A 223,467-nucleotide genomic window follows, 5' to 3' on the forward strand; every position below is an offset into this window, starting at 1 on the left:
ACGGTCATGGAATGGATTTCGACACAGTTGTTAACAAATGGTTAGTTCCTGCAACAAATGACAAACTCAAACGTAAAATAAGTCCGGAGAAGAAAAGATTATTTCAAGGAAGAAAAGGAATTGGAAGATTTGCTGCTTCAATTTTAGGGCAGGAAATGGCGATGACAACAGTAGATAAGTTTGGAGAAAAAACAATAACCGTGATTGATTGGAGAGTTTTTAATGCTGATGATTTTCTTGAAAATGTAGAATTACTTGTTGAAAAAGTCATAACCGATGAAAATTCATATACAGATATTGAAATTATTGCAAAAAATGAAACAGATGACGAAAAGGTATCTGTCTGGGACAAAAAAACAATTGACGAATTAATTAATGAATTAAGAAAACTTATTTCTCCTTTTAAAGATTTTGACGCAGATAAATTCAAAATCAATTTATCATTCATTAATTCCCCTGTAGAATCATACAATGATATAGCATTTGACATAGAAACTTATCCAATAATTGATCTATATGATTATAGAATAAGTGGAGAGATTGACAAAGGAGGAAATTTCAACTTAGTGTATGAAAATAACGTAACTGACATCAAACAATCTGAAACTATTAAAGGAAATTATAAACTTGAGAATCATGGCAAATATTGCGGTAAACTAATTATTGATTTTAGGGTTTTTGATAGAGAACCTGAGGCAATTGACAATTTAATTAACAAAGGCTTAATCGACCCTGTCTCAAAAAAATTTGCCGGTAAAAATGAAGCAAAAAGGATGCTTAACGATACTTATGGTGTAAACATTTATAAAAATCTATTTAGAATTCGTCCTTATGGGAATGGAGGTATAGATTGGCTTGATTTAGATAAGGAAAGAATACAAAATTTTACGCTTAAAATAAGTAACAATCAAATCATTGGTTTCATAACAATTGAACCAGAGGAATTATCAGGTTTAGAAGAAAAAAGCGCTAGAGATGGTCTAAAAGAGAATGATCATTATTTTGGTCTAAAAGAATTGGCCCAAAAAGCATTAAAAGAATTAGAGCTACGTAGACTGATTTTTAGAGAACGGAGTTTGAAAAGCAGAAAAGTTAGAAATACAATTAACGATAGTGTTCAAAATCTTTTTAGTTTTTCAAGCTTATCAAAAAACATTGAAACTAAACTTGAGCAATTTAATGTTGATAAAGAAAATATTTCTCAAATCAAATCAATTTTAAAACAAGAAGAAGAAAATAAAGCAGAACTTTTAGAAGATATTCAAAAAACAATTGCAATTTATCAAGGGCAAGCAACTTTAGGAAAAATAGTGAGTTTCATTCTTCACGAAGGAAGAAAACCTGTTCATTTTTTTAATACAGAAGCTAATGTTATAGAGAGATACGTCAAACATTATAAGATTACAAAGGATTCTGATTTATTAGACTATTTAGATGAAAGCGCAAAAGGAATTAGACGAAATAGTAAATTAATTTCTGATTTATTCAAACGAATCACCCCTCTTGCAGGTCAAAAAAGAGGACATAAAACTGACTTTTTAGTTTTAGAAACAATTGAAAATTCTTATCGAATATTCTCTAGTACGATGAAAGACTACAATATAGATTTTAGTTTAAATTGTAGCAAATCTATTTTAATTAACGGATGGGAAGAGGATCTTTTTACCTCAATTACAAATCTTATTGAAAATAGTATATACTGGCTAAATTTATATGACATCGAAAACAAGAAGATTGAAATAACTGTTCTAGAAACAGTTGATGCTGTCTTAATTAATTTTACTGATAATGGCCCCGGATTAACCGATAATGAAATTGAAACGGAAATAATTTTTGAACCCGGTTACTCTAAAAAACATAATGGAACAGGTTTAGGTTTAGCAATTGCGGGCGAAGCAACTGATAGATTAAATGGCAAATTAAAAGCACTGAAAGTTGAGAAAGGTGTTTATTTTCAAATAGAAATTGATAAAAATGAATGAACTAAAATTACTTATCGTTGAAGATGATCCTGAATTAATAACTTCATACAAAAGAGACATTGCCTCTTTTAACTTAGATAGCGAAGTTAAAATAAACCATGAACAAGTATCAGACAAAGAAGCAGCTCTTAACATCCTAAAAGACAAAAAAAAATATTTTGATGCAGCTATAGTTGATTTAAAATTAGATTCCAATGAAAAGTCCGATGATGACTATTCAGGTAATGATGTTATTAGAGAAATAAAATCTAATTTACGATTTCCCGTTTTTGTAGTAACAGGTACACCTCAACATATTTCTGAAGATTTAAAAAATGAAAATAGTTTTTTTAAAATAAAAACTAGAGGAGAAGAAGACAATCATCTTGAACAATTAGTTGACATTTATAAAACAGGAATAACAAAAATTATAAATAGTAAAGGTCATATTGAAGATTTTCTTAATAATATATTTTGGAATCATTTATCAAATTCAATGGAGAACTGGATTAAAGATGATTCAAGGAGTCCTGAGGAAAAGCAAAAATCTCTCTTAAGATATACATTAATGCATATGCAAGAATATATCGATGAAGATATTGAAAAATACCACCCAAGTGAATTTTACATTACAGAACCTATAAAAAAAAACATTTTCACTGGTGACATAGTTACTTATGATGGAAATAGATACATTGTTCTAACCCCTTCCTGTGATATAGTTATCAGAGAAGATGGCTCTAGAAATACTACTATGATATTATTAGTTCAGATTAGGAGTTTAAATGATGTGGTAAAAAACTTTGATAGCTTAAATTCAGGAACAAGTGAAAAGAATGATAACCGCGTGAGATTAAACAGTTTTATTGAAAATAAAAAACAGAATTATCATTTTATACCAAAAACAAATATAGTCGAAGCAGGATTGGTAGATTTTCAAAATAAATTAACTCTTCCTGAATCAAACATTAACAAACTTATAGAAGAGCGACAAATAATAAGAATTGCCACTGTATCAACTCCATTTCTAAAAGATATAATTTCAAGATATTCTAACTATTATTCTAGACAAGGTTCTCCTGATTTCGATACAAATGAAATATACACATCCCTTTTCGAATAGTCCAAAATGAACGTTCCCTCACCTCAACGCTCCCGCAATATGGCTGCCATCAAAAGCACCGGCACGAAGAGCGAAGTAAAGCTGGCAAAAGCATTATGGCATCTGGGATACCGTTACCGGAAGAATGATAAAACTGTTTTTGGGAAACCGGATTTAACCTTTAAAAAATATAAACTCGCTGTTTTTGTCGACAGCGAGTTTTTTCATGGTAAAAACTGGGAAACAGAAAAACACCGCATCAAGACTAACATCGATTTCTGGCATAAAAAGATTGAACGCAATATAGAGCGTGACAAAGAAGTCAATACCTTTCTACAAGAAAACGGATGGACTATTTTAAGGTTCTGGGATAAGGAAATCATGAAAAATATTGATGATTGCATTGCTGAAATTCAGAAGCATCTTTCTTTACCACCACAGTAATGCATCTGTCATTAAATAAATAATATCCGAAATTCAGGAATTCCTTGCACAGATAATTTCTTTTTATTTATTTTCGCTGAAATTTCGTACAAAATGAATTGGATTAAGATATACACCACACTATTTTTGATTTTAAAATTTGGTTCTACTTATGCACAGGTAAATGAAAAGGAACTAAGTAAAATACCTTTCAAAAAATTGTATATGCTTTACTTTGAGAATTCGGAGAAAAAGGATTTACAAAAAAGAATACTGAAAACCTATTATAATAAAGCCATACAATCAGACAGTAGCATAAATAAAGCCCGATACTACTATATGCGTTTACAATCTGAAACGCCAAAACAAGCTATCAGTTCATTTGACAGTGTGATTAAGTATTCTTTGAATACGGGGGATAAATCGTTCCCTTTTGCTGCTTACAGAGAGAAAGCCTATAAACATATTCAATTATACCAGTATGATAAAGCAATTCAAAGTTTTACAAAAGCGGAAAATCATGTACGGAATAAAGACTGGAATTTATACTATAAAATAAGGTTAGATGTCGCCATATTCAAATCGGAAGAACTAGGTAATGTAAAAGAAGCACTAGAGATTTATAAAGAATGTTATAAATATAGTAAAAAGCAAAAATGGGATGGAAACACGCATTTGTATCTGAATAACACAATTCTTTTTTGCCTGGCAGATGCTTACAAAACACTTAAAGTTCCTGATTCTTCATCATTTTACAACCGCTTAGGATATAAAAGCTCTGTTTTGATTAAAAATGATATAATGAAAAACCTATTTACCCTTAATGAAGGAGCAAATCTTATATCGAAAAAAAATTATAAAACCGCCTTGGATAGTATTAAAATAGCTTTACCTAAAGTTATTGCTCTTAAGGATACTGATAATACTATGGCAGGATATTTCTATCGAGGAAAAGCATATGAAGGACTAGGCAACAAGTCTCTAGCGGTTAAAAACTTTACTCTTGTAGATTCAATGTATCAAAAAAGCAAATATATTTTCCCAGAAGTTGTTGACGGTTATCCTTTCTTGGTAAATTATTATAAAGAATCTGGAAATAAAGAGATGCATATTAAATACCTGACAGCTCTAATATCTGTTGACAGTCTAATGAATAAAAAATTCCGGAACTTTGATAAAATAATCCATAAAAATTATGAAATCCCTCACTTATTAAAAGAGAAGGAAGATGCAATACAAGATTTAGAAAGTAGATACTCAATTGCTTTATATTGTGTTGCTCTTTTTATAATAGCGGTTTTAGCATTATTTTGGTACAATGGCCGTCAAAAAGAGATTTACAAAAAACGCTTTGATGCTTTGATTTTAAAGCTTAACGAACCAACTCCGGTTATTGATAATAATGAAGAAAAAAGCAATCATTCAACAAAAGAGATTATAATTGCTGATGAGGTAATCAATTCTATCTTAAAAAAACTGCAGGAGTTTGAAAAGAAAAAGGGATATCTGGACAGTACCCTAAATATGCAGTTTTTGGCTGATCAATTTGACACTAATACGAAGTATCTGTCTAAAATTATCAATGAACAAAAGCAAGTTAATTTTGTACAATACATCAATGATCTACGAATCGATTATGCATTAAAAAAACTACAGAACAATTCTAAATTACGAAAATACACCTTGATTGCCCTGGCAAATGAGTTTGGTTTTAATACAGCGGAGTCATTTTCGAACGCGTTTTTCAGGAAAACCGGGATCAAACCAAGTTATTATCTCAAGGAACTAAACAATACAAACAACTGATTTTCAAAAACAAAACAAACATTAAAACCCAAAATTCATGAATTCCGATAAGCATATGATTTTAAAGTTTATAATTTAAAAATTGCAATTTTATATTTGTCCGGAATCATAAAAACAAAACTAAAATGAAAAAACAAACTAAAACAAAATGGGATTTTATCAAAAGAAGTGTTGTTGAATTAAATGATAATGCTTTAAAAAAAATTAAAGGTGGAGATAATGACAATAATGGTACGGGAGATGCAAATGAAACAACTAAGGTTGGTACACAAGATGGTAACGCAATTTCAACCAGCGTTTGCTAAACTTACAAAAGGAGACTCTTTCAAAAAAAGAGTCTCCTTCAACAATAACAAAAAACCAAACAAATGAAACTAAATTCTCTTTACACAATACTCATTACCCTATTAATTTATAGTTGCTCTTCGAATAAAATTTCTAAGACTTCTTTAAAAGATGATTTATCTAAAAATTGGCATCATGAAGATTATACAGTCTCAAATGTTCCAGGCATCAGTCTTGAGAAAGCAGTAGTGAATTTAAAAGGTTTAAAACCACAAAAACAGATCATTGTAGCCACAATAGACAACCTCATCGATTCTAATCATGAAGATTTAAAGGATAATATCTGGATTAATGAAAAAGAAATTCCCGGAAATAAAATTGACGATGATCATAATGGATATGTCGATGATGTTAAAGGGTGGAATTTCTTGGGAACAAAATCAGGAAATTATATTGTATGGGGCAATTTTGAATACACAAGGGTCATAAGGGAATATGAACCTTTATTTAAAGATAAAAAAGAAGAAGAAATTTTCGGTGAGGATTTAAAAAAATATAAAGAATATAAAAGGGCATTAATTTTTCAGGAGGAAAAATACAAGTACTATGCTAATTATTTAAAATCCATGATTTTTTGTGTTAAAATTGAACCTAAAGCAAAAGACACTCTTAAGTCTATCTTTCCTAGAGAAGATTATACTGTAAAACAATTAGACAGTCTGTTCAATAAATATAAAACAAGCGACAAAACTTTCAGACAGCGAAGGGATTCTGGCGATGAAGATTTTTCAACTTTAGTATTATTCATGAAAATAAGTATGGAGATGAAAAAAGAAGGTGGTGAAAAATTAAAAGATGAACTTGCACAAACTGATTCTATTACCAATAAAAATTTAAATGTAAATTACAATGAACGTTTATGGGTCGATAATGGAAGAGCTGTCCTAGAGAAAGGTTATGGTAATGGAAATATCACTCCAAAAATTAAAGGCATCCGTACAAATTATGCTCACAACACCAAAGTTTCAAGTATAATTGCTGCTAACCGAAATAACAATATTGGAATCAAAGGGTTCTCAGATAACATCAAGATCATGCCTTTATCCGTTTCGCCATCTGGTGATGAACATGATAAGGACATTGCCAATGCTATCTATTACTCCGTGGATAACGGTGCCAAGGTTATCAATATGTCATTTGCCAAGGAGTTTTCCCTGCATCCGGAATGGGTCACAGCTGCATTACAATATGCCGAAAAACACAATGTACTGGTGGTTCATGCGGCCAGTAACGAAAGTAAGAATAATGACACCAATCCATTGTATCCAAATGACTATTTATATGATGACAAACCAGAAGTAAGCAACAACTTCATCAGCGTAGGTTCCATCAATAAAAACTATGGTGAGAAGATGGTATCTTCATTTTCCAATTACGGTAAAGTCAATGTAGACTTGTTTGCTCCCGGTGAGGATATTTATACAGCAATTCCCGAGAACAAATACAGTTTTGACTCCGGGACTTCACTGGCAGCTCCAATGGTTTCGGGAGCGGCGGCACTGATTTGGTTGTATTACCCTAAACTAAGTGTTCAGCAAGTAAAAAAAATCATTCTGGAGTCCGGAACACCTTATGATCTTGAGGTTATCGTACCGGGAACCAAAGACAAAAAAGTCAAGTTCTCTGAACTGTCAAAAACGGGTAAAGTATTGAATGTGTACAACGCCATGCAAATGGCAAAGGAGATGAGTAAACAAAAATCATAAAAGCCAAAATGAATCAAATGAAAGCCAAAATCTATATAATAATAACATCCCTCATTTTTATAAGCAACTGTTTTTCACAAAAAAATGATATTACTTCTGAAAAGCCAAAATTCTGGCACCATGAAGATTATGGTTCAACGAATATTCCGGGAATCAGTCTTGACAAAGCAATAAACAGTGTTAAACACTTGTCTCCAAAAAAACAAATAATTGTGGCAGTTATCGACACACAAATCGATGCACTTCATGAAGACTTAAACACAAATATTTGGACCAACAAGAAAGAGATTCCCAATAACGGGATTGACGACGATAAAAACGGATTCACGGACGATATCCACGGCTGGAACTTTTTAGGAAATAAAGCAGGCGGATACACAGTATGGGCTAATTTTGAATACATCAGAATACTCCGTGACTATGAACCTATTTTTAAAAATAAATCAAAAGAGGAAATTTCAGTCGAAGATAAGTTCAAATACGAACAATATTTAAAGGCAATTGAAAACGACAAAAAATTCTCAAAATATTTCAACAGTTACATAAAGTCCTTAAAGTATGACATTTCACTGTATCAAAAGACAAAAGACACGCTGCGCCATTTTTTTCCCAAAGAGAATTATACCTATAAGCAATTGGACAGCTTATACAGAAAATATAAAATAAACGACAAAACTTATAAAGAGCGCAGAGATAGTAATGATCAGGATTTAGGTGCATTACTGGATTCCTATATGACCAGTATAGACGTAGGATTGAATAGTTATGCAGAATTAACCGATGCATTGAAACAAAAGGATTCAACCCTAAATAAGAGTTGTAGCCTTTCTTTCAATGAGAGAAAGAATATTGACAGTGAAACTTCAAATAGAGGTTATGGCAATAATAAAACACAGGTTGAAATAAAAGGAATACCCACTTTTAGCAATCATTCTACAGAAGTATCGAGTATAATTGCAGCTAAAAGAGAAAACAATTTAGGAATAAAAGGTTTTTCAGATAACATCAAAATTATGCCTTTAACCGTCTGCGCTTCCGGTGACGAACATGATCATGATATCGCATTGGCAGTCAAATATGCGGTAGATAACGGAGCAAAAGTCATCAATATGTCTTTTGGAAAAGATCTTTCCATGTATCCTGAATTGATTAAAGAAGCATTACAATATGCCGAAAAGCATAATGTTCTGGTAATTCATGCCGCGGGAAATAACGGGATGAATATTGATGAATCCACTTTCTTTCCCAATGATTTTTACAAAAAAGAGGTATGCAACAACTTCATCAACGTAGGTTCCATCAATAAAAACCATGGAGAAAAAATGGTGTCTTCATTTTCCAATTACGGTAAAGTCAATGTTGATTTGTTTGCACCGGGAGAAGATATTTATACAGCAATCCCCGATAACCAATACAGTTTTGACTCGGGGACTTCACTGGCTGCTCCCATGGTATCGGGTGCAGCAGCGTTGATCTGGTTGTATTACCCAAAACTGACCGTTCAACAGATGAAATATATCATTCTGGAGTCCGGGACGTCTTATGATTTGGATGTTATTGTACCGGGAACTAAAGACAAGAAAGTCAAGTTTTCGGAACTGTCTAAAACCGGAAAAGTGCTGAATGTGTACAATGCCATGGAGATGGCGAAGGAGATGAATAAAGGAAAGTGCAAATAAAACTAAGTCATAAATCTACATACAAAAAGCCTTCATCACGAAGGCTTTTTCACTTTAAAAACACAAAAAGAAAACACATTTGAAATCAGCCCCGCGATGAACCACGAGCGTATCCAGAAAAAGACAAACGCTGAGGTATCAGTGCAATTGATCGTGGTCAGGGTAAGTGTGATAAAAAATGTCGTGACCAGATTCTTTAGAACCAATTTCAAATGGTTTCTTTTGCTTCCTACAGTAACCCACATTTAATTCAAATGAATGGACTGTGGACCGAATTCCTCATAGAAAATATGATCCTTGCTTACATTGAGGTTAACCAATGCTTCGTACTGTGCTTTGATAAACAGTTCGGGGCCGCAGATGTAAAACTTGGCTTCGTCCAACAATATGGCTTCCTTGCATTTTTGAAGATCAACACGGCCTTCAATTATTTGATTGGAATTGTCTGTTTCGGGAAGGGAATCATAAAACGTAAAAGTTTCCAAACCGGCTGCTTCTTCCTGCAAAACCGCAAGCCTGTCTTTAAAAGCATGTACCGATTCGTTACGGCAGCCGTGTATCCAGACGGTTTTCTTGTTTTGGATCGAACTTAAATTAGTTTCCAGCATGCTCAGCATTGGCGTCAATCCTACTCCACCGCTGATGAGTACCAATGGATTTTTGGAGTCTTTCTCTAAATGGAACAATCCTGCCGGTGCCGAAACCGAAATGACTTCGCCTTCATTCTTGGAATGCAGTGTTTGTGAAACCATTCCGCCGGGATTGGGTGCCATTCCCGATTCTTTTTTTACCGAAATCCTGTAATATTCCGGATGGAAAGCGCTTGATAAACTGTATTGTCTCGGCTGCAGCAATCCTAATTCAGGGACGAAAACCTGCACACTGATGTATTGTCCCGCCTCGAAAGCAGCAATTGGTTTCCCGTCTTCGGGATGGAGGTAAAAGGATTTGATTTCTGCCGATTCGTCTACAATTCTTTTGATGACGAAGTTACGCCAACCGTTCCAGCTTCCGGGTTTGGCTACATTTTCATCATACAGCTCTTTTTCAAGATTGATCATTATTTCGGCCAATTCATAATAAGCCGCTGTCCAAGCTTCCAGTATTTCGGGGGTGGCAGCTTCTCCGGCTACTTCGGCAATGGAAGCAATCAGATGGGTGCCTACGATTTTATACTGTTCGGGCTGGATGTTCAGACTTCGGTGCTTGGTGCCAATTCCTTTCAATACGGGAATCAATACGCCGGGATTGTCGATATTTTCGGCGTAAGCCAAAACTGCATTGGCTAAAGCCGCTTTCTGCCTTCCATTGGCCTGGTTGCCCATATTGAACATATTTTTCAACTCTGCGTGAGCATTAAACATACGGGCGTAAAAATGATTGGTCAGGGTTTCTCCGCTTTCTCTTAAAAGAGGAATGGTAGCTTTAATCAGCTCTTTTTGATGGGTATTCATATTTGTATAATTAAACATTGAGATGAAGCAAAGCTAATTCCATACTTATATATCATTTTATGACTCAAATCATAAGATGGATTTTTAGATTGTTCGATTATTGGATCGTTAGACTTCTTAAATGGAAATAAACTTTAAATTTCAAACCCTAAAACCAACTGTGATTTTACTTTATGAGATTTCTCCTTCGTCGAAATGACAACAAAGCGGAAATATTAAACTTAGATTCTTAGGGCCTCAGTAACTTTACAATGAATTTCAGTAAATAAAGTTACTTCTCTCCTGTATCACGAAATTATTATCAATCAAAAGTTGTAAAGAGCGAAAAACACTGCCTCATCCCCCATTCTGTCAGAATATTAATCGGTGGGGTTTTAAGAGACTAAAAATCAGTTGTTTTACCTTTGTGCCGTTTTTAAACGTTTCCGTCCTAAAAGGATGGCACAAATCTATATATATGTTAAAAAAATCAATTGAAGCCTTACAACAAGAGGCCGCTAACACAGGAACCAACAGCTTGAAGAGAAGCTTGGGCGGTTTCAATCTGATCATGATTGGAATTGGAGTTATTATTGGCGCCGGACTGTTCTCGTTAACAGGGATTGCAGCAGCAAACAACACCGGACCCGCCGTTATTTTGTCATTTGTAGTGGCAGCCGTGGGCTGTGCCTTCAGTGCGCTGTGTTACGCCGAGTTTGCTTCAATGGTACCGGTTTCGGGGAGTGCGTACACGTATGCGTATGCTACCATCGGGGAATTATTTGCCTGGATCATCGGGTGGGATTTGATATTGGAATACTCGGTGGGTGCCGCGACGGTAGGTATCAGTTGGTCCCAATATTTAGTTAAGTTTTTAGAGAAATTCGGGTTGTACATACCACCACAGTTAGTCATGTCACCCTTTGAAACCGCTACCGGTGCAAACGGTGAAACCATCCGTGGGATTATTAACCTTCCGGCCGTATTGATCATTGCATTGGTTACAGCCGTAATTATAAGAGGAACGAAAGGATCGGCGTTGTTTAATGCAATTGTCGTGACATTGAAAGTTGGCGTCGTATTATTGTTCATCGCATTAGGTTGGCAATACATTAACCCTGAGAATTATCATCCGTTTATACCGGCTAACACAGGGACATTCGGGGAGTATGGTGTTTCTGGGATATTGAGAGGTGCCGGAGTGGTATTTTTTGTATTCATTGGGTTTGATATTGTGGCAACGATGGCACAGGAGACTAAAAATCCGCAGAAAAACATGCCGATAGGAATCCTTGGATCGCTGATTGTATGTACTGTTTTATTTATTGCTTTCGGGTATGTGATGACAGGATTGGCACACTATACCGAATTTAAAAACAGTGCGGCACCGGTTGCCATTGCGATTGCCAAGACACCTTACATTTGGTTGGGCACGGCCGTAATCATGGCGATATTGATTGGTTACACTTCGGTGATATTAGTCGATTTGCTGGGACAATCGCGTGTATTTTACGCCATGAGTAATGATGGTTTGTTACCAAAGGTATTTTCGCAGTTACACCCGAAATTCAACACTCCGTATAAATCAAACATACTATTATGTGTGTTCATCAGCTTGTTTGCGGGCTTGGTTCCGATTCATGTGGTGGGTGAAATGACAAGCATAGGGACATTATTGGCTTTCGTGATGGTGTGTATCGGTATCTTAATTTTAAGAAAGAAGGAACCGAATTTACCGCGTCCTTTCAAAACACCTTGGGTTCCGGTTGTACCTATATTAGGAATTGTAACGTGTGTACTGATGATGGTTTCGCTTCCGTTGAGTACATGGATCAGACTATTTGCATGGCTGGCCATCGGGATACTGATTTATTTCTTTTATGGGAAGAAGAATAGTAAGCTGAGGAATCAAGTAAAGAGTGATTAGTAATTAGATACTTTAAAGGGATATTAAGTCGGTTGTACTTAGTGTCCCTTTTATAATTATGAATTATGAGCGACCAGTAACTGGTAATTAGTGAAGAGTGATTAGTGACTAGTAATTAGTGACTAGTACCACCTAAAAAGTCTTCGGTACCACTTAAAAAGTGATTAGTGACTAGTAATTAGTGACTAGTACCACCTAAAAAGTCTTCAGTACCACTTAAAAAGTGATTAGTGACTAGTAATTAGTGACTAGTACCACCTAAAAAGTCTTCAGTACCACTTAAAAAGTGATTAGTGACTAGTAATTAGTGACTAGTACCACCTAAAAACTATCGGTACCACTTAAAAAGTGATTAGTGACTAATAATTAGTGACTAGTACCACCTAAAAAGTCTTCAGTACCACTTAAAAAATATTAGTACCACCTAAAATCTATCAGTACCACTTAAAAACTACCAGTACCACTTAAAAACTATTAGTACCACTTAAAAACTATTAGTACCACCTAAAAACTATCAGTACCACTTAAAAAGTCTTTGGTACCACCTAAACAATCATCTGTACCACTTAAAAAGTTATCCGTACCACCTAAAAAGTCTTCGGTACCAGTTAAAAAGTCTTTGGTACCAGCTAAACAACGACCGGTACCAGCTAAAGGGTTATCTGTACCATATAAGTAACGATTTGTACCAATAAAAATACGATCTGCAAAGTCTAAAAATCTAAGAAGTCTAACGATCTAAGAAGTCTATCTTTATAACTTTACAACATTCAAACTAAAATATCTAAACTAACATGTCTAAACTACCCAACGTAACGGCCAGTATATTTTCGGTGATGTCCCAATTAGCGAATGAGCACAAGGCCATCAATCTTTCGCAGGGATTCCCGAATTTTCCGGAAGACAAGCGCTTACTGGAGATTTCGGAACGCATTCTGAAAGACAACATCCATCAGTATACACCCATGGCGGGCCTGCCTTCTTTATTGGAGAAGATTGCGCTTCAAACCCAAAAACAGTACAACCGAAACGTTAATCCTGCTACCGAAATGCTGATTACAACCGGTGCCACACAGGGGATTTATACTGCCATCAATGCATTAGTGGGTCATGGTGATGAGGTGATTATCCTGGACCCGAGTTATGACAGTTACGAACCTTCGGTACTGGTAGCTGGCGGAAGACCGGTTAGGATTTCATTGAACGAGGATTACACTCCGGATTTTAACCGTATTGAAGCGGCGATTTTGGCCAAAACCAAGATGATTGTCATTAACAATCCGCATAACCCCACCGGGAGGATATGGACACTGGCTGATTTTGAAGCTTTGGAACTGATACTCGAAAAACATCCGGATATTCTTATACTAAGCGATGAGGTGTATGAATACATTACGTTTTCGCAGCCACATATTTCGTTCAATACCCGTGAGAAGTTAAAACACAGAACCATTATTGCTTCTTCTTTTGGGAAGTCATTGCACGTTACGGGTTGGAAAGTGGGTTACCTGATTGCTCCTGAAAACCTGATGATTGAGATCAAGAAAGTCCATCAGTTTTTAGTCTTCAGTGTGAACAGTTTTGGTCAACATGCTATTGCGCAATACCTCGACATAGTTGATTTTGACCTTATTTCGAAGATGTACCGGGAGAAGCGGGATTTGTTCCAATCATTGATCAAAGACAGTCGTTTCGAACTCATGCCCTGCGACGGGACCTACTTTCAGGTGGTGAATTACAAAGCCATCAGTGCGGCCAATGATGTGGATTTTGCCAAAGAACTGATTACGAAGCACGGTGTGGCCGCCATACCAATATCTGTATTTTACAACGACGCCACCGACAGGCAGATGTTACGTTTTTGTTTTGCCAAAACCGATGAGACATTGATTGCCGCAGCAGAAAAACTCAACCGTATATAACATTCAGCCATAAAAAAACACCAACTAAATGTTGGTGTTTTTCCGCTGAATTACCGAGGTTAGTATATAGAGAAGGTTAGTTTAAAAGTAATTCAGCTAAATTTTGATTTTCTTTTACTGTTCCCAATTGGATGGTTTGCAGTTTTCGTTCGGTTACGCCGTTTTTGGTTATATAAATTTCCACCATCACGGTAGCCGGACCGTCTTCACTAATTGAACTCTCTCCATAATAATTTGTTTTGATCAGGTATTTCCCTTTCAGGGGATTACGCAGCAAATACTGTTCCGGTCCGTACCCTTGCGTAAAATCTTTTGAGAACCTTGCTCCTATTTCAGTATCCGTGTGCCCGTAGTAACACTCCTCGCCTGTTGGTTCAATCACATGCAGGTCGATATCCTTATCTATTTGGTTCCAGTTGAGGATAATCCTAACGGCAACCGGCATGGGTTTCAGGTATTTTTTATCGAAATCACCAATGTTAATGCCAGGATGTTCAGCCAGCAAACGGTTAATATCCATCAGGATAATGTCTTCAACCCCTGCATATTGACCGCTCATATTAGCAAAATAATTTGTTTCCAAAGCCTTAACCAATTCGTCGAAAGCCGCCTGATACTTTTTGTTATCTTCCAGTACCAAAGCCAGATCCCTGTGGCTTTGCGGTTCATGTTCTCTCCATTTAGCTACTTGACCTGCGGTATACAATGCCTCTTCGTATGCCTCCCACTGACGCAACTGATAGGTTAACGATTTATACAATTGATGGTTTTCCAAGCCTAAGTCGGCTATATTACTCAAAATCAACAGCCCTTTTTGCTTATCTCCTTTATTATAGAAGAAATTAGCCACATCAAAATAGAAAGCCGGATTGTTAAACTGTTCTTCGCGCAACTGCAAATACAAAGCATATTGTTTATCAGCCGGAGCTGCTTCAAGCGCTTTTAAATAGATACGGTCAGGATTCCAGCCTTCCGTTTTTACACCATCGGTTGTGGTAAAATCATGTGTGGCCCAATTACTAATTGTATCAGTGTGAGACAGCCTATTAGGTATTTCCCTTTGTCTTGTCTCTCGTGTTTCAGGACGACCATCAGGTGTATAGTTTCTTCCTTGATTAATAGCTACACCAGACACTTTACCTTCTAATTGACGAACTGCTTCAGACTTATTACTGTTTTTGTCTCCGTCTCTGAACTCAACGGATTCTGTAACAACACGCGGATTTACGAATTTGACTTCGTCGACTTCGGCAGCGCTGATTTGTTTATCTTTAATTTCTTCGGTAGTTTTTATTTCTTCAGTTGCGACTGCTGTAGTGGAAGAAACCACACTTCTCCTTCTTGCTACTCCTTCTGATTGACTCATCTGTTCTCTTCCGTAATCCGGCTCAGTAACTTCTCTATCGACACCATTCGTTGGCCTGTCAATCATAACACCATCTTTCCTATTGGGTTTCCCCTTTTTAACGATTGGCTTGACATATTTTATGTCTTTATTCCACCAAACGTTCAATTCCCCATGATATCGCTCTACATTTTCCCAATTACTTTTCTTTTCAGCCAGTCTGTTCTCCTGGCTTTGCTTCTGGATCTTATCAAATTCGGCCCTTAACGCGGCAGGCGGTACTATATCATATTGTATGTAATCGTTGATATCCTCCAAAACAATCAGTGAAGTGTTCTTGGTTACGATACCGTACTTTTTACCCATGGTTTCGATTTCTTCCGCATTCTTTTTATACTGGATTTCCAGGTTGGCAATCTTTTTTTGAGCCCAAAGTCTCTCGATATTTACTTCTGCTGCCTGTTGTGTTTTGGCATCCAAAACGATTTTCTTTTCAGAAACCGGTTTATCATTATACCCGAAAAGCAATACTACTTCATTTTGTTCTTTCAGTGAAATCCCCGAAAAACTGAAGTTCCCCGAAACAGTTGTTCCGGCCATCGGATATAGATCAGTTACCATATAATTTTCCTTGATTCCTAAAAACTTAAGACTTTGGTACGCTAATTTATCCAAAGCTTTTGTCGCATCAAGCTCATTCAGGTTAATAAAATCCCCTCCTGATTTCATGGCGGTATAATTTAAAAAAGCATAATCGGCTGAAGGCAATGAAGTAACTGTATAAACAGGCTTTTTGGTTTTGTCCAAAAGATTATCACTCAGCGAAGAAAGTCCGTCACTGAAAAACAGGTACTCATCCTGACCTGTCAAATCAATTTTTGAATAACGGGTCCCACCATCATATTGGGTATTTTCCAATTGCGACTTCAATTCGGTCCAATCACCGTTAAACACGTTATAAACCTTCCCTTTTTCAAAATTGTAATTCAGCAGGTACAACGCAACCTGAACATTCTTCAGTTGTTTGAAGTAAGCATCCAATACCTGCAATTCTTTCTTAATATCCCTGTTTTTACAGCTTAACGAATTATCCCACACCAAACCGATTGATACCGGTGCTTTCTTTTGTATTTTACTACTCTCAACCGTAGTACTTCCATAAAAATAATGTTGCCCTTTCACAGATTGAACCAAAGTACTTGGAATTTCTTCCCGGATTGGAATTTTAATCCACATCTTTTCTGTTGGCTTATAATTCTTCTTTTTAACAGAAGCGGTAAACGATTTGACCCATTGTGGATCTTCTGACTTTTCAAAAGAAGAAAGAGAACCTGACTCTTCCTCTATTGAAGGTTTTGACGTTGATCCTGTCACATTGATGACCAATTCAAATTCATCCAGTTTTTTTGGATAACGGCTTACCAACTGATAACCCAGATTCTTTTTGTCAAAACCGGTCAATTCCTGTTCGTAACCGATTATTATAATCCGCTCCTTTCCCTGAACGATTGGATAAATACGGGTTTTAAAATTATTCCCTTCAACCTTTTCAAGCAAACCGGGATCTACATTTCTGTGTTCAATAGCTTCAAAAACCTGTTTTCCTTTGCTTTTATTCACCGGAACTGCTTCGCGCATTTCCCCGTTTATATCCAAGGCATACCTTGAAACCGAAACCCCTTCGGGAAGTGGAAAAAGCAACTCAGCCTCCATTTGACGGGAACCTGAATTAGTGAAATGCATTTCTGCGGTGGTGTAAGCGATATTTCCCGCTACATTCACTTTCACATACATTTTGTTCATCCGCACTTGGGCAGAATCCGCTCCTTTTATATTCAATTGCGGACTCTGGGCCTGTACATGGACCATAACAAGCAAACAGAAAGAAAACAATAATTTTTTCATAGATTTAATAGCGGGGTTATAATTAAGTAAGAGTACAATTACCGACAAAAGGTTGGAATTGCATAATAAATTTCCAACTTTTATTATTTCCTAAAATCACAGAGGTTACAATCATAACTCCTTTTAGCTCACAAACACTGATAATTTTAGTAACTTTACGTTACATCTAAAAAACAAAGGACTATGAATTTATCAGCAAAAATGCTGCGTGACAATGCACTGGCAGACAAAGTAATTGTGGTAACCGGTGGTGGAAGCGGTTTAGGAAAAGCCATGACCAAATATTTTATGGAATTGGGTGCCAAAGTAGCCATTACTTCCCGTGATCTGGACAAACTGCAAACGACTGCACAGGAACTCGAAACCGAAACCAACGGAAAATGCCTTGCCTTACAATGCGACGTTCGTCATTATGATCAGGTAGAATCCATGCTTGAAAATGTTTTGGCAGCATACGGCAAAGTAGATGTTTTACTGAACAATGCTGCAGGGAATTTCATCTCCCCGACTGAACGATTGTCGGCTAATGCATGGGATACCATTATTGACATCGTATTGAAAGGTTCCAAAAACTGCACACTTGCTTTTGGAAAGCACTGGATCGATAAAAAACAAACCAATACTAACATCCTGAATATTGTTACCACTTATGCCTGGACCGGATCTGCTTATGTTGTTCCGAGTGCTACGGCCAAAGCCGGTGTACTGGCCATGACCCGAAGCTTAGCCGTGGAATGGGCAAAATACGGCATCAGAACCAATGCCATCGCTCCAGGACCATTTCCTACCAAAGGCGCCTGGGACCGTTTACTTCCCGGTGATTTAAAAGACAAATTTGACTTGGCCAAGAAAGTGCCTTTGAAGCGTGTGGGCGATCATCAGGAACTAGCTAATTTAGCTGCTTATTTAGTATCTGATTTTTCAGCTTATGTAAACGGAGAGGTGATTACTATCGACGGGGGCGAATGGCTACAGGGAGCAGGCCAATTCAATTTACTGGAGGCAATTCCAACCGAACTTTGGGACATGCTTGAAGCCATGATCAAATCTAAAGGCAATAAATAATAAGCATAAAAATTTAACGTTTTTACAACTTAAAAGACTGTAAACTGCGACTATAAAAGAGCCTGTCAAACGACAGGCTCAAAGTTTGTTAAATTGTTAACAAAATACATTTTCATATACCATAAATAGTTGTATTTTTACGGCTCAAAATTTCAAAAATCAAATGGGCAAAATCATCGCAATTGCTAATCAGAAAGGTGGCGTTGGAAAAACAACCACTTCTATCAATTTAGCGGCCGCTTTAGGTGTTTTAGAAAAAAAAGTATTACTAATTGATGCTGATCCTCAGGCCAATGCCACTTCAGGATTGGGTATCGATGTGGAATCAGTCGAAACAGGTACCTACCAAATCTTAGAACATAGTAATACTCCGGAAGAAACAATCATCACCAGTTCAGCACCTAATGTAGATGTTATTCCTGCACATATTGACCTTGTTGCTATCGAAATCGAATTGGTCGACAAAGAAAACCGCGAATACATGCTTAAAAAGTCATTGGAAAGCGTGGTGGACAAATACGACTATATCATCATCGATTGTGCTCCGTCATTAGGATTATTGACACTTAATGCATTAACTGCAGCTAACAGTGTGGTAATTCCAATCCAGTGTGAATACTTTGCATTGGAAGGTTTAGGAAAATTATTGAATACTATCAAAAGTGTCCAAAAAATCCATAACCCTGAATTAGACATCGAAGGTTTATTGCTAACCATGTACGATTCACGTTTACGTTTATCAAATCAGGTAGTGGAAGAAGTACAGAAACACTTCAACAACATGGTTTTTGAAACCGTAATACAAAGAAATATTAAACTAAGTGAAGCACCTAGTTACGGAGAAAGCATCATCAATTATGACGCAACCAGCAAAGGAGCAACTAATTATTTACACTTAGCAGAAGAAATCATAAAGAAAAACAGTTAATAGAGAATATGGCATTGGCAAAAAAACAAGCAATGGGACGTGGATTATCGGCGTTATTAAAAGATCCTGAAAACGACATCAAATCAGTATCGGATAAAAACGCAGATAAGGTAGTAGGAAATATCATTGAATTAGAGATTGAGGCAATTGAAATCAATCCTTTTCAGCCAAGAACCAACTTTAACGAAGAATCTTTACAGGAATTAGCCACTTCAATCCGTGAACTTGGAGTTATCCAGCCCATCACGGTGCGTAAGATGGACTTCAATAAATACCAGTTAATTTCAGGGGAACGCCGTTTACGCGCCTCTAAAATTGTTGGTTTAAAAACCGTTCCTGCTTACATCCGTTTAGCAGACGACAACGAATCACTGACAATGGCGTTAGTGGAAAATATCCAACGCCATGACTTAGACCCAATTGAAATTGCATTATCATACCAACGTTTAATGGATGAAATCCAATTAACACAAGAGCAGGTAAGCGACCGCGTAGGAAAAAAACGTTCTACCGTTGCCAACTATATGCGCTTACTAAAATTAGATCCAATCATTCAAACGGGAATCCGTGACGGATTCATTTCAATGGGACACGGGCGTGCCATCATCAATGTTGACAATCACGATGTACAGACAGATATTTACCAAAAAATCGTAAGCCAGAATTTATCGGTTCGCGAAACAGAAGCATTGGTAAAAGCCTATCACGAAGGCACTCCTGATAAACCGACTGCAAAAACAACCGCTGTTGCGTTTGAAGTCGCCAATGATGATCAGGAAGTATTCAATAGCTACTTCGGAACAAAAATCGACGTAAAAATTGCTGCTAACGGCAAGGGTAAAATTACAATTCCATTCAAATCGGAAGAGGATTTCAACAGAATCATCAAATTGATCAAAAGTTAGTGAAATATTGGTTTTACATACTGATTTTCTGCACACTATCTGGTAATTTTTCCGGTTTTGGTCAGGAAGAACTCAATCTGAAAGCTACTGATACTGTTGAAACAAAAATCAACCCTTTAGCACCTTCAAAGGCCGCTTTTTTCTCTGCAGTATTTCCCGGAATGGGACAGGTTTACAATAAAAAATACTGGAAAGCCCCAATCGTATGGGGCGCCATGGGAGCCGGTATTTATGCTTATTCCTGGAATAAAAAGAAATACGACGGTTACCGTACCGAATACAAAAAAAGACTGGCCAATGATCCTGATCTAAATCCTGATTACGAACGTTTGAGCAATTCCCAGTTAATTGACGCACAGAAATACCATCAGCGAAATAAAGATTTATCACTTTTGGTGACAGTGGCAATATATGCACTGAATATCATTGATGCCAATGTTGATTCCCATCTGAAACAATTCAACGTAAACGGAAAACTGACCGTTAAACCTGAAATCCAACAGAATGAGTTTACCTACAAACAAAACGTAGGCTTAAGTTTAAACTACCGGTTTTAAAATGAAAAAAAACAAGATTATCATTCTTTCAATTCTATTGCTTGCTGCAACCGGAAGATACTTCATTCAGGACCATACAAGCATAAGAACGGTTGATTTCATACAGATATTCACAATGGGATTACTGTTCGGATTATTGAGCTTATCACTTCTAAAAAAAATCAAAAACAAAGAATAATGAAAATAGCACTCTTAGGATACGGCAAAATGGGAAAAGTAATCGAAAGGATTGCTTTGGAACGTGGTCACGAAATAGTGTTACGAAAATCGAGTTCCTCAACATTTGAAGGACTGCAAAATGCTGATGTGGCAATTGATTTCAGTGTTCCAGACAGTGCCGTTTGTAACATAACGGAATGTTTTGCTACTAATGTACCAGTAGTTAGCGGTACTACGGGATGGCTTGAAAAATATGACGAGATAGTTTCTCTTTGCAGTGAGAAAGAAGGAGCTTTTATATACGGTTCAAATTTCAGTTTAGGTGTAAATATCTTTTTTGAATTAAATGCTTATCTGGCAAAAATGATGTCTAATCTGAAAGAGTACAAAGTGTCGATGGAGGAAATCCACCACACCCAAAAACTGGACGCTCCCAGCGGAACAGCCATTTCATTGGCAGAAGGCATTATTGCAAATTCAGAATATACGAATTGGACAATGGAAAATCCGACAGAAAAGCAGATTCCCATTGAAGCTAAACGAATTGAAAACATACCCGGCACACACAGTATTTTCTATGACAGTGTAGTCGACCAGATTGAAATCAAGCATACAGCCCATAACCGTGAAGGATTTGCTCTTGGAGCAGTTATCGCCGCAGAATGGCTGGCTGGCAAAAAAGGAATTTTCACCATGAAAGATGTACTTTCATTGAATTCTTAGCCATAACATTTAAAAATAATTCAGACACATAAATCTAACAGAATATGACAGCATTACAATGGCTTATCTTTTTCCTGACTCTCCAAATCATTCATGGTTTAGGTACATGGAAACTATACGAAAAAGCAGGTAGAAAATCATGGGAAGCCTTCATTCCGGTTTACAACTCCATCATTTTGATGAAAATTATCAACCGCCCTACCTGGTGGACTGCCTTACTATTTGTTCCCGTAGTCAATTTGATAATGTTCATTGTAATCTGGGTTGAAACGATCAGAAGCTTTGGTAAAAATTCAACAACTGATACACTTTTAGCTGTATTCACACTTGGATTCTACACCTATTACATCAATTATGCTGTTGATGTTACATACATCAAAGACCGTAGCTTAGTTGCCAAAACTCAAGTAGGTGACACAATCAGCTCTATTTTATATGCTGTAGTAGTAGCAACATTGGTTCATACCTATATAATGCAGCCATTCAACATTCCGACTTCCTCATTGGAAAAATCATTATTGGTAGGTGACTTCTTATTTGTGAGTAAATTTCATTACGGAGCCAGAACACCAAAAACGGCAATTGCCTTACCAATGGTTCATGATAGTTTGATGGTCGTAAAAGGCAAATCTTATTCAAGTTGGCCACAACTTCCATCATTCAGATTTCCCGGATTCCAAAACATTCAACGCAACGACATAGTAGTATTTAATTGGCCGGTTGATACCGTTTACTTTTTCAGAGATCCTTCTGGCAGACATATCGACAAACCTTTGGATAAACGTTCCAATTATGTAAAAAGATGTGTTGGTCTTCCTGGCGATAATCTTTCTATTAAAGACGGTGATGTTTATATAAATAACAAAGAACTTGTGTTACCTGAAAGAGCTAAGCCACAATACTCATACTTAGTTACAACAGACGGCAGCCCACTTGATAATTACGCTGAATATCTGATTAATGATTTGAAGATTACAGACGGTATTTTCCCAACAGGCAAACCTAACGAATATATTTTTGCAGCTGTTACAGATGAGAACTTAGGTAAAATTAAAGCTATACCAGTAATAAAATCAATAATAAAAAGAATAGCTCCGGCTCCATCTAAAATTGACAAAGGTATTTTCCCTCACAACCAGAAATGGAGTCAGGATAACATGGGACCAATTTACATACCGGAAGCTAACAAAACAGTTGCTATCAACAAAGAAACCCTACCTCTTTACCGTAGAATCATCACTGTATATGAAAACAATAAACTAGAAGAAAAAGGAGGAAAAATTTACATCAACGACAGAGAAGCTGTAAATTATACTTTCAAACAGGATTACTACTGGATGATGGGAGACAACCGTCACAATTCGGAAGACAGCCGTTACTGGGGTTTTGTTCCTTTTGACCATGTAGTAGGAAAACCGGTATTCATCTGGTGGAGTGTTGATCCGAATATCCCGTGGAGCAAAGCATTCGACAAAATCCGTTGGGACAGATTATTTTGTACCGTTGGTGGCGATGGACAGCCTACATCATATTTCAACTATTTCTTAATCCTTCTTGTAGGATGGTTTGGTTACGACTGGTACAAGAGAAGAAAAGCAAAAAGAGCGTAAGCAAATAAAAATTCAATGCTAAATCATAAAAGGTTTAGCATTTTTTTAAATTAAATATCATGGACATTTTAATTCATCCGACATATTTCCCTTCAGTAAGTCATTTTGTGGCTATAACACAAGCTAAATCGGTTACATTCGAAATGGAAGACAACTTCCAAAAGCAAACAAACCGTAACCGCATGTATATTTACAGCCCGAATGGTATCCAGCTATTGAATATTCCGATCAAACACAGTAAAGACACACGCCAGAAAACCAAAGACGTGAAATTAGAAACTGCTTTTGACTGGCAGAAACAGCATTTTAAATCATTAGAAGCAGCTTACAGGACTTCACCTTTCTTTGAATATTATGAAGACGCAATTATGCCAATTTTTACTAAAAAGCATACATTTTTAATGGATTTAAACCTAGAAACTATTGAAATTGTCAAAAAATGTCTTGGGTTAAATTTCGAAGCCCAAAAAACAATTGAATATTTTCACGAAATCCAGGATTTCAGCGATTTACGTTTGTTGGCCAACGGAAAGAAAGATACAGCAATTTTTGAACCTTACACACAGGTTTTTGAAGAGAAACATGGTTATCTTAATAATTTAAGCGTTCTGGATTTATTATTCAATGAAGGAAAATATGCTAAAGATTATCTATTAAAACAGGAATTATAATCTAATAAACCTATTCTATAGCTACCCTGGTCATAATTGGCATATGATCTGAATTTATAAAATCTGGAAAGTGCTGAAAACTTTTAACTGACAATTTTGGATCAGCAAAAATGTAATCTATACGGGCCGGATAATGTTTAAAATTATAGGTTTTTCCGAAACCTGATCCGGCCTCTTCGAAACAATCCTGCATATTTCCTTTAATCACACGGTATACATAAGAAAAAGCACTGTTATTCATATCTCCACATACGATTTGTGGATAACTGCTTGTCTTTTTATGTTCCATGATGATTTCGGCCTGCTGTTGCTGCTTAGTAAAACCGTCGCTAATACGCTTAACAATCAGTTTCGAATCCTTTTGCTTGATTCCTTCAACATTCTCCGAAATATCATTTACATCCGGGGAAATTTTCAGTGATTCCAAATGAATGTTGTAAAAACGGACAATATCCTTCCCAATCTTAACATCAGCAAAAATGGCATTGTTGTTTGAGTTTGGAAAATCAATTTTTCCTTCGTTTACAATCGGGAATTTAGAAAAGATCGCATTTCCAGTTTTAATTTGTTCTCCATCCATGAAAATAGCACGGTAAGGGTAAATTTTCAAGTCGATTTTAGCTGATGCCGATGTAGAATATTCCTGAATACACAAAACATCAGGATTCTTTTCATTTACAAACTTCAAAATATCTTGCGCCACGTTTTCCCTTGGAATCCAATTGAATAAATTCAATAAACGGACATTATAACTCATGACAACAAAGTCCTTATCTGTAGCCTCTTTTTCTTTACTGGAAAATTTATAATACTTATTGATAAAAGTAATTCCCAAAACCAGAACCAAACCGGATAAGACCAATTGTCGCTTCAATTGTATAAACCAATACAAAAAAAACAGTGCATTGATAATCAAAAACAAGGGAAGGATCAATGTAAGCACCGATAAAAAAGGAAACCAGTTAGGCGCTAAAAAAGGTAATACATAAGCAAGAAAAGTCAATATAGTCAACACTATATTGAGAAAAAATATCACTTTATTAAACCATGAAAGGTTCTTCATCCCACTTATCTAACTGAATTCAATACAAATAAACAACTTTTTGTCAGAAAATAAATCCTATTTCCCTGCCTTAAATAAAAACTCCTTTTCTTCTTTCGTCAGGCTATCATAACCGGACTGGCTTATTTTATCGAGAATTTCATCTATTTGTTGTTGGGTTTTATCTTTTGTTACAACCCGGCTTGTTGTTTTGGCTGTATCCACTTTTACATTCTTATGAACTCTTTTGAACGGAGTCGATTTTCTGCTTGAGAAAAGAGTTACAATTCGGTCTAAAGCAACATTTAAACCCGAAGTAAGATCTATTCCGGATTTCAATGCCTTAATATAAATATAACCAAACAAGGCACCGCCAAAATGCGCCATATGCCCTCCTGAATTATCGACTGGCAATTGAATTAAGTCTAAAAGCAAAAACACTAAAGCGATATGCCAAAGCTTAACATTACCAATAAATCCAATACGTATGCTGTAATCCGGCTGATAGACTGTAGTGGCCACCAATATAGCCATAACAGAAGCAGAAGCTCCAATTAAGGACTCTCCGTACCTAAGTGAAGGCAGAAACTGATATCCCAGTAAAAAAACAATACCACCTAAAATACCACCCAGTATATACAATCCGATAAATTGCTTTTGAGTAAAGAATGTTGCAAACAACCTGCCGGCAAACATTAGCATTAACATATTAAACAGCAAGTGAAAAAACCTGATGTGAAAAAAAGAATATGTAATAAGTGTCCATGGCTTTACAATCATTTCCTGCCATGATCCCGGCAAAGCAATATAACCTACAAATCTCTCAAATATACTTGGTGAAAAAACCGATATTACAGTTAATATTAAAAATAGAAATACCTCCCAAAAAATCAATTTGGTTGTCAAATCCCCTACTCTATATTGAAGTTTTAAATCCTCTAAAATACTGCTCATGATACTAAAATAATGAAATTAACCATTTATATCAATTCCAGCGACGGTTATTGAACGAATTTTTCTTCCAATACCACATCATCATAAGACCTATTAAAGCCCCACCAATATGTGCAAAATGCGCAACACCTGTATTGATTCCCATAAAAGAATTCCCTAAGATCCCAAAGAATCCATCATACAATAGCATATATATTGGCACAAAATATTTAGCTTTAATTGGAATCGGTATAAACATCAGACTTAACTGTGCATTTGGCAATATGAAAGCAAAAGCCACCAATAAACCATAAATAGCACCGGAAGCTCCTACCATAGGGGTCTGAAAAAGAAGGATCGCTTTTGCAATGACATCAAACTGCTCCTGAGTACAATTTGCATTACTCAATATATCATTGATTTTCCCTGCAACCATTTGACCGTCTTCATTAAAAACAGTCCTAAAATCCATACTTAATATTGTATTGATATCATTCTGGCTCAAATTCAAACCTGACACCTCATTCAGAGCAGAATGTATCATATAATAATTCACCCCCAATTGAAAAAGTGCTGCACCCAATCCGGCTGATAAATAGAAAAACAAAAATTTTTTGCTTCCCCAAATACTTTCAAGCAAACTACCGAATGAAAACAAAGCAAACATATTGAAAAACAAATGTGATAAGTTCCCAGTTGTACCCGGTTGATAAATACCTGCATGCATAAACATATGCGTAATCAGTTGCCAGGGTCTAAATAAAGGGTTTTCAAAATAGTATAGCGATAAATTTACATACGCCAAATCTTTTAGAATCTGAGAACCCACAAAGAACAAAATGTTTATAATCAATAACTGCTTAACGGTGGGCGTAATTTGCATCATACACTAAATTTTTTATCCAAATCTTCAACACTTAAAGTAATAAAAGTTGGTTTATTAAACGGTGATACTGAATTTTCTTTACAAGCAAATAAATTGTTTACCAGATTTTCCTGTTCTTTTTCGGTCAAATAGGTCCCGGTTTTTACAGCTAAGCTTCTTGCCATCGATTTAGCCATACTATCCATCTGACTAAAACTGCTTTCCGGAATTTCGTCCTGTAAATCTGAAATTAACTGCTCAAGTACAATCGATGCCTCGCTTTCAGAAACGGTTACAGGTAATCCGGATATTACTACCGAATCCGGGTTAATTGCATCAAATACAAAACCGGTATTTTCCAATGAAGGAATCAATTCATTTATCAAAGCCATTTCATTTCCTGAAAAATAAAATGTGAGTGGAAACAACAATTGCTGACTGCTTGCCTGATGGATTGTTATATTCGTTAAGAACTGCTCATACAATACTCTTTGATGCGCTCTTTGCTGGTCAATGATCAACATACCGGATTTAATCGGACTTACGATATATTTTTTATGAATTTGGTATGTTGCAGTTTTCGATTGTTCCACTTCGGTATCATTGAACAAAGAACTGGTTACCACATCTGATTCAAACTGCATTTCATGAGGTTCATCCGGTTCAGGTTCAAAACTTTCTTTTAATCCAACATACAAACTTTCCCAATGCGGCTGCACCTCCTTTTTCGGTTTAAATGAAAAACTGCTGCTACTTCCTCCACCACTACTAAAACTTGGTTTCTTTTCTTCAGCAAAAGGATTAAAAGTACTATCCACCTGAATAGTTGGAAATTCGGCTTCCTTACCCTGAAAATCATAAGGTGTATCCAAAGTAGCATCCCGTTCAAAATCTAAAACAGGCGCCACATTAAACTGTCCTAAACTATGTTTTACTGCTGAACGCAAAATAGCATACAAAGCATGCTCATCATCAAACTTAATCTCAGTCTTTGTTGGGTGAATATTGATATCAATTGTATGTGGAGGTACCTGCAAATAGAGGAAATAACTGGGTTGAGCACCATCTTTCAACAAACCTTCGTATGCCGCCATGATAGCATGATGCAGATAACCGCTTTTAATGAAACGGTCATTAACAAAGAAAAACTGTTCTCCTCTGTTCTTTTTTGCAAATTCGGGCTTTCCGATAAAACCGTTTATCTCAACTATTTCCGTAGTTTCCTGGACAGGTACTAATTTCTCATTGGTTTTCCCTGAAAAAATATTTACTACACGCTGGCGTAAATTAGATTGTGGTAAATTAAAAGTTTCACTACCGTTGTGGTACAAACTAAAATGAATATTCGGATGTGCCATCGCTACACGCTGAAATTCATCTATAACATGCTTTAACTCAACGGTATCCGATTTGAGAAAATTCCGTCTGGCCGGTATATTAAAAAATAAATTTTTAACCGAAAAAGAAGTTCCTTTGGCCAAAACCGCCGGCTCTTGTGAAGTAAATTTACTACCCTCAATAATAAGATGTGTCCCCAATTCCTCCTGTTCCTGTTTAGTTTTTAGTTCAACATGGGCAATAGCCGCAATTGAAGCCAAAGCCTCTCCACGAAAACCTTTGGTATGCAAATCAAATAAATCTTCTGCTTTTCTTATTTTTGAAGTGGCATGACGTTCAAAACACAATCGTGCATCGGTTACACTCATCCCTTTACCGTTGTCAATTACCTGAATCAATGTTTTTCCGGCATCTTTACAAATCAGCTTTATATCAGTAGCACCTGCATCAATAGCATTTTCCATTAATTCTTTAACTACAGATGCAGGTCTTTGTACGACTTCACCGGCAGCAATTTGATTGGCAACATGATCAGGGAGTAATTGTATTATGCTTGACATTGAAAATTATAATTTTGTTTACGAACAAAAGGATTAAGCTCGTATAAGACAAATTTAAGGAAAAGGAATGGGTTTTTATAGCCAATAAATTCTTAATTATTGACAATCTGCGATTCAATTTTCGAATAAAAACTGATAAATGTATTGATATAAATTATCATCATGCATGCTGTGTCCTAACCCTTTAGTCTCTATAAAACGGGAATTCGACCATGCTTCGGCTATTTTCTTACCTTCATTGATTGAGACCACATCGTCATCTATATCGTGAGCAACTAATCCCTGAACCTTAATTGTTGAAGCAAATTTACGTCCCGAAAAATCCTCCAACTTCTGTTTATATCTCCTAATGTACTTCTCTTCTAAATCCTTTGCAATTTTTGAATTAAGGCTCAAAATCCTGATATAATTTGACAAAAGAATTTTAAAATCACTCGGCGCTCCTAATATAACCATCTTCTTAATAGCATCATTTGGGTATAAATACTGATAATACAAGCAGGTTTTTCCACCAATGGAATGTCCGATCAGATATTGCGGCTGATACATTTGAACCGTTTTATGAATAAATTCGGCGTATTGCGGAATACTGAATTCCTTTCCTCCCGAAAGTCCGTGTGCAGGTGCGTCGATCGCGATAACCGTTGATCCGGATTTTTTCAGATAAGGTAATATATTCGCCCAACGAGAAGCATTACTTTCCCAACCGTGAACCAACAAGATGATATTCTCGTTTCCTTCCCAAATGTAAACCTGAAAATTATTACCATCATAATCAAAGGTTTCAGTAGTAACATTTTGCAGAACAACAGGCATTTTTTCCTTCGAAATTTTACCTTCCCGTGGCTCACTGAAAAACTGATACGCCAGTTTAGTTGCTCGTTTTAGAGACAGGTATCCCATGAGGTTTATATATAAACCTATCGATTTAGTAACGATAAAATAGGTAATCTTACTCATAAAAAAATCCCGATAAAAATCGGGATTTAAGATACTTATATTTTAGCAAATAATTGCTCCATTTTTTCTTTTTCTTCTTCCGCTAAAGCAGTGTCAACTAAAATTCTTCCACTGTGCTCATCTGTAATAATTTTTTTACGTGAAGCAATTTCCATTTGTGTTTGAGGAGGAATTGTGAAGAAAGAACCAGCCGAAGCTCCACGCTCAATTGACACAACCGCCAAGCCGTTACGAACACTTGTACGGATACGTTTGTAAGCATTTAACAAACGCTCTTCGATTTGCGCTTGGTATTCCTCTGATTTTTCAGTTAAGAACTTCTCTTCTTTCTCAGTTTCAGACATAATAGCATCCAATTCTGATTTTTTATGCTTTAAGTGAGATGATTTTGCCTCTAACTTTTCTTTAGATTGCGAAATAACTTCTTTTTTGTGCTCAATAGAAGCTTTCATTTCACGGATGTGTTTTTCAGCCAATTGGATTTCCAATTCCTGAAACTCAACTTCTTTAGTCAAAGAGTTGAATTCACGGTTGTTGCGAACTTCTTTTTGCTGTGCAGTATACTTTTTGATTGCTTCTTTGTGCTCTTCGATAGAACTTTTCTTCACTTTGATCTGATCTTCGATGCTATCCAAGTCAGTTTTAAGTTTCTCTAAACGAGTACTTAAACCTGCAACCTCATCTTCTAAATCTTCCACTTCCAAAGGCAATTCACCTCTTACGTTTCTAATTTCGTCGATTCTAGAATCTATTAATTGTAAATCATACAACGCTCTTAACTTTTCTTCAACGTTCAATTCTTTTGTTGCCATATTTTATAAGTACTTAACTGGATTTGTATTTATTTGAGATAAAACGATTGCAAAATTAGGAATTTTTTTCGTAAGATAATCAACTATATAATTTTTTGTGTACCGTTCACTTTCAAAATGTCCAATATCAGCTAATAAAATCCTACTTTCAGCCTCATAAAAATTATGATATTTTAAATCAGCCGTTAAATAAGCATCAGCTCCGGCGGAAATTGCATTTCTAATCGCATAGCTTCCGGACCCGCCTAAAACAGCTACTTTTTTAATCGGTTTTCCTAGTAATTGCGTATGACGGATTCCGCCACAATCCATCTTTTCTTTGACCATTTTAAGAAAATCATTTTCATCCATCCCTTCTTTTAATTCCCCAATCATTCCCAATCCAATATTCTGGTGTGAGTTTTGCAAATCATAAATTTCATAAGCCACTTCCTCATATACATGATTCGAAAACAACCCTTTCAGAATTTTTGATTGAAGGTATTTCTCGAAAGTAACTTCAATTTTAATTTCTTCCGTTTTTGTCAATTCTCCTTTATTACCTACCGACGGGTTACTGTTTTCATTACCCTCATATGTACTGAATCCTTCCGAATTAAAACTGCAATTATCATAATTCCCAATTGTTCCCGCTCCGGCCGAGAGCATTGCATTCCGGACTTTGTCCGCGTTTTCGGGAATGGTATACGTCACCAGTTTTTGAATAAAGTTTTGTTTCGGAATCAAAACCTTAGTATTAATCAGTCCCAAAGCATCACAGAAAATTTTATTGACTCCGTTTTGATGATTATCCAAAGCCGTATGCACAGCATAAATAGCAATATCGTTCTTTATTGCCTTCAGAATGGATCTTTCTACATAATTCTTTCCGGTTATTTTTTTAATTCCCGAAAACAAAATCGGATGAAAACAAACCACCAGATTGCATTGTTTTTCAATAGCTTCATCAATTACCGTCTCCAAAGCATCATGACACACTAAAACACCTGTTGCTTCAGCATTTGCATCACCCACCAGCAAACCGACATTATCAAAGTCTTCAGCATAAGCCAAAGGAGCCATTTCTTCTAAAACCGAGAGTATTTCTTTAATTTTCATACAACAAATTAACGAATAAACGAATCAACATAAAAATAAAAAATCCTACTTTCGTACTATGAATTTACTCCGAAAATTACTCTTTCCGTTTGCGGTTCTGTATGGTTTCATAACAGGAATCCGTAATTTTTTATACAATGTAGGCATTTTAAAATCCCACTCATACGACATCCCTGTAATTGCTGTTGGTAATTTGAGCGTGGGCGGAACCGGAAAAACGCCACAAATCGAATACTTAATCCGTTTATTATCAGAATCACATAAAATAGCAACATTAAGTAGAGGATACAAACGCAAATCGGAAGGTTTTGTACTTGCAGATAAAAATGCAACAGCCGAAATCCTAGGAGATGAACCCTATCAGTTTTTTCAGAAATTCCCGGAAATTCAAGTAGCTGTTGACGCTAATAGAAAAAACGGAATCGAAAGATTGTTTCTTCAAGACAAAAAACCGGAAATTATTTTATTGGATGATGCTTTTCAACACCGGAAAGTAAAAGCCGGCTTCTACATCATGTTAACATCTTACGACGATTTATTTTACAATGACTTTATGCTTCCGACTGGGAATTTACGTGAAAACAGATTTGGTGCTAACCGCGCAGACGTAATTATTGTAACAAAATGTCCAACCGATATCTCTAAAAATGAACAAGAAAAAATCAAGAAAAAAATTGACCATTACCTGAATAACAACCAACCCGTTTTCTTCAGTTATATTGAATACGACGACTTTGTGTATTCTGAAAAAAAACAAATCAAATTAGACAATTTTCAGGTTGTTGATAAAATAGTGGTAGCTGGCATTGCAAAACCCGAACCTTTTTTCGCATATTTGCAGGCTGCAAAAAAATCAACGATGGTATTTCCGGATCATCATAATTTTACGGAAAAAGACATTCAAACGATTCTGGAAACAGCAAATGGAAGAAAAATTGTTACAACCGAAAAGGATTTTGTGCGTCTAAAAGGAAAATTACCCATTGACCAATTATACTACCTCCCCATAAAATCATCGTTTGTAACCAGTAGTAATGAATTTGATAAAAAGATTTTAGAGTATGTGGGAACAAGTACAGGAAACCGTTGATTACATCCAGAACAAAACCAATTTCTCACCTGAATACGGTGTTATTTTGGGTTCAGGTTTAGGGGGATTTACAGATGATATCGAAATAGATTACATTTTATCCTATAATGAAATACCGAATTTCCCGGTTTCAACAGTAGAAGGACACAAAGGAGCTTTGGTTTTCGGACACATTCACGGAAAAAAAGTAGTAGCCATGCAGGGTCGTTTTCATTTTTATGAAGGCTACAGCATGAAAGAAGTTACTTTCCCGGTAAGGGTAATGAAATATTTAGGGGTTGAAAAATTAATTGTTTCTAATGCATCAGGTGGTGTAAATCCAAACTACAAAGTAGGTTCTATCGTAATTATCAAAGATCATGTTAATATGATGCCTGAACATCCTTTACGCGGAAAAAACGATTCCCGCTTTGGACCTCGTTTTGTCAACATGAGCGAACCATACAGCCGCAAAATGATGGCAAAAGCCAAAGAAATAGCTTCTGAATTAGACATCACTGTTTTGGATGGAGTATATTTAGGCTTACAGGGACCAACTTTTGAAACCCTTTCCGAATACAGAATGGTTAAAACTTTAGGCTGCGATTGTGTTGGAATGTCTACCGTACCGGAAGTAATTGTAGCACGTCACATGGATTTGGAAACTTTCGGAATTTCAGTAATTACCGATATCGGAGATGCTGACAATATCGATTCAATCACACATGAAGAAGTTTTGGAAGCTGCACGCGAAGCAGAGCCACAGGTTCGTCGCTTAATTAAAGAATTAATTACACAATATTAGGCTCAGCCATCAGGTTAATCTCGATAATTTTATAAAAGTTATCGGGATTAAACGGCTTGGTAATCACATCAGTCATTCCGAATGACATCAGCATTTCCCTGTTTTCATTCAGTGAAATTGCCGTTAAGGCAATGATAGGGGTTACACTATCAAATTTTCTGATTTCTTCCGTAGCAATTGTCCCGTTGATCCCAGGAAGATGAACGTCCATCAATACTAAATCGTATTTATTTTTACGCATCATATCGATAGCATCTTCACCCGTTTCACAAAGCTCGGCAATCATACGTTTTTTCTCCAAAATTTTCTTCGTGATCATCTGGTTGATTTTATTATCTTCAACCAAAAGAATTTTCTTATTGATGAATACTTTTTCGTCCATGATTTCATTCACGTTTTTGGTCACAATTGCTTCACCTATTTTAAAAGTCAAATCGAAATAAAAAGTTGATCCCACGCCAACCTCACTCTTGACTCCAATTTTTCCGTTCATCAAAGAAACCAAGCGTTTTACAATAGTCAGTCCCAAACCAGTACCGCCATATTTTCTGTTGATCTCAACTGATCCCTGTGAAAAACTGTCAAAAATAGATTGTTGTTTCTCTAACGGAATACCAATTCCGGTATCTTCCACTTCAAAACCTAGCGAACAATTTTCTTCATCTTTATTGAACAGATTAGCCGAAACCACTATGGTACCGCTTTGGGTAAACTTCAAAGCATTATTAATTAAGTTAATAAAGATTTGTGAAAGTTTTGTTGGATCTCCAACTAAAACCTGCGGCACAGCATCATCAATCTTAAGTACAAATTCATTATCATTTTGACTGGCCTGCTCTTTCAATGAGTTTTGAATATTCTGAAGTAGCTCACGGATATCAAAATTAATTTTTTCGATTTCAATATTATTGGACTCGATACGGTTAATTTCAAGAATATCGTTAATATATGTCAACAGATAATTACCTGAAAACTTAAGTGATTTCAAGTATTCAACCTGATTTGCCTTGGGTTTCTCTTCTAATAAAATATGGGTAATTCCGTTTATCGCATTTAGTGGTGTCCTCAATTCATGGCTCACCGTTGAAAGGAATTCGGCTCTGGCCTGTGAAGCTTTCTCGATTCTTTCTTTAGCTTCTTCCAACTCCATATTTTTTTCGCGAAGCAATTCATTGGATTTATTACGGATGATATTGTTTTTATATAATGATAAACTCAACAACGACAAAATTGTAATTAAGGCAATACTTAAAATATTGATCAACTTGGAGAATTTACCTGCTTTTTCCTGTTCTTTCTTCTCTTTATCCAATTTTTCCATATCACGCATGATATCACCAACTTTAACTTGCTCCGAAATAAGATTTTGCTTCTTACTCAAAGCTATGGCATCAAGAGAATCTTTAAGTTTAAGATGAATCTTCAGAAAAGCCAGCGAGTTGTTAACCTGGGTCATCTGATCATACAATTCACTTAATTTTTTAGCAACTTTCAACTGCTGTTCAACATTTTTATTTTCAACACTAAGTTCATATGCTTTGTTCAAATAGCTTAGTGCAAGGCTATTTTCCTTTTTTCCGGCTTTGATGATTCCCAATTGATAAAACGCTTCTGCTTTAAGACTGAAAGTATCTTTCCCGTTTCCCAACTGAGCCAACTCATTAAGTGTAGTTTCAGCAGTTCCGATTTCTTTTTTCTCGATATACAGCAAAGCCTTTTGAAGGTTTACCATATTTTTTCCGTTTTTCAGATCAATACTTTCGTAAACTGAATTTGCCTTGTTAAAATATGATTCTGCCCTGCCATAATTGTTTTTCTGCATATAGCAGATACCTAGGTTATAATAGGCCAAAGCTAATTTAGCATTCGGTTCGATAGTATTAAAAACAGATACCGCCCTTATAAAACGCTCAATTGCCTCATCGTATTTTCTGAGATCGACATAAACGATTCCTAAAGTATAATAAGCCGAAGCAAGATTGGAATTATTAAGTGTTTTTTTGGAAAAAACAATCGCTTTATTGGCATTTTCCAATGCCTTATCGAACACCCTGTTGTTTTTGTAGTAGATAGCCGTTTCCGTATAGTAAAAAGAACTGTCAATAGTCGTCTCATCCTCAAATCCATTGGATGCAAATCCCAACAAACAGAAGAGGTTAAAAAGAAGTAGCAAGGACTTTTTATACATAATTACTATACAAAAAACTCCCTAAATATACTTATTTTTTACTAATACGGCCAATTAAATCAATAATTCGTGAGGAATAGCCTATTTCATTATCATACCATCCCACGACTTTAACCATCTTGTCGATAACTGAAGTCAGTTGGGCATCAAACAAACAGGAATTACGGTTTCCAATGATATCGACTGACACAATCGGATCTTCAGTGTAAGCCAAAATACCTTTTAACTCATTTTCAGATGCTATTTTAAATGCCAGATTAATTTCTTCGATTGTAACTTCTTTTTGGACATTGAAAGTAATATCAGTTAATGATCCATCTGGAACCGGAACCCTGATACCACATCCTCCCATTTTCTTATCCAGATTTGGAAAAATTTTAGTCAATGCCTTTGCAGCACCAGTAGTCGTTGGTACTATTGACTGCGCAGCTCCACGTGCACGTCGTAAATCCTTGTGTGGCTGGTCATGTAAACTCTGGTCTGTAGTATAAGAATGGACAGTTGTAATATAAGCCTGTTCAATACCACATAAATCCTGAATTACTTTAATCATTGGGGCCGCGTTATTTGTCGTACAACTGGCGTTTGAAATAATTTCTTCAGATCCGTCCAAAATATGTTCATTAACCCCCAACACCACTGTTTTGACAGAATCATCCTCAGGCGGCGCTGAAAGAATAACTTTTTTTGCCCCCGACCCAATATGTTGATGGGCTGAAGTATATTTTAAGAATTTTCCTGTAGATTCAATTACTAAATCTATATTTAAGGATTTCCAATCCAGATTGGCAATTTCCTTTTCGTGGAGAAAAACAAATTTTACATCATCAACTATTACATGATCTTCATCAAACGAAACAACATTTGGCAAAACTCCGTGTATACTGTCATACTTCAGCAAATGCGCCATTGTTCTATTATCTGCAATATCGTTAATTGCAACTACTTCAATTGAAGGATGACCAAGCAGTAAACGGAATAAATTTCTTCCAATACGGCCAAAACCGTTAATGGCAATGCGTGTTTTATGACTCATTTAAAGTAAAATCGATAGTAAAATTACAGAATGTGCTTTTGGGCATGATAAGAAGATCGAACCAATGCGCCGCTTTCCACGTGACGGAATCCTAATTCTTTCCCGATTTGCTCGTATTTGGCAAATTGTTCAGGAGTGATGAATTCTTTCACCGGCAAATGTTTTTTACTTGGCTGCAAATATTGCCCAATAGTAACAATATCAACATTCGCCTCACGTAAGTCTTTCATGGTTTGAATTACTTCATCTTCTGTTTCTCCCAAACCTAACATTATACCCGATTTAGTTCTTCGGATACCTTTGTCTTTCAGGTATTTCAACACTTCCAGACTACGGTCGTATTTCGCCTGGATCCTAACTTCACGTGTTAACCTCCGAACCGTTTCCATGTTATGCGATACCACTTCCGGATTTGCTTCAATGATCCGGTCAATATTACGTTCCACTCCCTGAAAGTCCGGAATTAAAGTTTCTAAAGTAGTTTCCGGATTCATTCTTCTGATAGCCTTGATGGTTTCATACCAAATGATAGATCCCATATCTTTTAAATCATCACGGTCAACACTGGTGATTACCGCATGTTTGATTTTCATGATTTTGATTGATCGTGCCACTTTTTCGGGCTCATCCCATTCTACATCTTCAGGACGGCCTGTTTTCACTCCGCAAAAACCACAAGAACGCGTACACACATTACCCAAAATCATGAACGTTGCGGTACCTTCTCCCCAACATTCTCCCATATTAGGACAACTTCCCGAAGTACAGATCGTATTTAATTTATACTTATCAACTAATCCACGGAGTTCGGTATACTTCTCTCCTATTGGTAATTTAACCTTTAACCATTTTGGTTTTCCGGTTGGCAATATATTTGATTGTGTAGCTGTTTCCATAAAAACATTTTTGCATTGCAAAGATATGGAAAGATTGATGATTAATAGGTAGCCACCTGATATTTATGATTTTTTTGACTTTTACTACAATCTTGCCGAAATATCTTCGGTCAAAGCTAACTATATGAGATTCAATTACTAAAAAATGATAAAAGACAATACTTTCAAAATTAATGATTTGGTAAACCAAAAAATCATCAGATTATTAAAACAATATTTTAAATTTGTAGGAATTTTAATATAAACTTAATCATGAAAAAAATTATTTTTTATGTACTGTCGCTGACAGCCATGGCTTTCGGACAGACTTATGCCCAAACTGCCCAACAGCATTTGAATTCTGCAATCCAATCAGAAGGAAACATCAGAACAGGTGTTGTTAACTCAAAAGAAGCGGTTAATCAATTAGCAAAAGAAATCGCTGTAATTGGTAATCCGAATGCGGTTTTATTCAACAACAAAATGTTTGAACAGATAAACTCTGTACAAAACAATGTAGATGACACCGATCATTTTTTAAACGAAGCCAAAAACGTTTCGGTTATTCCTTTTACGACACAAGCCATCAATACGTTAACGGCTGATTTAATCAATTTGAATGACGAATTGATCGGACTTACGTACCAAATCGACGAATTACTGAACAACAACAATAACAATGCAGCGCTAAACCTTTTACCACAAGTAAAAAATGTTTTGGACGCACAGGATAACAAAGCTGTTGAAGTTATCAATGCCATCCAGACTTTAAAACAAACGATCAAATTATACAATGTTTGTCTTCAGACAGTAGATCATTTGGGAAATCCGGTTTATGATGCAGAATTACGAGGATTTTGGGCACAAAACCAAACAACCGGGGAATACATTGAGCCAACAAATCAGGACGGCAATTGCTTCGAAAACCTTCCTGCCGGCTATTACCGTTTTGATGCCCGCCATGGTTATTGGAGTGGAGTTGCACCTGAATGGGTAACACTTTCGGAAAGTCTGGAGAACGAAGACGGAATCATCATTATCAATCTGGTTTACTGGGTTGAATAAAAAAAAGAAAAAAGCCATTCAATTCAATTTGAAAAGAATGGCTTTTACATTTTGGTGTTTAGACTTTTATTGCATTTGTACAACAATAGGCAATGAATATTGTGTTCTAACCGGTCTCCCTTTATAGATACCCGGCTCCCATTTTGTTTTAATGGATTTCAACACACGAATGGCTTCTTTATCCAATCCAAGACCAGGATTTCTCGGCACTGTGATATTTGAAAGACTTCCGTCTTTTTCCACCACGAAGAAAACAATTACTCTCTTTGTTGTTCCTTCTTCATCTACTTCCGGTGTTTTGAAACGATTTCCTACAATTCTTAAAAACTCATCAATTCCACCTGGGAAACTTGGATTTTTTTCAACAGCAGCCGAAGTTAGCACCTCATTCCCATTATCAACAGGTTCTGGCTGAACCGGTGTTGTAACCGCACCTGTATTTGAACTTCCGTTTCCTGTTCCTCCAGTATTTGTATCTGTTGGCGTATTTTGTCCTAAATTAACATTTGTAGTAATGTTTGTATCAGGAGCCTCTTCTGCATCTACAACAGTTGGATTTACTAAATCAATTGTTTTAGGAGCTTTAGCAGGCGGCATTACTTTTGATGTTGGCGGAAGTACCTTCTTTGGCAGAAGCTTCACTTCAGTTACATGTATTGAAATATCAGGTCCAATTGGGCAAGTAATAATTTCAGGTTTATCAGTGAACGAACTTAAAATGAACGGCAGGGCGGCTATTCCACCAAGCAAAGCCATTGCACTGACGAACGCTTTTGTTGTAGTTTTTCCTTCTTCCTGACGTAATTGGTAGGCTCCATACGCTTTGTTTTTTCCTTCAAAAACGAGTTCTAACCACTCGGTTTTATTTATATTTAGTTTAGACATAATTTAAGATTTTTAATAGATTAATTAATAAATCCGCGCAGATTTAATTAATCACATGAAAATATCATGCCAAAATTATCCTAAATATTAAATTATTCATAAAAAATCACAATGAAGCATTTAAAACAATCATTTACAAATACTTACGATAGGCAATAGCCAATTTTTCATCATACTTATTTGCTTTATAATTTGATCCATTATAATAATATGCAAATTTATCCCAATTTTTATCCTTTAATAAGGCAATCAAATTTGCCGAATGTGATTCCAAAAATCTCCCCAATGCAATTAAATGTTCTCTTTCAGACAAATACATTTTATCTACAAACTCCGTAACCGAATTGTAACCAATATGTGTTGCATTATTCCCCATAATCTGGAAACATCCCCATGAAGCAGCTGCCAATGCAGGTTCCGGACCGATACTTCCCGGAATTATACTGATTGCTTTTTGAAGCCGGTCATGTTCCCCTTCACCTCCCTGATAAAATGACTTTGTCCAGCTTTTATACAGAACATCTTCATTTCCGCTGACTAATGATACCGGATTAACTCCTCTTTTTTCCAATTCCTTCCAAAAAACATGCCCTTCAAAAAGAATTTTCGGTTTTCCGCTGACCAGAAAACCTTTTCCGGAACTCTCAACCTGATTAACTGCTTTGATTGCTGCTAAATCAACATTGTACAGATTTGAAAAATCAATTAAATCCTGTTCACATAAAAATTTATCGTTATGAACAGTCAGATTAGGTTGCAACTCATATAGTTTTGACCAGGTTTTAACACCCACGATTCCGTCAACCACTAAATTATTTTTCAGCTGGAATTCTTTGACGGCAGCATCAACGACCATTGTAAAAGAATCAGTAACAGTAAGCTGAAAGCCTATCCTGTTTAATAATTCACAGAGGATTATGACCTCGGGGCATTTTACATTATACTGTATTGTTTTCATTTTTCTCTTTTTTAGATTGTTTGTAAAACCGCCCACAAAAAATTAATTTAAACAGTAGTTTCCGGACAGTTATAAGGTAATTATTTTGATAAACTGATTAGCTTTTCAGGATAAGACAACGAATCATCTTTATCCAGTCCTGAAATTTTTAGGTCGTTAAACAAATAATTAGTAGCTGAGTGAAAATTTTCATGCTCCTTACTACTAACCGAAAACGCTTCGATGCCCAGACTGTAATAGACATTCCCGTTAATTTTCAATTTGGTCAGTTCAATTCCGGCTCCTTCATCAATCATTGAATCAGAAGAAACCAGTTTCTCATTTTGTGCATTAAATTTCACCAGTAATCTGTCTTTATCGACCTTCAGCCAATTATTTGTATTACTTGCTTCCGGTAGAAACAAACTGATTATTTCATTGGTTTCTTTTTCATTTGGTACCAAACTGAAACTGTGCTTTTTCCATGAATTCACATAAGCAGTATTCCCGTTGTTGAATTTAAAAGCACCGTCATCACTTGACAAAACTTTAATTTCAAGTTGGGTTTTGAGCGCTCCGTTTTCATCTTTTTTGGGCTCCCTAATTTTAATTCCCAAATTTTTATGAAGTAAGTTCAGGTAATAATCCTGTCTCGGAAATAAATCCTTATCCTTGAAAAACAATTCATTCCCATTGAACCATTTTTCAATAGTTTCCAACGACTGATCGTTTAAAAACCATCTTGTTTCGGTACTTTTTAGCATGACTCTATTTTTTAGGAATTGTCAAAACCGTTGAATTTGAGAAATCAAAAACACCACTTTGCGTACTTGCAATGTTATTATCCTTATCAAAATAAGTTGCGTTGAAGTTTATCCTGCTTTCTGCTCCAGCCATACCGGTCAAAAGGAAATTAATCAGTAATGGATTTTTAAAATCGGCTTTCAATCTTTCCAGGTTGAATATTGCACCAGTCGCCAAAACGGTTAATTCCACATGAATTTTACTGGTTGTTGTCTTCTGGGAAGCAATCTGAACCTGGATATACTTATTGAAATTATTTGAAGTTGCCACGATATTTGAAAATTCTTTACTGATATTTTCAATCGACTCAAAATCAAAAAACACCTTTTTAAGCGTCTTACTACCAAAAGCAGTATTGATGAGATTAAAACTCACATCTCTTGTTTGTTCACTTTCCACCACATAATTAGTAAAAGGCGAGCTGCAGAAATATGCATTGTCAGCCTCATCGACAGTTTGTACGGATTTCACCTTACAAGTAGATAGCGATTCATTTTTATGGGTAACCCTTTTCAACACATTATCAATTTCAACCGTTAAAATTTCACCAATGGTTTTTTGGATATTCAACTCAATTACACTGGTATCCCTGATTTCCTTGTGCTTGAAATTTATGTTAGCATATTGAGACAAACTGTTATTGATGGTGTTGATTAAAATACTGGCATCGTTTAAATTTTCGGTACTGAAATCAATTAAAAAATATTTTCCGTCGACACTGATATTCGCATTTTGCAAGAAAGAATTACCGTTGATTTCATAAGTTGTTTCCGGCAGATCATTCGGATAAATAAAGTTTACTTTATCAAAATAATTTGTGGTATCACCATCCAGAAAGTTATGGGTTCTCAAATCGATTTTCAATTTATTCAGATCATATTCCGAGAGATCAGGACTGATAGCAAACTGGAAACTGATTTTGGAAATATCATTTGAAAGACCGGAATCTTCTTCAGTTGCATGGAACACAGTAGTAACACAAGGCTTTTGCGTATCTGATGTTCTTGCAATATGGTATCTTTTCGATATTAACAAAAATTCGTTAACCGTGATTTTAGATTTGTAAATTGACAATTTATCCAAATTGATTCCCGGAACGAAAATTTGCTCGTATAACGAAAAATCCTGATTGAAATTGAACGGATTGTGTACAAATCCGCCATCGGCTTTTCTATACAAACTTTTAGCCGGATCGCTTCCCAAAGGATAATTCAAAACCTTATTTATTTTGAGGATAAAAGAACACTTAATGTATTCAGCCTGAACCGTATTATTTTCAATTCTCATACTTGAAACCGATTCTTTTAATCTTACGTTTTCACGTACTACCAAAGGCTGTTCGATAGTCATTTTACTTCTGATCGCAGTAGTTCTTACTGGCATTATTCCTGTTGAAGACAGTCTGGTAAAATTAAAAGCATTAGCCAGCATATAGTTCTTGCGGGCTTTTGTGTAACCTTTAAAACTAAAAAACAAATCGATGTTACTTTTCAGTTCTTCAATATTGGTTATCAAGTTTGTAAATGCGATTTTTACCGCTTCGTCTTTAATATTGAACGTTATTTCTTTTCTGCTCTCATCAACAACACCATTGATTTTTACTGTATTATCCTTTACTTTCAGGTTTAATATTGCTTCACGCAGATTAATCGTAATATTTTGAAGTGTAGATGACACCTCCTTGTTTTTAATCGCATAGTTCAAGGTAACTTTTCCCAATAATCCGGAGCTTTCACTTTTTTCGTTCAGCACATCTTCATAATAAAATATCTGATTGTTGTTTAACGGAAAAATTTCAACGCTTGGAAACTGCAACTTAATGGTTTGTTCATTATAATCTGTAAAAACAGAATCCTGCGTAATAGTACTACTGTCTTCGATAAGCGGCAGGTATTCTTTATTCAAAATACCGATTATCACCGGATTCAATGCTATGGAATTCAGAACAGGATGTGTAACAACCGAAAAACTGGCAGGATTTTCTTTTACTGCTGCCGTGTTATAGCTGGTGCTTACTTTTCCTTCCTCTAAATTAAATCGGTTAAGCGGAACAATTTTTGTCCCCACTAATTTATATGTATTTAATTCTGGCATTTTTCAAAGGAATTAGATGTTAGTTTTTAGAATATCAATAACCAGATTGTCAAATTCAACTTTCGGTTTATCAATATTCACGTCATGCTCATTGATTTGTATCGCGCCTTTTTTATCAAAAAAAGTGATTCTGACTTTTGCTGAATCCGAATCAGATTTTGAAAAATCAAAAACATAAGCTTTAGGTTCTTCATCAAATCGTTTCCAGGTTGCCTGTTCCATTCTTTCGGTTTCCACCCCGTTAATTAACGTTTTGGAAAAAACCGCATTCTGGATTATTCTGGCATTTGATTTCCAATTCAATTCCCCGTATGAATCAGGATATCCGATTTCAATATTCAGCAATGAAACAGATGAGAGATCAGAGTCCGGTTTGACCGAAACCCTGAATTGTACTTTTTCAAAATCCATAATACTTTGGTTTAATAGAGTAAAAGAGGGCTTTTACACCCTCTTTATACACTAGTTATTCACTAAAAGCTGCTCTGATTTTTTCAATATCCTTATTTTGTGCATCTGTTCCAGATGGGATATCAAAAAGTACATCTCCTGCCAAATAATCAATAGGCGTGAAATCAGTTGAGATGGAAACTTTTTTAGATTTAGTTCCGATTTTACCTTTACAAGTATATTTGACTTTGTACTGTGCCGGTTTGATGCTGTAATCTGATTCATACCAAACTTTATACGGGATCATGTCTTCAAAATTATCAGCTGTAAATTTGAATTTCTGAGTTGGCATTTTATCCACTTTCAGTGTAACTTCAACTGTGTCACACTCATAAAGTTCCTCCGTTGATAATGTATAATCAATCATTTGGTTGATTGGAAGCGGAATGAAAACATTTCTGCCGTCAAACTCATACTCAGCCACTTTATCAGCAATTTTCACCCTTTTATCCTTTTCATACATTACGTTTGTACGAACCTTGATTTTGCTTGGTGTTTGATTTTTTACAAAATCAAATACGAATTTATCATCATTCATAGCGGTATCATTCCAGTTTGCGGGGAATACAGCGTCAATGGTTTTTCCGCCACTTGTAGTTGTTTTGATAAAAGGCACTCCACCAACAGCCATTTTTCTGCCTGAACTTTTCCAAACCATCTTACCTTTTGAATCCGGGTAACCTACTTCAATAGCTACTTGACTTACTGCACTGTCAGAAGTAATCATACCATCTTTATCGACTCTGGCAATACCTCCGTTTAATGAAGTTGTCACCTGAACTTTTGAAAAATCTTCATCAAGTCTTACTTCAGTGATGTATTTTTTCAAGTCTTCTTTTGCTGCATCACCGGATTTTGTAGTAAGCGGAGTTAAACTTGCGCTCAAAGTGCTATCCATTACGGTAACAGCTGAGAATTTAATCTCATCAGTGAATTTAACCTCTCTGATTTGAGTCCCTGATTTCAAGCTAACTCCAACACTGATTCCGCCAGTGAATATGCTGAATAAACCTAAAGTTGCACTTGGATTTTCAGCCGGTGTAAATTGTTTTTCAGGTTTGTCAAAAATTTCTTTTTGAAGTAATTGGAAAGCGAATTCTCTTTGTTTAGTTAACAATTCCATTTCGAATTTCTTTTTTTCCTCGTTAGAAAATTGTTCATCTGTAAAGATTTCACTTACGATACCACCTTCAGTTTTTATTTTTTCATATTCATGTTCCCAGTTAAGATTAACAAATCCACCCCAACTTGCATTTACTTTAGCAGAAAAATAAGTATGCACTTTTTTTACATCGATTGTTGTTTTGATAACTGTTGTAGGTAAGTAACCTTTAAATTTAATTGCATTTTCAACAACTAAGTTATTGTTACCGTTTTCCAAAGAACTTTTAACCAAAGAAGCACTGTTTCTTCCCATCAATACTGAGAAAGCATTTTCACCAAGACCGAAAGTTGTTCCGGCACCATCACCCTGTACGATGAAAGACCAAGGATTTTGTCCGTCAAAAGGCATATTCTCATCTTCTTTCCCAATAATATGCATTGAGATATTGTTTTGGGTCAACTGGATTGGTCTAACGTTAGTCGAATTAAAATCCTTGTCAACTCCTTTCAGGTAAGAGAATAGTCCAAACAATTTAGACTGTCTATGATTTTGGTAATCTGTATGTAACTTTTGTTTTAACTTGTCGATTGCTTTTTTCAGTACCAATTCCGGCACATCGATTGTTGAAGTCAGCGTGGTGAATGCACCGGCTTCTTCTTCAAAACCTTGTGCGCCAAGTACACTTCCTGAATCGACAACACCTTTGAAAACCTGCATTGAGAATTTATATTTCCCGTCTTTAACCGGTTCTTTTGCTAATCTTGGAGCTTTTGGATAATAGTAAAACTGCATTGGAAGATTAGCTGCTTTTAATTCATTGTTGTTAGGGTCTGGTGAGAACAACAGCGTGTAATCTACACCATCTTCATTTTCTAATAAAATTTCTACTGTTCCGGCACCCGCATGAGGGTAACCAAGAGGAGACGCATTTGCCATAATAATTAGTTTTTAAATTAATGTTTGTTTATTGTTTAAATTGATTTTTAATTAAGGATATTCTGCTCTGGCTTTGTTTACCAAGTCTACTAAATCAGAACCTCCGCTCGCACCGTTATTGGATGCATTTTGCCAACTCTGAACGGCAACCACATAAGGCGTTGAACCCCAATAGCCCCAAAATGGCCCACCACTTTGTCCTGGCCAGATGTCACCTTGGTGATACATTGCTTCATGGGCATCAGTTGTAAAAGCATCACCGTCTAATGCAATACTGTTTTGGTAAGTTGGTCTTTGTGCACCGGTTTTATCCATTGGATATCCGGCATGAGTCCAAGAAGCTAAACCATCCCAAGAATCTGTGTAAGCTTTTGCTCCAAACCAACCAGTTTGATTTCCAACATTTCTGTCAAGTACTACAACTACATAATCATACTGTTGTTCAGTTGAGTTTATACCATCTGATCCTTTAACTTTGTATTTGTAATACGTTTTAATACCGTTTGCTGTTCCGAAAGTTGCGTTTGGTCCATTGTAGTACATTGGAGAAAATTTCACCCAACCGGTTGTACCATCGGCTTTAAAATCAATTACGTGAGCACATGTTAATAAATGTCTTGGTCCAATCATGGCACCACTACCAACTCCCAGCGCAGTTTCTACCCTACCTACACATCCCCACGGGTAAGCAGTTGAATTATAAACTGTTCTGTTGTCTGCACCAAAAATTGTTCTACTCCCTTCCTGTTGCATGAATGTGTTTCTGTCGATGAAAATTGGAGTTTTTGATCCTGCTTTATCAGCTTTCGGATTAAAATCCTGATCTAAATGATCCGGACAAAACGGAGCTTGATCAGATAAAGATTTAGTCCCCTTTTCTAAAACTTTTACACCGATAGCTTCAATTTGTTCGACACCATTTTCATCAACCTCTACTTTTCTTTTTGCTTTAACAGGCTTCAAGCCTTTCACCTCATCCTGTAGCATAGGTTTGTCGTTTTTCTTAGTTGTCATATTATTTGATTTTAATTTTTCCTACTCTGTTTAGGTTTTTCGGATTCCACCTTTATTCAAATATTTTCAGTTTTAATTTTGTTGATTTCCCTTCAGTTTGGTTAATTTGGGCCGCTCCCATTGCCGATAAAGAATTTGCAATTTGGGAATCCAGAAGTTCACGGGTTATATTACCTGTTGTTGCCCTAAGTATTTTACATAAGTTATAAGTGAAGTAGCCTCTTGTAATCCCAGACACATCACCTTCCATCGAAACCTGATTATCTTTACAACCGGCCCAAAGCACATGATTCATATCCGGAACTTTATTTAGACTTTTGATTGTTACTTTGGTTTCCTCTGTTGACTCAGCAGATTTACTTTCAATACTTTTGGCGAAATTGAAATAAAATTCATCTTCTAACATAGGTGGAATGAATCTCGGCGTTTCATTCATGAACATTCCGTCTATACCTCCCATATTCATTTTTCTTGTTCCGGTACCGGAATGACAACAGTCAAAAATCACATCAAAGCTTACACCTTTTTTTACTTTTCCTTTAAAGAGGCTTTTGAAATCGTCATCTCTTAAAAAACCGGCTGTAGCATAATCATGCGGACAAATTGCCTCATCTAAACCATCCAACTCCAAATCTGTTCCTATGTTAGCTACTCTTGTGCCATGACCTGAATAGTACAACACTAATGAATCACCTGATTTACATCCTGTCAACAACCATTTTATATAAGTGATAATGTTGTTTTTTGTGGCGTTTTGATTCGTCAGAATTCTGATATCAGAAGGAGAAAAACCACATATAACCAAAGTATTAGCCATATCACGTGCATCTGGGATACAACCGTTTAAATCCGGACCACCGGCACCTATCGGTGCGTAGTCATTTATTCCTATAATTACTGCTTTTTTTGCCATCTTTTTTACTGTTAGTTCGTTACCTGTATTTTCACCGATTTTGTATGGTGTAAAATTGCAAACAATCAAACTATTAGCTATCAGACAATTAGCCCTATTTCATAAAGGATTTTAACCAACTAAAAAAAAGGAAAAACAATGGAAAAGAGAAGGGTGTATTTCCCCTGAAATAATCACCAAATCTGATGAAGAAAAAAATAGTATAAAAAATCCCCCTATGAAATCAATCATAGAGGGATTTAACAATTCATATGAAATGAATATTAGATTATTCTATAAAGTCAAGATCCTTGTTGTGTGTTTCTTTTATTGTAAGTGTTGAATATATTCCTAATATAAAAGCAATTAATCCGATTATAGTTGCTGCTACGATAACTCCGCTACCTTTCTTAAAAAAATCAAATCCCATCAACATCAAAGGAACCAACCCCCTAACCATATTAGGTATGGTAGTCGTGGCAGTACTTCTGATATTTGTACCGAATTGTTCAGCTGCCACAGTCACAAACATCGCCCAATATCCGGTTCCCAATCCTAACCAGGCACAATAGAAATAATACATATTCTCCGAATTTGTTCCTCCATACAACAACAGAATCACACCTACAACCGTAAATAACATCATGTATAAGATAGCTTTCTTGCGGGAACTCAACGCATGTGAAATGAATCCGCTGGCAAAATCACCAATAGAAATCCCAACATAACCCCACATAATAGCTTTTCCGGGAACTATATCCTGAATTCCCAATGCGGGTGCAAACTGATTAGCCATTACTGCCAGAATCCCAATACAGAACCAAGTTGGCAAACCAATAGCAATACATTTTAAATAACGCAAAAGACGTTCTCCATTAGTAAAAAAAGAAATAAAATTCCCTTTAGACACATTGCTTTCTTTTTCTATATCCTTATAAATCCCCGATTCTACAACTCCAACACGTAAAAACAGCAACAGCAGTCCTAAAGTACCACCGATAAAATAAGCAGTGGTCCAACTGCCTGCTAATTCAACTGAAAGTTGTGCAACCACAGCTCCCATCAATCCAAAACCCGCAACTATTGAAGTTCCAATCGCCCTTAGCTCTTTTGGCAATGATTCGGATACTAAAGTAATACCCGCTCCCAATTCACCAGCCAAACCAATACCGGCAATAAAACGCAGCAAAGCATATACTGTTGTTTTGTCATCCATAGGAAATTGCGGAAGAAATCCACACGCAATGTTAGCAAGAGAATATACAATAATGGAACCAAAAAGAACGGAAAGTCGTCCTTTTTTATCTCCCAAAACACCCCAAAGTATGCCACCTAATAGCAATCCAAACATTTGACAGTTCATAATCAAAGTTCCTGAGATATCAGGGTTCAACCCTAGATCTTTAAGACTTGGCACTCTTACAATACCGAAGAGTAGTAAATCGTAAATATCAACAAAGTAACCTAAGGCAGCTACAATTACAGGTAAAGAAAATAGATGTTTGAGTTTTTCCTGGTTAGAGAAAGTTTGCATTGTTTTTGGTTTTTGGCCAAAGATAAAAATTCAGGTTAGAGATTCGCAAACCTTTAAGACAAATATTGATAAATTAACCGTTTTTGATAATTTCAGCCAATAGCTTTTTAGCCCTGAGCAATTTAATTTTCACATTATTCAATGGTTCATTAAGTTCATCAGCAATTTCCTGATAACTCATCTCCTGAAAATATCGCATTTGAATGACTTCCTGATAAGCAGGCTTCAGTTCTTTAATATACTGAAGAAGGCGGTTTAAGTTTTGCTCTGTAATTATCTGATCCTCGGCTGAAGGCGAATCATCAGCAATACCATAAGCGATATCATCTTCTTCATCGGTGATATCTATAAAAAGTGACGATTTTTTCTTTCGGAGTAAATCGATGTGCACATTTTTAGCAATAGCAATTAACCAAGTATTAAATTGGTACTCAGGATTGTAAGTAGCAATTTTATCAAAAGCTTTCGAAAAAGTTTCAATGGTTATATCCTCCGCATCTGTTTCATTTTCGGTCCGCAATAACATAAATCCATAGACTTCACTCCAATATTTGTCAAGCAAATACGTAAATGCCACTTGGTCCCCGCGAATGGCCTTATCGATGTATTTTTTTATTTCCAAGTAACTGGTTTTGAAAAAATGTTTCTAAAAAACACGTTTATTTGTGTGAAGATAAGAATAATTTCCAAAATAGGATACCAATACATCACGTCTTTTTCTTCCAATTTCCCTGCAGAGAATCCCAAAGAAATCCAAGAAGCGATATACCTGAACCCTATAGCTCCCAAAACGATTATCCATTGGAATTGAAGTAACAATAACGGAATTGGTAAGATAAAAAAGAAAAGTTGGGTACAATAAAACAACGCCAACTGTGATTTATCAAATCCTTTATAATACTTTGCAGTAGAAACATGGCGTCTTTTTTGCATAAACCATGCACCGAAAGATTCTTTTGCTCTTGAATATGTAAATCCTTCCGGATTGAAAGATATGGCAGTTTTTGCTTTAGTAGACGCTTCATTTATAAACAAATCATCGTCACCTGAACGTAATTTCATGTGGTTGATAAACCCGTTTACTTTAAAAAACTCTTCTCTTTTATAAGCCAAATTACGTCCAACGCCCATATAAGGCTTTCCAATTTTAGCCCATCCGAAGTATTGTGTAGCTGTCAATAAAGTTTCAAAACGGATTAATTTATTTAAGAACCCCGGTTCTTTTTCATAAGCTCCGTATCCTAAAACAAATGTTTTGTGCATGGTAAAATGTGAAGTCATTTCGGCAATCCATTCTGTTGAAGCCGGATAGCAATCAGCATCTGTAAACAATAAATACTCTTTGGTAGCCGCTTTGATCCCTAAAGTCAAGGCAAATTTCTTATTCCCCCAGAAAGCTTCGTTATTTTCAACTTTAACCAATTTTAAATTAGCATGTCTTGTCTGAAAATCTTCAATCAAAGCGATTGTTTCATCACTTGAAGCATCATCAATCACAACAACTTCATAGCTTGGGTAATCCTGATTTAATAAAAGCGGGAGGTAATTTTTAATATTTTCCTCCTCATTTTTAGCACAGACAATTACAGAAACCGATATGTGTTTCGGAGCTATTTTTTCATTTTTAGCAAATGAGAACTTACCAAAAATCAATAGGTAATACACCGCCTGAATGGCGACCACAGCTAAGAAAACGATAAGTAAAACAAGTAAAAATTGCTCCATAAACTTCATTCAAATTTTGGCGCAAAGGTAGTAAAAAAGTTATCAGTTTACAGAATTAGCCTTACAGATTTGTTCTGTTTTTTCGCATTTCGTCAGCAACTTCCTGATCATCCGTCCGACCCGATTTTTCTAAATGACCAATAATATTTTTATAGTTTTTATCATCGCGGTTTTGCGACATTTTTTTCACGGCCTGGATTTCGGTTACATTGATTTCAAAAGCAAGAATACCACGTGCCTGCATCATGGTTTTTCGGGAAAGCTCTTCAACCCTCATCGGATTTTCCTGATTTTTCTCATACTTATTCACCAATTTTATCAAAGAAGCTACTGATTCATCATAATCCAGCAACCGAAGTTTTCCATACACATGTACGGCAATATAATTCCATGTGGGCACATTTTCATGATCATACCAGGAAGGCGAAATATAAGTATGCGGTCCATTAAAAATAGCCAAAACCTCTTGTCCGTCTTTAAAATGAACTGCCTGCGGATTTTCTCTTGCGATATGTCCGCCCAAAACAACCGAATTGTCAGAAGCAACTTCAAGGAATAAAGGCGTATGCGTTCCCCAAAGTTTACCGTTTGTTTGATTAATCAAAATAGCAAAACCGTTCTCATTCAAAAATTGACGGATTTCTTCTTGGTTTTCGTTTTTAAAAAGATCAGGAATATACATAATTAACGGGGTGTCATTGTTCTTACAAAAGAGTCTTTCATATGCAATCGGGCAATCCAGATTTTGGATTTATTCGGATTAACTTCTATTTTTTCCAAAATCCCACCTGATCTTACATTTTTACCTATATAGTCTTCCGGATTTTGTTTTTCGGAAAAAGAAAAATACTCAAAGAAAAGGATGTTCACTTTTTGCTTATTGTTAGTAATCACCATAGCTCTTTGCTTTCCATCGTCTTCAACAAACTTAATTGAATTAGAGGCCATATCTTCAGAAGATACACAAGGATGTGCTGCCATAACCAATCTTTTACCCACAAATCTATCAGAATGCTTAACAAAATCTTCATAACTCATCTGATCAACAGTAACCATACCTGCCGAAGCATACAGATTCATATAAGACACAATCCCTCTTAAATCTGAAGAATCATCAACAGTCTTACTCAGAATTTCATTAGATTTCTCAAATACTTCCTTATAATTTTCATTCTGAACAAAAGGAATAAGCAATTTGAAATCTTCATAAGTCACAGTCTGTGAATAAACATTAACCGATACAAATAGGGAAACAAAAAGAAAAAAAAACTTTTCCATCTACAGTAACTCTTAGAAATTAAATAATGTTAACCTCTGCTTGAATTGCAATGGTATATTTTTCAAAAATTGTTTTCTGGATTTCTTTGGACAGATTTACAATTTCTGCACCAGTAGCATTCCCGTAATTGACCAAAACAAGCGCTTGGTTTTTGTGAACTCCCGCATCACCGATTCGCATTCCTTTAAAACCGGCCTGTTCAATAAGCCAACCGGCAGGAACCTTCACTTCTGTTGGTGAAACCACATAATACTTCATTTCGGGAAATTGTAGATGTATTTTTTCAAAATGCTCCTTTGTTATCACCGGATTTTTGAAAAAACTACCACTGTTACCCAATTCCTTCGGATCAGGCAATTTACTTTGACGGATTGCAATCACCGCATTACTAACATCTTTTATAGTTGGTTCTGTAATATTATTTTTTTCCAGTTCTTTGGTAATATCACCATAAGAAATATTGACTTTATGATTCTTTTTGGTCAATTTAAAAACAACTGAAGTAATGATGTATTGATCTTTTACCTCCTGTTTAAAAATACTCTCACGGTAACCGAAATTACATTCTTCACGATTAAAAGTCCTCATTTCACGCGTCGCGATATGCATGGCATCACACGAAACAAAAGTATCTTTGATTTCAGCGCCGTATGCACCTATATTCTGAACCGGTGTTGTTCCCACATTTCCCGGAATCAGCGACATATTTTCCAATCCACCGAAATTATTTTCAATGTTCCAAAGCACAAATTCATGCCAGTTTTCACCAGCCTGCCCTTCAACCCAGACAAAATTTTCGTCTTCTTTGACAACCTTCTTCCCTTTCAAGTCAATATGAACAACCAAAGCATCAACATCCTGGGTCAAAAGCATATTACTGCCACCACCGAGAACAAATTTTTTCTTTGTATCGTTTTCTTCAAGCACTTCTTTCAAATCGGCCACCGAATGCACTGCAACAAATTCTTTTGCCTTAGCATCGATACCAAATGTGTTGTATTTTTTAAGAGAGAAATTAGGTTTAATTTCCATGAAATTATATGAATTGTGAATTATAAAATATGATAGCAGACTATTCTTCTGTTTCTAATCCGCGGTTTAAAAAGTCATTCAATGGTTTGATCAAAATCAGCTTTTCGGCAATTTTTTGGGCAAAATCCTTGTCCAAAAACAATTTATCATCAATTTTTTGGGAAACGGTAAAACTTTTCAGTTTTAAAAATTCGATTGCAGGATGATTTGCTTCATAGCCTTTAGGCGCCGATTTCAATACATTACCTTCTTCAACATCGATCGCACCAAATTCCTTTTTAAAAACCTTATCTTCGACTACTTTTTCAAGATCATCATGAAAGAAAGCGATTTCCTTTCTGATTTTCTTCAGATCTTCTGCTTCAGGACACCAAATACCTCCGGCCACAAACGAATTCCCTTTTTCATAATGCACATAATAACCTGCGCTGTTTTTACGGTTCCGGTTAGTCGTCATCCAAATCCCCATATTGGTTTTATAAGGCGATTTATCCTTCGAAAAACGAATATCCCTGTTAATCCTAAACGTACAATTTTTAACTTCAAGTTGATCTAAAGTTGGATCCAATGGCTTCATTTTTCCCAAAACTTCAGCAATCAACTGATGATAATCCTTTTTATATGATTCGTAGCGTTTCTTATTTTCATGCATCCATTCGGTTGCATTATTATTTTTGAGATCTTCTAAAAACTGAATAGCTTCTTTGGTAAACATTATAGCTTTGCTTTTAAGTCGGCTTCATTGATAAATCCTAAATTCTTCCAGATTTCTTCACCTTTTTTATACAAAATAAGCGTTGGCAATCCTTGTATTTGTAATTGTTGCGCCAGTTCCTGATTTTTATCGGCATCAATTTTAATGATAACCAATTCATCTTTCAACTCAGCTTTCATTTTCTCCATGTAAGGAGCCATTTTTTTACATGGACCACACCATTCGGCATAAAAATCGATCAATACCTTTTTATCAGATTTTACTAATTTTTGGTACTGTTCCAAAGTAATACCTTCATTATTCTTAACCGGCTTTCCTAATCCCGAAGCATTCCATTTCGTGATGCCGCCTTCCATATTATATACTTCTTTGAAACCTAATTCAGCCAAATGATTAGCTGCTTTGGAGCTTCTTCCTCCTGCCAGACAATAAACATAAACCGGTTTGTTTTTATCCAACTGCGCTACTTCTTTATCAAACCCCGTATGGTTGATATTTATATTCATGGCATTATCCAAATGCTGGACACTGAATTCTTCAGGAGTTCTTACATCTAAAAGTTGGGCGCTGCCAGAAGCTGCTATTTTTTCAGCAAAAACTTTAGGTTCTAAATTAGTCACAGCTTTATCATTTTGTCCTTTACAAGCTGTAAATACAGCCGAAACCATAATTAAAGTACTTAAAATTACATTCTTCATTTTTAAAAAATTTATGCTAAGATATAAATTAAATATTGAAAATCTTATAGCTCTGATGTGTCTGTTTCACAATACTTTCAGTACGTTCAGGATGTGTATCTGAAATAAACAATTGACCAAAACTATCATTATCAACCATGGAAACAATCTTTGAAACCCTTACTTCATCCAATTTATCAAAAATATCATCAAATAAAAGAATAGGTTTTTCCCCACTTTGGTTTTTCACAAACTCAAACTGAGCCAATTTCAAAGCAATCAAAAATGATTTTTGCTGGCCTTGAGAGCCAAATTTTTTGATTGGATAATTTTCTATTTCGAAAGACAGGTCATCCTTATGACTTCCCACACTGGTGTATTGCAGCGCCCTGTCTTTATTAATTGCTTCTTTCAAAAGAGTATTCAAATCCAGCTCCTGTAACTGACTTTCATAAACCAACTGTACTTTTTCGGACGAATTGGAAATATCCTGATAATAAGTATTGAAAATTGGAATAAACTGAGAGAGAAATTCTTTTCTTTTATTAAAAATACGCGTCCCGGATTCAGCAAGTTGCTCATTATAGATTTCGAGCGTTTCAATTTCAAAAACCCGGTTTAGCGCAAAATATTTCAACAGTGCATTCCGTTGCATGAGTACTTTCTGGTAATAAATCAGATCCTGTAAATACAAAGGATCCAATTGCGAAATTACACTATCCATAAACTTTCTGCGTGTTTCACTCCCTTCCCTGATCAAATCGGCATCAGTGGGAGAAATAATCACCAAAGGAATAAAGCCCATATGATCCGAGAATTTCTCATACAATTTACCGTTTCTCTTGAGAATTTTTTTCTGTCCTTTTTTCAGACTGCACAAAATTTGCTCCGTACGGTTTTGCTTTTCAAACTCACCATCAATTACAAAAAAATCCTCTCCGTGCTTTATATTCTGGACAGCAAGCGAATTAAAATAACTTTTTCCGAATGCCAAATGATAAATTGCATCCAGAATATTAGTTTTTCCAACACCGTTTTTTCCCACAAAACAATTAATTTTATGCTCAAATTCGAAATGAACTTCATCGAAATTTTTAAAATTTAATGCTGAAATTTTTTTTAAGTACATAAAATACTGTCAATTGTGAGTTCGCAAACAAAGTCGCTAAAGTGCACGCAAATTATTAAAAATATAGTAAAAACTTGTTTTGTTTCTCAATAAAAATTTTATTTTTGCACCTCACTAATTAAAATACAAATGGCAACATATAATAAAAGAGGATACAAAGCTCCGAAACCAGAAGCTGAAAAGGTAGAAAATGTAGCTGATTTAGAAAATGAAATCACTATCGAGGAAAAAGACAGCACAACTGCTAATGTATTCAACACTTTAGACGAAACAGCTTCAAAAACTGAAGAGTTCGTTGCTAAAAACCAGAATATCATTTTAGGGGTAGTTGGTGGAATCGCTTTATTGGTTGCCGGTTACTTATTATACCAAAAATTTATCGCAGGTCCTGCAGAAAATAATGCTGCAAGCGATATGTATCAGGCCCAAAAATATTTCCAACAGGCAGTTGATGCTCCTGAAGCAAGCGATTCCTTATACAATTTAGCTTTAAACGGTGGAGACGGGAAACAAGGTTTTCTTGACATCGTTAAAAACCACGGCGGTTCTGATGCAGGCAATTTAGCGAACTATTATGCAGGTATTGCTTTTTTAAACACTAAGAAATTTGACAAAGCAATCGAACATTTGTCAGATTTCTCTACAAAAGACGAATTTGTAAATGCTTTGGCTATTGGAGCTATCGGTGATGCTAAATCTGAATTAAACAAACCGGAAGAAGCATTAGAATATTATGCTAAAGCTGCCGAAAGTACTAAAAACGAAGTAACAACTCCACGTTTCTTATTAAAAGCCGGCCAAGTTGCTTTAACATTAGGCAAAAAAGAAGATGCTTTAAAATATTTTACCCAAATTAAAGAAAACTATGAAGACACCCAAGAAGGTCAAAACATAGATGCTTTAATTGGATTAGCACAATAATTAGTCAGCAATAAGGTAAGCATTATTTGCATACCGAAAACCAGATAAAATGGCTACAGAAAATAAAAATTTATCAAATTACGATAAAAACACAATCCCAAACGCGAAAGATTTTCGGTTTGGGATTGTTGTTTCAGAATGGAACGAAGAAATTACTGAAGGATTATTCAAAGGTGCGGAAGCAGCTCTTTTAGATTGCGGTACACTTTCACAAAACATCGTCAGATGGAATGTTCCGGGAAGCTTTGAATTAGTTTACGGAGCTAAAAAAATGATTGAAACACAACAAGTAGACTGTGTAATAACCATCGGCTGTGTAATTAAAGGAGAAACCATGCATTTCGAATTTGTTTGTGAAGGCGTCACACAAGGCATAAAAGATTTAAATATCCAAACCGATATTCCAGTAATTTTCTGCCTTTTAACAGACAATACCATGCAACAATCCATCGACCGCAGTGGAGGCAAACACGGAAACAAAGGCACCGAAGCAGCTATTGCAGCAATCAAAATGGCTGACTTAAGAAGAAAAGCATAATTTCAATTAACATTCAATATAAATCACTAAAACCTGCAAACAAAGCAGGTTTTATTTTTTTCAATACCTTTGCAAAATGGAAGACAATAAAACCCGAATCAATAAATTCCTTTCCGAAACCGGCTATTGCTCACGCCGTGAAGCCGACAAACTTCTGGAACAGGGACGCATTACCATTAATGGAAAAACACCTGAATTAGGAACAAAAGTTTCCCTTGAGGACGAAATACGCGTTGACGGGAAATTAATACGGGAAAAAACATCAAAACCGGTTTATCTGGCCTTCAACAAACCTGCTGGTATCGAATGCACCACCAATCAAAACGTTAAAAACAATATTGTTGATTATATCAACTACCCCAAACGTATTTTCCCTATCGGCCGCTTGGACAAAGCCAGTGAAGGCTTAATTTTTATGACTGATGACGGCGACATTGTCAACAAGATTTTACGTGCACGCAACAACCACGAAAAAGAATACATTGTAACGGTTAACAAACCAATAACAGACCGCTTTATTCAGAGAATGGGCAATGGTGTACCAATTTTAGATACAGTAACACGAAAGTGCAAAGTAGAACAGGTAAGCAAACTTGTCTTCAAAATCATTTTGACACAGGGATTAAACAGACAAATCAGACGTATGTGTGAATATCTGGGTTATGAAGTTACCGCATTGAAACGCACACGTATTATCAACATTTCACTCGACGTAGCTTTAGGACGTTACCGTGATCTGACAGATACTGAAATCAAAGAGCTAAACACTTTAATTGCTCCTTCAAGTAAAACAGAAGAAGCAAGCCTCCCAAAAACATCAGACAGTACGATTTCGCAACACAAAAAAAATAATTCGGCCCCATCAAACCGTAAAAGAAGTTTTAATAGGGATTAATTCTTAAATTGGACTTACAAACCCTAATTAACAAACAATTAAAAACACATGAAATCCCACCTAACACTTTTTTTATTATTAGCCAATATTGCAGTCAATGCGAGATTTAGTAAAGCAACAATCCTTTTTAATGATGGGCACACTGAAACAGGATTGGTAAGATCATTTCTTGAACAAAGAATTTTAACCGCCGGCTATAGCACTAATTTAGAACATGAACTTAACCTGGATGACAAAATTGTCAAATTTAAAGTTTCGGAAAATGCAGAAGTAAAGGATTTATCAATAGACGACATTAAACAAATAACATTGTTGTATGAGAACAATTATACCGCTGTGTACAGAGTTTTGGCATTAAAAGAAATTGACAACAAAGGAAACCTAAGAGATAAATCCCTAAAAGTTTTTCTACCCTTGCTAAAAGAAGGAAAAATCAACATTTATGGATTGCGTTACTCTGGCAGAGACAGCTCAGGTTCATTTCAGGAAGAAGCTTTTTATTATCAAAACGCTAAAGACGATTACGCCATCAATTATTATAATGTAGGTCTGTTTTCCCTTTTCAGCATGAAAGAAAGGATCTTGAACCCTTTCAGACAACTTTTCAGTGATTGTCCTTCCGCTGTAACTGAAATTGAAAACATGGAAAAAAAATTCCTGTCATCAACAAAAGAGGACCTCAAAGCTTCGAGAGAAGAACAAAAACAACTAACAAAAGAATTCAATAACCTAAGTAAAGAAGAAAAAAAAGATCTTTTAAAAATTCATCATTACAAATTCAACATGTTTGAAAAAATGATAAGTCATTACGAAAAATGTCAGTAAATGAAACAATAAAAAAGCCTGAAAAATTTCAGGCTTTTTTATTATATACTTTCTGCGCATTTAATCGCACATTTTTCACCATCAATTGCAGCAGAGATAATTCCACCAGCATATCCGGCTCCTTCCCCACACGGATACAAACCCTTTACTTCCAAATGTTCCAAAGTATATGGATCACGCGGGATTCTCACCGGTGATGAAGTTCTGCTTTCAGGCGCATGTAAAATAGCGTCATTCGTATAATATCCTTTCATTGATTTCCCAAACTGTACAAATCCTTCCCGCATAATCTGGGTCAGAAATCCTGGAAAAACCTCTCCTAACTCAACCGATGTCGTTCCCGGAACATACGATGTTTTCGGAATATCACTTGAAACTTTGTTTTGTGTAAAATCAACCAATCGCTGTGCAGGAACTTTTTGACTTTCCCCCGCAAGATGCCATGCCCTTTGTTCGATTGCTTTTTGAAATTCCATACCTGCCAAAGCACCGTGCTTAGCGAAAGGTTTAAAATCTTCCAATTTCAATTCGACCACTATTCCTGAATTTGCAGTTACCTGATCACGCTTTGACGGAGACCAGCCATTGGTTACCACTTCGCCCGGACTTGTAGCACAGGGTGCAATAACACCTCCAGGACACATACAGAAAGAATACATTCCCCGGCCATTAACTTGCTTCACAATAGAATAGGGTGCCGGAGGAAGAAATTCTCCTCTAAAATCACAGGAATACTGAATACTGTCAATAAGGCTTTGCGGATGTTCAGCACGTACACCCAATGCAAATGGTTTTGCTTCAATTAATATTTTCTTCCTGTCCAGTAATTCAAAAACATCACGTGCCGAATGACCGGTTGCCAAAATAATTTTTTTTGCTTCAATTACATCACCGTTCTGGATTGTTACCCCTTGCACTTCATTATTTTTAACAACAATATCAGTTACACGGGTTTCAAACAGGACTTTTCCGCCAAATTCAATAATCTTCTCACGGATATCCTGGATAATTTGTGGCAATTTATTAGTACCGATGTGTGGATGTGCCTCTACCAAAATATCTGATGTTGCCCCGAAAGCCACCAATAACTTCAAAATACGATCTACATCACCTCTTTTTTTTGACCGGGTATATAGTTTTCCATCCGAATAAGTTCCGGCTCCACCTTCTCCAAAACAATAATTGGAATCTTCATTCACAATTCCGTCACGGTTAATCGCTTTCAAATCTCTGCGTCGTCCACGAACGTCTTTTCCACGCTCGATAACTATTGGTTTTAATCCCAACTCGATCAATTGCAAAGCTGCAAACAAACCTGCAGGTCCGGCACCAACAACAATAACTTCCTGTGCATTTTCCACATTTTTATAATCCGGTAATTCAGCCGTCTCTTCAACAACTTTTTCATCCTGAAAGAAAACAACGATTTTTAAATTGATTTTGATTGCTTTCTGACGCGCATCTATTGATCTTTTTAAAATTGTTATATGTTTAATTTCTGCACTTTTGGTTTGCATTAACTTAGCAACATGTTCTTTCAGCAAGATATCATTTAAAGCTGTTTCGGGAGTCACCTGTATTTGTAATTCGTTTGGCATTTACACAGATTCTTTTAATTGGATTTTTATTTCTAAAGGAATTAGCCGCAAAATTAGTAATTTAAAGCGATTTTTTATCCAAATGAAGCTGTCAACTTGTAACTTTACGGGATCACAATAAGTCATTCTAATTTATGCAACGCCAAATTAAACTCATTTGGGATTTCCGGGGACCTGCCGCAGCCAAAACTGCAGAACATCATGAAATCCATTTAAAAGAATATATAGTCATCGAAAAATTCCCAATAAACATAACAGGATTTGAAATCATCAATGATATGCATGCCATAGCTTTTATGGTCGTGGATGACACTAATATGATTCAGGTGCGTGATGCTTTAAAACCACATCGGGGAGAAATATTTGAATAAAAAAACCGTAAATCAATTACGGTTTTTCATATTTTTTTAAAAGATTAATTAGCAACTTCACTAATAAACTGGATACGCATTAAACGCAATTCTTCCGTATCATAGTCCCCATCGAACTCATCCAAGGCATCCTGGATTTTATCTGAATGCGATTCCATGAAATAGTCGTGAATTTCTTCCTGTTGGTCATCATCAAGAATATCGTCCAGCCAGTACTTGATATTAAGCTTGGTTCCGGAATATACAATCTGTTCCATTTCCTTTAGCAAGGCATCCATATCCAAACCTTTGGCCTTAGCGATATCATCCAACGGAAGTTTCCGGTCGATATTCTGGATAATATACAATTTCAATGCCGAATTTGCACCGGTAGATTTAACCACCATGTCGTCCGGACGGATTATATCGTTATCTTCAACATAACGGGCAATCAGTTCCACAAATTCTTTACCATATTTTTTAGCTTTCCCTTCTCCAACACCATGAACATTACTTAATTCATCAATGGTAATTGGATATTTAAGCGCCATATCTTCAAGCGAAGGCTCCTGAAATACTACAAATGGGGGAACTCCTAATTTTTTTGCGACTTTTTTACGCAAATCCATCAACATGGCCATCAAGGCTTCATCAGCTGTTCCGGAAGATTTAGAAGCCGTTACAATTGCTTCATCTTCCGTTTCATTGTACTCATGATCTTCCGTCATCATGAATGACTGAGGACTTTTGATAAATTCGTGACCTTTTTCAGTAACTTTTAAAACACCATAGCTCTCAATATCTTTGGACAACAACCCGTCAACCAAAATCTGACGGATTAATGCCATCCAGTATTTCTCTTCAAAATCTTTTCCTTTACCGAAAAACTTCTGAGCGTCAGTACGGTGTGCTTTTATTGTTGCATTAACCTTTCCGATTAACGTCAATACAACTTCTTTTGGTTTGTATAATTCTTTAGTATCCCGGATTACTTCCAATAAAATCACAACCTGATCCTTAGCTTCCACTTTTTTCTTCGGATTACGGACATTATCATCCATATCCCCGCCTTCTCCTGTGACATTATCAAATTCTTCTCCAAAATAATGGAGCAAAAATTTACGTCTTGACAAAGAAGTTTCAGCATATGAAACCACTTCCTGAAGCAGTGCGAAGCCAACTTCCTGTTCAGCAACAGGCTTCCCGGCCATAAACTTCTCTAACTTTTCCACATCTTTATAAGAGTAGTAGGCTAAACAATGACCTTCTCCTCCATCGCGTCCTGCACGTCCGGTTTCCTGGTAGTAACTTTCAAGCGACTTGGGAATATCGTGATGGATTACAAAACGCACATCCGGCTTATCAATTCCCATACCGAATGCAATTGTTGCCACTACGACATCCACATCTTCCATCAAAAACATATCCTGATGTTTTGCTCTTGTCTTGGCATCCAAACCCGCATGATAAGGAACCGCGGAAATTCCGTTTACCTGTAAAACCTGTGCAATTTCTTCAACCTTTTTACGGGATAAACAATAAATAACACCTGATTTTCCTTTATGCTGTTTGATAAAACGGATTATATCGCCTTCAACGTTTTTGGTTTTGGTGCGTACTTCATAAAATAAATTTGGACGGTTGAATGAAGCCTTGAACGTATTAGCATCACTCATATCAAGATTTTTAAGAATGTCTTCCTGAACTTTTGGAGTTGCCGTAGCCGTTAAACCAATGATCGGAACATCTCCTAAAGCTTTGATTATATTGCGTAAATTTCTGTATTCGGGTCTAAAATCATGTCCCCATTCAGAGATACAATGTGCTTCATCGATTGCCACAAAAGATAATTTTTCATTACGCAGAAACTCAACATATTCTTCTTTTGTCAAAGATTCCGGTGCAACATAGAGCAATTTAGTTAACCCTGACGAAATATCTTTTTTTACCTGATTAATTTCAGTTTTGGTCAAAGAAGAGTTCAAAACATGGGCAATTCCAAATTCAGAACCCAAACTGCGCAAAGCATCCACCTGGTTTTTCATCAAAGCAATCAGCGGTGAAACCACAATAGCAGTTCCGTCCTGAATTAATGCCGGTAATTGATAGCACAATGACTTTCCACCACCTGTAGGCATGATGACAAATGTATTTTTTCCTGAAACGATGCTCCGAACCACTTGTTCCTGAAGTCCTTTGAACTGGTCGAAACCAAAATATTTTTTTAATTCCTTATGAATATCAATTTCGTGTGAATTCATTCTATAATCGAGGTATTTTTATAAATTTGCACTTATAAAGATACAAATTTCTTTTTCACACACAAATTTAAAACTATTCTGTTTTGATATCAAAAGAAAATATTTTGGCAAGCGCCAAAAAAACCATCTTATCGCAAAGTGAATCGATAGCACAATTAGTAAATTACTTATCTGGGGACTTTGCAAAATCTGTTGAACTGATATATAATTGCAAAGGAAGACTAGTGGTTACCGGAATTGGAAAAAGCGCCATCATTGCACAAAAAATGGTTGCCACGTTCAATTCAACCGGAACTCCCAGTATGTTTTTACACGCAGCAGAAGCCATCCACGGCGACCTTGGAATGGTACAATCTGACGATGTAATCATCTGCATTTCAAAAAGCGGCAACAGTCCAGAAATCAAGGTATTGGTTCCGCTATTAAAGCGTTATGGCAATCCATTAATTGGAATGACTGCTAATTTAACTTCCTTTTTGGGCAAAGAATCCGATTTGGTTTTAAATGCTTTTGTGGAAAAAGAATCCTGTCCAAACAATTTAGCCCCTACCAACAGTACAACTGCACAATTAGTCCTTGGTGATGCATTAGCTGTCAGTTTGATGGAAATGAGAAACTTCAGAAGTGAGGATTTTGCCAAATACCATCCCGGTGGCGCTTTAGGAAAAAAATTATTACTCCGCGTTACCGATATGCTGGACAGAACACACAAACCAATGGTTTCACCTACAACATCGATAAAAGATGTTATTGTTGAAATTTCAGAAAAACGTTTAGGTGTTACTGCCGTAATTGAAGAAGGAAAATTAATCGGAATCATCACTGACGGAGACATCCGAAGAATGCTCAACAAGAATGAAACTATTTCGGGATTGATTGCCAAAGATATTATGACCGTAAATCCTAAAACAGTCCAACTCAACTCAATGGTAGTAGACGCATTCAACACCATGGAGAATTTTTCAATTACACAAATGGTTGTAGAAGATGAAAACGAATACGTAGGCATCTTGCACATTCACGATATTTTAAAAGAAGGAATTATATAAAATGGCTAAGAAAAGTTTAAGCGAAATGTCATTTCTGGATCATCTTGAAGAATTAAGATGGTTATTGGTAAGAAGTTCAATTGCAATTGTAATATTGGCAGTTGCGGTGTATTTTGTTTCAGATTATATTTTTGAAGAAATCATTTTCGGCCCTACAAAAGTCGATTTTATCACCTACCGTTTCTTCTGTGACGCCTCACATTACTTAGGTTTTGCAGAAACAATCTGTATTGAGGAATTACCATTCACCATTCAAAACACAACCATGGAAGGCCAGGTTAATGTTTTTGTATGGACCTGTATCACAGCCGGCTTCATCTTAGGATTCCCTTATCTTTTATGGGAAGTGTGGAAATTCATCAGTCCGGCATTATATGAGAGCGAACGTAAATATGCAAAAGTATTCGTACTTACCGCATCATTACTCTTTTTCATCGGAGTATTGTTTGGTTATTATGTGATAGTACCAATGTCTGTTAATTTCGTGGCAACCTTTTCAGTGGCTGATGTGGTAAAAAACGAATTCAATCTGGAATCGTACATCAGTATGATCAAAACCTCAGTAATTGCAGGTGGTTTATTCTTTGAATTACCCATCATCATCTATTTACTGACCAAATTAGGATTGGTAACTCCAACCTTCTTACAAAACACCCGAAAATACGCAGTAGTTATAGTATTAATCATAGCTGCCATCGTAACACCTCCGGATGTTGTAAGTCAGGTTACCGTAGCAGTACCAATGCTTTTGATATACGAAATAAGTATTCTGATTTCTAAATTTGTAGTAAAAAAACAAGAAAAAAATGAGCAACTTAGTACAAGAGTTTAACGACTATCGTTCAAAAATGAACGAAAAATTATTGGCTGACGACAACAAAGTCATCAAGCGCATTTTCAATTTAGACACCAACACGTATGCAGAAGGTGCTTTGGATGTAAAAACAAAAGAATTACTGGGTTTAGTAGCCTCGGCAGTATTACGTTGTGATGATTGTATCAAATATCACTTGGAAACCTGTTATAAATTAGGGATCAACAGAAAAGAAATGATGGAAGCCATGAGTGTTGCGACTTTAGTTGGCGGAACAATCGTAATTCCGCATTTGAGAAGAGCTTATGAATTTTGGGAAGCACTCGAAGAATCAGGACAGTAAGCCAACAAAAACAAAACTAAATAATTGTTAATTCAGCTAACTGATTATCCAGTTATTCGTTAATTTGCAAAAATCCAGTAACTTAAGAAAATGATATTAAGAGCAGATAATTTAATCAAAACCTACAAAAAAAGAACGGTTGTTAAAGGTATTTCGGTTGAAGTAAACCAAGGTGAAATCGTAGGATTATTAGGTCCGAACGGTGCCGGGAAAACAACTTCCTTTTACATGATTGTAGGATTGGTAAAACCAAATTCAGGAAATATTTACCTCGATGACATGAACATCACCGATTTCCCGATGTACAAACGCGCCCAAAACGGTATTGGTTATCTTGCTCAGGAAGCTTCTGTTTTCAGAAAAATGACAATTGAAGACAATATCATGAGTGTACTGCAATTGACAAATTTGACCAAACAGGAACAGGAAGCCAAAATGGAAGATTTAATCAATGAATTTTCCTTAGGACATATCCGCACAAACCGTGGTGACTTACTTTCAGGTGGTGAGCGTCGCCGTACTGAAATTGCACGTTGTTTGGCAACCGATCCGAAATTTATCCTTTTGGACGAACCATTCGCAGGAGTTGACCCTGTTGCAGTGGAGGATATTCAGCGTATTGTCGCCAAATTAAAAAATAAAAACATCGGAATTTTGATTACCGACCATAACGTACAGGAAACCCTTGCCATCACCGATAAAACCTACTTAATGTTTGAAGGTGGAATTCTGAAAGCCGGTGTTCCGGAAGAATTGGTTGAAGACGAAATGGTACGCCGCGTTTATCTTGGACAAAACTTTGAATTAAGAAGAACAAAAATTGAATTTTAACAATTCTTTTCATGAAACCTTCAAAAGAACAGATTGAACAATGGCATAATGATCCCAAAAACTGGAAATGGGGATCAATTTATTACAATCCGGAAGATCCGAGAGGATGGGTAAATAAAAGAATTGAATGGATGGGATGGACTGTGAATTTTGCCAACAGAAAAGGTGTCAGCATATTCCTTACTATTACAGTGATTATTATCTTAATAATGGTGTTTTTACCTAAGAAGAGCTAAAATCATTTAATCAACAATTCTTTCATCTCAACTGAAGTTCCGTTATAGATATTAATATCAACCGGGCCTTTTATACCGTGTATCTTACCGGTTTCGGTAAATTGCCACAAAGACCATTCATCATCAATATCTTTATAAAAAGCAGTATAATTGGCAATCCAAAAAGGATATGTCTCAAAATCATCGCGGAGAAAATCTTCATAATAACTTTCACTACTGTAAATAATAGGTTTCACCCCATAATGCGCTTCAACCTTTTCAAGCCATCGCTTTAATCCGACTTTCAAACGTTCAATTGATTGCTCCTTCGGTAATTTTTCAATATCCAGAACCGGTGGAAAATCACCTTCTACCAACGTAACCTGTTTGATAAAGTTATCGGCCTGTTCTATGGAATTTTCATTGGGACGGTAATAATGGTAAGCACCACAAATCAATCCTTTTTCTTTGGCTTTCTTCCAGTACTTTTTAAACTTATAATCAGCCCTGTCGTTACCCACACTTGCACGTATAAAAACGAATTCTATGGGATAACCGCCTTCAATTTCTTTCAATTCATCCCAATCCACTTTATCCTGATACTCCGAAATATCAATCCCAAACGATTTTTCAATATGTGTATCCAAAACCTTATCTATTGGCATGGACCGGGCTTCGGCAAAAAGAATCTTATCGGTGGTAAACCCAAGATACTTAACTAATATATTTTTTTGACTGTATACAAAAGCAATAAATCCGAACGTCAGCAATAACTTAAAAAAAAGTGAACTTGAGAAAAAAGAAGGTTTGGAATCAGCTTTTTTCTTCGGTATTGGTTTTCTGGATACAGGCTTTCGTTTTTGTGCTGGCATTAACCTTGTTTTTTGGCAAAAAAGTTATTAAAAACAGAAGTCAAGACATACAATAAAATCACCAAAGTAACTCCCAGATAACGGAATAAAACCAATAATATAACCGACGCTAAAAGAAAGAATATCTGCAATGAATTTTTCTGAAAACTGAAATTTTTCACTTTCAAAGAAAACAAAGGAACTTCAGCATTCATGATAAAAGCACTCAAAAGGCAAATCACGACAAGTACCCATGGATTGCCTAAAATTTCATTTACAAGATTTATATTTCCATATAAAACCACTAGTGGAATACTGATAATAAACAAAGCATTCGCCGGTGTTGGCAAACCGATGAAAGAATCGGTCTGACGTGTATCAATATTAAAATTCGCCAAACGGAAACAAGCACCCAAAGTCACTACAAACCCAACATAAGGCAGGAAAGAAAATACTTCGGCATCATAGCGCATACTTTTAAGGAACTGAAACATGACCAATCCAGGAGCAACTCCGCTTGTTACCATATCAGCCAAAGAATCCAACTGCAAACCCAACTCACTTTGAACTTTGAACAAACGGGCAAAAAATCCGTCAAAAAAATCAAGAAAAATACCTAAACACACAAACAGAAAAGCCCATTCGAATTGATCCTGTGATGCATAAACAACAGCCACACAGCCGCAAAAAAGATTCAAAAGCGTAATTACATTGGGGATTTGAGATTTAACAGACATAAAATAAGTTTTAAATGGTATTTTTACCCGACAAATTTAACACAATAACTTTATAAGTTGTTGAGTTTATTATATCAGATTTTTATTTCATCTTTGCCAAAACGTTTTCCTTTGAAAAAAAGTATCCTTATAACGCTATTAATGATAGGTTTTGCCTTAAATGCGCAAACAATCCGAAAGTATTCCAATGAATTTATGAATATTGGTGTGGATGCGCGTGCCTTCGGTATGTCTAACGCAATGGTATCCCATACCGGCGATGTCAATTCCGGCTATTGGAATCCGACAGGCTTATTGAAAATAGAAGATCACGAAGGAGCTTTAATGCATGCCAATTATTTTGCGAACATTGCCCAATATGATTACATTGCTTATGCTAAAAAAATAGACGACCGGAGTGCCTGGGGATTATCTGTCATCCGATTTGGCGTTGATGACATCTTGAATACAACCCAATTAATCGATGCAGACGGCAATATCGATTACAATCGTATCAGCTTGTTTTCAACTGCCGACTATGGTGTAACCTTCTCATATGCAAGGAAATTACCGGTTCAAAACTTCCAGTACGGCGTAAATGCAAAAGTTATCCGAAGAGTTATCGGTGAATTTGCCAGCTCATGGGGATTTGGGTTCGACTTCGGAATGCAATATGAAAAAAACAACTGGCAATTCGGTTTGATGGTACGCGATATCACTACAACCTACAACATCTGGAACATCAACGAAGAAGAATTCAAAAAAATCCAGGATGCACAAACCGAAGATCCGATACAAAATCAGGATTTACCCGAAAGCAGCGAAATCACTTTACCAAAAGCCCAATTGGGAGCTTCAAAAAAATTCGAATTTCACAATGACATGAGCCTTTTGGCTGCTGCCAATCTGAATATGCAATTCCAGCAAACCAATGATATTATTTCAACGAATCTTGTCAGTATATCACCGGCAGTTGGATTTGAATGGGGATACAACAATTTAGCATTTGTGAGGCTTGGCGCGGGTAATTTCCAAAAAACATTACAGCTTGAAGGAGGCGAAAAAACAAGCTTCCAGCCAAACATCGGACTTGGTTTCCAATACAAAGGGATTTCTGTAGATTATGCATTGACCGATTTAGGAAATCAAAGTTCAGCTTTATATTCGAACGTATTTTCACTGAAGGTGGACTTATCCATTTTCAGATAATTGAGTAAAAACAGTGACCGAAAAGACTTTTAAAATGGAAAAAACAATTATCCGTATTCTTTTTTTATTACTTCCTTTTTTTGCTTTCCCCCAATTCAACCCCATCACACAACAAACAAAAATCAGCATCCTAACTGTAGATGTTGCCAATGAATCACATACTTTATATGGCCATACAGCCATCAGGGTAAAAGATGAAACAAATAATTTCGATTATGTATGGAATTACGGAATGTTTGATTTCAGAACCGAAAATTTCATTTTAAAATTCATAAAAGGTGACTTGCAATACTATGCGGCTGCTTATCCATATGCTGATTTCGAATATAGCTACCAGGAAGAAAACAGAAGTATATATGAGCAGGTTTTAAATATTTCTTTTGAAGAGAAACAAAAGTTATTCGGCTTATTAAGCAAATCTGTATTTTCCGAAGACAAATTTTACACTTATAAATTTATCGATAGGAATTGTACAACCAAAGCAATCGATATTATAAACGAAGCCCTCGAAAAAAAACCAATTCAAAACACTTTACATAAAGACGAGAGCTACCGTTCTGTTTTATTTCCTTATCAGAAAGATCAGTTCTGGATGAATTTCGGAATTAACATCATTTTTGGCCATAGACCGGATGAGGAAGCTAAGGTTTTATTTCTGCCTACAGATTTGATGAAAGTATTGGAAAATACACAGTACAAAGGAAAGTCTTTGGCACCAAAACCGGAAACGCTGTACAAAGCCTCTGAAATTGAAATAGAATTTGATTTCCTCAACAGCATTTATCCCTTACTATTAATTTTAGCAGTTTTTGTGATTGCGAACCAGAAATTCACCAATACAATCTATTTCGGGATTTTAGGATTAATCGGATTACTGTTTACCCTTATTGGATTCTATTCTTTACACCGGGAAGTATTATGGAATTATAATGTTTTACTATTCAATCCACTAAATTTGTTTCTGATGTATTTCACCATCAAAAACAACGTTAATTGGATCAAAAAAACAAGTCTGACATGTTTACCCCTTTTAGGGATTTATTTGGTTTACATGCTAAATAAAGTGCATTTTTGGATGGTTTTACCAATTATTATCACTTCAGCAATTCAACTAGTAAGACTATATAGACAGAAGTAATATTTTTTTGGTTACTGCCCCCTGTAAAACAACACCGTACTTATTGTTTTAACCATAATATTGAGATCCAGAAATAAACTGCGGTGTTTAATGTAATACAAATCATATTGCAGTTTAATCAAACTATCCTGTAATGTTTCCCCGTAGGAATAATTAACCTGTGCCCATCCAGTTAAACCTGGTTTCACAACATGCCGGGTTTCATAAAAAGGCATCATTGCAGCAATTTCCTTAACAAAAACAGGACGCTCAGGTCTTGGCCCTATTATTGCCATATCTCCTTTGAGCACATTAATAAATTGAGGCACTTCATCAAGTCTTGATTTTCTTAAAATCTTTCCGAATGCTGTTACCCTGACATCATTTGATGTAGCAAATACGGCGCCGTTTTTTTCGGCATCTTTTACCATCGAACGGAGTTTATAAATCTTGAATGCTTTTCCGTTTTTACCAACACGCTCTTGTGTATACAACAAAGAGCCTCGGTTACCCAATAAATTTCCAAGTAAAATAACAGGCGAAATTAGTAAACCGATGGTTAGCCCAAGCAGCGACAATGCAATTTCAACTGAACGTACAAAAATTAAATACAATTTATTCTGATTACTTCTTGAAAAAGGGAAATATTTATAAAAATCCTGCGCCACATATTGCACCGGAATACGATGAGTAATACTTTCATATACTTGTGTATACTCACGGATTGATATACCGTTTTCCAATAATTTTATTAGAACATTATACAAATCAACTGTAATATTTTCAGTTTTTTGCGAAGCTATCACAATCTCGGAAACATAGTTATTTTGAAGATAATCCTCTAAATCTTTCAACTCGATGGTATCAACATCTTTAAATTTCATCGTATGTGCCGCACTGAGGTTTATAAAACCAACCACTTTAAAATGCGGGTCGGTTTTCTGGAGGCTCATAGCCAATTCAGGGAGTTCATTTTGATGACAGATGAAAATTGCACGCTTCCAAAATCGGTTAGATGCAATAAATTTCACATAAATCATACGCCAAAAAAGCAATGAACTGAATATCGAGAGATAAAAAAGGAAGATTTGTAAACGGTTTTCAGGTAAAGCCGGTGTGATTTTTGGAGTAAGAAGGTAAACTAAAACAGTCAATGAGGTAGTTAACACCGTACTCTTTATAATTTGATACTGATTACTCGCTACCTGAAGGTTATACATTTCGAATACTGTTCCAAAAAACAACAAGTAAAGAGACAAAACCAAAGTCCAGTAATAATTTACAGGAGAAATCGTAAAATAATGAAAATCAAACAATGACCCTACTATATGCAAAAACATGAGAACAAAAAGAATGTCCACTACACGGAGTAATATCTTCCGTTCCGAAACTTCAAAATGTATTTGATGATTTGCTGTCATGGCATTACTTGTCCGCTGGTCTAAATTAAGGATTTTTTTAACAGAAACAGGACTTTTAAACGCAAATAATAGGCACTATAGTATTTAAAATTTAAGACAAAATCTCAATCCACTGGTTCTTAACCACTTTCCAATCCCATAATTCAGCTTTCTTTCTGGCATTACTTGCAATTATTCTTACAGAAGAATCTTGCATCAGTAATTCAATAGCCTGTTCCATCGCATACGCATCATTATCCTGAACTAATAATGCAGTCTCCTTGCTTTCCAGCAAAAAAGGAATACCTCCGACATTCGTAGATATTACAGGTAATCCCAGAGCCATAGCTTCCATAATACTTACCGGAGTGTTATCAAAATGGGTTGTATTGATGAAAATATTAAAATCTTCTGAAAGAGAAACCCATTCCTGTTTGGATAAACGTCCTGTAAAAGTAACTATTAAATCCAAGGACTCTGCATATGAGCGTGTGCTAATCAAAGAACCGTCTTTATCCGGCCCAACCATACACAATTCTGCGTCAGGGTATTTTTTTTTAATACTCTGAAACACATCAACAGCCATCTTTGGATTATAAATTTCAGAGAAAGCCCTTACCCATAACAATTTAGGAGAATTAAAATCCCTTTCAAGAAATTTGTAATTGCTTATTTCTATTGAATTAGGAATATGACAAACATTGGTAAATCCAAATTTTACAAATACCGATTGAAGATATTCAGAAGGTGCTACATTTCTATAAGCATTCTTAAAAATCAATTTTGACAAATATGGGTTTTTATCGAGTCTTCCAGGCAAGTTCCCTCCATGAAGTATCGGAATGTATGTCAATCTAAGCAAACGGCATAATTGACTGACAAAAAAAGCATACCAAAAGGCCGAAGTACTATAGGTATCAATCAAAACCATTGACACTTGCTTCCTGTGACGAACCACACTCCAGCACATATCAAACAATCTGAACAACAGATTTCTTTTAGCAGAAGCATAAAAAACACCAAAACCTTCTCCTTCAAGAGCTAATCCCAGCGTTTCGACTGTCGTTGCATTAAGCCCCTTCCCCGACAGCTTGTTCCCTATGTAGAGCAGGTTTTTCAATAGTATAAACTTTTAATAAAGATAAGGCATAAATAAAAGCCGGTGCTGCAATACGCATGGCGGCATGATTAATAGTAAGCAACCAGAAAATCACAAATGGAATCACAAAAACATTCATCCTGTTGTTAAACGCAAGAAAAAGCGGAGTAAAAAACAGAATTAGTAAATCAAAAATCCCAAACATCCCGTGTTCTGCCAGCATTCGTGAGATTTCATTATGAGAAGCTGCTTCAATACCGGTGGTTTCCTGCCGGTACTCTCTGTTTTTACCTACACCAATCCCTAAAATGGGATTATCCATAAACATTTTAAACTCTGATTCGATAAGTTTCTCCCTTCCTGTCAATTTACTTGCTTTAACTCTCCCTCTCGCATCCTGATTAGCATAACGCTTATCTATTAACCCTCCGGTTTGTATAGAGCTGTATGTCCAAATTCCAACTAATATGAAACTCATTAAAAAGACAAATTTTAAAATAGTCATTTTAGCCTTTGTCTTGGTGTTCAAAAAAAGAATAGTCATCAAAACCAAAATCATCACACCTCCTGCAATCACTCCTCCCCTTGAAAAAGTAACAATTCCCCTGAAAACAATAACAATCAGCAGAATAACATCTATAATTTTATTTTTTTTCGAATCTGAAAAGAGTACCAATTTGGTAAAAAAAAGAAAAATTCCTAATCCTAATATGGTTGACATTTGGTTAGGTCCATATCCTCCAGAAGTTGCAAAATTTGACTCTGTATTAGTCACAACTTCTTTGATATTAGGTGTATACAAAAACAAATAAACAACAATGCAAATAATAGGAAAAGAAGCACTGTGAATGATATTGACCATTTCTTTTAAAGAAATTCTCCTGCCATAACAATAAATAGCCGAGAATGCCAAAGTCAATGGGCCGATAATATTGAACGTGATAGCCTTTCTGATATCGGTATCAAAATTAAGCGTAAAAACGCCGAGAATGATTCCCGGAATCAGAAAAATCAAAAAAACGATATAAGGTGTAGCAGGCTTCGTAACTCCCGTAAATAATATCCCAAGGAGCAAAACCCCAATGATTCCAAACTTAGCATATTGTTCAATAAAGTTTCCTTCTGTCATCCTTAAAAAAACCTCAACGCCCGTAAGATAAGCTGCCACATAAAGTGCTTCGTTGTTTTTATTTTTGGTTTTCACGACAATAAAAAAACCAATTGCTAAAATCAGTAATGCAAAAATTTTTGCCAAAACCGGCAGTAAAAAAACAACAACTCCTATCGCCACATGCAATAAAACAAGTGTGAGATAAGAAATTTGTCTTCCTCTAGATTTTGACTCCATACTTAAACTGATTTATAAAAATGTATTGCTTTCTGAATAATTGCTTCTCCTGAAAAATTTTGATAAACATAAGACTTTAAATTTGAAGAATAAAATACTCGCAGAGCTTCGTCTTCAGTTAATTTCTGCAATTCTACGGCTAATTGAGAAGCATCATGGGGTTGAAACAGCAAACCGTTTTTCCCATCAAGAATAATCTCCGGACATTGTCCTACATTGGAACTGATTACTGCTAAACCTGACTGTCCGTACTCAAGCAACACAACAGGAAAGCCTTCAAAGGTTGAAGCCAAAACCCCTATTGTTGTCTGCGATAAAACTGAATAAACATCATTTTGCGCTCCATAAAGAAAAACCTCATTTTCTAAATTATTGTTTCTTATGAACTCTTTTATGTTTTCTGAATATGGATCATTATTGTCTTTACCTATAAGATGCAATGTCCATCCTTTTTCTGAAACACCTGATTTATAAAATCCTTCCAACAGTACCATGTGGTTTTTAGGATTTCTTAAATTAGAAAGGCAAACAATTCTTTTCCCTTCAATTCCTTTTAAAACAACCTTTCTTTCATGTGACAAATTATTAACGGTAAAATTGGGAAGGTAAACATGATTTGAACCAAAAAGATTTTTTTTTGCCCATTGCAGCAGTTCATTATTACAGGCAATCACACCATTAAAAAATATAGAAGCTGTTTTAATATACAAATTGTTAGACAAACTATCCTTAACCCGGTCACCATAATGATCATGCCAGATCAACTTTATCCTGAAATAAATCAATTTCACTAATACACCAATAAAAAAAGAGCTTCCATGGGTGTGAATCACTTCAATTTTATTTTCCGAAAGAAATTTACGCAGCTTTAAAATCGCTTTAAAATCAAAAGTCCCTTTTCGTTTCAAATTCAGAAAATGAACATCCGGTTCAATTTGGTTTTTTAGTACTCCTTCATCACGGGTAACAACCAAACCTGAAAATTCAATTTCATCCTTTAGGCAGTTTGCATAATTTAACGCCATTCTTTCTGCTCCACCGGCATCTAAACTATCTATGATTTGTACTACTTTCACGATTTACATTACTAATTTTGCGATTTCACTTTCGAAATAATCAATCGTATATTTTCTGGACCATTGCAAAGCATTTTGGCTCATCAAATCACATTTTCCTTCATTATTCAATAAGGCAACAACCGATTGAACATCTTCATGAATATCCAATGTTAAAATAATACCCCTATTTCCGTTATCCAACATATAAGACACACAAGAAACTGCAGTTGACAATGGTATGCTTCCCCAGAACATAGCTTCAGCTATCACTTTCGGCCATCCTTCACTTTTGGAAGGTAGTATCAGAAAATGACTGTTTTTGTATAATTCTTTAACTACTGTCTGCTCTTGGTTACCATGTAAGGTAATATATTTGCTCAGGTTATTTTCCAAACAATATTGAACAATTGCATCCTTTTCATTTCCTTCACCCAACACATCTAAATGAGCATCATAACCTCTCTTATGTAATTCTTCAACTATTTTCACAGCATACAAAGGTCTTTTCCCTGCTGTCAACATACCTACGAACAAAAAATTGATTCGTCCGTCAAATTTTCGCTCAAAAACAGGAGTTTTTTTATCACTTTCTGAATAGGTTGCCGTGAAAAAAGGTTTTATGTTATCGGACTGATTTACCCACTCGCCATACACCAATACCTGCATGTTATGTGTCAAAAATGTGTTGGATAATATTTTCCGTTGCAGTTTGTAAGTCCATGGTTGTTGTGCTTTCGGATCCCAGTTCCCAGCATATTTGGCTGTCTTTTTCTTCCAAGGAAAGAAGATCTGGACGATACTGGCTAATAAGCCTACATTTCCGGGACATCTCAGATGAATATGATCCGCCCAAATCATGGCCCTGAAAAGAATCAGTAAATTAAAAGGAATTTGAATCAATGCTTTCAATATGGCTTTGAAAGATGTAATATCGAAATCGGACAAGCAGAAATTTTTATGGAAAGAGAAAGGGATTTCCGACACCAACAGTCCTCTTTCATTATGCCATTGCGGGCAACAAAAAGCAATCTCACCGGCATGATTTGCCCACATCTTCATTTCTTTCACATAAGGACTATAAGCAAAATACCCCTTTTGCTTTTGAATAATGGGCGCGTTCGAAACAATCAGAAACTTCATTAAATATAACCTTTAGACCCTTTTTCAGAAATTTTTACTGCCGGATTACCCAACATCACACTATGAGCTTCAACATCTGTATTTATAAAAGAACAAGCACCTATGAGTACACCATCTCCTACTCTTATTTTGCCGGCTATAACAGCATTTACCGCTATATAAACATTATCTCCAATAACAGGCACACCTCTTTTTTCTCCTATACCGGAAACTCCAATGGTTACACCTTGCGAAATATTGCAGTTATTCCCTATTTTAGAATTTGCATTTAAAATTATTCCCCCAAAATGCCCAATATAAAAAGAGTGTCCAATCATTGCCGAAGCTGGAATCGAAATACCTGCAAAAACTTCAATTGCCTTCTGCCAACATAAAGTCAACAGCAAAATAACCTGACGGACAACCGGAATTTTCACGTTCGAAAAGAAAAAATGTGCTATCCTGTATTGAAAAACTGCCCAAAACCCTTGGGTTAAAAATAATATTGAAAAGAAATTCCCACCGTATTTTTTATACTTCCTGTAATCAGATGCTATTAATTGAAATACACTCACTATACAATACTTTTATAAAACTGAAGATTTTCCAGTACCAATTTAGACAATTCGAAACGATTTAAAACGCTTTTTCTTGCCTCTTCACCAATTTGTACTATTTTTTCTTCATTTTTTAAAGCCCAAATAAGCTTTTCAGCAATATCATTTGGATCCAGAGGATTGCAAAGCAAACCGTTTTCTCCATGACGGATTACTTCCGGCCCGGGTCCTTTTTCAGTAAATATTACCATTTTCCCAACTGCCATAGCTTCCGGCGCCACTAATCCAAGTGTTTCTATATGAGATGGAAAAACACACAATTTAGCTTTGGCATATACAAAAGGAATCTCACCATACTCCTTTGCGCCGTGAAAAACCACATCAGTATCAAAAGGAACAATTGTTGGCAATACTTCTTTCTTTAACATTTCCATATAAGAACTTCCATCCGGAAAAAACCAGTCACGTCCATAAATATTAAGACGCATATCCGGGAATTCTTTTTTAACAATTCCGAAGGCCTGAATTAATTGACGTACTCCTTTCTTTTCACATACAGATCCCGCAAAAGTTATGTTAGTGGCTTCTATGCCAACATCTTTAGGTGAAAAAACCGATAAATTAACCGGATTGAAAATAACCTGTAGAGGTTTTCCGTAGTAATCCAAATACTTAGCTGTGTGGTTTTTTACATAATCGGAAACAGCAATAAAAGCATCAGCGTGAGCGAAAGAACGCTTTTCCTGAAAGCCTTTCCACCAGTTAATCCCTCTATTTTCTCCTTCTGCAAAAAAATGATGTCCTCCATGTAAACGGATCAGGTACTTTATACCCTTTATTTTAGGGATAAATGCCAGATCCAGTTCAGGTGATTCCAGGATATGGATTGAATTTTCAGCATGAATCTCTTTTATTTTTTTTGTGAGAGCCTGTGAATTCAACAACCATGAGATCCCTTTTGAGCGGTTACGCCTGATTCTGTGAATTGCGACTCCGTTTTCGACCGAAAACTCATCCATCAAAGTATAATTGAGTCCCACAACACTAACTTTTACATTAGCATTAACCAAAGCTTCGGCCATGGTCTTCACAAAACTTCCCAAGCCTCCATGCGGAAAACCTGATTTTGGATATTCATGTGTTAAGAAGCAGATGTGCATAAATTTGCTATTAGGTTGGCTATTTCTTTTGAATTACCTTCAAGCGGGTGCTTAATTATTTTTTCCAGCCACAAATTTCTCTCGACTGCTATTTCATCAGGATTATTAATACATTTAAAAACTTTATCGATAAACTCTTCTTTACTGTTAACCCACCCAACAGCATTTAATCCATCCATACTTTTGAAATGCTGAAACTCATAAATATCCTCTACTTTCCAATCACTATTTCTGACCGGATTATAGTTTAAATAAAGACAAGGCTTGTTAAAAACAGCAAAGTCATGAGCCATTGTACTTCCCAGGTTTATCACCAGATCACTGTGTAAACAAGTATTCACCAACAAATAAACGTCGTTAAGAGATGGATAAATCAAACTAAAGGATTGCTTGTCTGTCTCTTTTTCAACTCTCCAGTCAGGTTTAATTTCAACAATTAGTTCTTTATGATCATCCAAAACCTGATCGAATCTGTCTGAAAAATCGACAGGACATCTTCTGAAAAGTATTTGAGGACGTTCTTCTTCCTTCAAAGTTAAGATTTGTTCACATAAATCCCTTAGATATACCTGATCAAATGGTGAAGATGAAATATCATCACCTGAAAAGCATATTGTTTTTTTACTTGTATTTAAGCCATACTTGTTGAAAAAATCATCTTTAGACAATTTATATTCAGACTTAAAATAAAATTCAAATTGTGGAGAACCGACAACAAATACGCTGGCTTCATTTATTTCCGGGTACAAAAAACAAAGGTCCTTTTTCATTAAATCTGACCAAACCAAATAACTATCAGGTCTTGAAATTAATCTCCCTTTTGGAATATTATCCCATGAAAAAATGAAAGTTGCTGTTTTCATGTTCAATTCTTTGGCAGCACTCATTATGGGCGCTGTAATTGAAGCCCTTTGATGCAAATTAATCACGATATCAGGATTAATTTGTTGAAGCTCATTTTTAGCTTTTTGATAAGATCCGGATTTTTTTATTTCGGCCTCATACTTATTTTCAAGAAATCTCAATACGGAATACCATTTTGAAAAAAACCTTCCGAAAAAAACAGCACTACCATATAAAGCTTTTTGCTTAAATGTTTTTGGCTTGATTATCCAAAATTTTAATATAGAAGGATTCTTTAATTTTCTGCTAAAATATTTCAATCTTCCATAAGCTGAAGATTCCCTTAAAAATCTCGGAATGGCTTTTTCTGTAAAATCAGGAATTTCATAAAATTCAATTTCATCATTGATTTTCCTTATTTCATTTATGGCATTTTTGGAGATTTTGTGATATAAGCATATCTCTGCATTTCTGTTAATTAGTTCCTTTGTTAATTCTGAATACAAATAATTCCTCACCCCAACTCCATCAGGCACTAACATCAAAATCTTCATCAAACTATTTCTTTATTTTTATGTGAACAATCTTCCAAGGCAACATCAAACAACCTTTAAACTGCATTCCTTCGACTATTCTTGTTGCTATGTTAGCTCCTGCGATTTCTTTATGTTCGTTGTAATGTTTCATAATTTTTTCTGCATCATAAACATCATCATAAACAAACATTTCGCCTACATCTCCGATACATTCCTTTACAAAATCCTTTGTATAAATATTCACATACATAAAATCTTCCGGCTCTCCTAATTCATTAAACTTGTCTGATAATGCTTTTTTTGTAATCAATACTTCATCACCTATCAGCATACGAATAAAAACATCACCTTTTGATACTCTTATCAGCTCATTAATGGCTTTTTTAATATTTGGAATATGCGGTATTGTGTTTGAACAAATTGAAACTTCAAAAGTTTTATCATCAAGTTTTAAATCTCTGATATCCCCTACTTCAAACTTATAGTTTTGGTTTGCCGAGAAAATTTCATTTGCATCGTCAATATGCTGCTGTGTTATATCAATACCTAAATATTTAAACTGTGAATTTAGCTTTTTTTCCAAACTAAGGATAAAATGACCTGTTCCACAACCTACATCCAGAATACTATCATAACTTTCCGATTTACTTTCAACCACTGATGCAATCTGTTTAGCAGCTTCCATTTCATCTTTAAGCCCTTTTGCCCTATCTCTTAACTCTTTATGATAATAATCCCTTTTAGTCCAATAATTCCATCCTGACATAACTTATTCCTTTTTTATACTTTTTAATACCATTTCTTTTGTAAATATTCTTGCTCCTTCATAATTCAAATGTCCGCCGTCAAAAAAATACTTATCGGCGATGAATTCTGAAAAATCAATGAGTTCAGGATATTTACTTTTTAATTTATGAATATAATTCAAATTTATTGTGTTTGATTTAAACGGGGCACAAAACAATTTCAATTCGATACCTGTTTTCTTACATAAGTTTTGTATTCTGCTTATCGATTTATTAGATTTCGATACATACTCCGGGAGCACTTCTATTTTATCATTATTACCATATTTAGGAATAAATCCATTGGCATAATCTATTTTCGATTTTTTATTCAAAATTCTAAGAAACAACTCCCTGGTACCAATAACATGACTAAATTCAGTATACCTGTAAAAAGGGATATAATAGTATGCGCTATAATTTAATCCAGCTTCTCTGAAATGATCAACAATATGATCTTCTCTTACATAAGGCAAAATATTTGATTTGGTTATCATATCCTTACCGCTATTTTCATAAAAGTGATCGACTTGGAGATATAACCTTCCAATCTTATTTTTATTGTGAAGCAATATTTTTAATTCCAATAAATTATCATCGTAGTTAGCTCCTTCAATTCCTAAATTGATAGATTTTTGATTAGTAATATCATTGACCAAATCAGCATCAATATTATTAGCCACCCTGGAAGATCCTAAAAAAACGTAATCAAATTTTTTATTTTTTAATTTATAAAGATAATCAAATTTTGACCTTGGTTCAGATTTAGCATGTATAGCAGTAAACAAAACATCCAAAAAAAGCATAATAGCAATTATTGCAAGAAAAAACTTTATTAAAAATTTAAAAAACCTACGCATTACAAAATCTTCAAATCTTTTAAAACCGAGCTGGTAAACAAACGTGCCCCTTTATCATTTAAATGTCCGCAGGATGAAAAATATTCATCACCCTGAACTATGTGTTGATACATTTTAGTTTCAGGATACAATGCTTTAACTTTTTTAAAATAATCAACACCTTTCACATTAGAACAAATTGGGGTCGCAACAGAAATAAGGTTAATTTTGTTTTTCTCGCAAAGTTGTTTAATTTCTTCTAAATAACGGTTACGTAAAGGCTTTAATTTTTCAATATTATATTCCATACTACCTTTTGAAGAATTACTTAATGGATAATACCCTTTATTGTTAAGAGTATTTGTAGGTTCTTGAATCAAGGTTTTATAAAAAGCCCGAAAACCAATATTGGAATCAAATTGTATATAACGATAAAAAGGAACTGCATATAATTCATAGAAATCAGGTTCTTCTTTAAAATGCTCAGATATAATTTCAGACTGATGTAAAAAAGGCATGAATAAACTGAAGGTTTTTTCATCTCTTTTTTCATTGCTCAAATTCAAATCAGTTTCAATAATAATATTTTTTATTTTCCAGTTTCTTTCTAACATCAACTTTAAAATCAATGAAGTTTCAAACAAGTGTGAACCGCTAATTCCATAATTATACACATTAAAACCTTTATCCTCAAATACGCTTGAAGCGAAATGATTATTAGCTCTCGAGGTTCCCAATATTACCACATCATAACTTTTTGATTCCGAATTAAAAACATGCTCAATTTTGTTACGTTTATCTGATTGTGCAAAAACAGAAGTGTAAACAATATCCAATACCAAAGCAATTAAAAACAAAAGCAATGCTATCTTTCCGATAAAGATCAAAAATTTGCTCATTAAAATTGGAAATAAATAAATTCTTTATAATCTGAATAAACACCCAAAGCCATTAATGCCATAATAGCTAAAGATACTTTTATCCAACTTATTTTCCCTGATAATGGTTCAACTTTCTCTTTGTTATACCACTCAACAACAATAAAAAGCAGCACCATAACCGCTAATTCAAAATTATACCGTTCATTGCTTAAATATTGTCCTTGTATCTGAAGGCTGGTGAACATTCTTTTTATGTAATCAATTGCTTTTGTTATATTTTCAGCCCTGAAGAAAATCCAGGCAAAGCAAGTAAGCATAAAAGTAAAAATGATATTAAAAAAGACTTTAACAGTTTTAAAATCCCAATTCAATTGAATTTCATCCATATTAGATCGATTTTTATCGAGCAATAATAATGGTAAAAAATATACTGCATTCAGAAAACCCCATACAATAAATGTCCAATTTGCCCCATGCCAAAAGCCACTAACCAGAAAAATAATAAAAGTGTTCCTTACTTTCATCCACATTCCTCCTTTGCTCCCACCAAGTGGTATATACAGATAATCCCTGAACCATGAAGATAATGAAATATGCCAACGGCGCCAGAATTCAGCAATATCTCTTGAAAAATAAGGGTAATTGAAATTTTTCAGTAAATCAATCCCGAATAGTTTAGAAGTCCCCAAAGCAATATCAGAATATCCTGAAAAATCACCATAGATCTGAAATGCAAAGTATACTGCTCCCAATACTAATGACAGCGTATTCATACTTTCATAATGATCAAAAACAGCATTGGCGTAAGTAGCACAGCTATCAGCAATTACGACTTTCTTAACAAGTCCCCAAAGAATCTGATATATTCCTTCTTTTGCTTTTTCAAGATCAAATTGACGCTTGATTTTTACTTGTGGAAGTAGGTGCGTAGCTCTTTCGATGGGTCCAGCAACCAATAATGGGAAATAACTTACAAACAAAGAATAATCGATAAAATTACGTTCAGCCTGAATTCTTTTATAATAAACATCGATTACATAAGACAAACCATGAAAGGTATAAAACGAAATTCCGACAGGAAGGATCAGTTTAAGCAGAACCGGATTTGTTTCAAATCCAAAAACATGCAGAAATTCAGAAAAAGAAACGGCAAAGAAATCATAATATTTGAAAATCCCTAAGAAACCGAGATTAATTCCAATGGTTAAGATAAGCCAAAACTTGCGCTTTTGGACAGTATCGACTTTTTCCATACGCAAGGCACAAAAATAATCTAAAAGTGTCGAAAAAATCAACAAAAAAAGAAACCGCCAGTCCCAACAGGAATAAAAATAATAACTGGCTAAAATTAATACTGCATTTTGAGTAGCCTTGTTTTTATTGAAAACAAACCAATACAGTACAAACACAACAGGTAGGAAAACAGCAAAAGCTAAAGAATTGAAAAACACTTTATTGAGAATTAATTTAGTCTCTAAACATTTTTTGAGACGCCAAATATCCTCATTTAAAATGACATTAAAAAATGCTTCCTACAAAACAAAAAAATTATTTTTCAGAAGAAACCAAATTAATAAATTTTGAAACAATAAACTCTTCGGTTAAATTCATTGACTCAAAAGTAGCTCCCGCTATATGGGGTGTAATGATAATATTATCATTCCCTGACGCTAATTTTACCAAAGGATTTGAAATACGCTTTTCTCCATTTAACTCATCTTTCAAAACATCTGTGGCTAATCCTCCTATTCTATTTTGATGGATCAATTTGGCTACATAATCCTCATCCCAGATTCCTCCCCTTGATGTATTGATAAGAATTATTCCTTTCTTACAGCGACTAAGAAGTTTTTCATCCACATAATTATGATTTTCAGAATCATAGGGTATATGAATTGTAACCACATCTGAATTGAGAAACAACTCTTCAGGAGAATTTACTTTTTTATATTCTGATTCGACATTTTTAATATCAAAATATTGAATTTCCATTCCAAAAACATCTGCAAATTTAGCTACTTGTTTTCCAACTCTTCCCAAGCCTAAAATGCCAATTTTTTTATTTCTGAGATTATTCCCTTTGAAAAGATCTCTATTCCAGTATCCTTTTTTGACATGTTCAAAAGAAGAAGGAATTTTTTTAAAAAGTGTTAATAATAAAGCCCACGTATGTTCTGCAGTAGAAGGAATATTGTTCAAAAACTCAGTTTCACCCTTCAAGGAAACAACCTGTCCTCCACATTTGTTAAAGTACTCAATATCGATATGATCCAATCCGGTTGTTGGAGATAAAATATATTTCAATTTTTTTGCATGCTGCAAAACAGCCTGATCAAAATTAAATCTGAGTCTTATAAAAATCACCTCAACATCCTTAATACTTTCAATCAGGTTTTCCTTATCCTTTATATCCGAAATAACGACTTCATTATTAACAGTCAACATCTCCAATGCCTTCTGACTAAAATCTTTGGATTCAGTTATTAAAATTTTCATTTTTCCAATCTTCAAATAATACTTCCGCAATTTTTAAATCCCTGTTGTTGTCAATATTCACCAACCAATTCGGATCCATGATATAGCCTTTTTTATTTTTGACCATTAAAGTTTTTTCTCTCAGCAAAGCAGCTACTCTGACAACATAAAAACAGCCATTACGGTAATAAACAGGCTTTAAATCCTGTCTCCTTAAAGTTTCTCCATCGGCTATATAACTTTCCATATTTAATTCTTCTGACAAATTATACATCCTTGCAGGATGAATGTCATCCATTGGGATTACACTTATAACACCCTCCACATCATCATCATCATTAAACATTTGAATAATTTTATCCAAATCTGTACCTGTTCTGAGTGGTGCAGTAGGTTGCAACAATGCCACCAAATCATATTGATCATCCAAGTTATCCAAAGTATGTAATACGGCATCAACTACATTACTCTTATCATCAGCAAGTTCATTCGGTCTTTTTATTACTTTACAATTTGCAGCTAATGCAATTTCTTCAATTTCTTCATTATCTGTTGAAACTATTACATCTGTTGATAAAGCAGAATGCTTTGCGCATTCGATTGCATGTACAATAAGCGGTTTCCCTCCTAATAATTTTATGTTCTTTTTCGGAACTCCTTTTGAACCACCTCTGGCTGGTATGATAATCAAAACTTTCATCAATACTCGATTGTTTTATGAAACTTCAAGGGCAATTTCTCTAAAAGCCCGGCAATAATTTCACCGGTATTACCTCCGCCATAAACTGGTGATGATTTTCTTTCCTTATCCTGAATTTTATCCAGAATAGCATTTTTAATAGCTTCAACATCATAAGTTACATCAACAACATTAGTTCCTCTATCTCTTCTGTTTTGTCTGGAACCAATATTTACCACAGGTACTCCCAAATAAGCACATTCTCTGATTCCAACACTTGAGTTTCCTATCAAACAATCACTATTATGCAATAGATAAAGGAAATCCTTTCCTTCCATGTTCTTAAAAAAATGCACATTCGGAAGCGTATATTTTTCCCTAAATGCTCTTATTCCTGTTGATGTCCCGTCGGCTCCGGCATCAACATTTGGCCAAAACCACAATGTAGGCTTATTCAATTCATGAATTGCCTGCAAAGTAGACTCTATATGCTTCCTAGAATCCTGATATTCGTTGGTTACCGGATGCTGCATAACAACCAAATAACCTTTATCCAAATCTGGTTTAGCTCCAACACCTCCATACTTTTCGTAAGCATCAAAAGGTAGTATATTATTTTCTTCGATTACCTGTTTTGCTAAATCTATTGATGGGCAGCCTGTATTAAACACAAAATCAGGATTTTCCCCTAATTTAATTACCCGTTCCTTTGCATTTTCTGAGGCTACGAAATGATAATCCGCCAGTTTAGTAATTGAATGGCGGACTTTTTCATCTATATTTCCCGTTACTTCACCACCTTGGATGTGTGCTAAAGGAATATTCATATAAGAGGCTGCAATTGCTGTTGCCATTGTTTCGAATCTATCGGCTATGGTAACAACTATATCAGGTTTCAAATTATCAAAAACAGTTGACAATTCTAAAATTCCTATTCCTGTTGTTTTGGCTGCAGCTGTCAGATTCTCCCCTTCAAGTACATTAAAAACTTTTGCGGCTATATCAAAACCATCCTGGATAATATAATTAACTGCAGAGCCATACCTATCCAATAATGCTGAAGCTGCAACAACAAGCTGCAATTCTAATTCCGGGTGTTCTTTAATTGCAATTAATGCTGTTTTTATCCTGCTATAAGAAGGCCTTGCTGTAATTACTACTGCTATTTTTCGCTTTGCCATACTAAATCATTATCTGTAATAAAATCCCATTGCTTGAGATTTCGTGTAATTTTCTTTCCTATTATATTTTGAAATTTTGACGCTTCAATCCCATAACCTTTTGGTTTTTTAGCTTCGAGATCTTCAAATGTCAAAATATGTCCTTCTATTAAATCTTTATTGACTGCCAATGATTTTTCAAATATGTTTTTCAATCCAAGAAACCGGTCATTATCTGTCTTATTAACAGGATGCTGAATTGCACACTCTATATTCCTTATACCTTTTATCATTGATGTCACCTCATCAATAGTCAATGAAGAGGCTGAATCAGGGCCAAATTGTCTTCTGTCAAAAACCACATGAAACTCTACAATTTCTGCTCCTAAAGCTACAGCTGCAATACACGTTTCAATTTTAGCTGAGTGATCTGAAAATCCGACTTTTACATTATATCTTGCCTTTAATTCCTGAATCACATTTAACCCAAACTCCTTAGGATCAGTCGGATAAGAAGTTGTACACTGTAAAACAGAATAAGACACCCCTCTACTTTTTAAAAAAGCCGTTGTTTCATCTAATTCAGAAAAATTACTCATTCCTGACGACAATATAACCGGTTTGCCGGTTTTGGCAATTTTTTCTAAAAGCAACAGATTGTTTACTTCTCCAGAACCTATTTTGTATTTCGAAACTCCTAATTCCTCTAACCATTCAACTGCCAGATTACTGAAAGGAGAACAAAGAAATTCAAGCCCTGCTTCTTCACATTTGCTTTTTATTCCTTTCCATTGTTCTTTCGTAAATCCCATTCTGACCCAATAATCAAAACGTGTATCATCTTCTAATGAAAACTTCACCCGAAAGGGTTCGTGTTCACTACTTTCCGCCTCTGCAATATGCATTTGAAACTTAACAGCATCTACACCAATTCCTGCTAAAGCATCTATGTAGGAATACAACAAACCTAAACTCCCTTCATGTGCCTGACCTATTTCTGCAATAACATAAACTTTCCCCATAAAACATTAATATTGTGATGCTTCTTCCTTACTCAATCCTTTAATTTTCAAATATAATTTCCAAACTGGTTTTCTAAAGATAATCTTCGAAAAAACAATTAAAAACAGTAAGCTCCAGATTTTAGGTTTATTTGCCTTTCCTGTTTTCACTCCTGTTAAAAAAGTTTTTCCATTATTCAGGTTTTTCAGCTTTTCATTCATCCATTCTTCACTTACATTCCCCATATGAAAAGCATAATTTTTTGATGTGGACAATCTCCACAAACCTAAATCAGTCGCTGGTTTATCCAATATAAGTTCTTCACTGTCTCCTCCAAGACTAAACTTAGAATATCGCTGTTTCAGGTTTTCAAAACATACTCCGTTGTAAGTGGCCACAAAATGACCTGCACCAATTAAAGCCCTAATTCCGTTTTTAAAAATAGTCAAATTCTTATTTAAGTGAATTCCCTTATACAACTTATCGTTTCCAATACTTTGAGCAAATGATTTCAATGCTTCTTTATCTTCCACTTTACTAAAAGACACTTTTCCGGAAAATAATGTTTTGGCTATTACGTTTGCTGTGTAATAACGTAACATTTTAGGATTAGGTGACGGAGAAACAACTCCTGCTTCCGGGAAGGCTTCAAAAACTTCGTAAGTAGCATTTTGCCAATCATTTTGAAACAAAACATCAGCATCGGTAATCGTAATCAATTCAAATTGGTGTCCGGTCAATCCTTTCAGAATTGCATTTAATTTACCAATTCCTGTGGTATGAATCAATTCCTGCAATCTCCCCTGACGGTATAAACCATCCAGGTATTCACTCACAACAGTACAACTTCCATTATTGACAACCGTAAAATAAGTTTTGGAATGACTGGTCTTAAAGAGTGATTCAAGACAGTACTTCAACACTTGTAAACTGTCTTTAAAATATCCTTCCTGATTGGGTATATACACAGGAATTATCACCTGATGAAAATACTCAGATGATGGTAATTCTTTGTCTTTATTTGGATTAAAGCCTATTCGCATAGTTAATTTTCCATTCGGTGGTATAAAGCTACTATTTTTTGCTGATTAACCGTATAATCAAGTCTTCCCTTTGCAATAACTCCGTTATATACAAAAGCATTTTGCAACATATCCTTATTATTTAATGCCTGTAAAATCAATGTTTTAATTTCTTCCACATCTTCGGCATTATTAATCAATAATCCATTGTGATTATGTTCAATTATTTCTGCCGTAACACCTCCAGGGTTGGATTGTATTGGAAAAGCTCCCATAATTATTGCTTCCAGAAGTGTATTGGGCATACCATCGGAAATACTGTTTCCGATATACACTTGCGTCTTACCCATCAGTTGCAGCAGTTCATTATGTTTTAACCCATTCCTGTCATACACTTGGAAAGGTAATTTATTTCCCTGAATGTAATCAATAACAGATTGATGTGCTCCGAAAACCACCACCTTCAAATCATCAAACCCGGTATAAATCTCTTTTAATGCTTTGACGACATTCAATCCTCTTCCCATCTCGTGTTCATATCCTTTTACCAGTATGATCCGGCGTTTATCGAAACTTTCACTGTATGGTTTAAACTCCTCCATATGAAAACCTCCTCCTCCGGGAATATCACCGCTATGCATGCCTTTAAAACCTAAACATAAAGCCAGATAATGATCCCTTCCACAATCGGTGTGCAAATAATTTATCCTATGCAAGACTTCTTTAATCTTAGGAAGATGTATTTTGGAATTCTGGTAAAAAAACAAATCACTTCCCCAACAGGAATAAATCCATTTTAGGTTAGGAAAACGTCGCATGGTTTTCAGTATCGGATAACTGCAATGTTGCATTTCGAAACTGTGCACCACATCCGGCCGGATTTCATTTATGATTTTTGTGAGGCATTCATCAACTGTAATTTCGAGTTTAGATTGGATGATATTGTATAGAAAAGGTATTTTTTTTCGCAGAAAATGCTCTCCATTAAAATAAGGTAATTTCCTTTTCTTCCAATTTGTGATTTGATGTAATTGTACCGAAGTTTCCATCGTACCTCTGTCCAAAACATCAAACCAAAACAATTCATGACCGCTTTCGGATAAATTTTCAATCCAGCGGATTACATGGATGGAAGGCATCGAAACGAAAAGTATTTTCATGACCTTGATTTGTTCAGTATCTGAGTTAATTTAGCAAAGTAATTTTCAGGGGAAAAATACTCAATTCTTTTGAGGTTCCTATTTCCTTCTTCCATTCGTTTTTCTTTGCTGTTAACCAATTCGATCAATTTAGCGCTTAATATTTTTTCATCATTCGGAATTAAAAAAGTAGAATCTCCAAGCAATCCTTTACACCCATCATGGTGAGTTGCGACAACAGGTAATCCGTAAGTCATGTATTCCATAACCACATTAGGCGTACCTTCTATTTGTGAAACTAAAACTCCTATATCAAGTATATTCAATATTTTATGAATACTAACTTCAGACAATAGGGAGACTTTGTTTTGCAAACCTGATTCGCAAACTATCTTTTCTAGATTTTTATATTTTTCTGCAGATTCTGTACTGTTGCTCTTATTTCCCAACAAAATTAAATGAACATTTGTCTTTCTATTGAGCGAAAGAAAAGCATTTAATAACAATTCCTGATATTTTTCAAGACGGTAATGAGCAATCATTCCTATAACAACAGCGTTTTCATCTATTGAAAACTCCTCTTTGATTTTTAAGGCGGCGAGATTCTCTCTTTGAATGGCTACATATTGTGGGAGGACATGTAGTTTATTTTCCGGAACTTGATAATACTCTCTAAAAACTTCCAATCCGTTTTCTGCATTAGCAATAAATAAAGGAGAGAATTCAACGGCTCTTTTTTCAAACCAGTCCCTGAAATAATTTTCAAGTCCCAATTGATGCCAGAAAGTATATTTTGCTCCTGTTTTCCTGTATATCAAAGCCGCAATTTTTGACGGACCGTTCATATACGGAATAATAATATCAGGGCGCATTTTTTTGATTTCAGAGGAAATTTTCTGTAGATATAACGAAGCACGGATCGCTTTTTTTAAATTTCGGATTGAAAGAGTATTTGTTACTGCCAAAGAAGGCGGACCAAAAAAATGAACTTTCTGAAGTCCGGCTTCATTCAAAAAATCATAAAAATCCTGATTATAATCATTCGAATAAATTGACACTACTTCAATTTGGGCATTATAATTTTCTTTGAGGTATTTAGCCACACCAAGCGCCTGTCTTTCGGCACCGCCAAGCAATGTATCCTTTATCAGGATGACAACATTTTTATTCTTAAAATCAAAATTTCCCACTTACTTATATAGATATTTTATGATTCTGAACACCCCTAATCCCTTAATAAAGCATAGTTTAAACAAAACATGCTGAACAAAATAACATTTAAACCATTGCCATGGATTAAGATAGTCATTTTGTGATAAAAAATCCAAGATTAGCTTATTTTGCATACGAAACGTATGAACATCTTCCAGAATAATTGACCTGAAAACTTTTTTATAAGATCCGAGCAATAATCCTTTAATCAATTCACTTTTAGATTCTTCAATGTTTTCAGTAATTAAAAAAGCGTCTATACTTTTTAAAAAATTACCGAATGATACAATCATTTTAGTTTTAGTTTCAATACCGGAATATTTAGACGTATAATCATCATCGTTCCTGTAATAACAGTCAACTGTTTCAAAAATTGCATAATTCTCTGATTTCAGCAATATTTTTACAGCCAATTCAAAATCTTCGTAATTCATCAGATTTTCCTGAAAGCCGCCAACTGATTTCAATACTGTTGTTTTATATACCGGTCCGGTTATGGGCCAAACTCCGTGCAATTGAATAAATGACTGTAAAGCGAGTTCTTCCGGAATACTCACCACTTTCTTCTTGATTGAATAATCCGGTTGATTTTGAAAACGTTGCATTTGAAAAACCAGAAAATCATTCTCTTTATTTCCTTCAAAAAGTTTTATTCTGTTTTCCAGACAATCGGTAGCAAGTAAATCATCAGCATCCAAAAAAACTATATATTCTCCTTTTGCTGCCCTAAGCCCTAAATTCCTGCTGGAAGACGGTCCTTTTTTCAATTTTCCATCTTTGGCCAGAAAAACAAAACGGTTATCTTTAGCAGTAAATTCATTTATTATTGATACCGAACCATCTGCAGAACCATCATCAATGATAAGGCATTCCCAGTTTGGGTAAGTTTGCGCCAAAACACTTTGAAGTGTATCCTTTATGAATTGGGCTTTATTATAGCTGGGAATTATAATCGAAACAGTTGGATTCAATTCAGTAATTTTTATCTAAACAAAATTGGGAAAAGTTTTTTTCTCTGCCTAATTAAAGGACAGTATTTAATCCATAGCATTGAGGCAAACAATTTTGGATTCCTCATAATCAAATGCATCCAATACGCTGATTCGGTCATGAAGCTATAATTTTCTTTTGACCGGTAATGAAAAAGATATTTTAACAACAAATCAACCTTGGAAATTGGCTGATTGTTTTGCAAAGACCAATGAACAACTGATTCATACATTGCATCCCGGTTTTTTTTGTAAACCTCTCCCTGATTGAAAACGTTGCCTTCATGCACACCTCTCATGGCAACCGGCTGACGGATTTCCCCTGCAACCAGTTTACAGCACAAAGCCATTTTCAAGATCCAATCAGTATCTTCCGCCACAATCAGATGTTGTTTAAAAAAACCAATTTTGTCTAAAACCGTTTTTTTAATTGTTAGACCGTCAATCGAAAAATAACCAATCCGGCCGTGCAATAAACATTCGAACAAATCATCGGAATTCACCGGTTCACTAACTGTTGTCAGTTCCAGTTCGGTTTGTTCATTTATCTCAAAATCCCTGTAAAAATGAACTCCGATCGCATTATAAACACCTTCGGTCTCAAAATCTGATGTAAACAAATCATAATCCGAAGCGAATCGGTTTTTCAAATAAAAATCATCTGCATCCAAAAAAGCGATAAAAGGTTGAGTCGATTTCTGCAAAGCTAAATTCCGGCTTGCAGAACGTCCTTTATTACTGTTATTTTCATGATGGTAAATTTTTATCCTGTCATCTTCTGTTTGTAATGACAAAAGGATTTGCAACGACTTATCAGTACTTCCGTCATTTACAACCACAACTTCTTTAACAGTATCATGCATCAAAGCCGACCTGACTGCTTTTTCTACAAAAGCAGCCGCATTATATACCGGTATGATTACGGAAACTGAAAAATCCATTTTCATTTTTTTAAGAATCTAAACCGGAAGTACCTTCTAAAGAGCTTCAATGCCGATACAAAAGATCCGTTTTTTATTAATTTGAAAATCAATTTGATGACAACACCAGACTTCAGTTTATTTTCTAACTTCAGTTTGTGTGCATATTCCAGAATAAGAACCGATTGCTGCTTACTCTTAAAATTTGAATACGCTTCAGATATCAAAAATTCAAAAAACCGGAGGGTCGCCTCATTTTTTAAAATCACATTATCCTTTTTGCCTGTAATACTGTTTTTTGAAACCCTCACAGAAACCATGGCTTCATTAATGGTAAATATAGTTTGATATTCTGTGAATTCCAGCCAAGCTCTGTCGTCAGAATGCCAGGCAAGAGGAAAATCATAGAACAAAATACTTTCATATGCTTTTTTGGAAAAAATATGCTCTGATAATGAACTTCTGGATTCACCCAGAAAATTTTTGAAATAAGAATCAGTTGATTTTTCAGTTTTGGGATGAAAATAAGGTTCATATCCCTTCAGTAGTGCGTCATTTTCATCAATATATTGAGACGCATACCTAACCACTTTACTTCCTGATCCTTTTATTTCGTCGAGATTTTCATAAAATTTTGCAACACAATTGCCCTGCAGAATATCATCATCTCCCAGCACCATAATCCATTCTTCATTTTGCGTCAAACCGATGGATCTTTCCCATTGTTTCACCAAGGATTTAGAACCTAAATTTGAAGCGAATCTTGTATAATGGATTGAGATTTCATTCTGGTATTTGACAACAACTTCATTTGGATCATCCGGACTGGCATCATCCCCAATATAAACATGAAAACGTTTATCTGTCTGCGAAGCAAGTGAATGAATTGTTTTCTCAAAAAACCTGCTGTTATAATATGGAATTACAATCGCCAGCATTTATGAAATTTTCTTTTTAACGATTTCAACCTTTGGAAATGTCTCCGTACATACAACTCCTAAATCATTCAATAGTTTTTTATACTTTGATTCGTCTCCCCAAATACCGAATTTTTCTTTTTCCCTCACATAAGCAGTCATCCTGCAGTTTGACAACGCATTAACCTGCTTGATCAATTCCTCACAATACAATTGGTTTTCGGAGACAGATTCATCATAACGCAGGTAAATCAGCAGTTCATCATCCGGTTTTAAAATCGTTTGAAATTCTTCAACAGATGCAATAAATTCATCAACTTTTGAAGAATCATCGAAATTCAGGCTCGTTGTATTATGTATAAAATAACAATTTCCTTTATTGTAAATATCTAATAAAATTTTGCATCGCTGCCCGATTTTTTCCTGCAATGGTTTATTTATAACCAAATCGTCAAAATGATAGAACAAAGCATCAGGATATGCCGAGGCAAACACTTTTTGCTGCTCGTTAATAGCTAAATCAAGCATAAAACGCGAAAAGGAATCCCTGATATTTTCAAAAGCATATTGCAAAGCTCCGGATGGTTTTGTATCCAACCAATCGAAAGGCAAACTCTGTTTCCTCAATTCCATTTTGGTCAGCATATAAGCCGGATGACAATCACAACCAATGGGCACAATGCTCTTTTTAGAGCGAAATTGCTTACTGATTCTGATTTTATAGACAAAATGCTTTGATGTCCAGAATTTCACATCCATAGTATTTGATTTATTCTATTTAGACCAATGCTTTCGTTTATAACTGGCCCATTTTATTTTTAACCGGTGTACATAACTCCAATATTGTTGCGCAACTGGTTTTTTGTTATTTTCGATTACTTGTGAAAGATGCTCCAATACTTTCTCATGTTCTTCTTCATGTTGCAATCTGTCAGGGCTGAAAGTTGATTCCATGATCATTTGAATCCCTAATTCATCATTTTGATCAATTTCGATTATTGCATTGATCAAATCTTCCTGAGAAGCATAATCATTAAAGTTAACGAACCTTTTGCCATTAAAATCTTTAGAAACCTTTTTATTTCCCCAATAAATCGGAATAGATTTTGCCAAAATGGGTTCCATTATTTTTTCAGTAGTATATCCGTCATGGACACCATTTTCAAAAGACAGAACAAATTTATAATCCTTGATAAATTCGTGTTTACTTTCCACTGGACCACCAACATTATTCAAATACTTTCCGCCTGAATCAACCTGTTTTACTTTGGACAACGCATGAAAAAAATCGATACGTTCCTTACAGTCAGGATTTGAAACCACCATACAGCAGAATTTTGTCTTCTGTTTCCAGATTGCTTCCGCTTCATCACGGTTTAATTTTATTTCTAATTCATCCAACATTTTATGATGGTCAATGTAAAGGGAATACAAAGGCAATCTGAAATGCCTTTTGGATGAATTATAATCATACGAAAAGGCAAAATCACAAGCAGATAAGTCAGGCCTTCTGTTTTCACCCATATACAAGATACGTTTACATTTGTATTTTAAATACTTCTGGCCAAAGCATGAAAAGAAGATTAAATCGGGATTTTCTTCCTCAATAATAACATTGTATTTCCGGATCAACAGATTGTAGAAATAATTATTGGTTTTATCAAAATCAGACCAAAAATCAACAAAGTTAACTTTTACAGTTTTCATCATTTCAGTTTAAAAGCTAAGTGTTTGATATAAATGATTGATTTCTTTTGTCAGGTCAACTTGGTGATTACCAACAAACAAACCGCTTTTATCCAGATAAGCTGCATTTTTCATTTCGCCGAAAATTTCATAATCAAAATACTTCAGTACTTCATTTTTTGTAAAATCCCCGGTAACGATAGGTCGGCAATCGATATGATTTTCTTCCAGTTTTCTCACTACATCTGTTCTTTTCAGTGAAGATTCAGGCTTAATAATCAAGCTAAATCCAAACCAACTGCTATTATCAAGATCTTTCTGGATATAAAAATCTTTATGATCAGCGAAAAGCGAAATAAACAATTGGGCATTTTTCCTTCTGTAATCTAAAAAAGAAGGTAGCTTTTTCAATTGTTCAACACCAATTACCCCACTCATTTCCACCGGTCTCACATTATAGCCGGGCAATAAGAAACGAAACGATTCTTCGAAAGCATTGTCACTTTTATCTGAAACTTTATTTTCTTTAGGCAGATGACGGGTCCAACCATGAGCTCTGAGACAAACCATAACATGAAACATTTCTTCATCATCGGTACAAATTAATCCGCCTTCCATGGTTGCCATATGGTGTGAATAAAAAGTTGAAAATGTACCTACTAATCCGAAAGTACCTGTTTGTTTTCCTTTATATTCGGCACCCATCGACTCACAATTATCTTCCATTAGGATAATATCCCGATCGCCTATAATTTCATTGATTGCGTCAAAATCGTTAGGATTTCCCAGAAGATTAACAGCTAAAATCATTTTGGTATTATCGTTCACGGCCAATTTCAATTGTTCAAGATCGAAATTGAGAGTATGCAAATCGACATCCACAAATTTCAATTTCAATCCGTATTGATGCAATGGATAATAAGTCGTCGACCAGGAAACGGCAGGCACTATTACCTCATCTCCTCTTTTCAATTTAGGTTGCTTGGTATAAAACATAGCAGCAACTGCAATCAAGTTTGCAGAAGATCCCGAATTCACCATCAAACAATATTTCGAACCTGTGTAACGTGCAAAATCTTCTTCAAATTGTTTTACGCCCGCTCCCATGGTGTACATATCTCTCGCAACTACACCGTTAATTGCTTCAATTTCTTTCTCATCCCAAGTAGAGGATGCTAACGGATACTTAATCATTTAATACAGCTGATTTAAAATATTCAACAGTTTTTTTTATTCCATCTTCCAATGAAGTTTGATGTTTCCAGCCAAAAGATTTTAGTTTACTATCATCGATCAGTTTTTGCTTCATTCCCACAGGTTTTGTCAGATCATGGATGAATTTCCCTTTAAAATCCAAAATCCCGGCAATTGCTTCATAATACTCATTAATAGTATAATCATATCCTAAACCAACATTGATGTTTTGTGGCATCGATTTAAAATTATCCAAAGCATAAAACACAAAATCAGCTAAGTCACCGGCATACATAAATTCCCTGCGGGCAAGACCATCACCCCAAATATCAATTTCAGGTGAATTATTTTGTTTGGCTTCGTATATTTTTTTTATCACTGCCGGAACCATATGGGAATGTTCAGGCTTGAATTTGTCGTACTTCCCGTAAAGATTACACGGAATTACGGTTTTATATTGAAATTCAGGATTTTCTTTGTTGATGTATTCACATAAACGGGTTGAGAAGATTTTAGCCAAGGCATATCCTTCATTTGTAGGTTCCAGTTCTCCTTGCAAAATCATTTCTTCCTTTAGCGGATTCTGGGCATGACGCGGATACATACAGGAACTTGCCATATTCATAAAGTTCTTGACATTATTATCTTTTGCAGCCATGAGGATATTTCGCCCCATGTCGACATTAGTCACCAGAAAATCAACAGGCCGTGCAATATTTGCCTGAATTCCTCCTACCAAACCTGCAGCATGGATAATACAGTCCGGTTGATTTTTCTTTATATAATTATCTACCTGTAAAAAATCTGTAAGGTTTAATTCGGAACTGGACGGTGTCAAAAAATCGTGGAAAATTGCTTTTGGATGTTCCAATATATTTTTTCCAACCATGCCATTACTTCCCGTTATTAAAATTTTCATTTTATTCATAACGTTGCAGGGAATCCCTGTCTTTAAAACGGACAACGTACTGTAAGTCGTGTTCCATCATGATTTTTACCAATTGTTCTATCGAAGTCCGATTCGGATTCCATCCCAATTGCTTTTTAGCTTTTGAAGGATCTCCCAATAAGGTTTCCACTTCAGCCGGACGGTAATAATTCGGATCTACTTCGATTAAAATCTTACCTGTGGATTTGCAGATTCCCTTTTCATCTTTCCCTTCACCCTGCCATTCCAATTCAATTCCTGCTTCTTTAAAGGCCAATTCACAGAAATAGCGTACAGAATACTGTAAACCGGTAGCGATGACATAATCTTCAGGTTGCTCCTGCTGCAACATTAACCACATGCATTCCACATAATCCTTGGCGTAACCCCAATCGCGCATGGCATCAAGATTTCCCAAATACAGTTTTTCCTGAATTCCGTGCTTGATCCGCGATGCAGACAAAGTAATTTTTCTGGTTACAAACGTTTCACCACGTCTTTCAGATTCGTGATTGAACAAAATTCCGTTTACGGCATACATACCATAAGATTCACGGTAATTTTTAGAAATCCAGAAAGCATATAATTTAGCGACACCGTATGGTGAACGCGGATAGAAAGGAGTTGTCTCCGTTTGAGGTACTTCCTGTACTTTACCATACAATTCGGAAGTAGAAGCCTGGTATATTTTTGTTCTATCAGTCAGATTACAGATACGGATGGCTTCCAATAGCCGCAAAGTTCCCACTGCATCAGTTTCTGCCGTATATTCAGGCATATCAAAAGACACTTTAACATGCGATTGTGCCGCCAGATTGTAAATCTCATCCGGTTGTATTTGTTGCACCAACCGAATAAGACTTGTTGCATCGGTCATGTCACCGTAATGCAATTTAATTTTTTTATCTTTATGCAAATCCCTGAGAAGAGATTCAATATATAAATGTTCGATTCTTTCGGTATTGAAGGTTGAACTTCTGCGGATAATTCCGTGAACTTCATATCCTTTTTCCAACAACAGTTCTGCCAGATAAGAACCATCCTGACCATTAATACCGGTTATTAATGCCTTTTTCATTGATCTTCAAATTAATTATCAGCTAAAACTTTCTTTTTAAAATCTTCAAACGACAGCAAGTTCAAGCTATCTTTTCTGTTGTCTTCAAAAACTTTAAATTCATAATAATCGTTATCTACCTGAGACGGTTCTCCCAGATTTGTTTTTTTACTGATAACGCCTATTCCCCAGTCAGTATCTACACAACAACTGTAAATTTCTTTTTGTTTTCTGTATTTGAAAAAGGCTTTCCAAGTGGTTCCGTTCCAGAAGCCTTTTGAAGGCGAAAGCATGTAAGAATAAGTTTCCGAAGCGTGAAATTCGGTTGGCGGATTACAGTCATGCAGTACAATAAAACCAGAATCAGAAATAAAATCCAAGGCGTTTTTGATGTCACGGTCAACTTGTTCAGCCAAGTGTAGACCATCAATAAAAATCACATCAAAACGAATATCCTTATTTAATATTTCCCCATTATTCAATTTTTGGAAAAACTCATCGCTGGTAAATTTAAAATCTACCGGATTTTCTTCAAATTCGATTCCCGGATCAACACTGTACTTTTCATTAACGTTTATTTTATTGAAGTTATCATTAGGGTTTCTAACTCCAATTTCAAGATATTTTGAATTAGCTCCGGTTGTACCTACCAAAAAGTTCAGAATATCTGTCCGTGTTGGTGTTTTAGCAATTTCCAGCATCGTTTTTTTATGCCCGTCCTGATGATAAAAATCTTCTTCAGTCCTGTCAACATATCTTATGACTACTTTTTCCCTGGTAAATAATTTGGAAATTTTTTTTATAATTCTCTTCATATTATCCTTGATGATTCTTTACAATATTTTTTATTTCATCAGAGCACAGATACCCAACATTTTTTCTGATTTCGTCAATTGGCCAATCCCACCATTTACTTTTTAACAATTGTCTGATTTCTTCATCAGAAAATCTTTTTTTTATCAATTTTGCTGGATTGCCACCCCAGATTTCATAAGGCCCGATATTTTTTGAAACTACAGATCCTGCAGCGATTACAGCTCCATCATCAATTTTGACACCTGAAAGAATCATGGCTCCGTAGCCAATCCAGACATCGTTCCCAATTTCTACATCCCCTTTTGTGGCAGGATGTCCTGTAATGTGATTAGCTTCTTCAAAATGTCCGGGTATGTCATTAAAAGGATAAGTCGTGACCCAGTCAGTTCTATGGTTACCTCCCAGAAAAATTTTCACTTCACCTGCAATGGAACAAAACTTTCCGATTTTCAGTTTAGCTGCGTCATTTTCAAAAAGCAAAAGGGGATTGCCATATGTATAATCGCCAATTGAATGGTTTTTATAGGCATCAAACTCATTGGTAAAAAAAACAGCAGCCTGTTTTTCCTGTTTTAAGCCCTCCTGTTTACCAAAAAATAGTTTTTTGACTGTCTTTTTAACTTTTTTCAGCATAGTTATAACTCTTGATACTCCATTCCAGTTTTGGTCGGATTAAGCCCGGCCAATACCCTACGAATTCCCTTTTCACTCCTGTTTTATAGTCAATTTCATCCAGAACCCTAAAAGTCAACACTTCATCAAGTTTCAAATGAATCATGTTTGGATTATAATTACCTATTGCAATGTTTATAGAATACTTCCCTTCATTTAAAAAATCAGCCGGAATAATGCAACTTGTCGCGTTTATGAATTTTCCTTGTTTTTTAAAATCCCATTCAGGTGAATTAAATTCATTTGTGGAGAATAACAGATTTTCATACTCATTTATTACCTGAACAATGGCAGTATTTTTATATTTTTCATTGAAATCGTAATATTCAATGTCTATTTTAATCTTCTCCGAAGATGCAAAGGTATATTTTAAATTCCCTTCACAATCAGTTATCGAAACACTTTTTATTCTCGCAAATTCATTTCCTGGAGCTTCTTGGAAGTTATTCCATTCATTAGATGAAATAACTTTTGTATTTTTTGAAATATAATCTTGGATAGCTAATTGTGTAGAACCTTGATACGAGATTAATCCGTTTTCAAGAACAATGCTTTTTTGGGTCAGTTTTTCAATCGCATTCATATCATGGCTCACAAAGAGAATGGTTCTTCCTTCGCCTTTGCTCACTTCATTCATTTTACCAAGACATTTTTTTTGGAATTCCGCATCACCAACAGCCAAAACCTCATCGACTATTAAAATTTCTGATTCCAAATGAGCTGCCACTGCAAATGCCAAACGCACATACATTCCTGAGGAATAACGCTTCACCGGAGTATCTATATAGCGTTCGACTCCTGAAAAAGCAACTATTTCATCAAATTTACGGGTAATTTCATGCTTCCGCATTCCTAAAATAGCTCCATTGAGATAGATATTTTCACGACCGGTCATTTCAGGATGAAAACCGGTACCGACTTCCAATAAAGAAGCAATTCTCCCACTGGTATAAATTTTGCCTGTCGAAGGCTGGGTAACTTTACTTAATATTTTTAAAAGCGTGCTTTTCCCTGCTCCGTTCCGGCCAATGATACCTACCGATTCTCCTTGTCTGATTTCAAAATCAATATCACGCAAAGACCATACATAATCACTTTCTCCTTTTGATGAACGATCATTAGCTTCCCCAATTTTTAAAAAAGGATCTTCTTTGCCTTTGAAATTATACCACCAACGCTTCAAATCGTCTTTAACAGTCCCACTCCCGACCATTCCCAGACGGTATTGTTTGGATATTCCTTCAGCTTTTATAACTATTTTACTCATTGATTTTCATAATTTTTTTACTCGTCGTCATCCCTTTGCCCATAATATCAAACTGTATCCATAAATGACTTTTGCACTTTATTGAATACAATAACACCGAAAACCAAAATTACTATCGCAAAACCTGATGGGTACAACAGTGTAGAGAAAGAAAAATTCCCAACACCGAGGTAAGCGTATCGCATATAATCAAACAAGGCCACCAATGGATTGAGACGGATTAGCCACTGATAATTTTCAGGAATTGATGAACTTGGATAAATTACCGGAGTTGCATACATAAAAAGCTGTACAGCAAATCCGATTAACATATTCAAATCCTTATACTTTGTAGTCATGGATGACAGTATAAGACCAATTCCCATTGAAATAATTGCCATTATAAAAACAATTAATGGTGTTAAAAATATCCAATTGTTAGGTTGGATATTTCCTAGACAATAATAATAAATAGCAAATATCAGAAACATCAGAAACTGTACGCCAAATTTCATCAGATTCGAAATAACAATGGTTAACGGCATTATTAAACGTGGAAAATACACTTTACCAAAAATACCGGCATTTGCATTAAAAACTCCAGCTACAGAAGTCAGACAAGTTGAAAAGTAATTCCACAAGGTGATTCCTGCCATATAAAAAACAAGTTTTGGAGCACCGTCTGTAGATAATTGTGCAACATTTCCAAAAATAACCGTGAAAGTAATTGTCGTTAATATAGGTTGGATAAAAAACCAGAGAGGCCCAAGAATCGTTTGTTTATATACTGTAACAAAATCTCTTCTTACAAACAAAAAAAGTAAATCCCTGTAGTGCCAGATTTCCCTTAAACGCAAATCAAACAACGAATTACGAGACTCTATCACATGATCCCAATGATCTTCCTGCAAAGCTTCCTGCTCCATTTTTAGGCCTATTATTTATCCTGCAACTTAGCAATAAAAAGCATGGAAAACAAGAACAAAAGCAGCGAAAATAACAATAGCAAAACGTACAGATTTTCCTTCAGCAACCAACCTGTATGTTAAAAACAAAATCTTTATTTTTTATAACAACTTTCTATTTCGCAATTCCATACATTTGCAAAAAAAACATGCTATTCTTTAAAAAAAATAAAGTCCGCCTTAAAGATATTATTCCAAGCGGTTACACCGACATTCACTCCCATTTATTACCCGCAATTGATGATGGGGCTAAGAATATAGAAGACACCTTACAACTGGTAAACAGTTTGAAAAGCTTCGGATTTGAATCTTTTATAACCACACCACATACATTCAGTGGTTTTTACGACAATACCAAAGCCGGAATCCAACAAACCGAATCTGAAACAAAGATAGCACTCGAAAAAAACAACATTCACAACAATTTCAAAGCCGCTTCAGAATATTTACTGGATGACCATTTTATCAGTTTGTGCAAAAAAGGAGAAATCCTGACACTTAAAGACAATCTGGTTTTAGTTGAAATGTCTTATCTGAACGCTCCCATACATTTGTACGATTTACTTTTCGAAATGCAGGTTGCAGGATACAAACCTGTATTAGCACATCCTGAACGCTATATGTTTTATCATAAAAAAATTGATGAATACAAAAAGTTAAAGAATGCAGGATGCCAGCTTCAACTGAACTTATTATCTACAGTTGGCTATTACGGAAATGAAGTAATGGAAGTTGCCAACCAGTTACTAAAAAATAATCTGATTGATTTTGTTGGATCAGATGTTCATCATCAAAAACACATCGAATCTTTTAGTAAAAAAATTGAGATTAAGGAAGTTGAAAATTTGAAAAGCATTATCATAAACAACCAGTTTTTCAAACCATAAAAAAAAGGGACTTTTAAAAAGGTCCCTTTTTTATTCTATGATTATCCCAGGAAGCTAAAAATCCTGTTAAACCAGCTCTTTTTCTTTTCTTCTCTCACACCATAACCATATCCGTACCCATAACCTTTGGTAACATCGGTATCATTAAGCAACATACACATACTTGGAAGTTTTTTATCCTTGTATAGAGATTCAGAAATTCTCAACATTTCTTTTTCTAAATAGTTTGCCCTAACAACATAGATAAAAGCATCAGCGAATTTAGAAATCAACAAAGTATCTGTAACTAAACTAACCGGAGCCGTATCGATAATTATGTAGTCATACTGTTTTTTCAAATCTTCGAACATGGTTTCCAGCTTAACACTCATCAGTAATTCAGCCGGATTTGGAGGAATAACTCCAGCCGGGAGAATATCAAAACGCTCGTATCCGTTTTGGGCTACAATATAATCTTCAATAACCGCATCGGTAGTTGAAAGAAAATTAGTTAGGCCTCTCGAAGGTAAAGTTACATAATCATCAATTCTTGGATTTCGGACATCCATACCGATCAGTAAAACTTTTTTACCTGAGATTGCAATTGTTGCAGCCAGATTAACAGCAATAAAAGTTTTACCTTCAGCCGGTAATGTAGAAGTCAACATAATAGTTTTTGCTTTATCCCGCTCTGTATTATTAAGGATAAATTCCAGATTAGTTCTTACAATACGTATAGCTTCTGCCGAACTAGTCCTACTATCGGATTTAATAATTTCATTATGAGATTCCGAGTGCGGAACATCACCGATAAAAGGCACGCCCAAATGATCAAGATCATGTCTGTCTTTCACTTTTGTATCCAACAAACCTCTCACATAAATAATCGAAAAAGGAACAAGCAATCCTAAAACTAATGAAATCAGGTAAATTATCTGTCTTTTAGGGGAAACAGGCATTTTTGGAGAATAAGCTTCGTCAACAACTTTGGAGTTAGGTGCTGTACCCGCAAGAGCTATAGCCGTTTCTTCCCTTTTCTTAAACAAATACAGATACAACTCTTCTTTAATTTGCTGTTGTCTGAAAATATTACGAAATTCTCTTTCCTGTTGAGGCAAACGTGATATTCTTCCCCCAAGAACATTTCCCTGATTTTGAACATCCCTATCCTTTACAGCTAATGAAGATTTTAAACGTAATAAGCTTTCATTAATTGAATGCTTTAGAGCACTGATTTTATCATTTGTTCTAACTACCAAAGGATTTTCAGCAGTTGAACTTTTAAGTATTCTGTTTCTTTCTACAACAAGGTTATTATAGTTACCGATAAGTTCAGCAGCATTTACATCAGAAGGAACAATATTAGCAGGAATCACATCCGAATCAGAATTTGATCTCATGTATTGAATCATTAGGTCCACTACTTTAATCTGGGTTCCAATGGAAATTTCCTCAGCTTTAAACTCACTTGCACTTTGAAGGTTCAATTCCGCTTCAGTAGGTAAATCGGTTATTTTGTTTTTCTTTTTATAACTCTCTACATCTTTTTCAACACTACCCAACTCATCAGTTATAATAATCAATCGTTCATTAATGAATTTAGCTGTCTTTTCAGAAATTAGATTTTTATCGTTAATTGCTTCCCTATTGTAAATCTGAACTAACTTATTAAGAAAATCTTCAGCTCTTTTGCTCACCTGATCCGTTATTGAAATCTCTACAACGTTTGCAAACTTCGAAAGAGTCATCACATTCATTCTTGCCTTAAAGTTATCAGTAGTAGCCTTAAGATTCGAAATTTCTATAATTACCTTTGATTTTTTAAGCGGCTCCGGCTCATCATATTCATTTAGAACAACACGTCTGTCGATTTTATAATCTCCTAAAGGTTTTGATTTTATAATTTGACCAAAAGTAAATGTCCCTATTTTATTATTATCCTGATTAAACAAATCAAATTGGTTAGCCGAAATAATTTCAACATTTAATATTGTATCTTTCTTATACAATCTCCCTTCTTTATTAAAAAAATCAATTTTAACAGGGTTGCCTCCATATGCATCAGAAGATTTGATACGTCCTTCTGCAATATAACGAACATTGAATTCTCCTTCCTTAACCGTTTTATCAATTAACTTACGGGATCTTAAGACTTCTATTTCGTCATCAATTTTATTTTTGGTCCCTGAAAAAAGTTCCAAATCCTGAAAAGCAGATAATTCTGAAGCAAGATTACCTCCTTTATCATCTTTAATTAAAATAGTGGTTGTTGATTTATAAAGAGGCACCGAATAACGCAAATACAATTTTGCCAATGCAAAAAAGGCCAGAACACTCATTAAAAACCATTTCCAGTGGATTAAGTATTTAAATAATAAATCTCTCAATTTCAAAGAGTTTTCCTCTTTATTATTATTGATAGGCAACATACTTAAGCTTAGTTTTTATTGATTAGGAGTATTGAAAAAACAGCCGAGGATATCAAAGAAGCAATTGAAATCCAAACGGTTGTATTCTGGTTAAATGTTGAAGAGCTGCTTTTGGCTCCGTTTGGCTCAACATAAACCATATCATTCTGTGACAAATAATAATAAGGTGAATTTATGAAATCTGCTTTTGTAATATCAATCCGTCCAACTGTCTTTTTTCCCTGAACTTCTCTTACAACCACAACATTATTTCTTTTTCCGTAAATTGTTAAATCGCCGGCCATACTCAACGCTTCTATCAAGGTAACTCTTTCACTGTTCACTGGATAAGTTCCGGGCCTGTTCACTTCACCCTGCACCGTAACTTTATAATTCATGATACGGATATTCACAATAGGATTTTTGATATACTGAAGCAGTTTATCTTTCAATTGTTTTACAACTTCGTCTTTTGTGAGTCCGCCCATTTGCATTTGTCCTAAAATAGGAAAATCAATCATCCCTTTTTTATCCACCAAATACAACTGTTGCTGACGCTGGGCCATTCCTGCCTGCCCATTTACAGTTGGAATATTTTCTGTAGTAAGGTTAAAAGGAGCTGCAGCTTCTGGATCTGGAGCAGAAACAATAATTAACAATAAATCATCAGGTTGAATAGTAGGTTCAAAACTTGAGCCATCTAAAGCTGATAAATGGTCTATATTTTGAAAATAAGCAATATTTTTTTGCTGACTGCAGCTGTTTAATCCGATCATAGCTGACATAAGGAGAAAAACAGCAACAATCTTGGGTAATCTGATCATAATTTTAATTATTTTTTTTATCTAGGATTTCAAAAATCGAATTCAAACTTTTAAACTCAGGCACTAAAATCTTCATTTTGGTAACTACCAAATGATTGTTATATTGTGAAGCTGCTTCTAAAATTTCGGTAATTGACAAAGAAACATTTTCAAAATAATCAATTTCTTCCTGCGTTACCATTATTTTATCATGATGTGTAGGCAACGTCTTCGAGGTGTCATTTAACAATTCTTCATACAGTTTTTCACCGGGACGCAAACCTACGACTTTTATTTTAATATCACTATCCGGAACATAACCTGCCAGTCGAATCATTTTTTTGGCCAAATCATAAATTTTGACCGGTTTCCCCATATCAAAAATATAAATCTCACCGCCATTGCCCATAGCTCCGGCCTCCAAAACAAGTTGGCACGCCTCTGGGATTGTCATGAAATAACGTATAATTTCTTTATGCGTTATTGTAACCGGCCCTCCTTCGGCAATTTGCTTTGAAAACAGAGGAACAACTGAACCATTAGAACCCAACACATTACCAAATCTGGTGGTAATAAATTTTGTGGTTCCTTTATTTCTCTTCAGTTCATAAAAATACAATGACTGTACATATTTTTCTGCAATACGTTTACTGGCTCCCATCACATTACTTGGATTTACTGCCTTATCAGTGGAAACCATCACAAATTTTTCAACACCAAACTGCAATGCAAGGTCTGCAAGGTTTTTAGTCCCGAGTACATTTACAAAAATTGCCTGTGACGGATTATCCTCCATCAAAGGGACATGTTTATAAGCAGCTGCATGGTATATCAGATTCGGCCTGTATAATTCGAATATTTTTTCAAGACCGGTTTTATCCCTGATATCAGCAATAATAGAGACAATATTTGTTGCAATATGTAATTTCTGAAGTTCTAAGCTCAGATTATGTAAAGGCGTTTCAGCCTGATCCAATACGATTATCGTATTCGGATTAAACTCCATCACCTGACGTACAATTTCACTCCCTATTGAACCGGCTGCTCCGGTTATCAAAATCGTTTTATTTTTCACTTGTGACGATATCACCTTATTATCCAGCACAATAGGATTACGGTCAAGCAAATCTTCAATTTGAAAACTCTTGATTTTTTTGGAAATTTCCTTTTGGTCTTCCCAGTTTGAAATCAAAGGAACTGTATAAACTTTCAGATTGTACTCAAGACATTCGTCAACGATAGCTAATTGTTCTTCTTTCGAAAGCCCTTTATCAGCAATAATCAAAGCCTTTGCATCGAGTGACCTCATTACAACCGAAATCTTTTTCTTTTGATTAATGATAGGTAGTCCCAGAATCTGTTTCGATTCATTATGACTGTATTTATCGATAAATCCCAACAATTTAAATCTTCTTGGAATTTCAGACTGCAAAGCATTCGATACTGAAATTGCATTTGCATCAGCACCATAAACCAAAGCATTGACTAGATTTTCACCCTGAATCCCTTTAAAATAAACTTCAAACACTTGTTTCACAAGAACCCTGTAAAGAAACAGCAGGCAAAATGAAAAAATGATATTAATCAGTAATGCAGTAGACAAAAATAAATTCTCCTTATACAGGATTGAAAAACCTAAATTAATCAATACAAGAAAAAAGAAAGTTATAACCTGTGAAAACAATATTTTTATGGCATCGATAAAAGAAGAATGCCTTATAATTCCCGAATAAGTTTTAAACCACCAGAAGAAGAAAATATTAAACCCAAAATACAGTATGACTTTTAAACCGTTGTGTTTACTACTAAAATACTCAAGACCAATACCTTTAAACAAATAAAAAGTAACTGCTCCCGAAAAAGCAATAGCAAAAACATCCAACAACAGAATAACCCATCTTGGCAAATAACCAAGATTCTTAAGGTTAAATCCATTTCTGTTAAGCATTAACAACTGCTTTACAACCGATTTTAAGGTAGCTTTCTCTTCAATATTCAAAACAACAACATTTAAAAACCATCACATTAAACTCCAATCCTTTTTAAATCAACCAATTACAAAATTGAAAAATTACAAAAAAAGGCATAGCAAAATACTAAAAAAATTGTTGCAAGACGGTTTTTATGCGGTTTTTTTCTTCATTTGTTAAATTTGAACCTGAAGGCAGACACAATCCTCTTTCGAATATTTTTTCGGAAACATCACCGCCATAATAAGGTGAATTTTCGAAGACCGGCTGTAAATGCATTGGCTTCCAAAGTGGTCTCGTTTCAATATTTTCTTTATCAAAAGCCAATCGCAAAGCCTCTCTTTGCTCATACGACTCAAACAAAACAGCACTAAGCCAATGATTTGAATAATAATCAGAAGTTGGTTCTTTTAAAATCGTTACATTTTGAACATTCTCAAAACATTCCTGATAAAATCTGTTCATTTCACGGCGTAATCCAACATGCTTATCTAAAACTTCCATTTGACCTCGCCCAATACCGGCACAAACATTACTCATCCGGTAATTATATCCAATACTGCTATGTTGATAATGAGGCGCGTTGTCTCTTGACTGTGTTGACAGAAAAACCGCCTTATCTTTCAATTCTTTATTTCTCACAACCAAAGCACCACCTCCGGAAGTTGTAATGATTTTATTTCCGTTAAAAGACAGAATACTGATATCTCCCAGAGTTCCGCACTTTTGATTTTTATAAACACTTCCCAATGCCTCAGCACTATCTTCAACCAAAGGAATATCGAACTTATTGGCTACTGCTCTAATTTCATCATATTTAAAAGGCATTCCATATAAATGCACTCCAATAATTGCTTTCGGTTTTTTCCCTTTTGTGATTCTGTCTTCAATAGCCTTTTCCAAAGAATCCGGGCATATATTCCAAGTATCCGGCTCACTATCAACAAACACAGGTGTGGCACCCAAATACACAATCGGATTTGCTGATGCTGAAAAAGTCATGCTCTGGCAAATCACTTCATCACCAGCTTCCACTCCTAACAAAATCAAAGCAAGGTGCAACGCTGCAGTTCCCGAACTTAATGCAGCAACATGTACGTCATCTCCCAAGTAATTTTCAAGATCAATCTCAAACCCGTTAACATTTGGTCCTAAAGGAGCAATCCAATTAGTATCAAATGCCTCCTGTACATATTTTTGTTCGTTTCCTCCCATATGAGGGGAAGAAAGCCATATTTTTGAATTATTACTCATTTGCTTTAATTTTAATAACCTTTCCGGGATTACCTACCACCACTGCGTAATCAGGAACGTCCCGAATAATGACTGCTCCGGCACCAATTACGGTCCACTTGCCAATTTTTACATTTTGAATTACACTTGCTCCAATACCAATCTGACTTCCTTCACCAACAAAAACTCCTCCGGCCAACGAAGCGTTTGGTGAAACATGCACATAATCACTTATGACACAATCATGCTCTACAACTGCATTTGTATTAACTATCACATGTTTACCTATTGATGCTTCCGCATTAATCACCGCACCCCCCATTACAACTGTCCCTTCATCAAGAGAAGCATGTCTTGAAATTATTGCATTAGGATGAACAGCAGTAGCGAATTTTACGTGCATTAAATCAGTTGCTAATTTCTTTCTGACTTCATTATTCCCAATAGACAAAATCATTTGAGAATCACTTGAAAAATTCAGTACATCCCTCCGGACAACTTCCATCCCCATAACAGCACAACAATTCGGATTATCATCTATCACATAGTCAACTACCTGATTATTTCTCTCCAGAATATCAATAATAACCTTACTATGGCCGCTTGCCCCGTATAAAATAATTTTATTCCCCATTAAATGGCTCTATTGTTGCTGCATCAGCTGCATTGATTCCTTCTTTTTTAATTACTTTAAGAAAAGTCCTGAAAATGATTTTGACATCAACTAAAAATGAACAATTTTCAACATACCAAACATCATAAGCAAACTTCTGGTCCCAGGATATAGCATTTCTTCCATTAACCTGTGCCCATCCAGTAATCCCGGGCTTCACTTCATGTCTTCTGTTTTGAAACTCATTATAGAGATGTACATAACTTGTTAACAGAGGCCTTGGCCCTATCAGACTCATATCTCCCTTCAAAACATTAATCAGTTGGGGAATTTCATCCAATGAAGTCTTTCTGACAAACTTTCCTACCGAAGTAAGCCTTTCTGAGTCATGAAGCAATTTACCGTCAGCCCCCCTCTTATCATTCATTGTTTTGAATTTATAAATCTTAAATATTTTGGTATTTTTACCCGGACGCTCCTGAATAAAAAAAACTTTACCCTGATTTGCCACAAACAAAAAACAACAAACCACCACAAAAAGAGGAAACAATAGCACTAATCCTATAAAGGAAAACACAAAATCCAGCAAGGGTTTAATGATTTTTATATACATTCTATTCTAAATTCCGATATTCATTTAACAATGCTTCCCAAATCACTTTCCGCTCATACTTTGACTGGATTTCATTTCTTGATTTTTCAAGAATCCCTTTGTAAACATCCTGGTTTTTACAAATGAACTCCATACTTTCCAACAAAGCTTTTCCATCTTTAACCGGCACAATCAACCCATTCACTCCATGCTTTATAATTTCATTACATCCATTTATATTTGAAACTATAGACGGGACTTTCATCGCTCCGGCCTGCATAACAACATTAGGAAAACCTTCCCGGTAACTAGGAAAAGTTAAAACATTGGAAATACTGAAAAATGGCCTTACATCATTTTGATAGCCAACCCAGATAACAGATTCATCATTCTTAATCAATTCCAATGTTTCAGGCAGCAAAGGATCTAAGTTTTCTTCCAAATCACCAACCAGTAATAATTTCATATTTTCTGTTGATTTAGACAATTCCCCAAAAGACCTTATCAGCTCATTTATTCCCTTATCAGAAACCAATCTGCCAACAAAAATAAAAACAAAATCCTCAGGTTTAATTCCCCATTTTTGTCTTAATACCTCTTTTTCTTCATTATTATATAATTCCGGATCAAAATAAGAAGTATCAATTCCATTAGAGCTCCCATGACCAATCACCTTGATTTTTTCCGGTTTACAATAATTACTTTCCAGGATAATTTCCTTTAATCCAAAAGAGTTTGGTAAAACTTTTGTTGCACAGGCATATGTTATTTTTTCAACAAGATCCAAAATCTTTCTTTTAAATCCTGACACTTCAAGCAGAGGCAATCCGGCAACAGTATGCCATCTGTTAGGAACCCCGGCCAATTTAGCCGCTATCATCCCAACCATACCAGCTTTTGGTGTGTGTGAATGTACCAGAAAAGGCTTTTCACGTCTTAGAAAAAAAAACAGCTTCCAAATTGCCACTAAGTCACTGAAAGGAGTTATTTTTCGTGTCATTTTAACATAAAAACCGGACACTCCTTCATTATTTACATATTTTTCAAGTCTTTCTTTTTCAGACGAAACAGCAATAACTTCATAAAATCCATTCATAAAATCCAACTGTCCGGTCAGGAGTTTTTCCAGCGAGACAGGAACAGTTGTGATACGCACAAGTTTCTTTTTTTTCATAGCTTACAAAGGTATGCTATAACGAAATTCCTCTAAAATAATTGTTTGTTATTTTTTCTTTTGAATCAAAAACAACATCTACATATGTTTTGTAATAAGCCTCCATCACAAAAAGTTTCTTCTTATACTCTTTGTAAGGAATTGACTTATAGCGGTCAGGCAAAGATGGATTTAACTGATAGGAAGGACTTACCTCAAGTATTAAAGGCAAAGTATTCAAATCATCTTTTTCCCAAGTTATATCAAAAGCTCCGGTCGTCATTTCCATCCTGTTCATGTAATCAACAAAAAGAGTCCTCCATTGCTCCGGAAATTCCCCGAAAACAGTTGAATTTCCGAAAGAAGTAGCTGTTGGCTTCCATTCATCAGTTGAGTTTACCCTCCAATAAAAAGAAATCACTTCTTCATTCAATATCACCACTCTTAAGTCCCGGCGCATATCGACTAATTTCTGAACAATTGTTCTAGAATGTCCTTTTTCCCAGACTCTTTCAAGATTAACAAGCAATTCTTCTCTTGAATTCACTTTTGTTATCCCTCTTGAACCCGCAGAATGAATTTCCTTTATCAATACAGGATACTCAATTTTATCCAATTCTGACTGTACATAATTTCGGTTAAGCACTACCGTTTTAGGATGGCTAATTCCGAGTTTGGCAAATTGCTCCTGCATAAAAGCCTTATTTTCCCAATATTCAATCTCGCCGGTTTTTGGAAAAACGATATTCCCTTGACCTTCAAGCAACTTTACGGTTTGATGCAGTGTTTCCGAATAATTGGCTAACTTATAAGGATTGCAATTTTCAGAAACATTGTAAAACACTTTCTTATTAACATATTTTCCAATATTACTGCCAACCACAATTTTGAAAGGAATATTTCTTTGAGCAATAGCCTCGATTAATGCAAAATCACTTAATAGATCATTATGTTTCAGATATCGTAATAATGTTGTTAAAGGATTCGTCTTGATCCAAACAATAGTATCCGCTTTTTTATCATGGTTTTTAATCCATTTAAGCAACGATATTCTTATGAACAAATACAGGAAAGCAAGAATTTTTGAAATTAATCGGTTAATAAATTTCATAGAGATCAATTTAGTGATTATTTAATTTTAAGATTGAGTCGTAATCATAATATTTCACGTTCATTTTTTTCACTTCTTTAATTACATCATCATAAAAAAGCACACTTTCTTTTTCATGATTATAACTTAGATCGTCAAAATAAACAACACCAAAACGTTCACATAGGTATTTAAGATAAACAAGTTTATCATGGGGATTATTGGTAAGTATTAATATTTGGGGAGCATTAAAACTTCTTTTTTTTAGCCAATTTTTAGTTACACCATAATCAACAATATTCCTATTGCTTAAAAACACAATAGGTAAATCACCATAGTGATTTTTAACATACTGTATGGTACCTTCCAAAGGCTCTAAATTACTGAAATAAGCAAATCTTCCTTTTTTAAAATCATTAAGATTTGTCCAGGTATCAGCAATAGTATTGTCAATATCTAAAACCAGAAACTGTTTTGCATTACATTTCCGGGAAAATATTCTCAATTTATTAATAAAAAAAAACTTTATAAAAGGATTATATAAGGCTTTTATGATTGCACGCATAATAACTCTTTTATTGCTTTGATTATTTGCAGGTTTTCTTCAAATGTACGTGATGCTATACGTACAAACTGACCATCTAAACCTATTTTATCAGAACAATCCCTGACATAAATTCCATAATTAACCAATAAATTAACAGTAAATTCAAAAGAAGTCATACCGTTTTCTATTTCAATTAGCGCAAAATTTGCTTTTGAAGGATACACATTAATTCCTTTTATATTTTTTAGTTCATCGAGAAACATAAAAGTATTCATAATGTATTTCTTTCGTTCAACATTATACTTTTCGATAAATGCTTTATCAGAATAAACTTTAAAGAAATAATTTGTCAGACCTGAAACATTCCAAAGATATCCGTTTCGTAATAAAACATCTACCTTTTCACTGTTCATTACAGCATATCCCGCACGCAATCCGGCAATACCGAAATCTTTGGACATACTTTTAACAATTATCAGGTTTGAATATTTATCAGTTAGCTCTTCGGAAGTAATTTGCGATAATTCAATATCTTCATAAGCAAAATGAATAAAACTTTCATCAATGATAATATTGGTAACTTCCGTCAGGTTTGATATCATATAAAGAAAGTCTTCCTGCTTTAAATAACCTCCGTTAGGATTGTTCGGATTAATGATTACAATCGTATCAGGCTTTTCATTTTTTACAAATTCTACATATTTTTTTGGATCAAGAAGAAATTTATCCTCTTTCAAAAGCGGAAAATAAACAATATCAATACCATCTTTGACAAACTCATAATAAGATGAAAAAGTTGGTGATATTATACAAATTTTATTTTGAACAAAATTATGTAGAATCCCCTGGATTATTTCGATAGCTCCATTCCCTACAAATATTTTCTTATGATCTACATTGATTGCTTCTGATATATATTTAGCAATTTCCCTGTTTTGTGGCGGATAAAATTCCAAAACATCGCGTAATCTGTTATTGTCGATTAAATCTTCATGAAGAAACTTCATAAACAGATCAGTAGCATATGGATTTGATAAAAAACAGGCATCAATATTTATCTCAAGTTCCGGACATTCTTTCATTATAGTATCAACACTTGGTGAATGTGTGCCGGAATTATTTTTGAGCTCCTTTATTTTATCAATAACATTATTATTTAAGTAATTTTTTGTCATAAAATTAGTCTTTTAGCGAGCGTAAATGTATAATAAAAATCTTTTTGAAAAAACATTGAATCACCTAATTGTATTATAAAAAAGAGTAAACATCAATACATTCAGAAAAACCAGTGAGATAGCCCCAAACCTGTATTTATTATTATTAAGTAAAGGCTCTAATACAAAAGGAAGGAAAATCCATGATAAGGCACCAATTCTATCAGAAAAAGCAACATTAAAACTCAAAAAGAAAAAGGAGCTTGATATCAAAAAGACCTTTAAAAAATAACCATACTTATTTTGATCTTCGGTATTGGTAAACTTCTTATAAAAGAAATAACCCAATACAGCGAAAAGGGTGTTAAACAGCACAAAAGAAGCTTTAAATCCTAATTCATATTCAACCCAATCTTCTTTATTGATATAAGAATCAAATCGGTTTTTAAACAAAACGTTCACATAGGGTAAAAAATCAAGCAATGAATTTATACCTATATCTAAATATGCTAAAGCAATCGTAAAAAAGAAAATACCATACAACAGTTTATAGGAAATATTTCTTTTTGCAATCAAAAAAAACAAAAAAGGAATAAGAACAGTACCATGAAAAGAAACTCCCATTGCAGTCGTCAGATAAGCCTTAATTCTTTTATTCCTTATAATAAGAATAATGGCAAATAACAAAAAGGCAATAGCAAGGCCACTTCGTATAACGTTCACCCCAAAAGTCTCAAAAAAGAAAAAACTTGTGAACGTAAAATACATCAAATATGATTTTGATTTATCCCAAACATAAAACAAAAGGATTATTGCTAGATTATAAAGTAAGGAAACTCCAAAGAAAAATCCCCTTTCATTTGTAAAAAATCTTAAAATTTCCAAAAGTATGGAGAATCCGAAATCCTTTGCGTCCCTGAGCGTATTATAACGGAACTGTTCAACATACATCTTTGTATCAGAACCGATGCTATAATCCCTGAAACCGAAAACAAAAGAATAACAAAGCGCTATGATAATTCCAAAAACTAAATTAAATCCAGCGCTTCTTTCTTTTTTTATATCATACTCAATAGAAAAGAATACAGCAAAAATTGCAGATAATATGTATACAAACAAATAGGAATCCTGATAATACATAATTCAAATTTTATTTATCTGCTTTAATAGCATTCAAAATATTCAGATAAATGGCTTTTTTCTCCGATTCAACTCCTTTGAATCTATGCCTAACAGACAAATAATCTAATTTCAAAATTTCTAAAACACGGCAATATATGAATTTAAAATAATTCAAGTACACAATTTTAAAACGGTCAGAAAATGAAAGTTTATAAGCATCTGCAAACTTTTTTTTCCCTGGAAGTGATGTTAAAAACTTACTACTGTTATTTGTACTCAACTCTCTGTAAAAAAGTAAAGGTTCTGTGATATTTAAAAAAACTGAATCATTGATTGATCTGTTCCAAAGTTCAAAATCCTCAATTCTAACATAATCATCCAAATACATATGCTTTTTAAACCATTTTGTTTTAGCAAAAACTGTTGGATGAATTGGCACTTTTTCATCGAGTGTATCTCTTGTTGTTTTAATTACTGATGAGTGTTTATAACCTAATATATTATTTTCATCATCTATACTTACCGCATCAGAATGGGTGACGTCTGCATGTGGGTTTTTTTCCAATAGTGCCAATTGCTTTTCAATTCTGTCCGGAAACATAATATCGTCTGCATCCATACGGGCAAAGTATTTCCCTTCAGCGACATCTATTAACTGATTAAGCCTGAAAATCAAACCTTTATTTTCCCCATCAGCAATAATTTTAATTCGCGGGTCATTAAACTGTTTGACAATTTCCATTGATCTGTCTTTTGAACCATCATCTACAAGGATAATCTCCAGGTTTTGATAGGTTTGGTTCAAAATTGACTTCACACAATCACTAATATGATTCTCAACATTAAAAAAGGGCACACCAATTGTTACTAACTTCATTATTCTACTTCAAAAAATTTATAATCTTTTAAAGAAACTTTCCCCATAAGTTCCTTTAATCTTTGACATTATCAAATGCATACTCAGCGAAATCACAAAAAACAGACTTTCTGTCCATCTAATAGTGAATTTAAAATTCCGGCTATTTTTTATCATTTCACAAAAAACTTCCTCTGATTTCTGAATACTGAAATCAAAAGCTCTTTTCCTTGCTTTGTTACATTCCTCCTCATATTCATCTTTGCTTTGATTCAGCAATTTATCAATATATGTTTCTATGAAATTAACCGGATAATCTAATCCTTTTTCCTGATAGGAATATGTATGGGTGTTATGCAAAAAACCATATGTAACTGGATCCTGCTCATTTTCAATACCGATCATTGCAGGTATAGCACAGGCTGAAGCCTCAATAAGCGCTGTTCCGGCGCCAATAAACATCAACGAATCATTAATCGTCTCTTTAAACAAATGGTAAGGCACACCTGAATGAAAAATGATTTGCTTTTCCAGCCTTTCTTCTTTCACGATTTGCTCCAGTTTTTCCCTTTCAATTCCGTCTCCATATGAATCATAGTGCAGAAAAACACCTTTCTTATTCATGCTTTTAATGATCTCAATCATCTGGAAATTGTATTTTTTCCAAGCTGTTAATCTCCCTATGGAAACTACTCTCTTATTCTGGACACCGCTTTGACAACCTTCATATTTTTCGAGGTTAATTCCAATTGGCACCAAATTACTTTCTCCAAATTTCCCATCATATCCAGATTCATAAAAAGAACGTGACATCTCACTGTAAAAAGTGATATTTTGTGAAGGTAGTTTCTGAAGGAATTCATTTATTTTCTTTCCGAAAAAACTACCCGTAAACGTCTTAACATTAAACTCATTTATATGATAAACTCCGGTAGTAAGATTTATTCCGGGATTCAATTTCAATAATCTGGCACTAAAAAGCATTGAATTTGTATCCGGAGCATGAATATGTGTAACATTTGAAAGTATTTCCCTTTTTAATTTGTCAATCCTTAAAGGAAAAAGCAATTTCAAAATTGGAAATCCCTTTTTAAAAAAACGAGGCGCATAAACATAATCATCCCAATGACAAACTGTTGCGTATTGCTTCAGTTCATTAAGCAGCCCCTCATCAAATTTATGGGTAAAAAACAAAACCGTTACGGGAATATTCCTCCCATGCAACTGTTTTATCATCCTAACCAAAAAAGTTTCAATTCCGCCTAACGGCAAACAAGAGTATAAAAACAATATTCTCATAGCTTATCCTCGTTGTAAAAATAATACCCCATAAACCCAAGGCTTACCAAAAAACATAAAAAATAGGTCAACACGTGTGCATAATTAGCTCCTATCACTCCATATTTCGGTACAAAAATGTATGAAAAAGTAATCATAAACGTAAAGATTAACAGTTCAAACATCAAGTATACCTTTAGCTTTTCTTTCAGGATAATCAAAAATCCGAAAACCAGACAAAGCACTTTAAACACATCGCCGACAGCCTGCCACGTAACCAATTCCTCAGCAGGTTGAAATGATTCTGTAAAGAGCAATGAAATAAGAATGCTTTTCATAAAATATACGATAATAACGTATACTGAAACTAAGGGTATAAGAATGAGATAAGCATTCTTTATTATTTTTTTTAATTCGGAAACGGATTCACTTTTTCCTAGCTCGGGAAGGTAATAATTAGCCATCACGACATTAAGGAAAATCAATCCAGATTCAGACAACTTAACAGCCGATTGCCAATATCCAACATTATCCCAGCCCCCATTATCCAAAATCAATTTACGCACAAAAACTTGGGCAAAAGGCAAAAGACAAGCCGAAAATATAAGCATTAATGAATACTTCAAAAGGCTTTTTACATTTTCTTTATCAACTGAAGAAAAATGAAACAACTGGATTTCTTTTCTAAGCTTAAAAAAATAAGAAATCAAAAAAACAATACCCGGAGAAATGGCCATCCATATAAGTCCGAGCATGGCACCTGGTATTTTAAAAAAATAAACCAATAAAATCAATCCCAAGGCTCCGACTATTGCTGCGACAATTGTCAGCATTGAAAAAAACTTACTTCGCTGCATTCCGTTCAAATATCCTCCGTATATAACCGAAAACACATTAAAAAACTGCAAAAAAGCAAGCATTCTGATTACAAAAGCATAATCAGTAACTTCAAAAAGTTCTTTCGAAATATAACCGGCAAAAAAAAGGAGAAAAAGTCCTAACAAAGATGAAAATACCAATCCAATCCAAAATCCTGCAGAAATGACATTATTGACTTTTCCGGGATCATTTTTAAACTGGGAAATTTTACTGATGACTCCATTAGTAATACCTCCTCCGGCAGTTGTCGCTATTATCGCCATCAAACTCATAAGCTGACCTAACATCCCAAACCCCTTAACACCAATGTAGTACGAAATCACCTTTATACCTACTACTCCAAGTACAACTTTCAAACCGGTAGAACCGGCTAAATACAAGCCCGATTTTATAACACGCATTATTTAACCGATTTACTAAATTTTAAAAAATTCCTTTATCGAATTACTGATATAATCAACTTCAGCATCGGACAAATCAAAATACAATGGTAAACGCACCAACGTATCCGAATAATGATCAGTATAAGGTAATTCACCCAAGCCAAGTTCCTTATGCTTTTCAACATAAAACGGACTTTTATGCAAACTCAGGTAATGAAAAACAGCTAAAATCCCTTTTTCTTTCAAGTGTGCCAATAAAGCCGTTCTTTCTTCTAAATCATTTGTAACCAAATAATACATATGCCCGTTATTTGTAGCATATGCAGGAACATCCGGTAAGCCAACATTATTTTTTGTATTAACTTCCGAAAGGTTTTCATTGTAAGAATTCCAGATATGTAATCTTCTCTTTTGAATTACATCTAAATTTTCTAGTTGGGCCCAAAGAAAAGCAGCAATTGTTTCTGATGGTAAAAATGAACTTCCCATATCTACCCAACCGTACTTATCAACCTCGCCCCTAAAAAAAGAGGATCTATTTGTTCCTTTTTCCCAAATAATTTCAGCCCTGTCTGAAAACTGCTCGTCATTAATGGCCAGCATACCGCCTTCTCCCGAAATAATATTCTTAGTTTCATGAAATGAAAAAGCGGCAAGATGTCCAATGGACCCCAAAGCCTTTTTTATTCCGTCTTTTCCTGTATAATAACTATCGATTGCCTGTGCAGCATCTTCAATTACAAATAATTTGTATTTATCGGCCAGTTCCATGATACCATCCATATCACAGGCAACTCCTGCATAATGAACCGGAACGATAGCCTTGGTTCTGGGTGTTATTAATGCTTCTATTGTAGAGACATCCATATTGGGATTATCCTTCATGGAATCAGCGAAAACTATATTTGCTCCTCTCAAAATAAAAGCGTTTGCAGTACTTACAAAAGTATACGAAGGCATAATCACTTCATCACCCGGTTTTATATCAATCAATAAAGCGGCCATTTCGAGTGCATCGGTACAGGATGTAGTCAAAAGACATTTTTTGAACCCAAAGTTGTTTTCAAAATATTCATGACATAACTTAGTATACTTTCCGTTTCCAGATAGTTTCCCGGTATTCACGGCATCGTATATATAATGCGTTTCTTTACCCGTCAAATGGGGTTTATTAAATAAAATCATGCTTCACAAATTATTTTAGACGAATCCTGAAAGTATTAAATTCTACTTCATTTCCGTTTTCATACTTAGCAGAATCGATCCTCAAAAGTCCTTTACCACAAACAATAATTGGTTTAAGATTTTCTTTAAAGATTAATTTACCTGCCTGTCTGTTTTCAATTTTCACATCATTGATTAATGTAACTTCTTCTATCCTGATTTTTTCATTTTCATGGAAACAGTAAGCTCCCTTATAAGGGTATCCAACCGAATCAACGAGTCTCTTAATATAGGTCGCATCATTTTGCCAGTCTATGGCATAATCTTCTTCATCCCTCCAAAGACTGTAAGAAGCCAATTCCTCAATTTGTGAAGTAGCTCCCAAATCCTGATCATCTGAAATTTTAACCAATATCTTAGCCAACAACTCAGAATACAAATTACTTACTAATGTAATGGCTTCATTAATTTTTATCGGGTAATTCACAGTAATGGATGATTGGTAAATAATATCTCCCGTATCATAACTTTCCGTTCCAAACAAAGCCGTAACCCCAATTTCTTTATCCCCGTTGAGCAAGGCCGTAACCAATGGATTAAAACCTCTGTATTTAGGCAATAAAGAATCGTGGATTACAATCAGTTTTTCATTTTCACCAACATTAATCAACCATCTCCAGCCGATGGCAATATGATAAGAAGCACTTGATTTTGAATCATCAGTGCTTCTAAATTTATATCTTATATTTTTCTCGATTGCTACTTTTTCAATAGCATCGGAATAATCGTTTACAATACTTTTGTCTTTAGCTATAATCAGGGAATCGATTGTTCGGATCAATTGATCGTCTAATTCAGAAATCGCCTTCAGTGCTTTATATCCAAGACAGTATATTATGGCACCCATTATCTGGCAATTTTTCTTAAATATTCAGCGTAACCACTTTTACCAAGCCCTTCGGCGCAAGCTTTAAACTCTTCTTTTGAAATAAATCCTTTCCGGTAAGCCACTTCTTCAATACAGGCTATCTTTAATCCAGTTCTTTTTTCAACAGCTTTAACAAACTCGGTCGCCTCTGTTAACGACTCATGGGTTCCTGTGTCTAACCAGGCAAAACCTCTTCCCATTAGCTGAAGATTAAGCTTATTCTGGTCCAGATATTCTTGGTTAACTGTGGTGATTTCAAGTTCGCCCCTGTGGGAAGGTTTAACATTTTTTGCGATTTCAACAACCGAATTCGGATAAAAATACAATCCGACAACTGCAAAATTAGATTTTGGTTCTGTTGGTTTTTCTTCAATGGAAAGTACTTTACCGTCAGTATCAAATTCGGCAACTCCGTAACGTTCGGGATCATCAACATAATATCCGAAAATTGTGGCTTCTTTTTTTTCTGTAACAATATTCACGGCATTGGATAATAAATTCTGAAGTCCGGCTCCGTAAAAGATATTATCACCCAATACCAGACACACATCATCAGAACCTATAAATTCTTCACCTAAAATAAAAGCCTGTGCCAAACCATCAGGAGAAGGTTGCTCTACATAAGATAATTTTAGTCCGATCTGACTTCCGTCACCAAACAATCTTTTGAAATTAGGCAAATCCTGAGGAGTTGATATAATCAGGATTTCTTTAATTCCTGCCAACATTAAAACCGACAGCGGATAATAAATCATCGGCTTATCATATATAGGAAGTAATTGTTTTGAAACTACCTGGGTAAGCGGGTGTAAACGTGTTCCTGATCCTCCGGCTAAAATTATTCCTTTCATTGTAAAAAGCTTTAAGTTTCAGACTATGTCAGCTAAACAGCACCATTAAAAACACTGTTTAAACATTCATAAACTATTGATATTGTTTCTCGTAATACTTCTGGTATTCACCGGAAGTCACATTATTCAACCATTCGGTATTTTGCAAATACCAATCAATGGTTTGCTCCAGCCCTTCTTCGAAAGTTACCGAAGGTTTCCAACCCAATTCACTGTTGATTTTAGACGCGTCGATAGCATAACGTAAATCATGGCCCGGTCTGTCTTTTACAAAAGTGATCAGTTTAGCAGATTCTCCTTCCGTTCTTCCCAATTTCTCATCCATTCTTTGGCATAACAAACGGACTAAATCGATATTCTTCCATTCGTTAAAACCTCCAATATTATATGTTTCATGATTTTTACCTTCATGAAAAACCAAATCAATCGCAACAGCGTGATCTTTTACAAACAACCAATCTCTGGTATAATTCCCGTCACCGTAAACCGGTAAGGGTTTATTGTTGATTATATTATTGATAAATAACGGTATCAATTTTTCCGGAAAATGAAACGGACCGTAATTGTTCGAACAATTTGTAAGAACGTATGGCAAACCGTAAGTTTCTCCATATGCGCGTACAAAATGATCTGAACTCGCTTTAGAAGCAGAATATGGTGAGTTAGGATCATAAGCTGTTGTTTCAGTAAACAATCCTGTTTCTCCTAGTGTTCCATATACTTCATCTGTAGAAATGTGGTAAAAACGTTTCCCTTCATAGTTATCCTTCCAACTGTTTTTTGCAGCATTCAAAAGATTCATGGTACCAATTACATTAGTTTTGACAAAAGCCAAAGGATCTGTAATTGAACGATCCACATGTGATTCTGCAGCTAAATGCAATACACCGTCAAATTGATATTGTCCGAAAATTGTATTGATGAAATTTTCATCAACAATATCTCCTTTCAGGAAAGTATAATTGGGGGCTTTTTCGATATCCTTTATATTTTCAAGGTTACCGGCATATGTCAAAGCATCCAGGTTATAAATATGATATTCGGGATATTGATTCACAAAACGTCTTACAACATGTGAACCTATAAATCCTGCTCCTCCGGTGATTAGTATTTTTTTCATTTTAATTTGAGCTACCTACCGCATTGTATATAAATCCGATAGCTTTCATTTTTTGTTTGTCCAGGATATTTCTTCCATCAAATACAAAGGCTGGTTTTAACATACCGTCATAGATCTTTTGCCAGTCATATGTGACAAATTCATCCCACTCTGTTAAAATGGCAACTGCATGTGCATTTTTACACGTCTCGTAAGGATTATTTTCAATTGTAACCCCTTCAAATTGTTCCCCTAAATCAAATTGGATTTGTGCAGGTTCAACTTTAGGATCATATACAGCAACTTTAGCTTCTTCGTTTAATAAATCCTGCGCTACGTTAATAGCAGCAGATTCACGGGTATCATTTGTGTCTTTTTTGAAAGCCCAACCCAACATTGCTATTTTTTTTCCTGAAACCGTGTTGTATAAAGTCCGTACTATGTTTTTTGCAAAACGGTGTTTCTGATGATCGTTCATAATAACCACCTGCTCCCAATAATCAGCTACTTCATGCAATCCGTAAGATTTTGCGATGTAAACCAAATTCAGTATATCCTTTTGGAAACAAGAACCTCCAAAACCAACAGAAGCTTTAAGGAATTTTGATCCTATTCTGGAATCCATACCTATTGCTTTTGCAACTTCTGAAACATCTGCTTCGGTTTTTTCACATAATTCGGAAATTGCATTGATTGAAGATACACGTTGAGCCAAAAATGCATTAGCCGTTAATTTTGACAATTCGGAAGACCATACATTTGTGGTTAAAATTCTTTCTTTCGGCACCCAGTTTCCATAAACATCAACAAGAGATTGAATTGCTTCGGCGTCGTTTCCGCCAATTAAAACACGGTCCGGGTTATGTAAATCCTGAACAGCAGTTCCTTCTGCCAAAAACTCAGGGTTTGATAAAATCTGGAAATTTACACCGTTTCCGGTATTATCCAATATACTTTTTATTGCTTCTGCGGTCCTAACCGGTAACGTTGATTTTTCAACTACGATTTTATCAGATTTCGCGATTCTTGCGATTTGTCTGGCACATAATTCAATATATTTCAAATCAGCTGCCATTCCTTTTCCGGCTCCATACGTTTTTGTAGGTGTATTTACCGAAATAAAAATCATTTGTGCCTCATCGATTGCTTTATCAACATCTGTTGAGAAAAACAGATTTCTGCCACGGGCTTCCTTAACCACATCAGCCAATCCCGGTTCATAAACCGGCAATTTATCAAAATCAGCATCATTCCATGCGGCAATCCTCGCCTCATTCAAATCGACAACAGTTACTTTTATATTTGGACATTTTTGTGCAATGACAGCCATTGTAGGACCACCTACATAACCAGCTCCAATACAACAAATAGAATCAATCTTCATACATTTACTTTTAATTGTGCAAAACTACAGTTTTCCGTCGACTTGGACAGCCAAAACTCCTTTAACATCATATAAAACAGAATTTTCTTTTCGGATTGCTTCAAAATCCAGGCTTAAAAATTCGTTATGGGCTACACCAAGTACCACAGCATCAAACTTATTATCAGGCAATGATGTTGTGATTTCCAAACCATATTCATGTTTTACTTCGGATGCATCGGCCCACGGGTCAAATACGGTAACTTTAACCCCGTATTCTTTCAATGAACTGATAACATCAACAATTTTTGTATTGCGTACATCAGGACAGTTTTCTTTAAAAGCGATACCAAGCATTAATACTTCGGCACCTTTTAAATTAATATCTTTTTTAATCATCAGCTTAATAACCTGTGAGGCAACATACTCTCCCATACTGTCATTAAGCCTTCTACCCGCTAAAATAATTTCAGGATGGTAGCCCATTTCCAATGACTTTTGCGCCAGATAATACGGATCAACCCCGATACAATGTCCTCCAACAAGTCCTGGTTTAAACGGAAGGAAATTCCATTTTGTACCGGCAGCCTCCAAAACATCATAAGTATCGATTTCAAGGATATTGAAAATTTTCGAAAGTTCGTTAACAAAGGCGATATTGATATCACGTTGTGAATTTTCAATGACTTTTGCCGCTTCAGCAACTTTGATTGTTGGCGCCAAATGAGTTCCTGCCGTAATAACCGATTTATACAAGTCATCAACCCTCTTACCAATTTCAGGTGTAGAACCCGAAGTAACTTTCAGAATTTTTTCAACGGTATGTTCCTTATCTCCCGGATTTATTCTTTCAGGTGAATATCCGGCAAAGAAATCAGTATTAAATTTAAGTCCGCTGATTTTCTCCAATACCGGGATACACTCTTCTTCGGTTACACCAGGATAAACTGTTGATTCATAAACAACAATATCTCCTTTTTTTAATACTTTACCAACGGTTTCACTTGACTTATACAAGGGAGTCAAATCAGGTTTATTATTTTTATCAACCGGTGTCGGAACCGTAACAATATAGTAATTACAATCAGCAATATCATCCAGTGAAGTTGAACAGAACAATCCAGTTTCTCCTGAATTTTCATTTTTCAATACTGCTTTCAGTGTTTCTTCATCTACTTCAAGGGTTAAATCTTTACCTTGGTTCAATTGATCAACACGTGACTGGTTTATATCAAAACCAACCACATTATATTTTGTAGCAAACAATCTTGCTAAGGGCAAACCTACATAACCCAATCCAATTACTCCAATCTTCATTCTATTTCAAATTTTCCCAGTACCATTTTACAGCTTCTTCCAAACCTGCCTGTAATGAATACTTGGGGTTATATCCTAAAATTTCTTTTGCTTTATCTATACTTGCCAGTGAGTGCGGAATATCACCGGCTCTGTTTGGTCCGTACTTAATCTCAACGTTTGCAATTTCACCGTCAAAACGTGACAATTCATCCCTCAATACCGTCACCAGTTGATTCAGGGTAGTCCTGTCACCAAAAGCAGTATTAAAAACAGTATTGATGGCCTGTGGATTATCAGACAACATTGCCAGTTCATTCATTTGGATTACATTGTCGATATAGGTAAAATCCCTTGAATAATTACCGTCTCCGTTAATTACCGGGCTTTCATGATTCATGAATTGCATCACAAATTTAGGAATCACGGCAGCATACGCTCCGTTTGGATCCTGCTTCCTTCCGAAAACATTAAAATAACGTAATCCAACGGTTTCCATACCATATGTTTTACCAAAAATTTCAGCATAGAGTTCATTCACGTATTTAGTAATTGCGTACGGTGAAAGAGGTTTCCCGATTTTGTCTTCAACTTTGGGTAAACTTTCCGAATCACCATAAGTCGATGAACTGGCAGCATATACAAATCTTTTTACATCAGCTTCTTTGGCAGCTTGAAGCATATTGAGAAATCCTGACACATTAACTTCGTTTGAAGTCAGCGGATCCTTAATTGATCTGGGCACCGAGCCCAAAGCAGCTTGATGCAAGACATACTTCACTCCATCAACAGCCTTCTTACAATCATCATAATTACGGATATCACCTTCAATAAAGGTAAAGTTTTCATTACCGTTCAAATGTTCAATATTCCTAAGATGTCCGGTTGCTAAATTATCCAAACAGACAACCTTATATCCTTTTCCCAGAAAATATTCACATAAATTCGACCCGATAAAACCTGCACCACCCGTAATTAATATTTTCACTTCAGAAATATACATTCATTTATTTTTTAAAAAAGTTATCGAAAAACTCTTTAATTCTGTTTCTTTTTTCCGGAACATCAAGATATCCTTCACCGTATGCACCATAGCCGTACCCATAACCATAGCCATAGCCGTAACCATAACCATATTTTGCTTTATTTTCAAAACCGTTAAACAGGATGCTTATGTTATCCAATTCCCCTCTTTTGTGCTTATTATTTACCAAAGTCAGCATATCCTTTTTAGTAACATTTTGCCTAACCACATAAATTGTTGCATCACAATATTCGGTTAACTCAAGAGCATCAGACACTAAACCAACCGGAGGTGTATCCAAAATCACATAATCATATTTTTGCTTCAGATCTTCAATCATTTGCTTCATACTTTCTCCCATGATCAATTCGGAAGGATTTGGAGGTACAGGCCCGGATGTTATCAGGTCCAAATATTCGATTTCCGTTTTTAAGGTAATCTCTTCAAGACTTTTCTGTCCGATCAAATGATTTACCACACCTACATTGTTATCGTATCCGAAGTCCTGGAAAATTTTCGGTTTTCTTAAATCGAGACCTACAATCACTGTTTTCTTTTCACTCAAGGCAAAAACAGTCGCTATATTCATGGAACAGAACGTTTTCCCTTCACCACTGATTGATGATGTCAGCATTAACACCTTAGAACCTGCCTGTTGTTTTTTGTACATAAACTGCAAGGATGAGCGTACAGCCCTGAAGCTTTCAGCCAATGCCGATTTTGGCTTTTCAAATACCGCCAGATTGGAATTCGTGTGTTTTTTACCAATAACACCAATAACAGGGATTTTTGTTTGTTTTGCTATATCTTCGGTATTCTTAATGGTATTATCCAACAGTGTCATCACGAAAATTATCAGAAGCGGAGCCAGTAATCCCAACAATAAGGCGAGTACGTAATTCACACTTGTTTTGGGCCCAATTAACCCACCACCAGTGTCTTTTGCGGGATCTATAAACTGGATATCCGATAAATTGGCAGCACGCACAATATCAGCTTCGCTTCTTTTTTCAAGGAATGTATTGTAAATACTTTTATTTAGATCGTATTTACGGTTAATTTTTACCAATTCCTGTTGTTGTTCGGGAAGTCGTTTAATGTTATATTCTGCAACACTGATTTTCCGGTTGATGGAACCTAAATCATACTGCATGGATGCTTTCGCGGCTGCAATATTTTCCAATAATACTTTTTTCAAGGCTTCCATTTGTACATCGAAGTCCTTGAATTTTTTATCATTTTTAATCGTATAGGCCATTTCTGCCCTCTCTGCAGACAGATTAGTCAACTTAGCGACATTTGACACAATATTCGGATCCTCGATTCCTGCTACCGAGGGAGCCGGTAAACGTGAAAAATCGCTATTACTCACCAAATAATTTTTAAGTGTATTGTAATAACTTATTTTCCGGTCCATCAAATCTTTTTCAACATCCAAATCGGTTAATTGGGCTGTAAATTTTTCACCGCCTGCTTCCACTTCGTAGATATTTTTGCCTCTGCTGAAATCTTTCAACTCAGCTTCTGTATTTTTCAATTGGCCTTCCATTGCAACCAATGTACTGTCGATGAAATCAATGGTATTTGCAGCAAATTGGTTTTTCAGCATCAACTGTCTTTTCATCAAAACATTAACTGTTCCGTTCAGGTAATCCACCATACGGGTTTTGTTAGTTCCCGAAAGATTAAGCCTTACAATGGAACCAGCCTTAAGATCATTTTCAACATCGATTCCCTGATAGCTGGCAACCACACTGTTAAAATCTGCAAAACGGATCATAAACTTACCGTTATCATAAAAACCTGGATTTTTCACCAGACGCAGTTTAAGGTTTAAAAAAGGAAGTGCAATTTGCTGTCCGATGCTGTATTTCCTTTTGAACTCACCAATTGGCACATTAGTTTGGGAATGTTCATCTGTCGCATAGTTATACAATGCTGCTTTTGATTCTTCAAACGGAATGGACAATTCAAAATCTTTGCTATTCAGGAAATGAACGGTAATCAGTTTACCGTAAAGCTGCGGAAGGTTCTTATTCAGTTCAACCGAGAAAGGCACTTCACCGTAAGCATCTTCTATATTGTATTTTCCTTCGCGCAGGTACTCAACATAGTACTGTAATTCTTTTACAACATCTTCATTGTGGGAACGGGATTTTATCGTTGTCATCAGGGTACTTACCTGATCAGATGTACCTCCCCAGTTGAAGACTAAACTTGTATTTGAAGTAAAAAAAGGATTATTTTCTTCTTTATAGGCTATCGTGGTTGACATCCCATAAATTTTCTGTTTTCTGATATTTACCTGATAAGCGATGGTAAAAGTGATCAATAAACTAATCAGAAACCAATACCAGTACCCAATGATTTTATAGAATAACGCCTTAAAATCGAAGTTGCTTTGTGATTCGAAAAAAGTAAAATCTTTGGTATCCAGCATCCTGATTAATTGTTTTTAATGATTAAATATGTCGTCAGCACCAGAGAAAGCGCACTAAAAATAGTAGTAAACGATTGCAGACCATTTGTCCCGACACCCCATGTTTTTTGCTTTAACGGTTTGATATAAATATAATCGTTAGGCTGAATGTGGTAATAGGGTGATTTCATTACATCCACACTGGTTAAATCTACCGAGTGGATTTCAGTTCCGTGCGGGTACTGACGAATTAACACCACCTCTTTTCTGTTACCTACCAATGTAATATCACCACTATTGGCTACAGCTTCAAGAATGGTCACTTTATCCTGAAATAAGGTTTTTGTCCCCGGAGAGTTTATTTCACCGTTAATGGTGTAAGGCAAACCTGCCAATTTAACCGTAACAAAGATATCTGCTTCTTTATTGAAATAATTTTCAAGGAGTTGTTTTTCTATTTTCTGTCTGATTTCTTCAAACGTAAGTCCCAAAACCGGAACTTCACCTAAAACGGGAATGCGGATACTACCGTGATCATCAACTGTAAACCCGTCAAAATAAAAAGACTGGGCATCGGTAGCCAGATCATTACTTGGAGAAGGATTGAACATTTCCACCAACTTAGGATCCAATGCCTTAATTCTTATACTCACCACATCTCCAACTTTAAGGCGGTATGGTTTTAAAGCAACTTCCTGTATGGTTGTTGCTTGATTTTTTGAATTGGCATCCTGAATATACACCAAATCCTTATTTGAGATACACGAAGTCATTAAAAAAATTGACAAAATCCCAATAAAAATATATATTTTACTCATTATTAGCTAGTATTTCCAAAAAACAAATATAGTTGTTCATTCCCAAAAAAGAAACCATAAAACGATTAAATTCATTAAATATTGCGCAATGAATTTTCAAAAGGAATTCTGTTTACGATACTTCTTCCGAGTGTTATTTCATCGGCATATTCCAATTCGTCCCCGACTGAAATCCCTCTTGCAATTGAAGAAGTTACTACATCTGTGTCTTTAATTTGTTTATAGATATAAAAATTAGTGGTATCCCCTTCCATGGTGGAACTTAAGGCAAAAATTATCTCCTCTGTTTTTCCTTCTTTAACTTTTAACACAAGCGAAGTGATATTCAGCTGGCTTGGCCCTATTCCGTCGATAGGTGAAATTTTCCCTCCCAGCACATGGTATATCCCTTTAAACTGGCCTGTATTTTCAATAGCCATTACATCCCTCACATCTTCAACAACACAAATCACCTTATGGTTGCGGTTTGGATTTGCACAGATTTCACAAACTTCCACATCGGAAATATTATGACAGCTGCGGCAGAATTTAATTTCTTCCCGCATCTTTGTGAGCGCCTCAGCCAGGAAACCCGTTTGCTCTTTAGGCTGTTTTAGCAGATGCAATACCAGACGCAAAGCAGTTCGCTTTCCTATTCCGGGTAATTGCGCCATTTCACCCACGGCTTTTTCCAAAAGTTTAGACGAAAATTCCATGGCACAAAAGTAGTGATTTTGATGATTATATTTTTAGATTTTCAGACTTTGATGAGAATCCCCATCCCGATTTCACTTTTTACAAATAAACAGGCAACCCAATCGGCAAATTGACAATTTTTCGTATTTTGGCACTTCTAAAATTTTATCACAAATGAGTCCATTTGCCATTTTATCACTGATTGTTGTTTATTTCGGGTTATTGTTTTTTATCTCCCATATTGTAAGTAGAAAAAACAGTGATAATGATACTTTTTTCAAAGCCAATAAAAACTCGAAGTGGTATTTAGTTGCTTTTGGGATGATTGGAACGGCATTATCCGGTGTAACGTTTATTTCGGTGCCGGGTGAAGTGGGCAATCCCGATTTACAATTCAAATATTTCCAGTTTGTTTTAGGAAACGCCATAGGCTTCATTATTGTTGCTACGGTCTTACTCCCGTTGTATTACCGGATGAACTTAACTTCGATTTATGGTTATATCGAACAACGCCTTGGTAAAATAAGCTATAAAACAGCCGCTACCATATTTCTTATCAGCCGTACCATTGGATCATCATTCCGATTATATCTGGTAGTCATTGTTTTGCAGCGTTATGTATTTGATTATTATGGCGTCCCGTTCACGGTTACTGTATTCTTATCGCTTTTACTGATTTTTGCCTACACTTACAAAGGAGGGTTGAAAACCATTATCATCACCGATACTTTACAAACATTCTTTTTAGTTTCTTCAGTATTCCTGACTATTATTTTCATTTGCAAAAGTTTGGATTTAAGTTTTCTCCAGGCATTTGAAACCGTAAAAGAAAGTCAGTACTCTAAAATATTCTTCTTTGATGATTATTTAAAAGGCAATTATTTTTGGAAACAAATCTTCGGCGGAATATTTGTCACTATTGCCATGGTTGGACTGGATCAGGATTTGATGCAGAAGAACTTAAGCTGTGCCAACATTGGTGAAGCACAGAAAAACATGTTTACTTTTACCGGGATATTTGTTATCATTAACATCTTCTTTTTGAGCGTAGGAGCTTTATTATACCTATACGCTACCAAAAACGGTATTGCCGTACCGATGGTTGATGATGTTGCCAGGACCGACTTTTTATTCCCTGAAATAGCATTAAAATCATTAGGATTGATTCCGGCGATTGTATTCTTATTAGGACTTACAGCCGCAACATTTGCCACAACCGATTCGGCACTGACTGCCTTGACCACTTCATTTTGTGTAGATTTCCTGGGAATGGAAAAAAATGAAAACGCCAACAACCCCAATATTGTAAAAACACGTCACTTAGTACACATCGGGTTTTCGTTTTTGATGTTTTTAGTAATTGTTTTCTTCAATGCCGTAAACGATGCTTCGGTAGTAAAAATGATTTTTAAGATTGCTTCATACACCTATGGACCGTTATTAGGACTATATACTTTTGGTTTGTTTATGAAATCGAAGACCGTGAATGACAAGCTCGTTCCTTTTGTGTGTTTGGTTTCACCGGCGATTTGCTACCTGATTTCCGCTTATTCTTCGGAATGGCTGGGCGGGTATACCATTGCAGAAGAATTAATTATCATTAATGGTTTAATCACATTTATCGGATTGTTGTTCATCAGCAAACCGGCAACGGGAGAAACACGATTTTAATTACGGGTCCTAGCCCCGATAGTCTCGTTCCGAAGGCCCGAGAGTCATCCTTTTATTGCTTTACTCTTTTTCGACGAGCATCCGGCCATAGGGCAATAAAAGATAAAGTGATCTCGTCTTAAGGACGAGAGGGAAAAGCTTCTAAAAAAACTAAAACTGGTTAATCGAGAGCAACACCAACGTACAGGCTGCTTCGTACGGAATGTTATTTTGTTCCAGAAGTTTATATAATTCATGATTTTCGGTGCCGGGATTGAAGATGACACGCTGCGGTTTTAAACTGACAATATAATCGTAGTAATCCTGTTGATGCAAAGGATTGACATATAATGTAACTGTATGGATATCTTTCAAATCCGGGAAACCCGTCTGGATTTGCACAGAAGCCACTTTATCGTCATTGCGTCCGATTGCCACAACTTCGTGGTTATGATCCAATAATTTATTGACGGCTAAAAAAGAATAGCGTTGCGGGTTTGACGAGGCACCTATAACTAATGTTTTCATTCTGCTTTTTATTATATCATAAAATTAGTACATTTAAACTTATAAAAACCCTAGCTTAACAATACTTTCATATTTGGAAGCACTTCAAGAGCTACTTTTGCAAAAAAACTATGGATTTATTCTTTTACATTTTCGCCGCTTTATTTTCGGTATTGAACCCAATTGGTGCCATTCCTGTATTTGTTGGACTCACAACCGGTTACACCAGAGAAGAGTTATCAAAAACATCACTATGGACAGCAATCAATGTATTTATCATTTTGATTGTGGCCTACTTCATGGGTGAATATGTATTGCGTTTTTTCGGGATTAGTCTTGAAGCATTGCGAATTGCCGGCGGTTTGATTATTGCCAATTCCGGTTTTGGGTTGTTATCCGGTCAGGTGAAGAAGCGCAAAGGAATTAACAAAAAGGTAGAAACCGAGGCACAGCAAAAACACGCCATTGCGTTAACACCTCTAGCTATGCCCCTATTAGCCGGACCCGGTTCGATTTCCTTATTAATTGCTTTTTACCAGGAACACAACAACTGGATTGCCATGTCGATAGCGATAGGAGCAATATTAGCCGTAGCCGTTTCTATTTATTTCGTCTTGCGAAGCGCTAATTATCTTGTAAAATATCTGGGCGAATCAGGGATTGTGGCCATTTCAAGAATTGTGGGCTTTTTCGTAATTGCTATTGGTATCCAATACATCGTTAATGCTTTAATCAAGATTATTCAGGCGAATTTTTGATTAGATTGTTAGATTGTCCGATTATCAGATTGTCCGACATTAGACTTTCAGATTAATGAATTATTAAAGTAATTAAGAATAATTCATACTAAGACCATTACACTCTGAGTAACAACTAACAAACCTAGTACGGAAGCGAAAAATCCCCGTGCGGAAGCAAAAAGTCCCCGTGCGGAAGCGAAAAGTCTCCGTGCGGAAGCGAAAAGTCCCCGTGCGGAAGCAAAAAGTCTCCGTGCGGAAGCGAAAAGTCTCCGTGCGGAATCGAAAAGTCCCCGTGCGGAAGCAAAAAGTCTCCGTGCGGAAGCGAAAAGTCTCCATGCGGAAGCAAAAAGTCTCCGTGCGGAAGCAAAAAGTCTCAGTGCTGAAACAAAAAAACTCCGAGCAGTGGCAGGCATTCATCACCTACAATTAAAACTTCAGGGAAAGCCATTATCTAATGAAGAACAAGTGGAATTAACCCATTAACCATGTTGGTATTTTCCAAATTCAAAACAGACAGAAAAAACTTCCAAAAAAAGCAAACCCATAATTGTCTCTTATTGTTAAAAAGGTATATTTGCCGGAAAATATCTATATTATTTCCGCAGTACAAACCATGAAAAAAAACATCAGATTAACATTTGCTTTTTTAGCATTAGCCAATTTATCTTCATTTGCCCAACTTAGCACCGGTGCCGGAGGAGCAACATCCATTTTACCCAATTCACCTACAACCAACACCAATGTAGGAATTGGCACCAATACACCAAATGCAAAACTTGAAATCCCGGCCCTTTTAAACGGACAAACCTTCACTGACTTCAATGATGGTTTTAAAAAATCATTACTATTAAACATTGGAGCCTACAGAGATGGTTATTTCAGACTATTGACTTTTGCTGACATGCCTTCTTCAAATGTAAAACCCAATGCTGAAACATGGTTTTCCATAGAAGACCGAAATGATGCAAACAGATTAAGACATCATGCAGAAGCTAACGGAGCCAGTAGCTTTACAATAAATGACAAAACACAATCAAATGTTTTCTCTGTTTATGAAGATGGAAGCAACGCCTTTTTTGACTTAACAAAAACAGGTTCCTATTTAACTGTAGGTGGGAAAGCCGTATGGCCGGTTGCCCATAATTTCTGGGTAAAGACCGGTTCATCATGTTTTGAAGGAAATGTATTCATGAACACCAATTTAGGAATTGGAACCAGCAATTTTACCGATGGGGCAAATACCTATAAACTTTCGGTAAAGGGAAAAATCAGAGCTGAAGAAATTAAGGTTTACAGTACTTGGGCGGATTATGTATTTGCAGACGAATACCAACTTAGACCCCTGAGCGAACTGGAAAAATTCATCAAGGAGAACAAACACTTACCAAATGTTCCTTCAGCAAAAGAAGTTACCGAAAATGGTTTAGCACTTGGTGAAATGGTTAAAGTTCAACAAGAAAAAATAGAAGAATTAACTCTTTACATTATTGACCAAAACAAAAAATTAGAAGAATTAAGAATGCAGGTCAATGCTTTGTTAAACAAAAAGTAAGAACATTTTAAATTTTAACAATTATAAAAAAGCCCAATACTAAATAGTGTTGGGCTTTTTTAATATGATTATTTTTTATTCATTAGGAAGGAAGATTTCCGCCATCATGCAGCGGGCACTACCGCCGCCGTATTTTTCTATTGTTTCGATATTTGAGCTAATAATTATAGCATGCTTTTCAAGCTGTTCGATTTGCTTTGCAGTTAAAGACAAACGTGCCTGTTCGCTCATCACCAGATACTTTTCATTGTTGGCACCCAATACTTCCAGCATGTTCCCTGCGAATTGGCCCACCTGTTTTTCATTGATCAGTAAAATTTCTTTTCCGTCTTGGCGTAGATTTTCCAGAACATTTTTGCGTTCGGTTTTATCATCGATACATTCGGCACAAACCACAGCAAAGGTATCCCCTACACACATCATCACATTTGTATGATAGATTAGTTCACGCTTATCATTGACCGTTTGGCAGGCATTAAAGATAACCGGAGTAAATTCGAAATCTTCACAAAACTCGATAAACAATTCTTCATCGGCCCGGGGTGACAAAGCGCAGTATGCTTTCCCGTTTGCCCTGTCCAGCACCATACTTCCGGTTCCTTCCAGATATACCTGCTCTTCTTCCGCTTCGGAATAATCCATTACATTTTCGATAACGAAACCTTTATCCTCTAATATATCCAGAATATCCTCGCGGCGTTCCTGACGTCTGTTTTCGGCAAACATAGGATAGATGGCCACATCCCCGTTTTCATGAAAAGACACCCAGTTATTTGGGAAAACACTATCGGGCGTATCGGTATCAGTCGTATCTTCCACGACAATCACATTCACACCGACTGATTTCAATTTATCCACAAAAGCATCAAATTCCTGTTGGGCCTTTGCGTTGATTGCAGCCGGCAACATACCGTTTGATTCCTTTTGGTAGAAATTATTCACCTTGGTTTCCTCATTCATACGGAACGAAACCGGTCGGATCATTAAAATTGAATTCGTTATTTGTTGCATTTATTTCTTTTTAATTACATCGGTAATAGCTTCTACGATATCCAGCGTTATTTCGGCCATGGTATTTTCCTTTTCGTCCAGACATGGGTTAACCTCTACGATTTCCATGCAGGCTGTTTTAGGATTTTGAGCCAGCGCTATCATTAAATCTTTAGCCTCCTGCGGGGAAATTCCGTTAGGAACAGGAGTTCCCGTCCCATGAGAAGTCATATCCGGGTCCATTGAATCGACATCAAACGTCACATAAATGATATCACAATTTTTCAGTCGTTCATTGATACCTTCTACAATTTCAGCCACACCCTGTGTGCGTACATTGTTTACGGTAAACCACTTGATTCCGTATTTACTGATTATGGCCTCTTCCTGCTCTTCCGTATCACGGACAGCCACATACACCACATCTTCCGGTTTTACTTTTTGGGTAATACCCCCGACATTTTTCAATTGGTTCCAAAGCGAAGCCGTTTCGGCATCCACTTCATTGATTTTACACTCCAGGTTATCCTCGTTCATAACTGAAGCTAAAGGCATACCGTGCATATTACCCGAAGGCGTTGTATAAGGCGTGTGGATATCGGCATGCGCATCGATCCAAACCGCCCCGATACGTTTATCAGGGAAAGCAGATTTTAGTCCGGAGATCGTTCCACCTGCAGAACCGTGATCGGCAGCCAATATAATCGGGAAAGAATTATTATTTATGATACCGGCAACTTTAGTATTTAGTTCCTGGTAAACGGAAAGGAGTCCGTCTATTCTTTTAGCGAAAGGATATTTTGTGGGTTTGTCCAGATATCCGTTAGAATTAGCAATTTTTTCGAGAGCGTTTTCACCAAAAAGGTAGCTCTCCTTTTTCCTGGCAGCGGTGATAATTGCATCTGGCCCCAAAGATGCACCACGCGTACCGGCGGTAATTTCAGATTTGTTGATTAAAAAAGTAACGTTAGTACTCATAAAGCTTTTATTTGATTGAAATACAGCAGAAACTGTCCAATCTGTTTGTTTGCGGACAAATATAAAAAAAAGCTTCTCTAAAAGAGAAGCTTTCTTGGTATTAAATTTTCAAAATTATCTTTTATCCATTGGAACGAATGGTCTTAAAGCGTAACCTGTATAAACCTGGCGCGGGCGTCCGATAGGTTCTTTGTTGATACGCATTTCTTTCCATTGTGCAATCCATCCAGGAAGGCGTCCGATAGCGAACAATACCGTGAACATATCCGTAGGGATTCCTAATGCGCGGTAGATGATACCTGAATAGAAATCTACGTTAGGGTATAATTTTCTATCTACGAAATAAGGATCAACCAAAGCGGCTTCCTCTAATTGTTTTGCAATGTTTAAGATTGGATCGTTTACTCCTAATTCAGCCAATACTTCATCTGCTGCTTTTTTAATGATTTTTGCTCTTGGATCGAAGTTTTTGTAAACTCTGTGTCCGAATCCCATTAAACGGAAATCATCATTTTTATCTTTTGCTCTTTCCAATGCTTTTTGCGCATCACCACCATCTTTTTGGATTTGCTCTAACATTTCCAATACAGCTTGGTTAGCACCACCGTGTAATGGTCCCCATAATGCAGATACTCCTGCAGAGATAGAAGCAAATAAACCGGCGTGAGATGAACCAACGATTCTTACTGTAGAAGTAGAACAGTTTTGTTCGTGATCAGCGTGAAGGATAAACAATTTATCCAACGCATTGATAACCGTTTTGTTTGTAGCGTAAGGACCTGTAGGCAATGAGAACATCAATTTCATGAAGTTATCCACATAACCAATGGTGTTATCGTAGTAATTTAATGGGAATCCCATCATTTTACGGTACGTCCAAGTAGCAATAACGAGGAATTTACCCATGGTTTTACAGATTGCCTCATACATTTCTGCTTCGTTTTCCACATTTACCACTTTCGGGTTGAATGCAGTCAAAGCACTAGTCAATGAAGATAAAACACCCATTGGGTGAGCCGTTTTAGGAAAACCATCAATGATGTTTTTCATTTCTTCGTTTACCAATGTGTATTTACGGATATCGGTTTCGAATTTTTCAAGCTGCGTTTTTGTTGGCAACTCTCCGAAAATAACCAGGTAAGATACTTCAAGAAAATCAGCTTTTTCAGCAAGTTCCTCGATAGCATATCCTCTATAGCGAAGAATACCTTCTTCACCATCAAGGAAAGTAATATCACTTTTACAAGAACCCGAATTTTTATACCCCGGATCTAAGGTGATCGCGCCTGTTAAGGCACGTAGTTTCTCAATGTCGATAGCGGGTTCGTTTTCGCTTCCTACAATCACCGGAAACTCATACTTATTGCCATCGTACTCTAATATCGCTGTTTTTGACATAATGTAATTTGGGAATTAATCTAAATTATATATTTTAACAAATTTATGGAAAACTGTGCGAAATAAAAAAGTTTTACTGAAACGTTTTCGTTAAATCTTCAACAAAAAACAAAAACCTTGCAATTCTATATCTGTAAGACTTTTACAAAAAAGTTTAGAATTAGTTCTTATATGCATTCCCCAAAAATTTGACCTTAAAAAAAGACAACAACTTTATTATCAGAAAAATAACACTATAATATACTACCTTTGCAATACAACCTTTATCTTCTGTAGCTTTATATTATGCATTCTATTGAAAAGCAGACCAAAATGAATGTTCTGAAATCACATCTTGCTTTGTATATAATTTTTGGAATTCTATATTTCCTTTCCACTATTATGGATTGGACATATGTATCTTATTTCACCAAGCCTTTATTCATTGGAGCCATTGGTTTTTATTATCTGGAAGAGAGCAAAAAAAACATCAATTATTACAATTGCATTATTTTAATTTTATTTTTTCTTTCAGGGATAATAAATTTACTGGAAGGCTTTGATTATTTAATTTATGTTTTATTCTTCAACTTTTTAGCCTACTGCATGTTATTATTACAAGTAAGTAAAAGGTTAAGCCATAAAAAACTACGTAAGATTGAAAAAGAAAATTACACCTCAATTATATTAACGTTCATTTTTTTAGCCTGCCTGTTATATATTTCCATACTTATTGTTTTTGACAGCTCTTTTGAATTACACAAAGTGATTGTGGTATATGACTCCGTTTTAATTACTTTTGTTTTCTTCGCTGCCTTTAATTATGTTACCAAGCTCAATCAAAAGAATACTTTTTTAATTCTATACGCATTGATTATTGTGATATGCGAGCTTTTTTACGGCATTTACTACTATTATTACCAATTGGCATTTCTTCGCTACACCAGTATTTTTTGCTATATCATCTCTTTTTATTTTTTGACACAGTACTTTTTAAAAGAAAACAACACTAAGATTGAGAAATGAAACATAATTCAACAAAAATACCCGCCAACTTTTTGAGTTAACGGGTACCTATATTTATCAAAAACCTTTTATTTCACTTTAAAAGCTCTCGCTCCGGGAAAGTAAGCTACATCCCCTAATTCTTCTTCGATGCGTAATAATTGGTTGTATTTTGCCATACGGTCAGAACGCGAAGCTGAACCGGTTTTGATTTGGCCACAATTTAATGCCACCGCTAAATCAGCAATTGTATTATCTTCTGTTTCACCTGAACGGTGTGACATTACAGAAGTGTAACCTGCATTATGCGCCATATTAACTGCTGCGATTGTTTCAGTTAATGTACCAATTTGATTTACCTTGATCAAAATTGAATTTGCGATACCTTCGTTGATCCCTTTTGACAAACGTTCCACATTCGTTACGAATAAATCATCACCTACCAACTGAACTTTATTTCCGATTTTATCAGTTAAATATTTCCATCCGGCCCAGTCATCTTCGTACATACCGTCTTCAATTGATACGATTGGGTACTTAGAAGCTAATTCTGCCAAATAATCTGCCTGCTCCTCAGAAGTTCTTACTTTTCCGGTTGCACCTTCAAATTTCGTATAATCGTATTTACCGTTTACATAGAACTCAGAAGCCGCACAGTCTAAAGCGATTTTAATATCATCTCCGAAAACATATCCGGCATTTTCAACTGCTAATTTGATAGAATCCAAAGCGTCTTCGGTTCCTCCGGCTAAATTTGGTGCAAAACCACCTTCGTCTCCTACTGCTGTCGATAAATTTCTGTCATGCAATACTTTTTTCAGGTTATGGAAGATCTCCGTTCCCATTTGCATAGCATGCGTAAACGAAGTTGCTTTCACCGGCATAATCATGAATTCCTGAAAAGCGATAGGTGCATCAGAGTGCGAACCACCGTTAATGATATTCATCATCGGAACCGGCAATGTATTTCCAGACACTCCGCCCACATAACGGTATAAAGGCAAGCCTAATTCGTTAGCAGCAGCTTTGGCAACTGCCAATGAAACCCCAAGGATCGCATTAGCTCCAAGTTTAGACTTATTTGGAGTACCATCCAAATCAATCATGATTTTATCGATCAGGTTTTGTTCAAAAACAGATGTTCCTAGCAAAGCCTCAGCAATAGTTATATTTACATTTTCAACAGCTTTCAAAACTCCTTTACCCATGAAAGCCTTACCTCCGTCACGTAATTCAACAGCTTCGTGCTCTCCTGTTGAAGCTCCTGAAGGAACAGCCGCACGTCCTAAAACACCACTATCTGTTACTACATCAACTTCAATTGTAGGATTTCCTCTTGAATCAAGAATTTGTCTTGCGTGTATTTTTATGATGATACTCATAGTTTTATTATTTTTTGTTTATAATTTTCAACGAATTACAAATTTATCCAATCTGTAGAAATGACAATCTGATAAAATCCGAATGTTATTAACGATAACGTTTTAGTTCTTAGCCGATTTGATATTTTCGATAAACTGATCAAATAAATACGACGAATCGTGCGGTCCAGGACTTGCTTCCGGATGGTATTGCACTGAAAAACAATTTTTATTTTTCATGCGCATCCCAGCAACTGTACCGTCATTTAGATGAACGTGTGTAATTTCCAATTCAGGATGGTTATCCAATTCTTCCTTATTAACGGCAAATCCATGATTTTGAGATGTAATTTCACCTTTACCGGTTACTAAATTCTTAACCGGATGGTTTATCCCCCTGTGACCATTAAACATTTTATAAGTAGAAACTCCGTTAGCCAAAGCAATTACCTGATGACCTAAGCAAATTCCGAATAAAGGATGGTTGTTTGCCATAATTTCTTTAGCCACATTGATAGCGCTCTCTAAAGGATCAGGATCACCCGGACCATTAGAAAGGAAATAACCATCTGGATTGAATGCTTTCATATCAGCATAAGATGCATTATAAGGAAACACTTTAACATAACAATCTCTTTTTGCCAGGTTTCGCAGAATATTTTCTTTAATTCCTAAATCTAAAGCTGAAACTTTATAAGTAGCGTTTTCATCACCGTAGAAATAAGGTTCTTTGGTAGAAACTTTTGAAGCTAACTCCAACCCGTTCATATCCGGCACATTTGCCAATAAAGCTTTCAATTCATTTACCGGAGTACCATCTGTACAGATTACTGCATTTTGCGCACCGTTATCACGGATATAAGACACCAAAGCCCTTGTGTCGACGTCAGAAATACAGATTAAGTTTTCCTTTTGGAAATAATCAAACAAGTTACTTTCTGAATCGGGTCTTGAGTGGAAAGTTGAGAATTTTTTACAAACCAATCCTGCAATTTTAATCGATCCGGATTCCACTTCCTGAGTATTAACACCATAATTTCCGATGTGGGCATTAGTAGTCACCATGATCTGACCGAAGTAAGAAGGATCGGTAAAAATTTCCTGATAACCTGTTGTTCCGGTATTAAAACATACCTCTCCGAATGTTTTTCCTGAAATACCGATTGATTTTCCGTAAAAAATTGTTCCGTCTGCCAGTAATAAGATTGCAGACTGTGTGGTTGTGTGTTGCATTGTAGTTTAAAGTTTTGCAAATTTATTCAAAAAAAAAGGATAAACTAAAAAGTTTATCCTTAATATTTATGAAGTAAGATTCATATTATTCAGCGCTTTCAGAAGATTCTTCAGTAGCAGGGGCTTCAGGAGCAGATTCAGCTTTTTTAGCTTTTCCACCACGACGGCTTTTTGCTTTCTTAACTTCTTTTTTACCACCGTTGTATAACTCGTTGAAATCCACTAATTCGATCATCGCCATATCAGCGTTATCTCCTAAACGGTTTCCTAATTTAATGATACGAGTATATCCACCCGGACGATCACCTACTTTAGCAGCTACATCTCTGAATAAATCAGTTACAGCGTATTTGCTTTTCAAGTATGCGAAAACGATACGACGGTTGTGAGTAGTATCTTCTTTTGACTTTGTAATAAGCGGTTCAACGAATTGTTTAAGCGCTTTAGCTTTAGCAACAGTAGTGTTAATACGTTTGTGCTCGATAAGAGAACAAGCCATATTAGCCAACATAGCTTTTCTATGTCCTGTCTGTCTGCTTAAGTGATTGAATTTTTTTCCGTGTCTCATGACATTGCTTTTAGAACTTCATCTTGCTACAATCCTCTTTGGAGAGCAAAATATGAAGTTAATTATTCTTTATCTAATTTATATTTTGACAAATCCATTCCGAAAGTCAAATTCTTGTTGGCTACTAATTCATCAAGCTCTGTTAATGATTTTTTACCGAAATTGCGGAATTTCATTAAGTCATTTTTATTAAACGATACTAAGTCGCCCAACGTATCAACTTCAGCGGCTTTTAAGCAATTTAATGCTCTTACTGACAAGTCCATATCAACAAGCTTAGTTTTAAGCAATTGTCTCATGTGTAATGACTCTTCATCGTAAGATTCAGTTTGAGCAATCTCATCAGCCTCTAATGTAATTCTCTCATCAGAGAACAACATAAAGTGGTGAATTAATACTTTAGCAGCTTCGGTAAGAGCATCTTTAGGGTGAATAGATCCATCAGTTTTGATTTCGAAAACTAATTTTTCATAGTCAGTCTTTTGCTCTACACGGAAGTTTTCGATAGCATACTTCACGTTCTTTACCGGAGTAAAGATTGAATCTGTAAAGATCGTACCGATTGCAGCGTTTTGTTTTTTGTTCTCTTCTGCAGGTACATATCCTCTACCTTTTTCGATAGTAATTTCCATATTAAGGTTTACTTTACTATCAAGGTTACAAATTACCAATTCAGGGTTTAACACTTGAAAACCAGACATGAATTTTTGGAAATCACCAGCAGTAATTTGATCTTTTCCTGTGATTGATATTGTCACAGCTTCGTTATCAATATCTTCAATTTGACGTTTTAAACGTACTTGTTTCAGATTAAGGATAATTTCGGTAACATCTTCAACAACACCGGAAATAGTAGAGAATTCGTGATCAACACCTTCAATGCGTACAGATGTGATAGCATAACCTTCCAATGCTGAAAGTAAAACTCTTCTAAGTGCGTTACCAACAGTCAATCCGTAACCTGGTTCAAGAGGTCTGAATTCGAATTTTCCTTCGAAGTCAGTAGAATCGATCATGATAACTTTATCGGGCTTTTGAAAATTAAATATTGCCATAAATTTTCGACTGATGTCAATTATTATTTGTTGTACAATTCGACGATTAGTTGTTCCTTGATGTTCTCAGTGATTTGGATTCTCGCCGGAACTGATACGAAAGTACCTTCTTTAGTATCATTATTCCAAGTGATCCACTCATAAACTTGAGAAGCACCAGCTAAAGAACGTTCGATAGCCTCTAATGATTTAGATTTTTCACGAACAGCAACTTTGTCACCAGGTTTTAAATGGTAAGAAGGAACGTTAACCACTTCACCATTTACAGTAATATGTCTGTGAGTTACAATTTGACGTGCAGCTCTTCTTGAAGGAGCGATACCCATTCTATAAACTACGTTATCTAAACGAGCTTCACATAATTGTAAAAGGATTTCACCAGTTACACCTTTTGAAGCAGCCGCTTTTTCGAATAAGTTTCTGAATTGTTTTTCTAAAATACCGTAAGTATATTTAGCTTTTTGCTTTTCCATTAACTGGATAGCGTATTCAGATTTTTTACCTCTCTTTTTAGCCAAACCGTGTTGTCCTGGAGGGTAATTTCTTTTTTCGAAGGCTTTATCATCTCCGAAGATTGCTTCGCCAAATTTACGAGCAATTTTTGTTTTTGGACCAGTATATCTTGCCATTTTAAAAATTTTTAAGGTAGAGATTATGAATTCAGGTCGGTATCCTCCGATAATCTGTGTTCTACCTAGTTATACTTAAATAAATTAAACTCTACGTCTTTTTGGAGGACGACATCCGTTGTGAGGAAGTGGAGTAACATCGATGATTTCTGTTACTTCGATTCCAGAATTGTGGATAGATCTGATTGCAGATTCTCTACCATTTCCTGGACCTTTCACAAAAACTTTCACCTTTTTAAGTCCAGCTTCTAATGCAACTTTTGAACAATCTTCTGCTGCCATTTGAGCTGCATAAGGAGTATTCTTTTTAGAACCTCTGAAGCCCATTTTACCAGCAGATGACCATGAAACAACTTCACCTTTCTTGTTAGTTAACGAGATGATGATGTTGTTGAAAGTTGCACTAATATGCGCTTCTCCTGTCGACTCAACGATAACTTTACGTTTTTTTGTGCTTGTCTTAGCCATATTACTACTTATTATTTAGTTGCTTTTTTCTTGTTAGCAACAGTTTTTCTTTTACCTTTTCTAGTTCTAGAATTGTTTTTAGTTCTTTGTCCTCTTAATGGAAGACCAGCTCTATGACGGATTCCTCTGTAACATCCGATATCCATTAAACGTTTGATGTTTAATGAAGTTTCAGAACGCAATTCACCTTCAATTTTGTAGTATGAAACTGCCTCACGGATTGCTCCGATTTCATCGTCATTCCAGTCTTGAACTTTTTTGTCTTGACTTACCTGAGCCTTTTCTAAGATCTCGATAGCTCTGCTTTTTCCAATTCCGAAGATATATGTCAAAGCGATAACTCCTCTTTTGTTTTTAGGTATATCTACCCCTGCTATTCTTGCCATAATTATCCTTGTCTTTGTTTAAATCTAGGATTCTTTTTGTTAATAACGTATAATCTTCCTTTTCTACGTACGATAATGCACTCGGCACTACGTTTTTTTACTGATGCTCTTACTTTCATTTTAGTAGCTTTAGTATCTATAAGTAATTCTTGCTTTGGTTAAATCGTACGGACTCATTTCAAGTTTCACTTTATCACCAGGTAATAATTTGATGTAATGCATACGCATTTTTCCTGAAATGTGAGCAATTACGATATGCCCATTTTCTAACTCAACACGGAACATTGCATTTGACAATGCCTCAATGATTGATCCGTCTTGTTCTATTGCTGATTGTTTTGCCATATTAAGCTATTGCTTTTCTGTTTTTACCACTTTTCATTAAACCGTCATAATGTTTATTCAACAAGTATGAATTGATTTGCTGAATTGTATCAATTGCAACTCCAACCAAAATTAACAATGATGTACCTCCAAAGAACAATCCCCATTGTGCCTGAACATTTAAAACACTCACTACAACTGCTGGGAACACAGCAAGAAAAGCAAGGAATAATGCACCCGGGAAAGTAATTAAAGACATCACTTTATCCAAAAAGTCAGCTGTTTCAACTCCAGGCTTAACACCAGGAATAAATCCGCCACTTCTTTTTAAATCATCAGCCATCTTATTAGTAGGGATGGTAATTGCGGTGTAAAAATAAGTAAAAATTATGATTAACGACGCAAATAGTAAATTATACTCCCATCCGAATATGTTTTGAAACCTCGTACTAATAGATTGAGCAGTCTCTGAAGATGATAATCCGGCAACAGCTGCAGGAATAAACATAATAGCCTGTGCAAAAATGATAGGCATAACTCCAGATGCATTCAATTTTAGTGGAATAAACTGACGGTTGCCTCCCATTAAGTCTTGCTCCATGTCACCAGAAACTGTGCGACGCGCATACTGAACCGGTACTCTACGAACAGCCATTGTCATCAATATACAAGCGATAATCACAAGCAACCATACAATCATTTCAAAAACCAATTTCATCGGCCCTCCGTTATTTTCTGAAATAACAGATGAAAATTCCTGTGTAAAAGCCTGTGGCAATCTTGCAACGATACCAACTAAAATCAATAACGATATACCGTTTCCTATACCTTTATCTGTAATTTTTTCCCCTAACCACATAGCAAAAATAGTACCTGTTGTCAAGATAACTACAGAAGAGAATAAGAACTCAAACGAATTAAAACCTAACATGAAAGCATCTCCCGGCAATGTTCTGTAAAGGTTATAAATATAACCAGGACCTTGAACAAGAGTAATACCGATAGTCAACCATCTTGTGATTTGATTCATTTTCTTTCTTCCGCTTTCACCTTCTTTTTGAAGTTTTTGCAAATAAGGAATCGCAATTCCCATCAACTGAACAACAATTGAAGCTGAAATATAAGGCATAATCCCCAATGCAAACACTGAAGCCTGCGAGAAAGCACCACCTGTGAAAACGTCAATTAACCAACCAATACCTTTTTCAGTCTGATTAGTTAATCCCTGTAATTTAGTAGCGTCAATCCCCGGTAGTGTTACCTGAGCACCAAAACGATAAACCAACAGAAATCCTAATGTAATTAGGATTCTGTTTCTTAGTTCCTCAATTTTCCAAACGTTTTGTAACGATTCAATAAATTTCTTCATCGTGTTCAGAAAATTATAATTCTATAGCTTCACCACCAGCAGCTTCGATAGCAGCTTTAGCAGTAGCCGTGAATTTGTGTGCACTTACTTTTAATTTTGCTTTAAGCTCACCTCTACCTAAAATTTTAACAACTTCAGTTTTAGTAGCTAAACGGTTTTCCACGAAAGTAGTGAAATCTACTGTATCTGTAGCCAAACCGTTATCAACAAGAGCTTGTAACGTATCAAGGTTTACCCCTTGATACTCTACTCTATTGATATTTTTGAAACCAAATTTAGGAACACGTCTTTGAAGCGGCATTTGACCTCCTTCAAATCCAATCTTTTTAGAATAACCAGAACGAGACTTAGCTCCTTTGTGTCCACGTGCAGCAGTACCACCTTTACCAGAACCTTCTCCTCTACCTACTCTTTTGTTTTGATTGTGTGTTGACCCTTCAGCTGGCTGTAAATTACTTAAATTCATAACAATATCAGTTATTAAGCTTCTTCTACAGAAACTAAGTGTTTAACTTTATTTACCATTCCAAGGATAGCAGGATTTGCATCGTGCTCAACAACTTGTCCAATTTTACGTAAACCCAAAGAGATTAAAACTCTTTTTTGGTTTTCAGGACAGTTGATTTTGCTTCTTACTTGTTTTACTTTAATCTTTGCCATAATTTCCTTGAATTAACCTTTAAATACTTTCTCTAAAGACACTCCTCTTTGCTTAGCAACAGTAACTGCGCTTCTCATTTGCAATAAAGCATCAAAAGTTGCTTTTACCACATTATGAGGATTTGAAGATCCTTGAGATTTTGATAATACATCGTGAATACCTACAGATTCAAGTACTGAACGCACAGCACCACCAGCAATTACTCCGGTACCGTGAGAAGCAGGCATTAAGAATACTCTTGCTCCACCGAATTTACCTTTTTGCTCATGAGGCACAGATTGACCACTTAAAGGAATTCTAACTAAATTCTTCTTAGCATCTTCCACCGCTTTAGCGATTGCCTCAGAAACATCTTTAGACTTCCCTAAACCATGTCCAACAACACCGTTCTCGTCACCTACAACTACAATAGCAGAAAAACCGAAAGCTCTACCACCTTTTGTAACTTTAGTAACACGATTTACACTAACTAAACGATCTTTCAATTCAAGACCGCTTGGTTTTACTAACTCTACGTTTTTATAATTATGATACATAATTTCTTAGAATTTTAATCCAGCTGCTCTCGCACCTTCTGCTAATGATTGAACACGACCGTGATATAAATATCCACCTCTATCAAATGTAACATTTTCGATACCAGCTTTTAAAGCTTTTTCAGCAACTAATTTACCAACTGCAGTAGCAATTTCAATTTTAGTTCCTTTAGTATCAACACCTTTCTCACGAGAAGAAGCGGCTAATAATGTAACACCATTCACATCATCTATAAGCTGAGCATAGATTTCTTTGTTACTTCTGAATACAGATAAACGAGGTTTTGCAGCGGTTCCGCTAACAATCTTTCTAATTCTGTACTGTATTCTTTGTCTTCTATCAGATTTTGTTAATGACATAATCTCAATTTTTAAGCTGATTTACCTGCTTTTCTTCTTAATACTTCACCCACAAACTTAATACCTTTTCCTTTGTATGGCTCAGGCTTACGGAAACCTCTGATTTTCGCAGCAACCTGCCCTAAAAGTTGTTTATCGTATGAAGTTAATTTTACGATAGGGTTTTTACCTTTTTCAGAAATTGTCTCTACAACAACCTCAGGCGCAACCTCTAAAACGATATTGTGAGAGTATCCTAAAGCCAAATCAAGCTTATTTCCTTGATTAGAAGCTCTATAACCTACACCCACAAGTTCTAATTCTTTAGTAAAACCAGTAGATACACCAGCAATCATGTTATTGATTAAAGCTCTATACAAACCGTGTTGAGCTCTCTCTTCTTTACTATCGGCAGCTCTTGCAACAAGAACTTGATTTTCTTCAACAGTTACAGTAACATTGTTTGTAAACTCTTGAGAAAGTTGCCCTAGTTTTCCTTTAACTGTAATAACAGCTCCGTTTACTTCTACAGTAACACCAGCTGGAATTGCAATTGGATTTTTACCTATTCTTGACATTTCTTATCTCTTTTTTAGTATACGTAACAAATTACTTCACCACCTACATTTAACTGTTTAGCTTGCTTTCCTGTCATTACTCCTTTAGAAGTTGACACAATAGCAATACCCAAACCATTTAAAATCCTAGGCAATTTCGTAGCACCTGCGTACTTACGTAAACCTGGTTTACTAATTCTTTGAATATCTTTAATTACTGGCTCTTTAGTATCTTTATCATACTTTAAAGCAATTTTGATAGTACCCTGTACAGTACTGTCTTCGAACTTGTAGCTAAGGATGTAACCTTGATCGAATAAGATTTTTGTGATTTCTTTCTTTAAATTAGATGCTGGGATCTCAACCACTTTGTGGTTTGCCATAACTGCATTTCTAACTCTCGTAAGATAATCCGCAATTGGATCTGTATACATTATAAACAATATTACGGTTACGGTTTTCAACTCACCCTCAGTGAGTTGAACCTTTAACCTATTAAACTTTAATATTTTAAGTTTGCAAATATAATACTTTTTCGCAAACTACCAAGAAGCTTTTTTAACTCCCGGAATCAATCCTTGGTTAGCCATCTCACGGAAAGTTACACGTGAAATACCGAATTGACGCATATACCCTCTTGGTCTACCTGTTAATTTACAACGATTGTGTAAACGAACCGGCGAAGCATTTTTCGGTAATTTCTGTAAAGCAGCATAATCTCCAGCTTCTAACAAAGCCTTTCTTTTCTCTGCATATTTTTCTACCGTCTTTTGTCTTTTCACCTCGCGGGCTTTCATTGATTCTTTAGCCATGTCTTAATTCTTTTTAAAAGGTAAACCTAATTGAGCTAATAATGATTTTGCTTCTTTATCAGTTTCTGCAGATGTTACAAAAGTAATATCCATACCAGAAATTTTATTCACTTTATCGATATCGATTTCAGGGAAGATAATTTGCTCAAGAACTCCAAGATTGTAATTTCCTCTACCGTCGAAACCTGTAGATTTAATACCGTTGAAATCTCTTACACGTGGCAAAGAAGCAGTAATCAATCTGTCTAAGAATTCATACATTCTCTCTCCACGCAAAGTTACTTTAGCACCAATTGGCATTCCTTTTCTCAATTTAAAAGACGCAACGTCTTTTTTAGAGATAGTAGCTACCGCTTTTTGACCAGTAATTTTTGTCAATTCTTCAACAGCATAATCGATAAGTTTTTTATCAGATACAGCCGCTCCAACTCCTTTACTCAAAACGATTTTCTCCAATTTAGGAACTTGCATTACGTTTTTGTAACCGAATTCTTCCGTAAGAGCAGAAACAATTCTACTCTTATATTCTTCTTTAAGTCTAGGTATATAAGCCATTACTATAATACTTGATTAGATTTTTTTGAAAATCTTACTTTCTTATCTCCTTCTACTTTAAACCCAACTTTAGTAGCCTCTTTCGATTTTGGATCGATTAAAGACAAGTTAGAAATATGCATAGGAGCTTCTTTCTTAACGATTCCACCTTGAGGGTTTTTAGCACTAGGCTTAGTGTGTTTAGACACCATATTTACTCCCTCAACTACCGCTTTGTTTTTCTCACGATATACACGCAAAACTTTACCTTCAGCACCTTTGTGGTCACCTGCGATAACTTTTACGATATCACCTGATTTTATTTTTAGCTTTATCATTGTAAATAATAATTAAAGCACTTCTGGTGCTAATGATACAATTTTCATGAATTGTTTTTCACGAAGTTCTCTAGCTACAGGACCAAATACACGTGTTCCTCTCATTTCACCTGCTGCATTTAACAATACACAAGCGTTATCATCGAAACGGATATAAGATCCATCAGCTCTTCTTACTTCTTTTTTAGTTCTAACAACAACTGCAGTTGAAACCGCACCTTTCTTAACGTTTCCGTTAGGGGTTGCATCTTTGATAGCTACTACAATTTTGTCACCAACAGAGGCATAACGACGTTTCGTTCCTCCAAGCACACGGATAGTTAAAACTTCTTTAGCTCCCGTGTTATCTGCTACTCTTAATCTTGATTCTTGTTGTACCATAATTACTTAGCTCTTTCAATGATTTCAACTAATCTCCAACATTTTGACTTAGATAAAGGTCTTGTCTCCATGATCTTTACTGTATCACCGATGTTACAGTCGTTTGTTTCGTCGTGCGCAACATATTTCTTAGTTTTTAACACGAACTTACCATATAATGGGTGTTTAACTCTTGTTACTTGAGAAACAACAATAGACTTATCCATTTTGTTAGATGTAACAACACCAATTCTTTCTTTTCTTAAATTTCTTTTTTCCATCTTTTCAGCTGAATATTATTGAAGCTCTCTTTTAGTAATTTCAGTTGCAATTCTTGCTACTGAACGTCTAAGACTTCTAATTTGAAGTGGATTCTCGATTGGAGAAATAGCATGAGCAATTGTTAGGTCGGCATAAGTCTTTTTTAATTGAACTAGCTTCTCTTGTAACTCAGCTGCAGATAGATTTTTAATTTCTGATTGTTTCATAATCTTATTTATTATGCTTCGAAATCTCTAGCAACGACGAATTTAGTTTTTACCGGTAATTTTTGAGCAGCAAGACGTAAAGCCTCTTTTGCAACAGCTAGTGGCACACCACCTACCTCAAACATAATTCTTCCTGGTTTAACAACAGCAGCCCAGTATTCAACTGCACCTTTACCTTTACCCATACGTACCTCAAGAGGTTTCTTTGTAATTGGCTTATCTGGGAAAATTTTAATCCATAATTGTCCTTCACGTTTCATGTAACGAGTAGCTGCAATACGAGCCGCTTCGATTTGACGAGACGTTAAAAACATACCATCTTCATGTACAGATTTAATTCCAAACATTCCATTTGAAAGTTCATGACCTCTGTTAGAGTTCCCTTTCATTCTACCCTTTTGTACCTTACGGTATTTTGTTCTTTTAGGCTGTAACATTTTTCTTTAATTTAAAAATTACTTTCTTTTACGAGCTCCCGGTTTACCGTTTGATTTTCCACCACGTGGAGCATCACCACCTTTACCAGCTGCAGATTTTTTATCCATACCTACAAGCGGAGAAAGATCTCTCTTTCCGTAAACCTCACCTTTCATGATCCAAACTTTAACACCCATTCTACCGTAAGTAGTGTGTGCTTCAGCTAAAGCATAATCGATGTCTGCTCTGAAAGTTGATAGAGGAATTCTTCCTTCTTTGAAATTTTCAGAACGTGCCATTTCAGCACCATTCAAACGACCAGAAATCATAACTTTGATTCCTTCTGCATTCATTCTCATAGACGCAGCGATTGCCATCTTGATAGCTCTTCTGTAAGAAATACGGCTTTCAATTTGACGACAGATGCTATTTGCAACTAAATATGCATCTAATTCAGGTCTTTTGATTTCAAAGATGTTGATTTGAACCTCTTTGTCAGTAATTTTCTTAAGTTCTTCTTTCAACTTGTCTACCTCTTGTCCACCTTTTCCGATAATGATACCAGGTCTAGCAGTAGTGATAGTAACGGTTACAAGTTTTAAAGTTCTCTCGATGATCACTTTAGATACACTAGCTTTTGATAAACGAGCATGAATGTACTTTCTGATTTTGTAGTCTTCGGCGATTTTATCACCGTAGTCATTACCACCATACCAGTTAGAATCCCATCCTCTGATGATACCAAGGCGATTTCCGATTGGATTTGTCTTTTGTCCCATCTTTATTAATTGCTTTGTGTGTTATTAATAGCTCCTAAAACGATTGTAACGTGATTTGAGCGTTTTCTAATTCTGTGTGCACGACCTTGTGGAGCTGGACGAAGTCTTTTCAACATCATACCACCATCAACTTTGATCTCTTTTACGAATAAGCCTGCTTCAGCAACATTACCTTCACTATTTTTTTGCTCCCAGTTATTGATTGCAGATAATAATAGTTTTTCTAATTTTCTTGAAGCTTCTTTTTGACTAAATCTTAATATATTTAGTGCATTCTCAACTTTCTGACCTCTTACCAAGTCTGCTACTAAGCGCATTTTTCTAGGTGAAGTAGGGCAGTTATTCAATTTAGCAAACGCCAAAGACTTATTAGCCTCTTTTCTTGCTTCTGCCGTTTCTCTTTTACGAACTCCCATGTCTTCTTTTATTTTTTACCTTTATTTTTAGCTCCAGCGTGACCTCTAAAAGATCTAGTTGGTGAAAACTCACCCAACTTGTGTCCTACCATGTTTTCAGTAACATATACCGGAACAAATTGACGACCGTTGTGAACTGCAATTGTTTGTCCTACGAAATCTGGCGTAATCATAGAAGCTCTAGACCAAGTCTTAACAACTCCCTTGTTTCCACCTTCGATATTTTCTTGTACTTTCTTCTCTAATTTATAGTGTACGAAAGGTCCTTTTTTTAATGAACGTGCCATATCTTATTATTTCTTTCTACGTTCTACAATATACTTGTTGCTCGGGTTTTGTTTAGCACGGGTTCTGTAACCTTTAGCTGGTAAACCTTTTCTTGAACGTGGGTGACCTCCAGATGAACGTCCTTCACCACCTCCCATTGGGTGATCAACCGGGTTCATAGCTACTGGTCTCGTTCTAGGTCTTCTACCTAACCATCTAGATCTACCTGCTTTACCAGATACAATCAACTGGTGATCAGAGTTAGAAACTGCACCAATTGTTGCAGAACATGTTAACAAAATAAGTCTAGTTTCTCCAGAAGGCATTTTGATAGTAGCATATTTACCATCACGAGCCATTAACTGAGCGAATGTACCTGCAGAACGAGCGATAACCGCACCTTGACCTGGACGTAATTCGATACAAGAAATAACTGTACCTAGAGGAATTTTACTCAATGGCATGGTGTTACCAATTTCCGGAGCTGCATCAGCACCAGATACCACTTTTTGACCTACTTGTAAACCATTTTGAGCAATGATATACGTTTTCTCACCATCAGCATAAGCCAATAACGCGATAAAAGCAGTTCTGTTTGGATCATATTCTATTGATTTTACTGTAGCTGGAATACCAACTTTAGTTCTTTTGAAATCAATGATACGATATCTTTGTTTGTGACCACCGCCTGTATAACGCATGGTCATCTTTCCTTGACTATTTCTACCTCCTGAGTTTTTTTTCGGTGCGATTAACGAACGCTCCGGCTTATCAGTTGTAATAGCGTCAAAACCATTAACAACTCTAAAACGCTGACCCGGGGTAATAGGTTTTAATTTTCTTACTGACATCTTTTTTTACTTAGATATTGTTGTAAAAATCTATTGTTTCTCCTTCTTGTACTTGAACAATTGCTTTTTTGTAAGCATTAGTTTTTCCTGAAATCATACCACTTTTTGTATATTTAGTAGTACGATTAGGACGTACGTTCATTGTATTAACTTCTACAACAGTAACTCCATAAGCAGCCTCAACAGCTTTCTTAATTTGCACTTTGTTAGCTTTCTTGTCTACAACGAAACCAAAGCGGTTGAATAATTCACCATCTTTAGTTATTTTTTCTGTAACGATAGGTTTAATAATGATACTCATGGCCTATTATTTGCTTAAATTTTCTTCAATTCCTTCTAAAGATCCCTCTAAAAGAACTAAATTATTTGCGTTCAATATCGCATAAGTACTTAATTCTGAATTAGTTACCACAGAAGAACCCTTTAAATTACGAGATGACAAATATACATTTTTATTTGCATCACCTAATACGAATAAAGATTTTTTGTTTTCTAATCCTAACGCTTTCAACACGTTAATGAAATTTTTAGTACTTGGAGCTTCAAAATTGAAGTCTTCTACTACGATTAAATTTGAATCTTGTGCTTTTAATGTCAAAGCTGATTTACGAGCCAAACGCTTTAAAGCTTTATTCAATTTGAAAGAATAATTTCTTGGTCTCGGACCAAAAACAGTTCCTCCTCCTTTGAACAAAGGACTCTTTTTAGATCCTGCACGAGCAGTACCTGTTCCTTTTTGCTTTTTGATTTTACGAGTACTACCAGCAACTTCAGCTCTTTCCTTAGCTTTGTGCGTACCTTGTCTTTGATTAGCAAGATATTGCTTAACATCTAAGTAAACAGCATGCTTGTTAGGCTCAATTGCGAAAACTGAATCAGAAAGTTGAACTTTTCTGCCAGTTTCTTTTCCGTTGATGTCTAAAACTTTTACTTCCATTACTTCTGAACGATTACATAAGAGTCTTTGTGACCAGGAACACATCCTTTAACAACAAGCAGGTTCTTTTCAGCAACCACTTTTAAAACTCTAAGATTTTGTACTTTTACATTATCTCCACCCATTCTTCCAGCCATACGCATTCCTTTGAATACTCTTGACGGATAAGATGAAGCTCCTACAGAACCCGGCGCTCTTAAACGGTTGTGCTGACCATGAGTAGCTTGTCCAACACCACCAAAACCGTGACGTTTTACAACACCTTGGAAACCTTTACCTTTAGAAACACCTTGAACATCTACAAACTCCCCTTCAGAGAATAGATCTACAGTGATAACATCACCTAATTTGTGCTCGTTTTCAAATCCTTGGAACTCAACAACTTTCTTCTTAGCAACAGTACCTGCTTTTTTGAAGTGACCTTCAGCAGCTTTTGTAGTGTGCTTTTCAGTTTTGTCATCGAAACCAAGCTGAAGAGCCTCATACCCGTCAACCTCATTGGTTCTGACTTGGGTAACAACACATGGTCCAACCTCAATAACAGTACAAGGAATATTCTTCCCGTTCTCATCAAAGATGCTAGTCATGCCAATTTTTCTTCCGATTAACCCAGACATATTAACTAATTATTAATTATTTATTAAAATTTTATTTTTTGAGTGTGCAAAAGTAGGCATTATGTTTTGAATTTCAAAACATAATGCCTAAATATTTATTCTCAGTGAATTATCACACTTTGATTTCTACCTCAACCCCACTTGGAAGCTCCAATTTCATTAGAGCGTCGATTGTTTTTGAAGATGAAGAATAGATATCTAATAATCTTTTGTACGACATTACTTCAAATTGCTCTCTCGACTTCTTGTTAACGTGCGGAGAACGTAATACAGTAAAAATCTTTTTGTTTGTTGGCAATGGAATTGGACCAGTTACCACAGCTCCTGTACTCTTTACAGTTTTTACGATTTTCTCTGCTGATTTATCAACCAACATATGATCGTAAGATTTTAATTTTATTCTGATTTTTTGACTCATTTTCTTAAAAATTAAGCGTTACCTTTTGCTTTCTTAATTACCTCATCTGAAATATTAGATGGAGTTTGCTCATAGTGAGAGAATTCCATAGTTGAAGTAGCACGACCTGAAGATAAAGTTCTCAAAGTAGTTACATATCCAAACATTTCTGATAAAGGCACATTAGCCTTAATAGTTTTAGCACCAGCTCTATCACCCATGTCATTAACCTGACCGCGACGACGGTTCAAGTCACCTACGATATCACCCATATTTTCTTCCGGAGTGATAACTTCGATTTTCATGATTGGCTCAAGAATTACAGCACCAGCAGCTTTAGCAACTTCTTTGTATCCCATCTTAGCCGCCAATTCGAATGATAATGCATCCGAATCCACCGCGTGGTAAGATCCATCCAATAAAGTTACTTTTAAGCTATCTACAGCGTATCCAGCCAAAGGTCCTGTTTTCATTGCTTCTCTGAATCCTTTTTCAACTGCAGGAACATACTCTTTCGGTACGTTACCACCTTTTACTTCATTCACGAAAGTTAAACCGATCGCACCAGCTTCAGCAGGCTCTAAACGGAAAACGATATCACCAAATTTACCACGTCCACCAGATTGTTTTTTATAAACTTCTCTGTGTTGCGCAGGCTTAGTGAAAGCTTCTTTGTACTCAACCTGAGGCTCACCTTGGTTAACCTCAACTTTGAATTCACGTTTCATACGATCCACCAAGATATCCAAGTGAAGCTCACCCATACCAGAGATGATAGTCTGACCTGAAGCCTCATCAGTTCTAACTGTAAACGTCGGATCTTCCTCAGCTAATTTAGCTAAAGCCATACCCATCTTATCTACATCAGCTTTTGTTTTAGGCTCGATCGCAATACCAATTACCGGATCAGGGAATTTCATAGACTCAAGAATGATTGGATGTTTTTCATCACACATTGTATCTCCAGTCTTGATATCTTTAAATCCTACAGCAGCTCCAATATCTCCAGCCTCGATGTATTCGATTGGATTTTGTTTGTTAGCGTGCATTTGGTAGATACGAGAAATACGCTCTTTGTTTCCTGAACGTGTATTCAAGATATAAGAACCAGCATCTAAACGACCAGAATAAGCACGGAAGAAAGCCAAACGACCTACATAAGGGTCGGTAGCAATTTTAAATGCCAAAGCAGCAAACGGCTCTTTTACATCTGGACGACGTAAGATTTTAGTTTGATCTTCTTCTAATAAATCTTGATCATCAGGGTGAATACCTTCAATACCTTCTTTATCCAAAGGAGATGGCAAATATTTACATACTGCATCCAACATGAACTGAACACCTTTGTTTTTGAAAGATGAACCAGCAATCATCGGGATGATAGCCATGTCAATTGTAGCAGCTCTTAATGCAGCATTGATTTCGTCCTCAGTGATCGAGTTCTCATCTTCCATATATTTGTCAAGTAGATTTTCATCATACTCAGCAACTGCTTCAATTAAGATTGATCTGTATTCTTTTACTTCATCAACCATATCAGCCGGAATATCAACAATATCAAAAGTCGCCCCTTGAGTTGCATCATGCCAAACGATAGCTTGATTTTTTACTAAGTCAACTACTCCTTTAAAATCGTTTTCTTCACCAATTGGCAAAGTAATTGCAACAGCGTTAGATTTTAACATATCCCTAACTTGTTGACAAACGTTTAAGAAGTTAGAACCTTGACGGTCCATTTTATTTACGAATCCCATACGAGGAACTCTATATTGATCAGCAAGTCTCCAGTTAGTTTCTGATTGAGGCTCAACACCATCTACTGCAGAAAATAAGAAAACTAAACCATCCAATACACGTAACGAACGGTTTACCTCTACAGTAAAGTCAACGTGTCCCGGAGTATCAATAATATTAAAGTGGTATGGTTTTGAATCGGCAACTAACTTACCTTGCTCAGTTGGAAAACTCCACTCACAAGTTGTAGCAGCAGAAGTAATTGTAATACCTCTTTCTTGCTCTTGCGCCATCCAGTCCATTGTTGCAGCACCATCATGTACTTCACCAATTTTGTGTGATTTTCCAGTGTAAAATAAAATACGCTCTGTAGTAGTAGTTTTTCCTGCATCAATGTGAGCAGCAATACCGATATTTCTTGTGAATTTTAAATCTCTAGCCATTTCTTTATGAATTAAAATCTAAAGTGAGAGAATGCTTTATTAGCATCTGCCATTTTGTGAGTATCCATTCTTTTCTTAACAGCTGCACCTTCTTCTTTAGCTGCTGCTAAAATTTCAGAAGCAAGTTTACCTGCCATAGATTTCTCATTTCTTTTTCTTGCATAAAGGATTAACCATTTCATCGCCATAGAAATTTTTCTATCCGGACGAATTTGCATTGGGATTTGGAAAGTAGCTCCACCCACTCTACGCGAACGCACTTCTACGTGAGGCATAACATTAGTCAATGCATCTTTCCAAAGTTCTAAAGCTGATTTCTCAGCATCTTGCTTTTTAGATTCTACGATATCCAATGCATCATAAAATACTGCAAAAGCAGTCGATTTCTTACCATCCCACATTAAGTTGTTCACAAAACGTGTTACTAATTGATCGTTAAATTTCGGATCTGGTAAAAGTGGTCTTTTCTTTGCCGCTCTTTTTCTCATGTCTTTTTCTTAAAAGTTTAAAAAATTACTTTTTAGCGTCTTTAGGTCTCTTAGCACCATATTTAGATCTTCTTTGAGTTCTACCGTTAACTCCGGCAGTATCCAAAGCACCACGTACGATGTGGTATCTAACACCTGGTAAATCTTTTACCCTTCCGCCTCTAACTAATACTATCGAGTGCTCTTGCAGATTGTGTCCTTCTCCCGGGATGTAAGCATTCACTTCATTTCCATTAGTCAAACGTACACGCGCAACTTTACGCATTGCAGAGTTTGGTTTTTTTGGAGTAGTAGTGTAAACACGCGTACAAACACCTCTTCTTTGAGGACAAGAATCCAAAGCAGCCGATTTAGACTTCTTAGTCATTTGGGCTCTCCCTGTTCTTACTAATTGTTGAATTGTTGGCATAATTAAATACTAAAAATTACTTGTTTATAAAATCCCGCATTTTACGGGGTTGCAAATGTATATATTATTTTTGTAAAAACAAACTGTAATTTATTAATTTTCAGCACAGTTCTTTTTCAAGTACTGTTTCTGGTTTTTTTACGTTATTTTTATCCAAAAATATCTTCATTGCAGCACAGAATTCTATTTTTATTCCTCCTTTTCAGCCTCCAAAATGGTTTTGGACAACAATTTTATTTCAAAATAATTTCAGAAAACCAAAAGGAAAACAAAATCATTGACAGCGTCGGTTATACAAAAAAACACACCGCTGTTAAATCCATATTAGAGGAAGAAAAAAAATTCAAACAAAAAATTAATACCATTGGTTTTTTTGAAGCCACTTATGAAAATCTCAAAAAAACCAATGATTCAACTTTTCAGCTTTCAGTAAAACTGGGCAATCAAATTCAATTCACCAATATCTACATCAGCAATCGGATCAAAAGAGAAAATCCTTCAATATTTCCTTCTGAAAAAGATACTGTCATAGTTAAAACATCGGAAGTAGAAAACTACCTCAACCAACTTTTGGCCCGTTTTGAAAAAAGCGGTTATCCGTTGGCAAAACTAAGACTAAAAAACTTACAACAGAAAGGACAAAATCTATTTGCTGAACTTGAAATTACTAATGAAAAGAAACGCAAATTGGATCAAATCATCATTAACGGCTACGAAAAATTCCCCAAAAGCCATTCCAAAAATTTAATCCGCTTGTATCGTAATAAAATTTTCAATCAGGAGAATTTAAAGCAACTTCACACGGATATTTCAAAATTCCGATTTGTTAAACAGACACGTTTCCCTGAAATTTTATTCACCAAAGATTCAACTAAAGTTTATGTCTATTTAGAAAAAAATAAAGCCAATTCCTTTGACGGCTTCATCGGTTTCACCAATAACGAACAGAAAAAAATTGTCTTTAACGGCTATCTGGATCTACAATTACAAAACCTTATAAACGGAGGAGAAAAAATAAACATCTTCTGGAAAAGCGACGGAAATAATCAGAGAACATTCAACGCATCAACCGAATTACCCTATATTTTCCAATCCCCACTTGGAATAAAAGCCCAACTCAATATTTTTAAACAGGATTCCACTTTTCAAAACACACAAACTAATTTAGATCTAGGTTACTATTTCAATTATAACACCCGGGCTTATTTAGGTTATCAGGAAACCGAATCCAGCGACATTCAAAATACAAACAGTTCCACTCTGAGCGATTTCAGCAATCAGTTTTTTACGGCACAATTCGAATACTTCAACTATGATCCGGATTCGTTTTTATTTCCGGATAAATCATCAGTAAAAATCAAAATCGGTACCGGAAAAAGAGATGCTGTTGAATATAATAACAAACAGGTTTTAGCCAGGTTTGATGTCTTTCATAATTTTTACTTAAATCCTAAAAACATTTTTTTTGTAAAATCACAGAATACATACCTCAAAAGCGATCATTATCTCACCAATGAATTATTCAGACTTGGCGGAATCAATTCAATCAGAGGCTTCAACGAAAACAGTTTACAAGGCAATTTCTTTTCATCAATCCTGACCGAATACCGCTACTTACCCACCCCGAATTTATACCTTCATTCCATAATCGATTACGGATACATCCAAGACAAATCAACAAATCAAAACAAAAGTCTCCTTGGACTTGGATTCGGATTTGGATTACTCAGCAAAAACGGCTTATTCAATCTGGTTTACGCCAATGGAAGCTACAAAAACCAACCGGTAAAACTTTCCAACTCTATCGTTCAGATAAGTTTCAAAGCCAATTTCTAACCCAACACTATTTCCATCCTTATATTGATAGACTAAAAACTGCAGTTTGTAGCCAAAGTACTACCTTTCATATAACTCTACAGTAATATTGTTTGAAATTAATTTCCAGAATTAACCCTTCTAAATAATTATAAATTCAAACAAGTCATGAAATCGAAATTCAAATGGATGATTGCGCTCTTTGTCGCGCTCTTTGTGCAAATGGCATTTGCACAGGAAAAGACAATTTCAGGTGTTGTATCTGACAACGCCGGCCCTTTACCCGGAGTAAATGTTGTCGTAAAAGGAACTACAAAAGGAGTTCAGACAAATTTTGACGGAAGTTATACAATCAAAGCACAGGAAAGTGAAGTTTTAGTTTTCTCATTTATGGGTATGGTTGACATATCCAGAACAATTGGAGCTTCAAACACCATCAATGTTGTTATGCGTGAAGACGCCAAAGTCTTAAACGAAGTTGTTGTTACTGCTTTGGGTGTTGGCCGTGAAAAAAAATCATTAGGCTATGGTACACAAAAAATAGACGGTAGCGAAGTTTCTAAAGGCCCTACAAGTAATTTCATCAATGGTTTATCTGGTAAAGTTGCCGGACTTCAGATCAAAAACAACAATAACATGGGCGGATCTACCAATGTTGTGATTAGGGGCTTTAAGTCAATCAGCTCGAATAACCAGGCTTTATTCGTTATTGACGGTGTTCCGGTAGACAACTCAAACACCAACACAAATTTACAGCAAACTGGTACAATTGGATATGATTACGGTAATGCAGCTGCAGATATCAATCCGAATGATATTGAAAGCATCAACGTATTAAAAGGTGCTGCCGCAACTGCTTTGTACGGATCAAGAGCCGCTAACGGAGCAATCATGATTACCACTAAAAAAGGAAAAAACAGCCAAAAGGGAATTGGTATTACTTTAGATTCAGGCGTTAGCATCGGTAAAGTTGACAAATCAACGTTTGCCAGCTATCAAACCAAATACGGACAAGGGTATGCTCCTTCATTCAGAACTGCCTTTGACGTTGATGGAGACGGAGTCAATGATTTAGTTGTAAGAACTAATCATGATGCTTCATATGGACCTGCTTACGATTCAAATTTAATGGTATACGGATGGGATTCATTCATTCCTGAATCACCATACTACAAAACTGCACGCCCTTGGGAAATTGCAAAAAACGGTGCTATTACTTTTTTCAAATCTCCGGTAGCTACAACAAACACATTGTCGCTTAACGGTGCAAATGAAAAAGGAAGCTTTGCTCTGTCATACACAAATATGATTTCAACTGGTCTTTTACCAAACAGCAAACAGGATAAAAACTCATTTATCGGAAATGCAAGCTTGAAATTAAACGACAAGATCACTGCAAATTTCATGGGTAATTATATCTACACCAAAACATTGGGAAGAAACGGAACCGGTTACTTAGGAAACATTGTTTCAAATTTCAGACAATGGTGGGCTACAAATGCAGACATTAAGGAATTAGAAGACATTTATACAAAACATAAACAAAATTATACATGGAACGCTAACAACCCTAATAACACATCACCAGCTTATTGGAACAACCCATACTTTGACCGTTTTGAAAATTATCAGAATGACAGCAGAAACCGTTTCATTGGAAACACTTCATTAAGTTACAAATTCAATGATTGGTTAGATGCCATGGGAAGAATATCGGTAGATACATATGGGCAAATCCAGGAAGAAAGAAGAGCGTATGGTTCATATGCCGGCGATCCGTTTGGTATTTCACAAACAAATGACCCTGCAGGTTACCAAAGATTCAACAGAAATTACACTGAGTTCAACTATGACTTAATGTTAAATTTCAACAAAAACCTGACTCCTGACCTTAACCTTAAAGGTATTGCCGGTATAAGCTTAAGAAGACAACACATTAGTTCAATTTTAGCTTCTACATCAGGCGGGCTTATTGTTCCGGGAATCTATTCACTTTCAAATTCATTGAACCCGGTTGAAAAACCAGTTGAATTTGAAGCAAAACAAGGTGTAAATGGCTACTATGTAAGTGCCTCTTTAGGATACAAAGACACTTATTATGTTGATGCAACTATGAGGAGAGATGTTGCTTCTACCCTTCCGGTAAACAACAATGAATATTATTATCCATCAGTTTCATCAAGTATTTTATTTTCAAATCTTGTTAAACAAGACTGGTTGGATTTAGGTAAATTGAGACTTGGTTATGCAGAAGTAGGTAACGATGCCCGCTTTGCAATCCTAAAAGACACCTATGTAAGTGTAACACCGTTCACTTCTCCTTTATTTTCGGTACCAAACGTCAAAAACAACCCGAATTTAAAGCCTGAAAGAACAAAAAGCTGGGAAGCCGGTTTAGAAATGCAATTCTTTAAAAAGAGATTCGGATTTGATTTATCAGCATATAAAACCAACACAATCAACCAAATCGTTAACATCCCTGTATCAGAATCAACAGGTGTAACGCAAGTTTTCAAAAACGTTGGTAAAATTGAAAACAAAGGATTGGAAGCTATTGTTAACATCACACCGGTTGTTAATGACAATTTCAAATGGGATGTAGCTGTAAACTGGTCAATGAACCGTAACAAAGTATTGGAATTAGACGAAGGAATTGAAAACTATCAATTAGGACAGTTTCAAGGTGGTATTTCAATTAATGCGTCAATTGGAAAACCTTACGGTACAATCCAGGGAACTGATTATGTGTATTTAAACGGACAAAGAGTTGTTGATGCAACAACAGGAAAATATTTGATTTCACCTACAAACGATAACGTAATCGGTAATTTCACTCCGGATTGGAATGGTGGTATCAACAATAAATTTTCTTACGGGAACTTATCATTCAGTTTCTTAGTTGACATGCAAAAAGGCGGTGATGTATTCTCTTTGGACAGATGGTACGGAGAAGGAACTGGATTGTACGGAAATACTGTTTTCACAAACGACTTAGGAAATCCGGTTCGTAATTCTTTAGCTGACGGTGGAGGTGTAATTCTTCCGGGAGTTTTCGCAGATGGTACACCGAATGATATCAGAATTGACACCAGCACAGGAACAGACGGCTATTTCGGATATTTAGGTTCAGCAAATTCCGATTATGTTTATGATGCATCTTACATCAAATTAAGAGAGGTAACTTTAGGATATTCTTTACCTAAAAAATTCTTAGGTGATAAAATTCAGGATGTGTACTTTGGAGTAACAGGTTCTAACTTATGGATTATACACAAAAACCTTCCTGACGCAGATCCGGAATCAGGTTTAAGCTCAGGAAACCTACAAGGATTCCAGTCAGGTGTATTACCAACGACCCGCAATATTGCTTTCAATTTAAAAGTTAAATTCTAAAAATTACAGAAATGAAAAAGATATATTTATTCATGGGTCTGGCACTGGCATTTGCTTCTTGTAACGACGATGCCCTTACCAACTTAAATAATGACCCAAAAAACCTGACTACAGTTCCGGCCGGTACTTTATTAGGGAACGCAGAGAAAAACCTTTTTGACCAAATGACCAGTACAAATGTAAATGCAAATGTTTTCAGGTTATTTGCCCAACACTGGACTGAAACCACATACCTTGACGAATCAAGATATGACGTTTTACAGCGTAACGTTCCTGACAACCACTGGAGAACTCTTTACAGAGATATCCTAAGAGATTTAAAGGAAGCTTATGACATTACGAACAAGGAGCAACCTTCTTCTCCAAGTGCACAAAAAGTAAAAGACAATAAACTAGCTTTGATTGAAGTGTTAAATGTGTATGCATACAGTATTTTAGTGGATACTTATGGAGACATTCCTTACTCAGAATCTCTTGATCCGCTTAACCATCCGTCACCTAAATATGACGATGCTAAAACAGTTTACACGAATTTATTTGCAAGATTAGAAGACGCTTTGTCAAAATTGGATGAAAATTACGACAGCTTTGGCGAATATGATTTCATTTATGATGGAGATATCGCACATTGGAAAAAATTCGGAAATTCATTAAAACTGCGCATGGCAATCACAATTGCTGATGAACCAACACTTTCGGCCGTAGCTAAAACGAAAGCAGAAGAAGCAGTAAGCAATGGTATTTTCCAATCAACAGCTGACAGTGCTGTATTACATTATCTGTCAAGTGAGCCAAATTCCAATCCGCTATATTCAGATTTAGTGACAAGTGGCAGATATGATTTCGTTGCAGCATCTCCTTTGGTTGACAAAATGAACACACTCAACGATCCAAGACGTGGATTATATTTTACAGATGTGAGCGGAGTTTATGTGGGATGTCCTTATGCTGCCGGTGGTGATTTTGAAAATTATTCTTCTGCAGGAGATCCACAGACAAACGGACCACACACACGTTTGCTTGAGCCAACACTGGAAGGCATCTTACTTGATTACACAGAAGTACAATTCCTTTTAGCCGAAGCTGTCGAAAGAGGATTTTTAGTAGGCGGAACAGCAGAATCGCATTACAATACTGCAATTACTTCATCAATTATGTATTGGGGAGCTACTAATGCACAGGCTTTAGCTTATTTGACACAACCATCTGTAGCCTACACAACTGCTGCAGGAACATGGAGACAAAAAATTGGCGAACAGGCCTGGTTGGGATACTACAACAGAGGTTTTGAAGCCTGGACAACATACAGACGATTGGATTATCCTAATTTAATAGCTCCTGCTAACGCAGTTTCAGCTGCCGAAGGAATTGTACCGAAACGATATACATATCCTGTTTTGGAACAAACACTGAACGGAGCTAATCATGATGCAGCTTCCAATGCTATTGGAGGTGACAAACTAAAAACCAAATTATTTTGGGATAAATTCTAGTCTATTTGAGTTGGTTATGTATGAAAAACCACTAAGCATTAAAGCTTGGTGGTTTTTTTATATCTTTGCGCCATGGAAAAAGAACACCAAATTTTCGGAATAAGAGCAATCATTGAAGCGATCAATGCCAAGAAAGAAATTGACAAAGTTTTTATTCAAAAAGAAGCTCAGGGAGACTTGATGCAGGAATTAATGAAAACCATGAAGAAAAACAACATCAATTTTTCTTATGTTCCTGTTGAAAAATTAAACAAACTTACCCACAATAATCATCAGGGAGCAGTAGCAACCATTGCTCCTATTTCGTTTCATTCACTTGAAAACTTAGTGGAATCACTTTTGGAAAAAGAAAAGAAACCGTTATTGTTGATTTTGGACCAGTTATCAGACGCACGTAATTTTGGTGCTATTATCCGTACAGCCGAATGCACAGGAGTTGACGGAATCATCATCCAGAAACAAGGATCAGCACCAGTAAACGGTGATACAGTAAAAACTTCAGCGGGAGCAGTGTTTAATGTTCCGATCTGCAAAGTAGACCATATCAAAGATGCTGTTTTTTATCTGCAAGGTTCAGGAATCAAAACGGTTGCTGCCACTGAAAAAACAGACAATAATATTTACGACATCAACTTTAATGAACCGGTGGCTATCATCATGGGAAGCGAAGACCGTGGTGTAAACCCTTCTGTTTTAAAAATTGTGGATGAAAAAGCTAAACTTCCAATGTTTGGAACAATCGAATCTTTAAATGTTTCGGTTGCCTGTGGAGCCTTTTTATACGAAACATTACGCCAAAGAATGTAATTCCAAAAAAATATGCACAAAAAAGACAAGCTTACTGCTTGTCTTTTTTTTCTTCTTTATAATGGTAAAAAATACGGAAATCAGAATTAAAGAAGCTATCCGCATCGTCTTCCGGCTCAGGTTCTTTAGGTTTTGGCGCAAAATTACCCTGTTCATCAAAATGCTTCATAAATTCATCCTCGGAAGGATCAAAATCGGGACGTTGCCAATCGTAAACTATCGGTTTTTCATAAACCTCTGAATCAATCATACGGGACAAAACAAATCCCGCCAAAAAGCCGCTTAAGTGCGCTTCCCAGGAGATATGCACTTCGGCAGAAGGAAACATATACCATATCATTCCTCCGTACAACAAAACAATAGCAAATGATAAGGCTATCAAGCGGTAATGTTTCGTTTGAAAACCTTCAAAAAACATAAAACTGGCTAAAACATAAACCAATCCACTGGCACCAATATGATAGCTTTCCCGGCCAATCAGCCAAGTTCCAACACCTGAAAGCAATACACCCAAAAGTAAAACTTTGAAAGAATCCTTCCTGTAGAAATAACGTAAAGCCATCAGCAAAACAAAAAGCGAAACACTGTTATTCCATAAATGGTTCAAATCTCCGTGTAAAAAAACACTGAAAACAATTCCTTTCAATCCCGAAACGGTTCTTGGCAAAACCCCATAGTGTAATAAATCACCGGGGAGTAATATTTCCAATAAAAAAACACCCCACAAAGCCAATACAAAAAATAAAGGCCAGGCAATTACAGAAGTTGAAAACTTAAAATCTGATTCTCTCATATTGAAAGCACATCAAAAATTTATCCAAAACTAATTTAATGAACTTTTGTCATAAACGATTGATTTGTTTAATTGATTTTATGATTGGATGCTCTAAATATCCTAAATTTGAACCTCTTTATTTCGAATAACCTAATCGTCAGAATGACAGTTTCAAGCATGGAAGCACCTTTAGCAGAACGTATCCGTCCAAAATCATTACAGGAATATATAAGCCAGTCACATTTGGTTGGTGAAAATGGTTCCCTTACACACCAAATTGGCCGTGGCATCATTCCTTCTTTGATTTTATGGGGACCTCCGGGAACTGGAAAAACTACTTTGGCACAAATTATGGCAAGTGAAAGTCAAAGACCTTTCTTTGAGCTAAGCGCGATAAACTCAGGCGTAAAAGACATACGGGAAGTTATCGACAAGGCTAAACAGAGTGGTGGATTGTTCACTGCCAAAAACCCAATTTTGTTTATTGACGAGATACACCGGTTCAGCAAATCCCAACAGGATTCGTTATTGGCTGCCGTCGAAAAAGGATGGGTAACATTGATTGGCGCTACTACCGAAAACCCAAGTTTTGAAGTTATTCCCGCTTTATTGTCAAGATGTCAGGTTTACATATTAAATGCATTTACCAAAGAAGATTTGGAAGCATTATTACATCGTGCTTTAGCTACCGACTCTATTTTAAAAGCAAAAAACATAGAGATGAAAGAAACCGAAGCTTTGCTGCGTCTTTCGGGTGGTGACGGAAGAAAATTGTTAAATATTTTCGAATTGGTCATTAATGCATCTGATGCTTCGACAAGCTCATCAACCATTGAAATCACCAATGAAAAAGTAATGCAATTGGTCCAGAAGAATACCGTTCTATATGACAAAACAGGCGAACAACATTATGATATCGTTTCTGCTTTTATTAAATCAATTAGAGGAAGCGACCCAAATGGCGCTGTATACTGGTTAGCCCGAATGATTGAAGGCGGCGAAGATGTTAAATTCATTGCGAGACGCATGTTGATACTGGCTTCAGAGGATATCGGGAATGCGAACCCGACGGCCCTGATTATGGCAAACAATACATTTCAGGCGGTTACAACAATAGGTTATCCGGAAAGCAGAATCATTTTAAGTCAATGTGCCGTCTATCTGGCTACATCTGCAAAAAGCAATGCAAGCTATATGGCTATCGGAAAAGCTCAGCAAATCGTAAAACAAACCGGTGATTTACCTGTTCCGTTGCATCTACGGAATGCTCCGACAAAACTGATGAAAGAACTCGGTTATGGCGATGAATACAAATATTCTCACGATTTCCCGAATAATTTTGCTGAACAGGAGTTTCTGCCAACAGAGATTTCAGATATGAAATTCTTTGAACCGGGTGACAATTCAAGGGAAAGAGAGTTACGCCTGTTTTTGAAAAACAGATGGAAAAACAAATACGGTTATTGATCTGAAAGAATTACAACTTAATCTCTAAAGGCTCAGAAGTTGTTTTATCACCGTCTATATATTCAAAAACCCAAACGTTTTCTTTAGAAAACACGATACCATTTCTACCATTATAAGAAGAAAGGTAAATATTCGGTTTAGACGTTTTATAAAGAATCAGTTCTTTCTGGTTCATTTGGTTAACTACTCTGATAAACGATTCGTTTTTTTCAGTTTTCACAACTTGAAGTGTAACATTTTCAACATCCCTAACTTTAAGCTTCTCTTGGGCTTCTTCATCAAAATAGGTTTTCCCTGAATATTTATACTTTGCTTTATCAAAAGACTTCAATGCCAAAAGCAACGCTTCGTTATACGATTTTGTACGGTCTTTTGAACGACTTTCAGCTAAATCAGTAGCAAATAAGACTTTATTTTTACAGTCTTTGAATTCAACCTGGATTTTTGTAAAAAACATAGAACTTTCTTCCACAACATTCACAAAAAGCTTATTGCAATTATAATCCATAAAACCTTCCGGTATTTGGTCACTCGACAAATAAGCCTCAAATCCTTTTTGCTTCAGGAATGATTTTATAGTTGTATTGATCCGATACTCATTATCTACTTTTTGAAATTCGTATTTTGCCGGAATAACTGCCATATTATAATCATTCAAGGAAGATTGTGAAAAACCGGTAAGCGATGATAATATTAAAAGTGTAAAAAATATCTTTTTCATAATTAAAATAGATTTTTGAGTTCTACTAAGGTAGTAATTTGATTAATATCTTTTGACACTTCGATATTTTCCGAATTAAAAAATATGGATTTCATCCCAAAATTTATGGCTCCGGCCACATCAGCATCCAAACAGTCACCTATCATAACACTTTCAGTTTTTGCGGCCTGTGCTTTACCCAAGGCATGCTCATAAATACCGGCATGCGGTTTTTTTACTCCGGCCATTTCAGAATTGGTTACAGTATCAAAAAAATGATGGATTCCTGAATTATTGAGTTTTTTAAACTGAACCTCAGCAAAACCGTTTGTTATAATATGCAGTTTATACTTTTTATGCAGATATTCCAACGTTTCAATACAGCCTTCAAACAAATGATTGCTATTGGGTAAATGTAAAATATATTCATCGGAAATCTTATCAATGAGTTCATCAGAAACAGACACGTTGATAGCATCAAACGAATCTTTCAACCTTTTGTACCGCAGTTCGTTATGGGTTATCAGATTGTTCTGGTACAATTTCCAGCACGCCTGATTAATTGGCATATAAACCTGAATAAAACCGTTCATATTGAGATCCGGCAATAGTTCGGCAAAAACAACTTCAAATGCTTTCTCTGAATTTTTATCAAAATCCCAAAGTGTATGATCTAAATCAAAAAAAATATGGTTGATACCTGAATACATAATTTTATCGATGGTTTGCGTGAGCGGGTGAAGCAAGCTACCGCGTAGCGCGTAACACGCGACCCGAAGGGGCACGCCCTAATTCCCTTTTACAATAACTGCTTCTTCAATATTATACATCCAGTTGTCCGGATCATTTTCGTTGACTTTCATGATTCCTTCCAGTGTTACATATTGATCGGTACGCAATTTCAATTTACCGGCTTTGAATTTAATTCCCATAATGGTTTCCGGTCCTGCTTTTCCGCAGAAGAAACAAGAAGCAAATACATTTTTGCTCAAGGCATAGTTCACATTGTCTATTGGAACTATAAACCCGGACATGTAGATTCGTTTATTATGGTATTTTTTGACCTCAGGACTGATTAACGGAAAATCAATTGATCCATAATCTTTATGTGGTTTTTTAATGAATTTAATTTGGCCGAGCTTTTTCCACGTCAGTGTGTCTGTCAATATTATTTTTTGCTTTTCTGATTTGATCAATTCTGATTTCTGAAACCCGAAAAGGGCAAAAACCAATAATACCACAACAATTTTTATTTTATCCATTTGCTAAAGTCTTTGATATGTTCATACGGTATGCTTTGATTGCGGGAATTAATGCCGCAATGACACCAACAAACAATGTAATTAAAAAAAGATAACTTTCCTTTTCCCAGATTATTTCATTCGGATTGAATTCCATTTTAAAATCATCTGATGCTGCATTGGAAAGGTATCGTAATGCTATTCTACCAATAATTGTTCCAAAAAAGTAACCTACGGCGCACAAAAATAAACTTTCTATTACAACCAACGATAGAATTTGCAAACGTGATGCGCCGTGAAGCCTCAATAATGCAAATTCATACTGTCTTTCTTTCAATCGGTTATAAAGTGCAATAAATATGCTGATACCCGAAATAAACATAATGCCATACGCAAGGTATTCCAGTGTTTTCAACCCAATACCGAACAATGTGAACAAACGGTTAATCTCTATTGCCGGAGATGCCACTTGCATTTTGGTGTTTTGCGCAATGATTCTCGGCCAGGTTACAATTCCCATTTTACTTCTGAATTTCAACAAAACTGAAGTTATTTCCTTAGGCTCATTATGTTCCTCCTCACCTTCATGTGCTTCGTGATTACTGCCATGCATGGCCCAAACACTTTCGATAGTACACAAAACAAGATTATCAATCACTTTCCCGGTGCGCGAAGCGATTCCTGTCACCACATATTGAAACTCTTCATGTGGCTCACCTTCTTTGGCATCGCCATGCGTTCCATTAAACTTATCTCCTACTTTTAGGTTAAGTTTTTGCGCTATAGCATTTCCGACAACCACTTCAAATTCCTTCCGGAACATTTTCCCTTTTTCAATTTTCGCATTGAACTTTTCCAAATACTCCGGAGTTGTCCCAACAATTTTGTAACCTAAGTAATTATCACCGAAGGCCAATGGGATAGCTGACTGAATAAAAGGATGCTTCATCCATACCCTCGCCGAATCGTAATTGATATTTCCTGTTGGTGCGTCAACCTGATACACCGATGACAACACTAACTGCAACGGACTACCTTGCGCCCCTAACACCAAATCAATATTATCTGCATTTTTGGAAAATTGCTCTTCAAACTGTTTCTGTAGTAAAATCAACAGTGTGATGATTGCCACACTTGACGACAAGAGCAATACACTTAACAAAGTATTCAAAGGTTTGAACCAAATATTTCTCCAGGCTAACTTAGCGATCATGACAAATTTATTTGGTTACTGAATCGTTGCTTCAATCTTGAATCGTGAGTTACAATAATCAAAGCGGTATTGTATTCCTTTGCCAGATTTTCAAGCAAATCGGCTACTTTGAGCGTATTAGCATCATCCAGACTGGATGTTGGCTCATCAGCCAGCAACACTTTGGGATTATTGATTAAAGCACGTGCAATCGAAACCCTTTGTTGCTGTCCGACACTAAGTTGAGACGGAAGCTTATGCCAGTGTTTTTCGAGATGTAGATGCTCTAAAAGTGCTTTTGCTTTTGACTTCTCTTTTTTCCCGGTAGCCAGCCAAGCCGCCAGCATAATATTTTCCAAGACAGAAATAGATTCCACAAAATGGCTTTGCTGTAAAACGATTCCGATGTTTTTCCCACGGAAAGCATCTAATTGTTTTTCTGAAAACGGATTGATATTGACATTATCAAAAATAATTTCTCCGGAAGCCGGTCGCAACAAACCTCCCAACAAATGCAATAATGTCGTTTTACCAACTCCGGAATTCCCGGTTATCAAAACTGATTCGGATGCATTGCAGGTAATATCCGGAAACTCAAAACGAGTTTCATTTTTATATGAAAAAGAAAGATTTTTAGTTGCAATCATTTTTTTAGAGAATGCCTTCATCGGCGAAGCTAAAATAACTCTTTTCGGTGACAATAATGTGATCCAATACTAAAATATCGAGATGTTTTCCGGCTTCAGTCAATTTTTTGGTGATTTGTTTATCAGCATCACTAGCCTGTAATTTTCCCGAAGGATGATTATGGATTAAGATCACGGAAGTTGCATAATATTCCAGAGCCGTTTGAAAAACCAAACGCGTATCAACAAGAGTTCCTGTAATTCCACCTTTACTGATTTGCGATTTATGAATAACTTTATTGGAATTATTAAGATACAATACCCAAAATTCCTCATGCGGAAGTTCTCCAATAATGGGCTGCATGATTTCGAAAACCTTTTTACTGGAAGTAATTTTATCAGGTTCGGGAGTCTCTTCTTCCCTCCTCCGTCTGCCCAATTCCAAAGCTGCTGCAATAGTTATGGCTTTGGCTTCACCGATACCTTTAAACTGCATCAGTTGGTTAGCGGTTAATTTACCAAGGTGATTTAGATTGTTATTAGCAGAAGCTAAGATGCGTTGGCATAACTGAACTGCACTTTCATTCCGGGAACCGGATCCTATTAAAATAGCAAGTAATTCGGAGTCGGATAAGGCAGATTTTCCTTTGAGAAGGAATTTTTCGCGTGGGCGGTCGTCTTCGGCCCACTGATTGATTGGTGTGTACATAATTTATTGGCTTATAGATATACTGACAAATAAAATAAATTTTAGAATACGCACAAAAGAAAAGAGCGACTTTTACATCGCTCTTCAAATTATTTAATCATTTCTTTTACTTCATCAAAATTGAGTCCGCCATAATTTCCGGAGCTCATCAAAAGCAAAGCAGAATTATCAAAGTCATTACTAAAAAGAAATTGTTTGAATTCGGCAGGATTGGTATAAATCACCAGATTATCACGTTTAAATGCATTGGCAATCTGTTCGTAAGTCACTTCTTCCAATTGTTTGATTTTAACTGCATCCGGAGAATAGAATACCACTGCCACATCGGCATGATCCAAAGCACCTTCGTATTCCTTTAAAAACTCAGCATTCAAACTACTATAGGTATGTAATTCAAGACAAGCTACTAAAGTTCGGTCTGGATATTGTTCTTTAACTGCTTTAGTAGTGGCCGCCACTTTACTTGGTGAATGGGCAAAATCTTTATAAGCTACTTTATTGGCACTTTCAGCTATCTTTTCCAAACGCTTTGACGCACCTTTAAAACTTGCGATCGCTTCATAAAAATCAGCTTCATCAACACCCATATTCTGACAGATCCATTTGGCACCGGCAAGATTATTTAAATTGTGTGCACCAAATACTTCGATAGGCATTGGACCTTCAGGAGTTTCCAACAATGTTACACCGTTTTGCACGGTATATTCAGGCGTATGATAACCAATTTTACGGATTGGGTTTTCTGCTTTTTCGGCTACACGTTTAACTTCCGAATCGTTTTCATTGTACACCAAAATTCCGCCATTTGTAATCTTTTGGATAAAAATTTCGAATTGCTCCACGTAATTTTCATATGTTGGAAACACATTGATATGATCCCAGGCAATTCCGGAAATCAAGGCAATATTAGGTTGGTACAAATGAAACTTCGGTCTTCTGTCCATTGGTGAAGACAAATACTCATCTCCTTCCAAAACGATAAAATCATTGCTTTCTGTTAAATGCACCATGGTATCAAAACCTTCCAATTGCGCGCCTACCATATAATCCACTTCTATATTGTGGTAATGCATCACATGCAAAATCATCGAGGTTATCGTTGTTTTTCCGTGAGAACCGCCAATAACCACACGGGTTTTATTTTTTGACTGTTCGTAAAGAAATTCCGGATACGAATAGATTTTCAATCCTAATTCCTGTGCTTTCAACAATTCGGGATTATCTGCTTTGGCATGCATCCCTAAAATAATTGCTTCGATATCGGCAGTGATTTTTTCTGGAAACCATCCCATTTCTTCAGGTAACAAACCTTTCTTTTCCAATCTTGATTTTGAAGGTTCGAAGATAGCATCATCACTACCGGTTACGTGATATCCTTTACTGTGTAAGGCCAAAGCCAAGTTATGCATTGCAGCTCCGCCAATGGCTATGAAGTGAGTTCTCATGGAGTTTATCTATGTATTCGTAATTCAGTTATTAATTTACAAGCAAATTTAGCTTGCTCAAAGATAGCGGTTAAAGTGATTTTATGAAATTTTTAGTTGTAAATCTATTCGCTGCATCTATTTTCAATTTAGTTTTGTAAAAACATAACAGCCCACAACCTTTTGAGGAAAATTATCCTCCATAAATAAAAACAAAACATATGCGGTTACTTCTATTTTTATCTGCCTTTTTATTTTCTTTCAATGCATTTGCACAGGATTATGCATCCGATTGGAATATTGTAATCCAAAATGAACTTGATGGCAAAACCGAAACGGCTAACAAAAAAGTGTTGGAAATTTACAATCAGGCTAAAAAAGATAAAAATGAACCACAAATCATCAAATGCTTTTTTTACATATCCAAGTTCAGACAGGTTTTTGAAGAAAAAGCGCAAGAAAGTATTTTAACAGCGTTAAGAAAAGAAATCAATGAAGTTTCTCCTGCTTCAAAAGGAATACTTTACTTCATTTATGGAACAATCTTAAAAGATTATTATCAGTATAATGAATATAAAATCAACCAATTAACCCGAACATCTGAAAAAAATCAAAATTTTACAACTTGGACTTCGGCAGATTTCACAGCTGAAATAGATCTGGCTTTTTCTAAAACGCTGGAAAACGCAATAACACTTAGAAACAAATCAATCAGTCAATACAAAGACATCCTTGAAATTCCTTCATTTACTGACGCAAAAAACTATTCATTATATGAGTTTCTAAGCAAAAACATCCTGCAGTATTATATATCCAAAAACAATGAATGGAAGAAAAGAGAAGAACTTCCTAATGATAAAAAAATCATTTCAGGTTTTTATTCGGATTCAGAAAAGTTTTCCGTTCTTCCTCTCAATGAATTCTCTAAAGATTTACAAAACGCCCTCAAAATACTTCAAGAAGACGAAAAGTACTATGCTACTAATGATAAGTCATTGCTTGATTTTGCCATATACAACCGATATAATACAATAAAGAAGATTTTTAACAACTACTCAATACATTATGCTGCAATAAGCAATTTAACAAAAAGCACCAACAACCACAATCTACAACAACAACTAAAATTAGATCAGGTAGATAACATTTTAGAGGAATCTCAAGAGAATAACCCTCAAAAAAATATTCAGGCAATGGCTATTCTGGATTCGGTTATTAATTCTAAAGCAATAGAATATATCATCACCGATGCTCAAATGAAAAAGCAAAGAATCTTAAACAAAGAGCTGCTAATCCGCCTGAAAGAAGTACTATATCCCAACGAAAAAAGCCGTGCTTTTATAGAATTCAAAAACATCAAAAGCATTAAATTTTCTTATTTCAAAATTGACTCAAAACAGAAGATCCAAATAAATAAATTATTCAAAAAGGAAACAAACAAACAAAAAAAGGATTCTTTATTTACTGTAATTCAAAGTAAAACTCCTTTTCGACAAGTAACTCATTTACTTCCTGATAAAAATGATTACGCTAAACATTCTACTGAAATTCTGTTGGAAAAACTCCCTGTTGGCCATTATTTCATTATTACCGAAGATACCGAAAAAGATGAAGACATCGTTTTGAATAAAAACTATGCGATTATCAGTGTTACCAATATTGATTTTGTCAAAGACGAGAATGAAAAGCAGGAAGATTATTTTCTTGTTGAAAGAGAAAGTGGTAAACCATTGAACGATGTAATCATTAAAACACTGTACGGAACTACAAAAACAAACACTTCCGGCAAAGCAGTACTGGATAAAGAAAAAAAGGCAAAGAAGCGTATCCCTTCAACTATTTATTTTATCCGAAAAAATGACACGCTTTGCCACGAATACCAACCTGGCATTGCAACTAAAGTAAACAAGAAAGCTGAAGGTTACCACAATGCGCAAATAAAATTATACTTTGATCGGGCTATTTACCGTCCCGGACAAAAGGTTTACTTTAAGGCTATTGTTTTTCAGGATAAAAATCACATTAAAAGTATAGTACCTTTCCTAACCTTGAATTTTGAAGTTAGCGACCGATCAAAAACATTCAAAGAATTTGAAGTGCAAACCAATGAGTTTGGTTCAGCATCCGGAGAATTTATCATTCCAAAAAATGCGGAGACTGGGACTTTTGAAATTACTGTTGATGAACCCGAAGATAATACTAAAGATAATTCTTATTACAACAAAAAAGAAGACAAACATGCCTTTTGGAATTATTGCAATTGGGATAATCGAAGTTTCCGCTTTTTAGTTGAAGAATACAAAAGACCTACATTTGAAGTAGTTTTCGAACAACTAAAAGAAAATGCAACCATTGGTGATTCCATTAAAATAACCGGAACGGCTAAATCCTTAGCAGGAAGTCCTATTACAGAAGCTACTGTAAAATACAGTATTAGTAAAAATATCAGCAGTAAAGTGAAAGGGTACCAAAGTCAGTCAAACTATATTCAGGAGGAAATAAAAACAGATAAAAACGGGCAATTCACCATTAACTTCATTGCCAATGACAGTGACTCAAAAAATGAAACAATCGAATACATCCATTTTAATATTAATGCAGAGGTAACCGACAGCAACGGAGAAACAAGAAGTATCTCAACAAAGGTTGAAGTAAGTCAAAAAACATTACGGTTAAACATTTACATACCTCGAAACGGAGGTCCGTTTGCAAAGTTCTTCAAGGAAGACAAAAACACAATCACAATTCAATCAACAACCTATAATAACTATCCTATTGATACCGAAGGAACGTTACAGATTTTCAAAAAAAAGAAAAAAAACTATTTAAAAAACAGACAATTTGAAAGCCCGGATCTACCCGTAATTTCAAAACAGGATTTCGAGGCTTTATTCCCTCACGAACCATATACCTCAGATAAGACTGAACAGGATACATTGGTGCAAACACTGGCATTCAATACCAAAATCAACCGCAACATAGAGATTACAAATTTAGACAAAGGCGAATATTCTGTAATTGCCATAACTAAAGACAGCAAAAACAACACCATCGAAGATACTGGCTCATTTGAAATGGCATCGCTTATTGATATTAAATCCGATTCTGAAGTTTTCACATTCAAACGTCTGGAAAACACATCAAAAGAAAAAATTGAATTTGAGTTTCAATCGGTATTACCACAACTATATCTTACAGTCAGAAAATATATCGGACTCAAACTAACCGCCATTGAAACCATTGAAATCAAAAACGGTAAAGGTTACTATGTAACTTCTAAGACTACAGAAGAAAAAGACATCGATTTTCATTTTATCACACAATGGGAAAATAATACTTATTATAAAACCACCAAAATTTCAAAAGAAGAAATAGAACATAAACTCGACTTTGAAATAATTTCCTTCAGAAACAAAATCGAACCCGGCAGTAACGAAAAATGGTCATTTAAAGTAAATAACAGCCTATTGGAAACCGAAATACTGGCATCTATGTACGACACTTCTCTCGATCAATTCGAGAAAACATACTGGGAATTGCCGTATTTCTACAAAACCAATTCTCCCAATTTCTTTCACTTAAACTATAAAAAAAACAACAATCAATACATCTCCTTCAATCTGGGGTCTAAAAAAATCTATTTCAGGAAATTTAATCTTACCCCGGAAATGAACTGGTTTGGATTTGACTTTAAAAATTCAACAGGCTCAACAGACTATATCAACAAAATGAAAAGGTTAATGAAAGATGCTCCAAAAAACGGAAAATTAATTACAGGTGTAATATCTGATCACAGTGGCCCGATTCCTGGAGCAAACATAGTAGTTCAGGGCACAACCCGGGGTACTCAAAGTGATTTTGACGGAGATTACCATATCTATGCTGCAGAAGGTGAAAAACTGATTTATTCCTTCATGGGAATGAATGATATTATTGAAACAGTTGGAGAAGAAACTGTCATTAATATTCTTATGGAGGATAACCAAAACCAATTAAAAGAAGTCGTTGTTGGCGCAGTAGGGTTTAAAATAAGCCCGCCACTATTAAAAAACCCAAATATAATTGTAGTAACATCAAACGACAAAGATTTACTTTTCTTCAAAGGATACAGAAGAGCAATCTACGAAGAAGATGATGAAATAGGTATTAAAAGAAAACTATCAGCAGTAACCTCATCCTACTCCGTTGTAAGTAACTCTGAATTGCCAACTATTACATCGGTAAATAAAGACGAAAAAGCTTTAATTGTTATTGATGGGGAAATACAAGATTTAGCAGCACTAAAGCAAATCCCGCAGGATGACATTACATCCATTACTATTCTAACCGAAAAAGAAGCAACCAATTTATATGGTGAAAAAGGCAAAAACGGAGTAATTCTGATTGGCACCAAAAAGGCTTTAAAAGAGTTAGAAAATGTTAAAACACGTAAAAACTTTAACGAAACTGCTTTCTTTTACCCGCATTTAACCACTGACACAGATGGTAAAATCAGTTTTAACTTTACCACTCCGGAATCCTTAACAAAATGGAGACTACGATTATTCGGTCACAATAAAAAAGCAGAAAACGGTTATTTTGAATCCGAAATCATCTCCCAAAAAGAGGTAATGGTCATGACGAACATGCCTCGCTTTTTACGTGAAAATGACACAATCAGGCTATCTGCCAAAGTGGTCAACATGACTTCTGAAACAAAATCAGGCGTAGCTGTGTTACAATTGTATGATGCTGCCACCGGTAACCTGATCAACACGGAATGCCATAATACTGCCAACTCGAAAAACTTTAGCTGTAAACCTAAGGAAAGCACACCGTTACACTGGTCAATAACAGTACCGGAAGGTGTACAGGGAATTCAATATAAAATAGCAGCTAAATCCGGTAATTTCAGTGACGGGGAAGAAAATTTATTACCTGTCCTCAGCAATAAGATCTTAGTTACAGAAACATTGCCAATCTGGGTAAGGGAAAAAACTAAAAAAGAATTATCTTTCGAAAACTTTAAAAACAATGATTCTAAAACTTTAAAAAATCATCTGTTTACTTTTGAATACACCTCAAATCCGGCTTGGTTTGCTTTGCAGTCATTGCCCTATTTAATGGAATACGAACATGAATGTGCCGAACAGACTTTTGCACGTTACTATGCTAATTTTATCGCAACGCAGATTATTAACAGTAATCCTAAAATTTCCGAATTGTTCGAATCATGGAAAAAAGAGACTAAAAAATCACGCCTTGAAATGAATGAAGAACTGAAATCTTTGGTTTTACAGGAAACTCCTTGGTTATTGGATGCCGACGAGGAAGCAAAAAACAAGCATTTGGCGTATTTATTCGATTTAAAAAAACTAAAAGATTCTTCTGAAGAAATCACTGAAAAATTGGAAGACAAACAATCAGCTTCAGGAGGTTTCTCATGGTTTGAAGACGGTGATGATAATATTTTTATCACGCAGCACATCCTATCAGGTATTGGACATTTAAATACTATGTTTCCGGATTCACAGACTTCCTTCAAAGAAATTACAAAGAGAGGAATTTTATATATCGACAAACAATTTGCTTTGTCTTCACAGAAAACGAAAACAGACTCCAATAAGCATGCGGTCGAACTGCAATACTTATATACCCGAAGTTTCTATGTAAAATCACATCCAATTAATGAGGAAGGAAAGAAACACATTGTGAATCAATTAACCAATCTAAAAACCAACTGGCTACAATATAACTTGTATCAAAAGGCACAGCTGGCGCTAATTTTCAATCGCTTCGGAGAAAAAGACTGGGCCAAAAAAATCATCACACATTTCAAAGAAACGGCTTCTCACGATACTGAAAAAGGAATGTACTGGATTGCTAATAAAAATGGCCTCTACTGGTATGAATCTCCTATAGAAACTCAAGCGCTTATCATTGAAGCTTTTTCTGAAATTGAAAATGATAAAACTACTGTAGATGCCTTAAAAGTATGGTTGATCAAAAATAAGCAAACCAATAATTGGGCAACTACTAAAGCAACAACAGAAGCTATTTATGCCTTGCTTCTTCAGGGAACTAATTGGCTGGAAACAAAAGACAACACGGTTTTTAAAATTGGAGATGACAAAGTATTACAGCAGAAATTAACTGAAAAGAAGAAGGAAACCAACACCGGTTATACAAAACTAAACTGGAAAGCCGAAGAAATAACTAAAGACATGGAGACCGTTTCCATTGAAAATAAATCAGAAGTTCCTGGATTTGGCGGAGCTTACTGGCAATATTTTGAAAACTTGGAGAATATCAAAACCGAATCAAAGTCTGGATTGAGTATTCAAAAGGAAATTTTCCTGAAAGTTAAAGACAGTCAAGGCGAAAAATTAATGCCGATTAAAAATCAAAAAACTGTATTAGGTGATATTGTTACGTTCCGCTTAATTATAAGAACCGATAATGATCTGGAATTTGTCCAGCTGAAAGATTTGAGAGCTTCTTGCTTAGAACCTGTGGATGTGATTTCCGAATACAAATACAATGCAGGATTAAGCTATTACAAAAGCACTAAAGATGTTGCCACTCATTTCTTTTTCGACAATATCAAAAAAGGAACCTACATTATTGAATATGACGTAAGGGTAAACAACCAAGGAAGTTTCAACAATGGCATCGCAACACTTCAAAGCATGTATGCACCTGAGTTCAGTGCTCATTCTACTTCGGCAAAAATTAAAGTAACCGAATAACAAAAAAACCGGCTTAAGTAAAGTCGGTTTTTAATTTTTGTGCTTTTTCCTTATCCTTTAATTTGTTCAAATATAAGTCATATAATTTTTCAAACGTAGTTTTGGAATGACCAATTTCATGCGCCTTTTTATAATTAACTTCGGCTTTATCATACCGTTTAAAATACACATCGATATAACCTTTGGCCAGGTAACCGTCCACTTTTGACAGTTGCATCAGTTCGCTTGCATACTTTTGTGCTTTGGATTCACTACCACCAATAATCCCTGGCAATTCGATATACAAAACAACCAGAGCCCAGCGTGATTCTATATGTTTCGGATCTAATTTTGCAGCTGTCTCAAAAGCTTCCTTAACATCATCTATCATACCCAAAGCCTTGAACTTACTGCTGTTTTTAGCTTTCATACCCAAAGCACCACCGTATTTAAAATGGTAATTAGCCGATTTCGGATATTTTTCTTTCAGCTTTTTATAATAGAAAATGGCATCATCCCATTGCTTTTGATGACCGGCAATGTCACCGAGGTATTCGGTGGTTTTGACGTCATTCGGTTTTTGTTTATACTCATTTTCAAACAAAGGTTTTGCCAGGGCAAACTGTTTCTGCTGAAACAACTTCTCCGCTTTTTCAAAATTAGACTGTGACCAAAGACTGCTTACCGTCAATAATAGTATATATCTGAAATGCTTCATTAGTTCCCTGCTACATTTCTGAAATAACCACATTCCCTGATTACTTCCTGATAGTACTTTGTTTTTGAATACTCTTTCATCAGTTTTTTATAACCGTTGAAAACAATATAATCTACTTCGAAAGGCTTGTACGTAGAAGAAAGGTAAAAATCATTCCGTTCAATTTTAGTGAGCAAATAAACTGCTTTTGCTTTTTGCTCATCATTTGATGCAGCTGCAAATGCTTTTTGGTAATAATCCTGGCTTAACTTATTACTGAACAACATATCCTGATACAACTTATCAATGTCATACCCATATTGATTGATGATCTTATTTGCATAAAACAATCTTGCGTTTCCATAATGGGACATATTGTAAAATGCATTCCCCAATAAAATGGCATTATTGAATTTATCATTACCTGATGCTAAACTATTTTGCATTTCCTGTACTTTCTTCAAGAATGAAATTTTAGAGAATTTTGTTTTCTGGTAAGCGACATGGTCACAATCGTTACAATCCATGATATTTCCATTGAAAGGATTCCCATATAAAACCGTTTCTTTGTTCTTATTTGATTTTTCCAATTCGGCGATTGCCTGTTGGATTTGATTTTTATAAGCCAGTTTAATTGCTTTAAATTCATAAATATCATCCAGACTTACATTATATAAGGATTGCGCAAGTTTTTCCCAATCGGTAAAATTACTTTTCAATAAATGATTTTGCATTTTTTCGGTGCGTTCCGGATTCAGGTAGAATTCTTTTTCCCTGAAAAACAATTCGGCCAAAACCTCATTCCCTTGTTTTTTATATAAAGTAGCAATGTAATTACGCGACCAGGCTGTTAAGAAATTGGCACGGAGTTTCGAACCTTCGGCACGTAATTTTTCTGCATTGAACAACCATTTTAATTCAGGAAGCAGTTTACTTTCAGAAGCAGCATCCATTTTTTTAACAGAAGCAATTGTATTGAATAATTGGAATAACCTTAATTGCTCTTTTGCCAATATCGTATTTGGGATATTCTTTTCGGCAAGTGCCAGATAACTTTCTGCTCCTTTATGGTTTCCTTTGATAATTTCAAGATAACCTGCTACGGTATTCCACATATAAGGTGAATTCGTATTTTTTGCATTCGCGATTGTAGTGGCCAATTGGTATAATTTAGGATCCAACACCTGATTTTTCATTGTCGGTTTGTTCCCGTACTCATAACTCCAATCGATGGCATTCAGTTTATTTTCTTCAATATTGATGGCACGCGTTAGCAAATAATCCAAGTGTTTGTTTTTCGGATCCAACTCATAAATCTTACTTATTGCCTGTGTTGGATCTGCATAATAACCATACAGCGCCCAAAGAGATGCTTTCTGCGAGTTGCTTTTAGCCATAGCCAATGACTGTTGAAAATCTTTATCTTCCTGTGGATGGAAACAGTAAGTTGCCACTACTCTCAATTTCGGACATTGATCAAAAACGAGCGAGTACATAAAGTTCGACCTTGCATAGTCTTTCTTTTTATACATCACACCGGCTAAATAAGCAACTCCTCTATAGTATAAATCGTTACGCTCCTGGGTAGCCTGTGTTTTATTGAAAAAATTAACCGCTTCATTTTTGTTTGCAGAATAGAAATAAGCCTTCATGGTCAAAAACCAATAACGGCTTTTCAGGAATGGGTCTTTAGCCAGGTTATAAATATTTTCAATTTTCTTAGCTTCGGCAACAGTCATGTAATTCATGGCATCCATGCTGTCTGTGTTGTAATTCCAATTCGCCGTGTTATTCGTGTAAGGTTCCAATGACTTTGCAAGATTGATAAAAGTGAAAAACTTGCGTGTTTTATCATCTTTCAAATCGTATTTTTTTGACCATTTCTGATCTGTTTTATTAGTAGAGATCAATTTAGTGATAGTCTTAACATCCTTGGTTGAAGAGTCATTAAGGATATAATAATTCAAATCTTTATCACTGATTTTATTTCCAAGGTAACTTTTCCAATCGTTAACAATGGAAGAACCAAACCGGTTTGAATGTGCATTATCATACCATTCATCTCCATAAAACATATTAGCACTGTAAAATAACTGCTCATAGGATTTATCATCCACATAAGATTCAGGAGCAAAGTTTGAAGTCCAGTCATACATACCCCAACCGTCATCGGAACATAAGGAAAAAACAGCTGTTGTAACTACAGCAATCGAACTAAAAATCAGCGTTACAGGTTTTGAAAAAATCGTCATTAGTCAGTTTATTAAAATTGTTTTGATCTAAATCAAAGTATACTATTTCTTTTGGCTTTTTGGGCATGTACTTTTTCAGTAACCCGATCATCTCTTTTAAATCCTCCTCATGAATCGCTTCGACTTTGAGTTGGTCCCCTTCTTTAAAAAAGAATCCTTTGGTCATGGTATTATTTTTTACCACTGCCCTATCATCCTTCCATTCAAAATTAGCATTATTTTGAAATTCTTTGGCATCAATTTTAGAAATCAGGTTCACGACATGTCCGTTCCTGCTGTGGATAATCCAGGAATAAACCGGCAAAGCCACTTTAAGTTCCAAAGGATAATTTTTCAGTGAAGGCAAATAACGTTCGGCGATGGTTTTATCGTAAATCGAATTTCCTTTATCTGCATTTAATTCACCCATATTATAGAACATCAGTACACCATAATCGACAGGAGGAACTTTTGTATCCTTAAAATATTTGATTTGATGTAAACGTATGGTAGCCGAAATTGTTTTAGGTGATTTCTTTTTTAATTCTTTCAGGAAGAGCATGAATTTATCACGGCTTTGCAGCGACCAGTCACAATCAATTTGAATTTCCTGAATTGTCAAGCGGTTTTTGGTATTTATCTGATGAATTAAATGCAGCATCTTTTTCACCAAATCATACACATCTACTTTATCCGAAAGAAACACTTCATTTTTAATGAAGATTACCGGAACAATTTTACTCTTTGGTTTAATCTTATCAAAACGCACGGGAGCAACCGGAACCGGAATATCATTTACCAGTTTGACATCGAAATAACGAATATATATTTTTTCGGTTTCATTAGCATCCAAGACAGATTGCTCTTTTGGGGTAAGCTTAAAAAAAGTTTTCCAGTAATAAAAAGAAACCGAAGGAGCCTCTTTACTTTCGCAGGAAAGCAGCAATACAAAAACCGATAACAGAAGTATTTTTTTCATGGCCTAATTGTAGGTAAAGATACACAAAGCGCATAAAAAAACCGGATTCAAATTGAATCCGGTTTATATTTTCAATCAGCAGAACTGATTACTTCACCAATGTCATTTCGTCAACGATGTGTTTAGCTCCTGAGAAATTCTCGATTACCCATAACACATAACGGATATCCACATTGATTGTTCTTTGTAAGTTTTTGTCAAAGATAACGTCACCAGCCATAGCTTCGATGTTTCCGTCGAAAGCCAAACCAATTAACTCACCTTTACCGTTTAATACCGGAGAACCTGAGTTACCACCTGTGATATCGTTATCAGTTAAGAAGTTAACGTGTAACGTTCCGTCTTTATCAGCGTAACGGCCGAAGTCTTTGTTTTGGTTCATTTCCAATACACGTGCAGGCAAGTCGAATTCGGCATCACCTTTTTTGTATTTTTTCACCTGACCTGACAAAGTCGTATAGTTGTTAACTTTTGCATCATTGCGTTTGTCAGCAGGTAACGAACGAACTTTACCATACGTTAAACGTAGTGTCGAGTTAGCATCCGGATATTTGATCGAACCTATTTTAGATTCTCTCAAACCTTCAACCAATTTGCGGAAAGCAGCTCCATAATCATTTTGTGCTTTAGCGATTGCATCAGACTTAGAAGCAAAGTGCGTTAACATATCGTTAGACAACACATATAAAGGATCGCTTGCCAATAAAGCTTCACTTGGTAAATCAAGGAATGCTTTGATTCTTTCTTTAGAAGTAAGGATACTTAAATCGAATGCAGCGTTAACATATTTAGAGAAGTCACCGTTGTTTTCTTTTCCGATTTTTTCAACCATTGGAGCAATTGCATATCCAACAGATTTAGTTGAATACAATTTCAATTGTGCAGCCAATAAATCTTTTTCAGCCGGGATATGTAATTCTTTGAACATTTCATCAGCCATTTCCAAGATAGCAGGAGCCATTTGCGCACGTTTAGCAGGATCTGCTTTAGCGTATGTTTCCAATTGCTTACCGATTGTTCTTCCAACCGCACCATAAGCAGTCGTTCTGAACAATTGGTTCATGTAGTTATCATGACGTGATTTCTCATTCGTCAATTTATAGAAGTTGTTGATTGTTGCAACAACATCTCCGTATTTAGCTTTATTTTCAGGTTTGTTAGCCCAAGCGTTGAATTTAGCTTCCTGAGCTGCTTTTGTTTTAGCCGTACCGAATTTAGACAAAGCATCGATCATACCCTGACGGTTTTTCCAGTAGTTAGCCGTTGAAGCAAATTTAGAAGCATAGATTAAGTTCAAAGCATCGCTTTGGTTCATGTATTTCTTCATGTTATCCATACCAACTTTTGCACCTTCAACCCAAGCAGGGTAAGCAAACTTCACGTTTTGCTCGATACCGCCTGCAGGCATCCAACGGTTAGTACGTCCAGGATAACCTAAAATCATTGCGTAGTCATTTTCTTTAACACCACCCAAATTAACCGGTAAGTAATGTTTCGGTTTAAGAGGCACGTTGTTTTCAGAATATTCAGCCGGGTTACCGTTAGCATCGCCGTAGATACGGAACATTGAGAAATCGGCAGTGTGACGAGGCCATTCCCAGTTGTCAGTATCTCCACCGAATTTACCTAAACTTTCAGGAGGAGTACCAACTAAACGAACGTCTTTATAATCCTGATATACGAAGTAGTAGTACTCATTACCTTGGAAGAAAGGACGAACGGAAACCACATATTTTCCGCCTTCGTTATTTTCTTTTTCGATTTTAGCGATTTCAGCATTGATCGCTTTTTCACGCTCTGCTTCTGTCATTTTATCATTAACCACACCCAAGATACGCTTAGAACAATCGTCCATACGAACGAAGAAACGTACGAATAAACTTGAAGGCTTGATTTCTTCTTTTCTTGAACCTGCCCAGAAACCGTTTTTCAGGTGATTTTTATCGGCAGTAGACAATTCGGCGATAGCGTCATATCCACAGTGGTGGTTTGTTAACACTAATCCGTCTTTTGAGATCAATTCGGCAGTACATCCACCGTTGAATTGTACGATAGCATCTTTTAAACTGTGGTTGTTGATGCTGTAGATTTCTTCAGCTGTTAACTGAAGACCCATTTTTTGCATATCCCTGTGGTTCAAACGTTCGATGAACATTAAAAACCACATACCCTCATCTGCCTTAACGCTTGCAGGAACAAGCATAATCGCCGTGATTAGGGATAAAAGTAATTTTTTCATAATAAAATTTAGTTTTAGTGGCGCGAATATAGTCGATTTGCCCTTTTTTAGAAAATTTTGCTGTTCCTTTTACTCTTTTGTTAAGATAATTTTAACGTTTCAAACCTTCATCGGAAAACATTCAACCGTTTATGAAACAATACATTATATAAATTTCATTATGCACAACACTCAAGAACCATTATGGCAAGATGATTTAGTAAGAAAAGAGACTAGATCAACGAAAAATGTTTTACTTCTCAAACAAGATGAGCCGCACAAAGCCTAACAAACATTACACAAGAAATAACTAACTCTACATAAGACCTAACAAACTTTGCACGAGGTTTAACTAACTCTACACAAGACCTAACAAACATTACACAGAACTTAACAAACTCCGCATAAGACCTAACAAACATTACACGGAACTTAACAAACTCCTCATAAGACCTAACAAACTTTGCACGAAGCTTAACGTTAAACACACAAGGCCTAACGTAGATTAAACATACTTCAACGTTAAATGCACAAGCCCCAACGTATTTTACACAAAGGTCAACGTTAAACACACAAGGCTCAACGTAACACGATATTGGGAAATACAGTTTACATCTAACAAAAAAGCATCCGTTCCCGGATGCTTTTAATTTTTTACTTAGCGTTACAATACGTCATGTCACTGATGGCCAGACGCTGGCTCCCTGTAGAAGCCGGCACCGCCACATCATCAGACGGGAGGTAGTGCACTTCTTTTACCGTATCAGGCACATAGATATGTACTTCAACAGAAGAATATCCGTTAGGCAGATAGGCAATGTAGTAGCCTTTAGGGTGAAGTCCCCAGGTTCCTCTTTGAATTTCGGACGTTTCAGTATTCATTCCGGCCAGCATCGCCAGTTTTTCAATTTCCTGATAATTATAGGAAGAAGAAGAGTTAAAAAACTCCCTGATTTTATTTTCGGCCTCCATAACCAAACGGACCGGTTTTGGCAATTCGGCGGTAGCATTATCCATTACATTTTGCGGCACGAAATCAAGTCCTTTATTGGTCAGATCCAGAATTTGCTCCTTGCTCAACAATTTGATTGCCGTTTCCTGAAGTTCAGTTGGCAGGTTTTTAAATTTAGTGTGCGCAATGATCGCCCATAACAGACATTGCACTTTCGTTTGTTCGATTTTAGGATTTTCTTTCCAGTTTTTGATGATCGCGATTACGATTTCCTCCTTTGGTCCTTTAACCGGAGCATACAGATAACCATCCCCTTTGCTTGGACCGTGTGTACCGGCTTTCAGGCAAAAACTTTTCGCTTTGAAGGAATAGAATCCCGGTTTTAGAAGAAACCCTTCGGCAGTAAACGTTTCCTTACACAATTCCTTGTATTTCTTATCGTTCCCGAACGTTTCCGGTTTAGTGTTCTTTACATCACAGTCTTTGAAACTGGTAGTAATAGCCTGTTTAGTTAATAGTTTCGCTGCTTTATCCCCACCTAAATTCAGCGCTTTGTCTTTTGCCTTATCCTTAATCAGGTCAAGTAACTGCGCATTTGACATGAAGAAAGAAAAACAAAAAACCAGAGTCAGTAGTTTTTTCATTTTTAATTTGTTTTTATTTGACTGGTAAAAGTACAACAAATCGAAACGCGGAAAAAGAATTCGGTAGGATTTGTCTTAAGAAAAACTCCTGATTATCAGCATAAAAAAATCCCTCCGGAGAGGGATTCATTATGCTTCTGTATTTAACATCTGCCACAATTTGTCTTTCAGTTCTTGTAGTCCTTGTTGGGCTACTGATGAAATAAACATATACGGCATTCCTTTAAAATCTTTATCCAATTGTGCTTTCATCTCAGCTTTCAGTTCGTCGTCAAGCATATCGCATTTTGAAATCACTACCAGACGGTCTTTATCCAACATTTCCGGATTATAACGTCTGAGCTCGTCCAATAAAATCTCATATTGTTCTTTGATATCATCCGCATCGGCAGGAATCAGGAACAACAAAGTAGAGTTACGTTCGATATGACGGAGAAAGTAATGTCCGAGACCTTTACCTTCGGCCGCACCTTCGATGATACCCGGGATATCTGCAATTACAAACGACTGGAAATCCCTGTAGGCTACAATTCCAAGATTAGGTTTTAATGTTGTAAACGGATAATCGGCAATTTTAGGTTTAGCGGAAGTCAGCACCGATAATAAAGTTGATTTACCCGCATTCGGGAATCCCACCAGACCGACATCGGCAAGGACTTTCAATTCCAGGATCACGTCGATTTCCTGACCCGGCATACCCGGTTGGGCATAACGTGGGGTTTGGTTAGTCGAGCTTCTGAAGTGCCAGTTACCCAGACCACCTTTACCACCTTTTACCAGAATTCTTTGTTCGCCGTGTTCAGTGATTTCAAACAAAATCTCATCTGTATCTTTATCCCTTACCACAGTTCCAAGCGGTACTTCGATGAATTTATCCTCACCGTCATGCCCGGTACTGCGTGAACTACCACCATCTCCTCCGTGACCTGCTTTAGCATGGCGAAGGAATTTAAGATGGAACAATGTCCATAAATTTTTATTTCCCACAAGTGTAACGTGACCTCCACGGCCTCCGTCACCCCCGTCAGGGCCACCTTTTTCAATAAATTTCTCTCTGTGTAGATGCGAAGATCCCTTTCCTCCTTTACCGGAAGAAGCATAAATCTTTACGTAGTCTACGAAATTTCCTTCTGTCATTTTTTCTTTTCCTTTATTATAAACAGAAGATTAAAAATACCTGACTGCCACTGGCAGTCCTCCTCTTAATCTCAAATCCTCTGTCATTTCCTCTCCTCCTTAACTATTTTTTTCAAGCAGTTAATTAACTGCCACTTTACATCAAATTCTTTACTTTTCTTTAAGCCAGATTAATTGGCATCTTTCAGCGAACGCACTAAAACCTTATCGATTTTGACACCGTCCATATCGATTACTTCCAGTTCCATTTTATTCCAGATCAGCTTCTCACCTACTTTTGGGATGTATGACAACTCGGTCATGATCAATCCGCTCACAGTAGTCACTTCATAATCGGTAATCAGATCATCCATATCGAAATACGTAAGGAAATCATGCAACGAATAATGTCCGTCGACCAACCAAGTACCGTCTTCACGCGCAATCAGCTGGAACTCCTCTTCATAGAATTCGGCAGCATCACCCACTAAAGCTTCAAGGATATCATTTAATGTAATGATTCCCTGCAGGATTCCGTATTCATCGGTTACGAAAGCATAATGCACTTTCGTCTTTTTGAAAATTTCAAGTGCCTTATAAGCTGAAGTATGTTCGATAAAATAAACAGGTTCCTTCACGATTGATTTTAAGTCCAAGCTTCCTTTTTCGAAACCTGAGAACAAATCTTTCAGCAATACAACACCAATAATATTATCCAAGTTATCTTCACAAACCGGGTAAACCGAATGCAGTTCATCGAGAACCTTTTCTTTGGTTTCCTTCATGTCATCTTCCAGTGACAGATACACTACCGACATACGGTGCGTCATCAGGGAATTCACTTTACGGTCACCAATATGGAATACACGCTCCACGATATCCTGTTCGATTTCCTGTACTTCACCACCTTCGGTACCTTCCTTAATGATGGCTTTGATTTCTTCCTCGGTCACTTTACCGTCGGCCGTAGGTTTAATCTTGAAAACATTCAGGATAAATTCGGTAGAAACTGTCAGCAACCAGATAAAAGGAGCCGCTACGATCGAAACCATTTTCATGGGAACAGCCACAGCTTTTGCGATGGTTTCAGGATAATTCAATCCGATACGTTTCGGCAGTAATTCTCCCAATACCAATGAAAAGAAAGTTAGGATAACCACCACGATACCAACCGACATACTTTGTGAATAGGGCTGTAAAGAAGTGAATCCGTCAAGGAAAAGTTTTACATCTTCGGTTACTTTCTCTCCGGAATAAATACCCGTAAGAATACCGATAAGTGTGATTCCTATTTGTACTGTTGAAAGGAACTTGTTTGGCGAATTTGCCAGATCCAAAGCTGTTTTTGCACTCGTGTTGCCTTTTTTGGCAGCGGTTTCTAACCGGTTCTTTCTTGCTGATATGAGTGCGATTTCTGACATGGAAAAAACTCCATTAAGTAAAATCAGCAAGAAAATTATGACTATTTCCAATTTTTGTTAATTTGATTATCGTTTGTACTAATTTACAAATTTTCAATTACATTGCTCAATCGCTCCGTAATTTCTGCAATAGTACCTATTCCGTTTACAGCGTAAAACTTATCCTGATTTTTATAATAATCCATCAAAGGTGCTGTTTTTTCATTGTATTCCTGGTAGCGGTTTCTGATTTTTTCTTCATCCTGGTCGTCTACTCTTCCTGACGTTTTTCCGCGTTCCAATAAACGTTTTACCAAAATTTCATCGTCAGCTTCCAATGCGATTGTCGCTGTGATTCCCTGACCTTTTGAAGCCAGGAACTGATCCAGCGCATCGGCCTGTGTCAATGTTCTTGGGAAACCGTCGAACAAAAACCCTGCAGAGTGCGGATTTCTGTCTACTTCATCCTGTAACATACCGATGGTAATGCTGTCCGGCACCAAGTCACCTCTGTCGATGTACACTTTAGCCTCTAAGCCCAGTGCTGTATTATTTTTCATGTTGTAACGAAAAATATCACCGGTTGACAGGTGTGTTAAGTTATATTTTTCTTTTAAAAATTCTGCTTGTGTGCCTTTTCCTGCACCTGGTTTTCCGAAAAGAACAATATTGATCATTTTGGTTTTAAAAAGTTTATAGTTAAAGTTATGTTGTTTGTTTTATACTGATAATTGATATACATCTTTCAGGTTTCTTCCCAGACCGTCATAATCCAATCCGAAACCTACAATGAATTTATTAGGGATTCTGATTCCCACATAATCCAGTTTGATATCCTTTTTGTATGCCTCCGGTTTTAAAAACAAAGTTGCAATTTTAAAATGCTTCACGTTCTGGCTTTTGAAGATGTGTTTCAATTCTTCAATTGTATTTCCCGTATCGACGATATCTTCTACCACGATTACGGTACGACCTTCCAGATTTTGGTTCAAACCGATTAACTGTTTTACTTCATTTGTTGTTTCTGTTCCTTCATAAGAAGCCATTTTCACAAACGAAACCTCACACGGACTGTTGTAATGCTTCATCAAATCAGAAAGCACCATAAATGCACCGTTCAAAACGCCAATAAAAACAGGAACATCATCCTGAAAATCGTCTTCAATTTGTTTTGCCATATTGGCCAAAGCAAAATCTATTTCCTGTGCCGAAATAAAAGGCTCGAAATACTTATCGTGTAATTTAACTTCCATAGTTGTGTTCAGAAATAAAAGGGCAAAGATAATAAAAGAGTTGAGTATGCAGAAATTAATTATTTTTGAAGCAATGAAATCAGACTTTTACATTCGAATTGAAAACTCATCTGCCTACCGGAAAGACCGTGAGCAGAACCGGAACCTCGCTTTACGGAATCCCGACTACTTAAACGAAATTATTCGGATGTCACTTGATTTAGATGATAAAAACCACCACAAAGCGTATTGGATACTGGAATTAGTTTGCGAAAAGAAATTAAAAACATTTGTTCCTTTTATAGAATCGTTTCTGGAAACCATTCCAAGGTTAAAAAATGATTCGGCGATAAGACCCGCCTCAAAGATTTGTTTGTTCCTTACCAAAAGTAATCACCGCGCCAATGGTATTTCGTTATCGCAATTACAGGAGACACAAATTATTGAATCTTGTTTAGACTGGTTGATCCGGGATGAAAAAGTAGCAGCAAAAGCGTATTCCATAAAGACTTTATTCATACTCGGCAAAAAATACGACTGGATACACGATGAACTCAAAAACATCTTGCAACAGGATTATGCCCATCATACGGCGGCTTATAAAGCAGTGGCGCGTCATACTTTAAAAAAGATAAACAAATGATTCAATTTTAACAAATCACGCTGAAAAACCGTAAATGGTTTTGATTTCTTTGAATTAATTTTACATTTCAAATACCACATGAGACAGAATTCAGCTCTTTGATCAGGCGATTTTAGTTAAATGAAAATTTATCCAAAATATCTAAAGTAATCAGCAAAGACCAAAATTCTACCCCAAAAACACTCTATATTTTTATTTGAAAGCCCTGATTTTTCAGGGCTTTTTTTTGGATTTATCTAAACTCTTCCCACAGACTTACTTCGGTGTTTTTCAAAAAATATTATCTTTGCACCACACACAACAACAACACGATGAATTATTTTTCTTCTGATTTTAAATTGGGAATCCTTGGAGGAGGCCAATTGGGCAAAATGCTCCTAACCGAAACCCGCAAATTCGACATCCAAACCTTAGTTCTTGACCCCAGCGAAGAAGCACCTGCACAACACGGATGCAATGCTTTTTACAAAGGCAGTTTAATGGACTATGACGTGGTTTACCAATTTGGAAAAATGGTCGACTTGCTGACCATTGAAATTGAAAACGTTAATCTTGACGCTTTAGACAAACTGGAAGAAGAAGGCTTACCGGTTTATCCGTCACCAAAAACATTGCGTTTAATCCAAAACAAAGGAAAACAAAAAGATTTTTATGTTGCTAACAACATACCGACATCTGCACACCAACGTTTTGTGGATTTGGCAGATTTGAAAAAAGCAATTGAAAAAGACGAGTTGGATTTTCCTTTTGTATGGAAAAGTGCGCAATTCGGTTATGACGGAAACGGTGTAAAAATTGTCCGTTCCACTATTGATCTGATTGGATTAGCCGATGTGGAATGTATCGCGGAAGACATGGTACCTTTTAAAAATGAGTTGGCCGTAATAGTTTCCCGCAGTCCGAAAGGAGAAATCAAAACCTATCCTGTGGTTGAAATGGAATTTCATCCGGAGGCCAATCAGGTAGAATACACGATTTGTCCGGCGAGGATTTCTAAAAAAGTAGCCGACAAAGTACAACAAGTAGCCTTACAGGTTTCGGAAGCATTTAATCATGTAGGGTTATTGGCGGTTGAAATGTTCCAGACTGAAGATGATGAAATTTTGGTTAACGAAGTGGCCCCAAGACCACACAATTCGGGACACTATAGTATAGAAGCCAGTTATACTTCGCAATTTGAACAACATTTAAGATCCATTTTGAATTTACCTTTAGGCAGTACCGACAGTAAAGTAGCCGGAATCATGGTTAATTTAGTGGGCGCAGAAGGATTTTCAGGGCCGGTTATATATGAAAACATCGAAAAAATCATGACCATCCCGGGCGTAACGCCACATATATATGGTAAAAGGGAAACACGTCCGTTCCGGAAAATGGGACACGTAACCATCATCAATGAAGACATGGCCGAAGCACGGAAAATTGCCGAAGAAGTTAAGAATACAATTAGAGTGATTAGTAATAGCATTGAATAATTGAAAGATTAAACGATTGAAAGATTATAACAAGTGCCTTTGAAATCTTTAAATTTTAAAATCTTTTAAATCCTTAAATTTAAACAAAAATGAAAGTAGCCATCGTAATGGGAAGCGTTTCCGACATGCCGGTCATGCAGGAAGCCATAGATATATTAAAGAGTTTTGATATTGAAACCGAAGTTGATATTGTCTCTGCACACAGAACACCAGAAAAACTGTTTGATTTCAGTCAGAATGCCCACAACAGAGGCATTTCGGTAATTATTGCCGGAGCCGGAGGAGCAGCACACTTACCGGGAATGGTCGCGAGTATGAGTCCGCTTCCTGTAATTGGAGTTCCCGTAAAGTCAAGCAATTCGATAGACGGATGGGATTCGGTACTATCAATTTTACAAATGCCTGGCGGAGTTCCGGTTGCGACTGTAGCTTTAAACGGTGCTAAAAATGCCGGTATTCTGGCTGCACAAATTATCGGTTCCAACAACAAAACGGTTTTGGATAAAATAATTGCTTATAAAGAAGGATTAAAACAAGCCGTTCTTACAGCATCAGAAAATCTTAAGAAGTAAAGGTTATAAAAGAAAAAAGCTCCAGAATGTGGTATTTAGGAGCTTTTAAGTAACACAAACATAAATATCGATATGGGTTAAATCAATATTTAAATTTTATATATTGTAATCCAGAAATTGAGTGTCTAAAACCTAGATAATTGGTTTTCAGTTCAAACTTAAATATTATTTAGATATACAACAAATAAAATCGATGAAATACACTAGCAAATGAATATTCTTACTAAATATTTTAATACCAAGCACAATACTGCACCTTTCTCGCAAATCAAACTGGACGATTACCTTCCGGCTGTAAAAGAAGGGATTGAATCAACCAAAAATGAGATCGATGCGATTGTAGACAATACGGAAGCACCGACATTTTCCAATACGATTGAAGCATTGGAATTTTCAGGAGCACAATTAGACCGTGTAACCAGCATTTTCTTCAATTTAAACTCGGCTGAAACCAGTGATGAAATGCAGAAACTGGCACAGGAAATCTCTCCGATGCTAACAGAATTGGCAAATGACATTACCCTGAATGCCGGTTTATTTGAAAGAATCAAATTGGTTTATGACCAAAGAGAATCGTTGAATTTAAATACCGAACAGGCTACTTTACTTGAAAAAAAATACAAAGGATTTTCAAGAAACGGAGCTTTATTAGCAGAAGACAAAAAAACACGTTTGCGTGAGATCGATGCTGAATTAGCCAAACTGAAATTAACCTTCGGTGAAAATGTATTGGCTGAAACCAACAACTACGAATTGCATATCACAAATGAAAGTGATTTAAAAGGCTTACCGGAAGATACAATTGAAACGGCACGCTCTTTGGCCAAAAGCAAAGAAAAAGAAGGCTGGATTTTCACTTTAGACATTCCAAGCTATTCTCCTTTTGTGACTTATGCCGATAATCGTGAACTGAGAAAAGAAATCGCCATCGCTTACGGTAAAAAAGCATTCCAAAACAATGCTTTTGACAATCAGGAAAATGTAAAGAAAATAGTTAGCCGCCGTCATGAAAGAGCGCGATTATTAGGCTATGAATCACATTCCCATTTTGTACTCGAAGAGCGCATGGCCCAAAATCCTGAAAAAGTAAAATCGTTCCTGAATGATTTATTGGACAAAGCCAAACCTGCAGCCAAAAGGGAATTTGCACAATTGACTTCATTTGCCGGAAAACTTGACAATTTAATCCAATTGGAAAAATGGGACGGTGCTTATTATTCGGAAAAACTGAAACAGGAATTATTCAATCTTGACGACGAGAAATTAAAACCGTACTTCAAATTGCAAAATGTTCAGGAAGGTGCTTTCGAAGTAGCGAAACGCTTATTCGGATTAACTTTTACGGAAGTTTTTGATATCGATAAATACCACGAAGATGTACATACATTTGAGGTGAATGATTCAAACGGAAATTTAGTTGCTGTTTTTTATTCCGACTTCTTCCCGAGAAAAGGAAAAAGAAACGGTGCATGGATGACTTCGTTCAAATCACAGTATACTAAAGAAGGACTAAACGAGAGACCACATGTTTCGATCGTTTGTAATTTCACCAAACCGACTGAAACCAAGCCTTCACTGTTAACATTTAATGAAGTTACAACCTTATTTCATGAATTCGGGCATGCCTTACACGGAATGCTGGCCAATACCGCCTACCCTAGTTTGTCAGGAACTTCTGTGTATTGGGATTTTGTGGAATTACCAAGTCAGGTAATGGAAAACTGGTGTTACGAACCCGAAGCCCTGGCCATTTTTGCAAAACATTATGAAACAGGAGAAATTATCCCTCAGGAATACGTTGATAAAATAAAAGAAAGTGCTTCCTTTTTAGAAGGAATGGCCACTATGCGCCAATTGAGTTTCGGATTGCTTGACATGGAATACCATGGAAAACCGGTTAATGTGAGCGATGTCAAATCATTTGAAAAAGATGCGATGGCAGCTACTGCATTATATCCTGACGTAGATGAAAACTGCATGAGTGTTTCCTTTTCACACATTTTCCAAGGCGGGTATTCTTCCGGATATTACAGTTACAAATGGGCTGAAGTTTTAGATGCCGATGCCTTTGCCTATTTTCAGGAAAAAGGCATTTTCAATAAAGAAGTGGCCGAAAAATTCCAGAAATATGTCCTTTCACAAGGCGGAACAGATCATCCGATGACCTTGTATAAAAAATTCAGGGGACAGGAACCAAAACCTGAAGCTTTATTAAAAAGGGCCGGGTTGATTTAAGTTAAAAACAATCATAAATAAAAACCGAAGTTCAGTGCTTCGGTTTTGTTTTAAAACAAAATTTCATTTTTTTTTGAAAGTTTAAAAACTTTGTTATACATTTGTCCTATGGAATTCAAAGAAGCAAAAAATAAATTCGTACAAACTTGGGGAGCATTAGGTTCACAATGGGGAATTAACAAAACCATGGCCCAGATTCATGCTTTGTTAATGGTATCGAACGAGCCGGTTTCAATGGAAGACATTATGGAAGAATTACAGATTTCCCGCGGAAATGCAAGTATGAATTTACGTGCTTTGATGGATTGGGGAATTGTTTACAAAGAATATAAAGCCGGGGAGCGCCGCGAATTTTTCACTGCCGAAAAGGACTTGGATGAATTAGCCGTAAAAATCTCAAAAGAAAGGAGCAAAAGGGAAATAAAACCGGCGCTAAAAGTTTTGAAAGAAGTGTCTTCACTAAAAGATGCCAATTCGGACGAGGAAAAACACTTTGTGGATCAAACCACTAAATTATATGATTTTGTGTTAAAAGCAGATAATGTGTTGGACAAAATCACAGAATACAAGGACAATTGGTTGGCACAAATTTTAGTCAAATTCATGAAATAGTTTTCATCAAAATCTTAAATCAAAACTATTCTATGATACCTTTAAAAAACAATAGTAAAAATCGAATTAGATAATTTTTTTTAAACAAAAACTTTCATTTTTTTCTGAAAGTTTAATAAATACAAACATTATGAAAAAATACAGCTCCTATTTAGGTTTACTTATCAGCATCATATATTCATTGGCAATCCGCTATGCTGCTGAATTTGGCTATATAGACATCAATTCAGCATCCTATTTAGTTATTGTACCGATTATTGTGGGCTTCATTCCGTTTTTCTACAATGCCGAATCGTTTATTAAGAATGTTTTTGAATGCATACTTTTCCCCTTATTTTCCACACTGCTATTTTTACTTATTGCGGTCATAACCCATATTGAAGAATTGCTTTGCTTCATAATTATTGGCTTACCCTATATCATCGTTTCCATAATAGTAAGCTTAATGATCCGAATCTATAAAATGAACCGAATGCCACAAAACATTAACCGTAATTACCTTCCTCCCCTACTGATATTGCCATTATTAACAGGCGTCATTGAAAAAAACACGAAAGAAACCAATATAGATTATACGACGGAGACTTCAATTATTATGAATGCCAACAACAAAGAAATATGGGCCAATCTTCATGCAGTACCAAATCTATCCGGGTATACAACAACCGGTTACTTAAATAGAATGGGAATACCAAAACCAGTCAGATCAGACTATGATTCAGTAAAAAATGTCCGATTAGGTTATTTTGACAATGGTATTGTGTTGAATGAAAAAGTAATTGAAGAAAAATATGGCCAAAAGTTGAGTTTTTCGATTGATTTCAGTCGGTCAGTACTCAAAAACAGTCCAACGATAGAAAATGTCATCAAAGAAAAATCGATACAATTCGAAAAAATAAGCTACGAACTTATACCCATAAACAACAACAGAACAGAAGTGAGACTCAGTTGCAAATATACAATCAAATCCAATTTACAATCATACGGAAGTTTTCTTGCTGACGCAATATTATCCGACTTCGAAACCAATTTATTGAATTCACTCAAAAGCAAAATTGAAAACAACACAAAACAATAGCATTATGGTACTCGCACCAACTTTCAAAATAATTGAAATCGTCAACATAGTCGCACTACTCTTCCTTTTAATTGGCGGATATGGTCTTCCAGTAACTGGTTTATTACAAGTGATAGCTGCTATATTTTTTGTAACTCTATATCCAACCAATAAATTGATTTACATATACTTCGCTTTTGTTCTTTTCTTCTTTGCATTATGGGATCGCAAATCGTTTGACTGGTTATTCAGCATACCGATTGGTTTAATTTTCTTTTTGACCTTCATCATTTATCAGAAGAAAAAACATTTAAAAAAGAACTAAACACAATCATTTTTAAGTATCATAACAATAACATCATGAGCTTTTTAACCGCACAATGGAAAAACCTGATCATGGCCAATTATGCCATTAATCCGGAACAATTGAAAAAATATATACCGGCAGGTACCGAACTTGATTTCTGGAATGGAAACTGTTATGTAAGCCTGGTTGGATTTCTGTTCAAGGACACAAAAGTATTGGGCTTCAGAATTCCGAAACACACCGATTTTGAAGAAGTCAACCTTCGATTTTATGTCAAACGCTTTGAAAATGGTGAATGGAAACGCGGTGTTGTCTTCATTCAAGAAATCGTTCCCAAAAAAGCCATCACTTTTGTAGCCAATACCTTTTACAAGGAAAATTACAGAACATTAGTCATGCAGCATCAGAACAAACTGGAAGCCGAAGTACTTAAAGTCAGTTACAGCTGGGAAAACCAAAAAAAGACAAACCACATCAGTGTGAATGCATATGATTTTTGTGGAGAAATTGAAGAAGGCAGTGAAGCTGAATTTATTATGGAACACTACTTTGGCTATACAAAATACAACGAAAAAGAAACGTATGAATACGAAGTCAAACACCCAAAATGGAAACATTATCTTATCAAAAACCATGATATAAAAGTTGATTTCCAAAACACATACGGAAATGATTTTGCCTTTTTGAATAATTTACAACCCGTTTCAGTATTTTTAGCCGAAGGTTCTGACATCAAAGTGGAAAACAAAAGAAAAATAACCGAAAATGGCAACTGAAAATAAATTTCAAAAACCGAAGTTTCCAATCTTTATCATAGCATTGGTCTGGATTTGTAATGGTCTGTTTTGTAAAATTTTGAATCTTGTTCCCAGACATCAGGAGATAGTTTCGGTATTTTTCGGAAAAGAAGCCGCAAGGGAAATGACTCTTGTGATTGGTTTTCTGGAAATTTTAATGGCGGTTTGGATCGTAAGCGGAATAAAATCAAAATGGAACACGGTTACACAAATTATCATTATCGGATTAATGAATATTCTGGAATTCATTTTTGCATCCGATTTACTGCTTTGGGGTAAAATGAACATTATATTCGCCTGTATCTTCATAATCTTTCTTTACTATCAAGAATTTAGAGGTTTAAAAAATAAACAGACATGTTAGAATCACTTCAAAACCATCCCTTCCCGGTTGAAGCTTTTTTTAAAAGCTCGGTAGTACTTACGTATGCAGTGCCAAAAGAACAGCTTGAGCATTTTATACCTGAATGCCTCAGTCTTGATACTTTTGAAGATAAGTGGGCTTTTATTGCCGTGGCTATGGTGGAAACTTCCGGTTTACGTCCGAAAGGTTTTCCGAAGATTTTAGGCAATGACTTTTTCCTGACGGGTTACCGCATATTTGTACGGTATACGAACAGCTCCGGCAAGAGGCTACGCGGACTTTACATTCTGCAATCAGAAACCGACAAAAGCAAAATGGTTTTTTTTGGAAATTTATTCACTCATTACCATTACCGGAAAATTGATATTACAAAACACAAAACAAATCTTTTAACGGGTTACAGTTCCGAAAAATCAAATTTCAAAGTCACTTTTCAGCAAAATAATGAAGTAGCAAACCTTCCTGATAAATCACCTTTTAATAATTGGAAAGAAGCAAGACGTTACGCTGGCCCGTTACCATTCACTTTCACATACAATGAGGGCAAAAATGAAGTTTTAATTATTGAAGGAGTACGCGAAAAATGGAAACCGGAGCCAATTGAAGTTACTGAACATCACTTTTCGTTTATAAACAAAATGAATCTTAACGATTGCGTTCTGGCTAATGCATTCAAAATCGATGCAATCCCTTACGTTTGGAAAAAAGGAAAAACCGATTTATGGAAACCACTAGAAAACCTTATCAGGGAGTAATCAACATCATTTGCTTTAACTGGCATTTCTATACTATCGGGCTGATTGTTACTTTAGCTGCATTTGGATGTCTTTTTCATACCTCAGGAAATTTACGTTTTATTTTAATCTGCGTAAGCATACTGACTTCAGTCTCTTGTCTGGCCTCATTGCTTGTGTCGCATTACATTTATGATCTTTCAGATTTGTTCCGATTAAATTGGCTTGATGGAATACAGGTAAATAAAGAAGAAAAAATAGCCAATATCAGTGCGGGATTTGATGAAACCGGCAGGCTATTTGCTGAAAAATACCCAAATGCCAAAATTCTGCAGTTTGATTTTTACAATGCTGAAAAACATACTGAAATTTCTATTGAACGAGCAAGAAAATTATACCCGCCCGATCCTTCGAGTCAAAAAATAAATACACACCAGATTAAGTTAGAAAGCAATTCAATCGATAAAATAATGCTGATATTGGCTGCACATGAAATCCGAAACCCAAAAGAAAGAGTACAGTTTTTCTGCGAAATCAGAAGGATACTTAAAAAGGACGGAACAATTATCGTTACGGAACATTTACGTGATATCCCAAATTTCCTGGCTTTCAATATTGGCTTCTTTCACTTTTATTCCAAAAAAAACTGGCTGAAGACTTTTAATAAAGCTAATCTGACATTGGTAAACGAAATCAAAATCACACCTTATCTTTCAACCTTCATTCTCAAAAAATAATATGGAACTACATTTAAAAATCATCGGAATCTTTCTAATCTGCCTCGCCTTAATTCATATCATCTTCCCGAAATATTTCAACTGGAAACAGGAGTTGGCTTCATTAAGTTTATTCAACAGACAAGTGATGCAGGTTCACACATTCTTTATTGCGTTTACCGTTTTTTTAATGGGAATACTTTGTGCTTTTTGCAGCCATGATTTGGTTACAACACCTTTAGGAAGAAAAATTGCAATGGGATTAGGTCTATTTTGGTTTATAAGACTATTGATTCAGTTCTTTGGCTATTCAACCGAACTTTGGAAAGGAAAAATTTTTGAAACTACAGTACACATCTTTTTTTCAGTATTCTGGATGTATCTGACTACTGTTTTCACTCTTGTATACCTGAACCGTTAGCAAAAGTAAAAAAATAACTGAAAAACAAAGCGGTTTGTATAAACCGCTTCGAATTCCAATTAATATATAAACAATCTAAAAAATTAGAGTCTTACAATTCCTGTAACATACGGCGCTCCGTTTAACGGTTGGAAAATTTCAACAATAGCTTCCCAAACCACTAATGCCGGCGGCATGCTTGCAGTACATTTAAAACGGTAGTTAGTTCCGGCAACTACTTGAGTTGAAACCGTGTTAGGTGTGTATTTCACCCCAACGAAACCTTTCATAGCTTCATCAAATACTACTTTATCTTCTACTGTTAATGGGTGGTATGGAGACCATCCCCCTACGATAACCTCTTTGTCGTTCAATGCTGTGTTAGTTGACATAATTAATTTGTTTAATTTATTTTCCTACTCATGTGGCTTTTCAGAATCCGCCTTGTTTTTTTAAGTTGTGTCAATCTCAACTTCGACGTCTAAGTAATATTACCAGTCAAACTTAGGAAGAGTAAAGGAGATATTTCAGCGTATAAATACCTGATTTTCCAACCATTTTAACCTACAAGATTTTTAACACTTATAGCCTGCATAGCCAGCATCGAAATTTCCGAACTTGTTGTCGTCACGGTAATTGTGATACTGCCATCATCTCCAAGTATAAAATCCTGTGTTGTATTTTCGGGATTCATGTAAAAAGGCCAAACGGAAGTTTGCTGATTACTTTTCAAATCGTTTAATGTGCTCTCGTCATAATTCCCATAACTCTGGATGGTCAAGGTCATTCCCGAAGCTGCCAATATTCCGTTTGTAACATAATTCAGTGCCCCGCCTTTTCCGAATAAACTGTCCCAGGTAACCGCTGATCCCGTTTGCCAGTTCGTTTTATTTTTATACGCCGTCACAAAGGCCGAACTTGTAAACCAACTGCCACTTTGTATAGGAATATGCACCAGTTTATCAAAATGCAATGAAAAAACAAATCGCTCATCCATGGCTGTTTCGTTAAAATACAGAAACGGCTGATTGATTACAAAACTCGGATAAGCCGGAAAAGGTTTTATCTGTGCATTTGGATAATTTGTAGAATCAAAAGTAAAGTCAAAAGAAGAACCGGCTCCGACAGCTGTAACGAAATCTGCATCGCTCGGCACATAAATTGGTACTTCGGTGCTGTTGCAATTCAGCCAGTATTTTGTATTCTGGAAATTTTTAATTGCAATATCATTTATAAACGATTGCTTTTGAGCCTGCAGTAATTCTCCATAAAGAGCACTGAATTTTGGGGTACCATCGTTTGCTTTAAAAACAAATCCCAAACCCGGTACCAGATCAAATAACTGAAACAAATCACAATCTGTATCCGGAAGTACGGGGATAATGGGGAACCATCTCAAACTTGTCAAATCGAGAGAAAGACTTGAAGCAATCTCACTGATAATCAATTCTTCATAAGTATTTATCATGGCTAAAGTTATTAATTTATTAAGTAAATCATCCAGACAACAACCTGACATTTTAGATATATCCGGTTATTGAAAAAAAAGAGCACAGAGTAATACACTGTGCTCCATCATTTTATGCTCCAAATGAAATTAAATCATTTTAGAAACAGAGTTACCACCTGTTATAGCAAAGCTTGTGGGAATAACTCCCATACCAAATATCTGTAAACTTCCCGGTTTACAAGTAATCGTTGTTGTGATCGAATTATCTTCATTCAGTTTATAGGACTCAGTTGCTATAGAATTTGAAGAAGAGGTATAAAAAGGCCAAACGTTAGTATCTTTACTTTTTACAATTTCTGAATAATCAGATTGTGAATAAGAAGCATGAGAAGTAGTTGTAATCGTGTAACCGCTAACTAATAACACTTGATTTGCTACATTCTGACAAGATCCGGAAGGTCCAAAAACTTTGTCCCAGGCTTCTTGACCGTCAACCCATTTTTGAGGGTTTTTATATTGATCCGTAAAGAATCCCTGTGTAAACCAACCTCCGGCACGTACTTGCAAAAAGGCAAACTTATCAAAACTTATGTCTACAGTAATTCTTGAAGATGAAGCTTTTTCGTTCAATGTTTTTGATACAGATTCAGAAGAAGTTCCCCAGAAGCCCACACCTGCAGAATCAGTACTTTTGGCCCATGAAGAGCTGATATTGCTATCTGCAGTTGCCGAATCAAAACTTACAAATGCAGAAGAACCGTTTTCTACCTGACTTCTTAAATCTTCAAACGCTGGTGCATAAATAGGATCCACAGCTACATTACCGTCAACCCAGTATTTAGGGTTCATATAATTGTTTTCTGCCAGTCTGCTTAAAAATCCCGGAATGGCATTTCCAATAACTATCTGCATATTACCGTTTAATCCGTTAATTGGATTACTTGTATACAAAGTAGCAACTGATTCAGGCGGGATACCGTCAACAAAGTTATAAACTCCCGATGCACTTGTTTGAACCGGTAATACTCCTTGTATCAGTTGAAATTGTTTATTGCTTAAATTTAAGCCTTGGCAAAGGGTATTGTATAGCCCCGCCGTTGAATTTGGAAGTGATGCATTATTGCTCATGATAATAGTTTTTTAGTTTAGTTTTCTTACTCGTACGGCTTTTCAGATTCCGCCTTGTTTTTTTAAATAGTTTCAACTCTATCCTGACGTCACTGTAATATTACAGGACAAACTTAGGAACAGTAAGAAAAGTTATACAGCGTATAAACACCTGATTTTAAAAAAGAGCCGTAAACACGTATAAATACCTAAAAATCAATTTAGTAACAACACAGCAATCCACCAAAAGAAAGGAACGCTTTCAACCCAAAAAGAAGTATAATATTCAGATCGTTTCGGACTCGCGAATAAAGTAAACAAAGCCAGAACAATTATCAGTAACAAATTAATCCAAAGTTGGATAACCCTAAAATCAGATTTAAAAAACTCCAGGCAATAAAAAGGAATCAGCAGGAATAAATTCAGAATTTTGGTTTTTTGTATCCCCAACTTTTGAGGAACTGTCTGCAATGAAAGCGCATCTTTTTTTAAATCGATAATCTCAAAAATCAAAATCAATATAATGACCAATAAAAAGCGTTGGCAGAATTTAAGCCACACATCATTGCTAAAAGGCAGTCCGGCATTAATAATAGGAAGGCAAAGCGTTACTCCCGCCCAACAAAAAGCCACGATATAAATTTTGACACCGGCCCAGTTACGGGCATTCCCAATTTTAGGAAAAACCGGCAAGGTGTATAAGACAGTCAATCCCAGGAAAAACAAAGTCAGTAACTGTGTATGGAACGACAAATAAAAAAAACAATAGCCGGTTCCTAAAAAAGAAATGAAACTCAACACGACAATTGCTTTCCGTTCAAAATTCAGTTTGAGTTTTTTGGCTCTGACCAATTCATCGTATTTCACAAAGTTATATCCGACTATGGTTCCGAAAAAAGCAAAGAAAGCCATCGGTGCATTATATTCAATATGAAAAAAATGAAAAGTCATCCGGACTAAAGCATACACAGCCAAAGCCACATGGATACTTCCGTGAATATAGAAATCGAGTATTTTTTTCAAAAGACTAATCATTCACAATTTCAACATATTGCTTAATTTCATTACCTTTTTCATCCACAACCGTAATCAGATGTTTTCCAGTATTGACAACAACCGGCATCTCATGGAAAGTTTGTGTAACACCTTTATATTCCTTATCAATATACCAAAACAATTTATAATCCTTGTTACTGTGTGCAACTTTTAGGACTACAGGCTGGATTTTACCTTCAAAATTTTTGGTCAAATAAATTTTACTGTTTCCTTTCGGATAAATGAATCCCATACTGGCTTGTTGCGCTCCCTGACAATCAATTCTGAATGGCGGCAACGGTTTGTAATCGATATGCAGGTTTTTATAATACCATTCCATGACCGGCGGCAATACAAACCAACTTCTCGTAATCATATTGTCAACATTTTCACAGGTACTGTTTACCCTGAATTGTCCTGTTTGATCCAAATGAACCAATTGATGATACGGACAGGCCTTCGTTTTTTTTCCATTTTTCGGAATAAACTGCTCAATCTTAGGACAATTATCCTGGGCCAGATAGCCACTTTGCGCACAACATTCGGCCGTTTCCAAATCATACATTGGCTTCCCGAACCATTTTTTCCGTGGCAAAAGATTGAAAACATCAAACAAAACCGGCGCAGCACTGTCGATACCCGTTAACTCCGGACGTCCTTCACCCGAAGCATTTCCAACCCAGATTCCCACCACATAATCACTGTTTGTTCCGATAGCCCATGCATCACGGTTTCCGAAACTTGTTCCGGTTTTCCATGCAATTTCCATCGATGAATCATAAAAACGCCAAGCTTCATCGGCTTCCGGACGGTTGACTTCCTTCATGGCATTATAAGTCAGATAAATGGAACCCGCACCCAAAATAGGTTTTTCACTTGTTTCATCTCCAAAATCCTGATCGAACCCGTTTTGGTAATTCAATTCCGAAAACTCATTTTCCCTGTATTTACCGGAGGACTTGTTAAAATGATTTAATGTAGAGGTAAGATTGGCATACGTGCGGCATAAATCCCATAAATTACTTTCGGCTCCGCCCAAAATAAGCGAAAGACCGTAATGATCCGGATGCTTATTGATATTTTTCAATTTGAACTGTTGCAATGTTTCATAAAACCTATGCACCCCATGTTCCTGCAACATCAATACCGACGGAATATTAAGTGAACGTGATAATGCTCTTTGAGCCGGTACGGCGCCATCAAAAGTCAGATTAAAATTTTGCGGTGAATACCCTGAAATTTGGGTTGGAATATCTGCGACAAGTGTATTCGGTAAAATTTCACCGTTATCCAGCATCGAAGCAAACAACAAAGGCTTCAGAACACTTCCCGTACTTCTGGGTGCCGTGATGATATCCACATCTTTATCGTGCATCAGATCTGTTGGCGAATTCCCAACGTAACTCACAATGTTACGGTTTTTAACATCAATCACCATTACAGCCATATTATGAACCTCGTTCTGACTGTACTGACTGTAATATTGTCTTACGATTTGGTTGATTCTGTTTTGCAGGGAAACATTAACCGTTGTTTTTATTTTCTGACCTTCATGTTCCAGAGCAACTTTCTCCAATAAATGCGGAGCAATTTGAGGTAACAAATACGGTTTTTGCGGAAGTGGCTCACGTAACGACAAGTCATAAGTCATTTCGTCAATGATCCCATTATCTTTTAATTTTTTCAGCAAAGCATTTCGTTTACGGAGCAGTTTTTCCTGATTTTTCCCGGGGTAAATAAGCCGTGGAGCATTAGGCAAGACCGCAAGAGTAGCACTTTCAGCCCAAGACAGTTGGTGTGGCTGAACGCCAAAATACCGCCAGGCCGCCATTTCCAGTCCAACAACATTTCCGCCAAAAGGAGCATGTGCCGCATACAATTCGAGAATTCGCTCCTTAGAATGCCTGAATTCCAAACGGGTTGCCAGAACAATTTCAATAACTTTTTCAAAGTAAGTCCGCTTTTTATTTTTCCGGGACAAACGTACAACCTGTTGGGTAATCGTACTTCCTCCCCTGACTACTTTCCCTGCGGATTTATTTTGTTTGATTGCTTTCACCATCGCAACCGGATTAAACCCGAAGTGATAATTAAAATGTTCATCTTCAAAATAAATCAGGCATTGTTTGAATTTATCCGGGATACTATCCTGTTCCGGAAAACGCCATTGACCGTCACGGGCTATTTTGGCTGCCAGCAAATCCCCTTCATTACTTTCAATTACTGTCGAATACGGCTCTTCGAACAAAGTCCGCGGCAATGAAAAATAATACACCAGCAATAAAGCAAAACCTATTACCGATTTTATACGGTTATTTTTAATCCAATTGATTCCCTTGACAAGTTTTGGAAACTTATCAAGCTTCATTTTATCGTTCATATCATAAAAAAGCTGACAGGTCCTAAAACCTGCCAGATTTAAAAAACTTTATTTTACAATTTCAATCCACTGTCCTTTGCTCCGGGCAATGAAACTATTGTCATACATTGCCTCACATTGTACACCAGGCAAGTAATACTTACCTAAATAAGAAGCATTAATCAGCATTTTGAAAACCCGTGTTTCCCTTGCTTTCAATCCGAAATAATAATTGGCCCTGTCATCACGGATGTCAATATAATCCGCAAGATTTTCGGTTGCATTTCCATAATCGGTGAAACGTGTGTTTACAATTTCAAACCCGGATGGTAAAATCTGTGTCAAAGCAATATTCGGAACAAATTCACCTTTTTGGTTCGTTAATTCCACCTCAGCAATCAATTCGGTTCCCTGATTGATTTTACCTACGTTCACAACATTTCCTTTACGGTCTTTGAAAGTCACTTTGGCCATAACATTATTGCTCATCACCTTCTCCTGACCTACCGGTAAAATACCACTATTGATTACACGGACAAAAAGCGTATTCTTTTTATTGTTTTTAATCGTTAGTTTATTTCCTTTTCCGCCCACAACCAAATTACGCTGTGCAATTGCTTTTGTCGAAGTGATTTTTACTGTTTTACCACCCGAAGTGTACTGCACATCAATTCCTTTTCCGCCATTGAATTTTGCAAATTTTGCCATCGCATATAATGAATAAGCCGTCGTTTGCGTACTCATCCAATTATCCGAAGAAAGGTTTTTGGCCAAAGTTACCGCCATCGCAAATGCTTTCTGTTTCTGCCCCAATAAAATCAAAGTTTCCAGTGTCATTGCCCGGTTACGGTCTTCAGAACCATAACTGTAATAATAGTATGGCGAATAGTTTTCGGAAATATTTGTTTTGGACAATAAAGACAAACCGGCTGAATTTTGTTTCACCACCGCATAAGTGGCTGCCAGTCTTAATTTACTTTCATTCGAAATTTTCTTCGTTTCCCGTAAACGGTTCATCGAAGCTAAATCGGCAGAACCCGCCAAAGCCAATGTATACAAACGGTACGCCTGACCCAGATCGTTTTGGTATTGCGTTTCATAACGCCATTGTTTCGCCATTTTTTGCTGGTACGCAATCCATTTATTTTTGAAACTAACCGGCAATGCGTAACCTTTTTTCTCCGCTTCAATCAGGAAATGCCCCGCATAACTGGTGCCCCAATCATCTGCTTCAGGACTTCCCGGCCAATAACTGAATCCGCCGTTAGCCAACTGGAAGCTTGTCAGTCTTTCGATAGCCGCCGACACATTGCGCTGAATCGATTGTTTTCTGCTGGTATCCAAATCAATAACATCGGTTAAATATAATTGCGGGAATACAGAAGATGTTGTTTGTTCGACACATCCGTGTGGGTATTGGATCAGATAATCCAGTCTTCTTCCGAAATCGATGGTCGGGATCGATGAAATTTCCACCATCGCCTTATTACTTCCGGCCACTCCGAAACTGTTCCAGCTGATGGTTTTACTTCCTCCCGAGCCTAAGGTTGCATCGGTGAACGCAGTCGTCACAGGATTCGGGTTCATAACATCGATTTCAACATCATAAACCGATTTTTCAGCACCTGAAGTTGCAATAATCTGGATTTTCCCTATTCCGGTTGTGTTGCCCACGACCAGATCGAAATACGCCATTTTTTCATCAGGTGTTGCAAAATATACTTTTTGCGAAGCAGGTCCCGCCATTCTTACGGCGCTATTGGTTTTCACCTGAACCGTCACATTTTTCACATGTTTTTCAGTGGCAAATAAAGTCACTGGTAATGTTACTTTTTCCGAAGGTGATATTTTTCTTGGTAAAGAAGCCAATACCATCAACGGACTTTTCACGGCCGTTACTTTCTCGGCCATACCATAAGCACTGTTATCAACATCGGCAGCAACCACCATTGTTTTCACGGAACCAATGTATTTTGGTAATTTGATCTGATGTGTTTTCGAATCCCCTTTACCTAATTTAAACGGCCCGAAATACATCACCACCGGTTTGAACCTGTTTGCTTTTTTAGATTGCGAACCGCCGGCATCCTGATCTCCTCCAATGCTGAAAATCTGGTTTACTTTTCCACCGTAAGCGCCAATTACATTATCGTAAATATCCCAGGTACGCACACCCAGCGCTTCACGGGCATAGAAACTATCCCAGGCATTCGGGGTTTTGAAGCGGGTTAAATCCAATAAGCCTTCATCAACAACAGCAATCGTATAAGTCATCGCTTTCCCGTTTTTCTCACTCACTTTTACGGCCACTTTCTGCTCCGGTTTCAATACATCAGGCATTGAAATTTGTGGTTCCAGAACCGTTTGCTTATCGACTACACTGATTGGCACAATACCATACATACGGATTGGTGAATCATTTTTGGTCGAAGCATGCGGTTGCAGCATCGTTACATTAATATATACGTTCGGAGCCATCTCAGAAGTGATGTTCAAATCAAACTGTGTTTCTCCTTTTTTGGTTTTGGTCCAAAACGTTTTAACCACACGCGATCCGTTTTCAACAGAAATCAAAGCACGTCCGCCTTCACTTGATGGGAAGAAAATTTTAGCCGTTTCGCCAACAGCATATTCTTTTTTATCGGTAGAGAAGCGAAGCATCGTTGCCTCTTTTCCATCGGTGTTTTTAGAACGTTCCGACCAATACGGATAATCCAAAAACACCGTTTGTCCCGAAGCATGACCGTCATTAGGATCAATGGCACGGATCAGATAACGTCCCCAATCCTGTTCCGGAACTGAGAAGTTCAAACTTCCCCTTCCCGAAGCATCAGTATTGATAACATATGATTTATAGGCTGTTGTTGATGTTCCGGTGTTATAACTAGATAAATTATCTGAGGATTCATCCCACCACCAACGTGAATCGATTTTGTACACTTTAACTTCCAGTCCTCTTACCGCTTTCGGTCTTCCTTTTTCGTCAACCGTCACGAATTCATAATGATTCGCCTTTCCGGTTTCCAATAAACCATACTTGTTAGGTTCCGGCGTTTTGATACCCACGTAAGTCGGATACGGTGAATATTTAACCGAAGAAACATCGGTACTCACGTCACCTCCGTTTTCATACACTTTGGTAATAAAAGCCGCACTCAGCATACCCGGTGCGTGTCCCTGTAATGAAGGATTGATCGGGAAACTTACTTTTCCTTCCTGATTCACTTTACCCGAATACACATTAACTTCTTCCGTTGAGAAATTTCTTGTCGGATCGTCAAACACATATTGATCGTACCCTTTAAAAGTAGTCACCTGTTGGGAGAACTTGGCCTGGACTTCCGTTTTCAAATCTTTGGCAATGGCACCGTGCATCCACAGCACCTGAACCGTATTGGTATTCTTTTTAGAAGCAGAAAGCACTCCTTCATTAAAACTGTTTTTGATTTTTAAACGGTTCGGTTTAATGGTTTCAATCTTCACACTCTTATAAAACTGTGCACCTCCCACGCTTACCACTGCTTCCCAGTTTCCGGTTATGGCTGAGCTTTGGGTAACCAATCCGAATTTATAATGATTCAGGTCATTTACTTTCTGGATGGTTTGGTAAATTGTTTTTCCGGTTGGATCATTCAGACGGAATTTCACAGGATGGTTCAACGGAATCTTATTCGCCTTATCATTCAATATAAAAGACAGATGGATGGAATCGCCCGGACGCCAAACACCTCTTTCCCCGTAAATAAATCCTTTTAATCCTTTTTGAAGCGTTTCACCCGACACATCAAAATTACTGACGGACAAAGACAGTTCATCATCCAGTTTCACATAAGTACTGTTGCTTCCTTTAGTGACAACTGCAAAGTACGCATACTTTTTCAGATCGAAATTCGCCATACCGTCACCGTCAGTCAGTGCCGAAGCCAGTTTTTGCTGTTGGTAATTGTACAATTCCACTTTTGCCCCCGAAACAGGATCGGTACTAACGATATCACTTACGGCAATCGTCACCGATTTATTGTTTCCTCTTTTGGCGATTACTCCTAAATCGGTTGCCAGGATATTAGTCGATACTTTCGTATTATAATAGTAATAATCGGTGCAGGGATCCTGACTTTGTCTCCATTCATAATCTTCCTCATAATAATAGTCATAATCCGATTCGCTGTAATTCACATCGTCTTCATCAACTTCCTCCTCTTCATTTTCATTATCACCGTCTGTTGCTTCGGCACATTTAAATAACGAATACTTTTTCTTGAATGAAAACTCCACACGGTAAATGGCTCCCGGTTCAGGTGTAATTACTTTGGACAGATCAAGCGCATAAGTATTCCACTTTGTATAATCCAGTAATTCATTTTGTTTGAGTTCCAAAGTAGATTTAGCAACCGGCTGGCTGACCTTCTTGAGATCACGCGTACCGTTCAGTTCATTATCCTGTAAAAACTGAAGGATATTGTTTTTATAGATTTTATAGATTTTAACGTCAAGCTTTTTAAGATTGGCCGCTTCAAAATTAATTTTCAGGTTATTCGAACTTGGCAGGATCGTTCCGTTTTTAACGAATTTAACCGCAGGGTTGATCGGATCGAAATCAATTCTCTTTGAATAATTTTTGGTCATTTCATCCCCATAAATATTCTTGATTCCCTGAAATACCTCAACTAATTTATTCCCGGACATTTTCACTTCACTTACGGCAGGCTGCGCATATTCCTCTTCATAATCTTCTTCCTCTGCTACTTCATCAACAGGTTCTGCAACCGCAGCAGCTGCAGAATCAACAGCCGCAGCCGCACTGTCAACTGCATCAAACGTTTCATCTACGGCACTTGCGGCATCAGCAGCACTTACCGCAGCCGAATCAACTGTTTCCGTAACTATTTCTGTTGCGATAACTTCCACTGCCTGATCGGTCTGTACGGGAGTCTGGTTATTAAAATAAACTTTCAGTACGTTACCCATCGTGGCATACTTCACATCACTCGTATTTTCTATGGCCACCAACCCTTTAAAGTCCTGGTCTTTTTTTAACGGATCGGAAAAGTTAATCATAATCGATTGGTTATTCTCGTCTCCTATTTTGATATCCATCACTTTGAAATCCCCTTTGGCCGGAATGGCAATTTTAGATTTCCCGTCACGGTCGATATCGGCAGGATCACCGTCCCACTCCAATGTTATTTCACTGGCATCATCGAAACGTTTGATTCCTTCCACCCTGAATTTGAATTCGGTGTTTGAACTGTTGTCTTTATCAAAAGTCACTTTCAGGTCATCACCGTTCTGACCGCACTCCACTAACTCCTTAGCATCGTCAAATTCCAGGAAATCGGCTGTTTTCAACGTTCCGTTCAGGTAATAGATTTCCTTATCCGTCGACTGGACATCTTCGGTAGTCACCGTAAAATCCTGTTTGATTGTTTTTAAGGAGAAATTGAACTCCGACAATTCTTTCGGGACATTGGTAATTTTGTCCAACTTCAATGAAACCTGGTACAAGGTATTCTGGTCTAATTTTTCATCCGGTACGAAAGCAATGGTATTCGGTGACAAAGCCACAACCTTACCGTCAACACTTGGTGAAATATCCAACAAATCACTGTCTAATTCCTGATTGACCTTCCAGGTAGGATTATTGAATGCGAGCTGCACCCTGACATCGGATTTAACGGAAACAAATCCGGAAGTAAATGCCGAAATGTGATTTTTGAAAAGCGCGAAATCAGAATCAAAATCGGCTGCTTTTTTACCACAGGAAAAAAGAACGGAAAAAATCAGGAAAATCCCGATAAACCTTGTTAGTTTCATAGAATGTGAAAGATGTTTTTAAAAAAATTTATGTAGTAAATGTAAGAAGATTTTGCTGAAATTTAACATTAAAATTAATTTCGTTAAATACGATTTTCTTATACAAATAATAGCTATTTTTGTTCCTCGAAAATCAGCCGGTTACAGCGATGATTTCCAGCAGAAAAAGAACAATGACGCCAGAAAAAAACAACTGCTAACCACTGATTTCAAACACACAACTTTACACATAGCATTTATCAAAGAAAAATGAGAACAGACGCATTTGCATTAAGACACATTGGTCCGAGGGAAACTGATCTACAACACATGTTCAAAACGATTGGCGTAAACGATATGGACCAATTGCTTTACGAAACTTTTCCTGATGGAATCCGTTTAAAAGAAGATATCAAATTAGACCCTGCCATGACCGAATATGAGTACTTAACCCATATTACCCAGTTAGGCGCAAAAAATAAAGTTTTCAAATCTTATATCGGTTTGGGTTATCATCCGGCAGTTGTTCCGCCGGTGATTCAAAGAAACATTTTTGAAAACCCGGGATGGTATACTGCTTATACTCCGTATCAGGCAGAAATTGCACAAGGCCGTTTAGAGGCTTTGTTGAATTTCCAGACAACGGTTATCGAGTTGACCGGAATGGAAATCGCAAATGCTTCATTACTGGACGAAGGTACGGCTGCTGCAGAAGCTATGGCTTTACTTTTTGACGTAAGAACACGTGACCAGAAAAAAAACAATGTGAGCAAGTTCTTCGTTTCGGAAGAAATCTTACCGCAAACGTTATCCATTTTACAAACCCGTTCGACTCCGTTAAATATCGAATTAGTTGTAGGCAATCATGAAAATTTTGATTTCTCGGCTGATTATTTCGGAGCGATTTTACAATATCCGGGGAAATTCGGTCAGGTTCATGACTATTCCCAATTTATAGCAAAAGCAGCAGAAAACGAAATTAAAGTTGCGGTTGCGGCCGACATTTTATCGTTGGTTAAATTAACTTCACCCGGAGAACTTGGAGCGGCAGTTGTGGTTGGTACCACACAGCGTTTCGGTATCCCGATGGGATTCGGAGGACCACACGCCGGTTTCTTCGCTACCAAAGAAGAATACAAACGTTCAATGCCAGGAAGAATCATCGGAGTTTCTGTTGATGTAAACGGGAACCGTGCTTTACGTATGGCATTGGGAACCCGCGAGCAACACATTAAACGTGAAAAAGCAACTTCAAACATCTGTACGGCTCAGGTATTATTAGCGGTTATGGCCGGAATGTATGCCGTATACCACGGACCGAAAGGATTACAATATATCGCCGACAAAGTTCACGCTTCGGCTGCGACTACGGCAAAAGCATTGGCTTCTTTGGGAATCAACCAGGTGAACTCTGCTTTCTTCGATACCCTTCTGGTAAAAGCAGATGCTGAAAAAGTAAAAGCTATTGCAGAGAAGAACGAATTCAACTTCTTCTACCCTAATAAAGATTGTGTTTCCATTTCTTTCAACGAAACCACTTCAATTGCCGACATCAACACGATTATCGCTATCTTCTCTGAAGCAGCAGGAAAATCGGCGGTACATGTTTCTGAACTGACAACTGAAAACAGCATTCAAAATAATCTAGTAAGAACTTCAGCTTTCTTACAACACGACGTATTCAACAACCACCATTCGGAAAGCCAGTTGATGCGTTACATCAAAAAATTAGAGCGTAAGGATTTATCATTGAACCACTCGATGATTTCATTGGGTTCTTGTACCATGAAATTGAATGCAGCAGCAGAAATGTTACCGCTTTCAATGCCAAACTGGAACAGCATCCACCCATTTGCACCGGCTGATCAGGCACAAGGTTATATGACCATGCTGAAAAAACTGGAGCAACAATTGAACGTAGTAACCGGTTTCAAAGGCACTTCATTACAACCCAACTCGGGAGCACAGGGAGAATATGCCGGTTTGATGGCGATCCGTGCGTACCACATTTCACGCGGCGAAGGTCACCGTAACGTATGTTTGATTCCTTCTTCGGCTCACGGAACCAATCCGGCTTCTGCAGCAATGGCGGGAATGAAAATCATCGTAACCAAAACCACTCCGGAAGGAAACATCGACGTAGAAGATTTAAGAGCAAGAGCTATTGAACACGCCGCTGACTTATCGTGTTTGATGGTAACGTATCCTTCAACCCACGGTGTTTACGAATCGACCATTATTGAAATTACCCAACTGATCCACGAAAACGGCGGATTGGTATATATGGACGGTGCCAACATGAATGCACAGGTAGGTTTAACAAATCCTGCAACAATCGGTGCCGACGTTTGTCACTTGAACCTACACAAAACATTCGCTATTCCTCACGGTGGTGGTGGACCAGGTGTTGGACCAATTTGTGTGAATGAAAAATTAGTAGACTTCTTACCAACCAACCCGGTTGTAACAACTGGAGGAAAAGACGCCATTTCTGCCATCTCTGCTGCGCCTTACGGATCAGCTTTGGTTTGTTTGATTTCATACGGATACATCACGATGTTAGGTGCTGAAGGATTACGTTCGGCGACTGAGCACGCAATTTTAAATGCGAACTACATGAAAGCGCGTTTAGAAGAACACTACCCGATTTTATATTCAGGGGAAATGGGACGTGCTGCCCACGAAATGATCTTGGATTGCCGCGAGTTCAAACAAAACGGCATTGAAGTGGGTGACATCGCCAAACGTTTAATGGATTACGGTTTCCATGCACCGACGGTTTCGTTCCCGGTTGCCGGAACTTTAATGGTTGAACCGACAGAATCTGAAGACTTAGCCGAGTTAGACCGTTTTTGTGATGCAATGATTTCCATCCGTAAAGAAATTACGGAAGCCAATGCAGAAGACACAAACAATCCGTTGAAAAATGCTCCGCATACCTTAGGGATGTTAACTTCAGATGCTTGGGATTTACCTTACTCAAGAGAAAAAGCAGCGTATCCGCTTGATTATATTTACGACAATAAATTCTGGCCATCTGTACGCCGCGTAGACGACGCTTACGGTGACAGAAACTTAGTTTGTTCTTGTGCTCCAATCGAAGCCTACATGGAACACTAATTAAATAAGTCATAACGTTTAAAAGTCGAATGTCATAAAGTCCAAAAAACTCAGACATTCGGCTTTTTTGTTTGCATTCCATTTTGCCAATTAAAAGCTGTGGCAAAAAGATTTTTACAAACGAAATTGCCACAGCTTCCAAACAGACGGACAAACAAAACCGGTTGTTTTAATTTTTTATAATTTTACGCCATGAAAGACATCGAAAACCAGGAAGACCTACAGCTTTTACTGGATCAATTTTACACGAAGCTTTTAGCCGATCCGGCGATCAGTTATATATTTACCGATGTGGTTAAAATTAAAATCGAAGAACACTTACCTATATTGGTTACCTTCTGGTCACAGGCTGTTTTAGGCACCGGAGGCTATTCCGGCAATCTCGCTCAGATTCATTTGGACATTGACCAAAAAGAACACCTCACACCGGAACTCTTCAACATCTGGCTGGGTTATTTTGACGCCACCGTCAATGAGTTGTTCAAAGGCGAAAAAGCCGAAAAAATAAAAACACAAGCCCTTAGCATTGCTACCGTCATGCAGATCAAAATTGCAAACAACAGAAAAGGCTAACCATCTCAGCTTTTTATATCCGCCATTTTTTTCTTTCCTTTCCTTAAAATCTTCAAAAATCGGGTAAAAACGAATTAAGTTATTTAAAAAAAATAGCCAAATAAAAACAACATCAATAATTTTATAACTTCTTCTTTATATTTTTGGCAAAAATAAAATAAATAAACCCTATTACTGCCAATAGATTAATATAATGGTTAATTTAGTGTAAACTTATCTGAACTTATGAATATCCGAATTACAGGTTCGGGGAGTTACATCCCGACCGAGATTGTTACGAATAAAGATTTCGCCAAGCATGTTTTTTTAAATGACGACGGAACTCCATTCCCATTACCCAATGAAACCATCACCGAAAAATTTCACGACATTACCGGAATCGAAGAAAGAAGGTATGTAACTGAAGATTTGCTGACTTCTGACATTGCGAGCATCGCGGCCAAAAAAGCCATCCTTGATGCCGGCATTGATCCGGAAGAACTCGACTATATTATTTTTGCGCACAATTTCGGAAATGTAAAACACGGCGCCATTCAAACGGATCTTTTACCGAGTCTGGCTACCCGCGTTAAATTTGATTTACGCATCAAAAACCCGAAATGTGTGGCGTATGACATGCTGTTCGGATGTCCGGGATGGGTGGAAGGTGTGATTCAGGCGAAAGCATTCATCAAAGCCGGCATGGCTAAAAAATGTTTAGTGATTGGTGCCGAAACCTTATCGCGCGTTGTGGACATTCACGACCGGGATTCGATGATTTATTCGGACGGTGCCGGTGCAACCATTATCGAAGCGACCGATGAAGAAGGCGGAATCTTAGCCCACGAATCGGCGTCATTCACACATGATGAAGCGTATTATTTATTCTTCGGAAATTCTTTTAATAAAGACCACGACCCGGATGTGCGTTACATCAAAATGCACGGACGTAAAATATATGAGTTTGCCTTGAGCCAGGTTCCGAAAGCGATGGCTTCGTGTTTAAACGAAAGCGGCATCGATATCTCGGAAGTCAAAAAAGTACTGATACACCAGGCGAATGAAAAAATGGACGAAGCAATCATCCAGCGTTTTTACCGCCTTTACAAACAAACGCCTCCGGACGGTGTGATGCCGATGAGTATCCACAAACTGGGAAACAGCAGCGTGGCGACGGTTCCCACTTTATACGATTTGATCGTGAAAGGTGAAATCGATGACCAACAACTGAACAAAGGCGATGTGGTTATTTTTGCATCGGTAGGCGCGGGAATGAATATTAATGCGATTGTGTACCGTTATTAGTTATGAATTATAAGTTATAAGTTATGAGTCGAGCCGCAAGCGAACGGAGCGTAGCTAGTTATAAGTTTTAAGAAAATCTCAACAAAAAGCAAAGGTGACTGAGGCTCTCGAAGTCACCGGCAATGTGGCTTCGATACTTCGACAAGCTCAGCAACCATCTCAGCAACCGATAAGCATAAAAGAAAACCTTCTGTAACCGGGAGGTTTTTTTATTGGTTAACCTCAACGAAATTAATTCAATTGTTGCGTAGGTAAATTTATATGACTAGGTTTGGCTGTAATCATTATCTCAAAATTTCAAATGAAAAAATTAACAATAAAGACGCCATACATGGCGTCTCTACTATTCGCTTTATTCGCCTTATTCAGTTGCAAGGAAACCGATTCAAAAGAAGATCCGAAACCATCTTTAGAAAAACAGGAAACTCAGGAAACTGTAGTTGAGGAGAAACCGGTTGAAGTCGGTTCCAAAACTTATTCGCTTGCGTTCCTGACCATGGAAGATGTTTTACTGAACGGCAACAAAATATTGCTGGACAAAACTGATTTTGAAAAAATCTACCGCAAAGCAGATTCTACCCGAACCGATCTTTGGGAGTGCGGAAATCCGCTCGACTTTCTTGACGAAGAATGGATGACCAAAACCTACGGAAAAAGAGAATCTGGGGCATTTGAAAAATTCGACGGTAGCATCACCAGTATTTACACCCACAATGTTCAGTTCATTACGAATAACCACGTGGTTCTTTTTGACACGGCCCAAGCCGACAAGAATATGTTCAAGATTATTTCAGCCAACATCATTCTAGATAAGCATACGACCATCGAAAATTTCCGGAAACTATTCCCGAAACTTGAGAAGGAAGAAACCGATGATCCTACATTATTCAGATTCAGGATCCCAACCGGAAAGGATCATGATGATGCCTTTTTGTTTTATTTCAAAAACGGGAAATTGGATTTCACAACCTTGTGGTTTCTGTTGTGTTAGGGAGATGAGCAACGGTGACTGAGATGGTTGCTGAGCTTGTCGAAGTATCGAAGTCAGCTGAGATGTGGCTTCGGCTCCGCTCAGCCACCGGAACAATAATAAAACCCTTTCGGTAGCGGGAGGGTTTTATTTTTTATCCTTTTGAGACGCCAAGAATGGCGTCTCTACGCTCCGGCTAATTTAATTTTCTGTTGGATCACCGCCTTCATCAATTCAAAACCCTGCAGTTTGAGTTGCAATTGCCCGAGACTGTAACTGTTGTATTTGTTGAGTGTTTTCAGGGCGCGGTCCCTAATGATTAAAATGAGTCCTTCATCGGGCACTTCCTCCTTTCTTAACTGTGCTATGGTTTGAAATGCAGCGAGAGCTTCGGAGCGGTTGTTTTCCAAAATGGTTATTTCTTTTTGGATGCGGCTGATCTTGATTTCCATCTTAAGCGCATCGTCTTTAAGTTTCATTTTTGTTTGCCGTTCTTCATCTGATAAGAATTTTGAAATTTCTTCAGGCGTTCCTTTTTCCATTTGGATGTTTTGTGATAAAGCTGTTAGTTTTTGCATGGGTTTTGGCGGGAGTCTCCGCTGGCCGGATTTGTACATCTTCCACTGCCCAAGGGCAACACCCAGCAACATTGCCATTTCTTCCTGGGTTAAACCCAACTCTTTTTTGATTTCACCTCTGTCCATAATGTGTTACTTTTTTTCCATTTTCCAAAACAAGTAACAAGAGTTGTGCCTTTTTTGAAAAAAAATAAAAATTAGTAACAGTTTGTGTTACTTTTTTGGAAAAATTATTTTTTGGTAACGGGGTCAAATTCAGTATTTATACGGATTGTGGGTGTGGAGGGAAATGGGTAGGTTTGGAGCAGGAGCTGTTTTTTAAAAAAAGTTAAAAACAGTCCATGATGCAAGTTTGCGACAAGAAATAAACAAGAAACAAATGGGAATTTTTGACAGTAAAGACACTTTAGACAGAATTAAAAAGTTGGAAAATAATTCCAATAAAATCAATGAATCACATTCTAAAATCATTGACTCATTGAAACAAATTAGAAAAGAGATTGAAGAAGTCGAAAAAAGAAGCCCTGAATATGAAAAAGAAGCAAAACAATCTTCAAAAAAAGCATCTGAATTTAGAAATAAAGCACAAGAAACACTTGGTGATATAAATGACATTCTTAATAATATTCATTCAACCAGAAGTGATATAGATTCAATTAAAGAATTATTGAGTGAGCAGTTTGAAAATTTAAAAACTGAATATGATACTATACAAGAAAGAAAAGAAGAAATAGAAAATTCTAAAAACATAATTTTCGACAGAATTAATGAAATTGATGAGAAATTAACTTCATTTGAAGAAATTTATGCAAACCATCCTGATTTTGAAGGTGAAATTTCTGATTTTGAAATAATTATCAGTAGAATTAAAGACAATGAAAGTAAATCTTCGCAACTTATCAAGTCCATTACAAATAGGAAAAATGAAATTGACACACTCTATGATCAAATTTTAGGTTATACTGAGATTGATGAAGAAAACGGAGAAGAAACATTTGTAAATGGTTTAAAAGATGATTTAGAAAACACTTACGATGGTTTAGACGAGAAAATTGTAATTTTAAAAGAACGTTTTGAAAATTTAGAAAAAAATACAAGTGAAAATTTTAATCATTTCTTAAAAACTTTCAGCGAAAAGGGGAAAAATATTATTTCGGAGTGGGAAGAAAAATATGGACTATTGAATAAAAAAATAGAAGGTCTTTTACCCAATGCATTAACCGCAGGATTAAGCCATGCTTTTTCAGGAAAGAAAAATGAAGAAGTTATAGCTTATGACAAACATAAAACTCAATTTGGCAATGGAATTATTGGAATGGTTTGTGTTTCACTAATACCTTTCATTATTAGTGTTGTGACCTTGTTAAATGATGCTCCACTTGATACTGTAATTAATAGAGTACCTAAAATTGTTATTGCAATTTTACCATTGTATATTCCCGTTTTATGGCTATCTATTTCTTCAAGTAAAAAAATGAATTTGTCAAAAAGATTAATCGAAGAGTATTCACATAAAGAAGTATTGAGCAAAACTTTTGAAGGTCTATCAGGACAAATAAAAAATCTGGGCGATGATGATGTGTCAAATGACCTGAAAACTAAATTATTACAAAATTTTCTACAAATGTATTCAGAAAATCCAGGAAAACTTATTTCTGATTACAATAAATCAGACCATCCAGTCTCAGAACTTTTAGAGAATTCTAACAAACTTGAAAATTCAATTGAAAAACTTGAAAAAATTCCAGGAATGGATAAAATTGTAGGATTCTTAGAGAAAAAAGCGAAGCAAAAAGTTGAACAAGCATCAAAAAAAATTGAACAAAACTTAGATAGAATTCTTTCGATTGACGAAGATAAAAATGAAGAAAATGAAGAAATTACATAATGATTGTTGCTAACAGTGATTTGCCCATTCGCTCCGCATTCTATGATAAAAAACAAGTAAATAGCATTAAAATTATGATGCAAATTTATAGGTGTTAATATATGGTGTTTCTCTGTTTATAACAGCAAATACTCTACTTATAAGTTTGCATCTTATATTAT

209 protein-coding genes (1 of these 209 cut by a window edge) are annotated in these 223,467 nt (G+C 36.1%); 59 read left to right on the forward strand and 150 right to left on the reverse strand.

Going from position 1 to position 223,467, the window contains the following annotated elements:
* The 7 genes from NAT51_RS05830 to NAT51_RS05860 form a co-directional block, all read left to right on the forward strand.
* Nucleotides 1-1,982: the 3' portion of a sensor histidine kinase gene (locus NAT51_RS05830; protein WP_250596404.1), read on the forward strand. It extends 211 nt beyond the left edge of the window; only the last 1,982 of its 2,193 coding nucleotides appear in the window; its start codon lies off the left edge, out of view; it ends in the stop codon at nucleotides 1,980-1,982.
* Nucleotides 1,975-3,084: a response regulator gene (locus tag NAT51_RS05835; protein WP_250596406.1), complete on the forward strand. Its 1,110-nt coding sequence runs from the start codon at nucleotides 1,975-1,977 to the stop codon at nucleotides 3,082-3,084. Before NAT51_RS05830 ends, NAT51_RS05835 begins: the two co-directional genes overlap by 8 nt.
* A gap of 6 nt (nucleotides 3,085-3,090) precedes the next feature.
* Nucleotides 3,091-3,507: a very short patch repair endonuclease gene (locus tag NAT51_RS05840; protein ID WP_250596408.1), complete on the forward strand. Its 417-nt coding sequence runs from the start codon at nucleotides 3,091-3,093 to the stop codon at nucleotides 3,505-3,507.
* Nucleotides 3,508-3,600: 93 nt separating this feature from the next.
* Nucleotides 3,601-5,292, forward strand: coding sequence for a helix-turn-helix domain-containing protein (locus NAT51_RS05845; protein WP_250596410.1), 1,692 nt, complete (start codon nucleotides 3,601-3,603; stop codon nucleotides 5,290-5,292).
* A gap of 125 nt (nucleotides 5,293-5,417) precedes the next feature.
* Nucleotides 5,418-5,597, forward strand: a complete 180-nt coding sequence (locus NAT51_RS05850) for a hypothetical protein (RefSeq protein ID WP_250596412.1) — start codon at nucleotides 5,418-5,420, stop codon at nucleotides 5,595-5,597.
* Between the two features lie 63 nt (nucleotides 5,598-5,660).
* Nucleotides 5,661-7,343 carry a S8 family peptidase gene (locus NAT51_RS05855; protein ID WP_250596414.1) on the forward strand — a complete coding sequence of 561 codons (1,683 nt, stop codon included), beginning with the start codon at nucleotides 5,661-5,663 and terminating at the stop codon, nucleotides 7,341-7,343.
* A gap of 17 nt (nucleotides 7,344-7,360) precedes the next feature.
* Complete coding sequence (locus NAT51_RS05860; RefSeq protein WP_250596416.1) at nucleotides 7,361-9,022, forward strand: S8 family serine peptidase; 1,662 nt, start codon at nucleotides 7,361-7,363, stop codon at nucleotides 9,020-9,022.
* A gap of 245 nt (nucleotides 9,023-9,267) precedes the next feature.
* Here the strand turns inward: NAT51_RS05860 and hmpA are convergent, their stop codons facing one another.
* A complete protein-coding gene (hmpA, locus tag NAT51_RS05865; protein WP_250596418.1) occupies nucleotides 9,268-10,476 on the reverse strand; it encodes an NO-inducible flavohemoprotein in 1,209 nt (402 codons plus the stop codon).
* Nucleotides 10,477-10,933: 457 nt separating this feature from the next.
* Here hmpA and NAT51_RS05870 point away from each other — a divergent pair, with 457 nt between their 5' ends.
* Nucleotides 10,934-12,382: an amino acid permease gene (locus NAT51_RS05870; RefSeq protein WP_250596420.1), complete on the forward strand. Its 1,449-nt coding sequence runs from the start codon at nucleotides 10,934-10,936 to the stop codon at nucleotides 12,380-12,382.
* Nucleotides 12,383-13,176: 794 nt separating this feature from the next.
* Nucleotides 13,177-14,304 carry a methionine aminotransferase gene (locus tag NAT51_RS05875; protein ID WP_250596422.1) on the forward strand — a complete coding sequence of 376 codons (1,128 nt, stop codon included), beginning with the start codon at nucleotides 13,177-13,179 and terminating at the stop codon, nucleotides 14,302-14,304.
* Between the two features lie 76 nt (nucleotides 14,305-14,380).
* Here NAT51_RS05875 and NAT51_RS05880 read toward each other — a convergent pair whose 3' ends face one another.
* Nucleotides 14,381-17,554 carry a VIT domain-containing protein gene (locus NAT51_RS05880; RefSeq protein ID WP_250596424.1) on the reverse strand — a complete coding sequence of 1,058 codons (3,174 nt, stop codon included), beginning with the start codon at nucleotides 17,552-17,554 and terminating at the stop codon, nucleotides 14,381-14,383.
* Nucleotides 17,555-17,737: 183 nt separating this feature from the next.
* Between NAT51_RS05880 and NAT51_RS05885 the strand changes: the two genes are divergently transcribed.
* The 8 genes from NAT51_RS05885 to NAT51_RS05920 all read left to right on the forward strand — a co-directional run bounded on the left by NAT51_RS05885 (nucleotide 17,738) and on the right by NAT51_RS05920 (nucleotide 24,172).
* Nucleotides 17,738-18,619, forward strand: coding sequence for an SDR family oxidoreductase (locus NAT51_RS05885; protein WP_250596426.1), 882 nt, complete (start codon nucleotides 17,738-17,740; stop codon nucleotides 18,617-18,619).
* A gap of 163 nt (nucleotides 18,620-18,782) precedes the next feature.
* On the forward strand, nucleotides 18,783-19,547 hold the full coding sequence (locus NAT51_RS05890; RefSeq protein WP_250596428.1) for a ParA family protein: 765 nt from the start codon (nucleotides 18,783-18,785) through the stop codon (nucleotides 19,545-19,547).
* An 8-nt stretch (nucleotides 19,548-19,555) separates the two neighbouring features.
* The gene (locus NAT51_RS05895; protein ID WP_250596430.1) at nucleotides 19,556-20,452 is read left to right on the forward strand and encodes a ParB/RepB/Spo0J family partition protein; all 897 of its coding nucleotides are present in this window, start codon (nucleotides 19,556-19,558) and stop codon (nucleotides 20,450-20,452) included.
* A complete protein-coding gene (locus NAT51_RS05900) occupies nucleotides 20,452-21,009 on the forward strand; it encodes a DUF5683 domain-containing protein (protein ID WP_250596432.1) in 558 nt (185 codons plus the stop codon). Before NAT51_RS05895 ends, NAT51_RS05900 begins: the two co-directional genes overlap by 1 nt.
* A 1-nt stretch (nucleotide 21,010) precedes the next feature.
* Nucleotides 21,011-21,187: a hypothetical protein gene (locus NAT51_RS05905; protein ID WP_250596433.1), complete on the forward strand. Its 177-nt coding sequence runs from the start codon at nucleotides 21,011-21,013 to the stop codon at nucleotides 21,185-21,187.
* Nucleotides 21,187-21,891, forward strand: a complete 705-nt coding sequence (gene dapB, locus NAT51_RS05910; protein ID WP_250596443.1) for a 4-hydroxy-tetrahydrodipicolinate reductase — start codon at nucleotides 21,187-21,189, stop codon at nucleotides 21,889-21,891. Before NAT51_RS05905 ends, dapB begins: the two co-directional genes overlap by 1 nt.
* Nucleotides 21,892-21,935: 44 nt before the next feature.
* The gene (gene lepB / locus NAT51_RS05915) at nucleotides 21,936-23,501 is read left to right on the forward strand and encodes a signal peptidase I (RefSeq protein WP_250596445.1); all 1,566 of its coding nucleotides are present in this window, start codon (nucleotides 21,936-21,938) and stop codon (nucleotides 23,499-23,501) included.
* Between the two features lie 59 nt (nucleotides 23,502-23,560).
* Nucleotides 23,561-24,172, forward strand: a complete 612-nt coding sequence (locus NAT51_RS05920; RefSeq protein WP_250596447.1) for a WbqC family protein — start codon at nucleotides 23,561-23,563, stop codon at nucleotides 24,170-24,172.
* 10 nt (nucleotides 24,173-24,182) lie between these two features.
* On the opposite strand, the gene NAT51_RS05925 is transcribed toward NAT51_RS05920, so the two are convergent.
* The 7 genes from NAT51_RS05925 to NAT51_RS05955 form a co-directional block, all read right to left on the reverse strand.
* Nucleotides 24,183-25,235, reverse strand: a complete 1,053-nt coding sequence (locus NAT51_RS05925) for an endonuclease/exonuclease/phosphatase family protein (protein WP_250596449.1) — start codon at nucleotides 25,233-25,235, stop codon at nucleotides 24,183-24,185.
* Between the two features lie 57 nt (nucleotides 25,236-25,292).
* Entirely contained in the window at nucleotides 25,293-26,168 is an 876-nt protein-coding gene (locus NAT51_RS05930; protein ID WP_250596451.1) for a rhomboid family intramembrane serine protease, read from the reverse strand.
* Nucleotides 26,169-26,199: 31 nt separating this feature from the next.
* Nucleotides 26,200-27,033: a rhomboid family intramembrane serine protease gene (locus NAT51_RS05935; RefSeq protein ID WP_250596452.1), complete on the reverse strand. Its 834-nt coding sequence runs from the start codon at nucleotides 27,031-27,033 to the stop codon at nucleotides 26,200-26,202.
* Nucleotides 27,030-28,910: a DNA mismatch repair endonuclease MutL gene (gene mutL / locus NAT51_RS05940; protein ID WP_250596460.1), complete on the reverse strand. Its 1,881-nt coding sequence runs from the start codon at nucleotides 28,908-28,910 to the stop codon at nucleotides 27,030-27,032. Before mutL ends, NAT51_RS05935 begins: the two co-directional genes overlap by 4 nt.
* Before the next feature lie 114 nt (nucleotides 28,911-29,024).
* Nucleotides 29,025-29,870: an alpha/beta fold hydrolase gene (locus NAT51_RS05945; RefSeq protein ID WP_250596462.1), complete on the reverse strand. Its 846-nt coding sequence runs from the start codon at nucleotides 29,868-29,870 to the stop codon at nucleotides 29,025-29,027.
* 35 nt (nucleotides 29,871-29,905) lie between these two features.
* Nucleotides 29,906-30,682, reverse strand: coding sequence for a zinc ribbon domain-containing protein (locus NAT51_RS05950; protein ID WP_250596469.1), 777 nt, complete (start codon nucleotides 30,680-30,682; stop codon nucleotides 29,906-29,908).
* A gap of 3 nt (nucleotides 30,683-30,685) precedes the next feature.
* Nucleotides 30,686-31,780, reverse strand: coding sequence for a Nif3-like dinuclear metal center hexameric protein (locus NAT51_RS05955; protein ID WP_250596484.1), 1,095 nt, complete (start codon nucleotides 31,778-31,780; stop codon nucleotides 30,686-30,688).
* Between the two features lie 58 nt (nucleotides 31,781-31,838).
* Between NAT51_RS05955 and lpxK the strand changes: the two genes are divergently transcribed.
* A complete protein-coding gene (gene lpxK, locus NAT51_RS05960; RefSeq protein ID WP_250596486.1) occupies nucleotides 31,839-32,870 on the forward strand; it encodes a tetraacyldisaccharide 4'-kinase in 1,032 nt (343 codons plus the stop codon).
* On the forward strand, nucleotides 32,842-33,654 hold the full coding sequence (locus NAT51_RS05965) for a purine-nucleoside phosphorylase (protein ID WP_250596488.1): 813 nt from the start codon (nucleotides 32,842-32,844) through the stop codon (nucleotides 33,652-33,654). Before lpxK ends, NAT51_RS05965 begins: the two co-directional genes overlap by 29 nt.
* Here NAT51_RS05965 and NAT51_RS05970 read toward each other — a convergent pair.
* From NAT51_RS05970 to lipA, 3 genes are all read right to left on the reverse strand, one after another.
* On the reverse strand, nucleotides 33,641-35,800 hold the full coding sequence (locus NAT51_RS05970; protein ID WP_250596490.1) for an ATP-binding protein: 2,160 nt from the start codon (nucleotides 35,798-35,800) through the stop codon (nucleotides 33,641-33,643). The two genes, NAT51_RS05965 and NAT51_RS05970, sit on opposite strands and share 14 nt — an antisense overlap.
* A gap of 73 nt (nucleotides 35,801-35,873) precedes the next feature.
* Entirely contained in the window at nucleotides 35,874-36,878 is a 1,005-nt protein-coding gene (gap, locus tag NAT51_RS05975; RefSeq protein WP_250596497.1) for a type I glyceraldehyde-3-phosphate dehydrogenase, read from the reverse strand.
* A gap of 23 nt (nucleotides 36,879-36,901) precedes the next feature.
* Nucleotides 36,902-37,774, reverse strand: a complete 873-nt coding sequence (gene lipA / locus NAT51_RS05980) for a lipoyl synthase (protein ID WP_250596499.1) — start codon at nucleotides 37,772-37,774, stop codon at nucleotides 36,902-36,904.
* 252 nt (nucleotides 37,775-38,026) lie between these two features.
* Between lipA and NAT51_RS05985 the strand changes: the two genes are divergently transcribed.
* Nucleotides 38,027-38,818: a hypothetical protein gene (locus NAT51_RS05985; protein ID WP_250596501.1), complete on the forward strand. Its 792-nt coding sequence runs from the start codon at nucleotides 38,027-38,029 to the stop codon at nucleotides 38,816-38,818.
* A gap of 66 nt (nucleotides 38,819-38,884) precedes the next feature.
* On the opposite strand, the gene NAT51_RS05990 is transcribed toward NAT51_RS05985, so the two are convergent.
* From NAT51_RS05990 to recF, 17 genes are all read right to left on the reverse strand, one after another.
* On the reverse strand, nucleotides 38,885-39,703 hold the full coding sequence (locus NAT51_RS05990; protein WP_250596503.1) for an energy transducer TonB: 819 nt from the start codon (nucleotides 39,701-39,703) through the stop codon (nucleotides 38,885-38,887).
* Nucleotides 39,704-39,836: 133 nt separating this feature from the next.
* Nucleotides 39,837-40,661, reverse strand: coding sequence for an N-acetylmuramidase domain-containing protein (locus NAT51_RS05995; RefSeq protein ID WP_250596505.1), 825 nt, complete (start codon nucleotides 40,659-40,661; stop codon nucleotides 39,837-39,839).
* 80 nt (nucleotides 40,662-40,741) lie between these two features.
* Nucleotides 40,742-41,404 (reverse strand): hypothetical protein, encoded by a 663-nt coding sequence (locus tag NAT51_RS06000; protein WP_250596507.1) that lies wholly within the window; start codon nucleotides 41,402-41,404, stop codon nucleotides 40,742-40,744.
* 4 nt (nucleotides 41,405-41,408) lie between these two features.
* Nucleotides 41,409-43,538: a hypothetical protein gene (locus NAT51_RS06005; protein ID WP_250596509.1), complete on the reverse strand. Its 2,130-nt coding sequence runs from the start codon at nucleotides 43,536-43,538 to the stop codon at nucleotides 41,409-41,411.
* Between the two features lie 12 nt (nucleotides 43,539-43,550).
* Nucleotides 43,551-43,949, reverse strand: coding sequence for a hypothetical protein (locus tag NAT51_RS06010; RefSeq protein WP_250596511.1), 399 nt, complete (start codon nucleotides 43,947-43,949; stop codon nucleotides 43,551-43,553).
* 55 nt (nucleotides 43,950-44,004) lie between these two features.
* On the reverse strand, nucleotides 44,005-46,029 hold the full coding sequence (locus NAT51_RS06015) for a hypothetical protein (RefSeq protein ID WP_250596513.1): 2,025 nt from the start codon (nucleotides 46,027-46,029) through the stop codon (nucleotides 44,005-44,007).
* Nucleotides 46,030-46,080: 51 nt separating this feature from the next.
* Complete coding sequence (locus NAT51_RS06020) at nucleotides 46,081-47,043, reverse strand: trypsin-like serine peptidase (protein ID WP_250596515.1); 963 nt, start codon at nucleotides 47,041-47,043, stop codon at nucleotides 46,081-46,083.
* Between the two features lie 52 nt (nucleotides 47,044-47,095).
* On the reverse strand, nucleotides 47,096-47,956 hold the full coding sequence (locus tag NAT51_RS06025; RefSeq protein WP_250596517.1) for a caspase family protein: 861 nt from the start codon (nucleotides 47,954-47,956) through the stop codon (nucleotides 47,096-47,098).
* Nucleotides 47,957-48,224: 268 nt separating this feature from the next.
* Nucleotides 48,225-49,469 carry an MFS transporter gene (locus NAT51_RS06030; protein WP_250596519.1) on the reverse strand — a complete coding sequence of 415 codons (1,245 nt, stop codon included), beginning with the start codon at nucleotides 49,467-49,469 and terminating at the stop codon, nucleotides 48,225-48,227.
* Between the two features lie 73 nt (nucleotides 49,470-49,542).
* Nucleotides 49,543-50,091 carry an RNA polymerase sigma factor gene (locus tag NAT51_RS06035; RefSeq protein WP_250596521.1) on the reverse strand — a complete coding sequence of 183 codons (549 nt, stop codon included), beginning with the start codon at nucleotides 50,089-50,091 and terminating at the stop codon, nucleotides 49,543-49,545.
* Nucleotides 50,082-51,194 carry a glycosyltransferase gene (locus NAT51_RS06040; protein WP_250596523.1) on the reverse strand — a complete coding sequence of 371 codons (1,113 nt, stop codon included), beginning with the start codon at nucleotides 51,192-51,194 and terminating at the stop codon, nucleotides 50,082-50,084. Before NAT51_RS06040 ends, NAT51_RS06035 begins: the two co-directional genes overlap by 10 nt.
* Before the next feature lie 61 nt (nucleotides 51,195-51,255).
* Nucleotides 51,256-51,876: an FMN-binding negative transcriptional regulator gene (locus NAT51_RS06045; protein ID WP_250596531.1), complete on the reverse strand. Its 621-nt coding sequence runs from the start codon at nucleotides 51,874-51,876 to the stop codon at nucleotides 51,256-51,258.
* A 2-nt stretch (nucleotides 51,877-51,878) separates the two neighbouring features.
* Nucleotides 51,879-52,472 carry a hypothetical protein gene (locus tag NAT51_RS06050; RefSeq protein ID WP_250596533.1) on the reverse strand — a complete coding sequence of 198 codons (594 nt, stop codon included), beginning with the start codon at nucleotides 52,470-52,472 and terminating at the stop codon, nucleotides 51,879-51,881.
* 19 nt (nucleotides 52,473-52,491) lie between these two features.
* Entirely contained in the window at nucleotides 52,492-53,505 is a 1,014-nt protein-coding gene (gene murB / locus NAT51_RS06055; RefSeq protein WP_250596535.1) for a UDP-N-acetylmuramate dehydrogenase, read from the reverse strand.
* A gap of 40 nt (nucleotides 53,506-53,545) precedes the next feature.
* Nucleotides 53,546-54,220 carry a DUF2461 domain-containing protein gene (locus NAT51_RS06060; RefSeq protein ID WP_250596538.1) on the reverse strand — a complete coding sequence of 225 codons (675 nt, stop codon included), beginning with the start codon at nucleotides 54,218-54,220 and terminating at the stop codon, nucleotides 53,546-53,548.
* Nucleotides 54,220-54,918, reverse strand: coding sequence for a thioredoxin (gene trxA, locus NAT51_RS06065; RefSeq protein ID WP_250596540.1), 699 nt, complete (start codon nucleotides 54,916-54,918; stop codon nucleotides 54,220-54,222). Before trxA ends, NAT51_RS06060 begins: the two co-directional genes overlap by 1 nt.
* 28 nt (nucleotides 54,919-54,946) lie before the next feature.
* The gene (recF, locus tag NAT51_RS06070; RefSeq protein WP_250596547.1) at nucleotides 54,947-56,026 is read right to left on the reverse strand and encodes a DNA replication/repair protein RecF; all 1,080 of its coding nucleotides are present in this window, start codon (nucleotides 56,024-56,026) and stop codon (nucleotides 54,947-54,949) included.
* 129 nt (nucleotides 56,027-56,155) lie between these two features.
* Between recF and NAT51_RS06075 the strand changes: the two genes are divergently transcribed.
* From NAT51_RS06075 to NAT51_RS06090, 4 genes are all read left to right on the forward strand, one after another.
* Nucleotides 56,156-56,947, forward strand: a complete 792-nt coding sequence (locus NAT51_RS06075) for a tetratricopeptide repeat protein (RefSeq protein ID WP_250596549.1) — start codon at nucleotides 56,156-56,158, stop codon at nucleotides 56,945-56,947.
* A gap of 49 nt (nucleotides 56,948-56,996) precedes the next feature.
* Entirely contained in the window at nucleotides 56,997-57,485 is a 489-nt protein-coding gene (gene ribH, locus NAT51_RS06080; protein ID WP_250596551.1) for a 6,7-dimethyl-8-ribityllumazine synthase, read from the forward strand.
* 76 nt (nucleotides 57,486-57,561) lie between these two features.
* Nucleotides 57,562-58,380, forward strand: coding sequence for a 23S rRNA pseudouridine(2604) synthase RluF (rluF, locus tag NAT51_RS06085; RefSeq protein WP_250596553.1), 819 nt, complete (start codon nucleotides 57,562-57,564; stop codon nucleotides 58,378-58,380).
* A gap of 48 nt (nucleotides 58,381-58,428) precedes the next feature.
* Complete coding sequence (locus tag NAT51_RS06090) at nucleotides 58,429-59,205, forward strand: hypothetical protein (RefSeq protein ID WP_250596555.1); 777 nt, start codon at nucleotides 58,429-58,431, stop codon at nucleotides 59,203-59,205.
* 41 nt (nucleotides 59,206-59,246) lie between these two features.
* On the opposite strand, the gene NAT51_RS06095 is transcribed toward NAT51_RS06090, so the two are convergent.
* The gene (locus NAT51_RS06095) at nucleotides 59,247-60,803 is read right to left on the reverse strand and encodes an NAD(P)/FAD-dependent oxidoreductase (protein WP_250596557.1); all 1,557 of its coding nucleotides are present in this window, start codon (nucleotides 60,801-60,803) and stop codon (nucleotides 59,247-59,249) included.
* A gap of 134 nt (nucleotides 60,804-60,937) precedes the next feature.
* Between NAT51_RS06095 and NAT51_RS06100 the strand changes: the two genes are divergently transcribed.
* Nucleotides 60,938-61,174, forward strand: coding sequence for a hypothetical protein (locus tag NAT51_RS06100; protein ID WP_250596559.1), 237 nt, complete (start codon nucleotides 60,938-60,940; stop codon nucleotides 61,172-61,174).
* 44 nt (nucleotides 61,175-61,218) lie between these two features.
* Here NAT51_RS06100 and recQ read toward each other — a convergent pair whose 3' ends face one another.
* Nucleotides 61,219-63,414 carry a DNA helicase RecQ gene (recQ, locus tag NAT51_RS06105; protein WP_250596561.1) on the reverse strand — a complete coding sequence of 732 codons (2,196 nt, stop codon included), beginning with the start codon at nucleotides 63,412-63,414 and terminating at the stop codon, nucleotides 61,219-61,221.
* Nucleotides 63,415-63,497: 83 nt separating this feature from the next.
* On the opposite strand from recQ, the gene NAT51_RS06110 reads away from it, so the two are divergent.
* The 5 genes from NAT51_RS06110 (at nucleotide 63,498) to NAT51_RS06130 (ending at nucleotide 66,687) form a co-directional block, all read left to right on the forward strand.
* The gene (locus NAT51_RS06110) at nucleotides 63,498-64,463 is read left to right on the forward strand and encodes a KpsF/GutQ family sugar-phosphate isomerase (RefSeq protein ID WP_250596562.1); all 966 of its coding nucleotides are present in this window, start codon (nucleotides 63,498-63,500) and stop codon (nucleotides 64,461-64,463) included.
* 1 nt (nucleotide 64,464) lies between these two features.
* A complete protein-coding gene (tatC, locus tag NAT51_RS06115) occupies nucleotides 64,465-65,295 on the forward strand; it encodes a twin-arginine translocase subunit TatC (RefSeq protein ID WP_250596564.1) in 831 nt (276 codons plus the stop codon).
* Nucleotides 65,270-65,620: a carboxymuconolactone decarboxylase family protein gene (locus NAT51_RS06120; RefSeq protein WP_250596566.1), complete on the forward strand. Its 351-nt coding sequence runs from the start codon at nucleotides 65,270-65,272 to the stop codon at nucleotides 65,618-65,620. The genes tatC and NAT51_RS06120 overlap by 26 nt, the downstream gene beginning before the upstream one ends.
* A gap of 90 nt (nucleotides 65,621-65,710) precedes the next feature.
* Complete coding sequence (gene lptB / locus NAT51_RS06125) at nucleotides 65,711-66,451, forward strand: LPS export ABC transporter ATP-binding protein (RefSeq protein WP_250596568.1); 741 nt, start codon at nucleotides 65,711-65,713, stop codon at nucleotides 66,449-66,451.
* Between the two features lie 11 nt (nucleotides 66,452-66,462).
* Nucleotides 66,463-66,687 carry a DUF5808 domain-containing protein gene (locus NAT51_RS06130; protein ID WP_250596575.1) on the forward strand — a complete coding sequence of 75 codons (225 nt, stop codon included), beginning with the start codon at nucleotides 66,463-66,465 and terminating at the stop codon, nucleotides 66,685-66,687.
* A 2-nt stretch (nucleotides 66,688-66,689) separates the two neighbouring features.
* On the opposite strand, the gene NAT51_RS06135 is transcribed toward NAT51_RS06130, so the two are convergent.
* Both NAT51_RS06135 and NAT51_RS06140 read right to left on the reverse strand, forming a co-directional pair.
* Nucleotides 66,690-67,538 carry a glycoside hydrolase family 25 protein gene (locus NAT51_RS06135; RefSeq protein WP_250596577.1) on the reverse strand — a complete coding sequence of 283 codons (849 nt, stop codon included), beginning with the start codon at nucleotides 67,536-67,538 and terminating at the stop codon, nucleotides 66,690-66,692.
* Nucleotides 67,538-68,254: a CDP-alcohol phosphatidyltransferase family protein gene (locus NAT51_RS06140; RefSeq protein WP_250596579.1), complete on the reverse strand. Its 717-nt coding sequence runs from the start codon at nucleotides 68,252-68,254 to the stop codon at nucleotides 67,538-67,540. The genes NAT51_RS06135 and NAT51_RS06140 overlap by 1 nt, the downstream gene beginning before the upstream one ends.
* 111 nt (nucleotides 68,255-68,365) lie before the next feature.
* Here NAT51_RS06140 and NAT51_RS06145 point away from each other — a divergent pair, with 111 nt between their 5' ends.
* Nucleotides 68,366-69,442, forward strand: coding sequence for a putative type IX sorting system protein PorV2 (locus NAT51_RS06145; RefSeq protein ID WP_449536215.1), 1,077 nt, complete (start codon nucleotides 68,366-68,368; stop codon nucleotides 69,440-69,442).
* A 34-nt stretch (nucleotides 69,443-69,476) separates the two neighbouring features.
* Nucleotides 69,477-70,580, forward strand: coding sequence for a lipoprotein N-acyltransferase Lnb domain-containing protein (locus tag NAT51_RS06150; RefSeq protein ID WP_250596581.1), 1,104 nt, complete (start codon nucleotides 69,477-69,479; stop codon nucleotides 70,578-70,580).
* Between the two features lie 11 nt (nucleotides 70,581-70,591).
* Here the strand turns inward: NAT51_RS06150 and NAT51_RS06155 are convergent, their stop codons facing one another.
* The 31 genes from NAT51_RS06155 to NAT51_RS06305 all read right to left on the reverse strand — a co-directional run bounded on the left by NAT51_RS06155 (nucleotide 70,592) and on the right by NAT51_RS06305 (nucleotide 102,224).
* The gene (locus NAT51_RS06155; protein WP_250596588.1) at nucleotides 70,592-71,980 is read right to left on the reverse strand and encodes an exopolysaccharide biosynthesis polyprenyl glycosylphosphotransferase; all 1,389 of its coding nucleotides are present in this window, start codon (nucleotides 71,978-71,980) and stop codon (nucleotides 70,592-70,594) included.
* A gap of 91 nt (nucleotides 71,981-72,071) precedes the next feature.
* On the reverse strand, nucleotides 72,072-73,079 hold the full coding sequence (locus NAT51_RS06160) for a glycosyltransferase family 4 protein (protein ID WP_250596590.1): 1,008 nt from the start codon (nucleotides 73,077-73,079) through the stop codon (nucleotides 72,072-72,074).
* Complete coding sequence (locus NAT51_RS06165) at nucleotides 73,030-74,406, reverse strand: O-antigen ligase family protein (RefSeq protein ID WP_250596592.1); 1,377 nt, start codon at nucleotides 74,404-74,406, stop codon at nucleotides 73,030-73,032. Before NAT51_RS06165 ends, NAT51_RS06160 begins: the two co-directional genes overlap by 50 nt.
* A 2-nt stretch (nucleotides 74,407-74,408) precedes the next feature.
* Complete coding sequence (locus NAT51_RS19740) at nucleotides 74,409-75,482, reverse strand: glycosyltransferase (protein WP_250596594.1); 1,074 nt, start codon at nucleotides 75,480-75,482, stop codon at nucleotides 74,409-74,411.
* A gap of 3 nt (nucleotides 75,483-75,485) precedes the next feature.
* The gene (locus NAT51_RS06175; protein ID WP_250596596.1) at nucleotides 75,486-76,604 is read right to left on the reverse strand and encodes a glycosyltransferase family 4 protein; all 1,119 of its coding nucleotides are present in this window, start codon (nucleotides 76,602-76,604) and stop codon (nucleotides 75,486-75,488) included.
* Nucleotides 76,604-77,158: a serine O-acetyltransferase gene (locus tag NAT51_RS06180; RefSeq protein ID WP_250596597.1), complete on the reverse strand. Its 555-nt coding sequence runs from the start codon at nucleotides 77,156-77,158 to the stop codon at nucleotides 76,604-76,606. The genes NAT51_RS06175 and NAT51_RS06180 overlap by 1 nt, the downstream gene beginning before the upstream one ends.
* Nucleotides 77,158-78,300 carry a glycosyltransferase family 4 protein gene (locus NAT51_RS06185; RefSeq protein WP_250596599.1) on the reverse strand — a complete coding sequence of 381 codons (1,143 nt, stop codon included), beginning with the start codon at nucleotides 78,298-78,300 and terminating at the stop codon, nucleotides 77,158-77,160. The genes NAT51_RS06180 and NAT51_RS06185 overlap by 1 nt, the downstream gene beginning before the upstream one ends.
* A complete protein-coding gene (locus tag NAT51_RS06190) occupies nucleotides 78,282-79,700 on the reverse strand; it encodes a hypothetical protein (RefSeq protein ID WP_250596607.1) in 1,419 nt (472 codons plus the stop codon). The genes NAT51_RS06185 and NAT51_RS06190 overlap by 19 nt, the downstream gene beginning before the upstream one ends.
* Before the next feature lies 1 nt (nucleotide 79,701).
* Nucleotides 79,702-80,445 carry a class I SAM-dependent methyltransferase gene (locus tag NAT51_RS06195; RefSeq protein ID WP_250596609.1) on the reverse strand — a complete coding sequence of 248 codons (744 nt, stop codon included), beginning with the start codon at nucleotides 80,443-80,445 and terminating at the stop codon, nucleotides 79,702-79,704.
* Nucleotides 80,446-80,448: 3 nt separating this feature from the next.
* Complete coding sequence (locus tag NAT51_RS06200; protein ID WP_250596611.1) at nucleotides 80,449-81,270, reverse strand: hypothetical protein; 822 nt, start codon at nucleotides 81,268-81,270, stop codon at nucleotides 80,449-80,451.
* Nucleotides 81,271-81,323: 53 nt separating this feature from the next.
* A complete protein-coding gene (locus tag NAT51_RS06205; protein WP_250596614.1) occupies nucleotides 81,324-82,202 on the reverse strand; it encodes a hypothetical protein in 879 nt (292 codons plus the stop codon).
* A complete protein-coding gene (locus tag NAT51_RS06210; RefSeq protein ID WP_250596615.1) occupies nucleotides 82,202-83,635 on the reverse strand; it encodes an MBOAT family O-acyltransferase in 1,434 nt (477 codons plus the stop codon). Before NAT51_RS06210 ends, NAT51_RS06205 begins: the two co-directional genes overlap by 1 nt.
* 97 nt (nucleotides 83,636-83,732) lie before the next feature.
* Nucleotides 83,733-84,680: an NAD(P)-dependent oxidoreductase gene (locus NAT51_RS06215; RefSeq protein ID WP_250596617.1), complete on the reverse strand. Its 948-nt coding sequence runs from the start codon at nucleotides 84,678-84,680 to the stop codon at nucleotides 83,733-83,735.
* Nucleotides 84,661-85,359: an acylneuraminate cytidylyltransferase family protein gene (locus tag NAT51_RS06220; RefSeq protein ID WP_250596619.1), complete on the reverse strand. Its 699-nt coding sequence runs from the start codon at nucleotides 85,357-85,359 to the stop codon at nucleotides 84,661-84,663. Before NAT51_RS06220 ends, NAT51_RS06215 begins: the two co-directional genes overlap by 20 nt.
* Entirely contained in the window at nucleotides 85,359-86,519 is a 1,161-nt protein-coding gene (gene neuC / locus NAT51_RS06225) for a UDP-N-acetylglucosamine 2-epimerase (RefSeq protein ID WP_250596621.1), read from the reverse strand. Before neuC ends, NAT51_RS06220 begins: the two co-directional genes overlap by 1 nt.
* Nucleotides 86,501-87,520, reverse strand: coding sequence for an N-acetylneuraminate synthase family protein (locus NAT51_RS06230; protein ID WP_250596627.1), 1,020 nt, complete (start codon nucleotides 87,518-87,520; stop codon nucleotides 86,501-86,503). Before NAT51_RS06230 ends, neuC begins: the two co-directional genes overlap by 19 nt.
* Before the next feature lie 6 nt (nucleotides 87,521-87,526).
* Nucleotides 87,527-88,543 (reverse strand): glycosyltransferase family A protein, encoded by a 1,017-nt coding sequence (locus NAT51_RS06235; RefSeq protein ID WP_250596628.1) that lies wholly within the window; start codon nucleotides 88,541-88,543, stop codon nucleotides 87,527-87,529.
* Nucleotides 88,544-88,545: 2 nt separating this feature from the next.
* The gene (locus NAT51_RS06240) at nucleotides 88,546-89,682 is read right to left on the reverse strand and encodes a glycosyltransferase (protein WP_250596629.1); all 1,137 of its coding nucleotides are present in this window, start codon (nucleotides 89,680-89,682) and stop codon (nucleotides 88,546-88,548) included.
* Nucleotides 89,679-90,851 carry a glycosyltransferase gene (locus NAT51_RS06245; RefSeq protein WP_250596630.1) on the reverse strand — a complete coding sequence of 391 codons (1,173 nt, stop codon included), beginning with the start codon at nucleotides 90,849-90,851 and terminating at the stop codon, nucleotides 89,679-89,681. Before NAT51_RS06245 ends, NAT51_RS06240 begins: the two co-directional genes overlap by 4 nt.
* The gene (locus NAT51_RS06250) at nucleotides 90,852-91,844 is read right to left on the reverse strand and encodes a glycosyltransferase family 2 protein (RefSeq protein ID WP_250596631.1); all 993 of its coding nucleotides are present in this window, start codon (nucleotides 91,842-91,844) and stop codon (nucleotides 90,852-90,854) included.
* An 11-nt stretch (nucleotides 91,845-91,855) separates the two neighbouring features.
* Nucleotides 91,856-92,803, reverse strand: coding sequence for a glycosyltransferase family 2 protein (locus NAT51_RS06255; protein ID WP_250596633.1), 948 nt, complete (start codon nucleotides 92,801-92,803; stop codon nucleotides 91,856-91,858).
* A 2-nt stretch (nucleotides 92,804-92,805) separates the two neighbouring features.
* On the reverse strand, nucleotides 92,806-93,720 hold the full coding sequence (locus NAT51_RS06260) for a glycosyltransferase family 2 protein (protein WP_250596640.1): 915 nt from the start codon (nucleotides 93,718-93,720) through the stop codon (nucleotides 92,806-92,808).
* A complete protein-coding gene (locus NAT51_RS06265; RefSeq protein WP_250596642.1) occupies nucleotides 93,721-94,458 on the reverse strand; it encodes a DUF1796 family putative cysteine peptidase in 738 nt (245 codons plus the stop codon).
* 15 nt (nucleotides 94,459-94,473) lie between these two features.
* Nucleotides 94,474-95,409: a glycosyltransferase family 10 domain-containing protein gene (locus tag NAT51_RS06270; protein ID WP_250596644.1), complete on the reverse strand. Its 936-nt coding sequence runs from the start codon at nucleotides 95,407-95,409 to the stop codon at nucleotides 94,474-94,476.
* A 6-nt stretch (nucleotides 95,410-95,415) separates the two neighbouring features.
* Complete coding sequence (locus NAT51_RS06275) at nucleotides 95,416-96,579, reverse strand: DegT/DnrJ/EryC1/StrS family aminotransferase (protein WP_250596646.1); 1,164 nt, start codon at nucleotides 96,577-96,579, stop codon at nucleotides 95,416-95,418.
* Complete coding sequence (locus NAT51_RS06280; RefSeq protein WP_250596648.1) at nucleotides 96,572-97,498, reverse strand: GDP-L-fucose synthase family protein; 927 nt, start codon at nucleotides 97,496-97,498, stop codon at nucleotides 96,572-96,574. Before NAT51_RS06280 ends, NAT51_RS06275 begins: the two co-directional genes overlap by 8 nt.
* Nucleotide 97,499: 1 nt before the next feature.
* Nucleotides 97,500-98,585, reverse strand: a complete 1,086-nt coding sequence (gene gmd / locus NAT51_RS06285; protein ID WP_250596655.1) for a GDP-mannose 4,6-dehydratase — start codon at nucleotides 98,583-98,585, stop codon at nucleotides 97,500-97,502.
* An 11-nt stretch (nucleotides 98,586-98,596) separates the two neighbouring features.
* Nucleotides 98,597-99,379, reverse strand: a complete 783-nt coding sequence (locus NAT51_RS06290) for a class I SAM-dependent methyltransferase (protein WP_250596657.1) — start codon at nucleotides 99,377-99,379, stop codon at nucleotides 98,597-98,599.
* A gap of 1 nt (nucleotide 99,380) precedes the next feature.
* Nucleotides 99,381-100,013, reverse strand: a complete 633-nt coding sequence (locus NAT51_RS06295; protein WP_250596659.1) for a CatB-related O-acetyltransferase — start codon at nucleotides 100,011-100,013, stop codon at nucleotides 99,381-99,383.
* Entirely contained in the window at nucleotides 99,997-101,319 is a 1,323-nt protein-coding gene (locus NAT51_RS06300; RefSeq protein WP_250596667.1) for an ABC transporter ATP-binding protein, read from the reverse strand. The genes NAT51_RS06295 and NAT51_RS06300 overlap by 17 nt, the downstream gene beginning before the upstream one ends.
* A gap of 47 nt (nucleotides 101,320-101,366) precedes the next feature.
* Nucleotides 101,367-102,224, reverse strand: a complete 858-nt coding sequence (locus NAT51_RS06305) for an ABC transporter permease (protein WP_250596669.1) — start codon at nucleotides 102,222-102,224, stop codon at nucleotides 101,367-101,369.
* Nucleotides 102,225-102,412: 188 nt separating this feature from the next.
* Here NAT51_RS06305 and NAT51_RS06310 point away from each other — a divergent pair, with 188 nt between their 5' ends.
* Nucleotides 102,413-103,150 (forward strand): tyrosine-protein phosphatase, encoded by a 738-nt coding sequence (locus tag NAT51_RS06310; protein ID WP_250596671.1) that lies wholly within the window; start codon nucleotides 102,413-102,415, stop codon nucleotides 103,148-103,150.
* Nucleotides 103,151-103,191: 41 nt separating this feature from the next.
* Here NAT51_RS06310 and NAT51_RS06315 read toward each other — a convergent pair whose 3' ends face one another.
* The 24 genes from NAT51_RS06315 to recR form a co-directional block, all read right to left on the reverse strand.
* Nucleotides 103,192-105,558, reverse strand: coding sequence for a GumC family protein (locus tag NAT51_RS06315; protein ID WP_250596673.1), 2,367 nt, complete (start codon nucleotides 105,556-105,558; stop codon nucleotides 103,192-103,194).
* Nucleotides 105,559-105,566: 8 nt separating this feature from the next.
* The gene (locus tag NAT51_RS06320) at nucleotides 105,567-106,361 is read right to left on the reverse strand and encodes a polysaccharide biosynthesis/export family protein (RefSeq protein ID WP_250596675.1); all 795 of its coding nucleotides are present in this window, start codon (nucleotides 106,359-106,361) and stop codon (nucleotides 105,567-105,569) included.
* A 4-nt stretch (nucleotides 106,362-106,365) separates the two neighbouring features.
* Nucleotides 106,366-108,339 carry a polysaccharide biosynthesis protein gene (locus NAT51_RS06325; RefSeq protein ID WP_394799688.1) on the reverse strand — a complete coding sequence of 658 codons (1,974 nt, stop codon included), beginning with the start codon at nucleotides 108,337-108,339 and terminating at the stop codon, nucleotides 106,366-106,368.
* 97 nt (nucleotides 108,340-108,436) lie between these two features.
* A complete protein-coding gene (locus NAT51_RS06330; RefSeq protein ID WP_250596677.1) occupies nucleotides 108,437-109,564 on the reverse strand; it encodes a DegT/DnrJ/EryC1/StrS family aminotransferase in 1,128 nt (375 codons plus the stop codon).
* The gene (locus NAT51_RS06335) at nucleotides 109,557-110,177 is read right to left on the reverse strand and encodes an acetyltransferase (protein WP_250596679.1); all 621 of its coding nucleotides are present in this window, start codon (nucleotides 110,175-110,177) and stop codon (nucleotides 109,557-109,559) included. Before NAT51_RS06335 ends, NAT51_RS06330 begins: the two co-directional genes overlap by 8 nt.
* A complete protein-coding gene (locus NAT51_RS06340; RefSeq protein ID WP_250596681.1) occupies nucleotides 110,167-110,769 on the reverse strand; it encodes a sugar transferase in 603 nt (200 codons plus the stop codon). The genes NAT51_RS06335 and NAT51_RS06340 overlap by 11 nt, the downstream gene beginning before the upstream one ends.
* Before the next feature lies 1 nt (nucleotide 110,770).
* On the reverse strand, nucleotides 110,771-111,922 hold the full coding sequence (locus tag NAT51_RS06345) for a glycosyltransferase family 4 protein (RefSeq protein WP_250596683.1): 1,152 nt from the start codon (nucleotides 111,920-111,922) through the stop codon (nucleotides 110,771-110,773).
* 16 nt (nucleotides 111,923-111,938) lie between these two features.
* Nucleotides 111,939-113,012 (reverse strand): ATP-grasp domain-containing protein, encoded by a 1,074-nt coding sequence (locus NAT51_RS06350; RefSeq protein ID WP_250596685.1) that lies wholly within the window; start codon nucleotides 113,010-113,012, stop codon nucleotides 111,939-111,941.
* Nucleotides 113,013-113,022: 10 nt separating this feature from the next.
* Complete coding sequence (locus NAT51_RS06355) at nucleotides 113,023-113,556, reverse strand: hypothetical protein (protein WP_250596687.1); 534 nt, start codon at nucleotides 113,554-113,556, stop codon at nucleotides 113,023-113,025.
* Nucleotides 113,541-114,713, reverse strand: a complete 1,173-nt coding sequence (locus tag NAT51_RS06360; RefSeq protein WP_250596689.1) for a pyridoxal phosphate-dependent aminotransferase — start codon at nucleotides 114,711-114,713, stop codon at nucleotides 113,541-113,543. Before NAT51_RS06360 ends, NAT51_RS06355 begins: the two co-directional genes overlap by 16 nt.
* A 60-nt stretch (nucleotides 114,714-114,773) precedes the next feature.
* Nucleotides 114,774-115,832 carry an EpsG family protein gene (locus NAT51_RS06365; protein ID WP_250596696.1) on the reverse strand — a complete coding sequence of 353 codons (1,059 nt, stop codon included), beginning with the start codon at nucleotides 115,830-115,832 and terminating at the stop codon, nucleotides 114,774-114,776.
* Between the two features lie 10 nt (nucleotides 115,833-115,842).
* Nucleotides 115,843-116,691, reverse strand: coding sequence for a glycosyltransferase family 2 protein (locus NAT51_RS06370; RefSeq protein ID WP_250596698.1), 849 nt, complete (start codon nucleotides 116,689-116,691; stop codon nucleotides 115,843-115,845).
* Between the two features lie 18 nt (nucleotides 116,692-116,709).
* Complete coding sequence (locus NAT51_RS06375; protein ID WP_250596700.1) at nucleotides 116,710-117,969, reverse strand: glycosyltransferase; 1,260 nt, start codon at nucleotides 117,967-117,969, stop codon at nucleotides 116,710-116,712.
* Nucleotides 117,966-119,228 carry an O-antigen translocase gene (locus NAT51_RS06380; RefSeq protein ID WP_250596702.1) on the reverse strand — a complete coding sequence of 421 codons (1,263 nt, stop codon included), beginning with the start codon at nucleotides 119,226-119,228 and terminating at the stop codon, nucleotides 117,966-117,968. The genes NAT51_RS06375 and NAT51_RS06380 overlap by 4 nt, the downstream gene beginning before the upstream one ends.
* A 15-nt stretch (nucleotides 119,229-119,243) precedes the next feature.
* A complete protein-coding gene (rffA, locus tag NAT51_RS06385) occupies nucleotides 119,244-120,395 on the reverse strand; it encodes a dTDP-4-amino-4,6-dideoxygalactose transaminase (protein ID WP_250596703.1) in 1,152 nt (383 codons plus the stop codon).
* A 10-nt stretch (nucleotides 120,396-120,405) separates the two neighbouring features.
* Nucleotides 120,406-121,281, reverse strand: a complete 876-nt coding sequence (locus tag NAT51_RS06390) for a formyltransferase family protein (RefSeq protein ID WP_250596705.1) — start codon at nucleotides 121,279-121,281, stop codon at nucleotides 120,406-120,408.
* A complete protein-coding gene (gene rfbA / locus NAT51_RS06395) occupies nucleotides 121,281-122,153 on the reverse strand; it encodes a glucose-1-phosphate thymidylyltransferase RfbA (protein ID WP_250596707.1) in 873 nt (290 codons plus the stop codon). The genes NAT51_RS06390 and rfbA overlap by 1 nt, the downstream gene beginning before the upstream one ends.
* 73 nt (nucleotides 122,154-122,226) lie before the next feature.
* Nucleotides 122,227-123,273: a dTDP-glucose 4,6-dehydratase gene (gene rfbB / locus NAT51_RS06400; protein ID WP_250596709.1), complete on the reverse strand. Its 1,047-nt coding sequence runs from the start codon at nucleotides 123,271-123,273 to the stop codon at nucleotides 122,227-122,229.
* A gap of 1 nt (nucleotide 123,274) precedes the next feature.
* Nucleotides 123,275-124,636, reverse strand: coding sequence for a UDP-glucose 6-dehydrogenase (locus NAT51_RS06405; RefSeq protein ID WP_250596711.1), 1,362 nt, complete (start codon nucleotides 124,634-124,636; stop codon nucleotides 123,275-123,277).
* Between the two features lie 24 nt (nucleotides 124,637-124,660).
* Nucleotides 124,661-125,932, reverse strand: a complete 1,272-nt coding sequence (locus tag NAT51_RS06410; RefSeq protein ID WP_250596713.1) for a nucleotide sugar dehydrogenase — start codon at nucleotides 125,930-125,932, stop codon at nucleotides 124,661-124,663.
* Nucleotide 125,933: 1 nt separating this feature from the next.
* Nucleotides 125,934-126,914 (reverse strand): SDR family oxidoreductase, encoded by a 981-nt coding sequence (locus NAT51_RS06415; RefSeq protein WP_250596715.1) that lies wholly within the window; start codon nucleotides 126,912-126,914, stop codon nucleotides 125,934-125,936.
* A gap of 4 nt (nucleotides 126,915-126,918) precedes the next feature.
* Nucleotides 126,919-129,375, reverse strand: a complete 2,457-nt coding sequence (locus tag NAT51_RS06420; RefSeq protein WP_250596717.1) for a polysaccharide biosynthesis tyrosine autokinase — start codon at nucleotides 129,373-129,375, stop codon at nucleotides 126,919-126,921.
* A gap of 5 nt (nucleotides 129,376-129,380) precedes the next feature.
* Nucleotides 129,381-130,172, reverse strand: coding sequence for a polysaccharide biosynthesis/export family protein (locus NAT51_RS06425; RefSeq protein WP_250596719.1), 792 nt, complete (start codon nucleotides 130,170-130,172; stop codon nucleotides 129,381-129,383).
* A gap of 74 nt (nucleotides 130,173-130,246) precedes the next feature.
* On the reverse strand, nucleotides 130,247-130,867 hold the full coding sequence (recR, locus tag NAT51_RS06430) for a recombination mediator RecR (protein ID WP_250596721.1): 621 nt from the start codon (nucleotides 130,865-130,867) through the stop codon (nucleotides 130,247-130,249).
* Between the two features lie 154 nt (nucleotides 130,868-131,021).
* Between recR and NAT51_RS06435 the strand changes: the two genes are divergently transcribed.
* Nucleotides 131,022-132,518, forward strand: coding sequence for a sodium:solute symporter (locus tag NAT51_RS06435; RefSeq protein WP_250596723.1), 1,497 nt, complete (start codon nucleotides 131,022-131,024; stop codon nucleotides 132,516-132,518).
* A gap of 150 nt (nucleotides 132,519-132,668) precedes the next feature.
* On the opposite strand, the gene NAT51_RS06440 is transcribed toward NAT51_RS06435, so the two are convergent.
* Nucleotides 132,669-133,025 carry a CoA-binding protein gene (locus NAT51_RS06440; RefSeq protein ID WP_250596725.1) on the reverse strand — a complete coding sequence of 119 codons (357 nt, stop codon included), beginning with the start codon at nucleotides 133,023-133,025 and terminating at the stop codon, nucleotides 132,669-132,671.
* A 110-nt stretch (nucleotides 133,026-133,135) separates the two neighbouring features.
* Here NAT51_RS06440 and NAT51_RS06445 point away from each other — a divergent pair, with 110 nt between their 5' ends.
* On the forward strand, nucleotides 133,136-133,762 hold the full coding sequence (locus tag NAT51_RS06445; protein ID WP_250596727.1) for a MarC family NAAT transporter: 627 nt from the start codon (nucleotides 133,136-133,138) through the stop codon (nucleotides 133,760-133,762).
* Between the two features lie 595 nt (nucleotides 133,763-134,357).
* Nucleotides 134,358-135,296 carry a hypothetical protein gene (locus tag NAT51_RS06450; RefSeq protein WP_250596732.1) on the forward strand — a complete coding sequence of 313 codons (939 nt, stop codon included), beginning with the start codon at nucleotides 134,358-134,360 and terminating at the stop codon, nucleotides 135,294-135,296.
* 75 nt (nucleotides 135,297-135,371) lie between these two features.
* Here the strand turns inward: NAT51_RS06450 and ctlX are convergent, their stop codons facing one another.
* The 3 genes from ctlX to NAT51_RS06465 form a co-directional block, all read right to left on the reverse strand.
* Nucleotides 135,372-136,307, reverse strand: a complete 936-nt coding sequence (gene ctlX / locus NAT51_RS06455) for a citrulline utilization hydrolase CtlX (protein ID WP_250596734.1) — start codon at nucleotides 136,305-136,307, stop codon at nucleotides 135,372-135,374.
* Nucleotides 136,308-137,264: an arginase gene (locus NAT51_RS06460; RefSeq protein ID WP_250596736.1), complete on the reverse strand. Its 957-nt coding sequence runs from the start codon at nucleotides 137,262-137,264 to the stop codon at nucleotides 136,308-136,310.
* 114 nt (nucleotides 137,265-137,378) lie between these two features.
* Nucleotides 137,379-138,662: a citrate synthase gene (locus tag NAT51_RS06465; protein ID WP_250596740.1), complete on the reverse strand. Its 1,284-nt coding sequence runs from the start codon at nucleotides 138,660-138,662 to the stop codon at nucleotides 137,379-137,381.
* Between the two features lie 312 nt (nucleotides 138,663-138,974).
* Here NAT51_RS06465 and NAT51_RS06470 point away from each other — a divergent pair, with 312 nt between their 5' ends.
* Nucleotides 138,975-139,667 (forward strand): hypothetical protein, encoded by a 693-nt coding sequence (locus tag NAT51_RS06470; RefSeq protein WP_250596742.1) that lies wholly within the window; start codon nucleotides 138,975-138,977, stop codon nucleotides 139,665-139,667.
* 68 nt (nucleotides 139,668-139,735) lie between these two features.
* Here the strand turns inward: NAT51_RS06470 and eno are convergent, their stop codons facing one another.
* From eno to rpsL, 34 genes are all read right to left on the reverse strand, one after another.
* Complete coding sequence (gene eno / locus NAT51_RS06475) at nucleotides 139,736-141,028, reverse strand: phosphopyruvate hydratase (protein WP_250596743.1); 1,293 nt, start codon at nucleotides 141,026-141,028, stop codon at nucleotides 139,736-139,738.
* A 102-nt stretch (nucleotides 141,029-141,130) separates the two neighbouring features.
* Nucleotides 141,131-142,240, reverse strand: a complete 1,110-nt coding sequence (gene carA, locus NAT51_RS06480) for a glutamine-hydrolyzing carbamoyl-phosphate synthase small subunit (RefSeq protein ID WP_250596744.1) — start codon at nucleotides 142,238-142,240, stop codon at nucleotides 141,131-141,133.
* A gap of 85 nt (nucleotides 142,241-142,325) precedes the next feature.
* Nucleotides 142,326-142,808: a 50S ribosomal protein L17 gene (gene rplQ, locus NAT51_RS06485; protein WP_250596746.1), complete on the reverse strand. Its 483-nt coding sequence runs from the start codon at nucleotides 142,806-142,808 to the stop codon at nucleotides 142,326-142,328.
* 62 nt (nucleotides 142,809-142,870) lie between these two features.
* On the reverse strand, nucleotides 142,871-143,863 hold the full coding sequence (locus tag NAT51_RS06490) for a DNA-directed RNA polymerase subunit alpha (protein ID WP_250596747.1): 993 nt from the start codon (nucleotides 143,861-143,863) through the stop codon (nucleotides 142,871-142,873).
* 23 nt (nucleotides 143,864-143,886) lie between these two features.
* Nucleotides 143,887-144,492: a 30S ribosomal protein S4 gene (gene rpsD / locus NAT51_RS06495; protein ID WP_250596749.1), complete on the reverse strand. Its 606-nt coding sequence runs from the start codon at nucleotides 144,490-144,492 to the stop codon at nucleotides 143,887-143,889.
* An 84-nt stretch (nucleotides 144,493-144,576) separates the two neighbouring features.
* Nucleotides 144,577-144,960 (reverse strand): 30S ribosomal protein S11, encoded by a 384-nt coding sequence (rpsK, locus tag NAT51_RS06500; protein WP_073311682.1) that lies wholly within the window; start codon nucleotides 144,958-144,960, stop codon nucleotides 144,577-144,579.
* A gap of 11 nt (nucleotides 144,961-144,971) precedes the next feature.
* Nucleotides 144,972-145,346, reverse strand: coding sequence for a 30S ribosomal protein S13 (gene rpsM / locus NAT51_RS06505; RefSeq protein ID WP_250596751.1), 375 nt, complete (start codon nucleotides 145,344-145,346; stop codon nucleotides 144,972-144,974).
* Between the two features lie 2 nt (nucleotides 145,347-145,348).
* Entirely contained in the window at nucleotides 145,349-145,465 is a 117-nt protein-coding gene (ykgO, locus tag NAT51_RS06510; protein WP_002987490.1) for a type B 50S ribosomal protein L36, read from the reverse strand.
* A 10-nt stretch (nucleotides 145,466-145,475) separates the two neighbouring features.
* Nucleotides 145,476-145,691, reverse strand: coding sequence for a translation initiation factor IF-1 (gene infA / locus NAT51_RS06515; protein WP_026710295.1), 216 nt, complete (start codon nucleotides 145,689-145,691; stop codon nucleotides 145,476-145,478).
* A 1-nt stretch (nucleotide 145,692) separates the two neighbouring features.
* The gene (gene secY / locus NAT51_RS06520) at nucleotides 145,693-147,039 is read right to left on the reverse strand and encodes a preprotein translocase subunit SecY (RefSeq protein ID WP_250596753.1); all 1,347 of its coding nucleotides are present in this window, start codon (nucleotides 147,037-147,039) and stop codon (nucleotides 145,693-145,695) included.
* Nucleotides 147,040-147,052: 13 nt separating this feature from the next.
* A complete protein-coding gene (gene rplO / locus NAT51_RS06525; protein WP_250596755.1) occupies nucleotides 147,053-147,505 on the reverse strand; it encodes a 50S ribosomal protein L15 in 453 nt (150 codons plus the stop codon).
* 14 nt (nucleotides 147,506-147,519) lie between these two features.
* Entirely contained in the window at nucleotides 147,520-147,699 is a 180-nt protein-coding gene (rpmD, locus tag NAT51_RS06530) for a 50S ribosomal protein L30 (RefSeq protein ID WP_250596757.1), read from the reverse strand.
* Between the two features lie 12 nt (nucleotides 147,700-147,711).
* Nucleotides 147,712-148,236, reverse strand: a complete 525-nt coding sequence (rpsE, locus tag NAT51_RS06535; protein WP_250596759.1) for a 30S ribosomal protein S5 — start codon at nucleotides 148,234-148,236, stop codon at nucleotides 147,712-147,714.
* Between the two features lie 6 nt (nucleotides 148,237-148,242).
* Nucleotides 148,243-148,596, reverse strand: a complete 354-nt coding sequence (gene rplR / locus NAT51_RS06540; protein ID WP_250596760.1) for a 50S ribosomal protein L18 — start codon at nucleotides 148,594-148,596, stop codon at nucleotides 148,243-148,245.
* 11 nt (nucleotides 148,597-148,607) lie between these two features.
* On the reverse strand, nucleotides 148,608-149,153 hold the full coding sequence (gene rplF, locus NAT51_RS06545; RefSeq protein ID WP_250596762.1) for a 50S ribosomal protein L6: 546 nt from the start codon (nucleotides 149,151-149,153) through the stop codon (nucleotides 148,608-148,610).
* A gap of 14 nt (nucleotides 149,154-149,167) precedes the next feature.
* Nucleotides 149,168-149,566: a 30S ribosomal protein S8 gene (gene rpsH / locus NAT51_RS06550; RefSeq protein ID WP_250596763.1), complete on the reverse strand. Its 399-nt coding sequence runs from the start codon at nucleotides 149,564-149,566 to the stop codon at nucleotides 149,168-149,170.
* Nucleotides 149,567-149,674: 108 nt separating this feature from the next.
* Entirely contained in the window at nucleotides 149,675-149,944 is a 270-nt protein-coding gene (gene rpsN, locus NAT51_RS06555) for a 30S ribosomal protein S14 (RefSeq protein ID WP_250592562.1), read from the reverse strand.
* Between the two features lie 3 nt (nucleotides 149,945-149,947).
* Nucleotides 149,948-150,499 carry a 50S ribosomal protein L5 gene (gene rplE, locus NAT51_RS06560; RefSeq protein WP_250596764.1) on the reverse strand — a complete coding sequence of 184 codons (552 nt, stop codon included), beginning with the start codon at nucleotides 150,497-150,499 and terminating at the stop codon, nucleotides 149,948-149,950.
* A gap of 2 nt (nucleotides 150,500-150,501) precedes the next feature.
* The gene (gene rplX / locus NAT51_RS06565; RefSeq protein ID WP_250592564.1) at nucleotides 150,502-150,816 is read right to left on the reverse strand and encodes a 50S ribosomal protein L24; all 315 of its coding nucleotides are present in this window, start codon (nucleotides 150,814-150,816) and stop codon (nucleotides 150,502-150,504) included.
* 12 nt (nucleotides 150,817-150,828) lie between these two features.
* Complete coding sequence (rplN, locus tag NAT51_RS06570) at nucleotides 150,829-151,197, reverse strand: 50S ribosomal protein L14 (RefSeq protein WP_250596765.1); 369 nt, start codon at nucleotides 151,195-151,197, stop codon at nucleotides 150,829-150,831.
* Nucleotides 151,198-151,199: 2 nt separating this feature from the next.
* Nucleotides 151,200-151,457, reverse strand: coding sequence for a 30S ribosomal protein S17 (gene rpsQ / locus NAT51_RS06575; protein ID WP_073311703.1), 258 nt, complete (start codon nucleotides 151,455-151,457; stop codon nucleotides 151,200-151,202).
* A gap of 15 nt (nucleotides 151,458-151,472) precedes the next feature.
* Entirely contained in the window at nucleotides 151,473-151,664 is a 192-nt protein-coding gene (gene rpmC / locus NAT51_RS06580; RefSeq protein ID WP_250596766.1) for a 50S ribosomal protein L29, read from the reverse strand.
* Between the two features lie 11 nt (nucleotides 151,665-151,675).
* Nucleotides 151,676-152,101: a 50S ribosomal protein L16 gene (gene rplP, locus NAT51_RS06585; protein WP_250596768.1), complete on the reverse strand. Its 426-nt coding sequence runs from the start codon at nucleotides 152,099-152,101 to the stop codon at nucleotides 151,676-151,678.
* An 18-nt stretch (nucleotides 152,102-152,119) separates the two neighbouring features.
* Entirely contained in the window at nucleotides 152,120-152,860 is a 741-nt protein-coding gene (gene rpsC / locus NAT51_RS06590; RefSeq protein ID WP_250596770.1) for a 30S ribosomal protein S3, read from the reverse strand.
* Between the two features lie 5 nt (nucleotides 152,861-152,865).
* Nucleotides 152,866-153,276 (reverse strand): 50S ribosomal protein L22, encoded by a 411-nt coding sequence (gene rplV / locus NAT51_RS06595; protein WP_073311708.1) that lies wholly within the window; start codon nucleotides 153,274-153,276, stop codon nucleotides 152,866-152,868.
* Between the two features lie 8 nt (nucleotides 153,277-153,284).
* Nucleotides 153,285-153,563 (reverse strand): 30S ribosomal protein S19, encoded by a 279-nt coding sequence (gene rpsS / locus NAT51_RS06600; protein ID WP_073311710.1) that lies wholly within the window; start codon nucleotides 153,561-153,563, stop codon nucleotides 153,285-153,287.
* A gap of 6 nt (nucleotides 153,564-153,569) precedes the next feature.
* The gene (gene rplB / locus NAT51_RS06605) at nucleotides 153,570-154,394 is read right to left on the reverse strand and encodes a 50S ribosomal protein L2 (RefSeq protein WP_250596771.1); all 825 of its coding nucleotides are present in this window, start codon (nucleotides 154,392-154,394) and stop codon (nucleotides 153,570-153,572) included.
* A 10-nt stretch (nucleotides 154,395-154,404) separates the two neighbouring features.
* Nucleotides 154,405-154,695 (reverse strand): 50S ribosomal protein L23, encoded by a 291-nt coding sequence (gene rplW / locus NAT51_RS06610; protein ID WP_250596773.1) that lies wholly within the window; start codon nucleotides 154,693-154,695, stop codon nucleotides 154,405-154,407.
* A gap of 6 nt (nucleotides 154,696-154,701) precedes the next feature.
* The gene (gene rplD, locus NAT51_RS06615) at nucleotides 154,702-155,331 is read right to left on the reverse strand and encodes a 50S ribosomal protein L4 (protein ID WP_250596774.1); all 630 of its coding nucleotides are present in this window, start codon (nucleotides 155,329-155,331) and stop codon (nucleotides 154,702-154,704) included.
* The gene (rplC, locus tag NAT51_RS06620) at nucleotides 155,331-155,948 is read right to left on the reverse strand and encodes a 50S ribosomal protein L3 (RefSeq protein WP_250596775.1); all 618 of its coding nucleotides are present in this window, start codon (nucleotides 155,946-155,948) and stop codon (nucleotides 155,331-155,333) included. Before rplC ends, rplD begins: the two co-directional genes overlap by 1 nt.
* Before the next feature lie 112 nt (nucleotides 155,949-156,060).
* Nucleotides 156,061-156,366 carry a 30S ribosomal protein S10 gene (gene rpsJ / locus NAT51_RS06625; protein WP_073311719.1) on the reverse strand — a complete coding sequence of 102 codons (306 nt, stop codon included), beginning with the start codon at nucleotides 156,364-156,366 and terminating at the stop codon, nucleotides 156,061-156,063.
* A gap of 11 nt (nucleotides 156,367-156,377) precedes the next feature.
* Complete coding sequence (gene fusA / locus NAT51_RS06630) at nucleotides 156,378-158,522, reverse strand: elongation factor G (protein WP_250596785.1); 2,145 nt, start codon at nucleotides 158,520-158,522, stop codon at nucleotides 156,378-156,380.
* An 11-nt stretch (nucleotides 158,523-158,533) separates the two neighbouring features.
* Nucleotides 158,534-159,010: a 30S ribosomal protein S7 gene (rpsG, locus tag NAT51_RS06635; RefSeq protein WP_250596788.1), complete on the reverse strand. Its 477-nt coding sequence runs from the start codon at nucleotides 159,008-159,010 to the stop codon at nucleotides 158,534-158,536.
* Between the two features lie 25 nt (nucleotides 159,011-159,035).
* Nucleotides 159,036-159,419 (reverse strand): 30S ribosomal protein S12, encoded by a 384-nt coding sequence (gene rpsL / locus NAT51_RS06640; RefSeq protein WP_073311722.1) that lies wholly within the window; start codon nucleotides 159,417-159,419, stop codon nucleotides 159,036-159,038.
* Between the two features lie 168 nt (nucleotides 159,420-159,587).
* Here rpsL and NAT51_RS06645 point away from each other — a divergent pair, with 168 nt between their 5' ends.
* The 4 genes from NAT51_RS06645 (at nucleotide 159,588) to rlmB (ending at nucleotide 166,927) form a co-directional block, all read left to right on the forward strand.
* Nucleotides 159,588-161,255, forward strand: coding sequence for a ShlB/FhaC/HecB family hemolysin secretion/activation protein (locus tag NAT51_RS06645; protein WP_250596790.1), 1,668 nt, complete (start codon nucleotides 159,588-159,590; stop codon nucleotides 161,253-161,255).
* Nucleotides 161,256-161,402: 147 nt separating this feature from the next.
* The gene (locus tag NAT51_RS06650; RefSeq protein ID WP_250596792.1) at nucleotides 161,403-164,627 is read left to right on the forward strand and encodes a SusC/RagA family TonB-linked outer membrane protein; all 3,225 of its coding nucleotides are present in this window, start codon (nucleotides 161,403-161,405) and stop codon (nucleotides 164,625-164,627) included.
* A gap of 11 nt (nucleotides 164,628-164,638) precedes the next feature.
* Entirely contained in the window at nucleotides 164,639-166,120 is a 1,482-nt protein-coding gene (locus NAT51_RS06655) for a SusD/RagB family nutrient-binding outer membrane lipoprotein (protein WP_250596795.1), read from the forward strand.
* A 72-nt stretch (nucleotides 166,121-166,192) separates the two neighbouring features.
* Nucleotides 166,193-166,927 (forward strand): 23S rRNA (guanosine(2251)-2'-O)-methyltransferase RlmB, encoded by a 735-nt coding sequence (gene rlmB, locus NAT51_RS06660; protein WP_250596797.1) that lies wholly within the window; start codon nucleotides 166,193-166,195, stop codon nucleotides 166,925-166,927.
* 31 nt (nucleotides 166,928-166,958) lie between these two features.
* Here the strand turns inward: rlmB and NAT51_RS06665 are convergent, their stop codons facing one another.
* On the reverse strand, nucleotides 166,959-167,720 hold the full coding sequence (locus tag NAT51_RS06665) for a rhomboid family intramembrane serine protease (protein ID WP_250596799.1): 762 nt from the start codon (nucleotides 167,718-167,720) through the stop codon (nucleotides 166,959-166,961).
* Nucleotides 167,721-167,879: 159 nt separating this feature from the next.
* Here NAT51_RS06665 and NAT51_RS06670 point away from each other — a divergent pair, with 159 nt between their 5' ends.
* Nucleotides 167,880-169,169, forward strand: coding sequence for a replication-associated recombination protein A (locus NAT51_RS06670; RefSeq protein WP_250596936.1), 1,290 nt, complete (start codon nucleotides 167,880-167,882; stop codon nucleotides 169,167-169,169).
* A gap of 10 nt (nucleotides 169,170-169,179) precedes the next feature.
* Here the strand turns inward: NAT51_RS06670 and NAT51_RS06675 are convergent, their stop codons facing one another.
* The 7 genes from NAT51_RS06675 to NAT51_RS06705 form a co-directional block, all read right to left on the reverse strand.
* Complete coding sequence (locus NAT51_RS06675; RefSeq protein WP_250596801.1) at nucleotides 169,180-169,890, reverse strand: hypothetical protein; 711 nt, start codon at nucleotides 169,888-169,890, stop codon at nucleotides 169,180-169,182.
* Between the two features lie 2 nt (nucleotides 169,891-169,892).
* Nucleotides 169,893-170,579, reverse strand: a complete 687-nt coding sequence (locus NAT51_RS06680) for a YjjG family noncanonical pyrimidine nucleotidase (protein ID WP_250596813.1) — start codon at nucleotides 170,577-170,579, stop codon at nucleotides 169,893-169,895.
* Nucleotides 170,580-170,657: 78 nt separating this feature from the next.
* A complete protein-coding gene (locus tag NAT51_RS06685; RefSeq protein ID WP_250596815.1) occupies nucleotides 170,658-171,131 on the reverse strand; it encodes a hypothetical protein in 474 nt (157 codons plus the stop codon).
* Nucleotides 171,124-172,323: an ABC transporter permease gene (locus tag NAT51_RS06690; protein WP_250596822.1), complete on the reverse strand. Its 1,200-nt coding sequence runs from the start codon at nucleotides 172,321-172,323 to the stop codon at nucleotides 171,124-171,126. The genes NAT51_RS06685 and NAT51_RS06690 overlap by 8 nt, the downstream gene beginning before the upstream one ends.
* Complete coding sequence (locus NAT51_RS06695) at nucleotides 172,320-172,949, reverse strand: ABC transporter ATP-binding protein (protein ID WP_250596824.1); 630 nt, start codon at nucleotides 172,947-172,949, stop codon at nucleotides 172,320-172,322. Before NAT51_RS06695 ends, NAT51_RS06690 begins: the two co-directional genes overlap by 4 nt.
* 4 nt (nucleotides 172,950-172,953) lie before the next feature.
* On the reverse strand, nucleotides 172,954-173,637 hold the full coding sequence (radC, locus tag NAT51_RS06700) for a RadC family protein (RefSeq protein WP_250596837.1): 684 nt from the start codon (nucleotides 173,635-173,637) through the stop codon (nucleotides 172,954-172,956).
* Nucleotides 173,638-173,726: 89 nt separating this feature from the next.
* Complete coding sequence (locus NAT51_RS06705; protein WP_250596849.1) at nucleotides 173,727-175,082, reverse strand: UDP-N-acetylmuramate--L-alanine ligase; 1,356 nt, start codon at nucleotides 175,080-175,082, stop codon at nucleotides 173,727-173,729.
* 200 nt (nucleotides 175,083-175,282) lie between these two features.
* Between NAT51_RS06705 and NAT51_RS06710 the strand changes: the two genes are divergently transcribed.
* Nucleotides 175,283-181,789 (forward strand): alpha-2-macroglobulin family protein, encoded by a 6,507-nt coding sequence (locus NAT51_RS06710; RefSeq protein ID WP_250596851.1) that lies wholly within the window; start codon nucleotides 175,283-175,285, stop codon nucleotides 181,787-181,789.
* A gap of 13 nt (nucleotides 181,790-181,802) precedes the next feature.
* Here NAT51_RS06710 and NAT51_RS06715 read toward each other — a convergent pair whose 3' ends face one another.
* From NAT51_RS06715 to hpt, 9 genes are all read right to left on the reverse strand, one after another.
* On the reverse strand, nucleotides 181,803-182,486 hold the full coding sequence (locus tag NAT51_RS06715; protein ID WP_250596853.1) for a tetratricopeptide repeat protein: 684 nt from the start codon (nucleotides 182,484-182,486) through the stop codon (nucleotides 181,803-181,805).
* Nucleotides 182,486-184,717: a hypothetical protein gene (locus NAT51_RS06720; RefSeq protein ID WP_250596855.1), complete on the reverse strand. Its 2,232-nt coding sequence runs from the start codon at nucleotides 184,715-184,717 to the stop codon at nucleotides 182,486-182,488. The genes NAT51_RS06715 and NAT51_RS06720 overlap by 1 nt, the downstream gene beginning before the upstream one ends.
* A complete protein-coding gene (locus NAT51_RS06725; protein ID WP_250596857.1) occupies nucleotides 184,680-185,675 on the reverse strand; it encodes a hypothetical protein in 996 nt (331 codons plus the stop codon). The genes NAT51_RS06720 and NAT51_RS06725 overlap by 38 nt, the downstream gene beginning before the upstream one ends.
* Before the next feature lie 88 nt (nucleotides 185,676-185,763).
* Nucleotides 185,764-187,914, reverse strand: coding sequence for a S46 family peptidase (locus tag NAT51_RS06730; RefSeq protein WP_250596864.1), 2,151 nt, complete (start codon nucleotides 187,912-187,914; stop codon nucleotides 185,764-185,766).
* 633 nt (nucleotides 187,915-188,547) lie between these two features.
* Nucleotides 188,548-189,489 (reverse strand): hypothetical protein, encoded by a 942-nt coding sequence (locus tag NAT51_RS06735; RefSeq protein WP_250596866.1) that lies wholly within the window; start codon nucleotides 189,487-189,489, stop codon nucleotides 188,548-188,550.
* Nucleotides 189,490-189,618: 129 nt separating this feature from the next.
* Nucleotides 189,619-190,626 carry a GTPase ObgE gene (gene obgE / locus NAT51_RS06740; RefSeq protein WP_250596868.1) on the reverse strand — a complete coding sequence of 336 codons (1,008 nt, stop codon included), beginning with the start codon at nucleotides 190,624-190,626 and terminating at the stop codon, nucleotides 189,619-189,621.
* Nucleotides 190,627-190,796: 170 nt separating this feature from the next.
* Nucleotides 190,797-192,026, reverse strand: a complete 1,230-nt coding sequence (locus tag NAT51_RS06745; RefSeq protein WP_250596870.1) for a hemolysin family protein — start codon at nucleotides 192,024-192,026, stop codon at nucleotides 190,797-190,799.
* An 83-nt stretch (nucleotides 192,027-192,109) separates the two neighbouring features.
* On the reverse strand, nucleotides 192,110-192,682 hold the full coding sequence (locus NAT51_RS06750) for an adenylate kinase (RefSeq protein ID WP_250596872.1): 573 nt from the start codon (nucleotides 192,680-192,682) through the stop codon (nucleotides 192,110-192,112).
* A 42-nt stretch (nucleotides 192,683-192,724) separates the two neighbouring features.
* The gene (gene hpt, locus NAT51_RS06755; RefSeq protein WP_250596874.1) at nucleotides 192,725-193,258 is read right to left on the reverse strand and encodes a hypoxanthine phosphoribosyltransferase; all 534 of its coding nucleotides are present in this window, start codon (nucleotides 193,256-193,258) and stop codon (nucleotides 192,725-192,727) included.
* A gap of 46 nt (nucleotides 193,259-193,304) precedes the next feature.
* Between hpt and NAT51_RS06760 the strand changes: the two genes are divergently transcribed.
* The 11 genes from NAT51_RS06760 to NAT51_RS06810 all read left to right on the forward strand — a co-directional run bounded on the left by NAT51_RS06760 (nucleotide 193,305) and on the right by NAT51_RS06810 (nucleotide 203,170).
* Nucleotides 193,305-193,880 (forward strand): hypothetical protein, encoded by a 576-nt coding sequence (locus tag NAT51_RS06760; protein ID WP_250596876.1) that lies wholly within the window; start codon nucleotides 193,305-193,307, stop codon nucleotides 193,878-193,880.
* Nucleotides 193,881-194,191: 311 nt separating this feature from the next.
* Nucleotides 194,192-195,355 carry a 5-(carboxyamino)imidazole ribonucleotide synthase gene (locus NAT51_RS06765; RefSeq protein ID WP_250596878.1) on the forward strand — a complete coding sequence of 388 codons (1,164 nt, stop codon included), beginning with the start codon at nucleotides 194,192-194,194 and terminating at the stop codon, nucleotides 195,353-195,355.
* 89 nt (nucleotides 195,356-195,444) lie between these two features.
* The gene (gene purE / locus NAT51_RS06770) at nucleotides 195,445-195,927 is read left to right on the forward strand and encodes a 5-(carboxyamino)imidazole ribonucleotide mutase (RefSeq protein WP_250596880.1); all 483 of its coding nucleotides are present in this window, start codon (nucleotides 195,445-195,447) and stop codon (nucleotides 195,925-195,927) included.
* 210 nt (nucleotides 195,928-196,137) lie between these two features.
* The gene (locus NAT51_RS06775; RefSeq protein WP_250596881.1) at nucleotides 196,138-198,162 is read left to right on the forward strand and encodes a M3 family metallopeptidase; all 2,025 of its coding nucleotides are present in this window, start codon (nucleotides 196,138-196,140) and stop codon (nucleotides 198,160-198,162) included.
* Nucleotides 198,163-198,270: 108 nt separating this feature from the next.
* The gene (locus tag NAT51_RS06780) at nucleotides 198,271-198,774 is read left to right on the forward strand and encodes a GbsR/MarR family transcriptional regulator (RefSeq protein ID WP_250596882.1); all 504 of its coding nucleotides are present in this window, start codon (nucleotides 198,271-198,273) and stop codon (nucleotides 198,772-198,774) included.
* Between the two features lie 130 nt (nucleotides 198,775-198,904).
* Nucleotides 198,905-199,852, forward strand: a complete 948-nt coding sequence (locus NAT51_RS06785) for a hypothetical protein (protein ID WP_250596884.1) — start codon at nucleotides 198,905-198,907, stop codon at nucleotides 199,850-199,852.
* A gap of 339 nt (nucleotides 199,853-200,191) precedes the next feature.
* Nucleotides 200,192-200,914, forward strand: coding sequence for a YqjF family protein (locus NAT51_RS06790; RefSeq protein WP_250596886.1), 723 nt, complete (start codon nucleotides 200,192-200,194; stop codon nucleotides 200,912-200,914).
* A complete protein-coding gene (locus tag NAT51_RS06795; RefSeq protein WP_250596888.1) occupies nucleotides 200,904-201,299 on the forward strand; it encodes a DoxX-like family protein in 396 nt (131 codons plus the stop codon). The genes NAT51_RS06790 and NAT51_RS06795 overlap by 11 nt, the downstream gene beginning before the upstream one ends.
* A complete protein-coding gene (locus NAT51_RS06800) occupies nucleotides 201,293-202,054 on the forward strand; it encodes a DUF2071 domain-containing protein (RefSeq protein ID WP_250596891.1) in 762 nt (253 codons plus the stop codon). The genes NAT51_RS06795 and NAT51_RS06800 overlap by 7 nt, the downstream gene beginning before the upstream one ends.
* Nucleotides 202,021-202,770: a methyltransferase domain-containing protein gene (locus tag NAT51_RS06805; protein ID WP_250596893.1), complete on the forward strand. Its 750-nt coding sequence runs from the start codon at nucleotides 202,021-202,023 to the stop codon at nucleotides 202,768-202,770. The genes NAT51_RS06800 and NAT51_RS06805 overlap by 34 nt, the downstream gene beginning before the upstream one ends.
* A 1-nt stretch (nucleotide 202,771) precedes the next feature.
* Nucleotides 202,772-203,170 carry a hypothetical protein gene (locus tag NAT51_RS06810; RefSeq protein ID WP_250596895.1) on the forward strand — a complete coding sequence of 133 codons (399 nt, stop codon included), beginning with the start codon at nucleotides 202,772-202,774 and terminating at the stop codon, nucleotides 203,168-203,170.
* An 83-nt stretch (nucleotides 203,171-203,253) separates the two neighbouring features.
* On the opposite strand, the gene NAT51_RS06815 is transcribed toward NAT51_RS06810, so the two are convergent.
* The 6 genes from NAT51_RS06815 to NAT51_RS06840 form a co-directional block, all read right to left on the reverse strand.
* Nucleotides 203,254-203,541 (reverse strand): hypothetical protein, encoded by a 288-nt coding sequence (locus tag NAT51_RS06815; protein ID WP_250596897.1) that lies wholly within the window; start codon nucleotides 203,539-203,541, stop codon nucleotides 203,254-203,256.
* Nucleotides 203,542-203,708: 167 nt separating this feature from the next.
* Nucleotides 203,709-204,617 (reverse strand): hypothetical protein, encoded by a 909-nt coding sequence (locus tag NAT51_RS06820; protein ID WP_250596905.1) that lies wholly within the window; start codon nucleotides 204,615-204,617, stop codon nucleotides 203,709-203,711.
* Between the two features lie 129 nt (nucleotides 204,618-204,746).
* A complete protein-coding gene (locus NAT51_RS06825) occupies nucleotides 204,747-205,727 on the reverse strand; it encodes a hypothetical protein (protein ID WP_250596907.1) in 981 nt (326 codons plus the stop codon).
* Between the two features lie 195 nt (nucleotides 205,728-205,922).
* Nucleotides 205,923-206,729: a hypothetical protein gene (locus NAT51_RS06830; RefSeq protein WP_317245498.1), complete on the reverse strand. Its 807-nt coding sequence runs from the start codon at nucleotides 206,727-206,729 to the stop codon at nucleotides 205,923-205,925.
* Between the two features lie 4 nt (nucleotides 206,730-206,733).
* Nucleotides 206,734-209,121 (reverse strand): penicillin-binding protein 1C, encoded by a 2,388-nt coding sequence (gene pbpC, locus NAT51_RS06835; RefSeq protein WP_394799690.1) that lies wholly within the window; start codon nucleotides 209,119-209,121, stop codon nucleotides 206,734-206,736.
* Between the two features lie 48 nt (nucleotides 209,122-209,169).
* Nucleotides 209,170-214,914 carry an alpha-2-macroglobulin family protein gene (locus NAT51_RS06840; protein ID WP_250596909.1) on the reverse strand — a complete coding sequence of 1,915 codons (5,745 nt, stop codon included), beginning with the start codon at nucleotides 214,912-214,914 and terminating at the stop codon, nucleotides 209,170-209,172.
* A 249-nt stretch (nucleotides 214,915-215,163) separates the two neighbouring features.
* Between NAT51_RS06840 and gcvP the strand changes: the two genes are divergently transcribed.
* From gcvP to NAT51_RS06860, 4 genes are all read left to right on the forward strand, one after another.
* A complete protein-coding gene (gene gcvP / locus NAT51_RS06845; protein ID WP_250596911.1) occupies nucleotides 215,164-218,013 on the forward strand; it encodes an aminomethyl-transferring glycine dehydrogenase in 2,850 nt (949 codons plus the stop codon).
* A 192-nt stretch (nucleotides 218,014-218,205) separates the two neighbouring features.
* Nucleotides 218,206-218,586, forward strand: coding sequence for a group III truncated hemoglobin (locus NAT51_RS06850; protein ID WP_250596914.1), 381 nt, complete (start codon nucleotides 218,206-218,208; stop codon nucleotides 218,584-218,586).
* Nucleotides 218,587-218,811: 225 nt separating this feature from the next.
* Nucleotides 218,812-219,870, forward strand: coding sequence for a 3-oxoacyl-ACP synthase III family protein (locus NAT51_RS06855; protein ID WP_250596916.1), 1,059 nt, complete (start codon nucleotides 218,812-218,814; stop codon nucleotides 219,868-219,870).
* Nucleotides 219,871-220,171: 301 nt separating this feature from the next.
* The gene (locus tag NAT51_RS06860) at nucleotides 220,172-220,861 is read left to right on the forward strand and encodes a hypothetical protein (RefSeq protein WP_250596918.1); all 690 of its coding nucleotides are present in this window, start codon (nucleotides 220,172-220,174) and stop codon (nucleotides 220,859-220,861) included.
* Nucleotides 220,862-221,025: 164 nt separating this feature from the next.
* Here NAT51_RS06860 and NAT51_RS06865 read toward each other — a convergent pair whose 3' ends face one another.
* On the reverse strand, nucleotides 221,026-221,544 hold the full coding sequence (locus NAT51_RS06865) for a helix-turn-helix domain-containing protein (RefSeq protein ID WP_250596920.1): 519 nt from the start codon (nucleotides 221,542-221,544) through the stop codon (nucleotides 221,026-221,028).
* 253 nt (nucleotides 221,545-221,797) lie between these two features.
* Between NAT51_RS06865 and NAT51_RS06870 the strand changes: the two genes are divergently transcribed.
* Nucleotides 221,798-223,306, forward strand: coding sequence for a coiled-coil domain-containing protein (locus NAT51_RS06870; protein WP_250596922.1), 1,509 nt, complete (start codon nucleotides 221,798-221,800; stop codon nucleotides 223,304-223,306).
* The last annotated feature ends 161 nt before the right edge of the window (nucleotides 223,307-223,467 follow it).

It is taken from the genome of Flavobacterium amniphilum, from assembly GCF_023634845.1.
In the GTDB taxonomy this organism is placed as follows: domain Bacteria; phylum Bacteroidota; class Bacteroidia; order Flavobacteriales; family Flavobacteriaceae; genus Flavobacterium; species Flavobacterium amniphilum.

Bases quoted from the DNA above. Each gene is read 5' to 3' on its own strand.
- gmd (WP_250596655.1), bottom strand. From the start codon at position 98,585: ATGAAAAAGGCATTAATAACCGGTATTAATGGTCAGGATGGTTCTTAT.
- rpsE (WP_250596759.1), bottom strand. From the start codon at position 148,236: ATGTATCATAATTATAAAAACGTAGAGTTAGTAAAACCAAGCGGTCTT.
- rplV (WP_073311708.1), bottom strand. From the start codon at position 153,276: ATGGGAGTTCGTAAAAGAGAAACGGCAGAAGCAAGAAAAGAGGCTAAT.
- hpt (WP_250596874.1), bottom strand. From the start codon at position 193,258: ATGGAAGTTAAATTACACGATAAGTATTTCGAGCCTTTTATTTCGGCA.
- NAT51_RS06745 (WP_250596870.1), bottom strand. From the start codon at position 192,026: ATGTCAGAAATCGCACTCATATCAGCAAGAAAGAACCGGTTAGAAACC.
- NAT51_RS06355 (WP_250596687.1), bottom strand. From the start codon at position 113,556: ATGCGTGCAATCATAAAAGCCTTATATAATCCTTTTATAAAGTTTTTT.
- NAT51_RS06370 (WP_250596698.1), bottom strand. From the start codon at position 116,691: ATGAAGTTAGTAACAATTGGTGTGCCCTTTTTTAATGTTGAGAATCAT.
- NAT51_RS05995 (WP_250596505.1), bottom strand. From the start codon at position 40,661: ATGAAAACAATACAGTATAATGTAAAATGCCCCGAGGTCATAATCCTC.
- neuC (WP_250596621.1), bottom strand. From the start codon at position 86,519: ATGGCAAAGCGAAAAATAGCAGTAGTAATTACAGCAAGGCCTTCTTAT.
- secY (WP_250596753.1), bottom strand. From the start codon at position 147,039: ATGAAGAAATTTATTGAATCGTTACAAAACGTTTGGAAAATTGAGGAA.
- ctlX (WP_250596734.1), bottom strand. From the start codon at position 136,307: ATGCAACAAATAACGAATTCAATTTTAATGATCCGACCGGTTTCGTTC.
- NAT51_RS06195 (WP_250596609.1), bottom strand. From the start codon at position 80,445: ATGTCAGGATGGAATTATTGGACTAAAAGGGATTATTATCATAAAGAG.
- NAT51_RS05835 (WP_250596406.1), top strand. From the start codon at position 1,975: ATGAATGAACTAAAATTACTTATCGTTGAAGATGATCCTGAATTAATA.
- NAT51_RS05895 (WP_250596430.1), top strand. From the start codon at position 19,556: ATGGCATTGGCAAAAAAACAAGCAATGGGACGTGGATTATCGGCGTTA.
- NAT51_RS06800 (WP_250596891.1), top strand. From the start codon at position 201,293: ATGTTAGAATCACTTCAAAACCATCCCTTCCCGGTTGAAGCTTTTTTT.
- NAT51_RS06465 (WP_250596740.1), bottom strand. From the start codon at position 138,662: ATGTCAAAAACAGCGATATTAGAGTACGATGGCAATAAGTATGAGTTT.
- NAT51_RS06705 (WP_250596849.1), bottom strand. From the start codon at position 175,082: ATGAGAACTCACTTCATAGCCATTGGCGGAGCTGCAATGCATAACTTG.
- NAT51_RS06135 (WP_250596577.1), bottom strand. From the start codon at position 67,538: ATGCCAGCACAAAAACGAAAGCCTGTATCCAGAAAACCAATACCGAAG.
- NAT51_RS06240 (WP_250596629.1), bottom strand. From the start codon at position 89,682: ATGAAAATACTTTTCGTTTCGATGCCTTCCATCCATGTAATCCGCTGG.
- obgE (WP_250596868.1), bottom strand. From the start codon at position 190,626: ATGACAGAAGGAAATTTCGTAGACTACGTAAAGATTTATGCTTCTTCC.
- rplN (WP_250596765.1), bottom strand. From the start codon at position 151,197: ATGGTACAACAAGAATCAAGATTAAGAGTAGCAGATAACACGGGAGCT.
- NAT51_RS06725 (WP_250596857.1), bottom strand. From the start codon at position 185,675: ATGAAAAAAATACTTCTGTTATCGGTTTTTGTATTGCTGCTTTCCTGC.
- NAT51_RS06720 (WP_250596855.1), bottom strand. From the start codon at position 184,717: ATGACGATTTTTTCAAAACCTGTAACGCTGATTTTTAGTTCGATTGCT.
- NAT51_RS06215 (WP_250596617.1), bottom strand. From the start codon at position 84,680: ATGAAAATTTTAATAACTGAATCCAAAGATTTTAGTCAGAAGGCATTG.
- rpmD (WP_250596757.1), bottom strand. From the start codon at position 147,699: ATGGCAAAGATTAAAGTAAAACAAGTAAGAAGCAAAATCAACTGTCCT.
- NAT51_RS06280 (WP_250596648.1), bottom strand. From the start codon at position 97,498: ATGAAAATTTTAATAACGGGAAGTAATGGCATGGTTGGAAAAAATATA.
- rplP (WP_250596768.1), bottom strand. From the start codon at position 152,101: ATGTTACAGCCTAAAAGAACAAAATACCGTAAGGTACAAAAGGGTAGA.
- NAT51_RS06670 (WP_250596936.1), top strand. From the start codon at position 167,880: ATGGAAGCACCTTTAGCAGAACGTATCCGTCCAAAATCATTACAGGAA.
- rfbB (WP_250596709.1), bottom strand. From the start codon at position 123,273: ATGAAAAAAATACTAATCACCGGAGGAGCAGGATTTATAGGTTCACAT.
- rplR (WP_250596760.1), bottom strand. From the start codon at position 148,596: ATGTCATTAACAAAATCTGATAGAAGACAAAGAATACAGTACAGAATT.
- NAT51_RS06335 (WP_250596679.1), bottom strand. From the start codon at position 110,177: ATGGGGAATAAAATTATTTTATACGGGGCAAGCGGCCATAGTAAGGTT.
- NAT51_RS06805 (WP_250596893.1), top strand. From the start codon at position 202,021: ATGGAAACCACTAGAAAACCTTATCAGGGAGTAATCAACATCATTTGC.
- NAT51_RS06760 (WP_250596876.1), top strand. From the start codon at position 193,305: ATGCAGAAATTAATTATTTTTGAAGCAATGAAATCAGACTTTTACATT.
- NAT51_RS05965 (WP_250596488.1), top strand. From the start codon at position 32,842: ATGTGGGAACAAGTACAGGAAACCGTTGATTACATCCAGAACAAAACC.
- NAT51_RS06185 (WP_250596599.1), bottom strand. From the start codon at position 78,300: ATGCACATCTGCTTCTTAACACATGAATATCCAAAATCAGGTTTTCCG.
- NAT51_RS06120 (WP_250596566.1), top strand. From the start codon at position 65,270: ATGAGCAACTTAGTACAAGAGTTTAACGACTATCGTTCAAAAATGAAC.
- NAT51_RS06095 (WP_250596557.1), bottom strand. From the start codon at position 60,803: ATGCCAAACGAATTACAAATACAGGTGACTCCCGAAACAGCTTTAAAT.
- rpmC (WP_250596766.1), bottom strand. From the start codon at position 151,664: ATGAAACAATCAGAAATTAAAAATCTATCTGCAGCTGAGTTACAAGAG.
- NAT51_RS05855 (WP_250596414.1), top strand. From the start codon at position 5,661: ATGAAACTAAATTCTCTTTACACAATACTCATTACCCTATTAATTTAT.
- rpsM (WP_250596751.1), bottom strand. From the start codon at position 145,346: ATGGCAAGAATAGCAGGGGTAGATATACCTAAAAACAAAAGAGGAGTT.
- eno (WP_250596743.1), bottom strand. From the start codon at position 141,028: ATGAGTATCATCATAAAAATACACGCAAGACAAATTCTTGATTCAAGA.
- NAT51_RS06735 (WP_250596866.1), bottom strand. From the start codon at position 189,489: ATGAAAAAACTACTGACTCTGGTTTTTTGTTTTTCTTTCTTCATGTCA.
- NAT51_RS06205 (WP_250596614.1), bottom strand. From the start codon at position 82,202: ATGAGCAAATTTTTGATCTTTATCGGAAAGATAGCATTGCTTTTGTTT.
- NAT51_RS05955 (WP_250596484.1), bottom strand. From the start codon at position 31,780: ATGAAAATTAAAGAAATACTCTCGGTTTTAGAAGAAATGGCTCCTTTG.
- NAT51_RS06655 (WP_250596795.1), top strand. From the start codon at position 164,639: ATGAAAAAGATATATTTATTCATGGGTCTGGCACTGGCATTTGCTTCT.
- recF (WP_250596547.1), bottom strand. From the start codon at position 56,026: ATGTACTTAAAAAAAATTTCAGCATTAAATTTTAAAAATTTCGATGAA.
- NAT51_RS06130 (WP_250596575.1), top strand. From the start codon at position 66,463: ATGAAACCTTCAAAAGAACAGATTGAACAATGGCATAATGATCCCAAA.
- NAT51_RS06365 (WP_250596696.1), bottom strand. From the start codon at position 115,832: ATGTATTATCAGGATTCCTATTTGTTTGTATACATATTATCTGCAATT.
- lptB (WP_250596568.1), top strand. From the start codon at position 65,711: ATGATATTAAGAGCAGATAATTTAATCAAAACCTACAAAAAAAGAACG.
- NAT51_RS06255 (WP_250596633.1), bottom strand. From the start codon at position 92,803: ATGGATTTTTCAGTTTCCGTAATCATACCGGTATATAATGCGGCTGCT.
- NAT51_RS06265 (WP_250596642.1), bottom strand. From the start codon at position 94,458: ATGGATGTGAAATTCTGGACATCAAAGCATTTTGTCTATAAAATCAGA.
- NAT51_RS06340 (WP_250596681.1), bottom strand. From the start codon at position 110,769: ATGTATATAAAAATCATTAAACCCTTGCTGGATTTTGTGTTTTCCTTT.
- NAT51_RS06295 (WP_250596659.1), bottom strand. From the start codon at position 100,013: ATGCTGAAAAAAGTTAAAAAGACAGTCAAAAAACTATTTTTTGGTAAA.
- NAT51_RS06675 (WP_250596801.1), bottom strand. From the start codon at position 169,890: ATGAAAAAGATATTTTTTACACTTTTAATATTATCATCGCTTACCGGT.
- NAT51_RS05890 (WP_250596428.1), top strand. From the start codon at position 18,783: ATGGGCAAAATCATCGCAATTGCTAATCAGAAAGGTGGCGTTGGAAAA.
- NAT51_RS06795 (WP_250596888.1), top strand. From the start codon at position 200,904: ATGGCAACTGAAAATAAATTTCAAAAACCGAAGTTTCCAATCTTTATC.
- NAT51_RS05840 (WP_250596408.1), top strand. From the start codon at position 3,091: ATGAACGTTCCCTCACCTCAACGCTCCCGCAATATGGCTGCCATCAAA.
- NAT51_RS05920 (WP_250596447.1), top strand. From the start codon at position 23,561: ATGGACATTTTAATTCATCCGACATATTTCCCTTCAGTAAGTCATTTT.
- NAT51_RS06420 (WP_250596717.1), bottom strand. From the start codon at position 129,375: ATGCTGGATACCAAAGATTTTACTTTTTTCGAATCACAAAGCAACTTC.
- NAT51_RS05925 (WP_250596449.1), bottom strand. From the start codon at position 25,235: ATGAAGAACCTTTCATGGTTTAATAAAGTGATATTTTTTCTCAATATA.
- NAT51_RS06840 (WP_250596909.1), bottom strand. From the start codon at position 214,914: ATGAAACTAACAAGGTTTATCGGGATTTTCCTGATTTTTTCCGTTCTT.
- NAT51_RS06275 (WP_250596646.1), bottom strand. From the start codon at position 96,579: ATGATTAAGTATCCGTTAGCATCCTCTACTTGGGATGAGAAAGAAATT.
- NAT51_RS06050 (WP_250596533.1), bottom strand. From the start codon at position 52,472: ATGGAAAAGTTTTTTTTTCTTTTTGTTTCCCTATTTGTATCGGTTAAT.
- recR (WP_250596721.1), bottom strand. From the start codon at position 130,867: ATGGAATTTTCGTCTAAACTTTTGGAAAAAGCCGTGGGTGAAATGGCG.
- NAT51_RS06000 (WP_250596507.1), bottom strand. From the start codon at position 41,404: ATGCTAAAAAGTACCGAAACAAGATGGTTTTTAAACGATCAGTCGTTG.
- infA (WP_026710295.1), bottom strand. From the start codon at position 145,691: ATGGCAAAACAATCAGCAATAGAACAAGACGGATCAATCATTGAGGCA.
- NAT51_RS06680 (WP_250596813.1), bottom strand. From the start codon at position 170,579: ATGTATTCAGGTATCAACCATATTTTTTTTGATTTAGATCATACACTT.
- rpsL (WP_073311722.1), bottom strand. From the start codon at position 159,419: ATGCCAACAATTCAACAATTAGTAAGAACAGGGAGAGCCCAAATGACT.
- NAT51_RS06715 (WP_250596853.1), bottom strand. From the start codon at position 182,486: ATGAAGCATTTCAGATATATACTATTATTGACGGTAAGCAGTCTTTGG.
- rpsJ (WP_073311719.1), bottom strand. From the start codon at position 156,366: ATGAGTCAAAAAATCAGAATAAAATTAAAATCTTACGATCATATGTTG.
- rplW (WP_250596773.1), bottom strand. From the start codon at position 154,695: ATGAGTATCATTATTAAACCTATCGTTACAGAAAAAATAACTAAAGAT.
- NAT51_RS06780 (WP_250596882.1), top strand. From the start codon at position 198,271: ATGGAATTCAAAGAAGCAAAAAATAAATTCGTACAAACTTGGGGAGCA.
- NAT51_RS06005 (WP_250596509.1), bottom strand. From the start codon at position 43,538: ATGCCAGAATTAAATACATATAAATTAGTGGGGACAAAAATTGTTCCG.
- NAT51_RS06820 (WP_250596905.1), bottom strand. From the start codon at position 204,617: ATGATAAATACTTATGAAGAATTGATTATCAGTGAGATTGCTTCAAGT.
- NAT51_RS06860 (WP_250596918.1), top strand. From the start codon at position 220,172: ATGAAAAAATTAACAATAAAGACGCCATACATGGCGTCTCTACTATTC.
- NAT51_RS06155 (WP_250596588.1), bottom strand. From the start codon at position 71,980: ATGACAGCAAATCATCAAATACATTTTGAAGTTTCGGAACGGAAGATA.
- NAT51_RS06320 (WP_250596675.1), bottom strand. From the start codon at position 106,361: ATGATCAGATTACCCAAGATTGTTGCTGTTTTTCTCCTTATGTCAGCT.
- rplO (WP_250596755.1), bottom strand. From the start codon at position 147,505: ATGAATTTAAGTAATTTACAGCCAGCTGAAGGGTCAACACACAATCAA.
- NAT51_RS06750 (WP_250596872.1), bottom strand. From the start codon at position 192,682: ATGATCAATATTGTTCTTTTCGGAAAACCAGGTGCAGGAAAAGGCACA.
- NAT51_RS06330 (WP_250596677.1), bottom strand. From the start codon at position 109,564: ATGAGTAATAATTCAAAAATATGGCTTTCTTCCCCTCATATGGGAGGA.
- ribH (WP_250596551.1), top strand. From the start codon at position 56,997: ATGGCTACAGAAAATAAAAATTTATCAAATTACGATAAAAACACAATC.
- radC (WP_250596837.1), bottom strand. From the start codon at position 173,637: ATGTACACACCAATCAATCAGTGGGCCGAAGACGACCGCCCACGCGAA.
- lipA (WP_250596499.1), bottom strand. From the start codon at position 37,774: ATGGAAACAGCTACACAATCAAATATATTGCCAACCGGAAAACCAAAA.
- NAT51_RS06440 (WP_250596725.1), bottom strand. From the start codon at position 133,025: ATGAAAACATTAGTTATAGGTGCCTCGTCAAACCCGCAACGCTATTCT.
- NAT51_RS06165 (WP_250596592.1), bottom strand. From the start codon at position 74,406: ATGGAGTCAAAATCTAGAGGAAGACAAATTTCTTATCTCACACTTGTT.
- NAT51_RS06710 (WP_250596851.1), top strand. From the start codon at position 175,283: ATGCGGTTACTTCTATTTTTATCTGCCTTTTTATTTTCTTTCAATGCA.
- NAT51_RS06380 (WP_250596702.1), bottom strand. From the start codon at position 119,228: ATGCGTGTTATAAAATCGGGCTTGTATTTAGCCGGTTCTACCGGTTTG.
- gap (WP_250596497.1), bottom strand. From the start codon at position 36,878: ATGAGTCATAAAACACGCATTGCCATTAACGGTTTTGGCCGTATTGGA.
- NAT51_RS06460 (WP_250596736.1), bottom strand. From the start codon at position 137,264: ATGAGTACTAACGTTACTTTTTTAATCAACAAATCTGAAATTACCGCC.
- fusA (WP_250596785.1), bottom strand. From the start codon at position 158,522: ATGGCTAGAGATTTAAAATTCACAAGAAATATCGGTATTGCTGCTCAC.
- NAT51_RS06040 (WP_250596523.1), bottom strand. From the start codon at position 51,194: ATGGAGCAATTTTTACTTGTTTTACTTATCGTTTTCTTAGCTGTGGTC.
- NAT51_RS06360 (WP_250596689.1), bottom strand. From the start codon at position 114,713: ATGACAAAAAATTACTTAAATAATAATGTTATTGATAAAATAAAGGAG.
- NAT51_RS06200 (WP_250596611.1), bottom strand. From the start codon at position 81,270: ATGCTTTTTTTGGATGTTTTGTTTACTGCTATACATGCTAAATCTGAA.
- NAT51_RS06695 (WP_250596824.1), bottom strand. From the start codon at position 172,949: ATGATTGCAACTAAAAATCTTTCTTTTTCATATAAAAATGAAACTCGT.
- NAT51_RS06015 (WP_250596513.1), bottom strand. From the start codon at position 46,029: ATGGCAAATGCGTCTCCTCTTGGTTACCCTCATGCGGGTGCCGGAACA.
- NAT51_RS06140 (WP_250596579.1), bottom strand. From the start codon at position 68,254: ATGTCTGTTAAATCTCAAATCCCCAATGTAATTACGCTTTTGAATCTT.
- NAT51_RS06100 (WP_250596559.1), top strand. From the start codon at position 60,938: ATGCAACGCCAAATTAAACTCATTTGGGATTTCCGGGGACCTGCCGCA.
- mutL (WP_250596460.1), bottom strand. From the start codon at position 28,910: ATGTCAAGCATAATACAATTACTCCCTGATCATGTTGCCAATCAAATT.
- rplC (WP_250596775.1), bottom strand. From the start codon at position 155,948: ATGTCTGGGTTAATCGGAAGAAAAATTGGCATGACTAGCATCTTTGAT.
- purE (WP_250596880.1), top strand. From the start codon at position 195,445: ATGAAAGTAGCCATCGTAATGGGAAGCGTTTCCGACATGCCGGTCATG.
- NAT51_RS06730 (WP_250596864.1), bottom strand. From the start codon at position 187,914: ATGAAAAAATTACTTTTATCCCTAATCACGGCGATTATGCTTGTTCCT.
- trxA (WP_250596540.1), bottom strand. From the start codon at position 54,918: ATGAAGAATGTAATTTTAAGTACTTTAATTATGGTTTCGGCTGTATTT.
- NAT51_RS05885 (WP_250596426.1), top strand. From the start codon at position 17,738: ATGAATTTATCAGCAAAAATGCTGCGTGACAATGCACTGGCAGACAAA.
- NAT51_RS06810 (WP_250596895.1), top strand. From the start codon at position 202,772: ATGGAACTACATTTAAAAATCATCGGAATCTTTCTAATCTGCCTCGCC.
- NAT51_RS05950 (WP_250596469.1), bottom strand. From the start codon at position 30,682: ATGGCAACAAAAGAATTGAACGTTGAAGAAAAGTTAAGAGCGTTGTAT.
- NAT51_RS06825 (WP_250596907.1), bottom strand. From the start codon at position 205,727: ATGAGCAATAATGCATCACTTCCAAATTCAACGGCGGGGCTATACAAT.
- NAT51_RS06490 (WP_250596747.1), bottom strand. From the start codon at position 143,863: ATGGCAATATTTAATTTTCAAAAGCCCGATAAAGTTATCATGATCGAT.
- NAT51_RS06870 (WP_250596922.1), top strand. From the start codon at position 221,798: ATGGGAATTTTTGACAGTAAAGACACTTTAGACAGAATTAAAAAGTTG.
- lpxK (WP_250596486.1), top strand. From the start codon at position 31,839: ATGAATTTACTCCGAAAATTACTCTTTCCGTTTGCGGTTCTGTATGGT.
- NAT51_RS05850 (WP_250596412.1), top strand. From the start codon at position 5,418: ATGAAAAAACAAACTAAAACAAAATGGGATTTTATCAAAAGAAGTGTT.
- murB (WP_250596535.1), bottom strand. From the start codon at position 53,505: ATGGAAATTAAACCTAATTTCTCTCTTAAAAAATACAACACATTTGGT.
- NAT51_RS06220 (WP_250596619.1), bottom strand. From the start codon at position 85,359: ATGAAAGTTTTGATTATCATACCAGCCAGAGGTGGTTCAAAAGGAGTT.
- NAT51_RS06175 (WP_250596596.1), bottom strand. From the start codon at position 76,604: ATGAAGTTTCTGATTGTTTCGAACGCGCCCATTATTCAAAAGCAAAAG.
- NAT51_RS06260 (WP_250596640.1), bottom strand. From the start codon at position 93,720: ATGCTGGCGATTGTAATTCCATATTATAACAGCAGGTTTTTTGAGAAA.
- NAT51_RS05880 (WP_250596424.1), bottom strand. From the start codon at position 17,554: ATGAAAAAATTATTGTTTTCTTTCTGTTTGCTTGTTATGGTCCATGTA.
- tatC (WP_250596564.1), top strand. From the start codon at position 64,465: ATGGCTAAGAAAAGTTTAAGCGAAATGTCATTTCTGGATCATCTTGAA.
- rpsQ (WP_073311703.1), bottom strand. From the start codon at position 151,457: ATGGAAAAAAGAAATTTAAGAAAAGAAAGAATTGGTGTTGTTACATCT.
- NAT51_RS06030 (WP_250596519.1), bottom strand. From the start codon at position 49,469: ATGCAAACTTTCTCTAACCAGGAAAAACTCAAACATCTATTTTCTTTA.
- NAT51_RS06375 (WP_250596700.1), bottom strand. From the start codon at position 117,969: ATGAGAATATTGTTTTTATACTCTTGTTTGCCGTTAGGCGGAATTGAA.
- NAT51_RS06150 (WP_250596581.1), top strand. From the start codon at position 69,477: ATGGAAAAAACAATTATCCGTATTCTTTTTTTATTACTTCCTTTTTTT.
- NAT51_RS06775 (WP_250596881.1), top strand. From the start codon at position 196,138: ATGAATATTCTTACTAAATATTTTAATACCAAGCACAATACTGCACCT.
- NAT51_RS06310 (WP_250596671.1), top strand. From the start codon at position 102,413: ATGCTATTCTTTAAAAAAAATAAAGTCCGCCTTAAAGATATTATTCCA.
- pbpC (WP_394799690.1), bottom strand. From the start codon at position 209,121: ATGAACGATAAAATGAAGCTTGATAAGTTTCCAAAACTTGTCAAGGGA.
- NAT51_RS06405 (WP_250596711.1), bottom strand. From the start codon at position 124,636: ATGAAGATTGATTCTATTTGTTGTATTGGAGCTGGTTATGTAGGTGGT.
- NAT51_RS06445 (WP_250596727.1), top strand. From the start codon at position 133,136: ATGGATTTATTCTTTTACATTTTCGCCGCTTTATTTTCGGTATTGAAC.
- rpsH (WP_250596763.1), bottom strand. From the start codon at position 149,566: ATGTATACAGATCCAATTGCGGATTATCTTACGAGAGTTAGAAATGCA.
- NAT51_RS06415 (WP_250596715.1), bottom strand. From the start codon at position 126,914: ATGTATATTTCTGAAGTGAAAATATTAATTACGGGTGGTGCAGGTTTT.
- NAT51_RS06230 (WP_250596627.1), bottom strand. From the start codon at position 87,520: ATGGGGAAAGTTTATGTTATTGCAGAAATAGGTCAGGCACATGAAGGG.
- rplD (WP_250596774.1), bottom strand. From the start codon at position 155,331: ATGGAAGTAAAAGTTTTAGACATCAACGGAAAAGAAACTGGCAGAAAA.
- NAT51_RS06650 (WP_250596792.1), top strand. From the start codon at position 161,403: ATGAAATCGAAATTCAAATGGATGATTGCGCTCTTTGTCGCGCTCTTT.
- NAT51_RS06315 (WP_250596673.1), bottom strand. From the start codon at position 105,558: ATGTTGCCTATCAATAATAATAAAGAGGAAAACTCTTTGAAATTGAGA.
- NAT51_RS05945 (WP_250596462.1), bottom strand. From the start codon at position 29,870: ATGAGTAAGATTACCTATTTTATCGTTACTAAATCGATAGGTTTATAT.
- rplX (WP_250592564.1), bottom strand. From the start codon at position 150,816: ATGATAAAGCTAAAAATAAAATCAGGTGATATCGTAAAAGTTATCGCA.
- NAT51_RS06345 (WP_250596683.1), bottom strand. From the start codon at position 111,922: ATGAAAAAAAAGAAACTTGTGCGTATCACAACTGTTCCTGTCTCGCTG.
- NAT51_RS05870 (WP_250596420.1), top strand. From the start codon at position 10,934: ATGTTAAAAAAATCAATTGAAGCCTTACAACAAGAGGCCGCTAACACA.
- rplQ (WP_250596746.1), bottom strand. From the start codon at position 142,808: ATGAGACACGGAAAAAAATTCAATCACTTAAGCAGACAGACAGGACAT.
- NAT51_RS06045 (WP_250596531.1), bottom strand. From the start codon at position 51,876: ATGTATATTCCTGATCTTTTTAAAAACGAAAACCAAGAAGAAATCCGT.
- rpsN (WP_250592562.1), bottom strand. From the start codon at position 149,944: ATGGCTAAAGAATCAATGAAAGCCCGCGAGGTGAAAAGACAAAAGACG.
- NAT51_RS06020 (WP_250596515.1), bottom strand. From the start codon at position 47,043: ATGACAACTAAGAAAAACGACAAACCTATGCTACAGGATGAGGTGAAA.
- NAT51_RS05990 (WP_250596503.1), bottom strand. From the start codon at position 39,703: ATGTCTAAACTAAATATAAATAAAACCGAGTGGTTAGAACTCGTTTTT.
- NAT51_RS06765 (WP_250596878.1), top strand. From the start codon at position 194,192: ATGAATTATTTTTCTTCTGATTTTAAATTGGGAATCCTTGGAGGAGGC.
- ykgO (WP_002987490.1), bottom strand. From the start codon at position 145,465: ATGAAAGTAAGAGCATCAGTAAAAAAACGTAGTGCCGAGTGCATTATC.
- NAT51_RS06790 (WP_250596886.1), top strand. From the start codon at position 200,192: ATGAGCTTTTTAACCGCACAATGGAAAAACCTGATCATGGCCAATTAT.
- NAT51_RS05935 (WP_250596452.1), bottom strand. From the start codon at position 27,033: ATGATGCAAATTACGCCCACCGTTAAGCAGTTATTGATTATAAACATT.
- NAT51_RS06815 (WP_250596897.1), bottom strand. From the start codon at position 203,541: ATGTCAACTAACACAGCATTGAACGACAAAGAGGTTATCGTAGGGGGA.
- NAT51_RS06850 (WP_250596914.1), top strand. From the start codon at position 218,206: ATGAAAGACATCGAAAACCAGGAAGACCTACAGCTTTTACTGGATCAA.
- NAT51_RS06075 (WP_250596549.1), top strand. From the start codon at position 56,156: ATGGCAACATATAATAAAAGAGGATACAAAGCTCCGAAACCAGAAGCT.
- NAT51_RS06390 (WP_250596705.1), bottom strand. From the start codon at position 121,281: ATGGGTGCCATAATATACTGTCTTGGATATAAAGCACTGAAGGCGATT.
- rffA (WP_250596703.1), bottom strand. From the start codon at position 120,395: ATGATTTTATTTAATAAACCCCATTTGACGGGTAAAGAAACGCATTAT.
- NAT51_RS06410 (WP_250596713.1), bottom strand. From the start codon at position 125,932: ATGAAGATTGGAGTAATTGGATTGGGTTATGTAGGTTTGCCCTTAGCA.
- NAT51_RS05875 (WP_250596422.1), top strand. From the start codon at position 13,177: ATGTCTAAACTACCCAACGTAACGGCCAGTATATTTTCGGTGATGTCC.
- NAT51_RS06435 (WP_250596723.1), top strand. From the start codon at position 131,022: ATGAGTCCATTTGCCATTTTATCACTGATTGTTGTTTATTTCGGGTTA.
- NAT51_RS06685 (WP_250596815.1), bottom strand. From the start codon at position 171,131: ATGGATAAAATAAAAATTGTTGTGGTATTATTGGTTTTTGCCCTTTTC.
- rpsC (WP_250596770.1), bottom strand. From the start codon at position 152,860: ATGGGACAAAAGACAAATCCAATCGGAAATCGCCTTGGTATCATCAGA.
- NAT51_RS06010 (WP_250596511.1), bottom strand. From the start codon at position 43,949: ATGGATTTTGAAAAAGTACAATTCAGGGTTTCGGTCAAACCGGACTCT.
- NAT51_RS06090 (WP_250596555.1), top strand. From the start codon at position 58,429: ATGAAATCCCACCTAACACTTTTTTTATTATTAGCCAATATTGCAGTC.
- rfbA (WP_250596707.1), bottom strand. From the start codon at position 122,153: ATGAAAGGAATAATTTTAGCCGGAGGATCAGGAACACGTTTACACCCG.
- NAT51_RS06060 (WP_250596538.1), bottom strand. From the start codon at position 54,220: ATGTTTACCAAAGAAGCTATTCAGTTTTTAGAAGATCTCAAAAATAAT.
- NAT51_RS06300 (WP_250596667.1), bottom strand. From the start codon at position 101,319: ATGAGTAAAATAGTTATAAAAGCTGAAGGAATATCCAAACAATACCGT.
- rpsG (WP_250596788.1), bottom strand. From the start codon at position 159,010: ATGAGAAAAAGAGCGGCAAAGAAAAGACCACTTTTACCAGATCCGAAA.
- rlmB (WP_250596797.1), top strand. From the start codon at position 166,193: ATGGAAAAAGAACACCAAATTTTCGGAATAAGAGCAATCATTGAAGCG.
- NAT51_RS06425 (WP_250596719.1), bottom strand. From the start codon at position 130,172: ATGAGTAAAATATATATTTTTATTGGGATTTTGTCAATTTTTTTAATG.
- NAT51_RS05845 (WP_250596410.1), top strand. From the start codon at position 3,601: ATGAATTGGATTAAGATATACACCACACTATTTTTGATTTTAAAATTT.
- rplB (WP_250596771.1), bottom strand. From the start codon at position 154,394: ATGTCAGTAAGAAAATTAAAACCTATTACCCCGGGTCAGCGTTTTAGA.
- NAT51_RS06350 (WP_250596685.1), bottom strand. From the start codon at position 113,012: ATGAAATTTATTAACCGATTAATTTCAAAAATTCTTGCTTTCCTGTAT.
- lepB (WP_250596445.1), top strand. From the start codon at position 21,936: ATGACAGCATTACAATGGCTTATCTTTTTCCTGACTCTCCAAATCATT.
- NAT51_RS06235 (WP_250596628.1), bottom strand. From the start codon at position 88,543: ATGCGAATAGGCTTTAATCCAAATAAAGACAAAGAATTACCATCATCT.
- NAT51_RS06270 (WP_250596644.1), bottom strand. From the start codon at position 95,409: ATGATGAAAACTGTAAAAGTTAACTTTGTTGATTTTTGGTCTGATTTT.
- dapB (WP_250596443.1), top strand. From the start codon at position 21,187: ATGAAAATAGCACTCTTAGGATACGGCAAAATGGGAAAAGTAATCGAA.
- NAT51_RS06785 (WP_250596884.1), top strand. From the start codon at position 198,905: ATGAAAAAATACAGCTCCTATTTAGGTTTACTTATCAGCATCATATAT.
- recQ (WP_250596561.1), bottom strand. From the start codon at position 63,414: ATGAATTCACACGAAATTGATATTCATAAGGAATTAAAAAAATATTTT.
- NAT51_RS06855 (WP_250596916.1), top strand. From the start codon at position 218,812: ATGAATATCCGAATTACAGGTTCGGGGAGTTACATCCCGACCGAGATT.
- NAT51_RS05905 (WP_250596433.1), top strand. From the start codon at position 21,011: ATGAAAAAAAACAAGATTATCATTCTTTCAATTCTATTGCTTGCTGCA.
- NAT51_RS06025 (WP_250596517.1), bottom strand. From the start codon at position 47,956: ATGGCAAAAAAAGCAGTAATTATAGGAATAAATGACTACGCACCGATA.
- NAT51_RS06450 (WP_250596732.1), top strand. From the start codon at position 134,358: ATGAAAAAAAACATCAGATTAACATTTGCTTTTTTAGCATTAGCCAAT.
- rplF (WP_250596762.1), bottom strand. From the start codon at position 149,153: ATGTCAAGAATAGGTAAAAATCCAATTGCAATTCCAGCTGGTGTTACT.
- NAT51_RS06690 (WP_250596822.1), bottom strand. From the start codon at position 172,323: ATGATCGCTAAGTTAGCCTGGAGAAATATTTGGTTCAAACCTTTGAAT.
- gcvP (WP_250596911.1), top strand. From the start codon at position 215,164: ATGAGAACAGACGCATTTGCATTAAGACACATTGGTCCGAGGGAAACT.
- NAT51_RS05930 (WP_250596451.1), bottom strand. From the start codon at position 26,168: ATGAGCAGTATTTTAGAGGATTTAAAACTTCAATATAGAGTAGGGGAT.
- rpsS (WP_073311710.1), bottom strand. From the start codon at position 153,563: ATGGCACGTTCATTAAAAAAAGGACCTTTCGTACACTATAAATTAGAG.
- NAT51_RS06865 (WP_250596920.1), bottom strand. From the start codon at position 221,544: ATGGACAGAGGTGAAATCAAAAAAGAGTTGGGTTTAACCCAGGAAGAA.
- carA (WP_250596744.1), bottom strand. From the start codon at position 142,240: ATGCAACACACAACCACACAGTCTGCAATCTTATTACTGGCAGACGGA.
- NAT51_RS06290 (WP_250596657.1), bottom strand. From the start codon at position 99,379: ATGAAGAGAATTATAAAAAAAATTTCCAAATTATTTACCAGGGAAAAA.
- rplE (WP_250596764.1), bottom strand. From the start codon at position 150,499: ATGGCTTATATACCTAGACTTAAAGAAGAATATAAGAGTAGAATTGTT.
- NAT51_RS05985 (WP_250596501.1), top strand. From the start codon at position 38,027: ATGAAAAAAATTATTTTTTATGTACTGTCGCTGACAGCCATGGCTTTC.
- NAT51_RS05860 (WP_250596416.1), top strand. From the start codon at position 7,361: ATGAAAGCCAAAATCTATATAATAATAACATCCCTCATTTTTATAAGC.
- NAT51_RS06305 (WP_250596669.1), bottom strand. From the start codon at position 102,224: ATGGAGCAGGAAGCTTTGCAGGAAGATCATTGGGATCATGTGATAGAG.
- rpsK (WP_073311682.1), bottom strand. From the start codon at position 144,960: ATGGCTAAGACAAGCACAAAAAAACGTAAAGTTATCGTTGAGTCGACA.
- NAT51_RS06665 (WP_250596799.1), bottom strand. From the start codon at position 167,720: ATGAGAGAATCAGATTTTAAGTTTTCAACTTCTGTAATTGCCTGGCCT.
- rluF (WP_250596553.1), top strand. From the start codon at position 57,562: ATGGAAGACAATAAAACCCGAATCAATAAATTCCTTTCCGAAACCGGC.
- NAT51_RS06470 (WP_250596742.1), top strand. From the start codon at position 138,975: ATGAATGTTCTGAAATCACATCTTGCTTTGTATATAATTTTTGGAATT.
- hmpA (WP_250596418.1), bottom strand. From the start codon at position 10,476: ATGAATACCCATCAAAAAGAGCTGATTAAAGCTACCATTCCTCTTTTA.
- rpsD (WP_250596749.1), bottom strand. From the start codon at position 144,492: ATGGCAAGATATACTGGTCCAAAAACAAAAATTGCTCGTAAATTTGGC.